Annotated in this window: 150 protein-coding genes, 2 pseudogenes and 2 riboswitches; of the genes and pseudogenes, 87 read left to right on the forward strand and 65 right to left on the reverse strand. The window is 69.1% G+C overall.

The annotated features are described in order from the left end of the window. Window positions 1–865: pseudogene (locus ACWEQQ_RS30315) on the reverse strand (Fe-S oxidoreductase); the annotation flags it as partial. Window positions 866–1,242: 377 nt separating this feature from the next. Here ACWEQQ_RS30315 and ACWEQQ_RS30320 point away from each other — a divergent pair. Then, the gene (locus ACWEQQ_RS30320; RefSeq protein WP_452346564.1) at window positions 1,243–1,950 is read left to right on the forward strand and encodes a hypothetical protein; all 708 of its coding nucleotides are present in this window, start codon (window positions 1,243–1,245) and stop codon (window positions 1,948–1,950) included. Between the two features lie 90 nt (window positions 1,951–2,040). Here the strand turns inward: ACWEQQ_RS30320 and ACWEQQ_RS30325 are convergent, their stop codons facing one another. From ACWEQQ_RS30325 to ACWEQQ_RS30350, 6 genes are all read right to left on the reverse strand, one after another. Continuing rightward, on the reverse strand, window positions 2,041–2,871 hold the full coding sequence (locus ACWEQQ_RS30325; protein WP_452350648.1) for an NRDE family protein: 831 nt from the start codon (window positions 2,869–2,871) through the stop codon (window positions 2,041–2,043). A gap of 165 nt (window positions 2,872–3,036) precedes the next feature. Next, window positions 3,037–4,383 (reverse strand): S1 family peptidase, encoded by a 1,347-nt coding sequence (locus ACWEQQ_RS30330; protein ID WP_452341548.1) that lies wholly within the window; start codon window positions 4,381–4,383, stop codon window positions 3,037–3,039. A gap of 150 nt (window positions 4,384–4,533) precedes the next feature. Next, window positions 4,534–5,886 carry a S1 family peptidase gene (locus tag ACWEQQ_RS30335; RefSeq protein ID WP_452341549.1) on the reverse strand — a complete coding sequence of 451 codons (1,353 nt, stop codon included), beginning with the start codon at window positions 5,884–5,886 and terminating at the stop codon, window positions 4,534–4,536. A gap of 117 nt (window positions 5,887–6,003) precedes the next feature. Then, window positions 6,004–7,137 (reverse strand): hypothetical protein, encoded by a 1,134-nt coding sequence (locus ACWEQQ_RS30340; RefSeq protein ID WP_452350649.1) that lies wholly within the window; start codon window positions 7,135–7,137, stop codon window positions 6,004–6,006. Between the two features lie 46 nt (window positions 7,138–7,183). Then, the gene (locus ACWEQQ_RS30345) at window positions 7,184–10,057 is read right to left on the reverse strand and encodes a LuxR C-terminal-related transcriptional regulator (protein ID WP_452350650.1); all 2,874 of its coding nucleotides are present in this window, start codon (window positions 10,055–10,057) and stop codon (window positions 7,184–7,186) included. Window positions 10,058–10,079: 22 nt separating this feature from the next. Then, window positions 10,080–11,876 carry an Hsp70 family protein gene (locus ACWEQQ_RS30350; RefSeq protein ID WP_452350651.1) on the reverse strand — a complete coding sequence of 599 codons (1,797 nt, stop codon included), beginning with the start codon at window positions 11,874–11,876 and terminating at the stop codon, window positions 10,080–10,082. 313 nt (window positions 11,877–12,189) lie between these two features. Here ACWEQQ_RS30350 and ACWEQQ_RS30355 point away from each other — a divergent pair, with 313 nt between their 5' ends. The 3 genes from ACWEQQ_RS30355 (at window position 12,190) to ACWEQQ_RS30365 (ending at window position 18,246) form a co-directional block, all read left to right on the forward strand. Next, window positions 12,190–14,280, forward strand: a complete 2,091-nt coding sequence (locus ACWEQQ_RS30355) for an IniB N-terminal domain-containing protein (protein WP_452350652.1) — start codon at window positions 12,190–12,192, stop codon at window positions 14,278–14,280. Window positions 14,281–14,365: 85 nt separating this feature from the next. Beyond that, entirely contained in the window at window positions 14,366–16,237 is a 1,872-nt protein-coding gene (locus ACWEQQ_RS30360; RefSeq protein WP_452350735.1) for a dynamin family protein, read from the forward strand. 407 nt (window positions 16,238–16,644) lie between these two features. Continuing rightward, the gene (locus tag ACWEQQ_RS30365; protein WP_452350653.1) at window positions 16,645–18,246 is read left to right on the forward strand and encodes a dynamin family protein; all 1,602 of its coding nucleotides are present in this window, start codon (window positions 16,645–16,647) and stop codon (window positions 18,244–18,246) included. A 10-nt stretch (window positions 18,247–18,256) separates the two neighbouring features. On the opposite strand, the gene ACWEQQ_RS30370 is transcribed toward ACWEQQ_RS30365, so the two are convergent. Together ACWEQQ_RS30370 and ACWEQQ_RS30375 are read right to left on the reverse strand one after the other, a co-directional pair. Further along, on the reverse strand, window positions 18,257–19,417 hold the full coding sequence (locus tag ACWEQQ_RS30370; protein ID WP_452350654.1) for a zinc-binding dehydrogenase: 1,161 nt from the start codon (window positions 19,415–19,417) through the stop codon (window positions 18,257–18,259). 124 nt (window positions 19,418–19,541) lie between these two features. After that, window positions 19,542–21,224, reverse strand: coding sequence for an MFS transporter (locus ACWEQQ_RS30375; protein WP_452341556.1), 1,683 nt, complete (start codon window positions 21,222–21,224; stop codon window positions 19,542–19,544). Between the two features lie 113 nt (window positions 21,225–21,337). On the opposite strand from ACWEQQ_RS30375, the gene ACWEQQ_RS30380 reads away from it, so the two are divergent. The 3 genes from ACWEQQ_RS30380 (at window position 21,338) to ACWEQQ_RS30390 (ending at window position 23,756) form a co-directional block, all read left to right on the forward strand. Continuing rightward, window positions 21,338–21,853, forward strand: coding sequence for a MarR family winged helix-turn-helix transcriptional regulator (locus tag ACWEQQ_RS30380; protein WP_354843282.1), 516 nt, complete (start codon window positions 21,338–21,340; stop codon window positions 21,851–21,853). 69 nt (window positions 21,854–21,922) lie between these two features. Next, window positions 21,923–22,801, forward strand: a complete 879-nt coding sequence (locus ACWEQQ_RS30385) for a haloalkane dehalogenase (protein WP_452350655.1) — start codon at window positions 21,923–21,925, stop codon at window positions 22,799–22,801. Between the two features lie 109 nt (window positions 22,802–22,910). Further along, window positions 22,911–23,756, forward strand: a complete 846-nt coding sequence (locus ACWEQQ_RS30390) for an RNA polymerase sigma factor (protein WP_452341558.1) — start codon at window positions 22,911–22,913, stop codon at window positions 23,754–23,756. Here ACWEQQ_RS30390 and ACWEQQ_RS30395 read toward each other — a convergent pair. Next, a complete protein-coding gene (locus ACWEQQ_RS30395) occupies window positions 23,745–24,227 on the reverse strand; it encodes a winged helix-turn-helix transcriptional regulator (RefSeq protein ID WP_452350656.1) in 483 nt (160 codons plus the stop codon). The genes ACWEQQ_RS30390 and ACWEQQ_RS30395 overlap by 12 nt on opposite strands. Window positions 24,228–24,351: 124 nt before the next feature. On the opposite strand from ACWEQQ_RS30395, the gene ACWEQQ_RS30400 reads away from it, so the two are divergent. Further along, window positions 24,352–24,837 carry an SRPBCC family protein gene (locus ACWEQQ_RS30400; RefSeq protein WP_452350657.1) on the forward strand — a complete coding sequence of 162 codons (486 nt, stop codon included), beginning with the start codon at window positions 24,352–24,354 and terminating at the stop codon, window positions 24,835–24,837. A gap of 40 nt (window positions 24,838–24,877) precedes the next feature. Here ACWEQQ_RS30400 and ACWEQQ_RS30405 read toward each other — a convergent pair whose 3' ends face one another. Beyond that, on the reverse strand, window positions 24,878–25,771 hold the full coding sequence (locus ACWEQQ_RS30405; RefSeq protein ID WP_379401224.1) for an LLM class flavin-dependent oxidoreductase: 894 nt from the start codon (window positions 25,769–25,771) through the stop codon (window positions 24,878–24,880). Window positions 25,772–25,934: 163 nt separating this feature from the next. Here ACWEQQ_RS30405 and ACWEQQ_RS30410 point away from each other — a divergent pair, with 163 nt between their 5' ends. The 7 genes from ACWEQQ_RS30410 (at window position 25,935) to ACWEQQ_RS30440 (ending at window position 33,863) form a co-directional block, all read left to right on the forward strand. Continuing rightward, window positions 25,935–27,005, forward strand: coding sequence for a DUF1707 SHOCT-like domain-containing protein (locus ACWEQQ_RS30410; protein WP_452350658.1), 1,071 nt, complete (start codon window positions 25,935–25,937; stop codon window positions 27,003–27,005). A 9-nt stretch (window positions 27,006–27,014) separates the two neighbouring features. Beyond that, entirely contained in the window at window positions 27,015–27,785 is a 771-nt protein-coding gene (locus ACWEQQ_RS30415; RefSeq protein ID WP_452350659.1) for a DUF1707 SHOCT-like domain-containing protein, read from the forward strand. A 294-nt stretch (window positions 27,786–28,079) separates the two neighbouring features. Next, window positions 28,080–29,918, forward strand: a complete 1,839-nt coding sequence (gene dnaK, locus ACWEQQ_RS30420; protein ID WP_364619978.1) for a molecular chaperone DnaK — start codon at window positions 28,080–28,082, stop codon at window positions 29,916–29,918. Between the two features lie 20 nt (window positions 29,919–29,938). Next, a complete protein-coding gene (gene grpE / locus ACWEQQ_RS30425) occupies window positions 29,939–30,523 on the forward strand; it encodes a nucleotide exchange factor GrpE (protein ID WP_379401329.1) in 585 nt (194 codons plus the stop codon). A 54-nt stretch (window positions 30,524–30,577) separates the two neighbouring features. Next, entirely contained in the window at window positions 30,578–31,756 is a 1,179-nt protein-coding gene (dnaJ, locus tag ACWEQQ_RS30430; protein ID WP_364619972.1) for a molecular chaperone DnaJ, read from the forward strand. Continuing rightward, window positions 31,756–32,151, forward strand: coding sequence for a heat shock protein transcriptional repressor HspR (locus tag ACWEQQ_RS30435; protein WP_452341563.1), 396 nt, complete (start codon window positions 31,756–31,758; stop codon window positions 32,149–32,151). Before dnaJ ends, ACWEQQ_RS30435 begins: the two co-directional genes overlap by 1 nt. A 542-nt stretch (window positions 32,152–32,693) precedes the next feature. Next, window positions 32,694–33,863, forward strand: coding sequence for a globin domain-containing protein (locus tag ACWEQQ_RS30440; RefSeq protein ID WP_452341564.1), 1,170 nt, complete (start codon window positions 32,694–32,696; stop codon window positions 33,861–33,863). 14 nt (window positions 33,864–33,877) lie between these two features. Here the strand turns inward: ACWEQQ_RS30440 and ACWEQQ_RS30445 are convergent, their stop codons facing one another. The 3 genes from ACWEQQ_RS30445 to ACWEQQ_RS30455 form a co-directional block, all read right to left on the reverse strand. Further along, window positions 33,878–34,663 (reverse strand): FAD-binding oxidoreductase, encoded by a 786-nt coding sequence (locus ACWEQQ_RS30445; RefSeq protein WP_452341565.1) that lies wholly within the window; start codon window positions 34,661–34,663, stop codon window positions 33,878–33,880. Window positions 34,664–34,694: 31 nt separating this feature from the next. Next, complete coding sequence (locus ACWEQQ_RS30450) at window positions 34,695–35,855, reverse strand: FAD-binding oxidoreductase (protein WP_354843320.1); 1,161 nt, start codon at window positions 35,853–35,855, stop codon at window positions 34,695–34,697. A gap of 134 nt (window positions 35,856–35,989) precedes the next feature. Then, complete coding sequence (locus tag ACWEQQ_RS30455; RefSeq protein ID WP_452350660.1) at window positions 35,990–36,967, reverse strand: NADP-dependent oxidoreductase; 978 nt, start codon at window positions 36,965–36,967, stop codon at window positions 35,990–35,992. A 190-nt stretch (window positions 36,968–37,157) separates the two neighbouring features. On the opposite strand from ACWEQQ_RS30455, the gene clpB reads away from it, so the two are divergent. The 7 genes from clpB (at window position 37,158) to ACWEQQ_RS30490 (ending at window position 45,473) form a co-directional block, all read left to right on the forward strand. Further along, the gene (clpB, locus tag ACWEQQ_RS30460; RefSeq protein WP_354843326.1) at window positions 37,158–39,713 is read left to right on the forward strand and encodes an ATP-dependent chaperone ClpB; all 2,556 of its coding nucleotides are present in this window, start codon (window positions 37,158–37,160) and stop codon (window positions 39,711–39,713) included. 161 nt (window positions 39,714–39,874) lie between these two features. After that, the gene (locus ACWEQQ_RS30465; protein WP_452350661.1) at window positions 39,875–40,750 is read left to right on the forward strand and encodes a DUF5666 domain-containing protein; all 876 of its coding nucleotides are present in this window, start codon (window positions 39,875–39,877) and stop codon (window positions 40,748–40,750) included. A 198-nt stretch (window positions 40,751–40,948) separates the two neighbouring features. After that, window positions 40,949–42,076 (forward strand): hypothetical protein, encoded by a 1,128-nt coding sequence (locus ACWEQQ_RS30470; protein ID WP_452350662.1) that lies wholly within the window; start codon window positions 40,949–40,951, stop codon window positions 42,074–42,076. 148 nt (window positions 42,077–42,224) lie between these two features. Beyond that, a complete protein-coding gene (locus ACWEQQ_RS30475) occupies window positions 42,225–43,052 on the forward strand; it encodes an SDR family NAD(P)-dependent oxidoreductase (RefSeq protein ID WP_452341569.1) in 828 nt (275 codons plus the stop codon). An 8-nt stretch (window positions 43,053–43,060) separates the two neighbouring features. Further along, the gene (gene pyrE / locus ACWEQQ_RS30480) at window positions 43,061–43,606 is read left to right on the forward strand and encodes an orotate phosphoribosyltransferase (RefSeq protein ID WP_354843337.1); all 546 of its coding nucleotides are present in this window, start codon (window positions 43,061–43,063) and stop codon (window positions 43,604–43,606) included. A gap of 122 nt (window positions 43,607–43,728) precedes the next feature. Then, window positions 43,729–44,787 (forward strand): beta-ketoacyl-ACP synthase 3, encoded by a 1,059-nt coding sequence (locus ACWEQQ_RS30485; protein ID WP_379388681.1) that lies wholly within the window; start codon window positions 43,729–43,731, stop codon window positions 44,785–44,787. Then, window positions 44,787–45,473: a lysoplasmalogenase gene (locus ACWEQQ_RS30490; RefSeq protein WP_452350663.1), complete on the forward strand. Its 687-nt coding sequence runs from the start codon at window positions 44,787–44,789 to the stop codon at window positions 45,471–45,473. Before ACWEQQ_RS30485 ends, ACWEQQ_RS30490 begins: the two co-directional genes overlap by 1 nt. Window positions 45,474–45,737: 264 nt before the next feature. Here ACWEQQ_RS30490 and ACWEQQ_RS30495 read toward each other — a convergent pair whose 3' ends face one another. The 6 genes from ACWEQQ_RS30495 to ACWEQQ_RS30520 form a co-directional block, all read right to left on the reverse strand. Beyond that, complete coding sequence (locus tag ACWEQQ_RS30495; RefSeq protein WP_452350664.1) at window positions 45,738–46,850, reverse strand: phosphotransferase enzyme family protein; 1,113 nt, start codon at window positions 46,848–46,850, stop codon at window positions 45,738–45,740. Beyond that, window positions 46,847–48,172 (reverse strand): purine-cytosine permease family protein, encoded by a 1,326-nt coding sequence (locus ACWEQQ_RS30500; RefSeq protein WP_452350665.1) that lies wholly within the window; start codon window positions 48,170–48,172, stop codon window positions 46,847–46,849. Before ACWEQQ_RS30500 ends, ACWEQQ_RS30495 begins: the two co-directional genes overlap by 4 nt. Window positions 48,173–48,226: 54 nt before the next feature. Then, on the reverse strand, window positions 48,227–48,637 hold the full coding sequence (locus tag ACWEQQ_RS30505) for a hypothetical protein (RefSeq protein ID WP_452341573.1): 411 nt from the start codon (window positions 48,635–48,637) through the stop codon (window positions 48,227–48,229). A gap of 128 nt (window positions 48,638–48,765) precedes the next feature. Next, window positions 48,766–49,377, reverse strand: coding sequence for a Uma2 family endonuclease (locus ACWEQQ_RS30510; RefSeq protein ID WP_452341574.1), 612 nt, complete (start codon window positions 49,375–49,377; stop codon window positions 48,766–48,768). A 40-nt stretch (window positions 49,378–49,417) separates the two neighbouring features. Continuing rightward, window positions 49,418–50,059: a LuxR C-terminal-related transcriptional regulator gene (locus ACWEQQ_RS30515; RefSeq protein WP_452350736.1), complete on the reverse strand. Its 642-nt coding sequence runs from the start codon at window positions 50,057–50,059 to the stop codon at window positions 49,418–49,420. A 53-nt stretch (window positions 50,060–50,112) separates the two neighbouring features. Further along, window positions 50,113–51,504: a sensor histidine kinase gene (locus ACWEQQ_RS30520; RefSeq protein WP_452350666.1), complete on the reverse strand. Its 1,392-nt coding sequence runs from the start codon at window positions 51,502–51,504 to the stop codon at window positions 50,113–50,115. Window positions 51,505–51,595: 91 nt separating this feature from the next. Between ACWEQQ_RS30520 and ACWEQQ_RS30525 the strand changes: the two genes are divergently transcribed. The 3 genes from ACWEQQ_RS30525 (at window position 51,596) to ACWEQQ_RS30535 (ending at window position 53,911) form a co-directional block, all read left to right on the forward strand. Continuing rightward, on the forward strand, window positions 51,596–52,003 hold the full coding sequence (locus tag ACWEQQ_RS30525; protein WP_452350667.1) for a DUF4190 domain-containing protein: 408 nt from the start codon (window positions 51,596–51,598) through the stop codon (window positions 52,001–52,003). An 18-nt stretch (window positions 52,004–52,021) separates the two neighbouring features. Further along, the gene (locus tag ACWEQQ_RS30530) at window positions 52,022–52,705 is read left to right on the forward strand and encodes a TrmH family RNA methyltransferase (RefSeq protein WP_452350668.1); all 684 of its coding nucleotides are present in this window, start codon (window positions 52,022–52,024) and stop codon (window positions 52,703–52,705) included. Between the two features lie 63 nt (window positions 52,706–52,768). Beyond that, complete coding sequence (locus ACWEQQ_RS30535; RefSeq protein WP_452350669.1) at window positions 52,769–53,911, forward strand: glycoside hydrolase family 76 protein; 1,143 nt, start codon at window positions 52,769–52,771, stop codon at window positions 53,909–53,911. 4 nt (window positions 53,912–53,915) lie between these two features. Here ACWEQQ_RS30535 and ACWEQQ_RS30540 read toward each other — a convergent pair whose 3' ends face one another. Then, entirely contained in the window at window positions 53,916–54,560 is a 645-nt protein-coding gene (locus tag ACWEQQ_RS30540; RefSeq protein WP_402773579.1) for a DedA family protein, read from the reverse strand. A 125-nt stretch (window positions 54,561–54,685) separates the two neighbouring features. Next, a complete protein-coding gene (locus tag ACWEQQ_RS30545; protein ID WP_452341682.1) occupies window positions 54,686–55,339 on the reverse strand; it encodes a DedA family protein in 654 nt (217 codons plus the stop codon). 227 nt (window positions 55,340–55,566) lie between these two features. On the opposite strand from ACWEQQ_RS30545, the gene fbaA reads away from it, so the two are divergent. The 3 genes from fbaA (at window position 55,567) to ACWEQQ_RS30560 (ending at window position 59,454) form a co-directional block, all read left to right on the forward strand. Next, window positions 55,567–56,604: a class II fructose-bisphosphate aldolase gene (gene fbaA, locus ACWEQQ_RS30550; protein ID WP_354843373.1), complete on the forward strand. Its 1,038-nt coding sequence runs from the start codon at window positions 55,567–55,569 to the stop codon at window positions 56,602–56,604. A 90-nt stretch (window positions 56,605–56,694) separates the two neighbouring features. Then, on the forward strand, window positions 56,695–57,813 hold the full coding sequence (locus ACWEQQ_RS30555) for a BTAD domain-containing putative transcriptional regulator (RefSeq protein ID WP_452350670.1): 1,119 nt from the start codon (window positions 56,695–56,697) through the stop codon (window positions 57,811–57,813). Window positions 57,814–57,987: 174 nt separating this feature from the next. Further along, on the forward strand, window positions 57,988–59,454 hold the full coding sequence (locus ACWEQQ_RS30560; RefSeq protein ID WP_452350671.1) for a DUF4185 domain-containing protein: 1,467 nt from the start codon (window positions 57,988–57,990) through the stop codon (window positions 59,452–59,454). Between the two features lie 205 nt (window positions 59,455–59,659). Here ACWEQQ_RS30560 and ACWEQQ_RS30565 read toward each other — a convergent pair whose 3' ends face one another. Together ACWEQQ_RS30565 and ACWEQQ_RS30570 are read right to left on the reverse strand one after the other, a co-directional pair. Further along, window positions 59,660–60,736 (reverse strand): fused (3R)-hydroxyacyl-ACP dehydratase subunits HadA/HadB, encoded by a 1,077-nt coding sequence (locus tag ACWEQQ_RS30565; protein ID WP_452350672.1) that lies wholly within the window; start codon window positions 60,734–60,736, stop codon window positions 59,660–59,662. Window positions 60,737–60,974: 238 nt separating this feature from the next. Then, complete coding sequence (locus ACWEQQ_RS30570) at window positions 60,975–63,194, reverse strand: Rv0361 family membrane protein (protein WP_452350673.1); 2,220 nt, start codon at window positions 63,192–63,194, stop codon at window positions 60,975–60,977. An 83-nt stretch (window positions 63,195–63,277) separates the two neighbouring features. On the opposite strand from ACWEQQ_RS30570, the gene ACWEQQ_RS30575 reads away from it, so the two are divergent. Next, window positions 63,278–63,721 carry a DUF3151 domain-containing protein gene (locus tag ACWEQQ_RS30575; protein ID WP_452341583.1) on the forward strand — a complete coding sequence of 148 codons (444 nt, stop codon included), beginning with the start codon at window positions 63,278–63,280 and terminating at the stop codon, window positions 63,719–63,721. 58 nt (window positions 63,722–63,779) lie between these two features. Beyond that, window positions 63,780–64,874, forward strand: a complete 1,095-nt coding sequence (locus ACWEQQ_RS30580; RefSeq protein WP_452350674.1) for an FUSC family protein — start codon at window positions 63,780–63,782, stop codon at window positions 64,872–64,874. Window positions 64,875–65,135: 261 nt separating this feature from the next. Here the strand turns inward: ACWEQQ_RS30580 and ACWEQQ_RS30585 are convergent, their stop codons facing one another. Next, a complete protein-coding gene (locus ACWEQQ_RS30585) occupies window positions 65,136–65,918 on the reverse strand; it encodes a site-2 protease family protein (protein WP_379443250.1) in 783 nt (260 codons plus the stop codon). Between the two features lie 56 nt (window positions 65,919–65,974). Then, window positions 65,975–66,634 (reverse strand): hypothetical protein, encoded by a 660-nt coding sequence (locus ACWEQQ_RS30590; protein ID WP_379401254.1) that lies wholly within the window; start codon window positions 66,632–66,634, stop codon window positions 65,975–65,977. A gap of 421 nt (window positions 66,635–67,055) precedes the next feature. Between ACWEQQ_RS30590 and ACWEQQ_RS30595 the strand changes: the two genes are divergently transcribed. Next, window positions 67,056–68,357 carry an adenylosuccinate synthase gene (locus ACWEQQ_RS30595; protein WP_452350675.1) on the forward strand — a complete coding sequence of 434 codons (1,302 nt, stop codon included), beginning with the start codon at window positions 67,056–67,058 and terminating at the stop codon, window positions 68,355–68,357. A 210-nt stretch (window positions 68,358–68,567) separates the two neighbouring features. Here ACWEQQ_RS30595 and yczR read toward each other — a convergent pair whose 3' ends face one another. After that, window positions 68,568–70,061: a MocR-like transcription factor YczR gene (gene yczR / locus ACWEQQ_RS30600; RefSeq protein ID WP_452350676.1), complete on the reverse strand. Its 1,494-nt coding sequence runs from the start codon at window positions 70,059–70,061 to the stop codon at window positions 68,568–68,570. Between the two features lie 62 nt (window positions 70,062–70,123). Between yczR and ACWEQQ_RS30605 the strand changes: the two genes are divergently transcribed. Beyond that, complete coding sequence (locus tag ACWEQQ_RS30605; protein WP_452350677.1) at window positions 70,124–70,426, forward strand: hypothetical protein; 303 nt, start codon at window positions 70,124–70,126, stop codon at window positions 70,424–70,426. A 52-nt stretch (window positions 70,427–70,478) separates the two neighbouring features. Continuing rightward, window positions 70,479–71,039: a methylated-DNA--[protein]-cysteine S-methyltransferase gene (locus ACWEQQ_RS30610; RefSeq protein WP_452350678.1), complete on the forward strand. Its 561-nt coding sequence runs from the start codon at window positions 70,479–70,481 to the stop codon at window positions 71,037–71,039. A 71-nt stretch (window positions 71,040–71,110) separates the two neighbouring features. Here the strand turns inward: ACWEQQ_RS30610 and ACWEQQ_RS30615 are convergent, their stop codons facing one another. The 3 genes from ACWEQQ_RS30615 to ACWEQQ_RS30625 form a co-directional block, all read right to left on the reverse strand. Next, window positions 71,111–72,139 (reverse strand): hypothetical protein, encoded by a 1,029-nt coding sequence (locus tag ACWEQQ_RS30615; protein ID WP_452350679.1) that lies wholly within the window; start codon window positions 72,137–72,139, stop codon window positions 71,111–71,113. Window positions 72,140–72,453: 314 nt separating this feature from the next. Then, complete coding sequence (locus tag ACWEQQ_RS30620) at window positions 72,454–75,075, reverse strand: LuxR C-terminal-related transcriptional regulator (RefSeq protein WP_452350680.1); 2,622 nt, start codon at window positions 75,073–75,075, stop codon at window positions 72,454–72,456. A gap of 64 nt (window positions 75,076–75,139) precedes the next feature. Further along, window positions 75,140–75,961 (reverse strand): MmyB family transcriptional regulator, encoded by an 822-nt coding sequence (locus ACWEQQ_RS30625; protein WP_452341589.1) that lies wholly within the window; start codon window positions 75,959–75,961, stop codon window positions 75,140–75,142. Window positions 75,962–76,064: 103 nt separating this feature from the next. Here ACWEQQ_RS30625 and ACWEQQ_RS30630 point away from each other — a divergent pair, with 103 nt between their 5' ends. Next, on the forward strand, window positions 76,065–76,601 hold the full coding sequence (locus tag ACWEQQ_RS30630; RefSeq protein ID WP_452341590.1) for a YceI family protein: 537 nt from the start codon (window positions 76,065–76,067) through the stop codon (window positions 76,599–76,601). Window positions 76,602–76,682: 81 nt separating this feature from the next. On the opposite strand, the gene ACWEQQ_RS30635 is transcribed toward ACWEQQ_RS30630, so the two are convergent. From ACWEQQ_RS30635 to ACWEQQ_RS30645, 3 genes are all read right to left on the reverse strand, one after another. Beyond that, window positions 76,683–77,780, reverse strand: a complete 1,098-nt coding sequence (locus ACWEQQ_RS30635) for a CaiB/BaiF CoA transferase family protein (protein WP_452341591.1) — start codon at window positions 77,778–77,780, stop codon at window positions 76,683–76,685. Between the two features lie 109 nt (window positions 77,781–77,889). After that, complete coding sequence (locus tag ACWEQQ_RS30640; protein WP_452350681.1) at window positions 77,890–78,762, reverse strand: amidohydrolase family protein; 873 nt, start codon at window positions 78,760–78,762, stop codon at window positions 77,890–77,892. 67 nt (window positions 78,763–78,829) lie between these two features. Further along, the gene (locus ACWEQQ_RS30645) at window positions 78,830–80,221 is read right to left on the reverse strand and encodes an FAD-dependent oxidoreductase (protein WP_452350682.1); all 1,392 of its coding nucleotides are present in this window, start codon (window positions 80,219–80,221) and stop codon (window positions 78,830–78,832) included. 287 nt (window positions 80,222–80,508) lie between these two features. On the opposite strand from ACWEQQ_RS30645, the gene ACWEQQ_RS30650 reads away from it, so the two are divergent. From ACWEQQ_RS30650 to ACWEQQ_RS30670, 5 genes are all read left to right on the forward strand, one after another. Beyond that, window positions 80,509–80,955 (forward strand): Rv0361 family membrane protein, encoded by a 447-nt coding sequence (locus ACWEQQ_RS30650; protein WP_452350683.1) that lies wholly within the window; start codon window positions 80,509–80,511, stop codon window positions 80,953–80,955. Between the two features lie 62 nt (window positions 80,956–81,017). After that, window positions 81,018–81,133, forward strand: a riboswitch (SAM riboswitch). A 14-nt stretch (window positions 81,134–81,147) separates the two neighbouring features. Then, window positions 81,148–81,570 carry a rhodanese-like domain-containing protein gene (locus tag ACWEQQ_RS30655; protein WP_452350684.1) on the forward strand — a complete coding sequence of 141 codons (423 nt, stop codon included), beginning with the start codon at window positions 81,148–81,150 and terminating at the stop codon, window positions 81,568–81,570. Window positions 81,571–81,604: 34 nt separating this feature from the next. Continuing rightward, on the forward strand, window positions 81,605–82,819 hold the full coding sequence (locus ACWEQQ_RS30660; protein WP_452350685.1) for an O-succinylhomoserine sulfhydrylase: 1,215 nt from the start codon (window positions 81,605–81,607) through the stop codon (window positions 82,817–82,819). A 130-nt stretch (window positions 82,820–82,949) separates the two neighbouring features. Next, window positions 82,950–83,591, forward strand: a complete 642-nt coding sequence (locus ACWEQQ_RS30665) for a type 1 glutamine amidotransferase family protein (protein WP_452350686.1) — start codon at window positions 82,950–82,952, stop codon at window positions 83,589–83,591. Then, window positions 83,588–84,049, forward strand: a complete 462-nt coding sequence (locus ACWEQQ_RS30670) for a MarR family winged helix-turn-helix transcriptional regulator (protein WP_452350687.1) — start codon at window positions 83,588–83,590, stop codon at window positions 84,047–84,049. The genes ACWEQQ_RS30665 and ACWEQQ_RS30670 overlap by 4 nt, the downstream gene beginning before the upstream one ends. Here ACWEQQ_RS30670 and ACWEQQ_RS30675 read toward each other — a convergent pair whose 3' ends face one another. After that, the gene (locus ACWEQQ_RS30675; protein ID WP_379429045.1) at window positions 84,050–84,808 is read right to left on the reverse strand and encodes an HAD-IIA family hydrolase; all 759 of its coding nucleotides are present in this window, start codon (window positions 84,806–84,808) and stop codon (window positions 84,050–84,052) included. It abuts the gene before it with no gap. Between the two features lie 298 nt (window positions 84,809–85,106). Between ACWEQQ_RS30675 and fgd the strand changes: the two genes are divergently transcribed. From fgd to ACWEQQ_RS30690, 3 genes are all read left to right on the forward strand, one after another. After that, the gene (gene fgd / locus ACWEQQ_RS30680; protein WP_379388639.1) at window positions 85,107–86,114 is read left to right on the forward strand and encodes a glucose-6-phosphate dehydrogenase (coenzyme-F420); all 1,008 of its coding nucleotides are present in this window, start codon (window positions 85,107–85,109) and stop codon (window positions 86,112–86,114) included. A 123-nt stretch (window positions 86,115–86,237) separates the two neighbouring features. Further along, window positions 86,238–88,316 carry a phosphate acetyltransferase gene (gene pta, locus ACWEQQ_RS30685; RefSeq protein WP_452350688.1) on the forward strand — a complete coding sequence of 693 codons (2,079 nt, stop codon included), beginning with the start codon at window positions 86,238–86,240 and terminating at the stop codon, window positions 88,314–88,316. After that, entirely contained in the window at window positions 88,316–89,512 is a 1,197-nt protein-coding gene (locus ACWEQQ_RS30690; protein ID WP_452341600.1) for an acetate kinase, read from the forward strand. The genes pta and ACWEQQ_RS30690 overlap by 1 nt, the downstream gene beginning before the upstream one ends. A 209-nt stretch (window positions 89,513–89,721) precedes the next feature. On the opposite strand, the gene ACWEQQ_RS30695 is transcribed toward ACWEQQ_RS30690, so the two are convergent. Genes ACWEQQ_RS30695 through ACWEQQ_RS30705 form a run of 3 tightly spaced genes read right to left on the reverse strand, consistent with a single transcriptional unit; the run spans window position 89,722 to window position 94,459 of the window. Then, window positions 89,722–92,142, reverse strand: a complete 2,421-nt coding sequence (locus tag ACWEQQ_RS30695; RefSeq protein ID WP_452350689.1) for a tetratricopeptide repeat protein — start codon at window positions 92,140–92,142, stop codon at window positions 89,722–89,724. A gap of 2 nt (window positions 92,143–92,144) precedes the next feature. Next, on the reverse strand, window positions 92,145–93,131 hold the full coding sequence (locus ACWEQQ_RS30700; protein ID WP_452341602.1) for a glutamate ABC transporter substrate-binding protein: 987 nt from the start codon (window positions 93,129–93,131) through the stop codon (window positions 92,145–92,147). Next, window positions 93,128–94,459 carry a hypothetical protein gene (locus ACWEQQ_RS30705; protein WP_452350690.1) on the reverse strand — a complete coding sequence of 444 codons (1,332 nt, stop codon included), beginning with the start codon at window positions 94,457–94,459 and terminating at the stop codon, window positions 93,128–93,130. Before ACWEQQ_RS30705 ends, ACWEQQ_RS30700 begins: the two co-directional genes overlap by 4 nt. Before the next feature lie 156 nt (window positions 94,460–94,615). Here ACWEQQ_RS30705 and ACWEQQ_RS30710 point away from each other — a divergent pair, with 156 nt between their 5' ends. Together ACWEQQ_RS30710 and ACWEQQ_RS30715 are read left to right on the forward strand one after the other, a co-directional pair. Beyond that, window positions 94,616–95,290 carry an NUDIX domain-containing protein gene (locus ACWEQQ_RS30710; protein WP_452350691.1) on the forward strand — a complete coding sequence of 225 codons (675 nt, stop codon included), beginning with the start codon at window positions 94,616–94,618 and terminating at the stop codon, window positions 95,288–95,290. Between the two features lie 3 nt (window positions 95,291–95,293). Beyond that, window positions 95,294–97,477, forward strand: a complete 2,184-nt coding sequence (locus tag ACWEQQ_RS30715; protein ID WP_452350692.1) for a molybdopterin-containing oxidoreductase family protein — start codon at window positions 95,294–95,296, stop codon at window positions 97,475–97,477. Here ACWEQQ_RS30715 and thiE read toward each other — a convergent pair whose 3' ends face one another. Then, window positions 97,478–98,179: a thiamine phosphate synthase gene (gene thiE, locus ACWEQQ_RS30720; protein ID WP_452350693.1), complete on the reverse strand. Its 702-nt coding sequence runs from the start codon at window positions 98,177–98,179 to the stop codon at window positions 97,478–97,480. It lies immediately after the preceding gene. 153 nt (window positions 98,180–98,332) lie between these two features. Between thiE and thiO the strand changes: the two genes are divergently transcribed. From thiO to ACWEQQ_RS30750, 6 genes are all read left to right on the forward strand, one after another. Next, window positions 98,333–99,418: a glycine oxidase ThiO gene (thiO, locus tag ACWEQQ_RS30725; RefSeq protein ID WP_452350694.1), complete on the forward strand. Its 1,086-nt coding sequence runs from the start codon at window positions 98,333–98,335 to the stop codon at window positions 99,416–99,418. Then, on the forward strand, window positions 99,415–99,627 hold the full coding sequence (gene thiS / locus ACWEQQ_RS30730) for a sulfur carrier protein ThiS (protein WP_354843470.1): 213 nt from the start codon (window positions 99,415–99,417) through the stop codon (window positions 99,625–99,627). Before thiO ends, thiS begins: the two co-directional genes overlap by 4 nt. Next, window positions 99,620–100,384: a thiazole synthase gene (gene thiG, locus ACWEQQ_RS30735; RefSeq protein ID WP_452341608.1), complete on the forward strand. Its 765-nt coding sequence runs from the start codon at window positions 99,620–99,622 to the stop codon at window positions 100,382–100,384. The genes thiS and thiG overlap by 8 nt, the downstream gene beginning before the upstream one ends. A gap of 205 nt (window positions 100,385–100,589) precedes the next feature. Then, window positions 100,590–101,558 (forward strand): ABC transporter ATP-binding protein, encoded by a 969-nt coding sequence (locus ACWEQQ_RS30740; protein WP_452341626.1) that lies wholly within the window; start codon window positions 100,590–100,592, stop codon window positions 101,556–101,558. Continuing rightward, window positions 101,558–102,376, forward strand: coding sequence for an ABC transporter permease (locus ACWEQQ_RS30745; protein ID WP_452350695.1), 819 nt, complete (start codon window positions 101,558–101,560; stop codon window positions 102,374–102,376). The genes ACWEQQ_RS30740 and ACWEQQ_RS30745 overlap by 1 nt, the downstream gene beginning before the upstream one ends. Window positions 102,377–102,680: 304 nt before the next feature. After that, the gene (locus tag ACWEQQ_RS30750; protein ID WP_452341628.1) at window positions 102,681–103,685 is read left to right on the forward strand and encodes an adenylate/guanylate cyclase domain-containing protein; all 1,005 of its coding nucleotides are present in this window, start codon (window positions 102,681–102,683) and stop codon (window positions 103,683–103,685) included. Between the two features lie 19 nt (window positions 103,686–103,704). Here ACWEQQ_RS30750 and ACWEQQ_RS30755 read toward each other — a convergent pair whose 3' ends face one another. Next, a complete protein-coding gene (locus tag ACWEQQ_RS30755) occupies window positions 103,705–103,863 on the reverse strand; it encodes a hypothetical protein (RefSeq protein WP_354843480.1) in 159 nt (52 codons plus the stop codon). Between the two features lie 179 nt (window positions 103,864–104,042). On the opposite strand from ACWEQQ_RS30755, the gene ACWEQQ_RS30760 reads away from it, so the two are divergent. The 7 genes from ACWEQQ_RS30760 to ACWEQQ_RS30790 all read left to right on the forward strand — a co-directional run bounded on the left by ACWEQQ_RS30760 (window position 104,043) and on the right by ACWEQQ_RS30790 (window position 113,394). Then, window positions 104,043–105,758 (forward strand): acyclic terpene utilization AtuA family protein, encoded by a 1,716-nt coding sequence (locus tag ACWEQQ_RS30760; RefSeq protein ID WP_452350696.1) that lies wholly within the window; start codon window positions 104,043–104,045, stop codon window positions 105,756–105,758. 88 nt (window positions 105,759–105,846) lie between these two features. Beyond that, window positions 105,847–107,010, forward strand: a complete 1,164-nt coding sequence (locus ACWEQQ_RS30765; protein WP_452350697.1) for an acyl-CoA dehydrogenase family protein — start codon at window positions 105,847–105,849, stop codon at window positions 107,008–107,010. Beyond that, complete coding sequence (locus ACWEQQ_RS30770; protein ID WP_452350698.1) at window positions 107,007–108,611, forward strand: acyl-CoA carboxylase subunit beta; 1,605 nt, start codon at window positions 107,007–107,009, stop codon at window positions 108,609–108,611. Before ACWEQQ_RS30765 ends, ACWEQQ_RS30770 begins: the two co-directional genes overlap by 4 nt. A gap of 26 nt (window positions 108,612–108,637) precedes the next feature. Continuing rightward, window positions 108,638–110,725, forward strand: a complete 2,088-nt coding sequence (locus ACWEQQ_RS30775; RefSeq protein WP_452350699.1) for an acetyl/propionyl/methylcrotonyl-CoA carboxylase subunit alpha — start codon at window positions 108,638–108,640, stop codon at window positions 110,723–110,725. Between the two features lie 3 nt (window positions 110,726–110,728). Beyond that, complete coding sequence (locus tag ACWEQQ_RS30780) at window positions 110,729–111,892, forward strand: acyl-CoA dehydrogenase family protein (protein ID WP_354843494.1); 1,164 nt, start codon at window positions 110,729–110,731, stop codon at window positions 111,890–111,892. A gap of 86 nt (window positions 111,893–111,978) precedes the next feature. Further along, window positions 111,979–112,773: an enoyl-CoA hydratase family protein gene (locus tag ACWEQQ_RS30785; protein WP_452350700.1), complete on the forward strand. Its 795-nt coding sequence runs from the start codon at window positions 111,979–111,981 to the stop codon at window positions 112,771–112,773. A gap of 6 nt (window positions 112,774–112,779) precedes the next feature. Beyond that, window positions 112,780–113,394: a TetR/AcrR family transcriptional regulator gene (locus ACWEQQ_RS30790; protein ID WP_357004891.1), complete on the forward strand. Its 615-nt coding sequence runs from the start codon at window positions 112,780–112,782 to the stop codon at window positions 113,392–113,394. A 75-nt stretch (window positions 113,395–113,469) separates the two neighbouring features. On the opposite strand, the gene ACWEQQ_RS30795 is transcribed toward ACWEQQ_RS30790, so the two are convergent. Continuing rightward, window positions 113,470–114,036, reverse strand: coding sequence for a TetR/AcrR family transcriptional regulator (locus tag ACWEQQ_RS30795; RefSeq protein WP_452341634.1), 567 nt, complete (start codon window positions 114,034–114,036; stop codon window positions 113,470–113,472). A gap of 135 nt (window positions 114,037–114,171) precedes the next feature. Here ACWEQQ_RS30795 and ACWEQQ_RS30800 point away from each other — a divergent pair, with 135 nt between their 5' ends. Beyond that, window positions 114,172–114,585 carry a DUF6463 family protein gene (locus ACWEQQ_RS30800; RefSeq protein WP_452350701.1) on the forward strand — a complete coding sequence of 138 codons (414 nt, stop codon included), beginning with the start codon at window positions 114,172–114,174 and terminating at the stop codon, window positions 114,583–114,585. A 30-nt stretch (window positions 114,586–114,615) separates the two neighbouring features. Here ACWEQQ_RS30800 and ACWEQQ_RS30805 read toward each other — a convergent pair whose 3' ends face one another. Beyond that, entirely contained in the window at window positions 114,616–114,993 is a 378-nt protein-coding gene (locus ACWEQQ_RS30805) for a DoxX family protein (protein WP_452350702.1), read from the reverse strand. Window positions 114,994–115,119: 126 nt separating this feature from the next. Next, window positions 115,120–116,259 carry a GTP-binding protein gene (locus tag ACWEQQ_RS30810; protein ID WP_452350703.1) on the reverse strand — a complete coding sequence of 380 codons (1,140 nt, stop codon included), beginning with the start codon at window positions 116,257–116,259 and terminating at the stop codon, window positions 115,120–115,122. A gap of 104 nt (window positions 116,260–116,363) precedes the next feature. Here ACWEQQ_RS30810 and thiD point away from each other — a divergent pair, with 104 nt between their 5' ends. From thiD to ACWEQQ_RS30830, 4 genes are all read left to right on the forward strand, one after another. Beyond that, a complete protein-coding gene (thiD, locus tag ACWEQQ_RS30815; protein ID WP_354843653.1) occupies window positions 116,364–117,215 on the forward strand; it encodes a bifunctional hydroxymethylpyrimidine kinase/phosphomethylpyrimidine kinase in 852 nt (283 codons plus the stop codon). A gap of 137 nt (window positions 117,216–117,352) precedes the next feature. Continuing rightward, window positions 117,353–118,597 carry a glycosyltransferase gene (locus tag ACWEQQ_RS30820; protein ID WP_452350704.1) on the forward strand — a complete coding sequence of 415 codons (1,245 nt, stop codon included), beginning with the start codon at window positions 117,353–117,355 and terminating at the stop codon, window positions 118,595–118,597. Window positions 118,598–118,754: 157 nt separating this feature from the next. After that, complete coding sequence (locus tag ACWEQQ_RS30825; RefSeq protein WP_452350705.1) at window positions 118,755–120,842, forward strand: glycosyltransferase family 39 protein; 2,088 nt, start codon at window positions 118,755–118,757, stop codon at window positions 120,840–120,842. A 165-nt stretch (window positions 120,843–121,007) separates the two neighbouring features. Next, a complete protein-coding gene (locus ACWEQQ_RS30830; RefSeq protein WP_452341640.1) occupies window positions 121,008–121,160 on the forward strand; it encodes a hypothetical protein in 153 nt (50 codons plus the stop codon). Between the two features lie 16 nt (window positions 121,161–121,176). On the opposite strand, the gene ACWEQQ_RS30835 is transcribed toward ACWEQQ_RS30830, so the two are convergent. Both ACWEQQ_RS30835 and ACWEQQ_RS30840 read right to left on the reverse strand, forming a co-directional pair. Then, window positions 121,177–121,803 (reverse strand): NAD(P)-dependent oxidoreductase, encoded by a 627-nt coding sequence (locus tag ACWEQQ_RS30835; RefSeq protein WP_452350706.1) that lies wholly within the window; start codon window positions 121,801–121,803, stop codon window positions 121,177–121,179. A gap of 155 nt (window positions 121,804–121,958) precedes the next feature. Beyond that, on the reverse strand, window positions 121,959–123,095 hold the full coding sequence (locus ACWEQQ_RS30840) for an epoxide hydrolase family protein (RefSeq protein WP_452350707.1): 1,137 nt from the start codon (window positions 123,093–123,095) through the stop codon (window positions 121,959–121,961). 87 nt (window positions 123,096–123,182) lie between these two features. Here ACWEQQ_RS30840 and ACWEQQ_RS30845 point away from each other — a divergent pair, with 87 nt between their 5' ends. Both ACWEQQ_RS30845 and ACWEQQ_RS30850 read left to right on the forward strand, forming a co-directional pair. Further along, on the forward strand, window positions 123,183–123,833 hold the full coding sequence (locus tag ACWEQQ_RS30845; protein ID WP_452350708.1) for a TetR/AcrR family transcriptional regulator: 651 nt from the start codon (window positions 123,183–123,185) through the stop codon (window positions 123,831–123,833). A gap of 106 nt (window positions 123,834–123,939) precedes the next feature. Continuing rightward, entirely contained in the window at window positions 123,940–124,344 is a 405-nt protein-coding gene (locus tag ACWEQQ_RS30850) for a VOC family protein (RefSeq protein WP_354843524.1), read from the forward strand. 87 nt (window positions 124,345–124,431) lie between these two features. Here the strand turns inward: ACWEQQ_RS30850 and thiC are convergent, their stop codons facing one another. Together thiC and ACWEQQ_RS30860 are read right to left on the reverse strand one after the other, a co-directional pair. Beyond that, window positions 124,432–126,093: a phosphomethylpyrimidine synthase ThiC gene (thiC, locus tag ACWEQQ_RS30855; RefSeq protein WP_452350709.1), complete on the reverse strand. Its 1,662-nt coding sequence runs from the start codon at window positions 126,091–126,093 to the stop codon at window positions 124,432–124,434. After that, window positions 126,087–126,197: riboswitch (TPP riboswitch) on the reverse strand. (Overlaps the previous gene by 7 nt.) 120 nt (window positions 126,198–126,317) lie before the next feature. Continuing rightward, complete coding sequence (locus ACWEQQ_RS30860) at window positions 126,318–127,709, reverse strand: lipase family protein (protein ID WP_452350710.1); 1,392 nt, start codon at window positions 127,707–127,709, stop codon at window positions 126,318–126,320. Window positions 127,710–127,807: 98 nt separating this feature from the next. Between ACWEQQ_RS30860 and ACWEQQ_RS30865 the strand changes: the two genes are divergently transcribed. Continuing rightward, entirely contained in the window at window positions 127,808–128,482 is a 675-nt protein-coding gene (locus tag ACWEQQ_RS30865) for a TetR/AcrR family transcriptional regulator (protein WP_452341646.1), read from the forward strand. Window positions 128,483–128,492: 10 nt separating this feature from the next. Here ACWEQQ_RS30865 and ACWEQQ_RS30870 read toward each other — a convergent pair whose 3' ends face one another. Next, window positions 128,493–129,425, reverse strand: coding sequence for a LysR family transcriptional regulator (locus tag ACWEQQ_RS30870; RefSeq protein ID WP_452350711.1), 933 nt, complete (start codon window positions 129,423–129,425; stop codon window positions 128,493–128,495). A 220-nt stretch (window positions 129,426–129,645) separates the two neighbouring features. Between ACWEQQ_RS30870 and ACWEQQ_RS30875 the strand changes: the two are divergent. Beyond that, a pseudogene (locus ACWEQQ_RS30875) lies at window positions 129,646–130,887 on the forward strand (MFS transporter); the annotation flags it as partial. 39 nt (window positions 130,888–130,926) lie between these two features. On the opposite strand, the gene ACWEQQ_RS30880 reads toward ACWEQQ_RS30875, so the two are convergent. The 4 genes from ACWEQQ_RS30880 to ACWEQQ_RS30895 all read right to left on the reverse strand — a co-directional run bounded on the left by ACWEQQ_RS30880 (window position 130,927) and on the right by ACWEQQ_RS30895 (window position 136,549). Beyond that, window positions 130,927–133,311, reverse strand: coding sequence for an MMPL family transporter (locus ACWEQQ_RS30880; protein ID WP_452350712.1), 2,385 nt, complete (start codon window positions 133,309–133,311; stop codon window positions 130,927–130,929). A gap of 102 nt (window positions 133,312–133,413) precedes the next feature. After that, complete coding sequence (gene fahA, locus ACWEQQ_RS30885; protein WP_452350713.1) at window positions 133,414–134,592, reverse strand: fumarylacetoacetase; 1,179 nt, start codon at window positions 134,590–134,592, stop codon at window positions 133,414–133,416. Between the two features lie 55 nt (window positions 134,593–134,647). Then, window positions 134,648–135,853 carry a homogentisate 1,2-dioxygenase gene (locus ACWEQQ_RS30890; RefSeq protein WP_452350714.1) on the reverse strand — a complete coding sequence of 402 codons (1,206 nt, stop codon included), beginning with the start codon at window positions 135,851–135,853 and terminating at the stop codon, window positions 134,648–134,650. Window positions 135,854–135,922: 69 nt separating this feature from the next. Next, window positions 135,923–136,549, reverse strand: coding sequence for a TetR/AcrR family transcriptional regulator (locus ACWEQQ_RS30895; protein WP_354843547.1), 627 nt, complete (start codon window positions 136,547–136,549; stop codon window positions 135,923–135,925). Window positions 136,550–136,706: 157 nt separating this feature from the next. Here ACWEQQ_RS30895 and ACWEQQ_RS30900 point away from each other — a divergent pair, with 157 nt between their 5' ends. Together ACWEQQ_RS30900 and ACWEQQ_RS30905 are read left to right on the forward strand one after the other, a co-directional pair. After that, window positions 136,707–138,626, forward strand: a complete 1,920-nt coding sequence (locus ACWEQQ_RS30900; protein WP_452350715.1) for an acyl-CoA dehydrogenase family protein — start codon at window positions 136,707–136,709, stop codon at window positions 138,624–138,626. Window positions 138,627–138,964: 338 nt separating this feature from the next. Continuing rightward, the gene (locus ACWEQQ_RS30905) at window positions 138,965–140,791 is read left to right on the forward strand and encodes an acyl-CoA dehydrogenase (RefSeq protein WP_452341652.1); all 1,827 of its coding nucleotides are present in this window, start codon (window positions 138,965–138,967) and stop codon (window positions 140,789–140,791) included. A gap of 51 nt (window positions 140,792–140,842) precedes the next feature. Here the strand turns inward: ACWEQQ_RS30905 and ACWEQQ_RS30910 are convergent, their stop codons facing one another. Then, window positions 140,843–141,052, reverse strand: a complete 210-nt coding sequence (locus ACWEQQ_RS30910) for a hypothetical protein (protein WP_452350716.1) — start codon at window positions 141,050–141,052, stop codon at window positions 140,843–140,845. A gap of 471 nt (window positions 141,053–141,523) precedes the next feature. Between ACWEQQ_RS30910 and ACWEQQ_RS30915 the strand changes: the two genes are divergently transcribed. After that, window positions 141,524–142,162, forward strand: a complete 639-nt coding sequence (locus ACWEQQ_RS30915; protein WP_452350717.1) for a hypothetical protein — start codon at window positions 141,524–141,526, stop codon at window positions 142,160–142,162. Here ACWEQQ_RS30915 and ACWEQQ_RS30920 read toward each other — a convergent pair. Genes ACWEQQ_RS30920 through ACWEQQ_RS30930 form a run of 3 tightly spaced genes read right to left on the reverse strand, consistent with a single transcriptional unit; the run spans window position 142,159 to window position 144,606 of the window. Beyond that, window positions 142,159–142,974 (reverse strand): exodeoxyribonuclease III, encoded by an 816-nt coding sequence (locus ACWEQQ_RS30920; RefSeq protein WP_452341655.1) that lies wholly within the window; start codon window positions 142,972–142,974, stop codon window positions 142,159–142,161. The two genes, ACWEQQ_RS30915 and ACWEQQ_RS30920, sit on opposite strands and share 4 nt — an antisense overlap. 51 nt (window positions 142,975–143,025) lie before the next feature. Then, window positions 143,026–143,976 carry an N-acetylglutamate synthase, CG3035 family gene (locus ACWEQQ_RS30925; protein ID WP_452341656.1) on the reverse strand — a complete coding sequence of 317 codons (951 nt, stop codon included), beginning with the start codon at window positions 143,974–143,976 and terminating at the stop codon, window positions 143,026–143,028. A 6-nt stretch (window positions 143,977–143,982) separates the two neighbouring features. Then, the gene (locus ACWEQQ_RS30930; RefSeq protein ID WP_452341657.1) at window positions 143,983–144,606 is read right to left on the reverse strand and encodes a peptide deformylase; all 624 of its coding nucleotides are present in this window, start codon (window positions 144,604–144,606) and stop codon (window positions 143,983–143,985) included. Window positions 144,607–144,929: 323 nt separating this feature from the next. Between ACWEQQ_RS30930 and ACWEQQ_RS30935 the strand changes: the two genes are divergently transcribed. The 5 genes from ACWEQQ_RS30935 to ACWEQQ_RS30955 all read left to right on the forward strand — a co-directional run bounded on the left by ACWEQQ_RS30935 (window position 144,930) and on the right by ACWEQQ_RS30955 (window position 149,457). After that, window positions 144,930–145,247 (forward strand): DUF3263 domain-containing protein, encoded by a 318-nt coding sequence (locus ACWEQQ_RS30935; RefSeq protein ID WP_364619725.1) that lies wholly within the window; start codon window positions 144,930–144,932, stop codon window positions 145,245–145,247. A 91-nt stretch (window positions 145,248–145,338) separates the two neighbouring features. Continuing rightward, window positions 145,339–145,905 (forward strand): LytR C-terminal domain-containing protein, encoded by a 567-nt coding sequence (locus tag ACWEQQ_RS30940; protein WP_452350718.1) that lies wholly within the window; start codon window positions 145,339–145,341, stop codon window positions 145,903–145,905. Window positions 145,906–146,078: 173 nt separating this feature from the next. Further along, window positions 146,079–146,744 carry a superoxide dismutase[Cu-Zn] gene (sodC, locus tag ACWEQQ_RS30945; protein ID WP_452350719.1) on the forward strand — a complete coding sequence of 222 codons (666 nt, stop codon included), beginning with the start codon at window positions 146,079–146,081 and terminating at the stop codon, window positions 146,742–146,744. An 18-nt stretch (window positions 146,745–146,762) separates the two neighbouring features. Beyond that, the gene (locus tag ACWEQQ_RS30950) at window positions 146,763–147,911 is read left to right on the forward strand and encodes a glutamate--cysteine ligase (protein WP_452341659.1); all 1,149 of its coding nucleotides are present in this window, start codon (window positions 146,763–146,765) and stop codon (window positions 147,909–147,911) included. A gap of 184 nt (window positions 147,912–148,095) precedes the next feature. Then, window positions 148,096–149,457 (forward strand): DUF5933 domain-containing protein, encoded by a 1,362-nt coding sequence (locus ACWEQQ_RS30955; protein ID WP_452350720.1) that lies wholly within the window; start codon window positions 148,096–148,098, stop codon window positions 149,455–149,457. Window positions 149,458–149,479: 22 nt separating this feature from the next. Here ACWEQQ_RS30955 and ACWEQQ_RS30960 read toward each other — a convergent pair whose 3' ends face one another. The 4 genes from ACWEQQ_RS30960 to ACWEQQ_RS30975 form a co-directional block, all read right to left on the reverse strand. Further along, window positions 149,480–150,817, reverse strand: a complete 1,338-nt coding sequence (locus tag ACWEQQ_RS30960) for a hypothetical protein (RefSeq protein WP_452350721.1) — start codon at window positions 150,815–150,817, stop codon at window positions 149,480–149,482. A gap of 150 nt (window positions 150,818–150,967) precedes the next feature. Continuing rightward, on the reverse strand, window positions 150,968–153,226 hold the full coding sequence (locus tag ACWEQQ_RS30965) for an AAA family ATPase (protein ID WP_452350722.1): 2,259 nt from the start codon (window positions 153,224–153,226) through the stop codon (window positions 150,968–150,970). 70 nt (window positions 153,227–153,296) lie between these two features. Continuing rightward, entirely contained in the window at window positions 153,297–154,217 is a 921-nt protein-coding gene (pssA, locus tag ACWEQQ_RS30970) for a CDP-diacylglycerol--serine O-phosphatidyltransferase (RefSeq protein ID WP_452341663.1), read from the reverse strand. Next, entirely contained in the window at window positions 154,214–154,930 is a 717-nt protein-coding gene (locus ACWEQQ_RS30975) for a phosphatidylserine decarboxylase (RefSeq protein ID WP_379388707.1), read from the reverse strand. The genes pssA and ACWEQQ_RS30975 overlap by 4 nt, the downstream gene beginning before the upstream one ends. A 292-nt stretch (window positions 154,931–155,222) precedes the next feature. Here ACWEQQ_RS30975 and ACWEQQ_RS30980 point away from each other — a divergent pair, with 292 nt between their 5' ends. Next, window positions 155,223–156,251 (forward strand): beta-ketoacyl-ACP synthase III, encoded by a 1,029-nt coding sequence (locus ACWEQQ_RS30980; RefSeq protein WP_452341664.1) that lies wholly within the window; start codon window positions 155,223–155,225, stop codon window positions 156,249–156,251. 42 nt (window positions 156,252–156,293) lie between these two features. Here ACWEQQ_RS30980 and ACWEQQ_RS30985 read toward each other — a convergent pair whose 3' ends face one another. Beyond that, window positions 156,294–156,992 carry an SIMPL domain-containing protein gene (locus tag ACWEQQ_RS30985; RefSeq protein ID WP_452350723.1) on the reverse strand — a complete coding sequence of 233 codons (699 nt, stop codon included), beginning with the start codon at window positions 156,990–156,992 and terminating at the stop codon, window positions 156,294–156,296. A gap of 15 nt (window positions 156,993–157,007) precedes the next feature. Further along, window positions 157,008–157,466 carry an SRPBCC family protein gene (locus tag ACWEQQ_RS30990; RefSeq protein ID WP_452341666.1) on the reverse strand — a complete coding sequence of 153 codons (459 nt, stop codon included), beginning with the start codon at window positions 157,464–157,466 and terminating at the stop codon, window positions 157,008–157,010. 261 nt (window positions 157,467–157,727) lie between these two features. Between ACWEQQ_RS30990 and ACWEQQ_RS30995 the strand changes: the two genes are divergently transcribed. From ACWEQQ_RS30995 to groL, 10 genes are all read left to right on the forward strand, one after another. Next, window positions 157,728–157,931 carry a hypothetical protein gene (locus ACWEQQ_RS30995; protein WP_364619699.1) on the forward strand — a complete coding sequence of 68 codons (204 nt, stop codon included), beginning with the start codon at window positions 157,728–157,730 and terminating at the stop codon, window positions 157,929–157,931. 108 nt (window positions 157,932–158,039) lie between these two features. Continuing rightward, complete coding sequence (locus ACWEQQ_RS31000; protein WP_452350724.1) at window positions 158,040–159,713, forward strand: FAD-dependent oxidoreductase; 1,674 nt, start codon at window positions 158,040–158,042, stop codon at window positions 159,711–159,713. A 10-nt stretch (window positions 159,714–159,723) separates the two neighbouring features. Then, window positions 159,724–161,193 (forward strand): ATP-binding protein, encoded by a 1,470-nt coding sequence (locus ACWEQQ_RS31005; RefSeq protein WP_452350725.1) that lies wholly within the window; start codon window positions 159,724–159,726, stop codon window positions 161,191–161,193. Between the two features lie 17 nt (window positions 161,194–161,210). Then, a complete protein-coding gene (locus ACWEQQ_RS31010) occupies window positions 161,211–161,564 on the forward strand; it encodes a UBP-type zinc finger domain-containing protein (protein WP_357004805.1) in 354 nt (117 codons plus the stop codon). Window positions 161,565–161,677: 113 nt separating this feature from the next. Further along, window positions 161,678–162,118, forward strand: coding sequence for a hypothetical protein (locus tag ACWEQQ_RS31015; protein ID WP_452350726.1), 441 nt, complete (start codon window positions 161,678–161,680; stop codon window positions 162,116–162,118). Between the two features lie 143 nt (window positions 162,119–162,261). Further along, window positions 162,262–163,164, forward strand: a complete 903-nt coding sequence (locus ACWEQQ_RS31020; RefSeq protein WP_452350727.1) for an RNA polymerase sigma-70 factor — start codon at window positions 162,262–162,264, stop codon at window positions 163,162–163,164. Between the two features lie 125 nt (window positions 163,165–163,289). Further along, entirely contained in the window at window positions 163,290–164,372 is a 1,083-nt protein-coding gene (locus ACWEQQ_RS31025; RefSeq protein WP_452350728.1) for an NAD(P)/FAD-dependent oxidoreductase, read from the forward strand. Window positions 164,373–164,438: 66 nt separating this feature from the next. Next, the gene (locus ACWEQQ_RS31030) at window positions 164,439–165,194 is read left to right on the forward strand and encodes a Clp protease N-terminal domain-containing protein (protein ID WP_452350729.1); all 756 of its coding nucleotides are present in this window, start codon (window positions 164,439–164,441) and stop codon (window positions 165,192–165,194) included. A 107-nt stretch (window positions 165,195–165,301) separates the two neighbouring features. Continuing rightward, the gene (locus ACWEQQ_RS31035) at window positions 165,302–165,604 is read left to right on the forward strand and encodes a hypothetical protein (RefSeq protein ID WP_071343351.1); all 303 of its coding nucleotides are present in this window, start codon (window positions 165,302–165,304) and stop codon (window positions 165,602–165,604) included. Window positions 165,605–165,829: 225 nt separating this feature from the next. Then, entirely contained in the window at window positions 165,830–167,452 is a 1,623-nt protein-coding gene (groL, locus tag ACWEQQ_RS31040) for a chaperonin GroEL (protein ID WP_354843619.1), read from the forward strand. A 156-nt stretch (window positions 167,453–167,608) separates the two neighbouring features. Here the strand turns inward: groL and ACWEQQ_RS31045 are convergent, their stop codons facing one another. Next, window positions 167,609–168,310 (reverse strand): TetR/AcrR family transcriptional regulator, encoded by a 702-nt coding sequence (locus tag ACWEQQ_RS31045; protein WP_452350730.1) that lies wholly within the window; start codon window positions 168,308–168,310, stop codon window positions 167,609–167,611. A 150-nt stretch (window positions 168,311–168,460) separates the two neighbouring features. On the opposite strand from ACWEQQ_RS31045, the gene ACWEQQ_RS31050 reads away from it, so the two are divergent. Together ACWEQQ_RS31050 and ACWEQQ_RS31055 are read left to right on the forward strand one after the other, a co-directional pair. Next, on the forward strand, window positions 168,461–169,390 hold the full coding sequence (locus tag ACWEQQ_RS31050) for an NAD-dependent epimerase/dehydratase family protein (protein ID WP_452350731.1): 930 nt from the start codon (window positions 168,461–168,463) through the stop codon (window positions 169,388–169,390). Window positions 169,391–169,402: 12 nt separating this feature from the next. Further along, entirely contained in the window at window positions 169,403–170,083 is a 681-nt protein-coding gene (locus tag ACWEQQ_RS31055) for a DUF4386 family protein (RefSeq protein WP_452350732.1), read from the forward strand. Window positions 170,084–170,103: 20 nt separating this feature from the next. On the opposite strand, the gene ACWEQQ_RS31060 is transcribed toward ACWEQQ_RS31055, so the two are convergent. From ACWEQQ_RS31060 to ACWEQQ_RS31070, 3 genes are all read right to left on the reverse strand, one after another. Then, complete coding sequence (locus tag ACWEQQ_RS31060) at window positions 170,104–170,970, reverse strand: SDR family NAD(P)-dependent oxidoreductase (protein WP_452350733.1); 867 nt, start codon at window positions 170,968–170,970, stop codon at window positions 170,104–170,106. A 53-nt stretch (window positions 170,971–171,023) separates the two neighbouring features. After that, on the reverse strand, window positions 171,024–172,856 hold the full coding sequence (locus tag ACWEQQ_RS31065) for an ArnT family glycosyltransferase (RefSeq protein ID WP_452350734.1): 1,833 nt from the start codon (window positions 172,854–172,856) through the stop codon (window positions 171,024–171,026). 123 nt (window positions 172,857–172,979) lie between these two features. Continuing rightward, window positions 172,980–173,153 carry a hypothetical protein gene (locus ACWEQQ_RS31070; protein ID WP_452341679.1) on the reverse strand — a complete coding sequence of 58 codons (174 nt, stop codon included), beginning with the start codon at window positions 173,151–173,153 and terminating at the stop codon, window positions 172,980–172,982. Window positions 173,154–173,454 lie beyond the last annotated feature (301 nt).

A 173,454-nucleotide genomic window follows, 5' to 3' on the forward strand; every position in this document is an offset into this window, starting at 1 on the left:
ACGAGAAGTCCTCGAACCTACCCACACCGAAGGTGTCATTATCCGGATCCGCGGTCTCCATCTCGATCGGCTTACCACCCGACATCATCGGCTTGACCGCACCCAGGGCCACACCACCGTCGGCCTCACGCTTGAAGTAGATGTTCGGGAAGGCGGCGAACCGGTGCCACGCCACACCCCAGGTGACATTGCGGCCGACCAGCAGCAGGAAGGTCGCGCCGGAGACCAGCTTGATGAACGCGAAGATCGACACCATGATCACCGAGTCGGGCAGCAGCTTGGCGACCTGCTCGGTGAAGAAATCGCTCCAGGTGTGGGATTCGTGGTAGGTGGCGATCTTGCCCGCCTTCACGAAGGTCATGCCCAGGCCCTCGACGAGGACGATCGCCTCGATGACGTACGCGGGCGCGAACCGGGAACCGCTGAACCGGGACAGCCGCTGCGGCACGCGCGGGTGATTCAGCTGGCGGATGACGATCAGCACCAGGATGCCGATCACCGTTCCGATGCCGAGGATCTCGTCCACCAGGTGGTAGATGCCCCAGGACCCGACGATGGGCCAGTGGAATTCGGGGTCGAAGATCTGGCCGTACGCCTCGAACCACAGGATGAACCCGGCGAGGAAGCCGATCATGACGAGCCAGTGGGCCCAGCCGACCGTGCGGAATTTGTTCATGCGCGTGTGCGCGAGGAATTCCACGATCATGGTCTTGAAGCGGGGGAAGAATGGCCGCCAGCGATCGGGTGCGGACTGCCCGACCATGACGGTGCGCGCGATGTTCCGCACACCTCCGATGAACGATGCCCAACAGAAGACTGTGAACACCGCCCCAATCGTGCCCAGCGTCACTGTCAGGGCATTCATGTCGCGACCTCTCTTACGGTTCTACGAGCGTCTTGCGAGGCAGCCTGGTTCCGCCTCGAGTTGCCCGTATCCTAATGGACGGTAAGTTACCCGCCGGTAACTTAGCTGTCCAGGGTTTCCCACACCGTAAATCCCGGCAAATCGGTGCAGTAACCAAGGGCAGGCTTACTCGCGAAACGCGGTGTCCAGCAGAAAGAAACGGATCTCGCAAATCGTAGGGTGATCGACTAGGCTCACGCTGTCCAACAGCTGTGCGCGTCTTCACATGCTCGGGGAGGACTCGTCCTAGCGCGTGGCATGGCCCGAGGGAAGCCGGGCCTCGCGTGGCGAAGAGGCGCACAGCGGATATACCTCGTGACGGATTGGATACCAACCGAATGAAGCTTCGCAGTACCACTGCGGCTGCTGCCCTGGTCATCGGCGCAATGACCATCGGGATGACGACCGCCCACGCCGACGATGCTCCCGCACAGCCTGCTGGAATCAACTACTCCACCAAGTTGGTCGACGGCAAGACGATCGTCTCCACCCTGAAGAACGGCACCTTCGAGCTCGCCCAGCAGGACGGCGCGACGCCCGAGGACCCGAAGGTCACGGTGGTGAACGTCAAGGACCAGCAGGGCGCGACCGCCATCTCCTTCCCGCTGAAGTTCGACGCCAACGGCACCGACATCCCGGTCAAGTCCGAGATCAAGGACGACGGCAAGGTGCTCGAGGTGGTCCCGGAGAAGCCGGAGGGCTACCAGCCCGGCACCACCGTGCTCGCCGCCAAGCCGATCGCCTCGGCGGACGAGAACCAGAAGGCGATGAGCAACTTCTCCACCCAGTTCGGCCTGGCCATCGGCATCGGCAGCTTCGTGGGCACGGCACTCGGCGCGCTGATCGGCTGCGTCGTGACCATCGTGGCCGGCTGCGTTCCCGGCCTGGTGGCCGGCGCCGGCATCGGCGGCATCCTCGGCACCATCGCCGCGGGTGGCCCGACGCTGGTCGCCGCGGGCATCGGCCTGCTGCAGACCCTGCAGGCTCCGGACGGCACCACCCAGTGGGCCACCACCAGCAAGCCCGCTCAGGTCACCCAGAACTGAGCCACCGCCGGGGTTTTCGAGCCCCGGCACGCTGAACCCGTTCGGCCCGCCTCGCTCGTCGCAGGCGGGCCGAACGCGTTGGCGGGCCGATCAGGCCGGTAGCTCCAGCCGGCCGTCGAACGACACCGTGTCGCGGCGGCGGGCGAACCGGGCGAAGGTGCGCTCGGTCATCACGTAGCTGCCGTCCTCACGCACCAGAAGAACTGTGCTGCATCGGGTTCCGTGCACGGGATGATCGACGAAGCGCGCGGAGGCCGCGCGTTCGGCGAGCGGGTCCAGTCCGCTCTCCGGCAACTGGGAGGCGGGGGTGCGGTCGGCCAGGACGGCCAGATAGCTCTCGACATCGCCCGGATCGGCCGCGGCCACGGCGGCCAGCGCGCGCACGCCCGCGCGGACCTTGGGCCAGGCCGGATCGTCGGTGCCGGTCGATACGCTGCCGTCGGGTTCGAGGGATCCCACGAGCGCATTGTTGGACAGGCCATGGAAGCCCGGCGCGAGTTCGCGCGGGGTCCGGTCGCTCCGATTGCTGTGCCACCACAGCGTTTCCAGATCCGAGACCACCAGGTTGTAGCCGTTGTAGTCGTCGGGCGCGGCCGCGAGGCCGCGCACGAACTTCTCCGGCACCGGATCGCCGCGCAGGAAATCCATCAGCAGCGCGCCCCGGGAGCGGGCATCGGGGCGGAAGTCGCCGGGCCGGCGCACATTGGTGACCGTTGCGAAGCGGTGCCGATCGGACAGCAGACCCAGCCAGGTGCCCGGCACCGGGCCCGCCGCACCCAGATCCCGGCCCGCCAGCAGCCCGGGCACCTCGTCCCAGGGCTGTAGCGATTCCGTTGGGCGGGTGAAGAATTCGTCCCGATTGGCGGCCACGATCAACCGGTACTCCGGATGCGCCCGCCAGCCGACCAACACCAAACACATAACCCCAGCATGCCCGACCGGGGCTCGCCGCGACCATGCCCGATCGCTCCCCGCCCGCTGCCGCCCGCCGCCCCTGCGCTGCCACCCGGGGGCACACCCCGGGTACCCCGGAATGCGAAAAGGCCGGTAGCGGTTGGGCTACCGGCCTTTTCGAGGGTGCTGTGATCAGAGGGTGCGCACGCGCAGGCCCGGGTTGTCGGAGAGCACGGTGCTCACCGGCTGCGCGAACAGCTGCGGGGTGTTGCCGGTGATGAGACCGATCAGGTTCGGGATCTCGCAGACCGGGTAGTCGGCGACCGAGGAGGCGCTGGAGATGCCCAGGGCCAGGGTGCCGGTCACCAGCGGACCGCCCGAATCACCGGGCAGGGCGCAGATATTGGCGGAGAACGACTGGGTGAGCATGCGGTCGCCGACCTGGACGGTCTGGTCGACGGCGTTCACCACGCCGCAGCTGAAGCCGGTGCGCGCACCCGACTTGCAGACCGGGGCGCCGACCACCGGCACGGCCACGCCGGTGATGTTGACCGGGGCCGCGCCCGGGACGTTCACCAGCGGGTTGGAGAAGGCGTCCCGGTACTGGTCGCTGATCCCGATGATCGAGTAGTCCTGGTTGCCCAGCACCGACTTCTGGAACACGCCGACCTGCGGGCCCAGGCTCTCGCCGCCGACCATCTGGTAGACGCCCGGCGAGTTGGCGCCGGGGGTGGCCGAGATGTTGGGGTTGCAGTGGCCGGCGGTGATGTTCACGACATTGCCGTTGCCGTCGGTGCCGTTGAAGCCGAGCGAGCAGCGCAGCGACATGCGACCGGCCACCGAGGCGTAGGCCTGGCCGGCGGCCATGGTCTGCGGGCCGGCACCGGCGATGTCGGAGGCCTTCGGGACGTCCTGGCCCTCGCCGCCGACCGGCGGGGCGGTCATGACGATGACACGGGCCGGGTCCACGAAGCCGGGCAGCGGCAGGTCGGGCTTGTCCACCCGCACCGCGATGCTGTTGTTCAGGGTGTCGATGGCCACGCCCCGGATGGCCTTGGACACGGACTCCGGCTGGTCCTTGAGCCACTGCTGGAAGGCGTTCTTCTCACCGCGCAGCGTGGTCTCGCTCTTGGCGACGTCCTTGGCGGTGAAGCCGGCGTCCGCCACGGCCTTGCGGGCCTGGTCCAGGGTGTCGCCGGGGGCCAGCGCCACGATGGCCTTGCCGGTCTCGTCCAGCCAGGCGCCACCGAAGACGCCCGGGAACTGCCGCTGGGCGGTGGTGGCGAAGGTGGCCACCTTCTGCGCGGTGTCGGCGCGCTGCAGGTAGTCCTGCGGGGAGATCTTCAGGTCGCGGGTGATGGCGGTGACCAGCTCGGCCGGCAGATCCTGCGTCGCGGGGGTCGCGGGCTCCGCGTGCGCACTCGCCGCCAGGGGTCCGGCGACGAGCACAGTGGTGGCCGCGATCGCCGCAGTACGGACAAGGGACCGTGGGCGGCGGCCCACGGCAGGCATGGAGAAGCGCATACGTGGCAGGAGCATGGCCCCGACTATATGGTGTCGGGCCGGTTATGCCTACTTATTGTGAGATGACGTTTCGGTATTCGGCGGGCAAACAGCGGGCGTGCCTCGAGCACGCGCAATGAGAGAGGCGTCCGATTTTCGCGGCCCGCCGGAACGGGCCGCGAATCATCACGCGTTGGAACGCGTCCGGACCTGAATTCCGCTGCCGACGCCGCCGTCGGAATTGGCGTCGATTTCGGTGAGGATCGCGCGCACCGGAATGCCCAGCGACGCGGTACCACCGTACTGCGCCAGCGCGGTATTGGCCTCGTTGCAGTTCGGTGCGTCGGCCGCATTCGAGCCGCTGGTGATGCCCAGCGCCAGCGTGCCGGTCACGATCGCGCCGCCGCTGTCACCACCGAGGGTGCAGGCGCTGGAGGCGAAGCCGCGCACCGTCTTGGACTGGCCCTCGGCGGTGAACAACTGGGTCTCGACCCGGTCGGCCACCACGAAACCACAAGTGAAGGTGGAGGATTGACCGGACTTGCAGACCGGCGCGCCGGTGATCGGGTCGGCCACCCCGGTGATGGTCAGGGTGGTGCCGTTGGCGCCGCGCACCGACGGCTGATCCATCCCGGCCCGCACCGCGTCGTCGTTCAGCTTGATGACCGAATAGTCGAGTGCGCTGCGGCCGCCCAGATTCGAGGAGACGAAGCTGCCGGCCTTCGGGCTCGACACCAGGTTTTTCACATTCGGAATGTAGACATCGGCGCTGGTGCCCTTGTCCACATTCGGATTGCAGTGTCCGGCACTGATGTTCAGGGCATTTCCGGCGGAATCCACACTGTTGAAGCCGAACGAGCACACATCGACGCTGCGCAGCGATGAATCACTGAGCGCGGTCGGCGCGGTGATGTAGGTGTCACCGCCCATGGGGCGCCGTTCGACCGGCCCGCCGGAATCCGGGGACAGCATCACCTTGATATTCGCGATCAGCGTGGGCAGATTCAGCAAATGCCCGGCCGGGGTGTTCGCCACGCTGAGCACCAGCTGGCTGTTGAGGAAGTCGATGGCGACCGAGTTGATGGCATTGGACAGATCGCGCGGCAGGCTGGTGATCCACATGTTCAGCTGATCGGCCGAACTCTCGAGGTTGTCGGCGCTGATCGGGGCCAGCCGGGTCTGGTAGCCGTCGGCGGCGGCGATCTTGGCGGCATCGAGCGAGGTGACGGCCATGACCGGCTTGCCGTCGGTGCCCAGCCACGCGCCCGCGAAGTCGTCGGGACGCTGACTGCGGAAAGTCGTTGCGTAGTCCCGCAATTGCTGGGCCTGGTTGGCCCGGTCCAGATATTCGGCGGGCGTCATCTTCAGATCGCGCTGGATGGCGGTGACCAGCTCGGCCGGAAGTTTGTCGGCGGCAAGCTGATCCGGGGACGCCGGGTCGGCGGTGGCGGTGCTGAGCAAGGGACCGATGAGGACGGTCGAGGCGAACGCGACGGTGGCTGCTCGAACCGTGGCGCGACGCGCCATGAACTTGCGCATGGAGTCCCTTCGTAAGTGCACCAGCAGACCGATGTCCCGGGCCCGGATCCGGTTACCTTCCGGAAGGTCGGTCAGCGCACCACTTTAGGGCATCAACCACCGAAGGTCTCTACGAAATCAACGCGGATTCTGTCCCCATGGATCCTGCAGCACCGGCGCTTGCGGCAGCTCGAAGGTCGGCACCGACGGATACTGGTAGATCGGCGGATACGGGCGTGTCGTCGTGGGCGGCGTGGTGTGCGGGGTGGGGTTCGGTGTGGTGGCCGGCGGGTCCGGCGTGGTCGTCGGCGGTGGCGGTGTGGTCGCGGGGTCCGAGGTGACCGGGACGTCCGCGGCATCGGCGGGCGGCGCGGCCGCGGTCGGATTGTCCGAACCGGTCGGCGGTAGCAGCGGCGGCGCCACCCCCGCGGTGGCCACCGGCTCCGAACGCACCTCGCCGCGCGGCGGGCCCGGGGTGGAGTCGTCGGTGCGCAACACGGCCGCCACCCCGACGCCACCGAGCAGCAAACCGATCAGGGCGGCCGCCGCGGCGATGATGTACGGGCCGCGGTTGGCGCGCGGTGCGTGGGTGACCGCGACCGCCGCGGTCGCCCGGGTGACGGCCGGCTCGGCGGTGGTGACGGCCGGGACCGCGGCCGAATACGCCTGGGCCAGTTCGGAGGACTTGAGTGCGGGCAGTACGTCGGTGACGTCGGCGGCGTTCACGGTGGCCGCGGTGGCATCGGGTGGCGTGAGGCCGGCCGGGGTGGACAGCACCGCCGCCAGCGCCGCGCGGGCCGCGTTGTAGGCCCGGGTCTTCCCGGTCTCCGCGTCCGCCTGGGGTAGATCCCGCTCGCTGACCAGCACCACCGACTTCAGGCCCAGATAGTCCAGCGCCTCGCGCAGGGATCGCACGTGGGCGTCGGGCCAGCCGGTCGGGTGGGCCAGATAGAACTCGGCGGGACCGTTGAGATGTTCGGCGGCCTGACTGATCAGACAGAAGACCGCCGTGGCCATCAGGTCCTCGGCCCGGTACGCCTCACCGTCGTCCACCGCGAGCCCGGCCGGATCCCCGACCGCGCCCACGAAGCCCCGGATGGAATGGCTGTAGCCCTCCGGTGCGTCGCCGCCGAGCACGGCGTCGCCGTCCTCGGACATGTGCAGCACGGACTCGCGCACGGTGTAGTGCACCGGGAGTGTGGCGTCATCGCCTGTCACCACGGCAACGACGGATTCGTCGTCCGCGATCCGCAGGCCCACCCCAGTGGCCATCCTCTTCTACCTCGCTCGATGCGTCCGGGTGCTCTCCGCGCCGAGGTCAGACGAGGAGTGAACCGTGACCCATGGCGCGAAGCATTGACAATAGCTCCGAACGCGAGCCGGCACCGATTCGACGTCTCATCCGAGCCACGTGATGTTCCACCGTTTTGGCCGAAATATAGAGCCGGGCCCCGATCTCCCGGTACGTCAACCCCAGCAGGACCAGTTCGGCCACCTCACGCTCGCGTTCGCTCAGCACGGTATCGGTGATCGGTTCCGGGCGCGGCTGCGGGGCCGCGGGCTCGGGCGCGCGCACCGGGGACTCCGGCGGCCGGGATTGCGCGCGCACCGTGCGCGCCAGCTTGAGCAGCGCGGTCGCGGTGGCGGAATCACCCGCCGCCAGCGCGGCCTCACTGGCCAGCCGGGCCGCGTCCCAGCGCAGGCCGAGCCCGGCCAGCCGGGCCACCGCGCCCTCCACCTGCTCGCGCACCACCTGACCGCGCAGCACCAGCACCCAGGTGCGGCCCGCGTCCGCCAGCACCGCGGCCTGCGGATCGCCCGCCGCGGCGGAGGTCTTGAGCCGATGGGCGTGCGGCAGCAGGGCTTCGGGGCTCTCCTGGGCGATGGCGGCCTGAATCGCGTACCAGTGGAAGGCATTCGACCAGGCGGGCGGTTCACCGAGCCGGCGCAGCAGTTCGTCGGCGCCGGTCACCAGGGCGGTCATCCGGGCCTCGTCACGCAGGCGGATGCCGGCCAGCCACAGCTCGCCGATGGGCAGCAGCGCCAGCAGATCCGCGCCGACCTCGTCGAACAGCGGGAAGGCCTGCTGCCAGGCCATGGCCAGCGCCGCGTGATCGCCGCTGCGCCGGGCCAGGCCGACGATCACGCCGTGCGCGAGCAGCCGATCGCGCGGATCCAGTTCCGTCAGCCGGACTTCCGACATCAGGGTGGCCGCCGAATGTTCGTCGCCGCCCAGCATGGCGACCCACGCGCCCAGCACCAGGCTCTGCGGATCACGGCTGGGGCCGCGGTCCTGGGTGCCCTGCCGCAGGGCGTCCGCCGCCCGCCGCGGATCGCCCATGCTCAGGCACAGCAGCACCGCGATCGACACCGCCGAGCACGGCAGGAAGCGATCGCCGCCGTCATCGGTGGGGGCCGGACCGGAATGCGCGGCGTGGATGAGCGCGGACGCCGCCGTGACGGCCGCGCCGCGCCGCGCCCGCGCGGGGCTGGTGAAGCGCTGTACGGCAAGGGTTGTCGGCGCGATGGCCCGCATCTCGGCGGTGAAACCGGTCGGGGCCGAGCCGGCTCCGAAGGTATTCGCAGCGCTCGCAGCGGGTCTCGCCGGTGCGGAGTCGTCGGGGTGCGGCCGGTCGCCGATGGGCCGGGCCGCGGGGCTCGCGGCCCGGGCCGGTACGCCGGTTCCGGCGGCCGGCGCGGCAAAAGTGCTGTGCGGCACCGGAAATGGGGCGCCGGTGTGGCCGTTTCCGCGATCGGTGCGCCTCGCCGCGCTGAAATCGCCAGGGGCACTGGCCGATCCGATCGTGTCGAACAGGGCATTGGCGATCGAGGCCGCGCGCGCGGTGGCCTCGGTCGGCGGCCACTGGGCGGCATTGACCGACAGCGCCTGTGCGCCCTGGGCGTCACCGGACAGCGACAGCACCGTGGCGGCGACCGCCCAGTCCGGGCCGACCCGGGTCGGCCCGAGCCAGGTGTAGAGCTGGGCGGCCCGGCCGGCCAGGCCGCGCCGGGTCCACACACCGGCGCAGATGCGCACGGCGGCAGCCAGATCCGCGAGCGGGATCGCCGGATTGGCCAGCGTGGGTTCGGCCAGGCGCAGGGCGGTGTCGCCGTCCCCGGCCCGGGCGGCGGCGTCGGCCCAGCGCACGGCCAGGGCCTCCGGATCCGCGCCGGCGGCGGCCGCGGCCGCGTAGTGGCGGACCGCCTCGTCACCGGCGCGTTCGGCTGCGGCACAAAGGAATTCGGCCAGCCGCTCGTCACGGACGCCCGATTCGGCGAGCAGCAGTGCGGTGTGGTCGCGCAGCAGTCCGGCGTCCAGGCGCGCGTGCAGCAGGCGGCGGGCGACGGTCAGGAAGCGACGGTCGCCGACCAGGGTGCGCAGCGGCGGGACGGCCGGGGCCAGCAGCAGATCGGCGTCGGTGACCAGGGCGCTGCCCCGGGCCCGGTCCACCAGATCCTGGGCGGCCGGCGGGGCGACGTCGAGCACTTCGGTGAGCTCGCCGGTATCCAGGCCCGCGCCGATGGCGGCCACCACCAGGGTGTCCAGCAGGTCCGGATCGGCGTCGTCGAGACGCACTCGCGCCCAGGCCGTCACCGCCTGGTCCGCCGCGGTCACGCCCGCGTCCAGGCGGGTGGCGCAGGCGGCGGTCAGCGCGGCCACCACACCGCCGTGGATGCCGCCGGTCTGGCGGTGGATGTGCTGGGCCAGCCCGCGCGGCACCATCATGCCCAGTTCGCGGGCGAACGGTGCGATCTCGGTGGCGCCCAGGGCACGCAGATCGACCACCCGGCCGCGGCGGGCCACCAGATCGGTCAGGCCCCGCAGCCGGGGGTCGTGCGGGCGCGGGCGCAGCGCGATCACCACCGGGTACTCCCCGGATTCGGCTGCGGCGCACAGCAGGTCGAATTCGGCCGGGTTCAGCGCGTGGGCGTCGTCGACGATGAGGGCGCTGCGGGCGCGGCTGTTGCCGTCGGCGCGGCCCGGGGCCGATGCGCGCAATGCGTGCGCCGGGTTGTCGGTGTGCGGGACGCCCCGGGCGCGCAACCGCGCTCGGAGGGCGCCCAGCAGCGTGGACTTTCCGGTGCCGGAACGGCCCCGGACGAGGTAGAGCACCGAGGCGGAATCGTCGGAATCGAGGTCCCGGAAAATCTCACGGGCGCACGGGATGGAATCCAGTGCGACGGGGGTCATGCCTGTCACGAGGAACCAACTCTCAGCGGCCGGTGTGCGGAACGACCGGTGGAACGGCGTTGCCGAGCTGATCAACTGCATTGTTCAGTGCGCCCGTGGGGAGCGTCACGCTGGGGACCGTCGGCGGCTGGATCTGCGGCACCGTCGGCATCTGGACCGGTTGTTGCTGCTGTTGCGGCGGCTGGGGGCTCGCCGGATTCTGTTGCGGCGCCGGGGTATCGGCCTGCGCGGCGGGGGTGGTCGGGTCGGCGGCGGCCGGTGCGGGGGCCGCGGCGCCGGTGGTGGCCGGGCTGCCGGGTTTGGCCGCGCCCGGCTGCGACGCGGGCTTGGTCGCGGAAACCGGGTTCCCGGCCGCCGGAGCCGGGGCGCCGGACGCGGTCGCCCCGCCGGTCGGCGCCGGGGAATCGAGCGCCACGGCGGAGGTCGAGGGGGATTGTGTGCCGGCGGGATTCGCGGGCGTGGACTGTCCGCCGGTGCCCATGGCCAGGGTGCCGGTGGCGATGGCGGCCACCGCGACCGCGGCCGCGCCGATCACCGCGAGGCGCTTCCAGTGCCGGAAGCCGCCGGCGGGTTCCTCGACCGGGAGGTCGGGCAGCAGCGGAATGCGTTGGGCCGCAGACAATTCCGCCATCAACGCGGTATCGTCCGCCGCCGTTCGGCCGGAATCGCCACCGGGGCCCGGTGGTTCGAGGTCCGCGGGCCCGGCCGGGGAGCCGGCGCGGGGCCGCTGGGGGAGCCCGGCCGCGGGGCGGCCGGGGGCGAGGGCCGGGCCGCCGCCGGCCTCGGCGAGGCCCACGCCGCCGACCGCGATCGCCGGATGCGCCTCGGTGTCGGTGGTGTCGGCGAGCAGGTCGGCGGCCAGCAGGGCGGCGCCGTGCGCGCTGAGGTGGGCCGGGTCGGCGGCGGCCGCGACCGGGATGCCGAATTCGGTGGACAGCAGTTCGGTTACCAGCGGGATGCTCGCGCCGCCGCCGATGACCAGGAAGCCGTCCAGATCGGCCGCGGTGAGTCCGGCCCGGCGCAGGGCCTCACGGACCAGATCGGTCGAACCGAGGAGCGGACCCCGCAGCAGTTCCTCGATATCGTCGCGAACCAGTCGTACGTCCACTTCGGCTATGCCGGGCAAACGCACGGGCACCATGGTGGCGGTATTTGTGGACAGAGTTTCTTTCGCAATTTTGCAGCGAACGCGGAGTGCCGCTAATTCTTGTTCCACCAAAGGGTCGAAAGGATCGAAATCCTTTTCGCCGAGTGCATGGGCGAGCACGAAACGCATTGTCAGCAGATCGAATTCCGACCCGGCCACCTCGGTGGTCCGTACCGGTTCGCCCAGCAGGCCCGACATGGCCCCCGTGCGCGCCACCGAAACCGTCAGGCCGGTGGCCCCCAGGTCGTACACCACCATCGCGCCGTCGTGGCTGGACTCGTGCACCTCCTGCAGCCAGCGCATGGCCGCCGTCGGCTCCGGGACCAGGGCCACCGCATCCAGGCCGGCCGCGTCCAGGGCGGTCCGCTGCACCTCCACGGTGTGCTGCGACCACCAGACCGGGTAGCAGGCGACCGAGGCCGCGGCCGGGCCCGTGCCGTCCACCGCGCGGCCGATGGCCGCCGCCACCAGGTCGGCGGCGCGGACCGCGGATCCGTCCCGGGTTCTGATGTCCACGGGATCCCCGACCCGGGCCAGAAAACCGTCCGGAACCTCCGGCTCGGCGCCCAGCACGCTGGGCCGCGTATGTACTGTGTGTTGTCCCCCCGAAGTCGTCACGGCAACCGTATTCGACGACCCGACGGTGATGCCGAGCGCCAGCCCCTGACTCATTCGAGTTCCCCTGTCATTACCCAACGCGCGACCGGTGGATCGCGTGCCGAAAGCTCTTCGGTCCGATTTGTACGAAAAATCTCGGGTCAGGCCGGGTGGCCCACCCCGCCTGTCGGTAGCTGAGGGGATCCCGTTACCGATTCCCCCGCAGGTTTGGGGAAATTCCCCTAATGTTCGCCTGCCCCCGTAGGTGACCGTTGTGGAACTTGGGGGAGTTCACCCCGTTACGCGTAACGAGATGCCTTCCTAACGTGAAAGGAAATTCGAGCAGCGCGGGTCAGCGGGGCCCGCCCATCCAGGGAGACGATTCGCCATGAGCCCCAACGCAATTCTCGAGTTCATCCTCAATCTGCTGCGTGACCACGAGGCCGCGGTCAGCTATTGCAACAATCCGGGCGGGGCGCTGGCCGCCGCCGGGCTGGAGAATGTGACCCCCGAGGACATCGCCGCCGTGGCCCCCATGGTGGCCGAGTCCGCACTGGTTGCGGGAGGTTCGCAGCTGTCCGACATCATTGCCGCGGGCGGGACGACCGGCCTGGGCGCCGACACCGGGCTCGGCGGCTCCGCCGGGCTGGGCGCCGACACCGGTCTCGGGGCCAACGGCGGCGTGGGCGGCTCGGCCGCGATCGGCGACTCCGCGGGTGTGAATTTGGGCACCACCGCTGCCACCGCCACCCAGGTGTGCCTGACCGGCGACACCGGCACCGGCCTCGAGCTGGGTCTGTCCGATGGCATCGGCGCGGTCGTGGGTGCGGCCGCCGACCTCGGCGCGGGCCTGTCCGCCGGACTCGGCGGCGCGCTCGGCGTGGCCGGTGATGTCGCCACCGGTGTGGAGACCGACCTCGGTGGCGTGCTCGGCGCGCAGGCTGCCGCCGACCTGACCTCCGCCCTCACCGGCGGACTCACCGCCGGGGCCGGCCTCCAGACCGGCCTCCAGGGCGCCCTCGACACCGTCACCCAGGCCGGCGCGGACCTCACCACCGGCCTGACCGGTGCCCTCTCCACCGCCGGCGGCCTCGAAACCGGTCTCGGCGCGAACCTTGCCGCCGCCGTCAACGCCGCCACCGATGTGGGCGCGGGCCTTCAGACCGGCCTGACCGGCGCCCTCGACTCCGCTGCCGGTGTCGGCGCGGGCCTCACCGGCGCGCTGAACACGGCCGCCGGAGTGGGCGCGGGCGTGCAGACGGGTCTCGATGGCGCGGTGAACGCGGCGGGTGGCCTCGGAACCGGTCTCGGCGCCGGGCTTTCCACCGGAATCGACAGCGCACTCGATGCGGGCCTGGGCGTACAGACCGGCCTCAATGGTGCGGCGAATGTGGGCGCACAGCTCGGAAGTGGTTTGGAGACCGGGCTTTCCGGGGCGGCCGACACCATGGTCGGGGTCGGCAGCCAGCTCGGCGGCGACCTGAACAGTGGCCTCTCGGGCGGTCTGAACACCGGTGCCCAGGTGGGCGTGGGTCTCGACGCCGGAATCAATACTCTGCTGGGCGCGGGTACCCAGGCGGGCGCAGGACTGCAGGCCGGCATCGGTGGCGCCGCGAACGTCGGCGCGGGCCTGGGCACACAGGTCGGAGCCGGCCTGGAGACCGGGCTCTCCGGTACGGCCGACACTCTGGCGGGTGCCGGGACGCAGCTGGGTGCGGGGCTCGATGCCGGCCTGCACACGGGTGCGGATCTGGGTGTGCAGCTCGGAAGTGGCTTGGAAACGGGCATTTCCGGCGTGGGTAATGCGGCGACCGGGATCGGCGCGGGCGTGCAGGGTGGCCTCGGGACCGGGATCGACACTGCGGTCGGCGTGGTCAACCAGCTGGGTGCGGGGCTCAACACCGCGGTCGGTGCCGGGGCTCAGGTCGGGACCGGTTTGGAGACCGGGCTGGGCGGGGCCGCGAATGCTGGTGCGGGGCTCGGGACCCAGGTCGGGAGTGGCTTTGATGCCGGGGTGCACTCGGCCCTCGGCGCGGGGACCCAGGTGGGCGCGGGGCTGGAGACGGGTCTCGGCGGGGCCGCGAATGTGGGGACCGGTCTGGATGCGGGTGTGCATTCGGCGCTGGATGCGGGGACACGGCTGGGCGGGGGCGTGGATACCGGTCTGACCGGGGTGGGGAATTCGGTCGCCGGGGTCGGCGGCGGGTTGGATGCCGGGGTGGGGACCCAGGCCGGTGGGGGCGTACAGGTGGGGAGCGGGCTCGATGCCGGGGTGCACGGGGGGACCGCGGTGGATGCCGGGTTGCACGGTGCCGGTACGAATCCCTGGGCGGGCGTGGATGTTTCGCAGGCGTTCGGCGGCGGGGTGCATGCTCCGGGTGCGGACGCGTCGCTGTTCGGGGATGGTGGGGCGCACACCGGGGTGGATCTCGGAACGCACCCGGGCGGAGACGTCGTCGGCGACATTCTGCACTCGTAGGTCGAAGGGGCGCTCGCCGCGGTGAGCGACGACCTGTTGGAACACAAACGGCTGGAATAGGTTCGGTGAGCAGGCGGTGACAGGCATGGTGGCGGCGAATCCGCTGTTGACGATGGTGTCGGAGACCATCGCGGTGGCGAAGGCCGCGGAACGCGGGGATCTGGTCGCGCGGCTGGAGACGGTCGCGGGCAAGGTGCGCGATCCGCGGCGGCGGATCCTGGTGGCCGGTCTGGGGAATCAGGGCAAGAGCCGGTTCGTCAACGCGCTGATCAACATGGATGTCTGCCCGGTCGCCGACGATGCGACCACGGCGGTCACCACGGTGCTGTCCTACGGTGAGCAACCGCGGGCGACCGTGGTCGCGGCGGGCGCCGACGGCGGCGAGAACACCCGGGAGCCGGTGCCGTTCGAGGCGGTCCCCGCCCTCACCGCGCGCAGTCCGCAGGGCCGGGCGGTGCTGCGGCTCGAGCTGGAGGCCCCGAGCCGGCTGCTGGCCGACGGCATCGTGGTGGTGGATACGCCGGGACTGGGCGTGCACGGAACCACCGGCGCGGCAGGCGTTCTCGCGCAGGCCCCGGCCGCGGACGCGGTGCTGGTGCTCACCGACGCCTCCACCGAGCTCACCGAGACCGAGGTGGATTTCCTGCGGCAGGTGCGGGAGCTGTGCCCAGCGGTGGCGGTGCTGGTCACCAAGATCGACCTGTATCCGCATTGGCGGCAGGTGTTCGAGGCGAACCGGAAGCACCTGCACGCCAATGGGATCGAGATGCCCATGCTGCCCGTGTCGGCCGTGCTGCGCGCGCACGCCATGCGTCTGCAGGACGAGGGCCTGGGTCGCGAGTCCGGGTTCGGGCTGGTGTTCCAGTTCCTGCGTGAGCAGGTGGTGGCCCGGGATCAGGCGGCGCTGCAGCGTGCGGTCGCTCTCGACATCTCCTCTGCCGCAGAACATCTGGCGCTGGCGCTGAGCAGTGAGCTGGTCGCGCTGCGTGATCCCGAGCGGGGTGCGGCGGCCATCCGGGAGCTGCACGCCGCCAAGGCCGAGGCGGAGAAACTGCATCGCCACACCGCCGCCTGGCAGCAGACGCTGGGTGACGGCATCACCGATCTGGCGGGGGATATCGACCACGATCTGCGCAATCGCCTGCGCGATATCGCCCGCACCGCCGAGGACTGGATCGACCAGCACGATCCCGGCCGGCACTGGGACAGCATGGACGAATGGCTCACGGCCACCGTGGGTTCCGCGGTCGGCGACAACCTGGTGTGGACCGGCACCCGCGCGGTGAAGCTGGCCGAGCGGGTAGCCACCCACTTCGACGATCTCGGCGCGGTGGATCTGCCCGAGGTGCGCGACACCCTCGACGACGACTCCCGCGCCGAGTCCTGCACCCTCGCCGATCTGGAACCCGATCTGGGCCTGGGCCACAAGCTGCTCGTGGGTGTGCGCGGCTCCTACGGCGGCGTGGTGATGGCGGGCATGGTCGGCACCATGGCCGGGCTGGCCCTGATCAACCCGCTCTCGCTGGGTGCGGGAGTCCTGCTGGGCGGCAAGGCCTTCAGCGACGACAAGAAGGCCCGCCTGGCCAAGCGTCGCGCCGACGCCAAGATGGCGGTGCGCCGCTACCTGGACGATATCGCCTTCCACACCGGCAAGGAGACCAAGGACCGCCTGCACCGCATCCACCGCCTGCTGCGCGATCACTTCACCGCCATCGCCGACCGCACTCTGCGCTCCATCGACGAATCCCTGCGCGCCGCCCAGGAGGCCGCCAACCTGGAGGCCGCCCGCCGCTCCGAACGCGCCGCCGAACTCGAACGCCGCCTGCGCATCGTGGCCGAACTCCGCCGCCACGCCAACACCCTCCTCGGCCCGGAACCCCAGGCCGCGCCGGCTTCCGCTGCCCAGCCGCACCTTCCGCCCGCCGCGCAGCCACAACTCCCGCCCACCGCGCACTAGTGCAGACGACTCGGCCCGCTGGCGGTCGGGTGCTGCTGCCGAGGCGGTTCCAGAGCTCGCGACCGGGCCTGTCCGCACCTGAGGCGGGTCAGCGGGGGCGACCGTTGGACGACCCCACCGCGCGAGGCAGGCGTCCGGGCGTGGTCGTGGCAATGGCAGCCGGTTACGCAATGTGCCGGACCGGCGCCGGGCCGGGAAGAGGCGCGGCGCACCGGGAGGAAGGCGGGGCGTACACGCTCGGGCCGGGCAAGATCAAGGGTTGGGTGGCCGGGTTCGCGCTGCGGTGAGCTGCCTCTCGGAACTGGGAATTGGCTGTGAGAGCTGGGCGGTTCTGATAACGATTCGGCGTGGCCGGGCGAATGCCTTGCGATGCGTGGAGGTGCGGTGTGCTTCGGAATCGGGAGCCTATGAGGGACGACGCGAGCGGTGTCGGGTATGGGCTGGTGCCGGAGACGCGCGGGCTGGTGGCGGCGGCGCGGCGGGCGCTGGGCGAGCGGCCGCGGGTGCGCGGTCAGCTGGACGAGTGCGCGCGGCGGCTGGACGAGCCGCTGCGGGTGGCGTTGGCGGGCCAGCTCAAGGCCGGCAAGTCGACGCTGTTGAACGCCCTGGTCGGGCAGGACATCGCGCCGACCGACGCGACCGAGTGCACCCGGCTGGTCACCTGGTACCGCAATGGGACCGCGCCGCGGGTGACCGCGTTCAGCCCCGATGGGGCGCGCGCCGATGTGGTGGTGCGGCGCGGCCGTGGGGCCGAGGGGCTGCCGGGCGCGCACGGGCTCACCTTCGATCTGTCGGCGCTGCGCTGGAACGCCCCCGCGCCGCGTGAAGTGGACCACCTGGCGGTCGAGTGGCCGTCGGCCGAGCTGGCGCAGACCACCATCATCGATACGCCCGGCATTTCCTCACTGTCGCGGGAGGTGTCGGCGCGCACCTCGCGGCTGCTCACGCCGGGCGGCCCGGGCCCGGCGCTGCCGCCCGCCGATGCCGTGCTCTATCTACTGCGTCGTCTCGACGCCGCCGATGTGGACTTCCTGGAGCGCATCGGCGCCGGCCCGGGCGCGAGTTCCGGTGCGCCGCAGTCCTTCTCCGGCCCGCTGGGCGTGGTGGGCGTGGTGTCGCGGGCCGACGAGATCGGCGCCGGTCGCATCGACGCCCTGCATTCCGCCCGCGATGTGGCCGCCCGCTTCGCGACCGAGTTGGAGCGAACCGGCCTGTGTCAGTCCGTGATTCCGGTGGCGGGCCTGCTCGCGTTCGCCGCCGCCACGCTGCGCCAGCGGGAATACGATGCCTTCGAGGCGCTGGCCGCTATCCCGGTGGACGAGCTGACCGCGGCCCTGCTGTCGGCGGACCGCTTCGCCCATCCCGATCTGCCGCTGCCGGTCCCGGCCGAGTTGCGTGCCCACCTGGCGGCCCGCTTCGGTTTGTTCGGAATCCGCTTGGCCGTCACCCTGATCCGGCTCGGTGTCCGCGGCTCGCAGGCCCTGGCGGCCGAATTGTCCGACCGCAGTGGCCTCGACGAACTCCGCACCGTCCTGGACGTCCAATTCGCCCAGCGCGCCGACGAATTGAAGGCCCATTCGGCCCTCACCGCCCTGGCCCGCATTCTCACCGCCAACCCGGGTTCGGCGGCCGATGCCCTGCTGCCGCGGGTACGCACCCTGCTCGCCGATGTGCACGGCTTCGCCGAACTCCGCCTGCTGGCGCACCTGCGCTCGGACGAATTGCCCCTGCCCCCAGCGGATCTGGCCGAACTGAACCGCCTCATCGGCGGCACCGGCGTGGCCCCTACGCTGCGACTGGGCCTGTCCGCCCACACCGATCTCGCCACCCAGCGTGAGGCGGCTCTGGCCGCGGTCCAGAAATGGCGTGCCCGGGCCCGCCACCCGCTGGCCGATCAGTTCACCGCGAATGCCTGCCTGACCGCGGCCCGCAGTGCGGAGGGCCTGCTGGACATCCTGCATGAGCCTCCGACCACGCCTTTCCCGGCGCTGCGGCGGCCCGGCCGCTAGGCGCCCGCCGTCAGGGTGCGGTGCGGTCGCTGCGCGGGTCGATCAGGATCTTGGCGTGGTGCTCGGGTGAGGCGAGGGTGGTGAAGGCCGCGTCGATGCCGTCGAGGCCGACGGTCCCGGTGATCAGCGGGCTGGGATCCACCTTCCCGTCGGCGATCATATGGAGGGTGTCGCGGAATTCGCCCGGGTCGTAGCCGAGGACGAATCGCAGCTCGATCTCCTTGTTGATGGCGGTGGCGGGATGGAAGGCGTCCTGCTGCATGCACACCCCCACGACCACCACGCGGGTCAATGGCGGTGCGGCGGTGAGGATCTGGTCGATGATGCCGGGCACGCCGACGCATTCGAAGACGACGGGCCCGGTCGGACCGCGGTCGAGGGTGTGCGCGACGCGGAACAGGTACCACCACGGGAAGTTCGGGATCCGCCGCAGCCGTTCCATGGCGTCGAAGCCCAGATTGAGGATGTCGGAGGCGCCGGCGATCCGTGGCTTCTTCGGCGTTGCCTCCCACGGTGATTCGACGGTGGGGTCGACGACCACATCGGCCCCGCACCGGCCCGCGAGTTCGCGGCGGCGCGGCGAGAAGTCGCTGGCGATCACGGTGCGCACGCCGGCCGCCTTCAGCATGGAGATGACGGCCAGCCCGATGGGACCGCACCCGACGACGAAGGCGGTCTGTCCCTTGTTGATCCGGCTGCGGCGGACCGCGTGCCAGCCCACCGCCATCGGTTCGGTGAGGGCGGCGTGGTCGGGGGACAGGCCGTTGGGGACCGGGAAGGTCATGGGTTCCTGCACCAGCACCTGCTCGGCGTAGCCGCCGGGCGCATTGGCGGACAGTCCGGTGAGTTCGGGCTGCCGGCCGGTGCGCAGGATGGGCAGCGCCACCACCGGGGTGCCGGGCTTCCAGCGGCGGCGGGTGCCGGGACCGTATTCGGCGATCTCGCCGGTGAATTCGTGTCCCATGACGATCCGCTGGTCGGAGCGCATGAAGTGGTCGTAGCCGGTGGCGGCGGCCAGGTCGGCGAGTTCGTCGCAGTGCAGGCGGGCGTGCAGGTCGGACCCGCAGATGCCGCAGCGGGTGACGGACAGCAGTACCTGACCCGGCCCGGGTACGGGGGTGGGCAGGTCCTCGACCTGGAATTCGCCCTTGCTGACCACGGTCGCGCGCATGTCTGACTCCTGTCGAATGCCGGTGACACTGTGGATTCTTCACCGGAACGGACCGCGGGTCCGGTGAATCACCGAACCCGCGGCCGTTTTTGCCGGACTCCGTGTCCGGATCCCGCCGGTGGGGTCAGACTCCCACGAGTTCCTCCTCGGTCTCCACCTCGTGCTGCTCGAGCCGCGCGTCGCGCGGCAGCGCCAGGAATCCGAGGCACACCAGCGCCATCAGCCCGATGCCCCACACCAGCGTGTAGTCGAAGGTGTGCGCGAAGTTGACCGCATTGGCCTGTTCACCCGCACGCGCGAGGGTCTGGCCGACAGCCGGATTCGCGGCCGGAGACTGGCAGCTCGCCGGGATGACGGAGGGATCCACCTCGGCGGAGCGATCCCGCACACAGGCCCGGAAGTTCGCGAGGATCTGCTCCTGCGCGGGCCCGGGCACCCCGGCCGCCGCCAGCTCGGTGCGGGTCTGCGCGGCAACGGAATCCACACCGCGCGCCGAATCATGATCCAGCTGGGCGAAGAACAGAATGCCGACCAGTGCCACGCCCAGTGCCATCCCCAGCTGCTGTCCGGTGTTCAGCAGCCCGGATGCCGCCCCGGCCTCGCGGTCGGGAATCTGCCCGAGCAGCATGTCGATGGTCGGCGCGACCACGATGCCGAATCCGATGCCGGTCACGATGAGCGGCAACACCATCTGCCAGGAGGCGAAATCGGATTCGTAGTGGGTGGCCATCGCGCCGTACAGCGCGAACCCGCCCGCCGTGACCAGTCCGCCCGCGAGCAGCACCCACTTGCCGAACCGCGGCGCGAGCACGCTGACCGACACGCCCGCTCCGATGCCCGCGCCGACCGCGAAGAACACCGAGGTCAGGCCGGCCCGCATGGGCGACCAGCCCAGCCCGGCCTGCATGAACAGCGTCCAGATCAGGAAGAACCCGCCGAAGCCGATCCAGAACAGCAGCCAGCTCGCCAGGCCGACGGTGAACGGCCGCGACCGGAACAGGTCCAGGTCGATCAGCGGGGATCCGCCGTTGCGGCTGCGCCACCGTTCGTAGACCACGAAGGCGGCCAAGGCCACGGCCGCCGCGCCCATCATGACGAAAGTCCAGGCGGGCCAATCCAATCGACGGCCCTCGGTGAGCGGATACACCAGCAGCAGCACCGCGGAAATGGCGAGCACCATGCCGGCGATGTCCAGGCGCGGCGCGTGCGCGGACCGCGAATCCCGCATCACCAGCGCCGCGGCGGCCAGCGCGATCAGGCCGACCGGCACGTTCACCAGGAAGATGGGCCGCCAGCTCAGATCGAAGAGATTCCACTGCACCAGCAGCCCGCCCAGGGACAGCCCGACCGCGGACGCGGATCCGCCGACGCCGCTGTAGACGGCAATGGCCTTGGCGCGCTCGTCCTTCGGGAAGGTGACGCGAATGATGGCGAGGATCTGCGGCACCATGAGCCCGGCCATCGCGCCCTGGACGAACCGCGAGCCGATGAGCAGTGTCGGGGAGGAGGCCAGGCCGCAGGCCAGTGAGGCCGCGGTGAATCCGGCCATGCCGAGCAGGAACAGGCGTTTGCGGCCGTAGATGTCGCCGAGCCGCCCGCCGGTGATGAGTACGGCCGCGAAGGACAGCACATACGCGGCGATGATCCATTCGATCTGCGAGTAGGCCGCGCCCAGGTCCTTCTGAATGCTCGGCACGGCCACATTGACGATGGTGACGTCGAGCAGGTCCATGAATCCGGCGGCCAGCACGACGGCGAAGGCGATCCAGCGGCGTGGATCGAGGGTGGGGGAACTGTCGGTATCCATGGGGCGAGCTCTCCTCGCTATCGGGGATTGGATCGACTCTCCAAACTATGCACCTGAAGTGATTATCAATCAAGAGGGCAATCATGGTTCGGGCATTGCTGTAGGCTGTGCAGGTGACCGACGCCGATCCCCAGTACTCACCGCTGTTCGAGAGCGCCGCGTTCCTGCTGGGGCAGTTGGGATCGCATTCCGCGTACCGCTTCGACGCGCTGCTCGCGCCCCTGGGGATCAGGCCGCCGCAATACGGCACGCTCCGCCTGCTCGAGGCCAATGACGGCCGGACCCAGCAGCAGCTGTGCGATGCCCTGGGGATCCACCGGAATGTCATGGTCAGCCTGATCGACGACCTGGAGAAGCGCGGCCTGGTCGAGCGGCGCAAGCATCCGGTCGATCGCCGCGCCCACGCCGTGCACCTGCTGCCCGCCGGGCGCGAGACCATTGCCCGCGCGGCCGCGATCGCCGATGGACTCAATGCGGAACTGCTCGCCGCGCTCGACCCCGAGGACCGGCCGCGGCTGCTCGCGCTGCTGCAGCGGACGGCGATCGGCAACGGCCTGACCCCGGGTGTCCACCCCGGCCTGACCGTCGCGCCGGGCACCGTGCCCATGTATGGCCCAGATCACACCTAGGCGCTGTCACAGGCCGGGCCGGCGCGTGTCCAACCAGGTGTAGGCAACTCACCCGGAAGGACACCGACGATGGCCACCATCGACGTTCTGGACTCGTTCATCAACTACACCGACACCGACACCGGCAGCGGTGCGGTGCCCGTCGTGTTCCTGCACGGCAACCCCACCTCCTCCTACCTCTGGCGCAATGTGATCCCGCACGTGAGCGGCGAGACCCGCGCCCTGGCACCCGATCTCATCGGCATGGGCGCCTCCGGCAAGCCGGCCAGCGACTACCGCTTCGTCGATCACGCCCGCTACCTGGATGCCTGGTTCGACGCCCTGGGCCTGGACCAGGTCGTGATCGTGGGCCACGACTGGGGCGGCGCACTCGGAATGCACTGGGCCGCAAGGCATCCCGAGCGGGTGCGCGGTATTGCCGTGGTGGAGACCTTCCTGCGGCCGATGCGCTGGTCGGAGATGCCGCCGCAGGGCGCGGAACTGTTCCGCCGCTTCCGTTCTCCCGAGGGCGAGGAGATGGTGCTGGAACGCAATATGTTCATCGAATTCAACCTGCCGGCCGCCACCCGGAATCTGAGCCCCGAGGCCCTGGACGCCTACCGCGCGCCGTACCCGACCCCGGAGTCCCGCCGGCCGATGCTGGCGTGGCCGCGCGAATTCCCGCTGGAGGGCGAGCCGGTCGACGTGGTCGCCATCATCGAGAACTACGACCGGTGGATGGCCGCGAGCCCCGAGGTGCCGAAGCTGGTCATGCACGTCGAGGACGGTGTCGGCCTCGGCTCGCCGGAGGTGATGGAGTGGGCGGAGCGGACCTTCGCCGCCGCCGAGCTCGCGAATATCGGACCGGCGGGGCATCACTGCCCCGAGGACCAGCCCGATGCCATCGGGCAGGCGGTCGCGCAGTGGATCCACCGCCACGCCCTCACCGCCACTGCGGCCGTGGCCTGATCCGCCGGGTCGCACGGCCGGGCGGTTCGACCGGTTAGCCCGGTTTCGCCGTGGCAGGGCTCATCGCGGGGCGCACCATGGTGCGCCCCGCGATCCCTATGCTGGCGATATGGACACCGGATCGGACATCGACGAGCGCGCGCTCGTCGCACGGGCCGTCGAGGGCGATCGCGCCGCCGTCTCGGATGTCGTTCGGCTGCTGCAGGATCCGATCTACCGGCTGGCATTGCGCATGGTGTGGCGGCCCGCCGACGCCGAGGACGCCACCCAGGAGATCCTGCTGCGGGTGGTCGGCAATCTCGCGACCTGGCGCGGCGAGGCCCGGCTCACCACCTGGGCCTACCGCATCGGCGTCAACTACCTGCTGAATCTGAAGCGGCAGACGCCGCAGGAAGCGCAGCAGCTCAGCCTCGACCAGTTCGGCGAGGGACTGAAAGACGGCCTGGCCGAGGAGGATTACCGCGGGCCGGAGTCCGCGCTGCTCACCCACGAGGTGCGGCTCAACTGCAGCCAGGCCATGCTGCAGTGCCTGGGCCGCGACGAACGCGTGGCGTACGTACTCTCCGATGTCTTCGAGGTGAGCTCGGAGGAGGCCGCCTGGATCGTCGGCGCGACACCCGCCGCGTATCGGAAACGGGTGGAGCGGGCCAAGAAACGGCTCGGGAACTTCCTGCAATCCACCTGCGGGCTGGCGAATCCCCAGGCGTTCTGCCGGTGCTCGCGGCGGGTGGAGAAGGCCCTCGAGCTGGGCCGGGTGGATCCGCGCCGTCCTGCCTTCGCCGCGCACCCGATCACGCCGGGCGGGCGCAGTGTGGAGGAGGCGGAGCGGCAGATGGTGCGCCTGCACGATGCCGCCGCCGTGCTCGGCGCGCATCCGGATTACGCCGCGCCGCAGGCGAAGCTGGAGGCCATCGCCGGGCTGCTGCGTTCGGGGCGGTTCCCGCTACTGGAGTGACGCGGGCGTCCCGTACTTCATCTCGTACGCCCACGGCGCGAGTTCGGCCGTCACCGCTGCCAGGTCGGGGCTGGCGTCGCAGTCCGAACATTCCAGGTGCACATCGACTCTCCCGCCGCATCCGGTGTGCCGGTAGGTGACCGGCGGTCCGTCCGGCGCCGCCCAGCGGTCGCCCCAGTCGGTGAGCGCGAGGATGACCGGTTTCAGGTCGAGTCCCTTGGCGGTGAGCAGATATTCGGGGTGGCCGCTGCCGGTGCCGCTGCGCTGCTCGAAGATTCCGGCCTCGACGAATTCGGCGAGCCGCTTGGTGAGGATGTTCGGCGCGATGCCGAGCGAGCGCTGGAACTCGGTGAACCGGGTCATCCCGGCGAACATGGCATTGCGCACGATGAGCAGGCTCCAGCGCTCGCCGACGATCTCCAGCGTGCGCGCGGCCGAGCACACCTCCCCGTCGTACATGCGTCCCAACATGTATCCAGATTGGCTCATCTGCTTGTGTGATGCAAGTGACCCCACTATCGTTATGCAAGTAAGTTCTCGCGAGACAGTCCGCTCCGACCCGCCCTGTGTGTTCAGGAAAGAAATGGGACCTGCCATGACCGATCAGAACTTCACCACCAGCGTCACCGTCGACCGCACCCCCGCCGAGGTCTTCGCCGCCGTCCTGAACGCCCGCGGGTGGTGGGGGAAGGGCATTACGGGCGGCACCGAGCGCCAGGGCGACACTTTCGTCTTCGAGGTGCCCGGCGTCCACCGCAGCGATATCGAGCTGACCGAGGTGGTGCCGAACCGCCGCGTGGTCTGGCTGGTCAAGGACGCCTGGCTGTCCTTCGTCCAGGACAAGACCGAATGGGTGAATACCGAAATCCATTTCGACATCACCGAAACCGCCGGCGGCACCGAACTCCGCTTCACCCACGTCGGGCTCGTTCCCGACTACGAGTGCTACGACGCCTGCTCCCCGGCGTGGACGTTCTACATCACCGAGAGCCTGCGCGACCTGATCACCACCGGCGTCGGTCAGCCCGGTGAACTGCCCGCCGAGGTGGAGGCGGTCGAGGCCGCGAAGGCGGCGCGGTAGCACCTCGAGGAGGTCCGCGAACGGCGCTCCGATCGCGGGTTCAGCCGTCGCCCAGGAGCTTTCGCGCGATGGGCACCACCTGTCGCGCGAAACGCTGCACCTGGTCGACGTCGAAGCCGGGCGGCCAGTAGATGAAGGTGTCGAACCCGGCGTCGCGGGCCAGGCGGACGATGATGTCCGCCCACTCCTCCGGGGAGCCGTGAATCGGGTCGGAGCCATGGGGATCCGGGTGTAGCGACCGGTCGCTCACCACGCCGGGCAGCGCCGCCAGCCGGGTGATGGTGCGCGGATCCCGCCCGAGCGAGCGCGCCACCGCGTCGATGCGGGCATTGGCTCCGGCCCACTGCTCCCAGGGCATCCAATTCGGCAGCGGCGCAACCCACCCGTCGGCCGCGGAGCCGATCAGGTCCAGCGCGTGCGGGCCCATGGCGCCCAGCCAGATCCCGATATTGTGCGCGGGCGCGGGCCCGCCCTCGATGCCCTGCACCGTGTATTCGGTGCCTACCACGGACACCAGCTGCCCGGGCCGCCATTCCGCCCGGATGATGGCAATGCTCTCGGCCAGGGCCATGAGCGCGGACCGGCCCTTGCGGGCGGGCCCGCCCATGGCCACCACGCCGCTCTCGAAAGCGCCCGCCCCCAAGCCCAATTCGAAGCGCCCGCCGCTGAGCAGGTCGAAGGTGGCGGCCTGCTTGGCGATCATGGCGGGCGTGCGCAGCGGCAGATTCGCCACGCCCGGATACAGGCTGACCCGGCCGGTGGCCGCCAGGCAGGCCCCGATCACCGCGAAGGTGTCGCCGAACTGCGCGTTGTAGGGATGGTCCTGGATGGCCACCAGATCCAGCCCCTCGGCGTCGGCGGCCACGGCCATATCGATGACGTCCGGCAGCGCGGCCGCGACGGGCGGGATCGAAATACCGAACCGTGCCTGCATCGCGCCTCCTCACCAGCGGAAATCGACGCTCACGATCTTCGTGGGCGGTTGCGTGCAACACCGGCATTTCGGACGTCTGCGCGCATCCCGGGCGTGTCCCGCCCCTGCTCACCGCCCTGCCGGAAACCGCGCGGTACGGCCAGGTTCCGTTTACGATCCCCGCGTGAGCTCGAAATCGTCCGGACCGCCCGGGGATTCGCCCGCGGCCGGGCGGATGCGGGCGCGGGACCTCGACCGCGTCAACGCGCGGGCGCTGCTCGACGCCGCCTTCGAGGAGGGCGAGCTCGCGGTCGAGGAGTACCACCAGCGGTCCGAGCGGGCGCAGACCGCACAGACCCTCGGCGAACTGCAACGGCTCATCGGCGACCTGCAGCCGAGCACCAAGACCGCCGGCCTCGCGCCCGCCGGCCGGCGGGTGCGACGGCCGTCCGCGGGCGGCTATCCGCCGCGCACCCGGGCCCGCGACAGCGACCGCCAGGCCACCTGCACCCTGCTCGACGCCGCCCGCGCGGACGGGCAGCTGAGCGTCGCCGACCATCGCACCCTCACCGAACTCGCCGGCGAGGCGCGGACATTGGGCGAACTGGCCCAGCTCACCGATGATCTGCAGCGGTCCGGCGACGCCCCGCCGGATCCCGCCCCGCCGAAGTCGCGGCGCGAGAACTGGTTCGCCGCCGGCGTCGCGGCCCTGAGTATCGCGGTCGCGGTGGGCACGTTCGTGGCCGTGGATCGCCCCGCCACCCCGGCGGCCGGACCGCCCGCGGTCGACCTGGGTGTGATCGGGCCGATGGTGCTGCCCCGGCCGAAACTCACCGAGGCCGAGGGCATCGGCTACTTCCGGGACGCCTATCGCGCCAAGTTCGGCGACACCATCGTCGACGAGGTCGACCTGTTCCCCGACTACGCGGTGGTCACCCGCGGGACCCAGGCCAACCGCAAGGTGCGCTACACCTATCGCGGCGGCTTCGACCAGGGTGACCAGCCGCAGACCCGATCGCCGCAGACGCCGACCGCGGATCTGGCCGCGCTGAACGTGCCGGCCATCGCCGCGCTCGCGGCCCGGGCCCCGGCCCTCACCAAGGTGGATCAGGGCACGGTCAGCTACCTCGACATCGAAGGGTCCGGCAGCGGGCCGATCGTTCGTATCTATGTGGGCAACAAGGCCAATGAGAACGGCTACCTCGAGGCGACCCTCGACGGCCGGATCGTGCGGACCCTGGCGTTCGGGGGATAGGTCGAGATCATGGCTGATGCACGCTCCCAGGGACTGCGGGCCCGTGACACCGATCGCGTGGACGCCTGCACCCTGCTCGACACCGCCCGGGACGCCGGCGAGCTCACCGCGGCCGAACACACCCACCGGACCGCGAAGGCCATGGCGGCCAAGACCTTCGGCGACCTGGACGCGGTGCTGGAGGATCTGCAGATTCCCGCCAATCTGGTGAATTCGCCTGTGGTGCGGGCGAATCGGCGCGGTCCGTCCACTCGCATGCGGGTCGCCGCCGCGATCCTGGTGGCCGCGGCCCTGCTCGGCGCGTTCGCGGGTTGCGTCTCGCGCACGGCCGCACCGACACCCGCGCTGCCGGACCCGACCACGGGCCCGGGCCTGGCCAGTTTCGTCGCGGCCTACCGGGACCACTTCGGCGACACCAAGGCCGATCAGGTTCTTCTCTATCCCACCTACGTGATCATCGAGCGGCGCCAGGATCCGTCGGCGCCACGTGACGCGCACATCCGTTACGACGGCAGCTTCCACTCCTATGACGACATCGCCCGGTCTCCGGGCATGGACATCTTCGACATGTCGGTCCTGGATCTGAAGAAGATCGCGGGCCTGCTCGCCGGGGCTCCGCAGTCGGCGGGCGTGCCCAACGGCCGGATCGGCCACGTCGAGATCGCCCGGAGCGCCGATGGCAGTCCGGTGGTGACCGTCTACGTCGACGACGGCTCCCAGCACGGCTACTTCAAGGTCACCGCCACCGGCGAGCCGATCGCGATCTACCCGCCCAGCTGATCGGTCACGGTCCCGGCCCGTCGGTAGTTGCACCGACCGGTGTGGGCACGAGGGCGGCGAGTCGCGCCTGTCCGCGAAGAATTTTTTTTGTGCCGCGCGGAATAGATGACGTGCGGTCCCCGTTGGGACAGGTCAGCAAGGTTGAGCGAGTCGGACTCAAGTTCAAGTTGCGCACCGCCGCCGGCGGGTGCAGGATTGAGCCGACCACGCTCAGTGTTACTGGGAATGCAGTGCGCCGGAGTCGCTCGGAAGGGATTCCGGGGCGCTCAGGTACGTCAACTAGGAGGAACCACCATGGCTCGTGCGGTCGGTATCGACCTCGGGACCACGAACTCTGTCATCGCCGTTCTCGAAGGCGGCGAACCGGTCGTCGTGGCCAACTCGGAAGGATCGCGCACCACGCCGTCGATCGTCGCTTTCGCCAAGAACGGTGAGGTGCTCGTCGGTCAGCCCGCCAAGAACCAGGCCGTCACCAACGTCGACCGCACCATCCGGTCCGTCAAGCGCCACATGGGCGAGGACTGGTCTGTCGACATCGACGGCAAGAAGTACACCCCGCAGGAGATCTCCGCGCGCGTGCTGATGAAGCTGAAGCGCGACGCCGAGGCCTACCTGGGTGAAGAGATCACCGACGCCGTGATCACCGTCCCCGCCTACTTCGAGGACGCGCAGCGCCAGGCCACCAAGGAGGCCGGTCAGATCGCGGGCATGAACGTGCTCCGCATCGTCAACGAGCCCACCGCCGCCGCGCTGGCCTACGGCCTCGACAAGGGTGACAAGGAACAGACCATCCTGGTCTTCGACCTCGGTGGCGGCACCTTCGACGTCTCGCTGCTGGAGATCGGCGAGGGCGTCGTCGAGGTCCGCGCCACCTCCGGTGACAACCACCTCGGTGGCGACGACTGGGACGAGCGCATCGTCGGCTGGCTGGTCGACAAGTTCAAGGGCACCTCGGGCATCGACCTGACCAAGGACAAGATGGCCATGCAGCGTCTGCGCGAGGCTGCCGAGAAGGCCAAGATCGAGCTGTCGTCCTCGCAGTCGACCTCGATCAACCTGCCCTACATCACGGTCGACGCGGACAAGAACCCGCTGTTCCTCGACGAGCAGCTGACCCGCGCCGAGTTCCAGAAGATCACCTCTGATCTGCTGGACCGCACCCGCAAGCCGTTCCAGTCGGTCATCAAGGACGCCGGCATCTCGGTCGGCGACATCGATCACGTTGTGCTCGTTGGTGGTTCGACCCGGATGCCCGCCGTGTCCGACCTGGTCAAGGAACTGACCGGCGGCAAGGAGCCCAACAAGGGCGTGAACCCGGACGAGGTCGTCGCCGTCGGCGCCGCCCTGCAGGCCGGTGTGCTCAAGGGTGAGGTCAAGGACGTCCTGCTGCTCGATGTCACCCCGCTGTCGCTGGGCATCGAGACCAAGGGCGGCGTGATGACCAAGCTGATCGAGCGCAACACCACCATTCCGACCAAGCGGTCGGAGACCTTCACCACGGCCGACGACAACCAGCCGTCCGTGCAGATCCAGGTCTTCCAGGGTGAGCGCGAGATCGCTTCGCACAACAAGCTGCTCGGATCGTTCGAGCTGACCGGCATCCCGCCGGCCCCGCGCGGCGTGCCGCAGATCGAGGTCACCTTCGACATCGACGCCAACGGCATCGTCCACGTCACCGCCAAGGACAAGGGCACCGGCAAGGAGAACACGATCAAGATCCAGGACGGCTCCGGCCTGTCCAAGGAGGAGATCGACCGCATGGTGAAGGACGCCGAGGCGCACGCGGCCGAGGACAAGGCGCGTCGCGAGGAGGCGGAGACCCGCAACCAGGCCGAGTCGCTGGTGCACCAGACCGAGAAGTTCATCAAGGACAACGAGGACAAGGTCCCGGCGGACGTCAAGACCAAGGTCGAGGCGGCCATCGCGGAGGCGAACGAGGCGCTCAAGGGCACCGACATCTCGGTCATCAAGACCGCGGTGGAGAAGCTCGCCACCGAGTCGCAGGCGCTGGGCCAGGCCATCTACGAGGCCTCGGCCGCGGACCAGGCCGCCCAGGGCAACGGCGCGGGCGCGCCGCAGTCCGATGACACCGTCGTGGACGCCGAAGTCGTCGAGGAGCCTGAGAAGAAGTGACGAACCAGAACCCGGAAAACATGGTCGACTCGGCCACGGGTGAGGTCTTCGAGGCCGCGGCGGACACCGCCGCGGCCCTCGGGGCCGAGGGAACTCCCGAGGTCAGTGAGGATGCCCTCGCCGACGCGATCACGGCCGAATTGGCCGAGCGCACCGCCGATCTGCAGCGTCTGACCGCGGAGTACGCCAACTACCGCCGCCGCGTCGAGCGCGACCGCAAGGCCGCCATCGACACCGCCAAGGCCGCGGTCGTGGGCGAACTGCTCCCGGTGCTCGACGATCTGGATCGCGCCCGCGCGCACGGTGACCTCGACAACGGGCCGCTCAAGTCGGTCGCGGACAAGCTGGTCACCGCCCTGCAGAAGCAGGGCCTCGAGGAATTCGGTTCGGAGGGTGAGCCTTTCGACCCGACCCTGCACGAGGCCGTGCAGCACGAGGGCAGTGGCGCGGACCCGATCCTCGGCATGGTGATGCGCAAGGGCTACCGCTTCGGCGATCGCGTGCTGCGGCACGCGCTGGTCGGCGTCACCGACGGTGTAGCGGATCTGGCTGCGGCGCAGCCGGATACGACGAACGCTGGCACCGATGCCGCTGGCACTGATTAACAACGCACAGACGCCCCCGGCGTCACCGACAACACGGAAAGGAGGAGATGCCCGGTGAATCGAGAGTGGCTCGAGAAGGACTTCTACAAGGATCTGGGTGTTTCCTCCGGCGCCACCCAGGACGAGATCAAGAAGGCCTACCGCAAGCTGGCCCGTGACCTGCACCCGGACAAGAACCCCGGGGACAGCACGGCCGAGGAGCGGTTCAAGGCCGTCAGCGAGGCGAACGCCGTGCTGTCGGATCCGGAGAAGCGCAAGGAGTACGACGAGGCCCGGAAGCTGTTCGCCGGGGGCGGTTTCGGACGCGGCGGGTTCTCGCCCGGGGGTGGCTACGGCCAGCCCGGCGGCGGGTTCTCCGGCGAGTTCAACCTCGGCGACATCTTCGGCGCGGGCGCCGGAGCCGGTGGCGCCGACGGCGGCCTGGGCGATCTGCTGGGCGGACTGTTCAATCGCGGTGGCACCCGGACCTCGTCGCGTCCGCGACGCGGTTCGGATGTGGAGACCGAGACCACCCTCGGCTTCCGCGAGGCCGCCCAGGGCGTGACCGTCCCGCTGCGCATGACCAGCCCGGCCGCCTGCACCACCTGCCACGGCAGTGGTGCCAAGCCGGGCACCAGCCCGCGAGTCTGCCCGCACTGCAATGGCACCGGTGTGGTCAGCCGGAACCAGGGCGCGTTCGGCTTCAGCGAGCCGTGCGAGGACTGCCGGGGCACCGGGTCGATCATCGACGACCCGTGTGTCGACTGCCGCGGCAGCGGCATCCAGAACCGGACCCGCACCATCACCGTGCGCATTCCCCCGGGCGTGCGCGACGGGCAGCGGATCCGGCTGGCCGGTCAGGGCGAGGCGGGCCTGCGCGGCGCGCCTCCGGGCGACCTGTACGTCACCGTGCACGTCAGCCAGGACAAGGTCTTCGGCCGCAATGGCGACGACCTGACCCTGGTGCTGCCGGTCTCGTACTCCGAACTGGTGCTGGGTACCACGGTTTCCGTGCCCACCCTGGACGGCCGTGTCGGCGTCAAGGTGCCGCCGGGTACCGCCGACGGCCGGACCCTGCGGGTGCGCGGGCGCGGTGTGCCCAAGCGTGACGGCGGCGCCGGTGACCTGCTGGTCACGGTGAAGGTCGCGGTACCGCAGAAGCTGGACGACAATGCCGCCGAGGCGCTGCGGCGCTACGCGGAGGCGGAGAAGACCAGCGGGTTCGATCCACGTGCGGGATGGGCAGGTGCGTAATGAGTTCCGATCCGAAGAAGACCGAGGCCCAGTACTTCCTGATCTCGGTGGCCGCGCAGCTGGCGGGCATGCACGCCCAGACGCTGCGCACCTATGACCGGCTGGGTCTGGTTTCGCCGCAACGCACCTCGGGCGGCGGGCGGCGCTACTCGGACCGGGATGTGGAGCTGCTCCGCGAGGTGCAGCGCCTGTCCCAGGACGAGGGCGTGAACCTGGCCGGCATCAAACGGATCATCGAACTCACCAACCAGGTGGAGGAGCTGCAGCAGCGGGTGAGCGAGTTGACCGCCGAGATGGAAAGGCTCCGGTCGGGGTACCGCCCCGACCTGACCCCGCCGCAGCGCAGCACCGCTCTCGTGGTGTGGCAGCCCCGAAACCGGCGTAAGCCGCAGTAGGGCAAGAGAAGTGGAAGGCGGCACCCCGGATCCCGGGGTGCCGCCTTCATTTTCGTCGTGATCCGCGCCTGGCGGACGCGGGTCGGTTCGCCCGCTCGTGATTGTTGCGGGTAATGTGCTGAGTCGCCAATGGGGACTGTGGGATTGGCGAATTTCTTGGCGTCGGTGAATTACAAACGGACCGGTACGTTATAAATTGATGCCAATCGTGAGTTTTGTCCCTATGCTGCAAGGGAATTCAAGGACGGGCGCAGTTGCGGCAGGATCGCTGTTTTCCTGAGTCTTGCAAAACGGATCAGGCAGGTTAGCCGTCCGAAAGCCTGTGTCCCACGGCGTGTTCCGGTTGAACAGTCTGTTTTCGGCTCGGATACCCCGCGACATTCACGTTTTCGAGGAATAAAGGCCGCGTTATTGAAACGTCCCGTTCCGTTGCTGGCTAACCTCGCTTACACTGGCTTGGCAACGGCTGCTGTCGAGTGTCCCGGAGCACTTCACTCGCCGGTCACGCCTGCGTTCGATTGCGAAATGGGGTTGTGACACACATGGATTCGCGCACCGTCGCATTGATAAGAACAACGTTCAAGGCGGTTGCTGCGGAAGAAGGTGGCTCCGAGAAACTCGCGCGATCGTTCTACGCCATCCTCTTCACGGAGTACCCCCACGTTCGCGACCACTTCCCCGCAGCCCTGGATGCCCAGCGTGACCGGCTGGTGAAGGCCATCGCCTACGTGGTGGACCGGCTGGAGGAGCCGGACCGGTTGCTGCCCTTCCTGGCCCAGCTCGGGCGTGATCACCGCAAGTACGGGGTGGTGGCCGAACACTATGAGGCCGTGGGGAAATCGCTCAAGAGCGCGCTGGAGGCATACGCCGGCACCGAGATCTGGACCGACGAGATCGGGCGCGCCTGGGACGAGGGCATCGGCGTCATCGCCGACACCATGATCAACGCGGCCGAGCGGGAGACCACCCCGCCGGTGTGGACCGGCACCGTCATCGAGCATCGGGAAGTACTGCGCAACCTGGCCATCGTGCGCCTGCGGCTGGACCAGCCCATGCAGTACGCGGCCGGTCAGTACATGAGCGTGCAGATCCCGTCCCGCCCGCGCATGTGGCGCTACCTGTCCCCGTCCATCCCCGCCAACGCCGGCGGCGAACTGGAATTCCACATCCGCGGCGTCACCGGCGGCTGGGTCAGCCCGGCCATGGTCGGCCACAGCCGGGTCGGCGAGCAGTGGCTGATCGGCTCGCCACTGGGTGGGCTCGGCGTGCCCCGCAACACCCGCCGCAAGCTGCTCATGATCGGCTGCGGCACCGGCATCGCCCCGCTGCGCGCACAGCTCATGGCCATGACCGCCCGGCGCTCCAACCCCAAGGTGGATGTGTTCGTCGGCGGCCACTACCCGTGCGATCTCTACGATCTCGAGGTGCTGAGCCAATTGGCCTGCGCCAACAAGTGGCTCAGCGTGCACCCGGTCACCGAATCCACCGAGAACCCGTGGTGGCACTTCGACGACTCCGACGGGACCCGCGAGTATCCGGGCCTGCAGCCGCGGGTGGTCGGTCAGATCGGCAAGATCGTGGCGAGCCACGGCTCGTGGGACGACCGGGACGTGCAGATCGTCGGCGCGCCGTCCATGGTGCAGACCACCAAGTTCCGACTCATGGCCGCGGGCACCCCCACCGAGAACATCCGCCACGACCCCTTGTTCTGAGCGTGGTGGAACCCTCAGAAGCCTTCGTAGCGAATGGCTTCCGCGGGCGCGCCGATGGCGACCAGTTGATCGATGGTGTTGCGAACCATGGCCGCGCCGCCGCAGACCAGGATCTGGTGGTGATCCAGCGGGCCGAAGCGTTCCGGGATGTCGGCGATGGTGCCCGGCATCATCTCCTCCGGGCGGAAGCCGATGTCCACCCGGCACTGCTCGTACCAGGTGTCGACGAAATCCGGGTCGTACTCGTTCTGCACCACGGGAACGACCGTGAGCCACGGCAATTCGCCGGTCAGCAGGTAGAGCATGTCGGAGGCGTAGAGGTCGCGCGGGTAGCGACCGCCCACGAACAGGTGGGTGCGCGGCGGCTGCTCCCGGCGCGACAGATCCAGCAGCAGCGCCCGCATCGGCGCCAGCCCGACCCCGTCGGCGATCATGACCACCTCGGTGGCCTCCGGTTCCACCGCCAGCCAGCCCGCGGGTGCGCTGATCCGCCATTCGTCGCCCGGATGCGAGTCGGCGACGATGGAACCGCTGCACCAGCCGCCCGGCACCGTGCGCACGTGGAATTCCAGCTTGCCGTCCAGCGAGGGCGGCAGCGCGGGATACAGGCGGCGCACCATGTTCGGATGCTGTGGCGTGCGCACCTCCACCGACTGGCCCGCCGCGAACGGCACGAACTCGCCGATCAGCCGCACCACCGTGGTGTCCTCGCGCAGCCGGTGCGCACCCACCACCGTGGCGTTCCACTCCGTCTGCGCGCCGAGCGCGAGCTCTCCGGTCTCGTCCGGGCCGAGCGTCACCGATAACTCCTGATTGTCGAAAGGCCGTGCACTACACCGGATCCGAGCTTATCGCCGACGTCGGCGTGCCCACCGCGAGCAGGGCGCGCTTGGTGTCTGCGATCATGCGGGCCGAGCCGGCGATCTGGATCTGGCGGTCGGCCCAGGCGCCGAAGCTGGCCACCACCGCGCCCAGATTGCCGATCAGCCGCCGATGCATGCCGAACGGCGTCTCGGCCGGCGGATAGGGGTGCCACCACGGGTTGGTCTCGTTCTCGCAGACCGGGACCACCGTGAGCCACGGATTGGACTGCGAGAGCTGCCACATGTTCTCCACGTCGTAGAGATCACACGGGTAGCGCCCGCCCATGAACAGGTGCACGCGTGGATTGATGCCGCGCCGGCCCATCTCGATGAGTTGTGCCCGCAGCGGGGCGATGCCGGTACCGGACCCGATCATGAGCACGTCCTTGCGGCGGCTCAGATCCACGTGCAGGCCACCCAGCGGAGCGGCGATCATCCACCGGTCGCCGACCTGGGTCTCGTTCACGATGCCCGGGCTCACCCAGCCGGTGCGCACCTTCCGTACATGGAACTCGATCTCGCCGTACGGATTGGTGGGGATGGCCGGCGACAGGTAGCGCCACATCTTGGGTCGCTGCGGAATGGCCACCGGCACGTACTGCCCGGCCTGATAGGGGATCGGGGTGTCGGTCTGCAGACGGACGATGGCCAGATCGTCCACCACCCGCCGGTGCCCGACCACCGTCGCCTCCCAATACGGTTGCGACTTATCCGAATTGGCGCCGATGGCCATGGACGCCGAGATCAGGATGGTGATGTCGCGCCAGCCCGCCTCCAGCTGCCGGCTCCAGTTCGCGGTGCCGTTGTAGCTGCGGAAGGCGTGGAGCAGGGCGCGCCCGGCGATGTCGTAGTGCGCCGCCTCCACCCCGTACTTGCGATGGTCGCGCGCGAGCTGCTCCAGGAAGCGTTGCGCGCGATCCCAGTCCTCCAGGTTGTCGAGCACGAACGAGATGGCCGTGACCAACCGTTTCGGCTGCATGTCCATGGCGGAGGGGAACAGTTCCCGCAGGGCGGGAATTTCTGCGAAAAGATGACCGTAGAACGCGCTGATCAGCCGTTCCGGCCCGTTGGGGGCCTCGACGACTGTCCGAAAGTTTGCGCGGACCAGCGCTGCCGAACGCGCATCCACGACGTCGAGCTTTCCTTCCTGTGCTGCTACCCCGGAACGCCTGCTGCCAGGCGGCCCTCCGCGTCAAGTATCCCTTAAAACGCGGTGGTCGCACGGATATAGCCGGAGTCCGATCGATTGGCGTAACCCGGAGTTCAGATCACCAGGACGATCTTGCCGCGTGCCCCGGATGCGCCGATCACGCCGGGGGCCTCGGTCAGCGGCGGCATGGCGCTGATCGGGACCATCAGGTCGCCGTCGCCGACCATCCGCAGCAGCTCGCGCAATTCGGCTGCGCCGCCGTGGGATTCGAGGTTGCCGCCGTGCACGCCCCGGGCCTGCAGATCCGCCTCGTCGGCGGACCAGATGGTCGAATAGGCCGAACCGCCGGACTTGACCAGGCTCGCGTTGTCGGCGAAAACCGGCGGCGGGCTGACCAGATCGAACAGCACGTCGATGCCGCCGGGATCGGTGATCCGCACCGAATCCGCGACCGACAACTCCGAGCCCTCGGCGTGGGTGGGGGAGTCGGTGACGGTGATCCGGCCGTAGTTCACCACCTCGGTCGCGCCCAGCCGGATCATCCGATCGGTGTCGTCGGGGCGGGCGGTGGCGATGACGTGCGCGCCGGCGAGCGCCGCGAGCTGCACCAGATAGGAGCCGACGCCACCCGAGGCGCCCACGACCAGCACCTTCTGGTTGCGGGTGACCCCGGCGGCGTGCATGAGGTCCAGGGCGGTGATGCCCGCGGTCGGCAGGGCGGCGCCGCGAATGGCGGAGACCTCGTCCGGCAGCTTGGCGAGGGCGCCGTCGTGCGGCACCACGATGTACTCCGCGAAGGTGCCGTGCCCGACCGGCGGGTTCAGGAACTTCCCGACCACCCGCTCCCCGATCTCGAAGTCGTTCACCCCCGCGCCCACCGCGCTGATCGTGCCCGCGCCGTCGGTGCCCGGGATCAGCGGAAAGTCGTGCGGCAGTTGGCCGTCCAGGAAGCCGTCGATGATCCGCTGGTCGAACGGGTTGACCCCGGCGGCCTCGAGCTGGATCTGGACCTGGCCCGGTCCGGCCTCGGGGGTGGGCATGTCGGCGGGCTCGGGGCGGCCACCGAACTCACGGACGACGATCGCGCGCATGTGCTGCTCCATTCTTCGGAAACCGGGATGGATGAGCGGGTCTGATGCGTCAACGAATGGAGTCATCGTACGCGTAGCGTAGGAACCGGCTTCGGACTCTGGACCTGGCGTCGAAAACTGGTCAGACTTGAGCGGAACAGACTCAACTTCTACCGCGTTGTAGAGAGCAACGACAAGTAGGAAGGTGACAGTGGACTCGTTCAATCCCACCACCAAGACCCAGGCGGCCCTGACCGCCGCACAACAGGCGGCCGCCGTCGCCGGAAACCCGGAAATCCGTCCGGCGCACTTGCTGGTGGCGTTGCTGGATCAGATCGACGGCATCGCCGCACCGCTGCTCAAGGCCGTCGCAGTCGACCCGGCGACGGTGCGGCGCGAGGCCCAGGAGATCGTGGACCGGCTGCCCCGGGCCACCGGCGCCACCACCACCCCCAATCTCGGGCGCGAAGCCATCGCGGCGCTCAGCTCCGCGCAGCGGCTGGCCACCGAGCTGGGCGACGAATACGTCTCCACCGAGCACCTGGTCTACGGTCTGGCCGCCGGTGACTCCGACGTGCAGCAACTGCTGCTGAAGTACGGCGCGACCGCCGACGCCCTGCGCGAGGCCTTCACCGCCGTGCGCGGCAACGCCCGTGTCACCTCGCCGGATCCGGAGGGCTCGTACCAGGCGCTGGAGAAGTACTCCACCGACCTGACCGCCGCCGCCCGCGAGGGCAAGCTGGACCCGGTCATCGGCCGCGACACCGAAATCCGCCGTGTCGTACAGGTTTTGAGCCGCCGCACCAAGAACAACCCGGTGCTGATCGGCGAGCCCGGCGTCGGCAAGACCGCCATCGTGGAGGGCCTGGCCCAGCGCATCGTGGCGGGTGACGTCCCGGAATCGTTGCGCGGCAAGAAGCTCGTCTCGCTCGACCTGGGCGCGATGGTGGCCGGCGCCAAGTACCGCGGTGAGTTCGAGGAGCGGCTGAAGGCCGTGCTGGAGGAGATCAAATCCTCTGCCGGACAGATCATCACGTTCATCGACGAGCTGCACACCATCGTGGGCGCCGGCGCCACCGGCGAATCCGCCATGGACGCGGGCAACATGATCAAGCCCATGCTGGCCCGCGGCGAGCTGCGGCTGGTCGGCGCCACCACCCTCGACGAATACCGGCAGCACATCGAGAAGGACCCGGCCCTGGAACGCCGGTTCCAGCAGGTGCTGGTGGGCGAGCCGTCGGTGGAGGACACCGTCGGCATCCTGCGCGGGCTCAAGGAGCGCTACGAGAACCACCACCACGTGCGGATCACCGACTCCGCGCTGGTGGCCGCGGCGACCCTGTCCGACCGCTACATCACCTCCCGGTTCCTGCCGGACAAGGCCATCGACCTGGTCGACGAGTCGGCCTCGCGGCTGCGCATGGAAATCGATTCCCGCCCAGTGGAAATCGACGAGATCGAACGCGTCGTGCGGCGGCTCGAGATCGAAGAGGTGGCGCTGGCCAAGGAGACCGACGAAGCGTCCAAGCAGCGGCTGGAGAAGCTGCGCCAGGAGCTCGCCGACGACCGCGAGAAGCTCAACCAGCTGATGACCCGCTGGCAGAACGAGAAGCAGGCCATCGACGCGGTGAGCGTGCTCAAGGAGGAGCTGGAGTCGCTCAAGGGCGAATCCGAGCGGGCCGAGCGCGACGGCGACTACAACAAGGCCGCCGAACTCCGGTACGGGCGAATCCCCAAGCTGGAGAAGGAACTCGCCGAGGCCGAGTCCAAGGCGAAGACCGCCGCCGACGGCGACGTCATGCTCAAGGAGGAGGTCGGGCCGGACGATATCGCCGAGGTGGTGTCGTCGTGGACCGGTGTCCCCGTGGGCAAGATGATGGAGGGCGAGACCCAGAAGCTGCTGCGCATGGAGGACGAACTGGGCAACCGGGTCGTCGGGCAACCGGAAGCCGTGCAAGCGGTTTCGGATGCCGTGCGCCGCGCCCGGGCCGGGGTCGCCGACCCCAACCGGCCCACCGGCTCGTTCATGTTCGTCGGCCCGACCGGTGTCGGTAAGACCGAACTCGCGAAGGCGTTGGCGGACTTCCTGTTCGACGACGAGCGCGCCATGGTCCGCATCGACATGAGCGAGTACAGCGAGAAGCACTCGGTGGCCCGCCTGGTCGGTGCACCCCCCGGCTACGTCGGCTACGACCAGGGCGGCCAGCTCACCGAGGCGGTGCGGCGACGCCCCTACACGGTGGTGCTGTTCGACGAGATCGAGAAGGCCCATCCGGACGTCTTCGACATCCTGCTGCAGGTGCTCGACGAGGGCCGGCTGACCGACAGCCAGGGCCGCACGGTCGACTTCCGCAACACCATCCTCATCCTGACCTCCAATCTGGGTGCGGGCGGTGACAAGGACGCGGTCATGAACGCGGTGCGCCGCGCCTTCAAGCCGGAGTTCCTGAACCGGCTCGACGACGTGGTCATGTTCCACGCGCTCGACGAGGAACAGCTGGAGCGGATCGTCGACATCCAGCTGAACCAGCTGCAGAAGCGCCTGTCCCAGCGCCGCCTGAAGCTGGACGTGTCCGACTCGGCCCGCTTCTGGCTGGCCGTGCGCGGTTACGACCCGGCCTACGGCGCACGCCCGCTGCGCCGCCTCATCCAGCAGGCCATCGGCGACTCGCTCGCCAAGGAACTGCTGGCCGGCGAGGTGCAGGACGGTGACACGGTGAAGGTCAACGTCACCCCCGACGGCGACACCCTCATCGTCGGCCGCTGACCCAGCGGACCCGGGCCCCCGCGCGAGCTTCGGCTCGGCGGGGGCCTTGCTCGTCCCGGGCGACCGAGCCTTGCCGGTTTCGAGGTGTAACGGTCCGCGGATTGGGAACCGTCCGGTCGAGTTCGCGGCCCGGGGCGGGTCGGCCGCCTACCCTGGAGGCCATGACTGATCCGAGCGATCCGTGGTCGCGGCGGCCGGAACCGGGCCCGGGGGAGGGGCCCGCCGAGCAGGCCGCAGCTGGCGGCTACCCCTCGGATAGCGCCGCGGGCTACGGGCCCACCGAGGCCATACCCGCCGGTCCGGTCGACTATTTCGGGCAACCGGCCGGGCCCGACTCCACCCGCGTGCTGCCGCCGGCGGACGCCCAGTGGGGTGGATACGAGACCGGCGGCGGCTACGAGCCGACCGCCGTCTACCCGGGCCAGCCCGGGTATGCCCCCACGAGCAGCTATGGCGCGCCCGGATATCCGCCGGCCGCGGGCGGGCCCGGTTACCCGGGTGGTCCGGGAATGCCGGCCGGTGGATATCAGCCCGCGGGCTTCCCGCAGCATCCGGTCCCGCCGCCCCGCCGGACCACCATGTGGATCGCGCTGACCATCGCCGCGGTCATCGTGGTCGCCATTGTCGGCGTCGCGGCGGGAACCCTGCTGTCGAACAACGATTCGTCGAACAGCGCCGCACCCGGCAGCGTCAGGACCTCCGGGTACCCGGCGCCGAGCCTGCCCGGCAACTCCTCGGCCCTACCCCTGCCCAGCGGCATTCCCACCATCCCGGGCCTGGGCGATCTGGACGAGCTGGGTGCGAACATGGGCACCATCTCGAACAACGACGGTTCCACCCTCACCATCACCACCCTGTCCGGTGGCACGGCGACCGTGAAGACCGACAACAAGACACAGGTGATCTCCCTGGGCAGCACCAAGGTTTCGGACTTGCCGGTCGGCGAGGTGATCATGGTCCAGGGCGACAAGAACGCCGACGGATCCATCCAGGCGAAGCTGATCATCAGCACCTCGATGCCGAGTGCTACCCGATGACACATGGTGCAAGCGGAAAAACTGACCAGCCCAAAGGTTCGCGGCGCAAGCGCGGGCAGGCGGAGCGCTCGATTCTGGACTGACGGAGCAGGGGAGCGAAGCGGCGGAGCGGAGGAGGGAAGAATCGAGACCTCCAGCGCCGCCAACCCGCCCCGGAGCGAAGCGGACGGGCAATTAAACACAGTAGGGTAGGCGGCGATGACGGCGATATGGTTCGGGCTGGCGGCGATCGCGCTCGTGGGTGCGATCGTGCTGCTCTATTTCGATCGGCTGCAGCGGCAGCGTACCGGGCACGTGCGACAGGTCTGGGCGAAATCCCAGGGCTACACCTATGTTTCGGTGGAGCCCGCGCTCGCCTCCACCTGGCGGCGCGGCGCCCTGGCCAAGCTCGGCTACCTGTCCGCGGTGGACGTGGTGTCGGGTAACCGCAAGGGTGAGAAGTTCGTGCTCTTCGATCTGGAGGACGCCGCCACCCTGGTCGCGGTGCGCCGGCAGATCGGCTCGGACATCGACATCGACCTGCGGCTGAAAACCGCGGCGCCGCCGAAGGATCACGATCTGGAGCTGCTCGGCGCCATCGGCGATCGGGTGGTCTTCGCCACCAACCCGGACGTTGCCCGGCACGCGGTGGATCAGCGCATGGTGGCGTTCATCGAGTCGCTGCCCGACACCGTGCAGCAGCTGTGGTCCGAGGGCAACTGGACCCTGGGCATGCTGCCGGTCGGGGCCGTGGCCAAGGACTGGGAGATGGCCATCGACGCGGTGCTGCGGCTGTCGGGCCTGCTGCATGTGCTGCCGCCGGTCATCAATGCCGAGCGCGGCCGCGACGAACTCCCCGAACCCGGTCGCTCGCACCCGGTTCCCGAGGACGACGACTACGACGGCCACGACGAATTCGGCGATTTCGGCGACGACGACCGCGATCGCCCGCGCGGTCAGGACCGCCCGGCTCGCCCGCGCGCCGAGGCAGCCGACGACTACGAGTCCCCGCTGGTCAGCGATATCGCCGGCGCGAGCGAACCGGACGACGAGCCCGAAAACTGGCGTCCCGCACTGAAAGTCGTGCCGGACCCGCGCAACCGCCCGCGCCGCAACTGGCCGCCCGCCCCCGAGGGGGAGGAGCCGGATCGGTACGACGAGGACGACCGGCGCCGCCCCGCGGACGAAGACCATTGGGCGGAACCGGAATCCGAGGATTGGCGCGACGAATCCGACTCCGACGGCGAGCCCGAGGAGAGCTGGCGCAAGGACCAGGGTCGCAGCGCCCCGCCCGGCGGCCCGTTCCATCCGGGGTTCCGCCCCTACCAGGGACCCGCGCCGAGGTGACCCACCCCGGCCGTGTCCGCGCGCGGCACGCCGCAGCCACGTGGTGTCTGCGCGAATTCGCCGCGTATGGGTCGGTCAGGGATCAGAATGGGGTCGCAGTTCCGGTCATCGCCGACCGCTCCCCAGTCGTGCGAGTGATGGGCCGCCGATGACCGAGAGTTCCCCTGATCGTCCGGCGGGCGCCCCGCGCCTGCCGGGTGCCCACCGCCCGGTGGCCCTGATCACGGGACCGACCTCCGGCATCGGCAAGGCGTATGCCACCCGGCTCGCCGCGCTCGGCTACGACCTGGTGCTGGTGGCGCGGGATGAGGATCGGCTGGCCGCGCTGGCACACGATGTGCGGGTGCGTTTCGGTGCGCGAGCCGAAACGCTGCCCGCGGACCTGGGCCGCTCCGCCGACCTCGGCCGGGTGGCCGAACGCCTGGCACAGGGCGTCGAATTCCTGGTCAACAATGCGGGATTCGGCATGTCGGGCGAGTTCTGGACGCTGGAGCCGGAGGCCCTGCAGCAGCAACTGGATGTGAACGTCACCGCTGTCGTACAGCTCACCCGGGCGGCCCTGCCGCCCATGCTGCACGCGGCCAAGGGCACCGTGGTCAATGTGGCCAGCACCGCGGGCCTGATACCCGGACGGGGTTCGACCTATTCGGCCTCCAAGGCGTACGTCGTATCCTTTTCTCAGGGGCTGGCCGGCGGGCTGGCCGGAACCGGAGTCCGGGTGCAGGCCTTGTGCCCGGGATTCGTCCGCACCGAATTCCATGAGCGGGCCGGAATCGACATGGCCTCGCTGCCGCGACCGTTGTGGTTGAGCGTGGACGAGGTGGTGGCGGGTTCGCTGCATGATCTGGAGAGAGACCGGGTGATCAGCGTGCCCGGAATGCAGTACAAAGCGATCGTCGCGATCGCCGGGTTCATCCCACGATCCCTGGTGACCCGCCTGAACCGGGGCCTGTTCAACGCACGCGGAAGGACATAGAGAAAGCAATGCAGGTAACGACCACCGACCGGGACAGACTCGCGGCTCTGGTGCGCGACCTCGCCGTGGTGCACGGCCGGGTGACCCTGTCCTCGGGCAAGGAAGCCGACTACTACGTGGACCTGCGCCGCGCCACCCTGCACCACGAGGCGGCCCCGCTCATCGGCAAGCTACTGCGCGAACTCGTGGCGGACTGGGACTTCGACGCGGTGGGCGGGCTCACCATGGGCGCGGACCCGGTGGCGGCCGCGGTCATGCACGCGCCCGGCCGGGCCATCGACGCCTTCGTGGTCCGCAAGGCCGCCAAGACGCACGGCATGCAGCGTCAGATCGAGGGCCCGGACATCGTGGGCAAGCGGGTTCTGGTGGTCGAGGACACCACCACGACCGGAAACTCCCCGCTCACCGCCGTGCGCGCGCTGCGTGAGGCTGGCGCCATCGTGGTCGGTGTGGCCACCGTGGTGGACCGTGAGACCGGCGCCGACGACATCATCGCGGCCGAGGGTCTGGAGTACCGGTCGATCCTGGGTCTGAAGGACCTCGCCCTGGGATGAGGACTTAGGTCCTTACCGAAGGGTTAACAAGACTTTGCTCTGGGCTGAACCCTTGCTCTGGGTTAGCCTGGTGCTGGTCTTACGTCCGACAAAGGTGTTGTGAAGGGTCGTGTGAGTCACCAGTGGTGAGCATTGCAATCAACAAGGGTCATCAAAATGTTGCGATGCTCGGCATCGGCGCCTACCGGCCCCAGCGCCTGGTCAGCAACGCCGAAGTGTGCGAGGTTCTGGACTCCACCCCGGAGTGGATCTTCGAGCGCACCGGCATCCACAACCGGCGCTGGATCTCCGGTGACGAGACGCTGCGCACCATGGCGGTGGCGGCGGGCAACCGGGCGCTGAACAACACCGGCATCGACCGGTCCAAGATCGGCGCGCTGCTGTTCTGCACCTCCAGCTGGCTCAAGCTGACCCCGCACGGTGCGCCGAGCGTCGCCGCCGACCTCGGGATGAACGGCATCCCGGCCTTCGACCTGACTTCCGGCTGCGGCGGGTTCGGTTACGGCCTGGGTGTCGCCACCGACATGATCCGCTCCGGCTCGGCCGAATATATCCTGGTGATCGGCGCGGAGACGATGACCGTGGGCTTGGACCCGAAGGATCGCGGCACCGCCATGATCTTCGGCGACGGCGCGGGCGCGGTCGTGGTCGGGCCCAGCGAGGAGAACGGCATCTCGCCGACCGTGTGGGGCTCCGACGGCGAGAACGCCGAGGCCATCGCGCAGGACGTCGACTTCCTGGAGTTCATGAACAAGGCGCAGCGCCTGCAGGGCACCGACCCGGCCGTCGAGCCGGTGGGCCGGATGTCGCTGCACATGGAGGGCCCCAAGGTCTTCCGCTGGGCCGCGGTCACCCTGCCGCGCGCGCTGTCGAGTGCCATCGAGCAGTCCGGCGTGCACAAGGAGGACATCGAGGTGTTCATCCCGCACCAGGCCAATGCCCGCATCAACGAGCTCATGAGGAAGAACCTCGGGCTCGCCGACGACATCCCGATGGCCAATGACATCGAGAACACCGGCAACACCTCCGCGGCCTCGATTCCGCTGGCCATGGAGGAGATGCTGGTGACCGGCAAGGCCAAGGGCGGTCAGTTGGCCCTGCTGCTCGGCTTCGGCGCGGGCCTGTCCTACGCCGGTCAGGTCGCGGTGCTGCCGCCCGCGCCGGCCGAGCCCAGCTTCTGATGGCCCGCCCGTTCCGCGCCGCGTTCGTCGGCGCGGCGGCGGTGACGGTGTTCGGCGCCGTCACCGGCCGCGAGAAATTGCAGTGGGCCGCAAAGCCTTTGCTGATGCCGCTGCTGGCGGCTGATGTGGCGGTGAACGGCGCGGCCCTGCATCGCACCGATCGCACGGTGCTGCTCGGGTCGCTGGCCGCGGCCACGGTCGGCGACGTATTGCTCATCGACCCCGATGACGATCGCCGATTGATAGCCGGCGCTTCGTCTTTCGCGGTCATGCAGACCGGATATTCGTGGTTGTGGTTCCGGCGGGGCGGCCGGCCGCGCGCGCAGATCGCGGCTCCGCGCCTGGCGGCCTGGCTGGGCGCGGCGACGCTGATGCGGTTCAAGGCCCCGGCGATCGCGGTGCCGCTCACCGCCTACGGCGCGACCCTCGGCACGGCGGCCACGCTGGCGTCGGATCCGGAACTGGCCCGGGACGCGAAGAATATTGCGGGCGTGAACATTCCGAATGCGGACCCGCGCAGCAGATTGGGCGTGGGTGCGCTGTTGTTCACGCTGTCCGACGGATTGATCGTGCTGCGGCGCATTTTCGCGCGCGGTGAGAAGTCGCGCCGGATCAGTGAGGGCGTCATTCTCGGCACGTATGCCGCCGCGCAATACCTGCTCGCGGATCCCCGCGCGCATCGGTAGCCATATCGGTAACCGAATAGGTCACCGTATCTGTCATCGGCAACCGTTGCCGGTCATCGAATTCGATTGGACAAGAACCCCATCCCGAGTTTCGGGATGGGGTTCTTGTGTTTTTATCCCCCGAGGGATCAGGGCAGGACCTGCGGAATGGCATCCGGGTCGACCGCGCCGACGAGCAGGCCGATCAGCGCGCCCTGCAGCGCCGGGCCGAGGGCGCAATCCCGCTGCCGCCATTCGCGATCCGTGGAATTGTGCTCGGCACCACTATTCGGTGACGCGTGCCATTCCGGGGATTGCGGATAGCAGTTCGCGGCCCGCGCCGGATTCCGTCCACCATGCCGTATGGCCGAGAAAGTACTCGTCGTAGGCGATTTCGGCATTCTTCGCATTGCCGCCGGGGACGACGCCGAGGAAGTAGTCGATCTCGGACAGCTCGTACTCGCAATGCACGAGGGGGAGCAGCGCCGGGAGGGCGCGCCGCTCGGCGGCGGTCAGCGGCCGGACCGATTCGTAGCCCTGGAGCAGCGCGCGTACCTGGTCGAATCGCACCTTCGCCGGTCCGCCGTCGCGGATCGAAATCCAGTCCACGGCACTGCGTTCGATGGCGGTGGCGAGATCGTGGACGGCGGTGGTGCGGTCGCACAGGCCGAAGTCGATGACGGAGGTGACGGCGCGGTCGCGCCAGAGCAGGTTCGTGCCGTGCCAATCATTGTGTGTCCACAGCGGTTCCAGGTCCGCGAGCAGCGGCCGGAGCCGTTCGTAGGCCGGGAGGTGGACGCGTTCCAGGTCGGCCCGCCAGTCGCGTTCGACGAGGAATGCGCCGACGGCTGGGCGTTCGGCGGCCCGATTCGCCATGGCCGCAAGGGGATCGGCGGAGGCGAAGAGGGTGAAGCCTGCCAGTAGCGGCCGGGGCGGGCGGCGTGGCGCCTCGTATCCCGCGGCGGCCAGGTGCAGACGGGCCAGCAGGCACCCGGCCGCGGCCGCCCCGTCGAGGGAGCGGTACGGCGTCCAGGAGAAGACGCCCTCGTACTCGTCGCGCCCGTCACCCGATTCCTGGACCTCGTAGGCGAAATCGCTCAGGTCGACCGTGTGCCGTACGCGCGGCACCGGAATTCCTTGCGAGCGTAGGTGATCCATGAAACGGTGCTCCTCGCCGAGCGCGGCGGCGTCGCGCAGCGCCCGGGGGAGGCGTTTGACGATGAGGTCGTGCCCGTCCGCCGGGCGTACCCGGGCGGTCGCCGACAGTGGTCTCGGGCTGCGCCACACGATCGCCGCGTCCGTGCCCAGCACCGCGTCCACCTCGGCGGAAGTCAGTGCGGGCCAATCGGGTTCGACCAGCGGGTCGAATCCCATGCCGTAGACGCGGCCGTCGGTCATCCCCGCCGGACCCGTACCAGGAGCGCGGTCACCGCCGCGGCCGCCAGGAACGAGTAGAGCGAGGCCGAGGACCACCAGCCCGGATGCACGCCGAGCGCGTCCTGTGCCCGGGTCCAGAATGTCGCCCACCAGCTGATGGAGCCGGGATTGAACAGCTGGTACACCACGAAGCCGATGGCCCATGGCAGCAGCATGAGCGGCCGGGCGGGTGCGTCCTGCGCCAGATTCCAGTCGCGGCGGCCCTGGCCGAGGAAGTAGTCGACGATGAGCACCGCGCACAGCGGCACGAAGACCGAGCCGATCAGATAGAGGAAATTCGCGTAGCTGCTGAAGTCGCGCACCGGCAGCGCCAGCAGTGTCACCGCCACACCGACCAGCCCGGCCAGCAGTCGCCGATCCACCCGCGGCAGCAGGTTCTGGATGGACATGGCCGTCGAATACACATTGGCGAAGGACTGGTCCGACTCGCGCAGCACCAGTACCGCGAAGAAGAACCAGCCCGCGGTGACGCCCAGGAAGGAGTCGAAAACGTGGTCGGCATTGCCGCCCGCCTGCAGGATGGCGATGATGCCCAGCAGGTAGCACCACACCTGGGCGATCGAGTAGCCGGCCACGGTGGCCCCGGCGGCGGTTTTCGCCGAGCGGGAGTGCCGGGTGTAGTCGGCGGCCAGCGGCACGAACGAGATGGATACGGCCAGGGTGGTGTCGACGGCGGGCCAGAACCCGCTCCAGCTGGTGTCGTGCTGCACCGGAATCGGTTGCCGCAGTAGCTGAATCGTGAAGTAGAGCATGGCGATGGCCACCGCCACCGAGACGTATTTGCGCAGCGCCCGCACCGCGGACAGCGGCCAGATGGCCATGGTGGTGGACAGCGTGCCCGCCGCGACGATCACCACCCAGTGCGGTACCCGGTCGTGGGTGAGCGCCGAGACGCCGAGCGCGATGACGGTCAGCTCGTACACGCCCCAGCCGATGCACTGCACGATATTGGCGACCGTCGGCAGGTACGACAGCCGCGTCCCGAACAGGCCGCGCAGCACCGCCATGGCCGGTGCGCCGGTGCGGGCCCCGACGGCGCCCGGTCCGGCCACCATGGCCGCGCCGACCACGGTGCCCAGGACGGTCGCCAGCAGCGCCCCGGCCAGCGGCAGCGGCGGGTTCCCGGTCGGGAAGAGCACGTACGCGGCACCGCTGAAGCCGATGAGACTGACGCCGAGATTGAGCCAGAACGCCGCCTGATCCGTGAACCCCAGCGTGCGCGGCGGCTGGGTGTCGAGCACCAGCGGCGCTTCCCTGCGGTCGGGTTTCTCGGCGATCGTCATGCCCAGGAGCCTACGGCCCGAATCGTGCGAATCCGGCACTGAGCTGGATATATATCAGAGGCAGAGGATGATCCGGTCCCGGTTCTGCGGGTCGACGCGGATCGAAATCGTGCCGCCCACAGCGATTCTCGGTTTCACCACCGGTTCGACATCGAAGACGATGCTGCCGTAGTAGGTCTCCGAGCCCGGCACCACGAGTTCGAGATCGAGTTCGGTGATCTCGGTGCAGTGGTCGGTGCGCTGCAAGGGGTGGACCGCTTCGATGTTCGCCCAGCCCTCGAGCCCGTGCCGGCGTAGTCTGCGGTCGGAGCGGCTGGGGCGCTGGGCGAACAGCATGCCCAGGCCCAGGAACGTTCCGAAGAGACCGACCAGTGTGACGATCTGGACCGGCACGGTACCCGGCGGGGTGAGCGGGACCAACCACCCCAGCCACAACCCGAGTGCGACGAGATATGCCGCCGTCACTCCGAGCACCGTACGAGCTATACGCGCGTGGTCCATGACACCCTCCAACCACGGCCTATCAGAATTCCAGGATAGTCCCGATGCTTGTTCCGTGTGGGTCGATCAGGCGAGGTCAGAGGGCTGGTGGGTCAAACGGGCACGCCGGATGTGCGGAGCGCGGTGAGAGTGTCCAGATCGAGCGGCAGGTCGAGGCCGTCGAGGCCCAGGGTGACCTGTCCCGAGTACTCACCGGTCGGTAGGTATCGACCGTCCCGCAGCCGATGGGTCAGCAGCCGCAGCGACTCCTCGGTCTCCAGCAGCCAGTAGTGCCCGATCCCCGCCGCCGCGTACTCGGCGAACTTCATGACCCGATCCACCCGGCGCGAACCCGGCGACACGATTTCGATGGCCGCCAGCACATCCCCCGGCCGCACCCGGGTGGCGTGCTCGGCCCCGGCCGTACCGCCCACGATCAGCACATCCGGCACCCGCACGGTCGGCGGCGTGCCGTCGTCGATGATCAATTCGATGCGCGCCATGGCGGCCACCCGCCGGGGCAGCGCCCGCTCCAGCTGAGCGGCCAGACGCCATACCGCGAGCTGATGCCGCGGCGGCTGCGGCGCCACCACCAGCACGCCGTCCACCAGTTCGCGGCAGTGCCGATTGTTCTCCGGCAGCAGCGACCACTCCTCGATGGTCAGGAGGTGATTCGGCCAGTATTCAACCGATTTCAGCAATTCCGCGGAACTCGATCGAGTCATGGGGCCAGTCTTCCACGCCCGGCAACCGTGCAGCGATGTTTCAACCCCGCAACCGCAGAACGGCGAGTACCCGCCGATGGTGCAGATCCGAGGGCGGCAATTCCAGCTTGGAGAAGATGTTGCCGATGTGCTTCTCCACCCCGCGTTCGGTCACCGACAGGGCCCGGGCGATGGCCGCGTTCGACAGTCCCTGGGCCATGGATTCCAGCACTTCACGCTCGCGCGGGGTGAGCCGGGCCAGCGAATCCTGTTGCCGGGCAGCGCCCATGAGCTGGCCGACCACCTCCGGATCCAGCGCGGTGCCGCCGGTGGCGACGCGGCGCAGCGCCTCGGTGAAATCGCCGACGTCGGCCACCCGGTCCTTGAGCAGGTAGCCGACGCCGCCCGCACCGGCGGCCAGTAACTCGGTGGCATAACGGGTTTCGATCCACTGCGAGAACACCAGCACCCCGGTGCCGGGATGACTGCGGCGCAGCGCGAGCGCGGCCAGCAGGCCCTCGTCGGTGAAGCTGGGCGGCATGCGGACGTCCACCACGGCGACATCCGGCAGCTGGTCGGCGACCGCGGCGTGCAGACCGGTCGCGTCGCCCACCGCGGCCACCACCTCGAACCCGCGCTCCGCCAGCAATGCGGTGAGGCCGTCGCGCAGAATGGCATTGTCTTCCGCGATGACCACCCGCAGCGGCTGGTTCGCGGTGTTCGCGTCCTCGTTGTCCGGAGTGTTCACAGCCTCGATCATTGCGGCCCGGCCAGCGGCAGCACCAGCGTGACCACGGTCGGGCCGCCGATGGGGCTGTCCACCGTGAGCGTGCCGTCCACCGCGCGCGCCCGCTGCGCCAGCCCCGAAAGCCCGCCCACCACAACGCCTTCGCCGGGCCCGCCCACTGGTTGCAGCGCACCGCCCTGGCCGTTGTCGCGCACGCTCACCGCCAGCGCATCCGTCCCCGCCGGCAGCACAGCCACCCAGATCCGGTTCGCGGCAGCGTGTTTCACCACATTGGTGAGCAGTTCCGCGACCGAGAAATAGGCGATGGCCTCGATGGCCGGGCTGGGCCGCAGCGGCAGCAGCACCCGCAGCTCCACCGGCAGCGCGCAGCGGGCGGCCAGGGTCTCCAGCGCCGGTTCCAGCCCGAGTTCGAGGGCGGGTGGATGGATGCCGCGCACCAGTTCCCGCAGTTCGGTCAGTGCCTCCTTGGATCCGGTGCGGGCCTGGGCGATCAGCTCGGCGGCGTCGCCGCCCGCCGCGATCCGCTCCTCGGCGCGGCCCAGCATCATGGCGATGCCGACCAGTCGCGCCTGGGTGCCGTCGTGCAGGTCGCGTTCCAGCCGGCGCAGGGTGGCGGTGGAGTCGTCGACCGCCGCGCGGCGGCTCTCGCGCAGGCCGGCCAGCTCGAGATCGCGGGCGGTCGGGGTCAGCAGCCACAGCGCGAGCACGCGGTGCAGGAAGCAGACGCCGCGGATCAGCCACGGCAGCAGGAAGCAGCCGAGCACGCCGAGCGCCGCGAAACCCAGGACGCGCGGCCAGGTGTCGAGGTAGTAGTCGCCGAACTGGATCATCGACCGGTGCGATACGCCACGTTCGTCCACATTGGCCGGATCCATGAGTGCCCACGGAATCGGCGACAGCGCAACGAAACCCGTCACCGCCACCGCCGTCAGCACACCGTAGCCGATCACCACGCCCAGCAAGCCGTCGAGGATCAGGAACAGCAGGGCGCGGTAGGAGGTCCGATCGGTGAAGGCACTGCGCAGCCAGCCGATCGGCCCGGGCCGAAAGGTGAACGGGGGCGGCTCGGGCAGGGCCGCGTCGAGCAGCACCGCGCCCAGCACCCGATGAATGCGGCCCCACACCCGCCCGCCGAGAATCATGGCCGCCAGCACCGGGATGCCCAGCACGAACACCGAGAGGTACAGGCTGCCGCCGATACCCAGGAACAGATAGACCGCGGCGGCACAGCCCAGCCCGAAAACGATGATCAGGTAGGCGAATTCCTTCCAGGTGCGCGCCCGGAACGGCGTGACCAGGAAGGTCCGCAGCACGGACGCGGGGGTGGGGCGGGGGCCCGGATCCGATTGCGGCGCGGGCGGATCGAGCACGATGCTGGGTAGGGCGGCCGTATCGCTCATGGATTCATGGTCGCGGGCGGCGCGGTGCGGTGGCGAGGGAGCAGCCCAGAAAATATTCGGTGTAGCCAGCACGACCACCTAGCATTCAGCCATGACCTACGACGCGCCCCCGCCGGGCTGGGATCCGCAGTCCCAGGGCTACCAGCAGCAGCCGGGCTACAACCAGCACTCCGGCTACCCACAGGGCTACCCTCCGCAGGCGCCCGGCTACTACCCGCCCGGCTACTACGGCGCGCCGGCGCCGGATCATCCGCAGGCGGTGGTCGTGTTGATCCTCGGCATCATGAGCCTGGTGTTCTGCCAGCTGCTCGGTCCGGTGGCCTGGATCATGGGCGGCAAGGCGCGCCGGGAGATCAGCGAGTCGAACGGCATGATCGGCGGCAGCGGCATGGTGACGGCCGGCTGGATCTGCGGCATCGTCGCCACCGCGCTGATGGCCCTGGTCATCGTGTTCATCGTGCTCGCGATCATCGTGGGCGCGGTCGGCTCCTCGCACTAGGCAACTACCATCGCCGGGGTGAGTTCCGCCCCGACCGCCCACGAACCGCCGACCCCCGGACCGACCGAATGGGGTGAGCATCCGCACGGCGTCGGACCGTGGCGCGAGGAGTTCGGCACCGAGCCGCCGGACGATCCGCGCCTGGACCCGGACCTGCTCGAGCACGGCGACCGGCGCAATGTGGTGGATGCCTACCGGTATTGGCGGCGCGAGGCCATCGTCGCCGATATCGACAGTCGCCGGCACCCGTTCCATGTGGCCATCGAGAACTTCGGGCACGACGCCAATATCGGCACGGTGGTGCGCACGGCCAATGCCTTCGCGGCGGCGGCCGTGCACATTGTCGGGCGCAAGCGGTGGAATCGCCGCGGGGCCATGGTCACCGACCGCTACCAGCACATTCACCATCACGCCGACATCGATGAGCTGCTGCGTTTCGCGGCCGGCGAGGGACTGACGGTGGTGGCGGTGGACAACGTCCCCGGCGCGGTGCCGCTGGAGACCGCGGCGCTGCCGCGCGAGTGCCTGCTGCTCTTCGGCCAGGAGGGCCCGGGCGTGAGCGAGGCCGCGAAAGCGGGCGCGCTGCTGACCGTTTCGATCGCGCAGTTCGGCTCGACCCGCAGCATCAATGCCGGTGTCGCCGCGGGTATCGCCATGCACGCCTGGATCCGCCAGCACGCCGACCTCACCACCGCCTGGTGAGCTGGACGACTCTCGGTAACAAATCAGCCACGAGCGCAGTGCCCGACTGGCACGATAAGTCCTATGACTTCGCGGACCGGACGCAATATCGAGCCGACCGCTGCCCTCTGGTCGGAGCGAGCCGACCTGGCGGAGTCCGCGATCCTCTCGCGTCACCTACGTAAGTTGTGGGGCTGTCCCGGCACCCAGCTCGGCGTGGTGGGCTGGCCCGCCACCAAGGGTGAGCGGGTTTTCGCCTTCTGGCACTACTGGTGGCAGGCCCACTTGATCGACTGCGCGGTCGACGCCGCCAATCGCGCGCCGACCCCCGGCCGGCAGCGCCGCCTCTGGTCCATCGCCCACGCCTCGCGCCTGCGCAATATCACCGGCTGGACCAACAACTACTACGACGACATGGCTTGGCTGACAATCGCTTTGGAGCGGGCCGAACGCACCCAGGGCGTGGCCGAGGTGCGGGGCGCGCTGCTCACCCTGGAGAAGACGCTGGCCAACGGGTTCGATCCGGAGTTCGGCGCGGTCCCCTGGCGCAAGGGCTCCGACTTCTACAACGCCCCGGCCAACGGCCCGGCGGGCATCGCCATGGCGCGGCTGGGCCGCTACCACCTGGCACAGGAACTGGCCGACTTCCTCGACGCCAACCTGCGCGACAAGGAGACCGGCCTCATCTTCGACGGCATCCACCTACCCTCCGGCGAGGTCGAGAAGCCGGTCTACAGCTACTGCCAGGGCGTGACGCTCGGCCTGGAAACCGAACTCGCGGTGCATACCGGCGAACCCCGGCACGCCGAGCGCGCGGTCCGGCTGGTGGACGCGGTCGAGGAGCATCTGACCGCGGACGGCGTGGTGGTCGGCGACGGCGGCGGGGACGGCGGTCTGTTCAACGGCATTCTCATCCGCTACCTGGCGCTGACCGCCCTCATGCTGCCCGGCGACGACCCCGCCCAGGTGACCGCGCGCCGCAAGGCCGCCGCGATGGTGCGCGCGTCCGCGAACGCGGCCTGGGAACACCGCCTGGACGTGGAGGGGGAGCCGCTGTTCGGCGCGGATTGGCGGCAGCCCGCGCGACTTCCGGGCATCGCGGGCGCGGGCGGCTTCGAGGGCGGTTCGGTGACCGCCTCGCGCAGCCCGGAACGCGATCTGTCGGTGCAGCTTTCGGGCTGGAAGCTGATGGAGGCCGCGCACACGGTGACGGCCGCCGGACTGTAATCGTTCAGGCGCGCGGCAGCCGGGGCAGCGGCACCGTCGCGGCCTCTGCCACGTCGAGGTCGAAATCCTCGGCGGGACGTGCCATTTCGACGCGGTACTGCCGTACGCCCAGGACCGTGCCGAGCACCAGCCCGACCACCAGGGTTCCGATGACCGCGGGCATGAGCCAGGACATGTTCTCCAGGAAGCTGCCCGCGTAGTAGCTGGCCAGCAGGATCACCGGCGCCCAGATGACCGCGCCGACGGACGACGCGATGGTGTATTTGCGGTGGTCCATCCCGGCCGCGCCCGCGACCAGCGGGCACAGCGTGCGCACCCACGGAATCCAGCGGGCCACCAGCACCGCCAGGAACCCGTGCTTGTGCAGCATGTCCGAAACCCGCTCGAGATTGCGGGTATTGATGTACTTCCCGTTCTTGCGCGCCACCAGATGGTGTCCGGCGCGCTGGCCGAAGACGTACCCCACCTGGTTGCCGGCGATGGCCGCGATCATGGTGCCGATCGACAGCGCCCAGACCTGCCCCTCGCCGACCTGCGAGGCCAGCACCACACCGGCGGTGATGAGCATGGAGTCACCGGGCAGGAACAACCCGATGATGAGTGCGCACTCCAGGAAGACGAAGGTGAGAACCACGGTCCAGACGAGCACTGGTCCGGCTGTCTCGAGCGGGCCGAATCCGCCGGAGGCGGAAAGAAAAGCAGGGCCGCCGGAGGCGGAAAGAACGGCAGGGCCGCCCGATGCGAGGGTTAGCGGGGTGGTCGACACCGAAGGGCTCAGTGGGTCGGCTCGTTCGTCGAGGTGGCGTACTCGGCGTGTTCCGGGGCCTGGCCGCGGTGCAGCAGATTCTTCGCGACCGCGATGATGCCCGGGAGAATGGACACGAACACGATCAGCAGGAAGATCGCCTCGACGTTCTTGCGAATGAATTCGACATTGCCCAGGAAGTAGCCGAGCACCGTGACACCGCCGCCCCACAGCACCGCGCCGATGATGTCGACGGTGGCGAACTTGCGGTAGTCCATCTTCGAGACACCGGCCAGCACCGGCATGAAGGTGCGCACGATGGGCACGAAGCGGGCCAGCACGATGGTCTTGGGTCCGTGCTTCTCGAAGAACGCGTGCGTCTCGGTGATGTAGTGCTGCTTGAAGAAGCGAGTGTCTTCCTTCTTGAACAGCGCCGGGCCGATGCTGCGGCCGATCCAGTAGCCGCTCTGGTCGCCGAGCCAGGCCACGAACGCGGTCGCGGGCACCAGCCACCAGATGTTCATGCCGGCCGGCGGGTGTGCCTGGGCTGCCAGCAGACCGCCGGTGAACAGCAGCGAGTCGCCGGGCAGGATCGGGAACAGCAGACCGGTCTCGATGAAGACGATGGCCAGGATCGCCGGGAGCACCGCGTGCTGCAGCCAAGTCTCCGTCAGGAGGTGCATTGGATCCAAGATCGCGGGGAGCGCGGCATTGGTCGTCACGGCATCGGATACGGCCAGCAAGGTCACGGCCACCACAGTACCGGTAGCCCGGACATCACACCGAACGTCGAAGCAACCTCACAAACTTGTGGGGGATGTGAGGCCATTGCCCCGGAGAAAAGGGGCTGTCCTATCGTGTGAGCTGACAGAATTTTGTAGTACGCACCACACACAACACGGAGGTCATTGTGCCCATCGCGACTCCGGAGATCTACGCCGAGATGATTGCTCGGGCCAAGCAGAACTCCTTCGCGTTCCCCGCCATCAACTGCACCTCGTCGGAGACCATCAACGCGGCCATCAAGGGTTTCGCGGACGCCGGCAGTGACGGCATCATCCAGTTCTCGACCGGCGGTGCGGAATTCGGTTCCGGTCTGGGCGTGAAGGACATGGTGACCGGTGCGGTCGCGCTGGCCGAGTTCGCGAACGTGGTTGCCGCGAAGTACGACGTGACCATCGCGCTGCACACCGACCACTGCCCGAAGGACAAGCTGGACACCTTCGTGCGCCCGCTGCTGGCCATCTCGGCCGAGCGCGTGAAGAACGGCCTGAACCCGCTGTTCCAGTCGCACATGTGGGACGGTTCCGCGATCCCGATCGACGAGAACCTGGAGATCGCCAAGGAACTGCTGAAGCAGGCGCACGCGGCGAACATCATCCTCGAGGTCGAGATCGGCGTCGTCGGCGGTGAAGAGGACGGCGTCGAGGCCGAGATCAACGAGAAGCTCTACACCTCGCCCGAGGACTTCGAGAAGACCATCGACGCGCTGGGCTCCGGGGAGAACGGCCAGTACCTGCTGGCCGCCACCTTCGGCAATGTGCACGGTGTGTACAAGCCGGGCAATGTGGTGCTCAAGCCCGAGGTGCTGGCCGAGGGCCAGCGGGTGGCCGCCGCCAAGCTGGGCCTGGGCGCGGACGCGCAGCCGTTCGACTTCGTCTTCCACGGCGGTTCGGGCTCGCTGAAGTCGGAGATCGAGGACTCGCTGCGCTTCGGCGTGGTGAAGATGAACGTCGACACCGACACCCAGTACGCCTTCACCCGCCCGGTCGCCGGCCACATGTTCGGCAACTACGACGGCGTCCTGAAGATCGACGGCGAGGTCGGCAACAAGAAGGTCTACGACCCGCGCAGCTACCTCAAGAAGGCCGAGACCTCGATGGCGGCCCGCGTCGTCGAGGCCTGCAACGACCTGAACTCTGCGGGACGTTCGATCAGCGCCAAGTAAGCTCAACGGTCGGGATTCCGCTGCAACTAGCGGAATCCCGGGCAATTTTCGAGCGGCGGGCGCGCCGCGGTCTCTATCGAGGCAGGTGGCATGACTGTCGATGTGCGGGTCCTGGGCCCCGTGCAGCTGTTGGTCGCCGGTCGGCCCGTGCCGGTCGGCGGCCCCAAGCCGCGTGCGCTGCTGGCGGCTCTGACCGTGAACCGGCGGCGCGCGGTGTCCTCACAGGCGCTGGCCGACATTGTCTGGAACGACGATCCACCGGACTCCTATCAAGCGAGTCTGCAGGTGTTCGTCTCGAATATTCGCAAGTCCCTGCGCACCGCCGGGATCGACCCGGTGGCGCTGCTGCGCACCGAATCCTCCGGCTACCGGCTGGAGATCGAGGACGACGAGTGCGATCTCGGGCGCTTCGAGACGCTGCGCCGCGAGGGTTCGGAGGCCGCCTCGATCGGCGACCCCACCGCCGCGTCCCGGCTCTTCGGCGAGGCGCTGGCGGAATGGAGCGGCCGCGCCCTGGACGATCTGTCCGGCCTCGGCTTCGCGGAGAGCTTCGCCACCGCCATGGACGAGGAGCGGCTGCTGGTCGCCTCCGCCCGCATCGACTCCGAAATCGCTTTGGGCCGAGCCTCTTCCGTGGTCGGCGAGCTGGTGTCGATGACCAGCGCGCATCCGCTGCGGGAGCCGCTGTGGGCGCAGCTCATCACCGCGCTCTATCTGTCCGGCCGTCAGGCCGACGCGCTCGACGCCTGCCGCCGGGTGCGCACCGTGCTGGCCGACGAGCTCGGCATCGATCCCGGTCCCGCGCTCATCGCGCTGGAGCAGAAGGTGCTGCGTCAGGAACCGTTGAGCACCGGGCAGATTCACGAGGTCGAGCGCATGGCCAAGGCCATGACCGAGACCGTCACCGAGATGCCGCGCGCCGTGCGTGCCGGGCAGCTGCGGCTGTCCGACGGCCGGGTGGTGCCGATCGGCCCGAACGGCATGAAGATCGGCCGCATGACGGACAACGATCTGGTGCTCGACGATCCGAAGGCCAGCCGATACCACGCGCAGATCACCCCGAGCCGGGCCGGGCTGCTCATCAAGGACCTGCACTCCGCCAACGGCATCTACATCAACGAGGAGTCCATCGAATCGGCCGCCGTGCTGGCCGACGGGGACGCCATCCGGATCGGCACCACCGTGCTCACCTTCCAGGCCTTGCGCTGAGCCGTCGCTGTATTACGCTGCTGCACTGTCGGTTTCGGTTCGCGGTGCGGCGGCGGTAGGCCCGCGGGTCTCGATTCGGTCGAGATCGGTAGAGTACCGGCGGTTCGCCCGGTTCCGGGGGTAGGGTCTCTGCCCGGATATATCCGAGAGCCCGTTTGTCGGAAGGTTGAGTGCATGGCCAAGCGGCTGGTGGCAGCTGCGGGGGCGGTGATCGTCGGGGCGGGCGTACTCGCCGGAATGGGCGGGCCGGTCGCGGTGGCGGATCCGGATCCGGGTGCGGCACCGGCCGTTCCGGGTATCGGGCCCTGCAGCACCGACGCCAAGCCCGGACACGAGTCGCTGGTCCCGAAGACCGTCGAGGTCCCCGTGCCCTATCCGGTGGTCACGGTCGACACCGGGCCGGTGCCGGAGAACACCAAGCGCGTGGCGATGGAGTTGCCGCCGGACCCGTGTGTGAACCCGTGCCCGGACCTCACCGACACTCCCGCTCCGCCACCGGGACTCGCCGAACAGCTCGGCCTCCCCAAGCTGATCGTGCGGCCGCAACCGTTCAATTTCGCTTTGCCCAACCCGAATCCGCCGGCGCTGCCGCCCGGTCCCGATCCGGCGCACCCGCCGGTCGAGGCCGCCGCCCAGGTGCCCGCCCGGCCGACGCCGCAGGTCTCCGACGTGCGCGAGGTGTCCAAGCTGACCGGCGCCGACTCGGTGAACCGCACCGACAAGCGCTGGCAGGTCCAGGGCACCGACCTGGGCATCATGTGGCAGAGCGCGCCGGACGAGATCGCCATCGCCTTCGGCGACACCGTCGGCCGCGACTTCCACCCGCCGGGCGGCATGGGTGAGGACTGGCGCTCGAACCTGCTGGCCTTCAGCAAGAACCGGGACCTGGAGAACGGTGTGGTCTTCGACCGCATGGTCACCGACGACCGCTGCCACGCCGCCGAACTGCTGAGCAGCCGCAAGCTGGACAATATCGAGATCACCACCATCCCGACCTCGGGCTTCGCCATCGGGGACCGGCAGTACCTGAGCTACATGTCGATTCGCACCTGGAACAGCGTGCCCGGCACCTGGTACACCAACTACGGCGGCATCGCCTACTCCGACGACCACGGCGAGCACTGGACCAAGGATCCGTACGCCAAGTGGGAGAACATCTTCGGCCTCTCCAACTTCCAGGTGACGGCCATGGTGCCGCAGGGGGACTGGGTCTACATGTTCGGTATCCCCAACTCGCGGCTCGGCGGGGTAGGGCTGGCCCGGGTGCCGAAGGACCAGGTGCTCAACCCGACGGCCTACCAGTACTGGAACAGCGGCTCCTGGATTCCCGAGTCGAACGGATCGGTCACGGTCACACCGATTGTCGACGCGCCCGCCGGTGAGCTGTCGGTGCGCTACGACGAGAGCCGCAAGGTGTGGCAGATGAGCTACCTGGACACCGCCAAGGCGGCACTCGTTGTGCGGGAATCGGATACGCCGCAGGGCGCGTGGTCCGACAGCGCGGTCACGGTGAGCGCACTGCAATTCCCGGAGCTGTACGGCGGCTTCATCCATCCGTGGTCCACCGGCAACGACATGTACTTCACCCTGTCGACCTGGAGCGACTACAACGTCTACCTGATGCACGCCACGGTGAACTAGCACTCGAAGCGAGTGTGCCGCGTGGCAGGTGCGGCGCATCCGTTTCTTGTTCTTCGGTTGCCAACCGCAGCAACTGATTTCGAAACGGTCGGGGTAACTCCTGGGGTACGCCCGAAATAGATTCGGCACACGCCCGCCGGCACGCGTGCGCGGCGGGCGACGGATCTTTGCCGGGCGCTGAAGTTCCGGGGAGGCGGGGGAGCTCTCAGCTGTGCGCTGAAGTCTCGGGGACGCGGGACAGCCGGATCTCGGCGATCGCGCGGCCGAAGAGCTTCTTGCCCTCGGAGGTCGCGCCCAGTACGACGGTGGCCGCGCCCCGGGCGGCGTCCACCGACTTCACCTTGCCGGTGAACTCGACGATGGTCGGGGCGGTCGGCTCGACCGGCACGAAGCCGGAGAAGCGGACGCTGAACTTGCCCAGTGCCGACGGATCGCCCAGCCAGTCCACCAGGTAGCCGGCGGTCAGGCCCATGGTGAGCATGCCGTGCGCCACCACGGTGGGCAGGCCGACCAGGGTGGCGGCGGTGTCGCTGAAGTGGATGGGGTTCGGGTCGCCGGAGACGCCCGCGTAGTTGACCAGGTCGCCGCGGGTGACCGGCACCTTGGCGGCGGGCAGTTCGGTGCCGGCGGTCAGGGTGGCGGCGGTGGGGATGGTGTGGACCGGCTGCGGCGGGGCGGGGGCGGCCAGCTCGGCGACCTCGTCGGGGGCCAGCAGAACCAGACCGGTCGGGTCGCCGTCGAATTCGCCGGGCTCGACCACATGGCCGTGCATGACCACGCCCGAGACCGTCTCGACCGTGGCCGGATCGATCTCGACGCCCTTGCGGGCCACGATGGTGGTGGTGGCGACCAGCACCGGCAGCGCGTCGGCATCGGTGAGGGTGACCTTGACGGTGATGAAGTCGTTGTCGCCGAAGCTGCGGATGTTCTCGACGACGACGTCCACCCCGAGGCGGTCCTCGGCCAGGATCGGGCGGTAGTACTCGAAGATCTGATCGGTCTGCAGGATCTGCGAGACGTCGTACTCGGTGAGCACCGATCCGATCAGCGAGCGGGTGGTGGCCGCACCGATCACCGACGCGAAGGTCGGGGAGGCGAGCAGGCCGCCGTAGCCGAGCGCCGCGGCGGCGGCCTCGGTGTGGTGACCGGGGTGATCATTGCGCACCGAACGCGCGAACTCGCGGATCTTCTCGCGGCCGACGTCGTAGTGATCACGGACACGGAAGTGCCGTCCGACCAGCTCGGCCGCGGTGGCTTCAGTAGCCTCTGCCGTTTCCGGCATGGTGTTCAGCTCCCTGCAAATCGAAACCCGGTGGGCCCGCACCACTTCTGCCGGACACTGCCCGCACGAATCGGACAATGTCCTGGACGGTGTACAACCGCTGAAGTGCCGGAATGCCGAAATGGCTGGCCCAGACAATCCGGCACACTGTACCGACGTGCCGGACTGTTGACCAGGTCTTTGTGATGTTCATCGCGACCGGGGCCGCAAATGCGTCAGGAAATTTTCCGGGAGCCGATCAGTGCCCGTTCTGCGGGTCGCACACCTTCCACGAACCACCCTCGTTGCGCAGGTCGAAGGTGCGTGCGGACGTCTTCGACGGGTCCGCCGCGGTGTACACGGTCGCCTGCGCCAGCGCGGCGTCGCCGGTGATCTGAATGGCGTCGACGCTCTTCACCTGGGGAATGCTCTTCTGGTCCTGCGAGGTCTTGTACACGCTCGCGAACTGGTCGGCCGAGATCTTCTGGTAGAAGTCGTGCTGCGCACCGCAGGTCACGGCCCGCAACGCGTCCAGATTCCCGGACTTCAGCGCGTCGGTGTACGTGGTGATCGTCTTCTGCACCAAGGCTTCCGGCGAGTTGTTGCTCTGGTGCTTCACCACACCGAACACCACACCGGCAATGGCGATCACCGCGATCACGGCCGCCGCCACGATGATCCACAGCTTCTTCGACACACCGCCCACGGCCGGCGTGGTCCCGGCGGCTGCCTCGGCGGCGGCCGGAACCCGCTGCGGCTGCGCCAGAATGCGCGGTCCATCCCCTTGAACATCCTGCGGCCCAGCCGGTCCCGGGCCACCCGGCACCGGACCCTGCTGCACACCCTGCGGTGCATTCGGTCCCTGGGGTGTATTCGGTCCCTGCGGGGCGTGGGGTCCCTGCGGTGCATTGGAGCCCGGCGCGCCCGGTCCCTGCGGGCCGCGCGGACCCTGCGGCAGCGCACCCGCCCCGACCCGCTGCGGCGGGGCGATACGCGGACCGCCGATGGGCTGGCCCGGCATGGTCGGCTGCATATCCGCCGGTGACGGCGCGGTCGCGGGCCGGCGCGGCCCCATCGGCGGCCGCGGCGGCGACGGCCGGGTCTCCTCGACCGGCGCGTCCGGCGCCGGCGCGTTCCCCTTCGGACCCACATTCCGCGGCCCCGCGTTCACCCGCGGCGTCTGCGGCGGCTTGCTGACCGCCCGCCCCTGCGGCCCCGACACCCGGATCTTCTCGGTCGCCTGGTCCCCGGACACGATCGGCAATGCCGTCGTGGCGTCCTCCGCTGGGCTCGGAACCTTCTTGATCACAACGGTTTTCGTGTCCCCGCCGGTGGCGTCGCCGGAATCGCCGGCCGGCTTCGCCGCGGAATCGCCCGCCCCGCCGGCCTGCTCGGCCGCCGCGTCACCGTCCTTCGCCTTACCGGCATCCTTCGCCTTACCGCCGTTCGCGGCGGCCTTGCCATCCTCCGGCTGCGAATCCGCCTGCGGCATCCCCTCGGTGGGAACATCCTGTGGCGCGGGCTTCCCCTGCGCCGCATCGCTCGCGGCTCCACCCGGCTTCCCGGCAGCCGCGGGCTCGGAACCGGCCTTCGCGGCCCCGCCGCTCGCCGCCTGCCCGGGTTGCTGAATCCGAATCAACTGGGTGGTCGCATCCGCCGCGGCGGCCTCGCCCGCGGCAGGCTTCTCCCCGCTCGGCCGCTGAATCGGAATGAACTGCGTAGGGGCATCGTCCGTCGCCGCCTGCCGGCCCGGGCCGGACTGCTCCGTGCCGGGTCCGGATTGTCCAGCGCCAGTGGACTTCTCGGCGGCCGCGTTCGATAGCGTCGATGCGTTCGCGTCCGGGCGGTGTGTCTGTCCCGCTGCGGGTTCGGCGGCCTTCGGGGTGCCCGGTCGCGGTGCGGCGCCCGCGGCGGGAGCCTGCTGGGCGGGGGCGGATTGCCGGGCGGCAGCGGGTTGGGTGCCGGGCGGGTTCTGCTTGCCGGCCGCGCCGGGGGCTGCGGGCCGGGCGCTCGAGGTGTTCTGGGGTACGAATTCGCCCGAGCCCTGGCGCGCGGCGGCCGGGGGTTGGCCGCCCGGGGTGCGCTGTGGTGCGGGGGGCTGGATGCGCCCGGCGGACTTGGGGGTTTCGTAGTGAATGGTGGCGAAACCGGCCGAGCCGGACTTCGCGGGCGGGTTGGCCGGCTTGCCTTGGCCGGGGGCCTGGTTCGAGCCGGCCGCCGCGGGTTCGGCTGTGCCGGTGCGGATCTCCTCGGTGCGGGAGTCGGCGGTGGGAATCACTTCCGTGGCGGCGGTCGGGGGAGCGTCGTCGGCGGCGGCATCGCTCGGTGCGCCGGGGCCCTTCGCGGGGTTGCTCGGGGCGGGGCCGCTGGGCCGGGACGTGGACTGGTCGGTCGGAGTCTTGGGGGCGGCGGTGTCCTCGGCGCCGGATGCCGAGTTGGCAGGACCCTGCGGCTGCTGGTCGTCTTTCGGGTCGGACACGCGCTACACCCCTTGCTTCGGCGGAACTGTGATTCGACGGTCAGCCTACTGAGCATTCCGGACGGCGGTGCAGAATGATCGGCATGACCTCCTTCGGCGATCTACTCGGACCGCAGCCGGTCCTCCTCCCGGAAAACATCGACGCGGAGGACGCGCTGCTCCAGAAACAGGACCCGGTGCAGGTTGCCGCGGCGCATCCGACCGCCTCCATCGCCTGGGCCTACCTGGCCGAGGCCGCGCTGGAGCGGGGCGCGGCCGCTGACGGCGAGATCAACCACGACATCATCTCCGCCTACGCCTTCGCGCGCACCGGCTACCACCGCGGCCTGGACCTGTTGCGCCGCAACGGCTGGAAGGGCTTCGGCCCGGTGCCGTGGAGCCACGAGCCCAATCGGGGCTTCCTGCGCAGCGTCGGCGCGCTGGCGCAGGCCGCCCGCGCCATCGGCGAGACCGACGAGTACGCGCGCTGCCTGGACCTGCTCGAGGACTGCGACCCGCGCGCGGCCGCCGAGCTCGGCCTCGACTGAATTGAGCAGCGGCCTGGGCGAAACCTTCGACGCTGCCCGGGAGAGCAGCGTCACCCGCATGCGCAGGGCCGCGGGGCGCGTCCGGTCCTCGCTGCTGCCGATCGTGCAGTGCGCGATCGGCGCGGGCGTGGCCTGGTTCATCGCCCACAATGTGATCGGGCACGAGCGCCCGTTCTTCGCGCCCATGGCCGCCATGATCTCCATCGGCCTGTCGTTCGGTGCGCGGCTGCGCCGGTCGGTCGAGCTGATCGTCGGCGTGGCCGTCGGCATCGGTATCGGCGACCTGTTCGTCTCCCGGGTGGGCACCGGCGGCTGGCAGATCGTGCTGCTGGTGGTGATCGCCATGGGCGCCGCCGTCTTCCTCGACGGCGGCCCGGTCATCACCATGCAGGCGGCCAGTTCCGCGGTACTGGTGGCCACGCTCTATCCGCCCGGTCAGGGTGGTGCGTCGCTGCGCATGATCGACGCGCTGGTGGGTGGTCTGGTCGGCATCGTGGTGGTGGCGGCGATCCCGCTGCATCCGGTGCGTCGTGCCCGGGAGCAGGCCGCCGGGATTCTCGAGGTGATGGGCAAGGCCCTCACCGAGTGCGCGGACGGCCTGCTCGAGCAGGATGCCGGCAAGATCAAGACGGCGCTCGAGACCGTGCGCGGCACCCAGGGTGCGATCGATGCCATGCGCAACACCCTCGAGGGCAGCCGGGAGATCATTCGAATCTCTCCGCTGTACTGGAACTCTCGCTCCCGTCTGCAGCGCCTGCGGCAGGCCGCCGACCCGCTCGACAATGCGGTCCGCAATACCCGCGTGCTGCTGCGCCGCGCGCTCACCTCGGTGCGCGACGACGAGGTACTGAATCCGGGCCTCGTCGCGGAGGTCGAGAAGCTCGGTCAGGCCGTGGATGTGGTGCGCCGCATGATGCTGGCCGATCCGGACGAGAAGCCCGATCCCGCCGAGGCGACCCGTGTGCTGCGTTCGGTCGGCAAGGGTGCGACCAAGGATCTGGTGACCGGGGCGGGCCTGTCCGCCCACGTGGTCTTCGCCCAATTGCGTTCCATCGTCGTGGATCTCATGCAGGTGTGCGGGATACGAAGGCTCTCCGCCATGGCGCTGCTGCCGCCGACCGTCCCGCATCCCTATGTCACGCCGATCGACTGATCCACGTCCGCCCGGATCACGGGTAGGTCCGAGACCGGAATTGCGGGTATGGCCGATTGGCCTGCGGGGGCCTGCTCTTGATCTTCGGGTAGTCCGCTACTCGCGTCGAACCGCTTGCGTCCCTCTACCGTTCGTATCAGGCCGGATTTACGAGGGGTAGTCCGGTTCCGGACTCGCAGCGACGGGTGGCAACGGTTTCTCCGGACCGATGTCGTTGCGATGGGCCGCCCGACACCGGGTCGTCCGGGCGGCCCACCCGGGTCAGAGCCAGAAGCGCGTCAGTGCGCTGCCCGCCGACCACCAGCTGCCCGGCAGCCCGGACAGTTCGAACAGCGCGTTGATCGCGTCGAAGAAGAGCCGGTTGAGTTCGGGCGTGAACAGCAGCGCGAACAGGATCAGGATGCCGAACGGCTTGATCTGATCCAGCGACCGCCGCGTCTGATAGCTCAGCGACGGCTCCAGAATCCCGTACCCGTCGGTGCCGGGAATCGGGATGAGGTTCAGCACGGTCGCCGTAATCTGCAGGAACGCAAGGTAACTGAGCCCGAACCAGAATGCCGCGTGCGAATGGGTGCTGCCGTAGAACCGCACGATCACCAGCAGCACGATCGCGCACAGCGCGTTCACCGCGGGCCCGGCGCCGCTCAGGATCCGCTGTACCCGCGGGCTGAAGTTGTGCGAGTGCACGTACACCGCACCACCGGGCAGCGCGAACCCGCCGAGCGCGATGAACACCACCGGCAGCGCGATCGACAGCAGCGGATGGCTGTACTTGAGCGGATTGAGGGTCAGATACCCGCGCATCTCCACCTCGCGGTCCCCGGCCCGCCACGCCACATATGCGTGCGCGAATTCGTGTAGGCAGATGGACACGATCCAGCCCGCCACCACCAGGATGAAAACGCCGAATTGGGCCTGGCGCGAACCGTAGTCGGCGTCCCAGGCGAGCGCTCCGCCCGCCACCGTGATCACCACGACCAGTAGGAACACCGGACTGGGCCGGACCGCTCCGGATGCCCGGCCCACCGCGCGCGGGTAATTCACCTGTTACTCCCAACTGGTCGGCTCTGCTGTACGCCGCTACCCATTCTGGGGGTGAATCAGCGAACCAGCAGCCAAGGTTCGTGGTGCCGATAGAACGTGGAGCGCTTCACCACCCGATCGGTGGTGATCCCGTCGCGGGTGACAATGGCGCCGCTGGTGCCCAGCTGCATGGCGCGTCCCTCGACCCAGCGCTTCTTGCGCAGGCCGCGCTGCACGGTGGCGTGCAGGCCGGGCATCTCCAGCATGGGCGAAACATGCAGTGCCGCAACCTTTCCCGTGAACAGCCGGGTGTCGTCGACGTAGGCCTCGCCCTCGAGCTTCGCGCCCGCCTCGCCGACCAGGGTGGCGCGGCCGATCAGCACCTTGCCGGTGTCGTCGCGAATCAGCGGGGTCGCGATGGCCTTGCCCTCCAGCGCGCGCTTGGCGGCGGCGGAGCCGGTACCGGTCTCGTAGGCGCGGGAGCCGTAGGTGCGATCGATGGGCACATAACCGATTTCGACGCCGAGGCGTTCGGTGCGCATCAGATGGGTGAGGACCGCGGCCAATCCGGCATCCTCACCGAGCACGATGAGCCGGGGCAGGCTGTCGGCGGCCATGACCGGCAGCAACTCGTCCAGAGCGCCGGTATCGGGAATGGCGGAGGTCTGGGTGAGGGACAGGGATGCCAGCGCGATGGGAACGGGCGCGCCGTCGCAGCGGAGAACATGGGTACTCAACTGCCGAACACCCTCCTCTGGCTTGCCAACACCTATCCGCCTCGCTGCATATCCGATGGACCCCCGCCGGTCCTCTCCCCGTGCCACCATAGCCCTGTCTCATTTGCCACGCTGTCCTCGCTGCGCATCCGTTACGGTGCCGGATTTGCCCTCCGCTTCGCTCCGGGCGGGTTCGCGGCCAAGGCGCAGGTCTATGAGCCGGAAGCTCGATTCTTCCCTCCTCCGCTTCGCTCCCGTATCCGCTCCGAGCGCGGGGAGGCGGAGCGCAGTCCAGAATCGAGCCGGGCCGCGAACTGCGGGGATGCCGCCTCGCGGGAGTCATGGGGCATTCCCGTAAAGTGTGCCTACGGCCACCGCCTTCTGACGGCGGGTAGCTGCAGCACCAGAGGGGCTGCGCGTCGAACCCGTAGGAGACACTCACATGCCGGCAATCGTGCTGATCGGCGCCCAGTGGGGCGACGAGGGCAAGGGCAAGGCAACCGATCTGCTCGGCGATCGGGTCCAGTGGGTAGTTCGATACCAGGGCGGCAACAACGCGGGTCACACCGTGGTGCTGCCCAATGGTGAGAGCTTCGCGCTGCATCTGATCCCGTCCGGCATCCTCACCCCCGATGTGACCAACGTCATCGGCAATGGCGTGGTAGTGGATCCGGGTGTGCTGCTGGCCGAACTCGCCGGTCTGGAAGAGCGCGGTGTGGACACCTCCCGCCTGCTGCTCTCGGCCGACGCGCACCTGATCATGCCGTACCACGTGGCCATCGATAAGGTCACCGAACGCTTCCTGGGCAACAAGAAGATCGGCACCACCGGCCGCGGCATCGGTCCCTGCTACCAGGACAAGGTCGCCCGTGTCGGTGTCCGCGTGGCCGACGTACTGGACGAGAAGATCCTCACCCAGAAGGTCGAGGCCGCACTGGAATTCAAGAACCAGGTGCTGGTGAAGATCTACAACCGCCGCGCGCTGGACCCGCAGCAGGTGGTGGAGGAGGTGCTGGAGAAGGCCGAGGGCTTCAAGCACCGCATCGCCGACAGCCGGCTGCTGCTCAACCAGGCGCTGGAGCGCGATGAGATTGTGCTGCTGGAGGGTTCGCAGGGCACCCTGCTGGACGTCGACCACGGCACCTACCCGTACGTCACCTCCTCCAACCCGACCGCGGGTGGCGCGGCGGTGGGCGCGGGCGTCGGCCCGAACAAGATCACCACGGTGCTCGGCATCCTGAAGGCGTACACCACCCGCGTCGGCTCCGGCCCGTTCCCGACCGAACTCTTCGACGAGTCCGGCACCTACCTGGCCAAGACCGGCGGCGAGGTCGGCGTCACCACCGGCCGCGCCCGCCGCACAGGCTGGTTCGACGCCGTGATCGCCCGCTACGCCACCCGCGTCAACGGCATCACCGACTACTTCCTCACCAAGCTGGACGTGCTCTCCAGCCTGGACACCGTCCCGATCTGCGTCGCCTACGAGATCGACGGCGAGCGGGTCGAGCAGATGCCCACCACCCAGACCGAATTCCACCACGCCAAGCCGATTTACGAGGAAATGCCCGGCTGGTGGGAGGACATCTCGGGTGCCCGCACCTTCGAGGAGCTCCCCGCCAACGCCCGGGCCTACGTCGAGCGCCTGGAAGAACTGTCGGGCGCGCGGGTTTCGTGCATCGGCGTCGGCCCCGGCCGCGACCAGACCATCGTCCGCCACGACGTTGCCGCCTCCCCGCGACTTTAGCGGGCGGCTGAGTGCCGTTGCCGGTTCTGCATCCGTGCCTGCGGATAGGTGCCGAACCAATTTGGTCGTACCCGGTGAGTTACCCGCATCATGCGAAATCAGTTGTCGCTGAGCGAAAAACACGCGCCCGCCGCTTTCGCGGCGGGCGCGAGCCGTTTCAGGGCATAGTGCGGGTCCCAGGGCTGTGTTGCACTGCCTTGCTGGGGGACGTCAGTAGGTGATGAGCGGGGCCAGGGGGTCGGCGGCGTGCGGGTTGAGGGCGGCGGCGGCCGCCGCGATGGACTTCACGGCGACTCGCAGCTCGGATTCCTCGTGGGTGAAGGGGAGGCGGATGAAGCGTTCGAAGGCGCCCTGGACGCCGAAACGTGGTCCGGCGGCGAGTAGGACGCCGTGGTTGGGGGCGGTGGCGGCCAGGGCTGTGGAGACCGGGGCAGGGAGTTGGGCCCACACGGACATGCCGCCGACGCCCTCGGTGACACGCCAGTCGGGGAGTTCCTCGGCGAGGGTCTCGAGCAGGACCGCGCGGCGGGAGCGGAGCTGGTCGCGGCGGGTTGTGAGGATTTCGTCGGCATTGCGGAGCAGGTGGACGGTGGCCAGCTGGTCCATGACGGGGGTGCCGAGGTCGACGGTGGAGCGGGTGCCCAGGAGTTTGGTGATCAGGGCTTGGTTGGCGCGGACCCAGCCGACGCGCAGGCCGCCCCAGAAGGACTTGGAGGCCGAACCGATGGTGACGATCTCCGAATTGCGGGCGAAAGTGGCGGCGGGGGGCGGGGATTCGAGGTCGGTGAGGTTCAGATCCACCATGGATTCGTCGACGATCAACGTCATACGGGTCTCGCGGGCGATGGTGGCCAGCTCCGCCCGGCCCTCGGCGTCGAGCAGGTGACCGGTCGGATTGTTGAAGTCCGGAATCAGGTAGGCGACGCTGGCCGCGGTCTGCCGTGCGGCACTGCGGATTCCGTCCAGATCCCAGCCGTCCGGGCGCATGGGCACCGGCACCGGGCGCGCACCCACATCGCGAATCGCCTCGATGGCGTTCGGATAGGTGGGGTGCTCGATGAGCACGCGTTCGGCCGGTGTGGTGAGCACATTGAGCAGCAGCCGCAGACCGTGCTGCGCGCCCAGGGTGATGAGGATCTGGTCCGGCTCGGTGGGCAGCCCGCGCTCGGTGTAGCGGCGGGCCAGCGCCTCGCGCAGCATGAGCACACCCACCGGGTCCATGCCGTGCGTGCCGAGATAGGTCGGAAGCCCTTGCAGGGCAAAGGAGTACGCCTCGGTCATCTGCGGCGGGGCGGCCATGGCGGCGTAGGTCATGTCGATGGTCGGCAGTTCCGGCTGCGCCATCATGGCCAGGATGCTGCGCGCGGGCTTCGCGCCGTCGTGCACCACGGTCGGCGGCAGCGCCACGGTGCTGCGCGAGCCCTGGCGGCTGATCAGGTAACCGTGCTCGCGCAGCAGGGAATACGCGGAGGTGACGGTGGTGCGGCTGACCGCGAGGGCGGTGGCCAGATCGCGCTCGCTGGGCAGCGCGACGCCGAGCGGCGCGCGGCCGTCGTGAATGAGCAGGCGGATGCTCTCCGCCAGTGCCACGTAGGCGGGCCGCGCCGAACGCTTGCCATTGTCGGCGGGGGCGCCCGGTTCGTCGTTCCGCCACCGGCCCAGGTCGCGCGTCAAGCTGGCCGCGCCGATCACTCGTGTCGCCATACAGGCCAGTATCGGGGTACTGGATATTTTCTTCAAGTCCGGAGCGGAGCCACTATGGGCTCATGGTCGCTCTGCTGGTCTCCATTCTGATCGTCGCCGCTTTCGCCGGTCTCGTGTACCGGTATGCGCCCAAGCCCGGTGAGCGCTGGGGCGAGCTGCTGGAGCGGTATCGCCCGCATGCTCCCATGTCGGACTGGTCGGTCGCCGAATATGAAGCGTCCCGGCAGTATTCGGACCTCGCGGCCATCGCGTCACTCCGCCCGGATGCCTGTCCGCCGGCTCCCGCGCGGCGATTCCGTCGCAGCGCTCCGGCCGTGGCTGCCCTGTCCACCATCCCATGCCGGGAAGAATCAGTCCAGTTCTAGCAAACTGGACTTGAATCGGATTCTTGTCGGTGGCACCGTGCACACTGGCCTCATGTCCGCTCCGGCCCGACCCCTGGCGTCGGCGGCGCTCTTCGATACCGCGATCGGCGCGTGCGCCATCGCCTGGAGCGCCACCGGCGTCCTGCGCTTCGCCCTTCCCGACCGCGACCCCACGGCCACCCGCACCCACATCCTGCGCCGCCACCGCCTGGCCGACATCCACGAGGCCGAGCCCACCGCCGAGCTGGCCACGGTCATCGACCGCATCCGCGCCCACCTCACCGGCGACCTGGACGACCTCCGCTGGATCCCCCTGGACACCACCGCTTTCAACGACTTCGACCGCGCCGTCTACGAGGTGACCCGCGCCATCGACCCGGGGCACACCCTCAACTACGGCGCGGTCGCGAACCGCATCGGCGCCCCCGGCGGCGCCCAGGCCGTCGGACAATCCCTGGGCCGCAACCCGATCCCCCTGATCATCCCCTGCCACCGGGTACTGGCCGCCGATCACGCCCTGCACGGCTTCTCCGCCCCCGGCGGCCTCACCACGAAACAGCGCCTCCTGGAAATCGAGCGCACGCCGGGCTTCGGCGAACCCACCCTCTTCTGACCACTGCCAGATGGAAGGCACCCGCACCGAAAGCCTGGTGCGGATGCCCCCGTATCGCCGGAAGGCGTGCGTCAGAGCGCGCTGCCCAGGAAGCCACCCAGCGCCGCGCCTCCCGCTCCGACCACAGCTCCCCCGGCGAGTGCGGCCGGGATGCCCGCGGCCGCGGCTCCGGCGGCAGCGCCGATGCCCGCGCCGATCAGCGCCCCACCGGCCGTGCCGCCCGGGACGTCGATGGGCGCTGTCCACGGCGCCACGACGACACCGGCCGAACCGAGCCCGAATCCGACCGCAGCGCCGACGCCCGCGCCGATCGTGCCGCCTACTGCCGCACCGAGCAGCGCCGCCGGAACGCCCGCACCGACGGCGCCGATGCCCCCGCCGATCGCCGCGCCGCCGAGGGTGCCCGCGGCGATCTTGTCGGAGCGGCTCGGGTTGACGCCGATGGAGTTGAGGCCGGTGGCCAGGCCCGCTTCGGTGTCGGCGGCTGCGCCGTTCACGGTGTCGAGGATGGTGTCGGGCAGCTGGTCCGGGGCGGGGGTGGTGAAGTCGCCGATGCGGACGGTGCGCGGGGGCGGGGCGATCGGGAGGACCGGGTCCACCACCGCCGGGGCGTGCAGGGTTCGGAAGTCGACCGCCGGCGCCGCTTCGTGATTCGGGATCGGGCGGAAGTTCGCGGGGATCGGGTAGTCGGCCTGCGACGGCGACTGTGGTTGCGGCAGTGGGCGAATCGGCACGGTGACGCCGGGCTGCGCGAGGCTCGGACGCGGGCCGGGGCGATCCTGGTCATGGGCCGGGAGGGCCACGCCCGGCTGGGCGGCGCCGGGGCGCGGGGCGGACTGGACGGAGCTCGAGGTGCCGGCGGTGCCCGCGGCGTCCCGGGCCGCCGCACCGGGCTGCGGATTCGCTTCCGGGGCACCGGTATCGGCCGGGGCGCGGGTGCCACTCGGCTGCACGGCGGCCAGGGTCGAGCTGCCCTGCGCCGACTGGGCCGAGTGGTCACTCGTATTCGCGCAGGCCACTGTCAACGCCAGCGGAACGACGCCCACGACGATCGCCCGCCGAGCCGTGGTGCCCTTCACTTCACGATCCCGACGGAGCACGCCGAAACACCTGCCTTCCGAACCTATTTCGTTGCGCCGGCCCCGAGACCGGCCATGACTACCGGTTATTCGCGGGGACCACTGGCTCGGCTTGCCCGTGCACCGGCCCTTTCCGTATCGACGCAGATCAGCGCCTCGGATTGGGGGTGCGAAGTTGCACGCCGCCGGAGGAAATCGAGTGGGGGAGCGGCTAGTAGGCCGTACCGGTGCGGGCGGTGGCCGCGCAGGCGAGGGCCAGGGCCGGCCGCAGTAGGACGCCGACGGCAGCGCGGAGGGCGCGGCGGAGCGCGCCGGAATTCATTTCTCGATCCGGATCAGTTCAGTCTTGCCGATTTGCCCGAGGCCGTCCCTCCGCGCATCAATTCGGCCAGCGCCTCCCGATCGGTCACATCGAGTTTGATGCACGCCCGGTACAGGTGCCCCTCCACCGTCCGCACCGAGACGGTCAGCCGGTCCGCGATCTGCCGGTTGGACAGCCCGGCCGCCACCAGATTCGCGATCTCCCGTTCGCGTGCGGTCAGCGGCAGCGGCTGCGCGGACTGCCGCAGCGCCGGGGTCGACGCGCCGCCGCAGGCGGCCGCCAGCCGATTGGCGGTTGCCGCGGATTCCAGCAGTCGGCGGCGGTCACCCGCCCGCTCGTGCGCGGAGGCGGCCTGGGCGGCCGCGTCCGCTGCGGAGAGCAGCGCCCCGATTGCCTCGAATTCCGCTGCGGCGGTGTCCAATCCGGGTCCGTCGTGGGCCGCGACCGCCGCCGCGTGCCGCGCCTGCACCTGCACCAGCCGCCCGTCGATGCGGGCCGCGAGATCCGCCAACCGCCCGGCGACCGACTGATCGCCGAAGCGGGCGGCGGCATGCAGCGCCATCGCCTCGATGGCGTGCTGGTGGGTGCGTGCGGCCAGATCCGCCGCCCCCAGCGCGAGCCGTACGGCCGGCGTCGCGGTCCCCTCGGCGGCCGCCTGCATGGCCCGCACGAGTTCGAGCAGCGGTTCGTAGACGGCACTGTGACGCCCGCCTCGCAAGGTCGCCGCCGCAATGGCTTCCGCCGCTTCGGCGGGCCGTCCGAGCGCCGAGTACGCCTCCGCCAGCCGCAGTTGGGCGGGGAACATCCAGGACGCCGCGCCCTCGGTGGTGAGCGCCGCGAGCGCCTGCTCGAGATTGTCGATGCCCTGCGGGAACTGGCCCTGCGCCACGTCCACGGTGCCCTGCAGGATCTTGGCCATGCCCCAGGCCAGATATTGCCCGGGGGAGGAGAACGGGTAGGGCGTAGTGGCGCATCGGCGCGCGGCTTCCAGCTCGCCGGTGAAGGTGAGGGCCAGCACTTCCGCGTGCGCGGAAATGAATCGGTTCAATCCGTCGATGTGGGACTCCACGGCGTGCGAGCGGGCCGCATACTGCCGGGCCGCTTCACCGCGTCCCATGAGCGCGAGGGCTAATCCGCCACCGAAGGCAGCCCAGAACACCGCCCACGGTGGCGCGTCCGGAGCGGAGATGACCGGCTCGGCGAGGGCGAACGCGTCGTCGATCCGGTTCTCGTTGACTGCGCACGCGGAGGCCAGACCATCCAGTGCCGCAACAATTTTCGGATGTGTGATCCGGTTGCGCACCGATTCCAGCACGGTATCGGCGCGATCCGCGTCGCCCATGGACCAGAGCAGGTTCGACACCCGGGTGCTGCCCCAGCGCGCCAGCTGCACCTCGTTCATCTCGTCCGGATCGAATCCGGCCAGGGTGCGCTCGGCCTCTATGCGATGCCCTTGCCACAACAGCGCGCGGGCCAGCAGGTCGGCGGCCTCCACTCCGCCCTGGCGTTCCACCGCCGCGCGTGCGAACCGTTCGCCCAAAGGCAGATTCGCCAGCGCGATGGCATCCGCGGCCGCGGCCTGGAACAGTTCGAGATCCGCGGATTTATCACTGTCCAGGGCCAATTCGGCCAATCGGATGCGTTCGGACGCGGAGTTGATCGGCCGGTCCCGGAGCGAGGAGTACAGCCGCCCGCGCAGCCGCCGCGCCGACGCGATGCCCAGCCGCCGCCGGATCACCTCACCGAACAGCGGATGGTTGTAGCGCACCAGCAGCTGATGGCTGTTCTCGACAATCCTGATGAGACCGCGTGATTCGGCGGATTCCACCGCCTCCTCGCCCGCGAGTTCGGAGAGCACGTCCAGGTCGATGGGCTCGCAGAAGGTGAGCAGTTCCAGCACCCGCAGCACCGACTCGGGCAGCTGCTCGACCCGATCCTCCAGCAGCGCAGCCAATTCCGAGGTGACGGCCGCGCGTCCGCGCAGTTGCCACACCCCGCTGACCTGCCGCAGCGTCCCGGCCTCCAGCGCGCCCTCGACCAGGTGCCGCAGGAAAAGCGCGTTTCCGCCGGAGGATTCCCACATCAGGTTGGCGGTGAAGCCCTCCAGCTGCCCGCCCAGCATGGATTCCACCAGTTCCACGCTCTGCCGCTGGGTGAACGGCTTCAGGTCGATGCGCAGCAGATGCCCGTCCTTCCACAGCGAGGTCACCGCGTCAGGCACCTGCACCCCGCTGCGTACGGTGCACACGATGTGGGCGGCCTTGTCGAGGGCCAGCTGCAGCAGCAGGGTGGCCGAGAGCTGGTCGAGCAGATGGGCGTCGTCGACGCCGATGATGGTGTGCCCGTCGGCGAGCAGCGCCTCGCGCGCGGCCGCCATGAAGGTCACCGGATCGTGGGCGGTGTACACCCCCACCATGTGCGCGAAGACCCCGAGCGGAATGCTGCGGGCGGATTCGGTGCCCGCGACCCAGCGGATATTGCCGCCGACGGCGGCGGTGGCCTGCCGCGCCAGCGTGGTCTTGCCGACCCCCGCGTCACCGGTGAGCACCGCCCCGACGAACTCGTCGCCGGTGAGTGCCGACCTGATCGACTCGAGTTCTTTCACCCGCTCGACCATCGGCCAATTCCGAGCCATGGCTCAACTGTAGATGGCCCGACCCGCCCCGGCAGCGGGAACGAAACCCCCGGAACCTGCGGTTTTATTCGTTGACCAGCCGTAATCCGGGCGTACGGGCCTGGCGGCGGTCGACCAGCCAGACCATGACGGTCTGGTCGGCGGCCGGATCCAGGGTCTCGACCTCCACCTCGACCGCACCCCGGGCCGGGTGCTGAATCTTCAGCACGAGGGATCGGAAGTCGGTGAGCCGGTGCTCGCGCCAGCGTCGCTCGAACTCCGGGTAGCTGTTCAGGGCGGTGACGACGGCCTCGACCGACGGGTCGTCGGGGAACCGGGTGGCGGCGGCGCGCAGGGACGAGGCGGCCATATCGGCGGCGTCGGACCAGTTCAGGAAGGTCTGCTGGGCGGCCGGATGGGCGAAGACGTAGATGGCGAAGTTGCCGTGCGCCTCCGCGTCGAACATGCCGAGGGGTTCGGCGAAGGCGCGGAAGGAGGGGTTTCCGGCGAGCAGGTTCAGCCAGCGCCCGAGCACCAGCGCGGGCGTCGGCTGCAGGGCGTCGATAACCGCCTGAATGGTCTCGGAGACCTGTTCCCGGGCCTGCCCGGAGGCAGGGCAGGAAGCCTTCTGTTCCAGCCCGAGGGCCAGCTTGCCGAAGTGGTGTTTCTCGATCTCGTTGAGCCGCAACGCCTCCGCGAGGGCGGCCAGCACGGCGGTGGAGGGGTTGGTGTCGCGTCCCTGCTCCAGGCGGGCCAGGTAGTCTGCGCTGACACCGGCGAGCGCGGCCACCTCCTCGCGGCGCAGGCCGGGTGTGCGCCGTCGCCGGCCGGCGGGCAGTCCGACGTCCTCGGGCTGCAGTTGTGCGCGGCGGGCGATCAGGAACTCGGCGAATTCGGAACGGGACACCCTTTCCATACTGCCTGGTCCTGGTTCCGTTATCCGCGCCCTGGCAGTCCCCGGATAACCACGGTGTGGATAAGCGGACCGGAGTCCACTTAGAGTGGTTGACATGACGACTTCCGAGCAGACCACCCTCGCCCCCGGCTCCTGGACCCTGGACGCCGCTCACTCCTCGGTCAACTTCACCGTGAAGCACCTGGGCATCTCCAAGGTCCGCGGCCGCTTCAACCGCTTCGAGACCGGCTTCGTGGTCAACGAGGCCGGCGAGGCCGCCATCGAGGCCACCATCTACTTCGATTCCTTCGACACCGGCAACGAGATGCGCGACGGCCACGTCCGCAGCGCCGACATCCTCGATGTCGCCAACCGCCCGCACCTGACCTTCCGCGTCCCCGAGCCCGTCGCCCTGAGCGCGGAGTTCGAGGTCACCGGTGAGGCCACCATCGGCGGCATCACCAAGCCCGTCACCCTCGAGGTCGAGTGGGGCGGCGTGCAGGTCTTCCCGCAGGACAACAAGGAGCACGCCGGCTTCACCGCCGCCGGCACCATCAAGCGCAGCGAGTTCGACGTCGCCCCGGGCATGCCCAACGCCATGCTGAGCGACAAGATCGCCATCGAGCTCGACATCCAGCTCGTCGCCCCGTAAGTCCGGGAGCTACCCGCCGCATCGGAAAAGTCAACGCCCCCGGTGGAATTCCACAGGGGGCGTTCGGCCGTGCGCGGAAGGTCAGTCCGCCCAGACGGTTTCGATCGGGGTGCCCTCGTTCGGCGGCGGGGTCGGGATGCCCGCCGGCGTGCGCGAGAAGCGCGGGGCCGGGGCGTGCTGCACGACGCCGTCGATATCGATCAGGCCGGTGCGGGCCTGGATGTGCGGATTCTGTTCGGCCTCGGTGAAAGTCAGGACCGGGGTGGTGCAGGCGTCGGTGTGCTCGAAGATCGCCCACCACTCGTCGCGGGTCTTGGTCTTGAACTTCTCGGTGAACAGCTTGCGCAGCTGGTCCTGGCCGTTGGGGTCGAGCTGGTTGGGCAGGCCCTCGGGCGAGATCTCCAGGCCCTGCAGCAGTTCCGCGTAGAACTGGGGCTCGATGCAGCCCACGGCCATGTACTTGCCGTCGGAGGTCTCGTAGGTGTCGTAGAAGGCCATGCCGGTGTCGAGCAGGTTGGTGCCGCGCTCGTCGGACCACAGGCCGACGCCCTTCATGCCCCAGATCATGTGTGAGAGCGCGAGTGCGCCATCGATCATGGCGGCGTCGATGACCTGGCCCTTGCCGGAGTTCTGGCGTTCCACCAGCGCGGCCAGAATGCCGAAGACCAGGAACATGGAACCGCCGCCGAAGTCGCCGACCATGTTCAGCGGCGGCACGGGGCGCTCGCCCTTGCGGCCGATGGCGTTCAGCACGCCGGTGAGCGAGATGTAGTTGATGTCGTGTCCGGCGCGGTCGGCCATCGGGCCGTACTGGCCCCAGCCGGTCATGCGGCCGTAGACCAGGCGCGGATTGCGTTCCAGCGCCGCGTCGGGGCCCAGTCCCATGCGCTCGGTGACGCCGGGCCGGAAGCCCTCGAGCAGCACGTCGGCCTTCTCGATGAGCCCGAGCACCTGCTCGATGTCGGCGGGATCCTTCAGGTTCGCCTCGACGATGGTGCGGCCGCGCCACTGTGGACGCTCCATGAAGCCGGGCAGCATGCCGGGCCGCTGCACCCGCACCACGTCGGCGCCGAGGTCGGCGAGCAGCAGTGCCGCGTGCGGACCGGGGCCGATGCCGGCCAGTTCAACAACCCGGATGCCCGCGAGCGGGCCCTGCTTGGCGGTGGATGGAGTGCTCACGCCCTACCTCGGTTCGTCGTCGAATCCTGCGCACCGGCTCACACACCGGTGTTGACGGTATGACAATAACGCGAAGTCTCCGCGGCCCTCACGGGGTGGCCCGTTGCCGTTAGCGATCGATGATCGGCAGCGGCAGGGTGGGCGGGGGCGGGGGTCCGGGAAGCTCCGACCGCGGCAGCCGCAGGGTGGGCGCTTCGCCCGCGGCCCGGCGCATGGTCGGGTTCAGGTCCTCGAACAGGCGTTCCTTGGCGGGCAGCCCGTAGAACGCGCGGGCATTGTCCTCGAGCACCCGGTGCAGATCGGTGCCCACGGCGTCGGCGAGCAGCGAGATGTCGGCGTCGCGGAACGGCCGTCCGGCCCGGGTGCCGGGCAGGTCGGTGCCGAACATCAGGGCCTCGGGGTTGACGGTGTGGATCTTGCGCAGCGCCGAGCCCACATTCATCGCCACCCGCCCGAAGCCGGAGGCCTTCACCTTGGCCCCGCGGTCGACCAGGTTCAGCAGGTAGGGCAGGCAGTCGTCGGACATGCCCAGATGGTCGATCGACAGCTTGGGCAGCTTGGTGATGACCGGTTCCAGCGAGCCCAGCATGGACCCGTCGATGTAGAGCTCCACATGCCAGCCGGCCAGTTCGTAGGCACGCAGCGCCAGCATGGTGAGCCCGACGATGTCGCCGCCCGCGCGCTTGAGATTGAACCGGATGGCCCGCACTCCGGCCCGGTTCAGCTCGAGGATCTCGTCGTCGGTGGCGTCCACGTGCAGATTGGTGACACCGACCCAGCCCTCGCCGAGTTCGGCGAGGGCGGCCAGCAGATAGCTCTGATCGGTGCCCTGGAACGACCCGCTGACCAGGGCGCCACCGTCGATATCGAAGCGGGACATGCGCTTGCGATAAGCGGCGATGGTGTACGGGTCGGGCAGGTAGCCCTCGTTCTCGACCAGCGGGAACCGCGGATCGAAGATGTGGAGATGGGCATCGAACACGTGATCAGCATGCCTCAGAACGGTGACATGTGTGGACAACCTTGTCCGGCAGCCGGATTGGCGCTGGTCAGGAAACCTTGCCGGGTTCGGAGGCGGCGAGCATCTCGTCGCGCTCGACGACCTTGACCCGCTCGCGGCCCTGCGGCTCGCCCAGGGCGCGCTCGTGCGCGTCGAGGCGGTACCAGCCGGCCCAGGTGGTGAACGGGATGCCCTTGTGCTCGAGGAATTCGGTGACCGCCTCCAGCTCCGGCCGCGCGGCCGGGGTGAAGTTCGCGGCGTCGTCGAGCAGGCAGGCGATGGTCTCGTTGGCGTCGCCCTTGGTGTGGCCGATGAGGCCGACCGGGCCGCGCTTGATCCAGCCGGTCACGTAGGTAGCGGGCATGTAGCGAGCCGCGCCGTCGGCGTCCTCGTCGACGAGCACGCGCCCGGCCTCGTTGGGCACGGTGCCGGCCTGGTCGTCGAAGGGCAGCAGCGGGATGTTCTGCGACAGGTAGCCGACCGCGCGGTACACGGCCTGGATGTCCCAGTCCTTGAATTCGCCGGTGCCCTTGCAGTTTCCGGTGCCGTCGAGCTGGGTGCGCTCGGTGCGCAGGCCCACGACCTTGCCGTCGGCGCCGATAATCTCCGACGGGTTCTCGAAGAAGTGCAGGAACAGCTTGTGCGGGCGGTCGCCGACATCGCGGATGGCCCACTGCTCCAACGTATTGCAGATCATGTCGACCTGCTTGGAGTGGCGGCGCGCGGCCTCGGAGCCCTCGTCGTAGTCGATGTCCTCGGGGTCGACGATGACCTCGATGGTCGGGGAGTGGTCGAGTTCGCGCAGTTCGAGCGGGGTGAACTTGGCCTGGGCGGGCCCGCGGCGGCCGAAGACGTGGACCTCGAGGGCCTTGTTGTCCTGCAGGCCCTCGTAGACGTTCGGCGGGATCTCGGTGGGCAGCAGTTCGTCGCCGGTCTTGGCGAGCACGCGGGCCACGTCGAGGGCGACGTTGCCGACGCCGAGGACGGCGACCTTCTCCGCGTCCAGCGGCCAGGTGCGCGGCACGTCCGGGTGGCCGTCGTACCAGGACACGAAGTCGGCGGCGCCGTAGGAGCCGTCGAGGTCGATGCCCGGCACCTCGAGGGCGCGGTCGGCGTTGGCGCCGGTGGAGAAGATGACCGCGTCGTAGAACTGACGCAGGTCCTCGAGGGTGATGTCGACGCCGTAGTCGATATTGCCCAGCAGGCGGACCTGCGGCTTGTCGAGGACCTTGTGCAGGGCGGTGATGATGCCCTTGATGCGCGGGTGGTCGGGCGCGACGCCGTAGCGGATGAGGCCGAAGGGCGCGGGCATGCGCTCGTAGAGGTCGATGCTCACCTCGGCATCGGACTTCATCAAGGCATCGGCGGCGTAAATACCGGCCGGGCCTGCGCCCACGATCGCAATGCGTAGCGGGCGGGTCGCTGCACTCTGTTCGGTCATTCTTCCGCGCACCCTTTGGGTCGAAACTAACTTGTCGTCAAAACTCAGCCGTCGTTCTTAGCTTAGGCTAAGTTGACGCCCTGGCTTCGGTGACCGCCGTTGGCCCCCGACGCTGCAGCGTTGCTGCGTAGTCTTGCTATTCCCGCGCCTGGGGCGGAAATTCTGCTGATTCTATCGATGGCGCACGAGGCCCTTCACGCGCAGGGCCGTGAACTGTGGGAATGCCGAGGCCCGAACCGTGGGAACGCCGTGCCGGGCGCACGGCGGCGACCAGGCATGATCTACCCATGAGCGACGCCGAGGAGACAGCCGGGGAGACATCGGTTCCGATCGATCGGAACGAGGCCCGCAGCATGTGGCCGTTCCTGGTCGCGGCGAGCGTCATCGCGGTCGTGATCCTGGGCATTGTGATCGCGACGCTGGTCTCGCCGGTTGAGAAGAATGTCACAGATTCCGATCGGCTCGCGGTGGCCGCGGGCAAGTTCATCGAGGCCCGTAGCGAGACCGGCAAGTACGATCCGACCCTGTCCTGCAAGGGATTCGACGAGAATGCCTCGCCGCTCAAGGACGCGGCCGCGACCGGGGCGACCATCACGTTCGACAAGCTGGCCGACCCTGCCATCGACGGCGAGAAGGCCACGGCGCAGGTCACTTTCACGGTCTCCGGCGCCCAGACCACCTCGACCTGGCACTTCACCCGGGAGAATTCCCGCTGGTTGGTCTGCAATTCCTGACAACGGCCGAAGTCGCGGCCGGGGTTTGACAGTGGGGCCGTTTTTTCGGCACTCTCAACCCAGGTCATGAGTACCAGCGTCAAGCCCCGGCTGGCTGGTCGGCAACCCTCCTCCGCGGCGGGGTGCTCCGGGTGACGACCTGGCCTCGCATCGGACAGCGGTGCGGCAAGTGCGGATTCACAGGAGGTACAAGTGAGCTACGCGGGTGACATCACGTCGAAGCAGGCGTGGGAACTGTTGCGGGACAACCCCGATGCGGTGCTGGTGGATGTGCGCACCGAAGCCGAGTGGCGGTTCGTCGGGGTGCCCGACACCAGCGGCATCGGCCGGCCGACCGCGCTGATCGAGTGGGTGGACGTCTCCGGCACGCCCAATGCCCGTTTCACCGATCAGCTGAAGCAGGCGCTCGGCGATCGCGGCCAGGACTCGGTCGCGCCGGTCATCTTCATCTGCCGCTCCGGCCAGCGCTCCATCGGCGCGGCCACCGCCGCCACCACCCTCGGTATCGCCCCGGCCTTCAATGTGGTCGACGGCTTCGAGGGTGCGCTCGACGGTCAGGGGCATCGCGGCGGCACCGGCTGGCGGGCCGACGGCCTGCCCTGGCGTCAGTCATGAGTTTCGTGTCCGGCCGGATCGCAGGGAGGCAATCATGATCACCGGTGGTTCCTTCGACAAACCGCTCCCCGAGGGCGTCGGCCCCGCTACACAGGCCGTGCGCGGCGGCACTCGGCGCTCGGGCTTCGACGAGACCTCCGAGGCGCTGTTCCTCAATTCGGGTTTCGTCTACGAGAGCGCCGAGGCGGCCGAGGCGTCCTTCACCGGCGATATCGAGCACTTCGTCTACTCCCGCTACGGCAACCCGACGGTCGCCATGTTCGAGGAGCGGCTGCGCCTGATCGACGGCGCGGAGGCATGTTTCGCGACGGCCTCCGGCATGTCGGCGGTGTTCACTGCGCTGGGCGCGCTGCTCGCCGCGGGTGACCGCCTGGTGGCGGCACGCAGCCTGTTCGGCTCCTGCTTCGTGGTGGCCAACGAGATCCTGCCGCGCTGGGGCGTGGAGACCGTCTTCGTCGACGGCGAAGATCTGGACCAGTGGGAGCAGGCGCTGTCGGTGCCGACCCAGGCCGTCTTCTTCGAGACCCCCTCCAACCCCATGCAGACCCTCACCGATGTGCGCGCGGTCTCCGATCTCGCGCACGCGGCGGGCGCGAAGGTGGTGCTGGACAACGTCTTCGCCACCCCGCTGCTGCAGCGCGGCTTCGACCTGGGCGCGGACATCACCGTGTACTCGGGCACCAAGCACATCGACGGGCAGGGCCGCGTCCTCGGCGGCGCGATCCTCGGACCGCAGGACTACATCGACGGCCCGGTGAAGAACCTGATGCGCCACACCGGTCCGGCGCTGAGCCCCTTCAATGCGTGGACGCTGCTCAAGGGCCTGGAGACCATGCCGCTGCGCCTGCGCCAGTCGGTGGACTCCGCGCTGAAGATCGCCGGGTTCCTGGAGACCCATCCCGCGGTGGCGTGGGTGAAGTACCCGTTCCTGTCCTCGCACCCGCAGTACGAGCTGGCCAAGCGTCAGATGTCCGGCGGCGGCACGGTGATCACCTTCGAGCTGAAGGCGTCGGAGAACGAGGCCAAGAAGCGCGCTTTCGAGGTGCTCAACCGCCTGCGCATCGTCGACATCTCCAACAACCTCGGCGATGCGAAGACGCTGATCACGCATCCGGCCACCACCACCCACCGGGCGATGGGCCCGGTAGGTCGTGCGGCCGTGGGGATCACCGATGGCGTGCTCCGCATCTCGATCGGACTCGAGGATGTGGAGGACCTGCTCAATGACCTGGACCAGGCCCTGAGCTGATCCGACGAGTATTCGAAAGGGCCGGAACCCACTGGGTTCCGGCCCTTTTCGTGCTCAGAGGCCGGAAGCAGCCCTGAGAGTCGTCGAATCTTGTTTGACAGCATGCTGTCAAACATGACAGCATGCTGTCATGTTGAAAACAGTCCACATGGCCGTGTACGACACCTTCTCGGACTGGGAGGTCGGGCATGCGACCGCACACATCAATCGCGAACTCTGGCACCGCGAGCCGGGAACCTGGCAGGTGAAGACGGTCGCCCTCGGCGCCGCGCCGATCACCTCGATGGGCGGCATGCGGGTCCTGCCCGATCTGGTTCTCGATGAGCTGAAGCCCGCCGACAGCGCCATGCTGATCCTGCCGGGACTCGAAACCGAGCAGCATCCCGAGACGCCGGCGGCCTTCGCGCGCAAGGCCAGGGAGTTTCTGGCGGCCGGGGTGCCGGTGGCGGCGATCTGCGGCGCGACCTTCGGGCTGGCGCAGGAGGGCCTGCTGGACGATCGGCGGCACACCAGCAATGACGCGGGATATCTTGCCTACAGCGGATATTCGGGTGGCGAGCACTATGTGCAGGCGACCGCGGTCACCGACGGTGACCTGATCACCGCGACCGGCACCCGACCGGTCGATTTCGCCCGCGAGATCTTCGCGCGCCTGGGTATCTACGAGCCGCACGTGCTGGAGTCCTGGTACCGGCTGTACGGAGACAATGATCCCGCGGGCTTCTACGCGTTGTTCGAGTACGAGCAGCAGCGCGCGGCGGCCGCGCAATGACCCGCACCGCGCAGCAGCTGTTCGGGGCCGCGGCCGTCACCTCGTTCAAGCTGAACGGCCAATTCCTCTCGATCGCAGAGGAATTGGCCGAGCCGTCCGGGATCACGGTCGCGTGGTGGCAGGTGCTCGGCGCGATTCTGCACGAACCGCTCCCGGTGGCCGGTATCGCCCGCGAAATGGGTATCACCCGCCAGAGCGTGCAGCGCATCGCGGATGTGCTGGCGGACAAGGGATTCGTGGAATACCGCCCCAATCCGGCGCATCGGCGCGCGAAGCTGGTGGCCATCACCGAGGCGGGTCACGACGCGGTGCGGCGGATCGACCCACAGCACGCGGCCATGGCGAAACGGCTTGTGGCGCAGCTGGGTATCGAGCAGCTCGCCCACATCGTGGACGCGCTGACGACCCTGTCGGGCGCCCTCGACGCGCTCGAGGGCGACGCGACGGGCATGGCCTGACTACAGCGCGAACGGGTCTTTGGTCTTGCCGACCAGGGCGGCCACCGACGGCAGGATGGTGGTCGGGCGGTACGGGAACTGCTCGACCAGGGCCGGGGTGGAGATGCCGGTGGTGACCAGGATGGTCCGCATGCCCGCCTCCAGGCCCGAGATGACGTCGGTGTCCATCCGGTCGCCGATCATGACGGTGGACTGGGAGTGGGCACCGATGCGGCGCAACGCCGATCGCATCATCAGTGGGTTGGGTTTACCGACGTAGTAGGGCTTGCGGCCGGTGGCCTCGGTGATGAGGGCGGCGACGGAGCCGGTGGCCGGAAGGATGCCTTCGCGGGACGGGCCGGTGGCGTCCGGGTTGGTGGCGATGAAGCGCGCGCCCGCGGAGATCAGCCGGATGGCGGTGGTGATGGCTTCGAAAGAGTAGGTGCGGGTTTCACCGAGCACCACGTAGTCCGGGTCGGAATCGGTGAGAACGTAACCGATTTCGTGCAGCGCGGTCGTGAGGCCGGATTCGCCGACCACGTAGGCGGTGCCGCCTGGGCGCTGGTCGTTGAGGAAGGTCGCGGTGGCGAGGGCGGAGGTCCAGATGGACTCGACCGGAATATCGAGGCCGGTGTGCCTGAGCCGGGCCTGCAGGTCGCGCGCGGTGTAGATCGAGTTGTTGGTGAGCACCAGGAACGGAATGTCGTTGTCGCGCAGTTCGGCGAGGAACTGATCGGCCCCGGGCACCATGTGATTCTCGTGCACGAGGACGCCGTCCATGTCGGTCAGATAGGAGAGGATCGGTTCAGCGCTCGAGTTGGTCACGCGCACATTCTCCGCTATCCCGGAACCGAACGCTCATATATTCCTGCTCTTGCCGACCGCCCGACCGGTTTCATCCCCGGAATACCGTCCGCCCACCCGGGGTTCGATCCCTTGGGTGTGACCCCTGCCGCACCGCGTTTCACCGCTGACCTATCGTGCGAAGTAGGACCGTTCGCGATGCCCGGTGTCGCGGCGGTCGTGCGGGAGGTTGGCCCGCACAGCTCGAGCGCAGCAAGGCGACAGGAGTGCCCAGGTGAAAGACCTCAAGCTCGGTTACAAGGCGTCCGCGGAACAGTTCGGCCCGCGCGAACTGGTGGAGCTCGCGGTGGAAGCGGAGGCGCACGGCCTCGACAGCGCCACCGTCTCCGACCATTTCCAGCCGTGGCGGCACAATGGCGGGCACGCCCCGTTCTCGCTGGCCTTCCTGGCCGCGGTGGGCGAGCGCACCAAGCGCATTCAGCTCGGCACCTCGGTGCTGACCCCGACTTTCCGCTACAACCCCGCGGTCATCGCGCAGGCGTTCGCCACCATGGGCTGCCTGTACCCGGATCGCATCATGCTCGGCGTCGGCTCGGGTGAGGCGCTGAACGAGATCGCCACCGGATTCCAGGGCGAATGGCCTGAGTTCAAGGAGCGTTTCGCGCGCCTGCGCGAGTCCGTGGATCTCATGCGCGCCCTGTGGACGGGCGAGCGGGTCGACTTCGACGGCCAGTACTACAAGACCGTCGGCGCCTCGATCTACGACGTGCCCAAGGGCGGCATCCCGGTCTACATCGCCGCGGGCGGCCCGCTGGTGGCCCGCTATGCCGGCCGCGCCGGTGACGGTTTCATCTGCACCTCCGGCAAGGGCATGGATCTCTACACCGAGAAGCTGATGCCCGCCGTCGCGGAGGGCGCCGCCAAGGCCGGCCGCTCCGTCGACGACATCGACCGCATGATCGAGATCAAGATCTCCTACGACACCGATCCCGTTCTGGCACTGGAGAACACCCGCTTCTGGGCCCCGCTCTCGCTGACCGCGGAGCAGAAGCACTCCATCACCGATCCCATCGAGATGGAAGCGGCCGCCGACGCGCTGCCGATCGAGCAGATCGCCAAGCGCTGGATCGTGGCCAGCGATCCGGACCAGGCGGTCGAGCAGATCAAGCCGTACCTGGACGCGGGCCTGAACCACCTGGTCTTCCACGCGCCCGGTCATGATCAGCGCCGGTTCCTGGATCTGTTCCAGCGCGATCTGGCGCCCCGCCTGCGTGCCCTCTGAGTCGGTTCACGCGGTGACCTACGGGGACGGGCGACCCTCGCGGGCGTCCGTCCCCGAATATTCGCGGCCGGGTAACCGGGTACGCGCGGAAATCAGCCCATAACGGTCGGTAGGCTTTCGCCCATGGCTGCCACACCGGTTTCCAGTGTGTACATCGCGTCCCCCGAGGGCGACACCGGCAAGTCGACGGTGGCGCTCGGTGTCCTGCAGGCCCTCGCGGCCACCACGCCGCGAGTGGGCGTGTTCCGGCCGATCACCAGGTCCGCGACCGGGCGCGACTACATTCTCGAGCTGCTGCTCGAGCACTCCACCTCCGACGTCGACTACGACCAGGCCATCGGCGTCACCTACGAACAGGTGCACGAGGATCCCGACGCGGCGATCAGCGAGATCGTCATGCGGTACCACGCGGTCGCCAAGCAGTGCGACGCCGTGCTCGTCATCGGCTCGGACTACACCGATGTCGCCAGCCCCAGCGAACTGCGCTACAACGCCCGCATCGCGGTGAACCTCGGTGCGCCCGTACTGCTGGTGGTGCGCGGAATGGGCCGCACCCCCGAGGAATTGGGCCAGCTGGTGGAGCTGTGCCGCGCCGAGCTGGCGGCCGAGCACGCCAAGCTGGTGGCGGTGATCGCCAACCGGTGCGAGCCCGGGCAGCTGGAAGCCGACGCCGCCGCCCTGAAGCAGGTCTGCACCGTGCCGTCCTGGGCGCTGCCCGAGGTACCGCTGCTGCAGGCGCCCACCATGGAGGAGCTGCGCGAGGCGATCGGCGGCGAACTCTACAGCGGCGACCCGGAACTCATGCAGCGCGAGGCGCTCGAGGTGATCGTCGGCGGCATGACCGCCGAGCACATTCTGGAACGCCTCGCCGACGGCGTCGCCGTCATCACCCCCGGTGACCGCTCCGACGTGCTGCTCGCGCTGGTGAACGCCCATGAGGCGGAGGGCTTTCCGTCGCTGGCCGGCATCATCATGAACGGCAGCATGCTGCCCGAGCCGTCCATCGCGCGACTGATGGCGGGCCTCAAACCCAAGCTGCCCATCGTCGCCACCGACCTCGGCACCTTCGAGACCGCCAAGGCCACCGCGCTCACCCGCGGCCGCGTCTCGCTGTCCAGTATCCGCAAGGTGGACACCGCGCTGGCCCTCATGGAGCAGCGGGTCGATCCGCGGGAACTGCTGCGGCAGATCGAGATTCCCATCCCGAACATCGTCACCCCGCAGATGTTCGAGTACCAGCTCATCGACCGCGCCCGCAACGACCGCAAGCGCATCGTGCTGCCCGAGGGCGACGACGACCGCATTCTGCGCGCGGCCGGCCGGGTGCTGCAGCGCAAGATCGCCGACCTGACCATCCTCGGCGACGAGGCGGCGGTGCGCGGCCGTGCCGCCGAGCTCGGCGTGGACATCGAGGCCGCCGAGGTGCTCGATCCCAAGACCTGCCCGCTGCGCGACGAATTCGCCGAGGAGTACGCCCGCCTGCGTGCCCACAAGGGCATGACGGTGGACCGCGCCCGCGAATTCATGAGCGACATCTCGTATTTCGGCACCATGATGGTGCACATGGGGGTCGCCGACGGCATGGTGTCGGGCGCGGCGCACACCACCGCGCACACCATCCGCCCGTCCTTCGAGATCATCAAGACCGAGCCGGGCGTGTCCACCGTGTCCAGCGTCTTCCTCATGTGCCTGGCCGACCGGGTGCTGGTGTACGGCGACTGCGCCGTGGTGCCGGACCCGACCTCCGACCAGCTGGCCGATATCGCCATCTCCTCCGCCCGCACCGCCGTCCAGTTCGGCATCGATCCGCGCGTGGCCATGCTCTCCTATTCCACGGGCGAGTCGGGGTCCGGCGCGGACGTCGACAAGGTGCGCGCCGGCACCAAGCTGGTGCACGAGCGGGCGCCGGAACTGCTGGTGGAGGGGCCGATTCAATACGATGCCGCGATCGAGCCCACGGTGGCCAAGACCAAGCTGCCGAATTCCGAAGTGGCGGGCCAGGCGACGGTCTTCATCTTCCCGGACCTCAATACCGGCAACAACACCTACAAGGCGGTGCAGCGCAGCGCCGGGGCCGTCGCCATCGGCCCGGTGCTGCAGGGTCTGCGCAAGCCGGTCAACGATCTGTCGCGGGGCGCGCTGGTCGCGGACATCGTGAACACCGTCGCGATCACCGCGATTCAGGCTCAGCAGGAGGCGTGATGAAGGTTCTGGTGATCAATTCCGGATCCTCGTCCATCAAATATCAGCTGCTCGATCCGGCGACCGCCGATGTGTGCGCGCAGGGCGTGGTGCAGCGCATCGGCGAGGCGGTCGAGCCGGATGGGGTGACCGTCGAACACACCTCGGGCGAGAAGACCTTCGAATATCAGGGGCCCATCGCCGATCACGCGCAGGGCCTGCGGGTGGTGTTCGATCTGTTCAGCGCGAGCGGCCAGGATCTGGCGCACGCGGATCTGGCCGCGGTCGGGCATCGGGTGGTGCACGGCGGTGAGGTCTTCTACCAGCCGACGCTCATCACCGACGCGGTGGTGCAGGCCATCGCCGACCTGTCCTCCCTTGCGCCGCTGCACAATCCGCCCAATGTCATCGGCATCGAGTCGGCGCGCGCGCTGCTGCCGGAGGTGCCGCAGGTCGCGGTGTTCGACACCGCCTTCTTCCACAATCTGCCCGCCGCGGCGAAGACCTACGCTATCGACGCGGAAATCGCGGCGGCGCACGGTGTTCGCAAGTACGGTTTCCACGGCACCTCGCACGATTACGTGTCCGGCCAGGCCGCGGCCTTCCTCGGAAAGGACAGAACCGAGCTCAACCAGATCGTGCTGCACCTCGGCAACGGCGCGTCGGCCTCGGCCATTCGGGCCGGGCAGGCGGTGGACACCTCCATGGGCCTGACCCCGCTGGAGGGCCTGGTCATGGGAACCCGGTCCGGGGATCTGGATCCGGGGATCATCTTCCACCTCATCCGCACGGCGGACATGGATGTGAACGATGTGGACGCCCTGCTCAACCGGAACTCCGGGATCAAGGGCATCTCCGGTGTCAATGACTTCCGGGAGCTCGGCCGCCTCATCGAAACCGGCCATCCGACCGCGAAATTGGCGTTCGACGTCTACATCCACCGGCTGCGGCGCTACATCGGCGCCTACCTGATCGAGCTGGGGAAGGTGGACGCCATCACCTTCACCGCCGGTGTCGGCGAGAACGACGCCAAGGTGCGCGCCGAGTCGCTGGCGGGACTGGAGCGGTACGGGATTCGCATCGACGCCGATCGGAACACCGCGAAAGACCGTACGGCCCGGCGCATCTCGACCGACGACTCGGACGTGTCGGTGCTGGTGGTCCCGACCAACGAGGAACTCGCCATCGCCCGCGCCGCCGCCGATCTGGTCGGCTGAACGCCACGGCGCCCACACAGCGATTCGGACTTCACGAAAACATCATGATCGGCCTGGCATGGTGGTCACCGGATCCGGTTCGCCCGGTCCACCGGAACCCGTGTCGCACCACGCACAACCGTGGTAGGGGCCGAAATTCCCTCGCCGGCCCCGTGGTTCGCAGACTGCCTCTGTGACCGCCGCGGGCGACACGGGACTCTTCCGGTTTTTCAGAACCAGGATTTGGCGCGCACCGCGTTGGCCAGATCCACCAGCGCGTACCGGTGGGTGCGTTCGGGCGCGGAGCGGGCCAGGCCGCGCAGGCCGGTCTCGATGCCGCGCCGGAGATCCCGCTCGGTGAACGGTGACCCGAACAGCTTGGAGCCGACCGATTTCGGCAGCTTCCCGGCCTGCACCCAGCCCAGCGCGACCCCCAGGGTGAGAATCCGCAGCTGGGCCGCGCGTCCTTCGCCGGGCGGCAGATCCTGCACCCGCGCCGCCGCCACCCGCAGCGTCGACTCGTCCAGTTCCGCGGCGGGCGCGCAGGTCAGCAGCATGAGAATGGCCGTCATCCGGGCCTCCGCGTAATGCCGTGAGGCGGGCGGCACCTGATCCAGCGCGTGCACGGCGGCGGTGATGTTCCCGGCCGCGGCCAGCTGGCGGGCCAGGCCGAAGGCCGCGCTCACCACGCCCCGATCGGTGCGCCACACGGTGGCGTAGTAGTTCTCGGCGTACGACCGCCATTCCTCGGGATCGGGCGAATCCCAGTGCTGGAGAATGAGTTCCGCGGTAGCGGCCAGCGCCAGCTTGGGCGCGATCTCGCCGGGCAGCGCCTCCAGCACGGCGTCGAAGCGGGCGAAAGCGCGCTCGTACTCCAGTTCCAGCAGCTCGGTCAGGCCCAGGTACCAGTCGATGCGCCAGTCCGGGGCCGGCGGCAGCGGTTCGTCGGTGAGCCGGGCCAGCAGCATGCGGGCGGCCGCGGGCTCGTCGAGGTCCAGGTGGGCGCGGGCCTCGGCCAGCGTCACCTCCAGTTCGAAGGTCTCGGGCGCACCGCCGGGTTCGGCCGACGCGCGCTGGCGGGCGTGCCGCAGTTCGTCGAGAGAGTGCCGGGGTTCGGGATGCGCGGCCCCGGCCAGCAGCGGCGCGGACGGGTCGCCCGGATCGATGATGGGCACCGGCAGCGCCGCCACCACATCGCGGGGCTGCAGCAGGGTGTCGCGGGGGACGCCGTCGATGATGCCGTCGGTCTGCGCGATGAGCTCGCCGGTGCCGAAGCTGGTGCGCGGCGGGCTGAACAGGGTGGACAGCTGCGGATGCTCGGTGCCGGTCTCGACGGCCAGGATCTCCCGCAGCACGCCAGTGAGCTGCGTGGCCAGCAGCCGCGCGGAGGGGAAGCGGCGCTCCGGGTCCGGGTGGGTGGCGCGCAACAGCAGCCGGTAGAGGAACGGGTGCCGGGCCAGCACCGGCTGCTCCTTCGGATCCGGGATGCCGTCGACGTAGGCGCCGCGCTCCATCGGCAGGTGCAGGGTGAGCACGGCCAGCGTACGGCCCACGGTGTAGATGTCGGAGGCCACCGTCGGCCCGGTGTGCGCGATCTCGGGCGCCTGGAATCCCCTGGTGCCGTACAGGTTTCCGTATGCCTCGAACTGGGTGACCGCGCCCAGGTCGATGAGTTCCACCCGGTCGGTGGTGATCATGATGTTGTCGGGCTTGAGGTCGTTGTAGGCCAGCCCCACCGAATGCAGATAGTCCAGGGCCGGAAGGATTTCCAGCAGGTAGGCGATGGCCTCGGCGACCGGCATGCGGTCGGGCGCATGGTGATCGAGCAGATCGCGCAGCGAATGCCCGCCCACGTACTCCATGACGATGTAGCCGATCGGCGTCCCGTCCGACCCCGGGTGCTCCACGAAGTTGTGGATCTTCACGATGCTCGGGTGCGCGACCTCGGCCAGGAACTGCCGCTCCGCCAGCGCGACCGCCTGCGCCTCGGCGTCACCGGCGTGCAACAGGCCCTTGAGCACCACCCAGCGGTCGCTCACATTGCGATCGATGGCCAGGTAGATCCAGCCCAGACCGCCGTGCGCGATACAGCCCTGGATCTCGTACTGGCCCGTCACCCGGTCGCCGGGATACAGCGAGGGCCGGAAATCGTAAGGCGCGCCGCAGGTCTGGCAGCTGCCCGCGGTGGTGGACACCCGGGTCGGGGTGGCCCGCCCGACCGGTTTGCCGCACCGCCAGCAGAACCGCCGCCCCTCGGCCACCACCGGATCGTCGAGCACGGCGGCTTCCGGATCCACCGGCTCCACCGCCGGGATCGGCACCAGTCCGGCCCCGAGCCGCCGCACCGCGGGGCGCGGGCGGGTCATGCGAGCGGTGCGCTGGGAGGGCCGGGTCGGGGTGCGCGGCTCGCCCTCGGCGCTCGAAACACCCGGCGCCACCGGGATTTCCGGTTCCACGGCGGTCGGCTCCGTGCCGGGGGATTCCGCGCGCGGCGTCGGCTCGGTGCGCTCGGCGGGCCGGGTGCCCGCGCCGTCGTCGCCGGCCGGTGCGTGCCGCGTGGTCAGCTCGGTCCGGGCGGGCCAGTACGGCCCCACGGTCAACTCGGTGCGCGCGACCGCCTGCGTCCCCTCGGGCTGCTCGGGTGTGGTCATCGTCAGTCCTGATACCTCGGGGGCGGCGGAATGGCGGCGTCGCCGAGCTCGGTCACCAGCCAGCGGCGATAGAGCCGGTTCCAGGTCCCGTCCGCGCGAATGCGTTCCAGGGTGCCGTTGACGAAGCGGACCAGATCGTCCGCGCCCTTGGAGATGCCGATCCCGTACTGCTCGGTGCTCAGGTTGGGCCCCACCACCTCGGTGGCCGGATCCTGCTCGGCCAGCCCGGCCAGCACGGTGTCGTCGGTGCTCACCGCGTCGACCTGCCGCTGCTGCAGCACCACCAGGCAGTCGGCCCAGGTGGGCACGGTGAGGATGGACGCGGCGGGCTGCGAACGCCGGATCAGGTCCAGGGAGGTGGTGCCGTTGACCAGGCACAGCCGTTTGCCCGCCAGATCGGTCAGTCCGTTGATGCCGGAGTTGCGCACGGCCAGCACGCGCTGATGCGCCTGCAGATACGAGGTGGAGAAGGTAACCGTCTGCCGCCGTTCACAATTGATGGTCATGGTCTTCACCACCACGTCCACGGTGTGCTCCTGCAGCGCCCGCTCGCGGTCGGCGGAGCCGAGGATCCGGAACTCCAGCGCCCCCGGATCGCCCAGCAGGTCCCGGGCCACCTCGCGGGCGATCTCCACATCGAATCCGGCGAGCGTGCCGCTGGCCGGGTCCCGGAAGCTGAACAGATTGCTGCCCGGGTCCAGGCCCACCAGCAGCCGCCCCCGTGCCCGGATGGCGTCGATGTCCGGCCCGCTCCTGGTGCCATTGGGCCGCAGGCTCGCGGTCGGGTCACCGCAGTCGGTCACCTCCGGCGGCGGCGCGCTCTGGGTCTGTGCCGCAACGGCTCCCGACGGCAGTGGCGGCTCGACATAGCTGGGCACCCGGGTCGAGGGCGCGGGCGGCGGGGGACTGGTGTCCCCGCAGGCGGCCGTGCAGGCCACGGCCGCGGCCAGGGCCGCGAGAGTCAGGGAGCGGACGGGTCTTCGGGTCATCGGTACTCCCGCAGTCGGGGCCAGAGCCCGGCCGCGATCAGCACGGCGGCGGCGGTGCTCAGCACCAGCGCCCCGGGTCCGAGCAGGTCCAGCGTGCGGGCGGCGTGCGAGGTGTCGGTGCGCAGCATGTCCCGGGTGTCGGCGATGCCGTCGCCGAGCGCGCGGTCCAGCGCGTCGGTCTGAGCGGCGGCCTCGTTGGCGCCCGGCCCGGTGGCGACCGCGGCCGCGCCGATGAAGTCGCCCTTGGACAATGCGTCGTTCATGCGCTGGTGCGCGGCCCGCCAGCGGTCCAGGGCGGCCGCCGCGGTCTGCACGTCGCTCGCGCCGGGCGCGTCGGTTCGATAGCCGGACAGGATGTTTCGCAGTTTGTCGATGGCCTGGTCGTAGGCCTTGTCGTAGTCCGCGCTGGTGTCGCGGCGCACCAGCTTGAGGGTCTCCGCGGTGCGAGCCTGCTGGGCCAGGATGCGGCTCTGGGTGAGCGCCGTGGTGGGGGTGCTGCCCTGGTCGCGGGCGTGGGTGGTGTCCACCGCGGAGATGATGCCCGCGATCACCGTCCAGGCCAGCAGCACCACCATGGTCCCGGTGGCCAGCAGCAGCCCGAGATTGAGCACCCGGTGCCAGCGCCGGTACAGGAACAGCTGTGCCGCGATCAGCGCCGCCACCACCAGCAGCGGCAGCAGGATGGCGGGCCAGGGCGGGCGCACGTGGGTGTGCTGGGTGGCGGTGATGGCGGTGGACCGGTGCTCCTGCAGTTCCTGCGCCATCGGCAGCAGCGTTCCCTGCATGAGGTTGGACGCCTCGCTCAGATAGGCCGCGCCCACCGGCTCCCCGGCGCGGTTGTCGACCCGCGCGGTCTCGATGACGCCGGTGTACACCGGCAGCCCGGTGGCGATGCCGCTGCGCAGCTGCGTATCCGTGTCCCCGTCACTGCGATTGGACTGGATCACCAGTTCGGCCGCGGCCTCGCCGATCGCCTGGTTGTACCGGTCACGCACCGGCTTCGGTTCCAGCCCACCGGAAATGAAGGCGGCACCGGCCGCGGCGTCGGCCACCGACAGCGAGGTGTAGAGCCGCTGCGCCGAATAGGCATCGGGCTCCGACTGATCCAGCAGGACGTCCAGGGCGTGTTGCCGGTTGGTCACCGCGGTGTCGGTCACGAGGCCGGCCGCCACGCACAGGCTCAGCAGGACCAGCCCGATGGCGATCAGTTTGGCCGGGGAGGACCGGGCGAAACTGCGCAGTTCGGTGGTCGCGAAGCGTTCGCGCCAGGCCGCCGCGGCAGTGCGCGGGGACAGCTCCGCGAGCCGCAATTCCTCGGTGCGAGCCATCCTCACCTCCTACTGACCGATATCGAACGACCGACTTGTTGCTGCCGGATGAGCTTATTGTGGACGTACCGCCGCTGTGACGCGGGAATCCCCGCGGTCTGCTCCGCTGAGCGGGGGCTGTGCACGGCAGTGCGGTCGGACGATGGGATTGCGAAGATGCGTGGTGATGGGGACGGGTGGGCGGAGAGTCCGGATGGCACCCGCCAGTGGGGTCGTTTCGGCGCTGCCGGACTGTTGCTGCGCGCCCCGCTGGCCGGCGGCGGATCTGCAGTCCTGCTGCATCATCGGGCCGCCTGGACCCATCAGGGCGGCACCTGGGCGCTGCCCGGCGGAGCCCGCGACTCCCACGAGACCAGCGTGCACGCGGCCGTCCGCGAGGCCGAGGAGGAGGCGGGCATCGCGCCCGGCTCGATCCGGGTGCGCGGATCCCGCGTGACCGCGACCGCGCCCAGTGGCTGGACCTACACCACCGTCATCGCCGATGCCGCCGATCAGCTGCGCACCCGCGGCAACCAGGAGAGTCAGAACCTGATCTGGGTGCCCGAGGACGAGGTCGAGGACCGGCCGCTGCACCCCGGCTTCGCCGCGGCCTGGCCCGCCCTGCGCGCCACGCCCACCCTGATCAGTCTCGAGGGAATCGCCGATACCGGCGCGGTGGCGGCCGCGTTGCCGCGCACCCTGGATCTGGCCGGTCAGGGATTCCTCTGGCTGCATTCGAATGGCGGCGGGATCGGCCGCACCGCCCGCATCGGCGCGCCCGAATCGGTCACGGAACAGACCGATTTGGCCGGAAATGTGTTGTTCCTCACTCTGGACCAGGTGTTGTCTTGAGGCGTGACAACGCGCGAGGTCCCCACCTACTGCCGGATCTGTGAGCCCCTCTGCGGGCTGATCGCCACCGTCGAGGACGGGAAGCTGGTGCGCCTGCGCGCCGACAAGGACCATCCGCTCTCCCGCGGCAACGCCTGCCCCAAGGGCATCGCCTTCACCGAGATCCAGAACGATCCCGACCGGGTGTTGTATCCCTTGCGGCGCACGGCCGCCGGCGCGTTCGAACGGGTCTCCTGGGACACGGCGCTGGACGAGATCGGCGCACGCCTGCGCGGGCTCATCCGCGAGCACGGAATCGAGAGTCTCGGCTGGTATTTCGGCAATCCGTCCTCCTTCTCCTATTCACACACCCTGTGGATGGTGGGTTTCCAGCTGGCCGCCGGGTTGAAGCACGTGTATTCGGCCGGTTCCCAGGACATCAACAACCGCTTCGTGGCCAGCGAGCTGCTCTACGGCTCCCTCACCACCGTGCCGGTGCCCGATCTGGACCGCACCGATTTCCTGCTCATGCTGGGCGCGAATCCCCTTGTCTCACACGGCAGTGTGCTGAGCGCGCCGCGTATCCGCGAGAAGCTGACCGCCATCACGAAGCGGGGCGGGCGGGTGGTGGTGGTCGACCCGCGAAACACCGAGACCGCCAAGCTGTTCGAGCACGTCGGCGTGCGACCGGACGGTGACGCCTGGCTGCTGGCCGCCCTGTTGCAGGTGATCTTCGACGAGGGTCTGGAAGACACCGGGGCACTGCGCCGCCAGGCCGGCGGCGCAGGTGAATTACGGGCTGCCGTAGCGCGTTTCACGCCCGAATACACCGCCGAGGTCACCGGCCTCGACCCCGATCGGGTGCGCGCCCTGGCCCGCGATCTGGCCCGTGCCGAATCCGCCGCGGTCTACGGCCGCACCGGCACCTGCCTGGGCAGGCACGCGACCCTGGTGGCCTTCCTCATCGACGTCCTGTCCCTGGTGACCGGAAACCTCGACCGGCCGGGCGGTTCGGTCTTCGGCAAGGAACTGGTGGCGGTCTCCGAACTGAGCGCCCGCCTCGGTTTCGCCGGATACGGCAAGAACCGTTCCCGCATCGGCGGATTCCCGGACGTGCTGGGCACCTTCCCGGCCGCCATCATGGCCAAGGAGATCACCACGCCCGGCCCGGGGCAGCTGCGTGCCCTGTTCACCTCGGCGGGCAATCCGGTTTCCTCGGTGCCCAACGGCCGCGAACTGGCCGCCGCGCTCACCGAACTGGACCTGTTCGTTTCCATGGACATATATGTCAACGACACCAACCGGATCGCCGACTACATCCTCCCGGCGACCACCTTCCTTGAGCGCGACGACATTCCATTGCCGTTCACCGCGTTCTCCCCGACGCCGTACACCCAGTACACCGAGCGGGTCGTCGAACCGTACGGGGAGGCTCGCGAGGAATGGCGGATCATCGACGCCATCGCGACCCGGATCGGCGTGCAGCCCTTCGCCGTCGGCCCGGCCCGCCCGGCCGGTCGCCTGCTGAGCGTCCTGCGCCGCCGCGTCCCGGGCCTCGGCTCCGCCCGCCCCACCCCGACCCTGCTGGCCGACCTGGCCCTGCGCACCGGCCCCTACGGCGACCGATTCGGCCTGCGCCGCAATGGCCTCAGCCTGCGCATGCTGCGCCGTCACCCGCACGGGGTGGTGCTCGCCGACAGCATCGCCACCGGGGTGCTGCGGAACGTGGTGCGGCACCAGGGGGGCCGCGTGCGGCTGGATCCGGACGAGATCATCGGCGAACTGCGCACCCTCAGCGCGCGGCCGGCCGATCCGGCCTATCCGCTGCGTGTCATCGGCCTGCGCGAACTGAAATCCCACAACTCGTGGATGCACAATGCCGAGCCGCTCATGCGCGGCGACCGCGAGCACGCCGCCCGCATCAATCCCAAAGACGCGGCGGTGGCGGGCATTTCCGACGGCGACCGCTGCCGGGTCACCTCCGCGCACGGCGCCATCGAGGTGACCGCCCGGCTCACCGAGGACATGACCGAGGGCACCGTGGCCATTCCACACGGCTGGGGGCACGACGGCGGCTGGCAGCGCGCCAATGCCGCCGGGGGCGCGAACGTGAACGACCTGATGTCCACCGATCTCGCCGATGTGGAACGCCTCGCCGGCATGTCCAACCTGAACGGCGTCCCGATCCGCCTCGACCCGGTCGGCTAGCTAGCGGTTGTTTTTCAGGATCTGCTGCTTGATGGCGCGGGCGGCGGCCGCCGGATCGTCGGCCTCGGTAATGGCCCGCACCACCACGATTCGCGTCGCGCCCGCGTCCAGCACCTCGGGCAGGCTGCGGGCGTCGATGCCGCCGATGGCGAACCACGGCCGGTGCGTGTGCGAATCGGCGGTGGACCGGACCAGGTCGATGCCCGCCGGGGTGCGGCCCGGCTTGGTCGGGGTGGCGTACACCGGCCCGGTGCAGAAGTAGTCGATGTGCTCGTCCACCGCGGCCAGTCCGGCCTGCGCGCGATTGTGCGTGGAGCGGCCCAGCACCACCTCGCCGCCCAGGATCTGCCGCGCGTACCAGGGCGGCAGGTCGCCCTGGCCCAGGTGCAGCACGTCCACCCCGGCCGCGAGCGCGATATCGGCGCGGTCGTTGCACGCGACCAGGGCGCCGTGGCGGCGGGCGGCGGCTTTCAGCTCGGCCAGCGCACCCAGTTCGGCCTTGGCCTCGAGCGGGCCGAACTGCTTCTCCCCGGGCGAGCCCTTGTCCCGCAGCTGGATGATGTCGACGCCGCCGGCCAGGGCCGCCTCGGCGAACTCCGCCAGGTCACCCCGGTCCCGGCGGGCGTCGGTGCACAGGTACAGCCGCGCGGTGGCGAGGCGTTCCCGTGGGGTGGCGGGCCGGTTCGGGTGGGAGGGTTGCACAGCCTCGACGGTAGTCGCGCTACGGTGTTCGAGTCGAAACGACCCGAGGGAGCGCACCCGGCGTGCAGCCGCGCGACGCTCCCGCCGAGTCCACTGTTTCGCCCGATATATATGCAGGTCCCGCGGATGCCGGGATGAGTTAGGTGGATTCACATGCGGACTCTGGCCGTCGTCGGCGGCGGTGTGATCGGACTTTCGGTAGCCTGGCGTGCCGCCGGAGCGGGCTGGACCGTCACCCTCTTCGACCCGGCCGTGGGCTCCGGATCCTCCTGGGTGGCGGGCGGCATGCTCGCCCCGCTCTCGGAGGGCTGGCCCGGTGAGGACGCCGCTCTCGCCTTCGGCGCCGCCTCCCTGATCCGCTGGCCCGGTTTCGCCGCCGAGCTGCGGGCCGTCACCGGCACCGATGTCTTCGTCGCCGATCAGACCCTGACCGTCGCCCTGGACGGCGCCGATGCCGCCGACCTGCGCACCATCGCCGACTGGGTGAATGCCCGCGGCCATGAACTGCGCCTGCTGGACCGCGCCGGGGTGCGCGCCGCCGAACCCTGCCTGGGCCGCGGCGTGCGCGCCGGACTGCTCGCCGTCGCCGAACCCGCCGTGGACAATCGCGCCCTGGTGACCGCGCTCCGAACCGCCTGTGCCGCGGCCGGAGTCGAGTTCCGCGCGGAGCCGGTGGAGTCGCCGGCGGCCCTGCCGCACGATCGCATCGTGCTCGCCACCGGCGCCGCGGCCGCCGACCTGTGGCCCGGTCTGCCGGTCCGCCCGGTGAAGGGCGAGATCCTGCGCCTGCGCCGCCGCCCCAGCGCCCCGCCCGTGCCCGCCCGCGTGGTCCGGGCCCGGGTGCACGGCCGGCCCATATATCTTGTGCCGCGGCGTGACGGAATCGTGCTGGGTGCAACACAATACGAAGTCGGGTTCGACAACGCCGTCACCGTCGCCGGTGTCCGCGACCTGGTCACCGATGCCGAGGCCGTGCTGCCGGGTATCGGCGAGTACGAATTCGCCGAGGCCATCGCGGGTTCGCGCCCGGGCTCGCCCGACAATCTGCCGCTGATCGGTTACCTGGACGAGCGGGTGATCGTGGCCGCGGGACACGGCCGCAACGGCATTCTCGACACCCCGGTCACCGCCGACGCCGTCCTGGCGCTGCTCGCCGACACCGAGCTGCCCGAGGCGCGCGCCGCGGACCCGCGCCGGTTCACCACCGCCGCACCGTTTCACCCAGGAGGAGTCCGATGACCGCAATTCCGGTCGGCGTCACCGTCAATGGCGAGGATCATGTTTTCCCCGACGAGCTCACCATCCGGCAGCTGCTGGAACGGCTGAACCTGCCGTGCCAGGGCGTGGCGCTGGCCATCGACGGCGCGGTGTTCCCCAAGTCCCGCTGGGACGAGCCGGTCGGCCGCGGCTGGGAGATCGAGGTACTGACGGCGGTGCAGGGTGGCTAGCGCGATCGAACCGCTGGTCATCGCGGGCCGCGAGTTCGGCTCCCGGCTCATCATGGGCACCGGCGGCGCGGAGAATCTGGCCGTGCTGGAGGAGGCCCTGGTCGCCTCGGGCACCGAGCTGACCACGGTCGCCATGCGCCGGGTGGACGCCGCGGGCGGCACCGGCGTGCTGGACCTGCTCAAGAGGCTGGAGATCGCCCCGCTGCCCAATACCGCCGGCTGCCGCACGGCCGCCGAGGCCGTGCTCACCGCCCAGCTGGCCCGCGAGGCTCTCGAAACCGATTGGGTGAAGCTGGAAGTCATCGCCGACGAGCGCACCCTGCTGCCCGACGCCATCGAATTGGTCGCCGCCGCAGAGCAATTGGTGGACGACGGCTTCACCGTGCTGCCCTACACCACCGACGACCCGGTGCTGGCCAAGCGCCTCGAGGACACCGGCTGTGCTGCGGTCATGCCCCTGGGCTCGCCGATCGGCACCGGTCTGGGTATCGGCAATCCGCACAATATCGAGATGATCGTGGCCGCCGCGGGCGTGCCGGTCATCCTCGACGCGGGCATCGGCACCGCCAGTGATGCCGCGCTGGCGATGGAACTCGGCTGCTCGGCGGTCCTGCTGGCCACCGCGGTCACCCGCGCCCGGCAGCCCGCGCTGATGGCCGCCGCCATGGCCCGCGCCGTCGAGGGCGGATGGCTGGCGCGGCAGGCGGGTCGAATCCCCAAGCGCTTCTGGGCCCAAGCCTCCTCACCCGGATTCTGAAGCGCCGCACTCTGGTTCGCGGCGCGTTTGGTTCTTGACCGAGTGGAGCGGGGGAGCGAAGCGGAGGGAAGAACGAGACCTCCAGCGCCGCGAACCCGCCCGGAGCGAAGCGGAGGGCAAATCGGACACAGTCATCCTCAGGGATGAGCGACGCGCGACCAATTAGCGATAGTGCGCGCTCCGTACATGGGGAAGACTGGTCGCCATGATCGAACTGAGAGGCCTGACCAAGCACTACGGCCAGACCGTCGCGGTGTCGGACCTGTCGTTCACGGTCCGTCCGGGACAGGTGACCGGCTTCCTCGGCCCGAACGGGGCGGGCAAGTCGACCACCATGCGGATGATCCTGGGGTTGGACACGCCGACCTCCGGCACCGCCCTCATCGACGGTAAGCCGTACCACGACCTGAAGCGTCCGCTCGACACCGTCGGCGCGCTGCTGGACGCGAAGTGGGTGCATCCCAATCGTTCCGCGCGCTCGCACCTGCGGTGGATGGCCGCCTCCAATGACATTCCGCAGTCGCGGGTGGAGGAGGTGCTGCGCCTGGTCGGCCTGTCCGAGGTCGCCAACAAGAGCGCCGGTGGTTTCTCCCTCGGCATGTCGCAGCGGCTCGGCCTGGCCGGCGCCCTGCTCGGCGACCCGCAGGTGCTGCTGTTCGACGAACCGGTGAACGGCCTGGATCCCGAGGGCATTCTGTGGATCCGCCGTTTCATGCAGCGGCTGGCGGGCGAGGGCCGCACCGTGCTGGTGTCGAGCCATCTGCTCTCCGAAATGGCGCAGACCGCCGAGCATCTCGTCGTGATCGGCCGGGGCCGGCTCATTGCCGACACCACCACTAAGGATTTCATCGAGAAGGCCTCGGAACAGTCTGTGCGCGTGCGCAGTCCGCAGCTGGATCAACTGCGCAGCCTGCTCACCTCCAACGGCATGACGGTCCGCGAGGATGGTGCCCGGCCGGCCGGTAAAGAACCAACGGAGGCGGACGGCGCGGCCCTGGTGGTCGCGGGCGTCACCAGCGACGCGGTCGGAAAACTGGCCGGCGCCAATGACATCACGCTCTACGAGCTCTCGCCGCAGCGCGCCTCGCTGGAGGAGGCGTTCATGCGCATGACCGGTGGCGCGGTGCAGTACCACGGCGAAGGCTTCGATCAGGTTATGGGAGGTGCGCTCTGATGGGAGTGCTCGCGGCGGAACGAATCAAGCTCACCTCGACCAAGTCCCCGGTCTGGTGCACCGCGCTGCTGGTGGTGTTCGCGCTGGGTATCGCGGCGCTGTTCAGCCTGGCCCTGAACGCGTCCTGGCGGGTCTTCGAGGATCAGCTGGCCCAAGGCAAGATGACCCCGGCCGATGCGCCGTACGCGGAGAACTCGGTGGCGGGCCTCGGTATCACCGGCCTGGCCCAGGGCATTCCGGGTTTCGGCTACCTGATGGTCATGATCCTGGCGGCGCTCGCGGTCACCAGTGAATACCGCTTCGGCACCATCAAGACCACCTTCCTCGCGGTTCCCGGTCGAACCACCGTGCTGCTCACCAAGGCCGGTGTCATCGGGTTTGCTATGGCGTTGCTGAGTGCGGCGCTGACCTTTCTCGGCTTCTTCATCTTCAAGGTCATGGTGAACCACGACGCGGGCAGCCACCTGAGCCTGAGCAGTGGTGATCTGCGGGTCTTCTACGCCGTGCCGCTGTTCATCCTGCTGGTGGTCTTCCTGGCGGTCGGTGTGGGCACGCTGATCCGGCAGTCGGCGGGCGCGCTGTCGCTGCTGATCGTGTGGCCGGTCATCCTCGAGCCCATGGTCGGCGCGTTCGGCAAGATCGGCCGGGAGATCCAGGTGCTGCTGCCGTTCCAGAACGCGGGCCTGTTCCTGGGCACCGTGGATGCCAAGTCGTCGTACTGGCACTGGGGTCCGTGGGGCGGCCTGGTCTACTTCGCGGTCTTTGTTGGATTGATCTTCGCAGCCGCGTTGTTCGTGGTAAATAAGCGCGACGCGTAGAGCGCACACAGACCCTGCCCTAGGGGCCGCCGGCCACTGCCCGGCACGGCGGCGAGCATCGGCCCGATACGGATTCTCCGTATCGGGCCGGTGTCGTAACGGACCAAAAGTGTGTGCCAGCTAACTTTTCCTGTCGGCATGGATCGGTTGGCCGTCGTACTAGACGGTCGGTAGCATCGAAACAGCAACCAAAACACTCAAACCTTCGGCGGGTCCAATGATGTGGCCGCTCGCACCGATCGGGAGGTGTCAGGTGGCAATCATTGATCCATTCCACGACGGAACGCTGAGATACGCTCTGGGCGTGAGCGAACGACCCTCCGACGGCGGTGAACGCGCCTCCGACGCGAACCGTACGGACGGACTGGGAACCGATCGCAACCGGTCCCGCGACGCGCCCCCCAGCCGGGCACGGCAACCCCGCATCGACCCGGATGTGGTCATCCCCCTGATTCCCGCGGAACTGTCCGAGGACCCCGACGAGACCGACGAGTCGCAGGCCGGGCGGCGGCGCGGCCGTTTCCCCGGGCAGCTCTCGGCCATGGTCAATGCCGCCAATCAGCGCGGCGACATCATCGACGCCATCCGTAAGGCGCGCGAGAACCTGCCCGGCGATCCGGCCTTCGGTGATCCGCTCTCGGTCTCCGGACCCGGCGGCGCGCGTGCCGTGGCCCGCGCGGCGGACAAGTTGGTCGGTGATTCCCCCAGTGCCGCACGCGAATTGGGGCTGGGTGCGCTGCAGGTCTGGCAGGCCGTGCTGGAGCGGATCGGCAAGGGCCGCGGCCCGCAGGAGATCACCATCATGTTCACCGATCTGGTGGCCTTCTCCAGTTGGTCCCTGGCCGCGGGGGACGAGGTGACCCTGGACCTGCTGCGGCGGGTGGCCAAGGCCATCGAGCCGCCCATCGTGGATCGCGGCGGCCAGGTGGTCAAGCGCATGGGTGACGGCGTGATGGCCGTGTTCCCGTCCGCGGACCGGGCCGTACGGGCGGCGGTGGCGGCCAAGGAGAACCTGTCGGCGGTATCGGTGGACGGCTATCGCCCGCAGATGCGCCTGGGGCTGCACACCGGCAGTCCGCGCGAGATCGGCGGCGACTGGCTCGGCATCGATGTGAACATCGCGGCCCGCGTCATGGAGGCGGGCGGCAATGGCAACACCATGCTCTCGGGCGTGACCCTGGACTCGCTGCGCCCGGAGACCCTCGAGGAGCTCGGCCTGGGCGTAAAGCCCTATCGCCGTAGCTTTTTCGCGGCTCCCCTGAGCGGCGTCCCGGAAGATCTCCGCATCTTCCGCCTCGAAGCCGAGTGACGGTCCGCCGGCCCGAGAGTCAGTTCGTCATCCAGAGCACCGCGCCCACGGCCGCGAGCACGCCGCAGACGGCGAGCCCGATGGCCAGCGGGCGGGAGGTCTTGAACAGCGAGTACGCCCCGCCGAGCAGGAATCCGGCGAGGGCGAGCAGGACGATCACGGTGACGTCTGAGGACACCTGTTCAGTGTGCCTGAAGGTTGCCGACGTACCGGAGACCGGTCCCGACCTGGGATTCTGGAAAATAACAAGCACGCGGGCTTGATTTTTTCCGGGACCGATGTGACCCTGTAACCGACCGCAGCACCGAGGCTGCGCCGACCGCGCTGTGACAGCGCAGGTGCACAGGGAGGCCCGCCATGAGTCAGCTCGCCGACACTCCGGATCTGATTCGGATCGGCAACTGTTCCGGGTTCTACGGCGATCGCCTCAGCGCCATGCGGGAGATGCTCGAGGGCGGGCAGCTCGACGTGCTCACCGGCGACTATCTGGCCGAGCTCACCATGCTGATCCTGGGACGCGATCGCATGAAGGACGCGAACCTCGGCTACGCCAAAACCTTTGTGAAGCAGCTGGAGGGCAGCCTCGGCCTGGCCCTCGAGTCCGGGGTGAAGATCGTCGCCAATGCGGGCGGGCTGAATCCGGCCGGGCTGGCCCAGCGGGTGCGGGAGGTGGCCGAAAAGCTCGGTCTCGCACCGAAGGTCGCGTACGTGACCGGTGACGATCTGCTGGCGCGGGCCGGAGAGCTGGGGCTGGGCGCGCCGCTCACCGCGAACGCCTACCTGGGCGCGTGGGGCATCGCCGAATGCCTGACCGCGGGCGCGGACATCGTGGTGACCGGGCGGGTCACCGACGCCTCGGTGGTGGTCGGTCCCGCGGCCGCGCATTTCGGCTGGGGCCGAACCGATTACGACGCGCTGGCCGGTGCGGTGGTGGCGGGGCACGTCATCGAGTGCAGCACCCAGGCCACCGGCGGCAATTTCGCCTTCTTCACCGAGATCGCCGATCTGGGGCGGCCGGGCTTCCCGATCGCCGAGGTGCGGCGCGATGGCAGCAGTGTCATCACCAAGCATGCGGGCACCGGCGGCGCGGTCACCGTGGACACGGTGAAAGCCCAGCTCATGTACGAGATCCAGAGCGCGCGCTACGCCGGGCCGGATGTCACCACGCGACTCGACACCCTCGAGGTGAGCCAGGAGGGCCCCGACCGGGTACTGATCAGTGGCGTGACCGGGGAGGCCCCGCCGCCGCAGACCAAGGTGTCGACCAACGCCATCGGCGGATTCCGCAACGAGATGGAGTTCATCCTCACCGGCCTGGATATCGAGGCCAAAGCCGAACTGGCGCAACGGCAGCTGGAGTCGTGGCTGCCGGCGCGGCCCGCCGAGCTGGAGTGGACCCTGGCGCGGCTGGACCGGCCCGACGCCGACACCGAGGAGCAGGCCAGCGCCCTGCTGCGCTGTGTGGTCCGGGACCCGGATCCGAACAAGGTGGGCCGCGCGTTCTCCAGTGTCGCAGTGGAATTGGCTCTGGCCAGCTTCCCCGGCTTCTCGCTGACGGCCCCGCCCGGCAATGGCGGTCCGTACGGGGTGTTCACGCCGGGATACGTGGATTCCAAGGAGATTCCGCATACGGCGGTCCTGGCGGACGGCACCGAGGTGGCGATCGCGCCGGCCGGGGAAACCCTGGAGCTGGCTGCGGTCGCGGAACCGGAACTGCCGCAGCCGCTTCCGGCCGGAGCGACCACTCGCGCCCCGCTGGGCGCGATCGCGCTGGCCCGCAGTGGCGACAAGGGCGGCAATGCCAATATCGGCGTCTGGGTGCGCACCGAGGAGCAGTGGCGCTGGCTGGTGCACACGCTGACCGTCGACGAGCTGCGCCGCCTGCTGCCGGAGACCGCCGCGCTGCCGGTCACCCGGCACGTGCTGCCGAATCTGCGGGCACTGAACTTCATTGTCGAGGGCCTGCTCGGCGCGGGCGTGGCCTATCAGGCCCGCTTCGACCCGCAGGCCAAGGGGCTCGGCGAATGGCTGCGCGCCCGGTACCTCGACATCCCCGCGGAGTTGCTGCCGTGAGGCGGCGCGGCGGACCTGCGCTACGGCCGTGGACCGGCCGGGCCGGCGACAGGCGAGGGTTCGGCCTCGCGGAAGGGAACGAGGCGGTATGAGCGCCGGATATGCAGACCCGTGGCAGACACCCGAACGCCGCGAATTGCGCGCCACCGTGCGCGGTTTCGCGGAGCGGGAGGTGCTGCCGTATCTGGACGAGTGGGAGCGCAACGGCGAGATCCCGCGTGAGCTGCACAAGAAGGCGGGTGCGCTGGGGCTGCTAGGCATCCAGTTCCCGGAATCCGCCGGCGGTTCCGGTGGCGACGGCATCGACGCCGCCATCGTGGCCGAGGAGCTGCACTACGCGGGCTGCTCGGGCGGCCTGTTCGCCTCCCTGTTCACCTGCGGTATCGCGGTGCCGCACCTCATCGCCTCGGGCAATGCCGAGCACATCGAGCGCTGGGTGCGGCCGACGCTGGCGGGCGAGAAGATCGGGTCGCTGGCCATCACCGAACCGGGCGGCGGTTCGGATGTCGGGCATCTGCGGACCACGGCGGTCCGGGACGGCGACGATTTCATCGTGAACGGGTCCAAGACCTTCATCACCTCCGGTGTGCGCGCCGATTTCGTGGTGACCGCGGTGCGTACCGGCGGTCCGGGCGCGGCGGGTGTGTCGCTGCTGGTGGTGGAGAAGGACACGCCCGGGTTCACCGTCAGCCGCAAGCTGGAGAAGATGGGCTGGCTGTGCTCGGACACCGCCGAACTGTCGTATGTCGATGTGCGAGTGCCGGTCTCGAACCTGGTGGGCCCGGAGAACAGCGGATTCGCCCAGATCGCACAGGCTTTCGTGAGCGAGCGGGTGGGGCTGGCCGTGCAGGGGTACGGGCACGCCCAGCGCTGCCTGGACCTGACGCTGCAGTGGTGCCGGGACCGGGAGACCTTCGGCCGCCCGCTGATCAGCCGCCAGGCCGTGCAGAACACGCTGTCGGAGATGGCGCGCCGCATCGATGTCGCGCGCGTGTACACGCACGCGGTGGCCGAGCGCGCCGCCCGCGGTGAGACCGATCTGATCGCCGAGGTGTGCTTCGCCAAGAACACCGCCGTGGAGACCGCGGAATGGGTTGCCCACCAGGCGGTGCAGCTCTTCGGCGGCCTCGGCTACATGCGTGAGTCCGAAGTCGAGCGCCACTACCGCGATGTCCGCATCCTCGGCATCGGCGGCGGCACCAACGAGATCCTGACCAGCCTCGCGGCCAAGCGATTGGGGTTCCAGTCTTGAGTATTCTGCGCACGTCCGTAGACCCGAATTCGGCGGACTATCAGGCCGCCGCCGAGGCCATGACGGCCAAGCTGGCCGAGGTGGAGGCCGAGTACGCCAAGAACATCGCCGGCGGTGGCCCGGACAAGATGGCCCGGCACCGCAAGCGCGGCAAGCTGACCGCGCGTGAGCGCATCGAACTGCTCATCGACGAGGATTCGCCGTTCCTGGAGCTGGCCCCGCTCGCGGCCTGGGGCAGCGACTTCCATGTGGGCGCCAGCGTGATCGCGGGCATCGGCATTGTCGAGGGCGTCGAGTGCATGATCGTGGCGCCGGATCCGACCGTGCGCGGCGGTACGTCGAATCCGTGGACGCTGCGCAAGAACCTGCGCATGAACGACATCGCGCTGGAGAACCGGCTGCCGGTGATCGGCCTGGTCGAGTCCGGCGGCGCGGATCTGCCGACGCAGAAAGAGGTTTTCGTCCCCGGCGGGCGCATGTTCCGGGACCTCACCCGGTTGTCGGCGGCCGGAATCCCCACCATCGCACTGGTTTTCGGCAACTCCACCGCCGGTGGCGCGTACGTCCCGGGCATGTCCGACTACACGGTCATGATCAAGGAGCGCTCCAAGGTGTTCCTGGGCGGTCCGCCGCTGGTGAAGATGGCCACCGGTGAGGAGTCCGACGACGAATCCCTCGGCGGCGCCGAAATGCACGCCCGCATTTCGGGTCTGGCCGACTACCTGGCCGTGGACGAGCAGGACGCGATCCGGCTGGGCCGTTCCATCGTCAAGCGGCTGAACTGGCAGAAGCAGGGTCCGGCCGCGCGCCCGGTCGCCGAGGTGATCGAGCCGATGTACGACTCGGAGGAACTGCTCGGCATCGTGCCGACCGACCTCAAGATCCCGTTCGATCCGCGCGAGGTCATCGCCCGCGTGGTCGACGGCTCCGACTTCGACGAGTTCAAACCGCTCTACGGTTCCAGCCTGGTGACCGGCTGGGCGGAACTGCACGGCTACCCGGTCGGCATTCTCGCCAATGCCCGCGGCGTGCTGTTCTCGGAGGAAGCGCAGAAGGCCACCCAGTTCATCCAGCTGGCCAACCAGTCGAACACGCCACTGCTGTTCCTGCACAACACCACCGGCTACATGGTCGGCAAGGAGTACGAGCAGAAGGGCATCATCAAGCATGGCGCGATGATGATCAACGCGGTGTCGAATTCGAAGGTGCCGCACATCTCGCTGCTCATGGGCGCGTCCTACGGCGCCGGCCACTACGGCATGTGCGGGCGCGCCTACGATCCGCGCTTCGTGTTCGCCTGGCCCAGCGCCAAATCCGCCGTCATGGGCGGCGCGCAGCTGGCCGGCGTCATCTCCATCGTGGGCCGGGCCGCGGCCGAGGCCAAGGGCATGCCCTTCAACGAGGAGGCCGACGCCGGGATGCGCGCCATGATCGAGGCGCAGATCGAGGCCGAATCACTGCCCATGTTCATGTCGGGCCGGCTCTACGACGACGGCGTCATCGACCCGCGTGACACCCGCACGGTGTTGGGAATGGCGTTGTCCGCCATCCACAATTCCCCGATCAAGGGCGCCGAGGGCTTCGGCGTCTTCCGGATGTGAGGCCAGAGATGAGCATTGCGACCCCAATGGGCACAGTGATTACCAACGTTCTGGTCGCCAACCGTGGCGAGATCGCACGGCGGGTGTTCGCCACCTGCCGTCGCATGGGTATCGCGACCACGGCGGTCTATTCCGACGCCGACGCGAACGCTCCCCATGTGGCCGAGGCGGATGCCGCAATTCGCCTGCCGGGCAACACCCCTGGCGAGACCTACCTGCGTGCCGAGCTGATCATCGAGGCTGCCCTGGCCGCCGGTGCCGACGCCATCCACCCCGGCTACGGATTCCTCTCCGAGAACGCCGAATTCGCCAAGGCCGTGCAGGCCGCCGGCCTCGTCTGGATCGGCCCGCCGGTCGCGGCCATCGAGCAGATGGGCTCCAAGGTCGAGTCCAAGAAGATGATGGACGCCGCCGGGGTCCCGGTGCTGAAGCAGCTGGATCCGGCCGAGGTCACCGCCGACATGCTTCCGGTGTTGATCAAGGCGTCCGCCGGCGGTGGCGGTCGCGGCATGCGCGTGGTGCGCGAACTGTCCGAGCTGACCGGTCAGATCGAGGCGGCGCAGCGGGAAGCCCAGTCCGCCTTCGGCGATCCGACCGTTTTCTGCGAGCGCTACCTGGAGACCGGGCGCCACATCGAGGTGCAGGTCATGGCCGACACCCACGGCACCGTGTGGGCGGTCGGCGAGCGCGAGTGCTCGATCCAGCGCCGCCACCAGAAGGTCGTCGAGGAGGCTCCGTCGCCGCTGGTCGAGAAGGTCGACGCCATGCGCGCGTCAGGCTCGGAGGAGCCGCTCCACCTCCCAGCGCTTGCGCAGCGTAACCACGGAGAGCCCGCGCGCATGGCCGATGGGCAGAGCATGCGGGCGCGGTTGTTCGAAGCGGCGCGGCTGGCGTCGGAGGCCATCGGCTACGAGGGTGCGGGCACCGTCGAATTCCTGGCCGACGAGAAGGGCGACTTCTTCTTCCTGGAGATGAATACCCGTCTGCAGGTGGAACATCCGGTCACCGAGCAGGTCACCGGCCTGGACCTGGTGCGCCTGCAGCTGCAGGTGGCCGCCGGTCGCGCGCTGCCCGCGCGGCAGCCGGAGATGCGTGGCCACTCGATCGAGGTGCGCCTGTACGCCGAGGATCCGGCCCACGACTGGCAGCCGCAGTCCGGCCCCGTCCACCAGCTCGACATCCCGGGCACCCTGGGCGAATTCACCGTGCTGACCGAGCCGGGTGTACGCCTGGACACCGGCGTGGTGGACGGCTCGGTGGTGGGCGTGCACTACGACCCCATGCTGTCGAAGGTCATCTCCTTCGCCGAAACCCGGGACGAGGCGGCGCATCTGCTGGCGAGCGCGTTGCAGCGGGCCAAGATCCACGGTCTGGTCACCAACCGCGACCTGCTGGTGCGGGTGCTGCGGCATCCGGCGTTCCTGGCGGGCGACACCGACACGGCGTTCTTCGCGACCCACGATCTCGAGAAGCTTTCGGCGCCACTGGTTTCCGAGGCCGGCGAGCAGCTGTCCATCGTGGCCGCCGCGCTCGCCGACGCCGCCGCCAACCGCCGCGCGGCCCGGGTCGGCAGCGGCCTGCCCAGCGGCTGGCGCAATCTGCCGTCGCAGCCGCAGTCCAAGTCCTACGAGTCGCGCCTGACCGGCAAGCACGAGGTGCGCTACCGCCTGACCCGCACGGGTGTCGAGGTCGAGGGCCACGACGGGCTCGAATTGCTGGAGGCCACACCGGATCTCGTGGTGCTCCAGGTCCCGGGGGAGCGCGGCCCGGTGCGCCGGCGCTTCGAGATCGCCCGCTACGGCGACCTGGTCGCGGTGGATTCCCCGCTCGGCCCGGTGGCCGTACGCCGCCTGCCGCGCTTCGAAGACCCGGCCGACCAGGTAGCCGAGGGCTCGCTGCTGGCCCCGATGCCGGGCGCGGTCATCCGCCTGGGCGCGGCGGTCGGCGACCGGCTCGAGAAGGGCCAGCCCATCCTGTGGCTGGAGGCGATGAAGATGGAGCACACCATTGCCGCACCCACCGCCGGCGTGCTCACCGAATTGAACGTTTCCGCCGGCCAGCAGGTCGAGGTCGGCGCGGTTCTCGCCGTGGTCCACAGCGAAGATCAGGAGTAGGCAATGAGTTTCATCGAGACCGACGAGCAGAAGGCGCTGCGGGCCGCGGTCGCCAAGCTGGCCGCCAAGTACAACTTCCGCGACTACGCCGGCCCCAAGGCTCGCCGCAACGAGCCCTTCGACGAGCTGTGGGACGAGGCCGGCAAGCTCGGCTTCCTGGGCGTGAACCTGCCCGAGGAGTACGGCGGCGGTGGCGCGGGCATCTACGAACTCGCGCTCGTGCAGGAGGAATTGGCGGCGCAGGGCTGCGGCCTGCTGCTCATGGTGGTCTCGCCCGCCATCTGCGGCACCATCATCACCAAGTACGGCACCGAGGCACAGAAGCAGCACTGGCTGACCAAGCTGGCCGATGGCTCGTCGAAGATGGTCTTCGGCATCACCGAGCCGGACGCGGGCTCCAATTCGCACAAGATCACCACCACCGCCCGCCGCGACGGCGAGGACTGGATCCTCAACGGCCGCAAGATCTTCATCTCCGGCGTGGACCAGGCCGAGGCGGTGCTCATCGTGGCCCGCTCCGAGAACGCCAAGACCGGCAACCTGCAGCCCGCCCTGTTCATCGTCCCCACCGACGCCCCCGGCTTCGTGAAGACGAAGCAGGAGATGGACATTCTCGAGCCGGACAACCAGTTCACGCTGTTCCTCGACGATGTGCGGCTGCCCGCCACCGCCCTGGTCGGCCAGGAGGACGCGGCCATCGCGCAGCTGTTCGCGGGCCTGAACCCGGAGCGCATCATGGGCGCGGCCATGGCGGTCGGCATGGGCCGCTACGCCATCGACCGGGCCGTGGCCTATGCCAAGGAGCGCGCGGTGTGGAAGGGCGCGCCGATCGGCGCGCACCAGGGCATCTCGCACCCGCTGGCGCAGGTGAAGATCGAGCTGGAACTGGCCAAGGTCATGATGCAGAAGGCCGCGTTCCTCTACGACTCCGGCGACGACTTCGGCGCCGCCGAGGCCGCCAATATGGCGAAATACGCTGCGGCCGAAGCCAGTATCAAGGCACTCGACCAGGCCATCCAGACCCACGGCGGTTCCGGCCTGACCTCGGACGTGGGCCTGGCGGGCATGCTGGCCGCCGCCCGCATCGCCCGGGTGGCGCCGGTCAGCCGCGAGATGATCCTCAATTTCGTGGCCCAGCACTCGCTGGGTCTGCCCCGGTCCTACTGACCGGGGCGACGAGTGGCGGCGGTGTGCGCGGCCACCGCCACTCGTCCCTCCCGCACCCGAAAGCCACACAGCAGCAGGAGTATTCGATGACCGACACAGCCGGTGCCGCCGCGGACGCGCCGTTCGTGCGCTACGAGGTGCGCGACGGATTCGCGGTACTGACCCTGGACTCCCCGCACAATCGCAACGCCCTGTCCTCCCGGCTGGTCACCGAACTGCTCGCGGGCCTGGCGCGGGCGACCGGGGACGACGCGGTGCGCGGGGTGGTGCTCACCCACACCGGCAACACCTTCTGCGCGGGCGCGGATCTCAAGGAGGCGGTGGACGCCGACCCGGCGGCCGCCGCCGACATCCGCACCCGCTGGATGATCTCGGTACTGCGCGACATCCTCGCCATGCCCAAGCCCGTGGTGGCGCAGGTGGACGGCAACGTGCGGGCGGGCGGCATGGGCATCATCGCCGCCTGCGACCTCGTGGTCGCCGGGCGGAACAGCAGCTTCGCGCTGACCGAGGTGCGGATCGGCCTGGCCCCGTTCATGATCTCGCTGACCCTGCTGCCGCGCATGACCGGCCGATCGGCGGCCCGCTACTTCCAGACCGGCGAGACCTTCGACGCGGCCGAGGCCGAACGCATCGGCCTCATCACCATCGCCGCCGACGACCCCGCGGCCGAGACCGCCCGGCTGCTCGGTGAACTCCGCAAGGGCGCACCGCAGGGCCTGGCCGAAGCCAAACAGCTCGTCAACGCGGACCTGCTCACGGCCTTCGACCGCGGGGCCGAGGACCTGGCCAAACGCTCCGCGAGCTTCTTCGGCACCCCCGAGGTGATCGAGGGCATCACGGCCTTCATGCAGCGCCGCCCACCCAGCTGGGCAGAATAGGCAACCATGGCGACACCCCACGAACCCAAGCAGGACCGCAGCCGGGCCACCCGGCAGCGGCTGCTGGAGGCGACCATCGACTGCCTGGCCCAGACGGGCTGGGCGGCCGCCACGGTCGCGGTGGTGGCCGAACGGGCCGGGGTGTCGCGCGGCGCGGCCCAGCATCACTTCCCCACCCGTGAGGATCTGATCACCGCCGCCCTGGAATACATGTTCGACACCCGGATGGACCAGGCCAAGGCCGACGCCCTCGCGGTCGCCGACGTCGCCGAGGGCGTCGCGCGCACCGAGGCGGTGGTGGCCGGCCTGGTCGAGTCCTACACCAGCCCGCTGTTCAAGGCGGCGCTGCAGGTGTGGACCCACGCGGCCGCCGACCCGGCCCTGCGGGAACGAATCGTCCCCATGGAAGCCCGCTTCGGCCGCATCTCGCATCGGATGGCCGTCGAGGCGCTGGGCGTGGACGACTCGGATCCGGTCGCCCACCACCTGGTGCAGGCCACCCTCGACCTGGCCCGCGGCCTCGGCCTCGCCGATGTCCTCACCGACGACTCCCTGCGCCGCAAGGAAATCGTCCAACAGTGGGCCGCCACCCTCCACACCGCCCTGGCCGCCCGCCACTGACCATCCGCCGACCGCCGCCACTCGAGACCGAGCGCTGAACAGTGGCGATCCGGCTGGTCGGAACGGCGTTGATGGCTAGCGGTCCGGCTGTGCGGGGCGGTCGAGGAGGATCGCGGCGGCGCGGGCGAGGACCTGGGCGCGGGTGCGGCCGGGATGGTCGGCGGCGAGGAACTGGTTTCCGATGGCCAGGCAGAAGGCGAGCAGGCTGCGGGCCTCGATCTCGTCGGGGTCGGAGCAGAAGGTGCCGATGGTCTCGCGTAGCAAGGCCATTCGACGGTCGTCGACGCGGCGCAGCCGGGCGGCGACCGATTCATCGCGGCGGGCCCAGTCCCGGACCGCCAGGTCGATCGCCAGCAAACGGTTGGGGGACAAGGTCAATCGGCCGGCGAGCGTGATCCTGTCCCGCGGGTCGTCTTCGAGCGCAATGGTTTCGAGCACTTCGTCGGTGCTCTCGCGCTCCCAGACATCCAGCATTGCCTCCAACAGGGCGGCGCGGTCGGGGAAGTACCCGTAGAACCCGCCCTTGGTCACGCCCAGCTGCTTGGCCAGGACTTCGATGCGGACCGCTTCCACGCCGCTGTCGACGAGCGTCTGCAAGCCCTGCTCGATCCACGCCTCGCGCGGGGTGCGGGCCACGCCCATATGGTGACTCCTCTCACGCCTCGCCTTCTATACGGCACCGTATATCAGGGCTACTCTCGCTGCTATACGCCACCGTATAACAAGACTGGCGGGGGAACGAGACACGCACCCCCGCAGGAGAAATGGGGAGTTCGGATGATCAAGTGGGCTGGTCGGCTCATCGTATTCTTCGGAGCCGCACACACCGTGGGCGCGTTGACGATCGAGCACGCGGCACGCCACGCCGGAGCGTGGTTCAGCGGGGAGCTGTGGGGTGACGACTTCGCCGCCATGAGCCCGGCGGACAGCGCCTACTGGCTCTCCCTGGACAGCTTCGGCATTCCGCTGATCGTGCTCGGCCTGACCGTGCTCTGGCTCGACAACCGGCACATCACGCCACCGCCCTTCATCGCGTGGATTCTGGGGATTTGGACGGTGATCGGCGCCATCGTCCTCGCGCCCACCCCCTGGCCGATCATGGCGCTCGCGACAATCCTTCTGTTCGTCGGAGCCCGCCGCGCCGCACCCCACGACAGCCCGATAAATGCTGGATCGCGAGGGATCGGGTAGCGCGTATCTCGGTTGGGCGCTCGGTGCTGGTCAGAAGGGGTGGAGCCAGAAGCGGCCTACGGTGATGAACAGGGCCAGGGCCAGGTAGAGCACGTTGGCGATCAAGGCGGCTCGGTCGCCGTGGCGGAGGTGGGTGATCATGGCGCCGATCATCAGGAGGATCCAGCAGATGGCGGTGACCGGGACCATGAACGGGGCTGTGTCCAGGGCTGCGGGGAGGGTGAGGCCCAGGGCGGCCAGGACTTCCAGGGCGCCGAGGGTTTTGACGAATGTGGCGGTGGCGTCGCCGGTCCAGCCGCCGCCGGGGGCGCCGGCCAGCTTCTCCTTGGGAACGACGATCTTCGTGAGGCCGCCGAAGAGGGCTACGGCTGCCAGTAGTCCGGCGCAGATCCACAGGGCGATGTTCATGGTGGCGACTCCTTTTCAGCGATTCGCACACAAGAGTCTGAATCGTCCGGTCTTGTGACATCACCTTCGAATGACCTGCGTCACTGGCGGTGGAGTCGATCGGGGAGTCGCCGCCGATTCGGATGGTCAGGCGTGGTTGTGGGATGGGCCCCACGAGGGGAAGGGGTCGGGGTAGCTGAGCCATTCCTGGTGGCCCGCAGCGAGTTCGGCGTCGGTGAGGAGGGCTGAGGTCAGGAGGTCGTGGACGTGAGGGCGGTCGAGTCTGATGCCGATGAAGACGATTTCCTGGCCGGGCTGCATGTCGAGCGCGTCCCAATAGCCGCCGGCTTCGAAGGTCAGGTTCGGACCGGCCTGGGACCAGATGGCAGCCAGGTGGGGGCGGCTCGCCAGCCAGAAGAAGCCTTTGCTGCGGAGCAGTCTCTGTAACTGGGCGAGGGCGGCGTCGAGGCGTTCGGGGTGGAAGGGACGGTCGGCGGTGAAGGTGAGGCTGCTGATGCCGTATTCCTCGGTTTCGGGGGTGTGGCCGCCCGCCAATTCCTCGTCCCAGCCCTCGAATTGGGCGGCGAGATCGGGGCGGTAGCGGCCGGTGCCGAGGACTTCGGCGAGGTCGACGACGCCGTGCGCGGCGCGCAGGATCCGCGCGCCCGGGTTCAATCGCCGGATCGTGGCCTCCACGGTTCCGACGGCATTCGCGCTCACCAGGTCGGTCTTGTTGAGCACCAGCACATTCGCGAACTCGACCTGATCGACCAGCAGGTCGGCGATGGTGCGCGCATCCCCTTCTCCCGCTTGCAGATTCCGCTCGGCCAGGGCCTGCCCCTTCACCACTTCGGCGAGGAAGGTGGAGCAGTCCACGACCGTCACCATCGTGTCCAGGCGCGCGAGTTCACCGAGCTGAAAGCCGTCCTCGAACTCCCACTCGAAGGTGGCCGCCACCGGCATCGGCTCGGAGATTCCGGTGGATTCGATGACCAGCTGGTCGAAACGCCCCTCCCGCGCCAGCTTTCCCACCGATTCGATGAGGTCCTCGCGCAGCGTGCAGCAGATGCAGCCGTTGGTGAGCTCGACCAGTCTCTCCTCGGTGCGGTCCAGATGCCCCTGCCCCGCGACCAGCGCCGCGTCGATGTTCACCTCGCTCATGTCATTGACGATGACCGCCACCCGGCGGCCCTCCCGATTGGCCAGGATGTGGTTGAGCAGGGTCGTCTTGCCCGCACCGAGGAATCCCGACAGCACGGTCACAGGCAGCTGAGTTGAAGTCACCATTTAATGATAATGATTTTCAATATCCGCGATCGATCGCCCCCAAGGTTCGAGACCTCCAGGGCCGCGAACCCGCCCGGAGCGAAGCGGAGGGCAAGATAAGCGCCGTGCAACTCTTACCGCTTGCCCCGAACGGCACCACCCCGGTCCGCGCCCTCACCATCGCGGGCACCGACTCCGGCGGCGGCGCGGGCATCCAGGCCGACTCCCGCACCATGGCCCTGTGCGGTGTGCACGCGTGCGTGGCGGTCGCCGCGGTGACCGTGCAGAACACCGTCGGCGTCAGCGGTTTCCACGAGATCCCGCCGCAGATCGTGGCCGACCAGGTGCGAACCGTGGTCGGCGACATCGGAATCGGCGCGGCCAAGACCGGCATGCTGGCCTCCACCGCCATCATCGAGGCCGTGGCGGCGGTCTGCCGCGAGGTCGGCATCGGACGCCAGGGCAGCATCCCGCTGGTGGTCGATCCGGTCGCCGCCTCCATGCACGGCGACGCCCTGTTGCACGCCGAGGCCCTGGATGCGGTGCGCCACACCCTGATTCCGCTGGCCACCGTGGTCACCCCCAACCTCGACGAGGTCCGTCTGATCACCGGCATCGACGTGATCGACGACGCTTCCGCCCGCAAGGCCGCCGAGGCGCTCATCGCGCTGGGCCCGCAGTGGGCCATCGTCAAGGGCGGCCACCTGCGCACCTCGGAGCAGTCCACCGATCTGCTCTTCGACGGTGACACCTTCCACGAGCTCCCCGCCCGGCGCCTGGTCACCGGCAATGATCACGGCGGCGGCGACACCCTGGCCGCGTCCATCTGCTGCGCGCTGGCCCACGGCTACTCGGTCCCCGACGCCGTCGCCTTCGCCAAGGAATGGACCTTCCGCTGCCTGGAAGCGTCGTACGACCTGGGTAAAGGACACGGACCGGTCTCCCCGCTGTGGCGGCTGCATCTCGGACCGAGCTAGCACGATCACGGCGGGGCCCGCGCGATCTCGATCCGGGGTCGTGCATCGCACGAAATCGACGCCGAGGCAAGCGGCTCCCAGGAACCTCCCAGGCAGGCCGCAGACTGATGTGAGTCTGGTGATCGAGATTGGTCACCATGAACGACACCGTAACCGCCGTGCGGGCGGCGGAACCCGCAGAAGCAGTGACCGCGCCCGTCGTGGACGTGGTCGTTCCGGTCTACAACGAAGAGGTCGACCTCGGCCCCTGCGTGCGCAGACTGCACGCGTTCCTCACGCTGAACTTCCCCTTCACGGCGCGCATCACCATCGCCGACAACGCCTCCACCGACAACACTCTCGAGGTGGCCCGGCAGCTGGCCGACCAGATGGACGGCGTGCGGGTGGTGCATCTGGACCGCAAGGGCCGCGGCCGCGCGTTGCGCGAGGTCTGGCAGGCCTCCGACGCCCAGGTCGTCGCCTACATGGACGTGGACCTGTCCACCGACCTCAACGCGCTGCTACCGCTGGTCGCGCCGCTGGTGTCCGGGCACTCCGACGTCGCCATCGGCACCCGGCTGGCCTCCTCCTCACGGGTGGTGCGCGGGCCCAAGCGCGAGATCATCTCCCGCTGCTACAACCTGATCCTGCGGGCCTCGCTGCAGGCCAAGTTCTCCGACGCGCAGTGTGGCTTCAAGGCCATGCGCGGCGACGTGGCCAAGCTGGTGCTGCCGCTCGTCGAGGACGGCGAATGGTTCTTCGACACCGAACTGCTGGTGCTGGCCGAGCGCATCGGGCTGCGCATCCACGAGGTGCCGGTGGACTGGATCGACGATCCGGACTCCCGGGTGGACATCATCGACACGGCCCGCAAGGACCTGCTCGGCGTCTGGCGGGTCGGCCGCGCGCTGACCACCGGCCGGCTCCCCATCAACGAGCTGCGCGCCGCCATCGGCCGCGAGCCGCTGGTGGAGGGCGTACCGCTGGGCATGGTCGGGCAGCTGGTCCGCTTCGGCATCGTCGGCGTCACCTCGACCCTGGCCTACCTGCTGCTCTACGTCCTGCTGCAGGGCATCACGGGCGCGCAGGCCGCCAACTTCCTGGCCCTGCTGGTCACCGCGATCGGCAATACCGCAGCCAACCGCGCCTTCACCTTCGGGGTGCGCGGGTCCAGTCAGGCGGTGTCGCACCACTTCCAGGGGCTGGTCATCTTCGGCGTCGGCCTGGCGCTGACCAGTGGTTCGCTCTACACCCTGCACCATTGGGCCCCGGATGCGGCGGTGCACCTGGAGCTGCTGGTGCTGGTGATCGCCAACCTGGTCGCCACCCTGCTGCGCTTCGTCGGCCTGCGCTGGGTCTTCCGCAATGCCGGAAAGCATCCCGTGCCCGAGGCGGTCCGGTGACCACGATCCTCCCTGCGCCACAGGCGCTTCCGAACGACGGCTTCCGCCTGGTGCGAGTGGACTTCCCCGGCCGCTGCCATCCCGAACACGGCGACCTGCCGTACTGGACCACCCCGTCCGACACCCCCACTGATCGAGCTGACCGAGGAGGCGACCGATGACCGCGACTCTGACCGAGCCCCGGCTCGCCCCGTCCCCGGCCGAGCCGCCCGCGGCCCGCACCGGCCGCCGGGAGTACCTGGCGCTGGCGGCCCTGCTGATCGGCACCGCCATCGCCTACCTCTGGAACCTGTCCGCGAACGGCTGGGCCAACTCCTTCTACGCGGCCGCCGTGCAGGCGGGTTCGGTGTCGTGGAAGGCCATGTTCTTCGGCTCCTCCGACGCGGCCAACTCCATCACCGTGGACAAGACGCCACTGTCGTTGTGGCCCATGGAGATCTCGGTGCGGATCTTCGGCCTGCACAGCTGGAGCATGCTGCTGCCGCAGGCCCTGCTCGGCGTGGCCTCGGTGGCGCTGCTGTGGGCCATCGTGCGCCGCAGCTTCGGCGCGAGCGCCGGCCTGCTGGCCGGCCTGGTGCTGGCGCTGACTCCCATTGCCGCCGTGATGTTCCGGTTCAACAACCCGGACGCCATGCTGGTGTTCCTCATGCTGGCCGCGGCCTGGGCCATGACCGGCGCGATCGCCGACGGCCGCTGGCGGTGGGTGCTGCTCACCGGCGCGTTCATCGGACTCGGCTTCCTGGCCAAGCAGCTGCAGGTGCTGCTGGTGGTGCCCGCGCTGGCGCTGACCTACCTGATCGCGGGCCCGCCCAAGCTGGGCAAGCGCATCGCGCAACTGTTCGGCGCGGCCGCGGCCATGGTGGCGGGCGCGGGCTGGTGGGTGCTGCTGGCCGAGCTGTGGCCGGCCTCGGATCGCCCGTACTTCGGCGGCTCGCAGCACAATTCGATCATCGAACTCACCCTCGGCTACAACGGTCTGGGCCGTCTCGACGGCAATGAGCGGGGCAGCGTCGGCGGTTTCGGCGGCGGCGACCAGCTGCCGACCGGCGGTGGCGGCATGTGGGGCACGCCCGGTATCGGGCGGCTGTTCGAACCGGCGCAGGCCGGTCAGATCGCCTGGCTCATCCCGGCCGCCCTGGTGCTGCTGGTGGCGGGAATCGCCCTGCGCGGCAAGCTGACCCGCACCGATCCGCAGCGCGCCACGCTGATCCTGTTCGGCGGCTGGCTGGTGGGCACCGGACTGGTGTTCAGCTTCATGAAGGGCATCTTCCACCCGTACTACACGGTGGCGCTGGCCCCGGCCGTGGCCGCGGTGATCGGCGCGGGCTCGGTGCTCGCCTGGCAGCACCGCGATCGGCTGTGGGTACGTCTGGCCGCCGTGCCGGCGATGGGCCTGACCACGGCCACGGCGTGGATCATTCTGTCCCGCAGCACGTCCTTCGTGCCGTGGCTGCGCTGGGCGGTCCTGGTGGGCGGCATCGTCGCCACCGTCCTCCTGCTGATTCGCCTGCCCCGCAAGGCCGGTCTGGCCGTCGCGGCGGCCGCGGTGCTGGTCGGTCTGGCCGGTCCTACCGCCTACGCCGTGGATGGCATCGCCACCGCACACCAGGGGCCGATGCCCTCGGCCGGACCCGCGGTGCGCGGCGGCTGGGGTCCGGGCGGTCCGCGCGGCGGTGACCACGGCATGCCGAACGGCCGCGCCGGCAACGGCGGACCGGGTGGCATTGCGGGACCCGGCAATGGCATGCCCGGCGGGCAGCCGGGTGGCGGTCAGCACGGCATGGGCATGAACCACGGTGACACCGCGACCGGCGGACCCGGTGGAACCGAGGGCGGTCCAGGCGGATTCGGCGGCGGCGCGGGCAACATGATGATGGCGAGCAACCCGAGTGACAAGGTCACCGCGCTGCTGAAGGCCGACGGCTCCGAGTACACCTGGGTGGCGGCGACGGTCAGCTCCAACTCGGCGGCCGGATTCCAGCTGGCGACCCAGCTGCCGGTCATGCCGATCGGTGGCTTCAACGGCAGCGACCCCTCGCCGACCCTGTCCGAGTTCCAGGAGTACGTGCAGGTCGGCCGGATCCACTACTTCATCAGTGGCAATCAGATGGGCGGCGACCGCGGCGGCGACGGCGGCAACCAGAGCCAGAGCTCGCAGATCACGGCGTGGGTGAAGGAGCACTTCAACTCGCAGGAGGTGGACGGCATCACCCTCTACGACCTGACCTCGCCGAAGACCACCTGACCGGCGGGCTTGCCACCGCCACCGCAGGACTGAGCGCTCGTACCCGATGGGGGACGAGCGCTCAGTTCTTTCCGTCGCACACAAGTGGGTGTGCGACTCGGCCGCAAGTGATCTACCTCGTCGTTAGAATCGATGTGACGGTCGTCACGATCCAGGGAATCCGCCATGAGCACGCCGCATCCCCTCAGCGATGAGCATCGAGAAGCCTTCTGGCGCAGGGCCGGATGGGATCCGTACCTCCCGGATGCCGAGCGCACGGCCATAGAAAGCCGCTGGGACGACGAATCCATCTCCATGGCGGAGGTTTTCGGCTTCTGATCGGCGGCACCGCGGGTCAGTTCGAGATGCCCGGGGCGCGACGGACGTAGGTGCCGTCGGTGAGCTGTGCGACGAGGAAATCGGCGATGTCGGCGCGTGAGATCTTCAGCGACAGACCGGTTTCCGTGGCCGGGAAATCCCGGCGGTAGTTCCCGGTGGCCGGTCCGTCGGTGAAGGCGCTGGGCCGCACGATGGTCCAGTCCAGATCGCTGGCCAGCACGTACTCTTCCTGCCGCACGTGATCGGCGTAGGCCTGCCGCAGCAGCATGCCGAACATGACGTACTTCCAGACGAAGTTCAGATTGCCGCGGCTGTCGCCGACACCCAGCGAGGACTGGCAGATCAGCCGCTTCACCCCGGTCCGAGCCATGGCCTCGATGATGTGGCTGGTGCCCTCGGCGCGCACCACGCCCTTGCGGCCCGCGCCGAGGGTGACGATCACCGCGTCCTGCCCGATCACGGTGCGCTCCACCGCGGCCGGGTCCAGCACATCGCCGACCTCGACGCGCAGCCGCTCGTGGGGTGCGGCGGTCAGGTTGGCGGGATCGCGGGTCAGTGCGGTGACCTGATGCCCGGCCGCGAGGGCACGGGCGACGACGTGGCGACCGACGGTTCCGGTGGCTCCGAAAATGGCGACCTTCATGGCTCTCACCTCGTGTAATTCGTTGTTGCGATGATGAATTCAGTACATCAGCGAGAGCCTCCGGGAACCATCGCCGCGCGTCTCGCGAACATGCGGGAGGATCCAGGCCGGCCCGTGGGATGAACCGGGCCGGCCCTCGAGCGGAACCAGGCGAATCAGCGCAGCCCGGCGAAGAATTCGCGAATATCCGCCACCAGCACGTCGGTCGCCTCGTGCGCGGCGTAGTGTCCCGCCGCATCATTGGCGCTGGTCGAGCCCGAGTTCACGTCGTAGGCGTGCCAGCTCACGATGTTCTTGTGATCCCGCTCGGCGAAGCGGCGGATGGACTGGAAGTCGCCCTTGAACATGGCCAGTCCGGTCGGGGTGGTGGTGGGGCCCTGCGGCACCTCGGAGGCGTGGGCGTCCTCGTAGTAGAAGCGGATCGACGAGGCGGCGGTGCCGGTCAGCCAGTAGAGGGCGACATTGCCGATCACGAAGTCCGGGTCGGCGCTCTCCGGGAACAGCTGGGAATTCCAGCCCAGCAGACCCACCGGTGAATCCGCGAGCGCGAAGGCCAGGGTCTGCGGCTGCTGGCTCTGCAGGGTATTGAAGGCCATCTTGTTGTCGTAGAACCACTTCAGATGGGCCAGCCCCGCCTGGTCCTCGGCGGACAGGTCGGCCATTTCCGCCGGATCGCCGGAGGGGAACGAGAACAGCTGCGTCACATGGACTCCCACCACGCGATCGGGCGCGATCCGGCCGATTTCGGGGGAGATCATGGAACCCGCGTCATTGCCGATGGCGCCGTAGCGTGCATAGCCCAGCCGCTCCATCAGCTCCGCCCAGGCCCGGGCGGTGCGCCACCGGTTCCAGCCGGTGGACCGGGTCGGGCCGGACCAGCCGTAGCCCGGCAGGGACGGGATCACCAGGTGGAAGGCGGGATCGTCCGCGGACTCGGGCTCGGTGAGCGGCTCGATGACGTCGAGGTATTCCAGGACGGAACCGGGCCAGCCGTGGGTCAGGATGACCGGGGTGGCATCCGCGCGGGAGGACCGGATGTGCAGGAAGTGGATGTCCTCGCCGTCGATCTCGGTGGTGAACTGCGGATAGGCGTTGAGCTCGGCTTCCAGTGCCCGCCAATCGAATTCCTTCAGCCAGTACTCGGCGAGGCCGCGGACGCGGTCACCGCTGACGCCGTACGCGTCGCCCACGCTAGGCAGCTCGTTCGGCCACAGCGCCTTGCGCAGCCGCTCGGCCAGGTCGTCCAGCTGGGCCTGGGGGACGTCGATGCGGAAGGGGCGGATGGCGTTCATCATTCTCTCCTAAGTGGAACGGAATGCTTCGTTCTGTTCAAACAGTAACGGAACGGATCATTCCGTTCAAGTGGTAGGCTCGGATTCATGTCGAAGACAGCCGAACCCGCAGCTCAGCGCGCCCTACCCGGCCGTAAGGCGCAGGCCGCGCGCAATGACGAACTCATCCTGGCCGCCGCCCGCGACGTGTTCCTGGCCGAACCCAAGGCGCCGATCTCGGCCGTCGCCGAGCGCGCGGGGGTGGGCATCAGCGCGCTGTACCGCCGCTATCCGAGCAAGGAGGAGCTGCTGCGCACCCTCTGCTACGACGGACTGCGCCGCTACAACGCGGAAGTCGAAGCGGCCCTGGAGAATTCCGACGGCTGGGCGGCGCTGGTCGACTTCCTGCACCGCGTGGTCGACGCCGATGTGCACTCGCTGACCGTGCATCTGGCCGGCACCTTCACCCCGGACGAATCGATTCTCCCGGACGTCCGGCGCTCGGCCGAACTCAATGACGAAATCCTGCGCCGGGCCCGGGAATCGGGGCGGCTGCGTCGCGGGGTCACCGTCGCCGACTTCGGCCTGATCCTCGAAGCCTGCGCGACGATTGCACTGCCCGATCCCGAACGCATCGCCCAGCTGCGCCGCCGGGTCCTGGCCCTGCTGATCGACGGCCTCACCGTCACCGGCGACCTGCCCGGCCCGCCACCGGTGCCGGGCGAATTCGCCCAACGCTGGCAGCGTCGTGACCAGTGAACGGTAGCGTTCGCGGCGGGCGTGCCGGCATTCGTTCCCGAACCATGATGAATTCCGCGGCTCGGCTCCGACTTCCGCAAGAGCACTCGAATCGGAAGGAACTGTCATGAACTGGACACTCGAAGTGGTCATCGTCCCCGTGTCGGACGTGGACCGCGCCAAGGACTTCTACAGCACCAAGCTCGGGTTTCATGTAGACCACGACGTCCGGCCCGCGGAGGGCACGCGGATCTGTCAGCTCACGCCGCCGGGGTCGGGCTGTTCGATCGTCATCGGCGAGGGCGTGGTGCCGAAGATGGAGCCGGGATATCTCAAAGGGCTGCAGCTGGTGGTGCCCGATCTGAAGCGTGCCCACGCTGAACTGGTCGAGCGCGGAGTCGAGGTCAGCGACATCCAGGTGCTGCCGGGGCCGCCGTCCGCGGGCGACCCGCTGGACAACAGCGGATTCATCTTCTTCGACGATCCGGACGGCAACAGCTGGGCCGTCCAGCAGATTTCGAGCCGGGCCTGAGGCGACGAGGCCGGGCCGGAACACGATTCGGGGCGAGCAGCTCGAAAGCCGCCCGCCCCGAATCGGATTCGCCTACCGGATGCGGTCCTAGGACACGACCGGCAGGTACACCTGGTTACCGGTGGAGGCGAACTCGGCGGACTTCTCCGCCATGCCCGCTTCGATGGCGGCGATATCGGTGAGGCCCTGCTTCTCGGCGTAGTCGCGCACGTCCTGCGAGATGCGCATGGAGCAGAACTTCGGACCGCACATGGAGCAGAAGTGCGCGGTCTTGGCCGGCTCGGCCGGGAGGGTCTCGTCGTGGTACTCGCGGGCGGTGTCGGGGTCCAGCGAGAGGTTGAACTGGTCGGTCCAGCGGAACTCGAAGCGCGCCTTGGACAGTGCGTTGTCGCGGTCCTGGGCGCGCGGGTGCTGCTTGGCCAGGTCGGCGGAGTGGGCGGCGATCTTGTAGGTGATCACGCCGACCTTCACGTCGTCCCGGTTGGGCAGACCCAGGTGCTCCTTGGGCGTCACGTAGCAGAGCATGGCGGTGCCCGCCTGCGCGATGATGGCCGCGCCGATGGCCGAGGTGATGTGGTCGTAGGCCGGCGCGATATCGGTGGCCAGCGGGCCGAGCGTGTAGAAGGGGGCCTCCTCGCAGAGCTCCTCCTCCAGCTTCACGTTCTCGACGATCTTGTGCATGGGCACGTGGCCCGGGCCCTCGATCATCACCTGCACGCCATAGGATTTCGCGATCTTGGTGAGCTCACCCAGGGTGCGCAGCTCGGCGAACTGGGCCTCGTCATTGGCGTCCGCGATGGAACCCGGGCGCAGACCGTCACCCAGCGAGAAGGTGATGTCGTACTTGGCCAGGATCTCGCACAGCTCGGCGAAGTTGGTGTACAGGAACGATTCCTGGTGATGCGCCAGGCACCACGCCGCCATGATGGAACCGCCGCGCGACACGATGCCGGTGACCCGCTTGGCGGTCAGCGGCACGTAGCGCAACAGCACGCCGGCGTGCACCGTCATGTAGTCGACGCCCTGCTCGGCCTGCTCGATCACGGTGTCGCGGTAGATCTCCCAGGTGAGCTTGGTGGGATCGCCGTTCACCTTCTCCAGCGCCTGGTAGATCGGCACGGTGCCGACCGGGACGGGGGAGTTGCGCAGAATCCACTCACGGGTCTCGTGAATGTTCTTGCCGGTGGACAGATCCATGATGGTGTCGGCGCCCCAGCGGGTGGCCCACACCATCTTCTCCACCTCCTCGGCGATGGAGGAGCTCACCGCCGAATTGCCGATGTTCGCATTGATCTTGACCGCGAACTTCTTGCCGATGATCATCGGCTCGGACTCGGGGTGGCGGTGGTTGGCCGGGATCACCGCGCGACCGGCGGCCACCTCGTCGCGCACCAGCTCGGGCGCGACACCCTCGCGCGCCGCGATGTAGCGCATCTCGTTGGTGATGATGCCCTGGCGGGCCCAGGCCAGCTGGGTCGGCGGGCCGTCGACCTGCGGCTTGTCCCAGGTGTCGCGGAGCTTGGGCAGCCCCGCCTCGAGATCGATGGCGGCGGTGTCGTCGGTGTACGGACCGGAGGTGTCGTACACGTCGAAGTGCTCGCCATTGGTGAGATTGATGCGCCGCACCGGAACCCGCAGCGTCGTGCCGTCGGCCTCGACCTGCTCGTAGTGCTTGACGCTGCCCTCGATGGGACCGGTTGTCACGGTGTCGACGGGCGCGGAGTTGCTCGGGACACGACTCGATGACATGGGTGAATCCTCCCTACGCCGGCATTACCCGGTCAGGTTCATACGGTCGACGGCCCACTAGCCGTCCTCTCAGCCCGCTGGTGCGAGCCCCCGTTGGCATACGTACTTTTCCGCAGTGACCATACCGCGCTGCACGGCACGCACGCTCCGAGACCGCGGAATATACGATTCGGTCTGCTCGGGGGATGGATTCGGCCGGGTGGGGTTCAGCGGGTAGGCGGGTCTCAGCGCTCCTGCGGGCCGATGGGCCAGCCCAGTGCGCCGAACGCGGCGTTCAGCTCGATCTCGGTCTGGGTGGCGAGGGCGTCGAGGCTGCCGAGCATGGTGATCACATCGTCGGTGCGGCAGCCGGACGGGTCGGCCGCGCCCGGGGCGAGGCGGGACTTGATCCAGTTGAAGGCGTCGGCCATGCCGAGGGTGGTCAGGGTCAGGTGCTCGCTGAGATGATCGCGCTTGTAATAGACGGAAGCACCCCCGTCGCACCACCGCTGGACCATGCGGTCGTTGGTGTACCACGGCACGGCCTCGTCGTAGACGCCCTGATAGACCATGGTGGGCGCGGTCGGCGGATTACCGCCCAGCACAGTCGAATCGAAGACCTCCTTGATCTCCGGCAGTGCCAGGTAGTCGGCGATCGGGATGGTCAGCATGCGCTGGTAGTCGGTGAACATCAGGTTCAGCACATTGCGCACCAGGCACTGGTTCGCGGTGCGGTCCATGACCGCGCGGCCCTCGGGTGTCAGGTACTTCTCGGTGGTCTCGGCGAACCTGGGGTACGCATTGCGCAGCGAGGCGATACCCACGCCGATGAGGCTGGCGAACATCGAACCGTTGACGTGCAACAGGGATTCGACATCCGAAACCGGCGCGCCCAGGGCGATGCCCTCGACGTTCAGCTCCGGCGCATAGCGCGGCTGCATCTCCGCCGCCCAGCCGCTGCCCATGCCGCCGCCGGAGTAACCCCACAGGGCCACCGTCGTATTCGCGCCGTCCAGGCCCAACGGCTGGAAGCTCTCGGCGGCGCGCACGCTGTCGAGAATCAGGTACCCGGGCTCCTCGGCGACCGCGAGATGCCCGTTCAGTCCCTCGTAGTCGGGCACATTGATGGCGTACCCCTGGCTGATGGAGGCCGCGAGCTCCAGGTACTCGACGGTGGAGTGCACGCCCTCCAGCGCGGGTAGCCCGCCGCCCTGCTGCAGCACGTAGGACGGCGCGCACGCGGGCGAGGTGCTGTCGTAGAAGAACTGGTGCGAGACCAGCGGCCGACTGTGAGAAGTGTTGGCCCCCTCCGGAATCGCCACCGTGGTGGCCGCGACCGTCGGCTGCCCGAACAGGTCGGTGGTGCGGTACAGCAGTTGCCACGATCGCACGTGCACCGGCAGCACGGTGAGCACCGCCAGCTGCACCTCGCGGCTGCGCAGGATCGTGCCGGGATCGGTGGATTCGAACCCGTCGGGCGCTCGATAGAACGGGTCGACGTTCACCGGGAGTGGTTGCGCGGCAACCGTTCCCGCGGTGACTCCCCCCAGTAGCACGGCCGAGGCGGTCGTCAGTGCCGTCGCGAGCGCGGCCGCGAGCAGCCGCCTCCCACGCCCGCGATCCCCAGTGATTGCCACGTCTCTGTTCCCTTCGCATCGACGTGACAGCGATTACAGCACGGCATCCGATTACCAACAAGATGTCTTTCTGAAACGAGCTTGGCTATCGTCTAGGCATGTCCCGCAGCAAATCTGCCGCGCCGACCGACCGGACCCCCGTGCGGCGTCGCATCCGCGGCCTCGACGCCGACGAGCGCAGCGCGCAGCGCCGCCGTCAGCTGCTCGCCGCCGCCACCGAACTCTTTGCCCGGCAGAGCTATTCGGGCACCTCCATCGAACAGATCTGCCAGCACGCCTACGTCGGCACCAAGGGCTTCTACGACCACTTCGACAGCAAGGAGGCCTGCTACACCGCCCTGCTGGAACAGATCACCACGGGCATCCAGCAACGGGTGGCAGAGGTGGCCGTCGAAACCGCCGACGCGGACTGGGCCACCCGCCGCGCCACCGTCCTGGCCGCCTTCGTCCACGCCATCGCCGACGACCCGCGCCTGGCCAAGGTCACCTTCGGCGAAGCCGGCGGCATCTCGCCCACCGTCGAAGCCATGCGCCGCTCCAACCGCCGCTGGTCCGCCGAATTCCTGAAACACCAATGGCTGCAGGCCGATCCGCGCGACGACCCGCACCTGCTGGCCCTCGCCCTCGCCACCATCGGCGGCATGTTCGAACTGGTCGCCGACTGGCTGCACCACCACGACGACGGCGGCGCACCGGATTCCGTGGACACCCTCGTCGCCGATCTGAACCACTTCGTGGCGGTGGTCGACGCGGGCCGGGTCGCCGCTCGCTGAGTGGGGGCGCTCAGTCGCGCGGGCGGGCGGCGAGCATGATCTCGCGCAGGGTATCGCGGAGCCAGACATGGGCGGGGTCGGCGTCGTTGCGGGGATGCCAGGCCAAAGCGTATGGCAGCGGCGGGGTTTCGATGGGCAGGTCGAACACGGTGAGGCCGAGTTGCTCGGCCATGGGGGCGGCGCAGGCGGGGAGGTTACCGAGCAGATCGCTGTTGCGGAGGAAGAACAGCGAGCCGGTGATGCCGGCGACCGAGGCGGTCACCTCCCGGCGCAGGCCGTGGCGGGCGAGGGCGTCGTCGATCGGACCGGAGCGCCGGCCGCGCCGGGAAGCGGCCAGATGGCGGGCGCGCACGTAGTCCTCGAGCCGGATCGTGGTGCCGCGCAGCAGCGGATGCCCGCGCCGGGCGGCGCCGACCATGCGGTCCTCGAACACCGGCGCGACCTGGATTTCCGGTGCGCGGTCGCCGATGATGCCCAGCTCGAGATCGGCCACACCGTCGCGCAGCATGGGCGCGTCGGTGTGGCCCTCATTGAGGAAGCGCAGCGTGATGCCGGGGGCCTCGGCGGCGGCGCGTTCGACCAGGGCCGGGCCGAATACGGCGGCCATGGTGTAGTGGGCCAGCACGGTGAGATCGCGGTTGACGGTGCGAAGGTCGGTGCTGTGAGCGGCCGAGAAGAGGCGCTGCACCCGCTCGACCAGCTCGCGCACCTCGGGCTCGATGGCCAGCGCGTGCGGGGTCGGAACCATGGCCCGGCCCGCGCGCACCAGGATTGGATCCCCGATGGTCCGCCGGATGCGTCCCAGTGCACGGCTGACCGCCGGCTCGGACAGCCGTAGGCGCTCGGCCGCCCCGGTCACGCTGTGCTCGGTGAGCAGAGCGTCCAAGGCGACGAGCAGGTTCAGGTCCAGGCCGCGCAGGTCGGTGTGTTGCGTCTGGCGCATGTATTCCATGATAAAGATGCATTTGAGTAATGTGTCTGCCCGCCCTACCGTTGAATTCGTTGCGGTGAACGCGGGTGAAAACTCTGAATGTCTTCGCCGATGACCTTGCACCGCAACATATTTCCGGCCAGGGCCCGGCTCGGAAGGTGTACCGGCACCGCTTCGCGACGTCGTCGAGGTGGCGTCGCTTCCCCTTATCCCGATTTCCAGGAGTTCTCGCATGTCCACCGTCGTGTCCGCCGTTCCGGTCGCCGACTCCCGAGCCGCCGGACCGCCGCGCGCGGTCCTGCTTGTCCTGTGCGCCTGCGTCATGGTGGCGCAGAGCATGGTGGCCGCCATCAATCTCGCGATTCCCCTGCTCGCCACGTCTCCGCTGCATCCGAGTTCGTCGGAACTGCTGTGGGCGGTCGACGCCTATGTGATCGTCTTTGCCGCCCTGCTCATCCCGGCCGGCGCGCTCGGCGACCGGTACGGGCGCAAGGGCGCGCTGCTGGCCGGGCTCGGACTGTTCGCGGCGGGTGCGCTCACCAGCGCGCTGGCTCCGCACGCGGCCGTGCTGATCGCGGGCCGGGCGGTCTCGGGTGCGGGCGCGGCGCTCATCATGCCCGCCACCCTGTCGATTGTGGTGCAGCTGTGCCCGGACGCCCGCACCCGCGCGAGTTCGCTGGCCGCGTGGACCCTGTCGCTGGGTCTGGGTGGCGCACTGGGCAATATCGGCGGTGGATTGCTGCAGCAGTATCTGCCGTGGCAGGCCCTGTTCTGGGTGATGGTCCCCGCCGGTCTGGTCTTGCTGGCGGTGGCGGCGGTGGTGACGCCGAAAACCCCACGGCGCGAGGCGGATCAGGATCCACTCGGGGCGACGCTGCTCATGGCCGGATCGACCGCGGTGCTGTACGGCATCATCGAGGGCCCGGCACACGGCTGGGGCGCTGCGGAAGTGCTGGCCGGATTCGGGCTCGGCGCGGTGCTGCTCGCGGTGCTGGTCCGGCATTCGCTGCGTTCGCCGCATCCGCTCATCGATCCACGGGTGTTCCGGTCCCGGCGGTTGAGCGTGGCCGTCCTGGGCACGGGCACAACGTTTTTCGGATTGTTCGCGTTGTTCTTCGTGAACTCGCAGTACCTGCAGTACGTGAAGGACTTCTCGGCGGGCGCGGCGGGACTGGCCATCGTGCCGCTCACCCTCGGCATGATCCTGGTGCCCCGCTACGCGGTCCGGCTGGAAGCCCGGCTGGGCCCGCTGATTCCGGCCGCGGGCGGGCTTGCCGTCATCGGCGCGGGCCTGCTGGCGGTCGCGACCGCGGACGCGGGCACCCCGTATCCGCTGTACGCGGTCTATCTGGTGGTGCTGTCCGTAGGCATGGGGTTCGCCGCACCCGTACTGACGCACGGCGTCATGGCGAACCTGCCGGTCGATCGCGCCGGGATGGGTGCCGGATTGAACTCCGCCGCACGGGAATTCGGTGCCGCCGGCGGCGTCGCCGTGATCGGCACCGTGATGGCCTCACACGCCGGAGACGGCGCCCACCCGGTCGCCTTCGCCGACAGCATGGGCCTCGGTCTCGGCGTCATCGGCGTCCTGGTGCTGCTCGCCGCCGGTGTGGTCGCCCTCGGCTACCGCCGCGGCTGACTCCTCCTCCAGCCCGATCCGCTTGTGCAGCGCCGCAAGCGGTTTCGGTGCCCACCAGTTGCCGGTGGACATCAGGCGCATGAGGGCCGGGGCCAGCAGGCCGCGAATGATGGTGGCGTCGGAGACCACGGCCAGCGCCAGGCCGATGCCGAACAACTTCATGGGTGCGACCTCGGAGGTGGCCACGGCCAGCAGCACCACCGCCATCAAACCCGCTGCGGCGGTGAAGATCCGGCCGGTGCGGGCCACCCCGAGAGCCACCGAGCGGGTATTGGCCGCCCGGCCGCGATCCGAGGCCAGCCATTCCTCGCGAATCCGGGACAGCAGGAAGACCTCGTAGTCCATGGACATGCCGAAGGCCAGGCAGAACATGAGGATCGGCATGAACAGGTCGATGCTGCCGGTCGGGGTGAACCCCAGCAGACCGGACAGGTGGCCCTGCGCGAAGACCCAGATCATGGCGCCGAAGGTGGCGGTCAGCGACAGCATGTTGAGCAGCAGCGCCTTCACCGGGAGCACCACGCTGCCGGTGAACAGGAACAGCAGGATCAGGGTGATGACGGCGATGAGCGCGGCCGCCAAGGGGATCCGGCTGATGACCGAGTCCATGGTGTCCTCGTTCAGGGCCGCCGCGCCGCCGTACCGAACCTCGCCGGGAGCCGGGACCGCCCGCAGTGCCGCGAGCTGCTGTTTGCCCGCGGCGGAGTAGGGCGCGACCTTCGTGCCGACCGAAAGATAGGTCCCGTTCGGGCCGGCCATCTGCGGGAGACCGGCCGCCACCCGTTTGCCGGTCGGCGGAACGCCCTCGGCGGACGGCGACGCCAGGTAGACGCCCTCGCTGGACAGCACCGCCGCGACGCCCGGCACCTCCGACAGGCTCTTGGCATACGCGCCGATGTCCGCTGCGCCGGCGTGGAATCCGGGCAGCACGATCACCGTGCTGGCGGCCATGTCGGCATTGAAGTCCTGCCGCAGCGCGTCACCCACCTGACGGCTGGACGCGAAGGTGCCGATCACGCGATCGTCCGGGGTGCCGAAATGTGCCTTCAGGAACGGGGATCCGAGCGCCAGCAGCACCGCCGCCGCGATCACCGCGACCGGCAGCGCCCGCCGCATGACCGCGGTCACCAGCCGGTACCAGAAGGTGGTCTCGACCGGCTCGGGCGTGGGCTCGCCGCGACCCAGCAGGCGGCGCACCGGTTTCCGCAGATCCCAGGCGTTCCGCTCCGCCTCCCCGCGCTTCCGATCGCCGAGCAGCACCAGCGCGGCGGGCAGCAACAGCACCGACGCGCCCACGGCCGCGGCCACGACCGCGACACCGGCGTAGGCGAAGGACTTGAAGAACGGCTGCGGGAACACCGCCAGCGCCGCCAGGGCCAGGGCGACCGTCAAGCCGGAGAAGACCACGGTGCGGCCCGCGGTCTGCACCGAACGCAGTATGGCCGCCCGGGTATCGCGGCCATTGGCCAGCTCCTCGCGATACCGGCTGACAATGAACAGGCTGTAGTCGATGGCCAGGGCCAGCCCCAGCGCGCTGGTCATGTTCAGCGCGAAGATGGAGACATCCATGACCGTGGTCAGCCCGCGCAGAATGCCCAGCGTCGCGGCGATCGCGAACAGTCCCACGCCGACCGGCAGCAGCGCCGCGACCACGCTGCCGAACACCAGCACCAGCAGCAGCGCCGATACCGGCACCGCGATGGCCTCCGCCAGCAGCAGGTCCTTCTCGACCTGGTGATTGATATCGGCGAAGGAACCGGCCATGCCACCGACCCGGACCTGCACGCCGTCGCTGTCCCCATTGAGCTGGTTCGTCAGCTCGGCGGCCCGGTTCTGCACCTCGGTGTCGGTGCCGGTGACCGTGGCCATGATGAGCCCGTGCTGCCCGTCCTTGCTCTTCAGCGCGGCGGCCAGGTCGGGCCGGGCGGCGAGGCTGGTCCAATACGACTGCACGCCGGTCACCGTCGGGTCCTGGCTCAGCTCGTCGGTGACGCGCTGCGCCTCGCCGCGCACCTGCGGGCTGTTGACGCCCCCGGCACCGCTGACCATGACGATGAGGTTGGGATTGCCGCCGGGGAAGTTCTTCGTGATGAAGTCATTGGCGCGCACCGACTCCAGCGAGTCGGTCAGATAGCCGCCGCCGACCATGTGGGATTTCACGGTGGCGCCGAAGCCGCCGCACACGAGCATCAACAGGAGCGCGGCCACCAGGACCGCGCGCGGGCGTGCCATGGCGAACCGGGCAGTACTGGTCAACATTGGCGCCACCCTCCGAAGTCTTCAGACGTCCGGAACGGTAACGTTCCTGACCTACCGGTCGGTAGGGTCAGTGATGATGTTCATGGTAATGCGATGCGGCTATTACTCGGCCTTCGCGATGCGCCCGCGCACCTCACCCAGCTCCAGGTGACCGCCCCCGATGGCGGGTGCGGTGGCCGTGATGACCACCTCGTCGCCGTCCTGCAGAAAGGTTCGCTGGACCCCGTTCAACTCGATCGGTTCGGTACCGCCCCAGCTCATTTCCATCAGCGACCCACGCTCGCCACGATCGGCCCCCGAGATGGTGCCGGAGGCGAACAGATCGCCGGTGCGGGTCGACGCGCCGTTGACCGTCAGATGCGCGAGCATCTGCGGCCCCGACCAATACATACGCCGGAACGGCGGAGTGGAGATCACCTGGCCGTTCCACTCCACGGTCAGCGTGATGTCCAGTCCCCAGGACGTGTCGTCCCGTAGATACGGCAGCGGCTCCGGATGCTGCGGCGGCAGTGGAATCCGCGCGGCGGCCAAAGCGTCGAGCGGAGTCACGAACGCCGACAGGCTGGTCGCGAAGGACTTGCCGAGGAATGGGCCCAGCGGTTGCCCCTCCCAGGCCTGGATGTCCCGGGCCGACCAGTCGTTCACCAGCGCCACCCCGAAAACGTGCTCGGCGAACTCGCCGGTCCCGACGGGCGTACCGAGCCGCGAGCCCGCGCCCACCACGAAGCCCAGTTCGGCCTCGATATCGAGGCGACGGCTCGGCCCGAAATCCGGTGTGCCGGAATCGGTCCGGCGCTGCCCGTGCGGCCGGACGACATCCGTGCCCGACACCACCACCGTGCCCGCGCGCCCGTGATACCCCACCGGCAGATGCCGCCAATTCGGCAGCAGCGGTTCACTGGCCGGCCGCAGCATCCGGCCCATGGCGGTGGCGTGATCGAGGCTGGCGTAGAAGTCGACGTAGTCGCCGATCTCCACCGGCAGGTCCAGCCGCACCGCCCGCACCGAATGCACCGCCGCCGCGGGCAGTTCCGCCTCGGCCGCCGCACCCACCCGCTCGCGCACCTCCCGCCAGCACTGCGGGCCCTGGGTCATGAATGCATTCAGGCTGGGCTGCGCGAACATCGGATCATCCAGCGCCACCGCCAGATCGATGATCGAATCGCCCAGCCGCGCCCCCACCCGCGGGTCCCCGCCCAGCGGGCGGAACACGCAGTACGGCAGGTGTTCCGGCCCGAATCCGGAACCCGCGGGCACCTCGATCCGCACCCGGCTGCTCATTTCCCCACCACCCGATCCCATGTCACCAACCCCTGCACCGTCGCACCACTCGGACTCAGATCCACTCGGACGGCCCTCGCCCAGACCAGGTCCAGGCATACCGCGCGTCCTCGCACGCCAGCGCGCCCTCACCCAGCTGCAGCGGGTGGAAGGTGTCCACCATGACCGCCAGCTCGTCGAAGAAATCGATGCCGATGCTGCGCTCGTAGGCCCCCGGCTGCGGCCCGTGCGCGTACCCGCCCGGATGCACCGACACCGAACCCTGCCCGATCCCGGATCCCTTGCGCGCCTCGTAGTTTCCGCCGCAGTAGAAGAGGATCTCGTCGGAGTCGACATTCGAGTGGTAGTAGGGGACCGGTATCGACAGCGGGTGGTAGTCCACCTTGCGCGGCACGAAATTGCAGATCACGAAGTTCTGCCCCTCGAAAGCCTGGTGCACCGGCGGCGGCTGATGCACGCGGCCGGTGATCGGTTCGAAGTCGGCGATATCGAAGGTGAACGGGTACAGACAGCCGTCCCAGCCCACCACGTCGAAGGGGTGGTGGGCGTACACCATGCTGGTGCCGACGATCTCACCGGCGGGACGGTGCTTGACCAGCACCTCCACGTCCTCACCGTCGACCTGCATCAACTCTGTGGGCCCGTGCAGATCCCGCTCGCAGTAGGGCGAGTTCTCCAGGAACTGGCCGTATTTCGAGAGATACCGCTTGGGCGGGGTGATGTGGCCGGTGCCCTCGATGACATAGGCGCGCAAGGGTTCGGGGCCGTCGGGAATCCAGCGATGCGTGGTGGCGCGCGGCAGCAGCACCTGATGCCCCTGCCGCACCGGCAGCGGCCCGAAGACGGTTTCCACCCGCCCCGAACCGGATTCGATGTAGACGAGTTCGTCGCCGACGGCATTGCGGTACAGCGCCGATTCCCGCAGCGCCGCCACGTAGGAGATGCGCACATCGGCATTGCCCAGCAGCAGCCGCCGCCCGGTCACCACATCGCTGTCGGCCGGCTTGTCGCCCAGGAACAGTTCGTGCAGCTTCAGATGCCGGTGCCGCAGTGGATGATTCGGGTACAGCCGCTGCTCGGGCAGTATCCACACCGACGAATCCACAATGGCCGGAGGCAATCCCCGGTGATAGAGCAGCGAGGAATCACCGGAGAAGCCCTCTTCGCCCATCAGCTCTTCGTAATAGAGCGTGCCCCGCTCGTCCCGATGCTGCGTGTGCCGCTTGGGCGGCACCGAACCAACCTGCCGATAGAACGTCATGGCGGCCTCCCGCTGACCGATGGTCCCTTTCCCATCGTAGCCACCGGATAACGGCAGGACCCCGGATTCTCAAGCGTGGCGCAGGGCCCGATACACCGCCGCGCCGACGAACTCACCCAGTGTGTCCGGGGTCCACTCGCCCGGATCGGTGAGCAGGGTGCGCACCGCGCCCTCACCGGCCGAGACCCACAGCTCCACCAGGGCCGGCAGCTTGCGTTCGGCCTGCGCGGTGCCCCAGGCCTTCAGGGTCGGGCGCAGCCGCCGGGTGCAGCGCTCCACGGCCAGCAGCCGGCCCTTGCCGAACGAATCCGCCACGGCCGGATCGGGATTGCCGTACAGCAGGCGCCAGGTGTCGGGCCGCTGGGACACCGTGTGCAGCAGGGCGCGGAAGCCCTCCACGAAGACCGCCTCGTCGGCTTCGACCCGGCGGCGCGGCAGCGTGTCCATGACGCCCTGCACCAGGTAGTCCTCCTCGCGGCGGATGAGCGCCTCGAGGAGTTCCACCCGATCGGCGAAGCAGGCGTAGACGACCGGGCGGGTGACCTTCATGCGGTCGGCCACGGCGGCGATGGTCACCGCTGCGATGCCGTCGGCGACGGCGATCTCGAGGGCGGTGTCGAGAACTTGCGGGCGACGTCGTTCGGGACCCAGATGCCGCGCGCGCTGGCGTGGTCGTATCGCCGAATCGATGCCCATGCGCACCGACGATAGCAGTGCGCGCGCAGTGTGGACCCGCTGGTCCGAGCCGGTAACAAGATCGTTTCCTACAGCGGTGCACGAAAATGCTACATTCACGAAGGAAACCACTCGGAGGAGCCGGGGACGCCCCCCGGACCGGAGGAGACGAATTCCGATGAATCAGACCCTGTTCAATCCGAAGACCTGTGAATTCGCCGAATTCGACGCCGAGACCAGGCGACTGCTGCGCGCCACCGTCGACTACTTCGAGACCTTCGGCAAGACCCGGCTGCTCGCCGAGAGCCGGGACCGGGTCTGGTACGCGGATTTCCTGGACTTCATCAAGCGCGAACGGGTCTTCGCGACCTTCCTGACCCCGGCCGCGCAGGCCGGCGGCGACCCGAACAAGCGCTGGGACACCGCGCGTATCGCCATGATGAGCAAGATCCTCGGCTTCTACGGCATGCAGTACTGGTACGTGTGGCAGGTCACCATCCTCGGCCTCGGCCCGATCTGGCAGAGCGCCAATGCCGAGGCCAAGGCCCGCGCCGCCGCGCTGCTGGAATCCGGCGAGATCTTCGCCTTCGGCCTCTCCGAGCAGGAGCACGGCGCCGACATCTACTCGACCGACATGGTGCTGGAACCGAAACCGGGCGGCGGCTACACCGCCACCGGAAGCAAGCACTACATCGGCAACGGCAATCTCGCGGGCATGGTGTCGGTCTTCGGCCGCCGCGCCGACAAGCCGATCATCGACTCCTCGGACTTCCTGCGGAAGATGACCGACGAGGAGTACTCGGGCTATCTGTTCTTCGCCGCCGACTCCCGGCACAAGAACTACAAGCTGCGCAAGAACGTCGTCGACTCCCAGATGTACGTCGCCGCTTTCGATCTCGACCAGTACCCGGTCGCCGAATCCGACATCCTGCACACCGGGCGCGCGGCCTTCGACGCCGCCATGAACACGGTCAATGTCGGCAAGTTCAATCTCGGCTTCGGTGCGGTCGGCGCGTGTGAGCACGCCATGTTCGAGGCGGTCGGCCACGCGTACAACCGAATCCTGTTCGGGCACCGGGTGACCGAGTTCCCGCAGGTGAAATCGCTGTTGGCGGACAGCTACGCCCGCCTGATCGGCATGAAGCTCTACAGCGAGCGAGCCATCGACTACCTGCGCTCGGCCAATGAGAGCGACCGGCGCTACCTGCTTTTCAACGCCATCGAGAAGATGTCGGTCACCCGGCACGGCCAGCGGCTGTACGAGGACCTCGCCGACGTCATCGCGGCGCGCGGCTTCGAGAACGACATGTACTTCCCGATGGCCATGGTCGGCATGTTCGGCCTGCCGCGGCTCGAGGGCACCGTCCACGTGAACATGGCCCTGTCGCTGAAGTTCATGCCCAACTTCATGTTTCACCCCGCCGACGCCGGACTGGCCGCGCTGCGCTACCTGCCGGGCGCGGGCGTCGCGCCCAAGGGCGCGGTGCGCGCGGTGTCCGGCGCGCTGAGCTGGACCAGCCGTCGTGCCAGCGGCCCGGCCGCCAAGGCGGTGCCCGCGCTGAAGAGCGAATTCGCCCGGGCCGCACACGCTCCCGTGTCCACCCGCCGCGACGCCGCCGACGACGAATTCCTGTTCCGCCAGGGCCCGAGCAGCGGCCTCGGCAAGATCCGCTTCACCGACTGGCGACCGGTCTTCGAGAAGTTCGCCCACATCCCGAATGTCGCGGTCTTCCTGGAACAGGCCCTCGCCTTCCAAACCTTGCTCGCCGCCGCCACCCCGACCGCCGCACAGCAGCAGGACGTCGACTTCCTCTTCGCCCTCGGCGAGCTGTTCACCACGCTCCCGTACGCCCAGCTCATCCTCGAGCAGGCCGAGATCGCCGGCGCCGACGAGTCGGTGCTCGACCAGCTCTTCGACCTGTTCGTCCGCGAGTTCTCCAAGCACGCCCTGACCCTGCACACCAAGCCGACCGCCACCAAGGCCCAGCAGATCCGCGCCCTGGATCTGGTCCGCCGCCCGATCTCGGACCAGTCCCGCTTCGACCGCGTATCGGCTCAGGTCGAAGCCCTGGCCGGGGTCTACGAAATGAATCCCTGACGTTGTTCCCTGCGGCCCGGCCGGCCCGGGCCGCAAATGCCACATTTGCCGGCCGTCTGCTCGGGAGCACATGCGAGCCGCGGTTTCCACGAATCCCGTGACCGTCACTCCGCAGCAGGCCAAGGGGCTGTATGCCCGCGGGTCCCGGTCCAGCGCATAACGGCGGGGTTAACTTTTTGGGATTCTTCCCGGTCGAACGGGGCTTTCCGGGTAAAGAGGCGTACCTACGCTTGCGTAACAGGACAGGCGTACGGCAACCTCGCCTTGATCTTCGAGATGCTCGACCAGATCTTTCGACATCGCTCCACCAGTTCAGACTCAGCCGAGGAGGCCCTTCCGTGTCCCATTACAAGGCGAACCTACGAGACATCGAGTTCAACTTGTTCGAAGTACTGGGTATCGGGGAACTGCTGGACCAGGGCGCCTACGGCGACCTGGACGCCGACACCGCGCGGGAGATGCTCGCCGAGGCGAAGCGCCTGGCGGAGGGGCCGATCGCGGAATCGTTCGTCGAGGCCGATCGCAACCCGGTCGAGTTCATTCCGGACCAGCACACCATCACCGTGCCGGAATCGCTGAAGAAGACCGTGGCCGCGGTCAACGAGGCCGGGTACTCCGGTCTGGGCATGGCCGAGGAGATGGGCGGCGTGCCCGCCCCCAACGCCCTCATCTGGGGCATCCAGGAAATGCTGGTCGCCGCGAACAACTCGGCCTCGTTCTTCAACATGGGTCCGCTCATGCACAAGGTGCTCTTCGACGAGGGCACCGAGCAGCAGCGGAAGTGGGCCACCCACGCGTGGGAGAACCGCTGGGGCGGCACCATGGTGCTCACCGAGCCGGACGCCGGCTCCGATGTCGGCATGGGCCGCACCAAGGCGATCCAGCAGGCCGACGGCACCTGGCACATCGAGGGCGTGAAGCGCTTCATCTCCGGTGGCGACGTGGGCGACACCGCCGACAACATCTTCCACCTGGTGCTGGCCCGACCCGAGGGCGCCGGCCCGGGCACCAAGGGCTTGTCGCTGTTCGTGGTGCCGCGTTTCCTGTTCGACACCGAGACCATGGAACTCGGCGCCAAGAACGGCGCGCTGGTCACCGGCGTCGAGCACAAGATGGGCATCAAGTCCTCGCCCACCTGTGAGATCACCTTCGGCGGTGACATTCCGGCCGTCGGCTACCTGGTCGGTGACCAGCACAATGGCATCGCGCAGATGTTCAAGGTCATCGAGAATGCGCGAATGATGGTGGGTACCAAGGCCACCGGCGCGCTGTCCACCGGGTACCTGAACGCTCTGGAGTACGCCAAGCAGCGCGTGCAGGGCGCGGATCTGACCCAGATGGCCGACAAGGGCGCGCCGCGCGTCACCATCACCCACCACCCGGACGTGCGTCGTTCGCTGGCCACCCAGAAGGCGTACGCCGAGGGTCTGCGCGGGCTGTACATGTACTGCGCCTCGTACCAGAACGCCGATGTGGCGCAGGCCAATTACGGGGTGGATGCCGAGCTGGCGGAGAAGGTCAACGACCTGCTGCTGCCGATCGTCAAGGGCTGCGGTTCGGACCGGGCGTACGAGAGCCTGACCGAATCGCTGCAGACCCTGGGTGGTTCCGGCTACCTGCAGGACTACCCGATCGAGCAGTACATCCGCGACTGCAAGATCGACTCGCTGTACGAGGGCACCACCGCCATCCAGGCGCAGGACTTCTTCTTCCGCAAGATCATTCGCGACAAGGGCGTGGCGCTCGCGCACGTCGCCGGCCTGATGCAGCAGTTCATCGACGGCGGCCCGGACCAGTTCAAGATCGAGCGCGGGCTGCTCGGCGCGGCGCTGGCCGACGTGCAGGCCATGGCGGCCACCCTCACCGGCTACCTGATGGCCGCGCAGCAGCAGATCGACGAGATCTACAAGGTCGGTCTGGGTTCGGTCCGATTCCTGTACGCCGTGGGCGATCTCGTCATCTCCTGGCGACTGCTGGAGCAGGCCGCCATCGCCCAGGCGGCGCTGGACGCCGGTGCGGCCGACAAGGACAAGAACTTCTACACCGGCAAGGTCGGCGTGGCGTCCTGGTTCGCGAAGAACAAGCTGCCGCTCATCAGCGGCGTGCGCTCGGTCGTCGAGAACATCGACAACGACATCATGAAGCTGGACGAGGCCGCTTTCTGACCCACCGGCATCCCCCGGCCCCGCACCTGTCCGGTGCGGGGCCGGTTTGCTTCACGCCACCCGGCTCGCTGGTCCCCGATCGGCGGGATCACGACGTCGGTGCCGTCCGCCCGCGGCGCTGGCGACCACAGGATTGGGAAGCACGATGGTCGGTGCGTCCAGCACGGCGTGTAGGTGGGCGCTGAAGGCGTCGAGGCTGCCGTAGCGCGTGAGGATCTCGTCGAGTACCTGGTGCGCACTCGAGCCTGTCGGATTGTTCATCTCGCCCCTCCGAGGTCCGCCACCGGCCGGGGCCGGGTGTTGACCGGCATTCTGCACGAGATATTCGAACGCGTAGCAACTTTGGGGATAACTGTGACCTTCCGTGCCTCGAGCACTCTCGATTCGTGCCATCGGCGTGGATCTGGGCCGCTCCAGCACCAGATTGCCCTATTGTCCGGTACGGGTGACCGGAGTGGGGAACGGTGGCGGGGCTCGGGAATGGTTATCTCGCCGCACCCCTGGTCCGGATCACTCTGTCGCGGTGCCCACGCTTCATCAAACCCGGGTGGTGCACCGTGCGCGGAAAGTTGCTCGACGGCCGGGTGGGTCGGCCCGCAGACTCCCCGATCCACCCGGCCCCGAACGAGTTCCTGTGTGTCGTGTCGGCGAGGCGCGACTCGCCGATGTGACACGCACATTCGATGTGTGACGGCGCCGTGAAGTGTCGTCCCCAGCGGGTACAACTACGGCATGGTCTTCCCGGTTACCTTCGGCTGGATCCAAATGCTGCTGCTGGTACTCGGCATCGCGGCGATCGGATTGCTCGTCACGGCTGTTCTCAGAGCGCGCAAGGTGGGGTGGCGGGCGCTGGCCGGCCGGGGCGCGGGTGCGGCCGGGCTGGTGCTCGTCGCGGTCGTGATCCTGTGGATCACCACGCTGCTGCAGACCTTCCTCGGGCTCACCGGGGAGGTGAAGGCGGCGCACATCGAGGCCAAACCCGTTGCGGGGCAAGAGCACACGATGAACGTGGAGCTGACCCTCTACGGCGACAAGGACCACGGCGACCAGCACAAGACCTATCAGGTCGAGGGCGACCTGTGGGTACTGCAGGCCAATATCGTGGAACTCGAACCGTGGGTGAACGCGCTCGGCTTCAACTCCGGCTACAAGGTGACCCGGCTCTACGGCCAGCGGCTGGACGGCATCGCCACCAAGCAGAATCAGATCTTCCTCAATGGCAGCGACGCCGACTTCTTCCAGGACATGAAGAATCAGTCCTGGTACACAAGGCCTTTCGTGCGCTCGGCCTACGGCAACGCGGTCATCGCGGCCGCGGGCAGCTACGACGTCTTCATCTCCCGCGACGCCATCAAGAGCCGGTCCGTCTAGTCGGCGAGTTCGGCCACCACGGGCGCATGATCGCTGGCGCCCTTGCCCTTTCGCTCCTCGCGGTCCACGTTCGCCTCGGTGACCCGGGCCGACAGGGCGGGGGAGCCGAGGATGAAATCGATGCGCATGCCCTCTTTCCGGGGGAAGCGCAGCTGCGTGTAATCCCAGTAGGTGTAGACGCCCGGGCCCGGGTGGAAGGGCCGCATCACGTCGCTGAAGCCCACCTCGCCGAAGGCGTCGAAGGCGTCGCGTTCCCGGTCGGACACATGCGTCTTGCCCTCGAAGAATTCCGGCGACCACACATCCAGATCGGTCGGCGCGATATTCCAGTCACCCACCAGCGCGATCTGCGCGTCCGGATCCTCCGACAGCCACTTGCTACCCGCACTGCGCAGGGCGGCAAGCCATTCCAGCTTGTAGGTGTAGTGCGGATCGTCCAGCGCGCGGCCATTGGGCACGTACAGGCTCCACACCCGCACCCCGCCGCAGGTCGCGCCGATCGCGCGGGCCTCCACCACCGGAGCGCTGAGCAGCGATTCCCCGGCGTCCTTGTCGAATCCGGGCTGATCCGGGAAGCCGATCGCGACATCCTCGATCCCGACCCGGGAGGCGATGGCCACACCGTTCCACTGGCTGTAGCCGACGTGCGCGACCTCGTACCCGGCCGCCTCGAAGGCCTCGAACGGGAACTGCTCGTCCTTGCACTTGGTTTCCTGCATGGCCAGCACGTCGATATCGGCGCGGTCCAGCCACGCCAGCACCCGATCCTGCCGGGTACGAATCGAATTCACGTTCCAGGTAGCGATGCGCACGAGTGGTGAACCTTTCAGAACTAGTGTCTTGCGAAAGCGAGTGGCACGCAATCAGGGCGCGGCGTACCGGTAGCGGTGGTGTTCGACGAACCCCATCTCCTGGTACAGCGCCAGCGCCGCGTCATTCTCGTCCGACACCTGCACGTACGCGTGCGTGGCCCCGTGCGAATGCCCCCAGCGGATCATCTCCGCGCACACCAGCGCGCCCAGCCCGTGCCGCCGATGCCCGTTCGCCACGGCGACGCAGGTCAGACCCGCCCAGCAGCGGCCGTCCGGGGCCGTGGTGACCGCGACCCGGCCGATGGCCAGCGGCGACTGCAACCCCAGCGTGGCGAAGGCGACCTGACCGTCACGCACCGCCGTCAGTACCTCCACCACCGGGGTCGACCCGAGTTCGGCGTCCCCGCCGCGATGCCGGTGCATGGACAGCCAGGCCCCGTCCGGATCCGCGGTGAAGCGCACCATCGGCGGCCCGGACGGCAGCGCCATGGTCGCGATATCGACCGCCAGCACCTGGGTTTCGTTCCACCTGCGCCAGTCCGCGGGCACGGTGGCCAGCCGGTCGGGCAGCTGGAACTGTGCGGGCAGGCCGTGCGCGGTGTACCACTCGGCGATCCGATGCAGGGTCTCGGTGTCCATCAGGGCGGGTCCGTCCGTACCGCCCAGCGGTACCGCGGAATTCGCGCGATTGGTGTATCCGTCCCCGGCGCGCAACAGCCAGCCACCGATCCAGGACCGCCGCAGGCCCGGCCAGCCGTCGGCCGCGGCGGCCTCCAGGGCGCGGATCTCGCTGGTCCGAATGGGCCTGGGCCCGAGCGGTTTCCAGGCCACCACCCGATCCCAGGCGATCGACACCACCTGGCCGTCGGCGGTGCGCACGGTCAGTGGATCGGTCTCGGTGAGTTCACCGATCACATCCGTCAGCGGTTGCGGATAGCCCGCGGGCAGGCGGTAGCGAACCACCACCCGCTTACCGATCGGCGGGAGTTCGGAATCGGTCATACCCGATCAGTCGTCGAGATCGTCGTCGTCGTGTCCGAAGGGATCCGGCACGGTGCCCGGCACCCAGCTCAAACCCGGCTTGCCCCAGCCGTTTCGCTTGATGGACTTCTTCGCCGCCCGGGCATTGCGCCCGATCAGCATGTCGACGTAGAGGAAGCCGTCCAGGTGCCCGGTCTCGTGCTGCAGCATGCGGGCGAAGAAGCCGCGGCCCTCGATCTCGACCGGTTCGCCGTGCTCGTCGGTGCCGGTGACCTTCGCCCAGTCGGCGCGGCCGGTGGGGAACTGCTCGCCGGGCACCGACAGGCAGCCCTCCTCGTCATCATCGGGATCCGGCATGGTTTCCGGGATCTCCGAGGTCTGCAGCACGGGATTCACGACGCAGCCGCGGCGGCGGACCATCGTCGCGCCGTCGGTGTCGTCCGGGCAGTCGTAGACGAAGATGCGGGGCGAGACCTCGTCCTCGTCCTTGATGATGACCTGATTGGCGGCCAGGCCCACGCCATTGGCGGCGTCCATGGTCTCGTACATGTCCGCGATCAGCTCGGCCAGCTCCTCCGGGGTCTGCGTGACCGGAGTGGTCGCGCGGTGCAGAACCGGGTCGCCGACAATGCGAATCGGGAGAATAGCCATGCTGAGCAGCCTACTGGGCTGCCATTTTGTAGGAGATCACCCCCTGGACACCGCCCGCAGGTTCGCGGCCGTCTCGATTCTGGACTGCGGCTGGAATAGACCTCCGCCTTGGAGCGGGGGAGCGGAGGAGGGAAGAATCGAGACCTCAGGGCCGCGAACCCCGCCCCGGAGCGAAGCGGAGGGGCAGAACAAGCACGACACGCCGGAGGGGCGTCGCAGAACACGCCGATCGGTACGCATCGGGACGACTCCGCCGCGTGGTTGAATGATCGGCGACGCACAAGCACCATATTCGTCTGGTGACCACTCGGCGAGGGAGCACTATGGACAGCGCAGCGGCACGCGACATCCCCGCAAGCGAGGACGGCCCTTCCGGCGAGGATGGCGCACACGGGCTTTCCCGCCGCGAGCTCGACATTCTCGACTTCGAGCGCAAGTGGTGGAAGTACGCCGGTGCGAAGGAAGAAGCCATCCGTGAGCTCTTCGACCTCTCACCCACCCGCTACTACCAGGTCCTGAACGCGGTCGTCGACAAGCCGGAGGCGCTGGCCGCCGACCCCATGCTGGTCAAACGCCTGCGCCGGCTGCGCGCCAGCCGCCAGAAGACCAGGGCGGCACGCCGTCTCGGTTTCCAGGTGTGAACCACGCCCGGAATGTGCCGCAGCTTCCAACACCGCGTGCGTACGCGCTTGATCCCGCGCGGGCGCCCCATCACCCATTAGGCTCGACGCCGTGAGCAACCCGAATTCGCCGGCCGGCGGCCCGCCGCTGCGGGCCCTGGCGATGGTCCTGATCGCGCTGGCCATCGTGTTCGCCGGGCTGGGCGCGATGTCGCTGTCGAGTTCGGACTCCTCGAGCAGCAGCGCCGACTCGACCTCGCAGTCGAGCACCGCCGCGGCCGCCAGCACTGCGGCACAGCAGAATTCGGCCCAGGCCACCACCACCCCACCGGTCGCGCCCAGTACCACGGCGGCGCTGCCCACGACCACCACCGCGACCACCACCGCGGCCGCGGGCGTCGACAAGACCCTTCCCGTACGGGTTTACAACAACGGCACCGTGCCCGGCCTGGCCAAGAAGACCGGCGACCAGCTCACCTCCGACGGGTACAACGTCGCCGAGGTGGGCAACTACGCGAACGGCGTCATTCCGAAAACCACCGTGTACTACGGCAGTTCGCCCAAGGAGCAGGCGCTGGCCCAGGCCATCGCCGCGCAACTGGGCTGCTCGGCAGAACCCCGATTCCCCGGAATCTCGGACTCGCCCACCGGTGTCATCGTCATCGTCACCGGTAACTGAATCGCTGTTGACAAGGCACTGAATCGCTGGCGGTAAGGCACTGTCGGGTCGCTCGAAAGAAACCGTCCGGCCCCTCCACGGCACACACGCACGTCTCTGGCATCATCTTGTCCGGTACGAAGTATGTCCACCCTGCTTTCCCGATAAACTCGGACTCGTAAAGGAGTTCCCCGATGGCCTCGTCCACAACTCGTCGCCCGTCCTGGTGGACTGCTGCTCCGGTGCTCGCGGTCGCAGCCCTCGGTCTCACCGCCTGCTCCAACAGCCAGGAGTCGAGCGACGTCAAGGGGACGACCCCGCCGGTGTTCACCAGCTCGCAGGCCCCTGCCGGCACGCAGGGGACCGAGGGCGGCAATGCTCCGGAGGACTCGTCCAGCGTCACGCTCAAGGACCCCAGCGGCGGCACCGTCGGGACCGCCACCATCGCGAAGGTGGGCAACCACCTCCAGATCACCGTCGAGGCGCACGGGCTGAAGCCCGGCTTCCACGGCCTGCACGTCCACCAGGTCGGCAAGTGCGAGCCCAACTCCACCGCGCCGGCGGGCGGCGCGCCCGGCGACTTTCTCTCCGCCGGTGGCCACCTGCAGGTCGGCGACCAGAACACCCACCCGGCCAGCGGTGATCTGACCTCGCTCGAGGTGCTCAAGGACGGCACCGCCAAGCTGGTGACCACCACCGACGCCTTCACCCTGGACGAGGTCAAGGGCAAGGCGCTGATCATCCACGCCGGCGCCGACAACTTCGGCAACATTCCCACCCGGTACGCGCCCGCACCGGATGCGGACACCCTCGCGACCGGCGACGCGGGTGCACGGGTCGCCTGCGGCGTCGTCGCCTGAACCCTCTCGAGGTGAGCCATGGCCGGGGCAGGCAGAACGAAGGTCCCCTTCAACTCATCGCCCCGGCACACGCTCGGCGTGGAATGGGAGGTCGCGCTCGTCGACAAGCGCACGCGCGACCTGTCCAACACCGCCGCAGCGGTTTTCGAAGCCTGCGGTGATCTGCGCGCCTGGGACGGCACCCCGCAGATCACCAAGGAACTGCTGAAGAACACCGTCGAACTCGTCTCCGGCAAGCACGACACCGTGAGCGAGGTGGTCGACGAACTGCGCGCCACCCAGGACGTCGTGCGCCGCGCCGCCGACCAGGTCGGCGTCGACCTGTTCTGCGCCGGCACCCATCCCTTCGCGCAGTGGTCCACCCAACAGCTCACGCGCAGTGCGCATTACGACGAACTCATCGAGCGCACCCAGTGGTGGGGCCGCCAGATGCTCATCTGGGGCGTGCACGTGCACGTCGGAATCTCCCACCCGGACAAGGTCTTCCCCATCCTCAACGGGCTGCTGCCGTCCTATCCGCATCTGCTGGCGCTGTCGGCCTCCTCGCCCATGTGGGCGGGCGTCGACACCGGATACGCCAGCAACCGGGCGCTCATGTTCCAACAGCTGCCCACCGCCGGACTGCCCTTCCAGTTCGAGAACTGGGACCAGTTCGAGGGTTTCGTGCACGACCAGATGAAAACCGGTGTGATCGAACAACTCGGCGGCATGCACTGGGACATCCGGCCCGCGCCCAAATGGGGCACCATCGAGGTCCGCGTCTGCGACGGCACCCCCACCAAGGCCGAACTGGCGGCCATCGTGGCGCTGATCCACTGCCTGGTGGTGGATCTCGACCGCCGAGTGGAATCCGGCGAGACCATGCCGGCCATCCTGCCGCCCTGGCACGTGCAGGAAAACAAGTGGCGCGCAGCGCGATACGGGCTCGACGCCATCGTCATCACCGACGCCGACAGCAATGAGCGACTGGTCACCGACGACCTGATGGAACTGCTCAACCGGCTGGAGCCGACCGCCAAGAGCCTCGGCTGCGAGAACGAGCTCGCCATGGTCGCCGACATCCCGAAGAAGGGCGCGTCCTATCAGCGTCAGCGCCGGGTGGCCGCGACCGCGCAGGGCGATCTGGTCGCGGTCGTCGATTCGCTGGTTCACGAACTCGAGTACTGAGGTCCACGAACTCGCGCACCGCGGAACCGTCTTGCACGGTTGTGATTTCGATTACGACCGGATCCGTACGGTGTACGCGTGGCCAGGAGTGATGCCGCGCTGACCGGGGCCTGTTCATCTGGTGAGATGGGCGGCGTTCAACTACTCACCGAGCTGGCGTTCATGCGGCGTTTACTATGGCTGGATGCTGCTCGACGATCCGTACTCCCGAATCGGCGGCGAGACACGCCGAACCGGGTTACGGATGTTGTCGCCGCGCGCCGGCCTGACGGCCGCGCTATCGGTGGGGGCGGCGCTGCTCATCGTCCTGCAGATCGTGGCCTCGCACCACCACTTCACCGGCCCGCTGGAAAGCATCTGGGCCGACTTCGCGGGTAATGCCAAATCCTTCACCGTGCCGTGGGCCGGGCTCGGGCTCGCGCTCATCGGGCTGAGCTGGCGGCGGCGGTTCCTGGCGGTCGGCGCGGCGCTCGGCATCGACCTTGTGTACCAATCGATTCGGACGCTGTCCGGTGGACCACTGGCCATGGGCAACGGCCCCGTCCTCGTGCTGCTCGCCCTCATCGGGCTCGCGTGCTGGAAGTGGCAGGGCAAGGACCGCACCAATGCGCTGCACGCCGCCGCGCTCGGCATCCTGCTGGTGCTGTCCAGCAAGGTCGCCGACGTCTGGCTGGGCATCACCGTGCTGGCCGGGCCCCGAGTGCTCGACGAACACATCGTGCTGGTGGACCACGCCCTGGGCGACCCCTCCTGGCTGATGGGGCAGCTGCTGGACTGGCTGGGGCCGATCGCCTCCGCCGTGCTGCACTGGGTCTACATCGAACTGCCCGTCGGCGCGATGATCGTGACCATCTGGCAGCTGCGCACTGTGGTCACGACGGGGGACTGGCCCAAGCACTACCTGGTGCGCACCTTCCTGGTGCTCGGCCTCATCGGCCCGGTCTTCTATGTCGTATTCCCCGTCGTCGGGCCGATGTTCGCGTTCGGCGCGGACGGGCACGTCTTCTCCCTGGGTAGCTACTGGCCGAATGTCGTGCCGCCGGTGGACCTCTCGCCGGGTTCGATCGCCTTCGACCACTACACCCCGCGCAACTGCATGCCGTCATTGCACACCGCGTGGGCGCTGTCGATCTTCATCCACTCGCGCCGCGACCCCTTCACGGGTGCGCCCGCGCCGGTCTGGCTGCGCTGGGGCGGGACCTTCTGGCTCGTCGCCACCCTGTCGGCCACCCTGGGCTTCGGCTACCACTACGGCGCCGATCTGGTGGCCGGCGCGGTGCTGTGCCTGACCATCGAATCCGCCCTGCGCGCACCGGAACGCGGCTGGGATCGCACCCGCCTGCAACTGGTGTCGGCCGGCGCCGCGCTCTTCGCCGGGCTGCTGCTGTCCTACCGGTACCTGTCGACCGGCTTCGCCGAACACCCGGTGCCCGCGGGCATCGTCGTGTTCGGCCTGCTGGCCGGTTACGTGACGGCCTTCTACCGCACCTGGTTCGGCGACGCCGTCACCACGGCCCCCGCGCTCGAATCCGTGGTGCGCGCCTGACCGTTCGCCGGTCACAGCACGGTCAGCCGGAGGTGGCCGCGCCGTTCGGAGATTCGGGCGCGGTGTCGGTCGTCGCCGGGATTCGCGGGCGACTGCGCCGCAGCAGGTAGATCCCGGCCAGACAGCCCCCGGCGACCAGCGCCGACGTCCAGCCCGGGGCCGCGGTGCTGCTGGAGCTCACCGCGCACATCGACGCGCTGTCGGCGGATTGCGTGGCGTAGTGGCCCCGCGAGACATAATCGCGCATGCCCAGCACCGCCGACGGGACGAACAGCACCAGGGTGCCCAGCACCCGGCTCGGCACATAGTGCGGCCGGGTGGACAGCAGGGCGAAACCGATGAGCCAGGACACGAGCGCCGCACTGCCCACGATCAGCCAGGCCCGGGTCGCATCGGCCGTGAACGCCGTGAGCACCCCGAGCGCCATGCCCGCGGCCAGGGAGACCGCAGGACCCCCGCCCCTGCTGCCCACCCACATGCCGACCGCCGACACCGCCGCCAGCAGCGGGATCGACCAGGCCGGCATCTCGGCCGCCACGGTCGCCGCACCCACCGCGCCCAGGCCCACCGCCAGCAGCACGATCTCGCCGTCCCGGCCCGGCAACAGCATGGCCGCGACAATGGCGGTCCCCACCGCGGTCGCCACCGCGAGGACGATGCCCGCTTGGCTGTCGCCGTGCCGGGCCAGCCATTCCGCACTGGCCAGCGTCACCAGCACCAGCACCACGCCCGCCAGGATGGGGGCCAGCGGCAGCTCCGCCGAGAGCCGTTCCTCCGCCTCGCGCTTCCGATGGGTCAGGAACCCGAAGCCGACCAGGACCAGCGCCAGCAGGAGCATCCAGATGGGCAGCACATCGCCGGCGTGCCAGTGATCGCTCGCCGTCGCGTCGATGCCGCCGCCGATCCGCGACACCGGATTCACCGAACCGAGCAGCAGGCTGATCAGAACGCCCAGGGTCCAGCCGAAGGCGGGTAGCCGGCGGTGCAGCACCGCCGCCCCCAGCGCGCCCAGGATCAGGCCGCCGGCCAGGGAATCGATGAAGTTCATGGTGGGCAGCGACGAATTCGGTTCGCCGGCATGGCCGAACACGTGATTGGCCAGCAGCACCAGCAGCCCGCCCAGCGTGGTCGCCCACGCTGCCACGGGGCTGCCCAGCGTGGTGATGAGCACCGCCGCGATCATGGCGATGAGCGCGCCCGCCGACACGGCGCGGGGCAGGGTGTAGGCCAGCAGGTCGCGCTGCAGGGCCGACGTCTCCGAGGTCCAGCCGAAGTCGATGGGCAGGGCCAGCGCCAGGCCGGCAACCGTTGCTGCGACCAGCGCCGTGATCGTCTCCGCGGCTACCTGATGCGACCTCACCAGGGCAAAATTACCGGTGATAGGCGGACCGATTGGTACGACTCGCCTACTTTGTACAGATTCGGCGCGCTACCGGCGCGCATGGCGAACGCGCCGCGAAACCATTGACACAGCAGACTAATCGGTCTCGTATGCCCTGGTGGGGAGCGTTCAGACGTAGCCGGACACGTTGCCGGGCGGAGTCGGCGATTCGCGCTGGGCGGCATACAGCCGCAGGGCCTCCACCTGGACCGGATCCAGCGAGGGCCGCACCGCCTTGCGCGCGGCCCCCACATCCGCGGCCGTCACCTCCCCGGCCTCGACATCGCGGCGCATGGCGGCGAGGGCGGCCTCGCGCAGCAGCGCCGAGCAGTCCGCCGCCGAGTAGCCCTCCAGCTCACGCGCCAGCCGCCGCAGATTGACGTCCTTGGCCAGCGGCACGGATTTGGCGGCGGTGCCCAGGATTTCGGCGCGGGCATCGGCATCCGGCGGCGGCACGAACACCAGGCGCTCCAGGCGCCCGGGACGGGTCAGGGCCGGATCGATGAGCTCGGGCCGGTTCGTCGCGCCGATCACGACCACATCCCGCAGCGGCTCGACACCGTCGAGTTCGGTCAGGAGCGCGGCGACAATGCGATCCGATACGCCCGAATCGCTGGACTGCCCGCGCCGCGGCGCCAGCGCGTCCACCTCGTCCAGGAAGATCAGCGACGGCGCGGAATCCCTTGCGCGCTGGAACAATTCGCGCACCGCCCGCTCCGAGGAGCCGACCCACTTGTCCATCAGCTCCGCGCCCTTCACGGCGTGCACACTCAACTGCCCCGATCCCGCCAGCGCCCGCACCAGGAAGGTCTTGCCGCATCCCGGCGGCCCGTAGAGCAGCACTCCGCGCGGTGGCTCGATACCCAGCCGCTGGAACGAATCCGGATGCTTCAGCGGCCACAGCACGGCCTCGGTGAGGGCCTGCTTGGTCTCCGCCATGTCACCGACGTCGGCGAGGCTCAAACTGCCGATGGCCAGTTCCTCGGACCCGGAACGCGACAGCGGACGGATCACCTCCAGCGCTCCGGCCAGATCCTCCTGCAGCAGCATCGGGTCCGACTGCTCGCGACTGGCCCGCGCGGCCGCGCGCAGGGCCGCCTCGCGCACCAGCGCTGTCAGGTCCGCCGCGACGAAACCCGGTGTCCGCGAGGAAATCTCATCGAGCTTCAGCACATCGGTGGGGACATTGCGCAGCAGTTGCTCCAGCAGCGCCGCGCGCACCCCCGACGTGGGTAGCGGCAGCGACACCTCCCGATCGCACAGCTCCGGAGCACGCAGCCGCGGGTCGATACCCGCCGCATTCGACGTCGTGGCCAGCACCGCGACCGTCTCCTGTGCCACGGCCGCGCGCAACTGGTCGAGAATCAGCGTGGCCACCGGTTCGGCCGGCGTCGGCAGCAGCGCGTCGATATCGGTGATCAGCAGCACTCCGCCTGCGCCGGAACAGATTTCGGCCACTTTGTCGGACACGTCGCGCAGCCTGGGTCCGATGTCGGTCGCACCGACCGCCGGGCCGTCCAGCTCGACCAGCCGCCGCGATCCCGTCACGGCCCGCGCGAGTGTCGCCTTCCCGACCCCGGCCGGACCGGTGATCAGGACCCCCAGATGCGAGGACGCTCCGAGTTTCTTCAGCAGGTCCGGCTCGTCCAGTGCCAGGCTCAGCCACTCCCGCAGCTTCGCGGCCTGGGTCTGGACCCCGGCCAGATCGGCCACCGCCACCACCGACGGCGGTGGCGACGCCGGAGCGCTGACCCGGAGGTCGGTGCGGGTATCCGTGTCGTCCAGGGGAGCCGCGGGCAGGTCCGTCTCGGCGACGCCGAAACCCCAGCCCACCGCGCTGTTGGTACTGACGACCACCGGGCCGGGCTGCGGATCGACGGCCGTCACCCGCAGCAGCTCCGAGGTCCAGGCGATATTGAGGGCTCTCGAAAGCTGCTGGGCCACACCGGATCGGCTGGCCCCGGGTTTGAGATCCATCGGGCGCAGCGAGACGGCGTCCTGGATCGACACCACCTTGCCCTGCAGGGCATGCCGCAGTGTCGTCTCGTCGATGGCGCGCATGACGTCCGGCGAGCCCGTGACCGAAATCCGGGTGGCCCGGCGCGGAATCACCTTCGCGATGGTCACTTTCGAGCCCGCCGCGATGTGCGCGTTCGACATCGTCACCTCGTCGAGCAGCGCCTCGCCGCGCCCGACGGGTTTGCCCTTCAGCGGTGTCGCCACCAACGCCGAGGTCTGTCTGCCGCCGGCGATCGAGATCACGTCCCACGGATTCACGCCCAGCAGCGCCAGCGAGTCCGGATGCAATCGGACCACCCCCCGCCGATCGTCGGCGGGGGAGGTGTTCAGGCGAGCGGTGAACTGGAAACCCGGCTGTGAGTCGGTCACGCCGTCAATTCTGCCCGGGCCGGCCGGCCGCCGACGGCAGCGTCGGCGAATCGCGGCCCGGCCGTTGGTTTCAGCGCCCGGGGCGGTTCGACACCCGGTCGCGCTGACCCGGGCGGCGCAGGCGCAGCCGTGCCGTGGACACCGACACCCGCGGCACCCGCCCGGCCAGCGGGCGCTGGCGGCGCTGCGCCTTGCGCTGGGCGCGGCGCTCGGCCGGCTTGTGGTTCCAGGTCTCGGGCCGGGCCGCCACCCAGCGCGCGGAGTGCACCGCGAACGGGATGTGGCCGAGGTACAGCACGACCAGCGCCATCATCAGGATGAGCGGGTAGGTGACCAGCAGCGCGGCGGCCAGCGCGACCAGCACCAGCAGGATGGGCGCGGTGCGCGGGGGCACCGACACCGACTTGACGGCCAGGGTGGGCAGCGTGCTCACGCACAACAGGCCGGTCAGCACCGTCCACACCGCCACCACCGGGAAGCTCACCCACCAGCCGTCGCCGAACTGCTCGGACAGCGCGATGGGCGTCAGCACGATGAGCGCGCCCGCCGGGGCGGGCACGCCGGTGAAGTACTCACGCTGCCAGTCCGGGCGGTTGTCGTCGTCCATCAGGGTGTTGAAGCGGGCCAGCCGCAACACCATGCAGACGGCGAACATCAGCGCCAGGATCCAGCCGATGCTGTCGGCGTGCAGGAAGGTCACGTACAGCACCAGGGCGGGCGTGACGCCGAACGCGATGGCGTCCGACAGCGAATCCAGCTCCGCGCCCATCTTGGTGGTGGCATCCAGCATGCGGGCGATGCGCCCGTCCAGCATGTCGAAGACCGCGGCCGCGCCGACCAGCGCCAGCGCGATCCCCAGCTTGCCTTCCATGCCGAACTTCACCGCGGACAGGCCCGAGCACAGTCCCAGGATGGTCACCATGCTCGGCAGCAGTCGGATGGTGCGGTTACGGCGACGCCCGTTCGGTTCGGGCGCGAGTTGTTCCATCATGAATCCAGTTCGGCCAGCACCGTTTCCGCACCGATGGTGCGCTGCCCCGGGGTGACCAGCAGCCTGGTCCCGGCCGGGAAGTAGGTATCCACGCGCGAACCGAACCGGATCAGGCCGTAGGTGTCACCGATGTTCAGCTTGTCGCCGGCCTCGGCCTCGCAGATGATGCGGCGCGCCAGCAGCCCGGCGATCTGCACCACCACCACGCGCTGCCCGGAGGCGGTCTCGATGACCATGCTGTTGCGCTCGTTGCGGTCGCTGGCCTCGGGCAGATCGGCGGAGACGAACTTGCCCTTCTGGTAGGCGACCTGTTCCACCAGGCCACTCACCGGCACCCGCTGCACGTGCACGTCCAGCACCGACAGGAAGATGCTCACCCGCGGCAGCGGTGCGTCGCCCAGGCCGAGTTCGGCCGGCGGCACCGCGGTGTCGACCAGGGCGACCTCGCCGTCGGCGGGGGCCACCACGACGCCGGGGCGGTTCGGCGGCACCCGGTGCGGGTGCCGGAAGAATCCGGCGCAGGCCGCGGCCGCCAGCAAACCGGTGCGGCGCAGCCACTTCCGCCGATAGCCGAGGGTGGCCACCGCCAGCGGTGCGGCCACGAACGGCAGACCTGCCGGATGCAGCGGCGGAACGGCTTTGCGGACCAGGTCGGCGACGTGGCCGAGGCCGGTCTGTTCCGGAGTGCCGGGCGGGGTGGGTCGGCGGGCCACAGGCTCCTCTTTCATGCGCGGATAGATACGGTCAGGGACCGCGATCACACGATACGTGAAGTGGGTTCGACGCTCGCGTTCTCGGTGACCGAACACCCGCGGCCGGCCTCCCGGATCGGAGGTGCGCCGCCCGGCATTGACCCCTCGATTGTGATCAGTAGCACTGGCATGAGAGGCTATCGCGATTAAGATGAGGGAGCCTCATGTCTGCGGCATTGTGGGTCCGCGGGGGGTGAGGAACCCGATGAAGGTCACGTTCGACGCGCGGTACGCAGTACATAGGAGAGAACCAATGTCTGCTCGAATTGCTTCGATCAACGGGGCAGAGCACACGGCCATGCTCGGGCTCGGTGTGTACCGGCCGGAGCGAATCGTCACCAATGACGAGGTGGCGGGGCCGATAGATTCCAGTGACGAGTGGATCCGGACACGTTCCGGCATCCGCAACAGACGCTTCGCCTCTCCCGAGGAGACGATCGTCAGCATGAGCGCCGCGGCTGCCCGCGACGCCATCGAAGCAGCGGAGATCGACGCGGATCAGATCGATTGCGTCATCGTCGCAACGTCCACCTGGCTACTGCTCACGCCCGCCGCGGGCCCGCAGATCGCCACTGCGCTCGGTCTGAACAATGTGGCCGCCTTCGATGTCTCGGCCGGTTGCGCCGGCTTCTGCCACGGGGTCGCCATGGCGTCGGATCTGGTGAAGGGCGGCACCGCCCGGCACGTGCTGGTCATCGGCGTGGAAAAGCTCACGGACACGGTCAATCCGAGGGATCGTGGCACCGCCTTCCTCTTCGCCGACGGCGCCGGCGCGGTGGTGATCGGCCCCTCCAGCGAACCGGGCATCGGCCCGACCGTCTGGGGATCGGACGGCACCCAGCACCACGCCATCCGCCAGGACAAGGACTGGCTGCAGTTCTTCAACGAGATCGACGAGAAGGGCCTCGATGCTGTCCGGCCCTACCTCGCCATGGAAGGAACAGCTGTCTTCCGTTGGGCCGCACACTCTTTGGAGCAGGTGTGCCGCGAGGCCATCGAGCGGGCGGGCCTGACCACGGACGATCTGGACGCGATGGTCCCGCATCAGGCCAACGGTCGCATCATCGAGATCATGGCGCGGGTGCTGAAGCTCCCCGAGCGGTGCGCCCTGGCCAATGACATCGAGGAGGCCGGCAATACCTCGGCGGCTTCGATCCCGCTGGCCATGGAGGCCATGATGCGCGCGGGCGACGCCAAACCCGGCGGCACCGCACTGCTCATCGCCTTCGGTGCGGGGTTGTCCTGGGCGGCGCAGGTGGCCCAGCTGCCGAACTGGAAGTGAGCGCCGCTGCGCGCCGCTACCCGGCGGCGCGCAGCGGACGAGCTATCCCATATCCCAGGCGACGGTCACGGTGAATGTGACCGTCTGCTGGCCTGGTTCGAGGGTGATGTTGGGTGCCGCGCCCGGGGCGGTGTCCCGGTACTTCGGCGTCGGCGTTGTGCCGCTGCCGTTTTCGCTGATGGTCTTGACCGTCTTCAGTTTCAGCCCGGACAGGCCGGCGTACTGCTCGGCGCGGCTCTTGGCGTCGTCGAAGGCTCGCGCGCGGGCGTCGGACAGCAGCTTGGTGTTGTCCTCCAGCCCGAAGGCCACCGAGTTGATGCGGGTGTCGTTGCCGCCCGCCTGCACCGCCGCCGACAGGATGCCCGAGGCCTTCGGCAGGTCCCGCACGGCCACGTGCATGGTGTTGGTGGCGCGATAGCCGGTGATGTTGTGGCCGTCGGTGCCGTAGGTGGGCTGCACGGACAGGTCGCTGGTCTTGATGTCCTCGCGCTTGGCCCCGGCCGTGACCATGGCGTCGGTGATCGCCTTGGCCTTGTCGCCGGCCTGGTTCACGGCAGCGGACACGTCGGCCGCGCTCACCTCGGTGCCCAGATCGGCATTGAGCACATCCGGTGTGCCCTGGACCTTTCCGGTACCGGTGACGGTGACCGTGCGGTCGCCGGAGGAGTCGGAGCTGCCGCAGCCGGTGAGTACGAGCGCCACACCGGCCGTGGCGGCGCAGAGCGCTGTCAGTCGTCGCATAGGCCGAACCTACGCTCAGCGCTCCACGGTTTGCTTGATCTTCCCGAGGGTCACCTGCATGCCGTCCTCGAGCGCGCCTTCGAAGGGCTGCTCACCGCCGAAGACGTTGTCGATGGTGAACTGCAGCCACCGGGGCAGCTTGCCGCTGGGGACGTCGCGCCGCTGGACCAGCTTGGTGCCGCCGTCGGCGGTGGGCTCGAGGGTGTAGCTCCAGATGGTCCGGTTCTCGTTCATGCGGAAGGCGATCGCGCGATTCGGCTCGAATCGCACCACCCGGGAGGTGGTCGGGTAGATGTAGCCCTTGGCCTTGTTGAGGTTCACCGTCCAGGTGCCGGTGTGCACTACGCGACCCAGCGGCTGCATGCGCAGGGTCTGCGGGCTGAACTCGGGAATGCGCTTGAGGTCGGCGACAACGCTCCAGACCCGCTCGGGTGCTGCCGCGATATCGATGCTGGCTTCGAGAGTTTTCGGCAACGCTGCCTCCGGGGACGTAACGATCGGTACCACGCATCCTAGTTCGGGTGGCGTGGATCACCTCGGCTCCGTGGTGTGGATCACCACACCCACCTGCACGTATGGGCATGTGCCGCCGGTTCATTCCGCGATTGAAAATCAACTAGATCACATTCTGGAGGTGTTGATGTCCGAAATGTAATGCTCGGCGCACAATGTCGATAGACGAAGCAACAGACACTGCCACCAGCTTTCCGATTGGGAAACGTGAGGTGATCGGCCGTGAACCTGCGTTCGCTCCTGCATCTCGAGACCAAGACGGTCCCACTCCTCCCCGCTGAAGAGTCCGGTACCGATGCGGAGTCCCCGACGCTCGACAAATCGACGAAACGCTTCCGCCGCAAGGCCAACGGCGACCTCGAAGAGCGACTCGAGCGATTGCTCACCCCTACCGAGATGGATTTCATTGAGCATCACCGGATTTGAATCGGTGTGCCCAGGATGTTCGAGCAAGGACGCAGGTCTGTTCCGCCTGACGCGAACATGGCACGGTCTGGCCTTCGCGGTCTTGCCTCGTCAGCCCATACTCGTTAGGTGACTTCACCAGCTGCCGCGAAGCCGGCCATCCTCAGCGTCGACGACGATCCTGGCGTCTCGCGCGCGGTCGTGCGGGACCTGCGCCGCCGGTATGGGGCGGACTACCGGATTCTGCGGGCGGAGTCCGGCGCCGATGCGCTCGAGGCCCTTCGCGAGATGAAACTGCGCGGCCACCCGGTCGCGGTGATCATCGCCGACTACCGGATGCCCGGGATGAACGGCGTCGAATTCCTCGAGCAGGCCATGGACCTGCACCCGTACGCGCGCCGCGTGCTGCTGACCGCCTACGCGGACACCAATGCCGCCATCGAGGCCATCAATGTGGTCGACCTGGACCACTACCTGCTCAAGCCGTGGGATCCGCCGGAGGAGAAGCTCTACCCGGTCGTCGACGCCCTGCTGGAGGCCTGGCGCGGGGACGAGCACAAGCCGGTGACCGAGACCAAGGTGGTGGGCCACCGCTGGTCGGCCCGCTGCTCGGAGGTGCGGGAGTTCCTGGCGCGCAACCAGTTGCCGTATCGCTGGTACCAGGTGGACGAGCCGGAGGGGGCGCGGCTGCTGACCGCGGCCAATGCCACCGAGGACCAGTGTCCGGTCATCATCAATCCCAGCGGCGAAGTGCTGATCATGCCCACCGACGCGCAATTGGCCGAGGGCGTGGGCCTGAACACCGACGCCTCCAGCGACTTCTACGACCTGATCGTGGTCGGCGGCGGCCCGGCCGGTCTCGGCGCGGCGGTTTACGGCGCGTCGGAGGGTCTGCGCACCGTGCTGGTGGAACGCACCGCCACCGGCGGCCAGGCCGGGCAGAGTTCCCGCATCGAGAACTACCTGGGCTTCCCCGACGGCCTTTCCGGCGCGCAGCTGGCCGACCGGGCTCGCCGGCAGGCCGTGAAATTCGGGGCCGAGTTGATCACCGCGCGGGAGGTGGTGGCCCTCGAGGCCTGCGGTTCCGCGCGCGTGGTGCGGTTCGCCGACGGTGGCAGCATCGCGGCGCACTCGGTGCTCATCGCCACCGGCGTCAACTACCGCCACCACCCGGCCCCCGGCGTGGACGACTTCACCGGCCGCGGCGTCTACTACGGCTCGGCCATGACCGAGGCCAGCGACTGCGCCGACAAGGACGTCTACATCGTCGGTGGCGCGAACTCGGCGGGCCAGGCGGCGGTGTTCCTGTCCCGGCGGGCCCGGACCGTGCACCTCGTGGTGCGCGGGCCGTCGCTGGAATCGTCCATGTCGCACTACCTGATTCAGCAGATCGCGCAGATCCCGAACATCAAGGTGCACACCCGTACCGAGGTGGTGTCCGCCGATGGCGACGACCACCTGGAATGGATCGTGCTGCGCAACAACGAGGCCGGCACGGAAGAAAAGGTGGACGCCGAGCGTTTGTTCTTGTTCATCGGTGCGGCGCCGGAAACCGACTGGCTCGAAGGCACCGTCAAGCGCGACGACAAGGGCTATGTGCTGGCCGGACCGGACCTCATGGTCGAGGGCGAACGGCCCGGGGGCTGGGAGCTACCTCGTCCCCCCCAGCATCTGGAGACCAGCGTGCCCGGCGTGTTCGTGGCCGGCGACGTTCGGTCGGAATCGGCGAAGCGGGTGGCCTCCGCGGTCGGCGAGGGCGCGATGGCCGTCATGCTGGTGCACCGCTGGCTCGCGAAACAGTAGGAGTAGGTGAATGGGTAACACCCGATTGATCTGCGACCCGAACGAACTGCGGCAGCTGTTCCTGTTCGAGAAGCTCGACGACGATCAGCTGGCCTGGCTGTGCAAGGACGGCCGGGTCGAAATGTTCGAGCCCGGAATGGTTTTCCGCGAGGGCGACCCGGCCACCTGCTTCTACGTCCTGATGGACGGCGAGGTGCGGCTGACCAAGATGTCGGGCGGCGAGGAGATCGAACTCGTCCGCACCGAGCACGTCGGCTCCTACTCGGGCGCGTGGACGGCCTACATGGGCGACAAGGTCGAACAGACCTATACCGCGTCGTTCTACGTGACCCGGCCGTCGAAGTTCTTCGTACTGGACGCCGGCACCTTCGCGAAGATGATGCAGGAATGGTTCCCGATGGCGCTGCACCTGCTGGAGGGCGTCTTCTTCGGCAACCGCAATGCCAATGAGCGCATCGGCCAGCGGGAACGGCTGCTGGCGCTGGGTTCCCTCTCGGCGGGCCTCACCCACGAGCTGAACAACCCGGCCGCCGCCGCGGTGCGCGCCACCTCCTCGTTGCGCGAGCGGGTAGCGGGCATGCGGCACAAGCTGAAGATGATGGCGCACGGCAAGTTCAACTCCGAGACCCTGGAGGCGCTGGCCCAGCTGCAGGAGGAGGCGGCCGCCCAGGTCGCCAAGGCCCCGACCCTGACGCCGCTGGAGGCCGCCGACCGCGAGGACGAGCTGGGCGACTGGCTCGAGGACCACGGCGTCGCCAACGGCTGGGACATCGCGCCGAACTTCGTGCAGGCGGGATTCGACATCGACTGGATGGAGAAGGTGCACGGCACCCTGTCCGGTTGTGGCGCCGATGTTTTCGAGGCGGCCATGCGCTGGCTCAACTACACGGTCGAGACCGAGCTGCTGATGAACGAGATCACCGACTCGACCAACCGCATCTCCTCGCTGGTGAACGCGGCCAAGCAGTACTCGCAGATGGACCGGGCCCCGTTCCAGGTGGTGGACCTGCACGAACTGCTGGACAGCACGCTGGTCATGCTGGCCCGCAAGATCGGCGACGATATCGTGGTGGTCAAGGAATACGATCCGGCGCTGCCGCCGGTGCCGTGCTACGCCGCCGAGCTCAACCAGGTGTGGACCAATCTGATCGACAACGCGGTCTCCGCCATGTCCGGGCGCGGCACCCTCACCGTTCGCACCTATCGTGAGAACGACTGCGCCGCAGTGGAAATCGGCGATACCGGGCCCGGCATCCCGGAGGAGATCCGCACCCGCATCTTCGAACCGTTCTTCACCACCAAACCGGTCGGCGAGGGCACCGGACTCGGGCTGGACATCTCGTTCCGGATCGTGGTGAACAAGCACCACGGCGACATCCGGGTCGAATCCGAGCCCGGGAATACGCGTTTCATCGTCCGACTGCCGCTCGAGGCAGCCGCTCCCGACGCAGCGCAGTCCACTCTCGAAGCAGCGCAGTAAACGACGGAAGGCAACTGATGACCGAACAGATCGAAGGCATCGACCCCAGCATCGCGCCCAGCGGATCCGGTTGCGTCGAATGCGATGCCGCCGGCGGCTGGTGGGTGCACCTGCGCCGGTGCGCGCAGTGCGGGCACATCGGCTGCTGCGATATGTCGCCGAACCAGCACGGCACCAAGCACTTCGAGAGCACCGGGCACCCCTTCATCCAGAGCTTCGAGCCGGGTGAGGACTGGTACTACAACTTCGAGAACAAGGAGATGTACGAGGGCGGCCCGGAACTCGCGCCGCCGCACGCGCATCCGCTGGACCAGCCGGTGCCCGGCCCGCGCGGCCGGGTGCCCGCGGACTGGCAGCAGCATCTGCACTGACGAAAATCGCGGGCCGGAACTTTTTCTACCGGGAGTCGCCGGGGCCGGGTACGCTGCTGCGAGCGCCGGGCCGGTCCGGTGCTGGCACTCTCGGAAAGTTCGGAAAGCAGGGTATGAAGCGTCTTTCGATCGTCGCCCTCGCCGCCGGTGCGATGGCGTTGACTCTCGCCGGTTGTGGTTCGGACAAATCCAGTGATACGAACGGCCTGAAGCAGGCCGGGACCACCACTGCGGCCAGAACCACCAGCGCGGGCGCTTCCACCACCACCACCACCGTCGCCGCCCCGGTGCAACCGCCCGCCGAGGCGCCCACCAGCGCCACCGCGGCCAAGAAGACGGCCGCGCCCGCCGGCGCCCAGACCACCTGCGGTGACTTCCGCGACCTCACCGAGGACGTCGAGAAGCAGGTGATCGACCAGGTCCTGGCCGCCAATCCGGGGTCGTTCCTGGACGGCAGCCCGAACGTGGCGCTGGGTACCGCCAAACTGGCCTGCCTGGCCTCGGCGTATGCGAATACGCCGGTCGCGGTGGCGATCCGGGTGGCGCCCAAGTAGTTTCGCGCCGATTCCCGGCCGGGCGGCCGTTGCCTCCTCGGCGGGCGCGGACCGCACCCCGGTGACGGGTGGTCACCGCGGTGGCCCGCGGCGGCAGGCGTATCGTCCTCAAACGATTGCGTAGGACGAGAACTGGGGCACCGATGGACGCGAACGGGCTGGCCGAATTCGAACGGCATCGGCCGCGCCTGTTCGCGCTCGCCTACCGGATGCTCGGCTCCGCCGCCGAAGCCGAGGACGCCGTGCAGGAGACCTACCTGCGCTGGGACGGCACCGATCGCGCCGGAATCCGCTCCCCCGAGGCCTGGTTGACCACCATCCTGGTGAACCTCTGCCGCACCTGGCTGGATTCGGCCCGCGCCCGCCGCGAGACCTACGTCGGCCCCTGGCTGCCCGAACCGGTCCCGACCGGGCACGGCGAACTCGGTCCTCTGGAATCGGCGGAACAGCGCGAACTGGTGTCGATCGCCTTCCTGACGCTGGCGGAGCGGCTCAGCCCCACCGAGCGCGCCGTCTTCGTCCTGCGCGAGGCCTTCGGCTACGCGCACCGCGAGATCGCCGACATGCTCGAACTCACCGAGGCCAATGCACAGCAGGTGTACCGCCGCGCCACCCACCGCGTGCACGAGGAGCGCCCGCGTTTCGAACCCGCCCCGGCGCATGCGCGCGACCTGGTCGAAAAGTTCCTCAGCGCAGCGCAATCCGGTGATCTGGCCGCGCTCGAGGCCATGTTCACCGCCGATATCGTCGCCGTCGCCGATGGCGGCGCGAAGGTCCACGCGGCCAAGCGGCCCATCCTCGGCGCCGCGAACGTGGCCCGCTACCTGGTGGGTCTGTTCAAGAAGATGCCGGGTCTCACCTTCGCGGTCGAGGAGATCAATGCCGCGCCGGCGTTCGTGGCCCGGCTGGCGGGGACCGTGATGGGTACCGTGTCCGCCGAGTTCGACGGCCCTTCGATCGCCTCGCTCCAGCTCGTGGTGAACCCGGACAAGCTGGCCTATCTCGTGCGTGCCGAGCAGCGACTCGCCGGCGAAACCGCCGGATAACGGCTATTTCCGCGCCGCGAATTCGCGGGTGACGCAGGACACACCCGGAATCTGTCAGGGATCGCGGGACTGTCCGGTCTAGAGGGTGTCGGCCACCGAGCGGGGGCCGGGTAAGGAGCACTCTCATGACCGGGCAGCATCGAATCGTCGTACTGGGCGCGGGTTATGCGGGGCTGGCCGCGGCACGGCAGGCGGTGAAGGCGAAGGGCGCGCGGGTCACCGTGATCGACCTGCACACCGAATTCGTCGACCGGGTGCGGCTGCATCAGGTCGCCGCCGGTCAGGACGTGCCGCGCTGGGAACTGCGGAAGACCCTGGAGGCCAAGGGCATCGAGTTCGTCGCCGGTCGCGCGGAACGGATCGACACCGCGGCCCGCCGCGTCGAACTGGCCTCCGGCGGAGTCGTCGAATACGACTCGCTGATCTACGCCCTCGGCAGCCGGGCCGACCTGGGCATGGTGCCCGGCGCCGCCGAATTCGCCCACACCGTGGCTACTTCCGAGGATGTGCGCCGGATCCCCGCGCTCGCCGGCCGGGTCGCCGTGGTGGGTGGCGGCCCCACCGGCATCGAGACCGCCACCGAACTCGCCGAATCCCGGCCCGACCTCGAGGTCCTGCTGGTGAGCGCCGACGAACCGGGAGGCTGGCTGATCCCCAAGGCGGCCGCGCACATTCGCGCCGTCCTGGACCGCCTCGGTGTCCGCGTGCACGTCGCCAAGGTGGCGGCGGTGACCGCGGCCGGACTCGAGCTGGTCGACGGCGAGCGCATCGACGCCGAAACCGTGCTCTGGACAACGGGTTTCACCGTGCCGGAGGTGGCGGCCCGCTCCGGCCTGCCGGTGGACGCGCGCGACCGCGTCGTGGTCGACGAGCAGCTGCGGGTGCAGGGCATCCCGGAGGTGTACGCGGTCGGTGACGCGGCGGTCATGCTCGGGCACAACGGCCGCGAGGCGCGGATGTCCTGCCAGGCCGCGCAGCCCGCGGGCAAGTACATCGGTGCGGCGGTGGCCGCCCGGGTGCGCGGGAAGACGCCGGCGCCCTATCGGGTCCGTTTCGTGCTGACCTGCGTCAGCCTGGGTCGTCGCGACGGTGTCGTCCAGTTCATGCACGCCGACGACTCGAATGGCCGCACGGTGCTGACCGGTCGCACGGCGGCCTGGATCAAGGAGCAGATCGTGCGGGCCGTGGGCCGGGCGGCGAAGCTCTGAGCCCACGCCCGGACTAGCGTCAACTTAGGGTTGACCATTGCGGAGTGGTCAACCTACAGTTGACGCATGACGAACTCCATCCGCCTCGACGATCTGATCGACGGCATCAAGAAGGCCCGGCCCGGCGACGTCCTCGAACAGCTCTCCGACGCCGTGGTCCTCGGCAACCACATCGGCGAGGTGGCCGACCATCTGATCGGCCACTTCGTCGACCAGGCCCGCCGCTCCGGCGCGTCCTGGACCGATATCGGCCAGAGCATGGGCGTGACCAAGCAGGCCGCTCAGAAGCGCTTCGTCCCCAAGGCGCCCGCCGACCCGGGCCAGGTCGCCGCCCTCGACCCCAATGCCGGGTTCGCCCGCTTCACCCAGCGCGCCCGCCACGTGGTGATGGCCGCCCAGGAGGAGGCCCGGGCCGTCGGCAATCTCGAAACCCGTCCCGAGCATCTGATCCTGGGCCTGCTGGCCGAGCCGGAATCCCTCGCGGTGAAGGTCATCGAGGCCAAGGGCGTCTCGGGCGACGCCGTCCGCCGGGTGGCCACGGCCGCCCTCCCCGCCGCCACCGGCGAACCGGTGCCCGCGCTCATCCCGTTCGACGCAAAGGCCCGCAAGGCCCTCGAGCTGACCTTCCGTGAGGCCTTGCGACTGGGTCACAACTACATCGGCACCGAGCACCTGCTGCTCGCCCTGCTGGACCAGGAGAACGGCGCGGGCATCCTGTCCGGCCTGGGTCTGGACAAGGACTCGGTGCAGGCCGATATCGCGGACCTGCTGAGCTCGCTGCCGGTGCCCGGCGTCACGGCACCCGCCCCCGACACGCAGTAGTCGGCGTGTCGCTCCACCATGCTGCCGACCTGGTGATGTAGGGCTCGCGATCATCCCCGCGTCACCGGGTCCTCTGGTGTGCATGATGCGGCAGATACGATTGTGGAATGGCGGGCGACGAGGGTTCCGACCTAGTTGCGGGGGAAAAGCGCGCCGATCTGCTGCGCGCGCTCAGTTATGTCTCCACCGAGGACACGCCGGACGGCGGCTACATCGTGAACGGAGACCTCCCACCCGAGGTCGCGCCACCGTTCATCCGGGCCATCATGCGAATCGAAGCCGAACTCCTCCTCCAGGATGCCGAACTCGTCACCGTCGAACACGGCGAGCCGCGGACTCCGGAGGAACGTCGTACCGACGCCCTGATCGCCCTGCTGCTGCGCGTAGACGACCGCTCCCACTTCTCGTAGTCCTCGTGGGATCCGGGCCGCCGAGAGGACTCGTGCGGCCATCTCCCCAACCTTGCACTCGTCTATGGCGAGTGCTAAAAAGGGATTTGGCACTCCGCACCTGCGAGTGCTAGGTCGGAAACGGTGAGACCGGGCTGTATTTGACCAAATGAGCCGGGTCGTCCGTCGCGGGCACCGAACCTGACCAGATCATGCCAATCCCCTGATCTGGAGGATCTCAACGCAATGGCCAAGACAATTGCGTACGACGAAGAGGCTCGCCGCGGACTCGAGCGTGGCCTGAACAGCCTCGCCGACGCTGTCAAGGTGACCCTGGGCCCCAAGGGCCGCAACGTGGTGCTGGAGAAGAAGTGGGGCGCCCCCACCATCACCAACGACGGTGTCTCCATCGCCAAGGAAATCGAGCTCGAGGACCCGTACGAGAAGATCGGCGCGGAGCTCGTCAAGGAAGTTGCGAAGAAGACCGACGACGTCGCGGGTGACGGCACCACCACCGCCACCGTGCTGGCCCAGGCGCTGGTCCGTGAGGGCCTGCGCAACGTGGCCGCCGGCGCCAACCCGCTCGGCCTGAAGCGCGGCATCGAGAAGGCCGTCGAGGCCGTCACCGCCAAGCTGCTCGACACCGCCAAGGAGGTCGAGACCAAGGAGCAGATCGCTGCCACCGCCGGTATCTCGGCGGGCGACTCGTCCATCGGTGAGCTGATCGCCGAGGCCATGGACAAGGTCGGCAAGGAAGGCGTCATCACCGTCGAGGAGAGCAACACCTTCGGCCTCCAGCTGGAGCTGACCGAGGGCATGCGCTTCGACAAGGGCTACATCTCCGGTTACTTCGTGACCGACCCGGAGCGTCAGGAAGCGGTCCTCGAGGACCCGTACATCCTGCTCGTCGGCTCGAAGATCTCGACCGTCAAGGACCTGCTGCCGCTGCTGGAGAAGGTCATCCAGGCCGGCAAGCCGCTGCTGATCATTGCCGAGGACGTCGAGGGCGAGGCCCTGTCGACCCTGGTCGTCAACAAGATCCGTGGCACCTTCAAGTCCATCGCCGTCAAGGCCCCGGGCTTCGGTGACCGCCGCAAGGCCATGCTGGCCGACATCGCCATCCTGACCGGTGGCGAGGTCATCAGCGAAGAGGTCGGCCTCTCCCTGGAGACCGCCGGTCTGGAGCTGCTGGGCACCGCCCGCAAGGTCGTCATCACCAAGGACGAGACCACCATCGTCGAGGGCGCGGGCGACCCGGAGGCCATCAAGGGCCGTGTCGCGCAGATCCGCACCGAGATCGAGAACTCGGACTCGGACTACGACCGTGAGAAGCTGCAGGAGCGCCTGGCCAAGCTGGCCGGCGGTGTTGCCGTGATCAAGGCCGGCGCCGCGACCGAGGTCGAGCTCAAGGAGCGCAAGCACCGCATCGAGGACGCCGTCCGCAACGCGAAGGCTGCCGTCGAAGAGGGCATCGTCGCCGGTGGTGGCGTGGCGCTGCTGCAGGCCGCCCCGGCCCTGGACGCCCTGTCCCTGTCGGGTGACGAGGCCACCGGCGCGAACATCGTCCGCGTCGCGCTGTCCGCCCCGCTGAAGCAGATCGCCTTCAACGCCGGCCTGGAGCCGGGCGTTGTCGCCGAGAAGGTCTCGAACCTCCCGGCGGGCCACGGCCTGAACGCCGAGTCCGGCGAGTACGTCGACCTGCTGGCCGCCGGCGTTGCCGACCCGGTCAAGGTCACCCGCTCGGCCCTGCAGAACGCGGCCTCCATCGCGGCCCTGTTCCTGACCACCGAGGCCGTCGTCGCCGACAAGCCGGAGAAGGCCGCCCCCGCGGGCGACCCGACCGGCGGCATGGGCGGCATGGACTTCTGAGTCCTGCCTTCCGGCAACACATCTGAAGAACGAGGGCCCGGCCACCGGACGGTGGCCGGGCCCTCGGCCATGTGCGGGGAAGGGGGCAGCGATCGGCACGCGGTGGCCGGCCCAGGCGTGTGATGGTGGCGCACAGGCCGATTCGCTTGTGCCGGATCAGCTTTCGGCGGGGAGGCCGACGAGGTCGGCCATGAGGTTCATGTGGTGGGTGAAGTAGTCGGCGACGGCTTCGATGGTGCCGTCGAGGCGGCCGAAGATCTCGAAGGTGATCAGGCCGAAAAGCTGTGTCCAGGCCAGGAATACGCGGTCGAGGACTTCTTCGGGGAGGTCGGACGACTGCTCTTCGATGAGGGTGCGCAGGTCCGCGCGTACCGGGGCGGGGAGGGGAGTGGGCAGGGGTGCGGGGTGGAGGCGGTCGGCGGTCGCGGCGTGGGCGGCGATGCCGGCGAGCAGCATGACGACGGTGGCGGCGGGGCCGACGGTGTCCTTGGGAGCGTCGTAGCCGGGGATGGGGCTGCCGTAGAGGAGCCCGTATTCGGTGGGGTTGGCGACGGCCCAGTCCCGGACCGATGCGCACACCGAAAGCCATTGTGCGCGTTCGTTGTTCGCGGGGACGTTGGCCTGGGCCGCGGTGGCGGCCGCGCCTAGGGATCGGTAGCTGTCCAGGATGAGGGCGGTCAGCAGGTCGTCGCGGCTGGGGAAGTAGCGATAGAGCGCGGAGGCGACGATCCCCATGTCGCGGGCGACGCCGCGCAGGGACAGGTTCGCGCCGTCGGTGGCCAGCCGCTTGCGCGCGGTGGCCTTGATCTCCTCGATCATTTCGGTGCGGACGCGGGCGCGCAGGGATCCGGCGGACATATCCGCAGTGTAGAGAACAGGCAACCGTTCGGAGAACGGCAGGCGACTGAGAGAACAGTGTTCTTGACGGGAAACGGTGTTCACTTCTACCGTCGACAGGGCGAGAACAGTGTTCTCGACTTATCCACATCCGACAGGATCGAGGACCCCATGTCCCTGCACGTCGTCATCGGAGCGGGCCCGGTGGGCACGGCCACCGCGCGACTGCTCGCCGCGCGAGGTGACCATGTCCGCATCGTCACCCGTGGCGGCTCCGGCCCCGGCCACCCGAATATCGAGCGCATCGCCGCCGACGCCGCCGACCCGGCAGCCCTGCTGACCCACTGCGCGGACGCCACCGCCCTGTACCAGTGCGCCCAGCCCGCGTATCACCGCTGGCCACAGGATTTCCCACCCCTGCATCGCGCCGTCCTGACCGCCGCCGAGCTTTCCGGCGCGGCCCTGATCACCGTCGGAAACCTGTACGGCTACGGCGAATTCGACGGTCCGGTCACCGAATCGCATCCGCTGCGGCCGAATTCGGTGAAGGGCCGGGTGCGCGCGGACATGTGGTCCGAGCAGCTCGCCGCCCACCGGGCCGGTCGCATTCGCACCGCCGAGGTGCGCGGCTCGGACTACCTCGGCCCGAACGCGACCTCGGCCTTCAGCGTGCTGGTGCTGCCCGCGGTGCTCGCGGGCAAGCGCGCCCTGGTCCCGGCGGACCCGGACGCCCCGCACAGCTGGACCGCCACCGAGGACGTGGCCCGCCTGCTGGTCGCCGTCGCGGATGACGAAACCGCCTGGGGTCGAGCCTGGCACGTCCCGACGCCGCCACCGCTGTCGGTCCGCGCCCTGGCCGACCTGACCGCGTCGCTGGCCGGCGCGCCGTCGGCCCGGGTCGGCCGCATGCCCGCCGCCCTGCTCTGGGCGGTCGGCCTGTTCGTACCCGATGCCCGCGAAATGCGGGAACTGCGTTACCAATTCGACCGCCCCTTCGTCCTGGACTCCAGCGCCGCGACCACGCACTTCGGCCTCGACCCGACGCCGCTCGCGGATGCCGTCCGCGCCACCCTGGACGCCCAGCCCGCCGTGCACCGGTGAAGGAGCCCCGTCATGTCCACCCTCACGAAATCCTCCACCGGCAGGACGACGCTGCTGCCGCGGGTTCCGATCGTCGTGGCAGTCGTGTGCATGAATGCCGGGTTCGCCGGTTTGGGCGCGGTATTCGACTATCCGCGTGTCCTGTCCCGTCCGAGCGCGGAGGTGCTGGCGTTGTTCCGGGCGCACGAGTCCGTGGTGGTCGCGTGGTTCTCCGTGCTCGCGTTCGGCGCGCTGCTGCTCGTTCCGATCGCGCTGCTGGCAGGCCGCCGCGATGATTCGGCGCGCATGCGCTGGGCGGTGCGTGCCGGGGTCGCGGCGGGCGTGGTGCAGGCCGCCGGCCTGCTGCGCTGGCCGCTGCCGGCGCCGGGTCTCGCGGAGCGCGCCGCGTCCGGAAGTGGCTCCGCCGCATCGGAATTCGAGTTCTGGAATCGCTTGCTGGGTACGGCGCTCGGTGAGATGTGCGGTTATGCGCTGACCGCCGCCTGGACGGTGCTGGCGGCATCGGCTCTGCGGCACCGGGGCTTTCCGCGCTGGTTCGAGGTGCTCGGAACAGTGGCGGCGGCCCTGATCCTGGCCGGGGTGGTGGCTCCGTGGCAGGTGCCGGGCGCGCAGCAGGCGAATTTCGCCGGGTACGTGCTGTGGAGCGGATGGCTGCTGGCCCTGGCCGCACTGTGGGGCCGCCGGTCCGCGTGACGGTGTCCCCGGGGCGCTGGTCACATGCCTTGCCGGAAGCGCGCGCTGCGGATCCCGTCGGCGCGTTCGGGCAGGACGCTGTCGAGGAGCGCGGTGACTCGGCCCATGACCGGGGCGAGTCGCCGCGGCCGATCGATGATGGCGTCGCAGATGATCTGCGCTCCCTCTTCGGGGGTGAGGGCGTCGGCGTTCTGGTAGACGGCGTTGGGAGCGATCATCGGGGTACGGACGAGCGGGAGGTAGATGGAGGTGAAACGCACGTTCTCGGTGTGGGTTTCGGCTTGGAGGCTGGTGCTCAGGGAGTCGAGGGCAGCCTTGGATGCGACGTAGGCCGCGTAGCCCGGGCCGCCGTAGAGGTTGGCCAGGGACAGGATGTTGATGATGTGGCCGTCGCGCCGGTCCCGCATGCCGGGCGCGAAGGCGAGGATGAGGCGGACGGCCGCGAAGTAGTTGAGCCGCATGGTGCGTTCGTAGTCGTGGAAGCGGTCGTAGGACTGGTCGAGCGAGCGGCGGATGGAGCGGCCGGCATTGTTGACCAGGATGTCGACGTGGCCGTGGTCGGCGAGCACGGTGGCGGTCATGGCGTCGAGGGCGTCGAAGTCGTTGAGGTCGCAGGGGTAGGCGACGGCTTTGCCGCCCGCGGCCTCGATATCGGCGACGGCCTGTTCGAGTTCCTCGGCGCGGCGGGCGACCAGCAGCACGGTGGCTCCGGCCGCGCCGAGTTGGGCGGCGGCGACGCGTCCGATGCCGGAGGAGGAGCCGGTGATCAGGACGGTGCGTCCGGCCGCGGCCTCCGCGAGGGTGCGGTTTCGCCGCAGCCGCGCGACGCTCACCTGAGTGTCGAGTCCGTGCTTGATCTTGTGAATCAGCCCGCTGATGTCCTGCATGGTCAGTGATGCTAAGTGCCGCACAGTGATTCGGGACTGTTTCGGTTCAGCTGTCAGTGGCGGGCGCAGGTGTAGGCGAGGACCGCGGCGCCGTCCCCGCCGCCGGGCAGTGCGCGGCAGTGTTGCCGGATCCAGGTCACACGGGCGTCGTCCGCGGGCGTCACCAGGACCAGTCCGACCTCGCCGGCCTCGATCATGCGGGCGACCTCGGCGGTGGTCGGCACCGGGGCCGCGCCCGTGAAGCCGCCGATGGCCGGCACCTCCCGGCCGCTGCTCACAATGAACGGCGAGGCCAGCGCGGAGGTGAAGGTGACCAGCGGATATCGCGGGTCGCCGGGCGTTTTCGCGAGCTGTGCATCGAGTTCCCGGGCCGAGGTGAGGGCCGAGGCCATGAAGCCCCGGGTGACCTGCCGGGCCTGCGCCGATTCATAGGGGGTGTCCAGCGGACCGTATCCGTCGGCGACCACCGCGACCGCGGCCGTCGTCGGCGCGGCGAGCGCCGCGACGAGTAGCAGTGCGGTTGCCAATGATTCGCGGACGCGCAGCGCGGCCAGGACGAGCACCACGGTGACGACCACGAGCCCGGCCCGTACCCAGCCGGGCGCGGCCGCGGACAGCCACCAGCCGTACCCGGCGGTCGCGGCCACGGCGGCCAACCCCAGCCCACGCACCCGGCGATCATCCGTCTGGCGGAAAGCCTGGGCCCCCATGCCGATCAGGGCCGCGATCGCGGGTGCGAGAACCGCCAGGTAGTAGGGGTTCACCGTCCCGATCACCAGGAAGATCGCCAGGTGGACCACGAGCCAGCCGCCCCACAGCACCAGCGCCGCGGTCTCGCGGTCGGTGCGCGGCCGCCGCCGGGCCGCCCAGGCCAGGGCGATCAGGCAGACCAGCGCGAGCGGAATCAACCACCCGGTCTCGCGACCGCCGCCGCCTCCGAAGAGATGGTCGAACCGGCTGTCCGGCCCGAGCACCAGCTCCGCGCGGTATCCGGAGCCCTGGCCACCGGTGGTGAAGTTGGCCGACCCCACACTGAATCCGTCATTGGTGCGGCTGGCCGCGTTGTAGACGAAGACCTGCTCGAACAGCGAGTTGTGGTGGCTGCCGTCCACGTACGGCCGGTGCCCGGCGGGCACCAGGCTGACCACTGTCATCCAGCTCAGCGATACCGCCAGCGTGGTCGCGCCGAACCAGGCCAGACCCGTGATGCGCTGTCGCAGTTCGCTTCTCGGCGCGGCGAGCAGCAGCGCCGCCGCCAGCACCGGGACGATCAACCAGGCCTGCACCATCTTCGCCTGGAAGGCGAGGCCGATGCACAGCCCGCACCACACCAGATTCCGCACCCGCCCCGACACGATCACGGCCGCCGCCCGCTCCGCGGCCAGCACCAGCAGCAGGATCAGCAGGGTGTCGGAGATATTGCCGCGATCGAGCGCGACCACCGCCGGCGCCAGGGCCGCGACCGCTGCCGCGACGAGGGCCGCGTACGGACCGGACAGTCGCCGCACCGCGCGGTAGAGCACGAGCACAGTGAGCACGCCCTCGATGACCTGAGGTAGGAGATACGCCCAGGTGTGCGGCCCGAATACCCGTACCGACAGCGCCTGGATCCAGATCGCGCCCGGCAGTTTGTCGATGCTGATGGTCGCGTCCGGGTCGAAGGCCGCGTAGAAGAAGTTGTGCCGGCTCATGCTCATCGAGCGGGCGGCGGCCGAGTAATAGAGGTGTGGTGTCTGCGAGCTGATGCCCCAGGCGTAGAGGACCCCGGCCGTGACGGCGATGCCCAGCAGAGCGGGCCGGGCCCAGCGTGGCTGGTCGGCCGGGCCCCGCAACCATCGTGACCAGTCTGTTCCGGATCGTTCGGGACGTGCGATTACCCCTGTCACAGCCCCAATTTCGGCCCGTTCCCGGTGGGTGTCAAAGGAATTCCACCCGTGGGCGGAGGGGCTTCCGGCGGGAATCGTCCGCCCGGCGTATACGGGCCCACCTAGGGGTGGACAGCGGTGGGGTCAGCGGCTGGGGTGTCGTGCCGAGAGGGTGACGGCCACATCGATGGGCCGGACGCCGAGCTGTGCGGCGGTCGCGGCGATGGTGGCGTGGATGTCGGCGTCCGCGGGGCGGGCTGGGTCGAAGAGGAGTTCGGCCAATTCGATGGCGGCCAGCGCCTGGGCGCGGGTGAACAATCGGCCCGGCAGCCAACTAACACGCCAGTCGGTTTCTTTATGGCCGGGAACTCGTTCCGCGAACTCGTCGACAACAGAACTGGTAATCGACCAATCGCAGACGTACACACCACCAAGGTCGTCCACCCGACCATGGGTCGCAAGAGCGAGAGTGTGCGAATTGCGTGAATTGCCCCTCTGACCAGCCGATTTGACTTCTGTTCGTAGCAACACGTAACTTATTCCAGGTCAGAGCGACACGGACACCGACCCGGAGCCCCAAGGGCCTGGGAAACGAGGTTGGACGAGGAGCGCCTGATGA

Source organism: Nocardia sp. NPDC004123, assembly GCF_053603795.1.

What these genes read in the sequence shown, in the direction of transcription:
- ACWEQQ_RS30320 (WP_452346564.1), top strand. Translation starts at nt 1,243, where the DNA reads ATGAAGCTTCGCAGTACCACTGCGGCTGCTGCCCTGGTCATCGGCGCA.
- ACWEQQ_RS30325 (WP_452350648.1), bottom strand. Translation starts at nt 2,871, where the DNA reads ATGTGTTTGGTGTTGGTCGGCTGGCGGGCGCATCCGGAGTACCGGTTG.
- ACWEQQ_RS30330 (WP_452341548.1), bottom strand. Translation starts at nt 4,383, where the DNA reads ATGCTCCTGCCACGTATGCGCTTCTCCATGCCTGCCGTGGGCCGCCGC.
- ACWEQQ_RS30335 (WP_452341549.1), bottom strand. Translation starts at nt 5,886, where the DNA reads ATGCGCAAGTTCATGGCGCGTCGCGCCACGGTTCGAGCAGCCACCGTC.
- ACWEQQ_RS30340 (WP_452350649.1), bottom strand. Translation starts at nt 7,137, where the DNA reads ATGGCCACTGGGGTGGGCCTGCGGATCGCGGACGACGAATCCGTCGTT.
- ACWEQQ_RS30345 (WP_452350650.1), bottom strand. Translation starts at nt 10,057, where the DNA reads ATGACCCCCGTCGCACTGGATTCCATCCCGTGCGCCCGTGAGATTTTC.
- ACWEQQ_RS30350 (WP_452350651.1), bottom strand. Translation starts at nt 11,876, where the DNA reads ATGAGTCAGGGGCTGGCGCTCGGCATCACCGTCGGGTCGTCGAATACG.
- ACWEQQ_RS30355 (WP_452350652.1), top strand. Translation starts at nt 12,190, where the DNA reads ATGAGCCCCAACGCAATTCTCGAGTTCATCCTCAATCTGCTGCGTGAC.
- ACWEQQ_RS30360 (WP_452350735.1), top strand. Translation starts at nt 14,366, where the DNA reads ATGGTGGCGGCGAATCCGCTGTTGACGATGGTGTCGGAGACCATCGCG.
- ACWEQQ_RS30365 (WP_452350653.1), top strand. Translation starts at nt 16,645, where the DNA reads ATGAGGGACGACGCGAGCGGTGTCGGGTATGGGCTGGTGCCGGAGACG.
- ACWEQQ_RS30370 (WP_452350654.1), bottom strand. Translation starts at nt 19,417, where the DNA reads ATGCGCGCGACCGTGGTCAGCAAGGGCGAATTCCAGGTCGAGGACCTG.
- ACWEQQ_RS30375 (WP_452341556.1), bottom strand. Translation starts at nt 21,224, where the DNA reads ATGGATACCGACAGTTCCCCCACCCTCGATCCACGCCGCTGGATCGCC.
- ACWEQQ_RS30385 (WP_452350655.1), top strand. Translation starts at nt 21,923, where the DNA reads ATGGCCACCATCGACGTTCTGGACTCGTTCATCAACTACACCGACACC.
- ACWEQQ_RS30390 (WP_452341558.1), top strand. Translation starts at nt 22,911, where the DNA reads ATGGACACCGGATCGGACATCGACGAGCGCGCGCTCGTCGCACGGGCC.
- ACWEQQ_RS30395 (WP_452350656.1), bottom strand. Translation starts at nt 24,227, where the DNA reads ATGTTGGGACGCATGTACGACGGGGAGGTGTGCTCGGCCGCGCGCACG.
- ACWEQQ_RS30400 (WP_452350657.1), top strand. Translation starts at nt 24,352, where the DNA reads ATGACCGATCAGAACTTCACCACCAGCGTCACCGTCGACCGCACCCCC.
- ACWEQQ_RS30405 (WP_379401224.1), bottom strand. Translation starts at nt 25,771, where the DNA reads ATGCAGGCACGGTTCGGTATTTCGATCCCGCCCGTCGCGGCCGCGCTG.
- ACWEQQ_RS30415 (WP_452350659.1), top strand. Translation starts at nt 27,015, where the DNA reads ATGGCTGATGCACGCTCCCAGGGACTGCGGGCCCGTGACACCGATCGC.
- dnaK (WP_364619978.1), top strand. Translation starts at nt 28,080, where the DNA reads ATGGCTCGTGCGGTCGGTATCGACCTCGGGACCACGAACTCTGTCATC.
- grpE (WP_379401329.1), top strand. Translation starts at nt 29,939, where the DNA reads ATGGTCGACTCGGCCACGGGTGAGGTCTTCGAGGCCGCGGCGGACACC.
- ACWEQQ_RS30435 (WP_452341563.1), top strand. Translation starts at nt 31,756, where the DNA reads ATGAGTTCCGATCCGAAGAAGACCGAGGCCCAGTACTTCCTGATCTCG.
- ACWEQQ_RS30440 (WP_452341564.1), top strand. Translation starts at nt 32,694, where the DNA reads ATGGATTCGCGCACCGTCGCATTGATAAGAACAACGTTCAAGGCGGTT.
- ACWEQQ_RS30455 (WP_452350660.1), bottom strand. Translation starts at nt 36,967, where the DNA reads ATGCGCGCGATCGTCGTCCGTGAGTTCGGTGGCCGCCCCGAGCCCGCC.
- ACWEQQ_RS30465 (WP_452350661.1), top strand. Translation starts at nt 39,875, where the DNA reads ATGACTGATCCGAGCGATCCGTGGTCGCGGCGGCCGGAACCGGGCCCG.
- ACWEQQ_RS30470 (WP_452350662.1), top strand. Translation starts at nt 40,949, where the DNA reads ATGACGGCGATATGGTTCGGGCTGGCGGCGATCGCGCTCGTGGGTGCG.
- ACWEQQ_RS30475 (WP_452341569.1), top strand. Translation starts at nt 42,225, where the DNA reads ATGACCGAGAGTTCCCCTGATCGTCCGGCGGGCGCCCCGCGCCTGCCG.
- pyrE (WP_354843337.1), top strand. Translation starts at nt 43,061, where the DNA reads ATGCAGGTAACGACCACCGACCGGGACAGACTCGCGGCTCTGGTGCGC.
- ACWEQQ_RS30490 (WP_452350663.1), top strand. Translation starts at nt 44,787, where the DNA reads ATGGCCCGCCCGTTCCGCGCCGCGTTCGTCGGCGCGGCGGCGGTGACG.
- ACWEQQ_RS30495 (WP_452350664.1), bottom strand. Translation starts at nt 46,850, where the DNA reads ATGACCGACGGCCGCGTCTACGGCATGGGATTCGACCCGCTGGTCGAA.
- ACWEQQ_RS30500 (WP_452350665.1), bottom strand. Translation starts at nt 48,172, where the DNA reads ATGACGATCGCCGAGAAACCCGACCGCAGGGAAGCGCCGCTGGTGCTC.
- ACWEQQ_RS30510 (WP_452341574.1), bottom strand. Translation starts at nt 49,377, where the DNA reads ATGACTCGATCGAGTTCCGCGGAATTGCTGAAATCGGTTGAATACTGG.
- ACWEQQ_RS30520 (WP_452350666.1), bottom strand. Translation starts at nt 51,504, where the DNA reads ATGAGCGATACGGCCGCCCTACCCAGCATCGTGCTCGATCCGCCCGCG.
- ACWEQQ_RS30525 (WP_452350667.1), top strand. Translation starts at nt 51,596, where the DNA reads ATGACCTACGACGCGCCCCCGCCGGGCTGGGATCCGCAGTCCCAGGGC.
- ACWEQQ_RS30535 (WP_452350669.1), top strand. Translation starts at nt 52,769, where the DNA reads ATGACTTCGCGGACCGGACGCAATATCGAGCCGACCGCTGCCCTCTGG.
- ACWEQQ_RS30545 (WP_452341682.1), bottom strand. Translation starts at nt 55,339, where the DNA reads ATGCACCTCCTGACGGAGACTTGGCTGCAGCACGCGGTGCTCCCGGCG.
- ACWEQQ_RS30555 (WP_452350670.1), top strand. Translation starts at nt 56,695, where the DNA reads ATGACTGTCGATGTGCGGGTCCTGGGCCCCGTGCAGCTGTTGGTCGCC.
- ACWEQQ_RS30560 (WP_452350671.1), top strand. Translation starts at nt 57,988, where the DNA reads ATGGCCAAGCGGCTGGTGGCAGCTGCGGGGGCGGTGATCGTCGGGGCG.
- ACWEQQ_RS30565 (WP_452350672.1), bottom strand. Translation starts at nt 60,736, where the DNA reads ATGCCGGAAACGGCAGAGGCTACTGAAGCCACCGCGGCCGAGCTGGTC.
- ACWEQQ_RS30575 (WP_452341583.1), top strand. Translation starts at nt 63,278, where the DNA reads ATGACCTCCTTCGGCGATCTACTCGGACCGCAGCCGGTCCTCCTCCCG.
- ACWEQQ_RS30580 (WP_452350674.1), top strand. Translation starts at nt 63,780, where the DNA reads ATGCGCAGGGCCGCGGGGCGCGTCCGGTCCTCGCTGCTGCCGATCGTG.
- ACWEQQ_RS30595 (WP_452350675.1), top strand. Translation starts at nt 67,056, where the DNA reads ATGCCGGCAATCGTGCTGATCGGCGCCCAGTGGGGCGACGAGGGCAAG.
- yczR (WP_452350676.1), bottom strand. Translation starts at nt 70,061, where the DNA reads ATGGCGACACGAGTGATCGGCGCGGCCAGCTTGACGCGCGACCTGGGC.
- ACWEQQ_RS30605 (WP_452350677.1), top strand. Translation starts at nt 70,124, where the DNA reads ATGGTCGCTCTGCTGGTCTCCATTCTGATCGTCGCCGCTTTCGCCGGT.
- ACWEQQ_RS30610 (WP_452350678.1), top strand. Translation starts at nt 70,479, where the DNA reads ATGTCCGCTCCGGCCCGACCCCTGGCGTCGGCGGCGCTCTTCGATACC.
- ACWEQQ_RS30620 (WP_452350680.1), bottom strand. Translation starts at nt 75,075, where the DNA reads ATGGCTCGGAATTGGCCGATGGTCGAGCGGGTGAAAGAACTCGAGTCG.
- ACWEQQ_RS30630 (WP_452341590.1), top strand. Translation starts at nt 76,065, where the DNA reads ATGACGACTTCCGAGCAGACCACCCTCGCCCCCGGCTCCTGGACCCTG.
- ACWEQQ_RS30645 (WP_452350682.1), bottom strand. Translation starts at nt 80,221, where the DNA reads ATGACCGAACAGAGTGCAGCGACCCGCCCGCTACGCATTGCGATCGTG.
- ACWEQQ_RS30650 (WP_452350683.1), top strand. Translation starts at nt 80,509, where the DNA reads ATGAGCGACGCCGAGGAGACAGCCGGGGAGACATCGGTTCCGATCGAT.
- ACWEQQ_RS30660 (WP_452350685.1), top strand. Translation starts at nt 81,605, where the DNA reads ATGATCACCGGTGGTTCCTTCGACAAACCGCTCCCCGAGGGCGTCGGC.
- ACWEQQ_RS30665 (WP_452350686.1), top strand. Translation starts at nt 82,950, where the DNA reads ATGTTGAAAACAGTCCACATGGCCGTGTACGACACCTTCTCGGACTGG.
- ACWEQQ_RS30670 (WP_452350687.1), top strand. Translation starts at nt 83,588, where the DNA reads ATGACCCGCACCGCGCAGCAGCTGTTCGGGGCCGCGGCCGTCACCTCG.
- ACWEQQ_RS30675 (WP_379429045.1), bottom strand. Translation starts at nt 84,808, where the DNA reads ATGGACGGCGTCCTCGTGCACGAGAATCACATGGTGCCCGGGGCCGAT.
- pta (WP_452350688.1), top strand. Translation starts at nt 86,238, where the DNA reads ATGGCTGCCACACCGGTTTCCAGTGTGTACATCGCGTCCCCCGAGGGC.
- ACWEQQ_RS30690 (WP_452341600.1), top strand. Translation starts at nt 88,316, where the DNA reads ATGAAGGTTCTGGTGATCAATTCCGGATCCTCGTCCATCAAATATCAG.
- ACWEQQ_RS30695 (WP_452350689.1), bottom strand. Translation starts at nt 92,142, where the DNA reads ATGACCACACCCGAGCAGCCCGAGGGGACGCAGGCGGTCGCGCGCACC.
- ACWEQQ_RS30700 (WP_452341602.1), bottom strand. Translation starts at nt 93,131, where the DNA reads ATGACCCGAAGACCCGTCCGCTCCCTGACTCTCGCGGCCCTGGCCGCG.
- ACWEQQ_RS30705 (WP_452350690.1), bottom strand. Translation starts at nt 94,459, where the DNA reads ATGGCTCGCACCGAGGAATTGCGGCTCGCGGAGCTGTCCCCGCGCACT.
- ACWEQQ_RS30710 (WP_452350691.1), top strand. Translation starts at nt 94,616, where the DNA reads ATGCGTGGTGATGGGGACGGGTGGGCGGAGAGTCCGGATGGCACCCGC.
- thiO (WP_452350694.1), top strand. Translation starts at nt 98,333, where the DNA reads ATGCGGACTCTGGCCGTCGTCGGCGGCGGTGTGATCGGACTTTCGGTA.
- thiS (WP_354843470.1), top strand. Translation starts at nt 99,415, where the DNA reads ATGACCGCAATTCCGGTCGGCGTCACCGTCAATGGCGAGGATCATGTT.
- ACWEQQ_RS30740 (WP_452341626.1), top strand. Translation starts at nt 100,590, where the DNA reads ATGATCGAACTGAGAGGCCTGACCAAGCACTACGGCCAGACCGTCGCG.
- ACWEQQ_RS30745 (WP_452350695.1), top strand. Translation starts at nt 101,558, where the DNA reads ATGGGAGTGCTCGCGGCGGAACGAATCAAGCTCACCTCGACCAAGTCC.
- ACWEQQ_RS30760 (WP_452350696.1), top strand. Translation starts at nt 104,043, where the DNA reads ATGAGTCAGCTCGCCGACACTCCGGATCTGATTCGGATCGGCAACTGT.
- ACWEQQ_RS30765 (WP_452350697.1), top strand. Translation starts at nt 105,847, where the DNA reads ATGAGCGCCGGATATGCAGACCCGTGGCAGACACCCGAACGCCGCGAA.
- ACWEQQ_RS30775 (WP_452350699.1), top strand. Translation starts at nt 108,638, where the DNA reads ATGGGCACAGTGATTACCAACGTTCTGGTCGCCAACCGTGGCGAGATC.
- ACWEQQ_RS30780 (WP_354843494.1), top strand. Translation starts at nt 110,729, where the DNA reads ATGAGTTTCATCGAGACCGACGAGCAGAAGGCGCTGCGGGCCGCGGTC.
- ACWEQQ_RS30785 (WP_452350700.1), top strand. Translation starts at nt 111,979, where the DNA reads ATGACCGACACAGCCGGTGCCGCCGCGGACGCGCCGTTCGTGCGCTAC.
- ACWEQQ_RS30790 (WP_357004891.1), top strand. Translation starts at nt 112,780, where the DNA reads ATGGCGACACCCCACGAACCCAAGCAGGACCGCAGCCGGGCCACCCGG.
- ACWEQQ_RS30795 (WP_452341634.1), bottom strand. Translation starts at nt 114,036, where the DNA reads ATGGGCGTGGCCCGCACCCCGCGCGAGGCGTGGATCGAGCAGGGCTTG.
- ACWEQQ_RS30800 (WP_452350701.1), top strand. Translation starts at nt 114,172, where the DNA reads ATGATCAAGTGGGCTGGTCGGCTCATCGTATTCTTCGGAGCCGCACAC.
- ACWEQQ_RS30805 (WP_452350702.1), bottom strand. Translation starts at nt 114,993, where the DNA reads ATGAACATCGCCCTGTGGATCTGCGCCGGACTACTGGCAGCCGTAGCC.
- ACWEQQ_RS30810 (WP_452350703.1), bottom strand. Translation starts at nt 116,259, where the DNA reads ATGGTGACTTCAACTCAGCTGCCTGTGACCGTGCTGTCGGGATTCCTC.
- ACWEQQ_RS30820 (WP_452350704.1), top strand. Translation starts at nt 117,353, where the DNA reads ATGAACGACACCGTAACCGCCGTGCGGGCGGCGGAACCCGCAGAAGCA.
- ACWEQQ_RS30825 (WP_452350705.1), top strand. Translation starts at nt 118,755, where the DNA reads ATGACCGCGACTCTGACCGAGCCCCGGCTCGCCCCGTCCCCGGCCGAG.
- ACWEQQ_RS30830 (WP_452341640.1), top strand. Translation starts at nt 121,008, where the DNA reads ATGAGCACGCCGCATCCCCTCAGCGATGAGCATCGAGAAGCCTTCTGG.
- ACWEQQ_RS30835 (WP_452350706.1), bottom strand. Translation starts at nt 121,803, where the DNA reads ATGAAGGTCGCCATTTTCGGAGCCACCGGAACCGTCGGTCGCCACGTC.
- ACWEQQ_RS30840 (WP_452350707.1), bottom strand. Translation starts at nt 123,095, where the DNA reads ATGAACGCCATCCGCCCCTTCCGCATCGACGTCCCCCAGGCCCAGCTG.
- ACWEQQ_RS30845 (WP_452350708.1), top strand. Translation starts at nt 123,183, where the DNA reads ATGTCGAAGACAGCCGAACCCGCAGCTCAGCGCGCCCTACCCGGCCGT.
- ACWEQQ_RS30850 (WP_354843524.1), top strand. Translation starts at nt 123,940, where the DNA reads ATGAACTGGACACTCGAAGTGGTCATCGTCCCCGTGTCGGACGTGGAC.
- thiC (WP_452350709.1), bottom strand. Translation starts at nt 126,093, where the DNA reads ATGTCATCGAGTCGTGTCCCGAGCAACTCCGCGCCCGTCGACACCGTG.
- ACWEQQ_RS30865 (WP_452341646.1), top strand. Translation starts at nt 127,808, where the DNA reads ATGTCCCGCAGCAAATCTGCCGCGCCGACCGACCGGACCCCCGTGCGG.
- ACWEQQ_RS30870 (WP_452350711.1), bottom strand. Translation starts at nt 129,425, where the DNA reads ATGCGCCAGACGCAACACACCGACCTGCGCGGCCTGGACCTGAACCTG.
- ACWEQQ_RS30880 (WP_452350712.1), bottom strand. Translation starts at nt 133,311, where the DNA reads ATGTTGACCAGTACTGCCCGGTTCGCCATGGCACGCCCGCGCGCGGTC.
- fahA (WP_452350713.1), bottom strand. Translation starts at nt 134,592, where the DNA reads ATGAGCAGCCGGGTGCGGATCGAGGTGCCCGCGGGTTCCGGATTCGGG.
- ACWEQQ_RS30890 (WP_452350714.1), bottom strand. Translation starts at nt 135,853, where the DNA reads ATGACGTTCTATCGGCAGGTTGGTTCGGTGCCGCCCAAGCGGCACACG.
- ACWEQQ_RS30895 (WP_354843547.1), bottom strand. Translation starts at nt 136,549, where the DNA reads ATGGGCATCGATTCGGCGATACGACCACGCCAGCGCGCGCGGCATCTG.
- ACWEQQ_RS30900 (WP_452350715.1), top strand. Translation starts at nt 136,707, where the DNA reads ATGAATCAGACCCTGTTCAATCCGAAGACCTGTGAATTCGCCGAATTC.
- ACWEQQ_RS30910 (WP_452350716.1), bottom strand. Translation starts at nt 141,052, where the DNA reads ATGAACAATCCGACAGGCTCGAGTGCGCACCAGGTACTCGACGAGATC.
- ACWEQQ_RS30915 (WP_452350717.1), top strand. Translation starts at nt 141,524, where the DNA reads ATGGTCTTCCCGGTTACCTTCGGCTGGATCCAAATGCTGCTGCTGGTA.
- ACWEQQ_RS30925 (WP_452341656.1), bottom strand. Translation starts at nt 143,976, where the DNA reads ATGACCGATTCCGAACTCCCGCCGATCGGTAAGCGGGTGGTGGTTCGC.
- ACWEQQ_RS30930 (WP_452341657.1), bottom strand. Translation starts at nt 144,606, where the DNA reads ATGGCTATTCTCCCGATTCGCATTGTCGGCGACCCGGTTCTGCACCGC.
- ACWEQQ_RS30935 (WP_364619725.1), top strand. Translation starts at nt 144,930, where the DNA reads ATGGACAGCGCAGCGGCACGCGACATCCCCGCAAGCGAGGACGGCCCT.
- sodC (WP_452350719.1), top strand. Translation starts at nt 146,079, where the DNA reads ATGGCCTCGTCCACAACTCGTCGCCCGTCCTGGTGGACTGCTGCTCCG.
- ACWEQQ_RS30950 (WP_452341659.1), top strand. Translation starts at nt 146,763, where the DNA reads ATGGCCGGGGCAGGCAGAACGAAGGTCCCCTTCAACTCATCGCCCCGG.
- ACWEQQ_RS30955 (WP_452350720.1), top strand. Translation starts at nt 148,096, where the DNA reads ATGCTGCTCGACGATCCGTACTCCCGAATCGGCGGCGAGACACGCCGA.
- pssA (WP_452341663.1), bottom strand. Translation starts at nt 154,217, where the DNA reads ATGATGGAACAACTCGCGCCCGAACCGAACGGGCGTCGCCGTAACCGC.
- ACWEQQ_RS30980 (WP_452341664.1), top strand. Translation starts at nt 155,223, where the DNA reads ATGTCTGCTCGAATTGCTTCGATCAACGGGGCAGAGCACACGGCCATG.
- ACWEQQ_RS30985 (WP_452350723.1), bottom strand. Translation starts at nt 156,992, where the DNA reads ATGCGACGACTGACAGCGCTCTGCGCCGCCACGGCCGGTGTGGCGCTC.
- ACWEQQ_RS31005 (WP_452350725.1), top strand. Translation starts at nt 159,724, where the DNA reads ATGGGTAACACCCGATTGATCTGCGACCCGAACGAACTGCGGCAGCTG.
- ACWEQQ_RS31010 (WP_357004805.1), top strand. Translation starts at nt 161,211, where the DNA reads ATGACCGAACAGATCGAAGGCATCGACCCCAGCATCGCGCCCAGCGGA.
- ACWEQQ_RS31015 (WP_452350726.1), top strand. Translation starts at nt 161,678, where the DNA reads ATGAAGCGTCTTTCGATCGTCGCCCTCGCCGCCGGTGCGATGGCGTTG.
- ACWEQQ_RS31020 (WP_452350727.1), top strand. Translation starts at nt 162,262, where the DNA reads ATGGACGCGAACGGGCTGGCCGAATTCGAACGGCATCGGCCGCGCCTG.
- ACWEQQ_RS31025 (WP_452350728.1), top strand. Translation starts at nt 163,290, where the DNA reads ATGACCGGGCAGCATCGAATCGTCGTACTGGGCGCGGGTTATGCGGGG.
- ACWEQQ_RS31030 (WP_452350729.1), top strand. Translation starts at nt 164,439, where the DNA reads ATGACGAACTCCATCCGCCTCGACGATCTGATCGACGGCATCAAGAAG.
- ACWEQQ_RS31035 (WP_071343351.1), top strand. Translation starts at nt 165,302, where the DNA reads ATGGCGGGCGACGAGGGTTCCGACCTAGTTGCGGGGGAAAAGCGCGCC.
- groL (WP_354843619.1), top strand. Translation starts at nt 165,830, where the DNA reads ATGGCCAAGACAATTGCGTACGACGAAGAGGCTCGCCGCGGACTCGAG.
- ACWEQQ_RS31045 (WP_452350730.1), bottom strand. Translation starts at nt 168,310, where the DNA reads ATGTCCGCCGGATCCCTGCGCGCCCGCGTCCGCACCGAAATGATCGAG.
- ACWEQQ_RS31050 (WP_452350731.1), top strand. Translation starts at nt 168,461, where the DNA reads ATGTCCCTGCACGTCGTCATCGGAGCGGGCCCGGTGGGCACGGCCACC.
- ACWEQQ_RS31055 (WP_452350732.1), top strand. Translation starts at nt 169,403, where the DNA reads ATGTCCACCCTCACGAAATCCTCCACCGGCAGGACGACGCTGCTGCCG.
- ACWEQQ_RS31060 (WP_452350733.1), bottom strand. Translation starts at nt 170,970, where the DNA reads ATGCAGGACATCAGCGGGCTGATTCACAAGATCAAGCACGGACTCGAC.